The 227,419-nt window shown below is 60.8% G+C and carries 217 protein-coding genes and 1 riboswitch (1 of these 218 cut by a window edge); of the genes, 143 read left to right on the top strand and 74 right to left on the bottom strand.

Annotated elements, in window-relative coordinates:
- The 4 genes from G3O01_RS22415 to G3O01_RS22400 all read right to left on the bottom strand — a co-directional run.
- Nucleotides 1-436, bottom strand: partial view of a porin gene (locus tag G3O01_RS22415; RefSeq protein WP_205807519.1) — the 5' portion only. The gene continues 740 nt to the left of window position 1, outside the view; 436 of the gene's 1,176 nt are visible here — the first part of the coding sequence; the start codon lies at nt 434-436; the stop codon falls past the left edge of the window.
- 209 nt (nt 437-645) lie between these two features.
- On the bottom strand, nt 646-1,323 hold the full coding sequence (locus G3O01_RS22410) for a carbonic anhydrase (protein WP_205807517.1): 678 nt from the start codon (nt 1,321-1,323) through the stop codon (nt 646-648).
- 5 nt (nt 1,324-1,328) lie between these two features.
- Nucleotides 1,329-2,657 (bottom strand): DUF2254 domain-containing protein, encoded by a 1,329-nt coding sequence (locus tag G3O01_RS22405; protein WP_205807515.1) that lies wholly within the window; start codon nt 2,655-2,657, stop codon nt 1,329-1,331.
- A 294-nt stretch (nt 2,658-2,951) separates the two neighbouring features.
- Nucleotides 2,952-3,959, bottom strand: a complete 1,008-nt coding sequence (locus tag G3O01_RS22400; protein ID WP_205807514.1) for a transglutaminase family protein — start codon at nt 3,957-3,959, stop codon at nt 2,952-2,954.
- 416 nt (nt 3,960-4,375) lie between these two features.
- Between G3O01_RS22400 and G3O01_RS22395 the strand changes: the two genes are divergently transcribed.
- Both G3O01_RS22395 and G3O01_RS22390 read left to right on the top strand, forming a co-directional pair.
- Nucleotides 4,376-5,656: an MFS transporter gene (locus G3O01_RS22395; RefSeq protein ID WP_205807513.1), complete on the top strand. Its 1,281-nt coding sequence runs from the start codon at nt 4,376-4,378 to the stop codon at nt 5,654-5,656.
- 162 nt (nt 5,657-5,818) lie between these two features.
- The gene (locus G3O01_RS22390) at nt 5,819-6,748 is read left to right on the top strand and encodes a LysR family transcriptional regulator (protein ID WP_205807512.1); all 930 of its coding nucleotides are present in this window, start codon (nt 5,819-5,821) and stop codon (nt 6,746-6,748) included.
- A gap of 38 nt (nt 6,749-6,786) precedes the next feature.
- On the opposite strand, the gene G3O01_RS22385 is transcribed toward G3O01_RS22390, so the two are convergent.
- The 3 genes from G3O01_RS22385 to G3O01_RS22375 all read right to left on the bottom strand — a co-directional run bounded on the left by G3O01_RS22385 (nt 6,787) and on the right by G3O01_RS22375 (nt 9,197).
- Nucleotides 6,787-8,253 carry a YncE family protein gene (locus G3O01_RS22385; RefSeq protein WP_205807511.1) on the bottom strand — a complete coding sequence of 489 codons (1,467 nt, stop codon included), beginning with the start codon at nt 8,251-8,253 and terminating at the stop codon, nt 6,787-6,789.
- Entirely contained in the window at nt 8,250-8,684 is a 435-nt protein-coding gene (locus tag G3O01_RS22380) for a DUF305 domain-containing protein (protein ID WP_241024157.1), read from the bottom strand. Before G3O01_RS22380 ends, G3O01_RS22385 begins: the two co-directional genes overlap by 4 nt.
- 216 nt (nt 8,685-8,900) lie before the next feature.
- Nucleotides 8,901-9,197 (bottom strand): hypothetical protein, encoded by a 297-nt coding sequence (locus tag G3O01_RS22375; RefSeq protein ID WP_205807510.1) that lies wholly within the window; start codon nt 9,195-9,197, stop codon nt 8,901-8,903.
- 296 nt (nt 9,198-9,493) lie between these two features.
- Here G3O01_RS22375 and G3O01_RS22370 point away from each other — a divergent pair, with 296 nt between their 5' ends.
- Complete coding sequence (locus G3O01_RS22370; protein WP_205807509.1) at nt 9,494-11,539, top strand: FUSC family protein; 2,046 nt, start codon at nt 9,494-9,496, stop codon at nt 11,537-11,539.
- Nucleotides 11,540-11,597: 58 nt separating this feature from the next.
- On the opposite strand, the gene G3O01_RS22365 is transcribed toward G3O01_RS22370, so the two are convergent.
- Nucleotides 11,598-12,314 (bottom strand): transposase, encoded by a 717-nt coding sequence (locus G3O01_RS22365; protein ID WP_205807508.1) that lies wholly within the window; start codon nt 12,312-12,314, stop codon nt 11,598-11,600.
- Between the two features lie 302 nt (nt 12,315-12,616).
- Here G3O01_RS22365 and G3O01_RS22360 point away from each other — a divergent pair, with 302 nt between their 5' ends.
- The gene (locus G3O01_RS22360) at nt 12,617-12,799 is read left to right on the top strand and encodes a hypothetical protein (protein WP_205807500.1); all 183 of its coding nucleotides are present in this window, start codon (nt 12,617-12,619) and stop codon (nt 12,797-12,799) included.
- A gap of 160 nt (nt 12,800-12,959) precedes the next feature.
- Nucleotides 12,960-13,025, top strand: a riboswitch (Fluoride riboswitch).
- 215 nt (nt 13,026-13,240) lie between these two features.
- Nucleotides 13,241-13,594: a DUF190 domain-containing protein gene (locus G3O01_RS22355; protein WP_205807498.1), complete on the top strand. Its 354-nt coding sequence runs from the start codon at nt 13,241-13,243 to the stop codon at nt 13,592-13,594.
- Between the two features lie 70 nt (nt 13,595-13,664).
- On the opposite strand, the gene metE is transcribed toward G3O01_RS22355, so the two are convergent.
- Nucleotides 13,665-15,956, bottom strand: a complete 2,292-nt coding sequence (gene metE, locus G3O01_RS22350; RefSeq protein ID WP_205807496.1) for a 5-methyltetrahydropteroyltriglutamate--homocysteine S-methyltransferase — start codon at nt 15,954-15,956, stop codon at nt 13,665-13,667.
- 112 nt (nt 15,957-16,068) lie between these two features.
- On the opposite strand from metE, the gene G3O01_RS22345 reads away from it, so the two are divergent.
- The 13 genes from G3O01_RS22345 to G3O01_RS22285 all read left to right on the top strand — a co-directional run bounded on the left by G3O01_RS22345 (nt 16,069) and on the right by G3O01_RS22285 (nt 29,400).
- Nucleotides 16,069-16,977 (top strand): LysR family transcriptional regulator, encoded by a 909-nt coding sequence (locus tag G3O01_RS22345; protein WP_205807592.1) that lies wholly within the window; start codon nt 16,069-16,071, stop codon nt 16,975-16,977.
- A gap of 180 nt (nt 16,978-17,157) precedes the next feature.
- Nucleotides 17,158-18,177 (top strand): LacI family DNA-binding transcriptional regulator, encoded by a 1,020-nt coding sequence (locus G3O01_RS22340; protein WP_205807494.1) that lies wholly within the window; start codon nt 17,158-17,160, stop codon nt 18,175-18,177.
- A 113-nt stretch (nt 18,178-18,290) separates the two neighbouring features.
- Nucleotides 18,291-19,619, top strand: coding sequence for an extracellular solute-binding protein (locus G3O01_RS22335; RefSeq protein WP_205807493.1), 1,329 nt, complete (start codon nt 18,291-18,293; stop codon nt 19,617-19,619).
- A gap of 63 nt (nt 19,620-19,682) precedes the next feature.
- Nucleotides 19,683-20,639 carry a sugar ABC transporter permease gene (locus G3O01_RS22330; RefSeq protein ID WP_205807491.1) on the top strand — a complete coding sequence of 319 codons (957 nt, stop codon included), beginning with the start codon at nt 19,683-19,685 and terminating at the stop codon, nt 20,637-20,639.
- Nucleotides 20,636-21,589 carry a carbohydrate ABC transporter permease gene (locus tag G3O01_RS22325; protein ID WP_205807489.1) on the top strand — a complete coding sequence of 318 codons (954 nt, stop codon included), beginning with the start codon at nt 20,636-20,638 and terminating at the stop codon, nt 21,587-21,589. Before G3O01_RS22330 ends, G3O01_RS22325 begins: the two co-directional genes overlap by 4 nt.
- Nucleotides 21,586-21,780: a hypothetical protein gene (locus tag G3O01_RS22320; RefSeq protein ID WP_205807487.1), complete on the top strand. Its 195-nt coding sequence runs from the start codon at nt 21,586-21,588 to the stop codon at nt 21,778-21,780. Before G3O01_RS22325 ends, G3O01_RS22320 begins: the two co-directional genes overlap by 4 nt.
- A 3-nt stretch (nt 21,781-21,783) precedes the next feature.
- The gene (locus tag G3O01_RS22315) at nt 21,784-22,899 is read left to right on the top strand and encodes an ABC transporter ATP-binding protein (RefSeq protein WP_205807486.1); all 1,116 of its coding nucleotides are present in this window, start codon (nt 21,784-21,786) and stop codon (nt 22,897-22,899) included.
- Nucleotides 22,892-23,911, top strand: coding sequence for an ABC transporter ATP-binding protein (locus G3O01_RS22310; protein ID WP_205807480.1), 1,020 nt, complete (start codon nt 22,892-22,894; stop codon nt 23,909-23,911). Before G3O01_RS22315 ends, G3O01_RS22310 begins: the two co-directional genes overlap by 8 nt.
- Entirely contained in the window at nt 23,908-24,546 is a 639-nt protein-coding gene (gene dhaL, locus G3O01_RS22305; RefSeq protein WP_205807479.1) for a dihydroxyacetone kinase subunit DhaL, read from the top strand. The genes G3O01_RS22310 and dhaL overlap by 4 nt, the downstream gene beginning before the upstream one ends.
- A 14-nt stretch (nt 24,547-24,560) precedes the next feature.
- Nucleotides 24,561-25,550: a dihydroxyacetone kinase subunit DhaK gene (dhaK, locus tag G3O01_RS22300; RefSeq protein ID WP_205807478.1), complete on the top strand. Its 990-nt coding sequence runs from the start codon at nt 24,561-24,563 to the stop codon at nt 25,548-25,550.
- A 155-nt stretch (nt 25,551-25,705) separates the two neighbouring features.
- Nucleotides 25,706-26,347 (top strand): ArsR family transcriptional regulator, encoded by a 642-nt coding sequence (locus G3O01_RS22295; protein WP_205807477.1) that lies wholly within the window; start codon nt 25,706-25,708, stop codon nt 26,345-26,347.
- Between the two features lie 247 nt (nt 26,348-26,594).
- Nucleotides 26,595-27,890, top strand: a complete 1,296-nt coding sequence (locus G3O01_RS22290) for an acyl-CoA dehydrogenase family protein (protein ID WP_205807476.1) — start codon at nt 26,595-26,597, stop codon at nt 27,888-27,890.
- Between the two features lie 169 nt (nt 27,891-28,059).
- A complete protein-coding gene (locus tag G3O01_RS22285; RefSeq protein ID WP_205807475.1) occupies nt 28,060-29,400 on the top strand; it encodes an acyl-CoA dehydrogenase family protein in 1,341 nt (446 codons plus the stop codon).
- A gap of 2 nt (nt 29,401-29,402) precedes the next feature.
- Here G3O01_RS22285 and G3O01_RS22280 read toward each other — a convergent pair whose 3' ends face one another.
- Nucleotides 29,403-30,836, bottom strand: a complete 1,434-nt coding sequence (locus tag G3O01_RS22280) for a PLP-dependent aminotransferase family protein (protein ID WP_205807474.1) — start codon at nt 30,834-30,836, stop codon at nt 29,403-29,405.
- A gap of 169 nt (nt 30,837-31,005) precedes the next feature.
- Here G3O01_RS22280 and G3O01_RS22275 point away from each other — a divergent pair, with 169 nt between their 5' ends.
- From G3O01_RS22275 to G3O01_RS22260, 4 genes are all read left to right on the top strand, one after another.
- Entirely contained in the window at nt 31,006-32,196 is a 1,191-nt protein-coding gene (locus G3O01_RS22275; protein ID WP_241024155.1) for a pyridoxal phosphate-dependent aminotransferase, read from the top strand.
- A 39-nt stretch (nt 32,197-32,235) separates the two neighbouring features.
- Nucleotides 32,236-32,958: a transporter substrate-binding domain-containing protein gene (locus tag G3O01_RS22270; protein WP_205807472.1), complete on the top strand. Its 723-nt coding sequence runs from the start codon at nt 32,236-32,238 to the stop codon at nt 32,956-32,958.
- A gap of 42 nt (nt 32,959-33,000) precedes the next feature.
- Complete coding sequence (locus tag G3O01_RS22265; protein ID WP_205807471.1) at nt 33,001-33,876, top strand: PhzF family phenazine biosynthesis protein; 876 nt, start codon at nt 33,001-33,003, stop codon at nt 33,874-33,876.
- A gap of 260 nt (nt 33,877-34,136) precedes the next feature.
- Nucleotides 34,137-35,117 (top strand): helix-turn-helix domain-containing protein, encoded by a 981-nt coding sequence (locus G3O01_RS22260; protein ID WP_241024154.1) that lies wholly within the window; start codon nt 34,137-34,139, stop codon nt 35,115-35,117.
- Between the two features lie 31 nt (nt 35,118-35,148).
- On the opposite strand, the gene G3O01_RS22255 is transcribed toward G3O01_RS22260, so the two are convergent.
- From G3O01_RS22255 to G3O01_RS22215, 9 genes are all read right to left on the bottom strand, one after another.
- Complete coding sequence (locus G3O01_RS22255) at nt 35,149-35,946, bottom strand: SDR family oxidoreductase (protein WP_205807470.1); 798 nt, start codon at nt 35,944-35,946, stop codon at nt 35,149-35,151.
- 34 nt (nt 35,947-35,980) lie between these two features.
- Nucleotides 35,981-36,337, bottom strand: a complete 357-nt coding sequence (locus G3O01_RS22250; protein ID WP_205807469.1) for a nuclear transport factor 2 family protein — start codon at nt 36,335-36,337, stop codon at nt 35,981-35,983.
- A gap of 73 nt (nt 36,338-36,410) precedes the next feature.
- The gene (locus G3O01_RS22245; RefSeq protein WP_205807468.1) at nt 36,411-36,848 is read right to left on the bottom strand and encodes an acetylacetone-cleaving protein; all 438 of its coding nucleotides are present in this window, start codon (nt 36,846-36,848) and stop codon (nt 36,411-36,413) included.
- A 216-nt stretch (nt 36,849-37,064) separates the two neighbouring features.
- A complete protein-coding gene (locus tag G3O01_RS22240) occupies nt 37,065-37,814 on the bottom strand; it encodes a TetR/AcrR family transcriptional regulator (protein WP_241024153.1) in 750 nt (249 codons plus the stop codon).
- Nucleotides 37,815-37,917: 103 nt separating this feature from the next.
- Complete coding sequence (locus G3O01_RS22235) at nt 37,918-39,282, bottom strand: MFS transporter (RefSeq protein WP_205807466.1); 1,365 nt, start codon at nt 39,280-39,282, stop codon at nt 37,918-37,920.
- 55 nt (nt 39,283-39,337) lie between these two features.
- On the bottom strand, nt 39,338-40,645 hold the full coding sequence (gene fahA / locus G3O01_RS22230) for a fumarylacetoacetase (protein WP_205807465.1): 1,308 nt from the start codon (nt 40,643-40,645) through the stop codon (nt 39,338-39,340).
- Nucleotides 40,646-40,720: 75 nt separating this feature from the next.
- On the bottom strand, nt 40,721-41,986 hold the full coding sequence (locus G3O01_RS22225) for a CoA transferase (RefSeq protein WP_205807464.1): 1,266 nt from the start codon (nt 41,984-41,986) through the stop codon (nt 40,721-40,723).
- 1 nt (nt 41,987) lies between these two features.
- Nucleotides 41,988-42,764 carry an enoyl-CoA hydratase/isomerase family protein gene (locus G3O01_RS22220; RefSeq protein WP_205807463.1) on the bottom strand — a complete coding sequence of 259 codons (777 nt, stop codon included), beginning with the start codon at nt 42,762-42,764 and terminating at the stop codon, nt 41,988-41,990.
- A 163-nt stretch (nt 42,765-42,927) separates the two neighbouring features.
- Nucleotides 42,928-43,224 (bottom strand): DUF1330 domain-containing protein, encoded by a 297-nt coding sequence (locus G3O01_RS22215; protein ID WP_205807456.1) that lies wholly within the window; start codon nt 43,222-43,224, stop codon nt 42,928-42,930.
- Between the two features lie 162 nt (nt 43,225-43,386).
- On the opposite strand from G3O01_RS22215, the gene G3O01_RS22210 reads away from it, so the two are divergent.
- The 3 genes from G3O01_RS22210 to G3O01_RS22200 all read left to right on the top strand — a co-directional run bounded on the left by G3O01_RS22210 (nt 43,387) and on the right by G3O01_RS22200 (nt 46,293).
- Nucleotides 43,387-44,793, top strand: coding sequence for an NAD-dependent succinate-semialdehyde dehydrogenase (locus tag G3O01_RS22210; RefSeq protein WP_205807453.1), 1,407 nt, complete (start codon nt 43,387-43,389; stop codon nt 44,791-44,793).
- A 38-nt stretch (nt 44,794-44,831) separates the two neighbouring features.
- On the top strand, nt 44,832-45,746 hold the full coding sequence (locus G3O01_RS22205) for a 3-keto-5-aminohexanoate cleavage protein (RefSeq protein ID WP_205807451.1): 915 nt from the start codon (nt 44,832-44,834) through the stop codon (nt 45,744-45,746).
- Nucleotides 45,747-45,861: 115 nt separating this feature from the next.
- A complete protein-coding gene (locus G3O01_RS22200; protein WP_205807449.1) occupies nt 45,862-46,293 on the top strand; it encodes a tautomerase family protein in 432 nt (143 codons plus the stop codon).
- A 70-nt stretch (nt 46,294-46,363) separates the two neighbouring features.
- Here the strand turns inward: G3O01_RS22200 and G3O01_RS22195 are convergent, their stop codons facing one another.
- Together G3O01_RS22195 and G3O01_RS22190 are read right to left on the bottom strand one after the other, a co-directional pair.
- Nucleotides 46,364-47,716, bottom strand: a complete 1,353-nt coding sequence (locus G3O01_RS22195) for an epoxide hydrolase family protein (protein ID WP_205807447.1) — start codon at nt 47,714-47,716, stop codon at nt 46,364-46,366.
- A 443-nt stretch (nt 47,717-48,159) separates the two neighbouring features.
- Entirely contained in the window at nt 48,160-48,408 is a 249-nt protein-coding gene (locus tag G3O01_RS22190) for a hypothetical protein (RefSeq protein ID WP_241024152.1), read from the bottom strand.
- 219 nt (nt 48,409-48,627) lie between these two features.
- Between G3O01_RS22190 and G3O01_RS22185 the strand changes: the two genes are divergently transcribed.
- The 14 genes from G3O01_RS22185 (at nt 48,628) to G3O01_RS22120 (ending at nt 65,945) form a co-directional block, all read left to right on the top strand.
- On the top strand, nt 48,628-49,539 hold the full coding sequence (locus G3O01_RS22185) for a LysR family transcriptional regulator (protein ID WP_205807445.1): 912 nt from the start codon (nt 48,628-48,630) through the stop codon (nt 49,537-49,539).
- Nucleotides 49,540-49,676: 137 nt separating this feature from the next.
- Nucleotides 49,677-51,797 carry a 3-hydroxyacyl-CoA dehydrogenase NAD-binding domain-containing protein gene (locus tag G3O01_RS22180; protein WP_205807443.1) on the top strand — a complete coding sequence of 707 codons (2,121 nt, stop codon included), beginning with the start codon at nt 49,677-49,679 and terminating at the stop codon, nt 51,795-51,797.
- A gap of 38 nt (nt 51,798-51,835) precedes the next feature.
- The gene (locus G3O01_RS22175; RefSeq protein ID WP_205807441.1) at nt 51,836-53,017 is read left to right on the top strand and encodes an acetyl-CoA C-acyltransferase; all 1,182 of its coding nucleotides are present in this window, start codon (nt 51,836-51,838) and stop codon (nt 53,015-53,017) included.
- A 13-nt stretch (nt 53,018-53,030) separates the two neighbouring features.
- A complete protein-coding gene (locus G3O01_RS22170; protein ID WP_205807439.1) occupies nt 53,031-54,239 on the top strand; it encodes an acyl-CoA dehydrogenase family protein in 1,209 nt (402 codons plus the stop codon).
- Nucleotides 54,240-54,249: 10 nt separating this feature from the next.
- Nucleotides 54,250-55,389 carry an acyl-CoA dehydrogenase family protein gene (locus G3O01_RS22165; RefSeq protein ID WP_205807429.1) on the top strand — a complete coding sequence of 380 codons (1,140 nt, stop codon included), beginning with the start codon at nt 54,250-54,252 and terminating at the stop codon, nt 55,387-55,389.
- Nucleotides 55,386-56,198 carry an enoyl-CoA hydratase gene (locus tag G3O01_RS22160; RefSeq protein ID WP_205807419.1) on the top strand — a complete coding sequence of 271 codons (813 nt, stop codon included), beginning with the start codon at nt 55,386-55,388 and terminating at the stop codon, nt 56,196-56,198. The genes G3O01_RS22165 and G3O01_RS22160 overlap by 4 nt, the downstream gene beginning before the upstream one ends.
- 42 nt (nt 56,199-56,240) lie before the next feature.
- Nucleotides 56,241-57,449, top strand: coding sequence for a CaiB/BaiF CoA-transferase family protein (locus tag G3O01_RS22155; protein WP_205807417.1), 1,209 nt, complete (start codon nt 56,241-56,243; stop codon nt 57,447-57,449).
- A 36-nt stretch (nt 57,450-57,485) separates the two neighbouring features.
- The gene (locus tag G3O01_RS22150) at nt 57,486-58,472 is read left to right on the top strand and encodes a nitronate monooxygenase (RefSeq protein ID WP_205807415.1); all 987 of its coding nucleotides are present in this window, start codon (nt 57,486-57,488) and stop codon (nt 58,470-58,472) included.
- Nucleotides 58,473-58,595: 123 nt separating this feature from the next.
- A complete protein-coding gene (locus G3O01_RS22145) occupies nt 58,596-58,913 on the top strand; it encodes a DUF485 domain-containing protein (protein ID WP_205807413.1) in 318 nt (105 codons plus the stop codon).
- 3 nt (nt 58,914-58,916) lie between these two features.
- Nucleotides 58,917-60,602, top strand: a complete 1,686-nt coding sequence (locus tag G3O01_RS22140) for a cation acetate symporter (RefSeq protein ID WP_205807411.1) — start codon at nt 58,917-58,919, stop codon at nt 60,600-60,602.
- Between the two features lie 393 nt (nt 60,603-60,995).
- Nucleotides 60,996-61,295: a YtcA family lipoprotein gene (locus tag G3O01_RS22135; protein WP_241024151.1), complete on the top strand. Its 300-nt coding sequence runs from the start codon at nt 60,996-60,998 to the stop codon at nt 61,293-61,295.
- A 19-nt stretch (nt 61,296-61,314) separates the two neighbouring features.
- Nucleotides 61,315-62,367, top strand: coding sequence for a multidrug transporter subunit MdtN (mdtN, locus tag G3O01_RS22130; RefSeq protein ID WP_205807408.1), 1,053 nt, complete (start codon nt 61,315-61,317; stop codon nt 62,365-62,367).
- Between the two features lie 9 nt (nt 62,368-62,376).
- Nucleotides 62,377-64,458 (top strand): FUSC family protein, encoded by a 2,082-nt coding sequence (locus G3O01_RS22125; protein WP_205807398.1) that lies wholly within the window; start codon nt 62,377-62,379, stop codon nt 64,456-64,458.
- 50 nt (nt 64,459-64,508) lie between these two features.
- The gene (locus G3O01_RS22120) at nt 64,509-65,945 is read left to right on the top strand and encodes an MdtP family multidrug efflux transporter outer membrane subunit (protein WP_205807396.1); all 1,437 of its coding nucleotides are present in this window, start codon (nt 64,509-64,511) and stop codon (nt 65,943-65,945) included.
- A gap of 22 nt (nt 65,946-65,967) precedes the next feature.
- Here the strand turns inward: G3O01_RS22120 and G3O01_RS22115 are convergent, their stop codons facing one another.
- Complete coding sequence (locus tag G3O01_RS22115) at nt 65,968-66,351, bottom strand: tautomerase family protein (protein WP_205807394.1); 384 nt, start codon at nt 66,349-66,351, stop codon at nt 65,968-65,970.
- A gap of 179 nt (nt 66,352-66,530) precedes the next feature.
- On the opposite strand from G3O01_RS22115, the gene G3O01_RS22110 reads away from it, so the two are divergent.
- The 10 genes from G3O01_RS22110 (at nt 66,531) to G3O01_RS22065 (ending at nt 76,531) form a co-directional block, all read left to right on the top strand.
- Nucleotides 66,531-66,995: a MaoC family dehydratase gene (locus G3O01_RS22110; protein WP_205807392.1), complete on the top strand. Its 465-nt coding sequence runs from the start codon at nt 66,531-66,533 to the stop codon at nt 66,993-66,995.
- Between the two features lie 94 nt (nt 66,996-67,089).
- A complete protein-coding gene (locus G3O01_RS22105; protein WP_205807390.1) occupies nt 67,090-67,665 on the top strand; it encodes a TetR family transcriptional regulator in 576 nt (191 codons plus the stop codon).
- A 380-nt stretch (nt 67,666-68,045) separates the two neighbouring features.
- Nucleotides 68,046-68,993 carry a dihydrodipicolinate synthase family protein gene (locus G3O01_RS22100; protein ID WP_205807388.1) on the top strand — a complete coding sequence of 316 codons (948 nt, stop codon included), beginning with the start codon at nt 68,046-68,048 and terminating at the stop codon, nt 68,991-68,993.
- A 31-nt stretch (nt 68,994-69,024) separates the two neighbouring features.
- Nucleotides 69,025-69,822, top strand: a complete 798-nt coding sequence (locus G3O01_RS22095) for an enoyl-CoA hydratase-related protein (protein WP_205807387.1) — start codon at nt 69,025-69,027, stop codon at nt 69,820-69,822.
- Nucleotides 69,823-69,880: 58 nt separating this feature from the next.
- Nucleotides 69,881-71,062 (top strand): CaiB/BaiF CoA-transferase family protein, encoded by a 1,182-nt coding sequence (locus G3O01_RS22090; protein ID WP_205807385.1) that lies wholly within the window; start codon nt 69,881-69,883, stop codon nt 71,060-71,062.
- 43 nt (nt 71,063-71,105) lie between these two features.
- Nucleotides 71,106-72,071 carry a tripartite tricarboxylate transporter substrate binding protein gene (locus G3O01_RS22085; protein ID WP_205807588.1) on the top strand — a complete coding sequence of 322 codons (966 nt, stop codon included), beginning with the start codon at nt 71,106-71,108 and terminating at the stop codon, nt 72,069-72,071.
- Between the two features lie 43 nt (nt 72,072-72,114).
- Entirely contained in the window at nt 72,115-73,194 is a 1,080-nt protein-coding gene (locus G3O01_RS22080) for a Gfo/Idh/MocA family oxidoreductase (RefSeq protein WP_205807383.1), read from the top strand.
- 35 nt (nt 73,195-73,229) lie between these two features.
- Nucleotides 73,230-73,724, top strand: a complete 495-nt coding sequence (locus G3O01_RS22075; RefSeq protein ID WP_241024150.1) for a tripartite tricarboxylate transporter TctB family protein — start codon at nt 73,230-73,232, stop codon at nt 73,722-73,724.
- 3 nt (nt 73,725-73,727) lie between these two features.
- Nucleotides 73,728-75,320, top strand: a complete 1,593-nt coding sequence (locus G3O01_RS22070; RefSeq protein WP_205807381.1) for a tripartite tricarboxylate transporter permease — start codon at nt 73,728-73,730, stop codon at nt 75,318-75,320.
- Between the two features lie 128 nt (nt 75,321-75,448).
- On the top strand, nt 75,449-76,531 hold the full coding sequence (locus tag G3O01_RS22065) for a LacI family DNA-binding transcriptional regulator (protein ID WP_205807372.1): 1,083 nt from the start codon (nt 75,449-75,451) through the stop codon (nt 76,529-76,531).
- 36 nt (nt 76,532-76,567) lie between these two features.
- On the opposite strand, the gene G3O01_RS22060 is transcribed toward G3O01_RS22065, so the two are convergent.
- Nucleotides 76,568-77,467, bottom strand: coding sequence for a LysR substrate-binding domain-containing protein (locus tag G3O01_RS22060; protein ID WP_205807370.1), 900 nt, complete (start codon nt 77,465-77,467; stop codon nt 76,568-76,570).
- A gap of 201 nt (nt 77,468-77,668) precedes the next feature.
- Between G3O01_RS22060 and G3O01_RS22055 the strand changes: the two genes are divergently transcribed.
- From G3O01_RS22055 to G3O01_RS22025, 7 genes are all read left to right on the top strand, one after another.
- A complete protein-coding gene (locus tag G3O01_RS22055; RefSeq protein ID WP_205807368.1) occupies nt 77,669-78,793 on the top strand; it encodes a mandelate racemase/muconate lactonizing enzyme family protein in 1,125 nt (374 codons plus the stop codon).
- Between the two features lie 93 nt (nt 78,794-78,886).
- Nucleotides 78,887-79,690, top strand: a complete 804-nt coding sequence (locus tag G3O01_RS22050; protein ID WP_205807366.1) for an enoyl-CoA hydratase-related protein — start codon at nt 78,887-78,889, stop codon at nt 79,688-79,690.
- Nucleotides 79,632-80,819: a Gfo/Idh/MocA family oxidoreductase gene (locus tag G3O01_RS22045; RefSeq protein WP_205807364.1), complete on the top strand. Its 1,188-nt coding sequence runs from the start codon at nt 79,632-79,634 to the stop codon at nt 80,817-80,819. The genes G3O01_RS22050 and G3O01_RS22045 overlap by 59 nt, the downstream gene beginning before the upstream one ends.
- A gap of 59 nt (nt 80,820-80,878) precedes the next feature.
- On the top strand, nt 80,879-81,709 hold the full coding sequence (locus tag G3O01_RS22040; protein ID WP_205807362.1) for an ABC transporter permease: 831 nt from the start codon (nt 80,879-80,881) through the stop codon (nt 81,707-81,709).
- A 42-nt stretch (nt 81,710-81,751) separates the two neighbouring features.
- Nucleotides 81,752-82,555: an ABC transporter ATP-binding protein gene (locus G3O01_RS22035; protein ID WP_205807360.1), complete on the top strand. Its 804-nt coding sequence runs from the start codon at nt 81,752-81,754 to the stop codon at nt 82,553-82,555.
- A gap of 48 nt (nt 82,556-82,603) precedes the next feature.
- Nucleotides 82,604-83,593 carry an ABC transporter substrate-binding protein gene (locus G3O01_RS22030; RefSeq protein ID WP_205807358.1) on the top strand — a complete coding sequence of 330 codons (990 nt, stop codon included), beginning with the start codon at nt 82,604-82,606 and terminating at the stop codon, nt 83,591-83,593.
- Nucleotides 83,594-83,644: 51 nt separating this feature from the next.
- On the top strand, nt 83,645-84,643 hold the full coding sequence (locus G3O01_RS22025) for a 3-hydroxyacyl-CoA dehydrogenase NAD-binding domain-containing protein (RefSeq protein WP_205807347.1): 999 nt from the start codon (nt 83,645-83,647) through the stop codon (nt 84,641-84,643).
- 64 nt (nt 84,644-84,707) lie between these two features.
- On the opposite strand, the gene G3O01_RS22020 is transcribed toward G3O01_RS22025, so the two are convergent.
- Nucleotides 84,708-85,934, bottom strand: a complete 1,227-nt coding sequence (locus G3O01_RS22020) for a porin (protein ID WP_205807340.1) — start codon at nt 85,932-85,934, stop codon at nt 84,708-84,710.
- Between the two features lie 488 nt (nt 85,935-86,422).
- Here G3O01_RS22020 and G3O01_RS22015 point away from each other — a divergent pair, with 488 nt between their 5' ends.
- From G3O01_RS22015 to G3O01_RS21980, 8 genes are all read left to right on the top strand, one after another.
- A complete protein-coding gene (locus G3O01_RS22015) occupies nt 86,423-87,289 on the top strand; it encodes an ABC transporter permease (protein ID WP_205807338.1) in 867 nt (288 codons plus the stop codon).
- A gap of 71 nt (nt 87,290-87,360) precedes the next feature.
- A complete protein-coding gene (locus tag G3O01_RS22010; protein WP_205807335.1) occupies nt 87,361-88,368 on the top strand; it encodes an ABC transporter substrate-binding protein in 1,008 nt (335 codons plus the stop codon).
- 13 nt (nt 88,369-88,381) lie between these two features.
- Nucleotides 88,382-88,873: a MaoC/PaaZ C-terminal domain-containing protein gene (locus tag G3O01_RS22005; protein ID WP_241024149.1), complete on the top strand. Its 492-nt coding sequence runs from the start codon at nt 88,382-88,384 to the stop codon at nt 88,871-88,873.
- 29 nt (nt 88,874-88,902) lie between these two features.
- Nucleotides 88,903-89,754: an ABC transporter ATP-binding protein gene (locus G3O01_RS22000; protein ID WP_241024148.1), complete on the top strand. Its 852-nt coding sequence runs from the start codon at nt 88,903-88,905 to the stop codon at nt 89,752-89,754.
- Nucleotides 89,751-90,545: an enoyl-CoA hydratase-related protein gene (locus G3O01_RS21995; RefSeq protein ID WP_205807333.1), complete on the top strand. Its 795-nt coding sequence runs from the start codon at nt 89,751-89,753 to the stop codon at nt 90,543-90,545. The genes G3O01_RS22000 and G3O01_RS21995 overlap by 4 nt, the downstream gene beginning before the upstream one ends.
- A gap of 14 nt (nt 90,546-90,559) precedes the next feature.
- Complete coding sequence (locus tag G3O01_RS21990) at nt 90,560-91,294, top strand: hypothetical protein (RefSeq protein ID WP_205807331.1); 735 nt, start codon at nt 90,560-90,562, stop codon at nt 91,292-91,294.
- A gap of 36 nt (nt 91,295-91,330) precedes the next feature.
- Nucleotides 91,331-92,182 (top strand): fumarylacetoacetate hydrolase family protein, encoded by an 852-nt coding sequence (locus tag G3O01_RS21985; protein ID WP_205807329.1) that lies wholly within the window; start codon nt 91,331-91,333, stop codon nt 92,180-92,182.
- A gap of 163 nt (nt 92,183-92,345) precedes the next feature.
- Nucleotides 92,346-93,161, top strand: coding sequence for an IclR family transcriptional regulator (locus G3O01_RS21980; RefSeq protein ID WP_205807327.1), 816 nt, complete (start codon nt 92,346-92,348; stop codon nt 93,159-93,161).
- 16 nt (nt 93,162-93,177) lie between these two features.
- On the opposite strand, the gene G3O01_RS21975 is transcribed toward G3O01_RS21980, so the two are convergent.
- Both G3O01_RS21975 and G3O01_RS21970 read right to left on the bottom strand, forming a co-directional pair.
- Nucleotides 93,178-94,200, bottom strand: a complete 1,023-nt coding sequence (locus G3O01_RS21975) for a DMT family transporter (RefSeq protein WP_346779213.1) — start codon at nt 94,198-94,200, stop codon at nt 93,178-93,180.
- Nucleotides 94,201-94,241: 41 nt separating this feature from the next.
- Complete coding sequence (locus G3O01_RS21970; RefSeq protein ID WP_205807325.1) at nt 94,242-95,456, bottom strand: porin; 1,215 nt, start codon at nt 95,454-95,456, stop codon at nt 94,242-94,244.
- 219 nt (nt 95,457-95,675) lie between these two features.
- Between G3O01_RS21970 and G3O01_RS21965 the strand changes: the two genes are divergently transcribed.
- From G3O01_RS21965 to G3O01_RS21915, 11 genes are all read left to right on the top strand, one after another.
- Nucleotides 95,676-96,596 carry an aldo/keto reductase gene (locus G3O01_RS21965; RefSeq protein ID WP_205807323.1) on the top strand — a complete coding sequence of 307 codons (921 nt, stop codon included), beginning with the start codon at nt 95,676-95,678 and terminating at the stop codon, nt 96,594-96,596.
- Between the two features lie 266 nt (nt 96,597-96,862).
- A complete protein-coding gene (locus G3O01_RS21960) occupies nt 96,863-97,366 on the top strand; it encodes a MaoC family dehydratase (protein ID WP_109478857.1) in 504 nt (167 codons plus the stop codon).
- A 107-nt stretch (nt 97,367-97,473) separates the two neighbouring features.
- Entirely contained in the window at nt 97,474-98,865 is a 1,392-nt protein-coding gene (locus G3O01_RS21955) for an MFS transporter (RefSeq protein ID WP_205807321.1), read from the top strand.
- Nucleotides 98,862-100,268, top strand: coding sequence for an MmgE/PrpD family protein (locus G3O01_RS21950; RefSeq protein WP_205807319.1), 1,407 nt, complete (start codon nt 98,862-98,864; stop codon nt 100,266-100,268). The genes G3O01_RS21955 and G3O01_RS21950 overlap by 4 nt, the downstream gene beginning before the upstream one ends.
- Before the next feature lie 34 nt (nt 100,269-100,302).
- Nucleotides 100,303-101,487: an acyl-CoA dehydrogenase family protein gene (locus G3O01_RS21945; RefSeq protein WP_205807583.1), complete on the top strand. Its 1,185-nt coding sequence runs from the start codon at nt 100,303-100,305 to the stop codon at nt 101,485-101,487.
- Entirely contained in the window at nt 101,484-102,674 is a 1,191-nt protein-coding gene (locus G3O01_RS21940) for a CoA transferase (RefSeq protein WP_205807317.1), read from the top strand. The genes G3O01_RS21945 and G3O01_RS21940 overlap by 4 nt, the downstream gene beginning before the upstream one ends.
- A gap of 71 nt (nt 102,675-102,745) precedes the next feature.
- A complete protein-coding gene (locus tag G3O01_RS21935) occupies nt 102,746-103,495 on the top strand; it encodes a GntR family transcriptional regulator (RefSeq protein WP_241024172.1) in 750 nt (249 codons plus the stop codon).
- An 18-nt stretch (nt 103,496-103,513) separates the two neighbouring features.
- Nucleotides 103,514-104,323 (top strand): CoA ester lyase, encoded by an 810-nt coding sequence (locus G3O01_RS21930; RefSeq protein ID WP_205807313.1) that lies wholly within the window; start codon nt 103,514-103,516, stop codon nt 104,321-104,323.
- 24 nt (nt 104,324-104,347) lie between these two features.
- Complete coding sequence (locus G3O01_RS21925) at nt 104,348-105,097, top strand: electron transfer flavoprotein subunit beta/FixA family protein (protein WP_205807312.1); 750 nt, start codon at nt 104,348-104,350, stop codon at nt 105,095-105,097.
- Between the two features lie 14 nt (nt 105,098-105,111).
- Complete coding sequence (locus G3O01_RS21920) at nt 105,112-106,056, top strand: electron transfer flavoprotein subunit alpha/FixB family protein (protein ID WP_205807310.1); 945 nt, start codon at nt 105,112-105,114, stop codon at nt 106,054-106,056.
- Complete coding sequence (locus G3O01_RS21915; protein ID WP_205807308.1) at nt 106,053-106,616, top strand: DUF2889 domain-containing protein; 564 nt, start codon at nt 106,053-106,055, stop codon at nt 106,614-106,616. Before G3O01_RS21920 ends, G3O01_RS21915 begins: the two co-directional genes overlap by 4 nt.
- A 22-nt stretch (nt 106,617-106,638) precedes the next feature.
- On the opposite strand, the gene G3O01_RS21910 is transcribed toward G3O01_RS21915, so the two are convergent.
- Nucleotides 106,639-107,613 carry a helix-turn-helix domain-containing protein gene (locus G3O01_RS21910; RefSeq protein ID WP_205807306.1) on the bottom strand — a complete coding sequence of 325 codons (975 nt, stop codon included), beginning with the start codon at nt 107,611-107,613 and terminating at the stop codon, nt 106,639-106,641.
- Nucleotides 107,614-107,718: 105 nt separating this feature from the next.
- Between G3O01_RS21910 and G3O01_RS21905 the strand changes: the two genes are divergently transcribed.
- The 3 genes from G3O01_RS21905 to G3O01_RS21895 all read left to right on the top strand — a co-directional run bounded on the left by G3O01_RS21905 (nt 107,719) and on the right by G3O01_RS21895 (nt 111,362).
- Nucleotides 107,719-108,963 carry a DUF1479 domain-containing protein gene (locus G3O01_RS21905; protein WP_205807304.1) on the top strand — a complete coding sequence of 415 codons (1,245 nt, stop codon included), beginning with the start codon at nt 107,719-107,721 and terminating at the stop codon, nt 108,961-108,963.
- A gap of 78 nt (nt 108,964-109,041) precedes the next feature.
- A complete protein-coding gene (locus G3O01_RS21900) occupies nt 109,042-110,289 on the top strand; it encodes an ABC transporter substrate-binding protein (RefSeq protein ID WP_205807302.1) in 1,248 nt (415 codons plus the stop codon).
- Between the two features lie 56 nt (nt 110,290-110,345).
- On the top strand, nt 110,346-111,362 hold the full coding sequence (locus G3O01_RS21895; protein WP_205807300.1) for an aldo/keto reductase: 1,017 nt from the start codon (nt 110,346-110,348) through the stop codon (nt 111,360-111,362).
- Nucleotides 111,363-111,375: 13 nt separating this feature from the next.
- On the opposite strand, the gene G3O01_RS21890 is transcribed toward G3O01_RS21895, so the two are convergent.
- Entirely contained in the window at nt 111,376-112,209 is an 834-nt protein-coding gene (locus tag G3O01_RS21890) for a helix-turn-helix transcriptional regulator (RefSeq protein ID WP_205807282.1), read from the bottom strand.
- Between the two features lie 221 nt (nt 112,210-112,430).
- Here G3O01_RS21890 and G3O01_RS21885 point away from each other — a divergent pair, with 221 nt between their 5' ends.
- The 10 genes from G3O01_RS21885 (at nt 112,431) to G3O01_RS21840 (ending at nt 122,380) form a co-directional block, all read left to right on the top strand.
- On the top strand, nt 112,431-113,489 hold the full coding sequence (locus G3O01_RS21885) for an aromatic ring-hydroxylating dioxygenase subunit alpha (RefSeq protein WP_205807280.1): 1,059 nt from the start codon (nt 112,431-112,433) through the stop codon (nt 113,487-113,489).
- A complete protein-coding gene (locus tag G3O01_RS21880; RefSeq protein WP_205807278.1) occupies nt 113,476-114,435 on the top strand; it encodes a PDR/VanB family oxidoreductase in 960 nt (319 codons plus the stop codon). Before G3O01_RS21885 ends, G3O01_RS21880 begins: the two co-directional genes overlap by 14 nt.
- A gap of 55 nt (nt 114,436-114,490) precedes the next feature.
- Nucleotides 114,491-115,696: an FAD-dependent monooxygenase gene (locus G3O01_RS21875; RefSeq protein WP_205807276.1), complete on the top strand. Its 1,206-nt coding sequence runs from the start codon at nt 114,491-114,493 to the stop codon at nt 115,694-115,696.
- A 38-nt stretch (nt 115,697-115,734) separates the two neighbouring features.
- Nucleotides 115,735-116,487, top strand: coding sequence for an Asp/Glu racemase (locus G3O01_RS21870; protein WP_205807575.1), 753 nt, complete (start codon nt 115,735-115,737; stop codon nt 116,485-116,487).
- 15 nt (nt 116,488-116,502) lie between these two features.
- On the top strand, nt 116,503-117,366 hold the full coding sequence (locus tag G3O01_RS21865; protein WP_205807274.1) for an alpha/beta hydrolase: 864 nt from the start codon (nt 116,503-116,505) through the stop codon (nt 117,364-117,366).
- A complete protein-coding gene (locus G3O01_RS21860) occupies nt 117,356-118,390 on the top strand; it encodes a 2,5-dihydroxypyridine 5,6-dioxygenase (RefSeq protein ID WP_205807273.1) in 1,035 nt (344 codons plus the stop codon). Before G3O01_RS21865 ends, G3O01_RS21860 begins: the two co-directional genes overlap by 11 nt.
- Before the next feature lie 17 nt (nt 118,391-118,407).
- Entirely contained in the window at nt 118,408-119,043 is a 636-nt protein-coding gene (locus tag G3O01_RS21855) for an N-carbamoylsarcosine amidohydrolase (RefSeq protein ID WP_205807271.1), read from the top strand.
- 312 nt (nt 119,044-119,355) lie between these two features.
- The gene (locus tag G3O01_RS21850; protein WP_241024168.1) at nt 119,356-120,450 is read left to right on the top strand and encodes a branched-chain amino acid ABC transporter substrate-binding protein; all 1,095 of its coding nucleotides are present in this window, start codon (nt 119,356-119,358) and stop codon (nt 120,448-120,450) included.
- A gap of 105 nt (nt 120,451-120,555) precedes the next feature.
- On the top strand, nt 120,556-121,737 hold the full coding sequence (locus G3O01_RS21845) for a benzoate/H(+) symporter BenE family transporter (protein ID WP_205807267.1): 1,182 nt from the start codon (nt 120,556-120,558) through the stop codon (nt 121,735-121,737).
- A 349-nt stretch (nt 121,738-122,086) separates the two neighbouring features.
- Nucleotides 122,087-122,380, top strand: coding sequence for an antibiotic biosynthesis monooxygenase family protein (locus G3O01_RS21840; protein ID WP_205807265.1), 294 nt, complete (start codon nt 122,087-122,089; stop codon nt 122,378-122,380).
- 13 nt (nt 122,381-122,393) lie between these two features.
- Here G3O01_RS21840 and G3O01_RS21835 read toward each other — a convergent pair whose 3' ends face one another.
- The 7 genes from G3O01_RS21835 to glcD all read right to left on the bottom strand — a co-directional run bounded on the left by G3O01_RS21835 (nt 122,394) and on the right by glcD (nt 130,629).
- A complete protein-coding gene (locus tag G3O01_RS21835) occupies nt 122,394-124,124 on the bottom strand; it encodes a VWA domain-containing protein (protein WP_205807263.1) in 1,731 nt (576 codons plus the stop codon).
- A gap of 4 nt (nt 124,125-124,128) precedes the next feature.
- Nucleotides 124,129-125,334, bottom strand: a complete 1,206-nt coding sequence (locus G3O01_RS21830; protein ID WP_205807261.1) for an AAA family ATPase — start codon at nt 125,332-125,334, stop codon at nt 124,129-124,131.
- 191 nt (nt 125,335-125,525) lie between these two features.
- Nucleotides 125,526-125,864 (bottom strand): BON domain-containing protein, encoded by a 339-nt coding sequence (locus G3O01_RS21825; protein WP_205807251.1) that lies wholly within the window; start codon nt 125,862-125,864, stop codon nt 125,526-125,528.
- Nucleotides 125,865-126,130: 266 nt separating this feature from the next.
- Nucleotides 126,131-126,283, bottom strand: a complete 153-nt coding sequence (locus tag G3O01_RS21820) for a hypothetical protein (protein WP_205807249.1) — start codon at nt 126,281-126,283, stop codon at nt 126,131-126,133.
- Nucleotides 126,284-126,825: 542 nt separating this feature from the next.
- Nucleotides 126,826-128,049: a glycolate oxidase subunit GlcF gene (gene glcF / locus G3O01_RS21815; protein WP_205807246.1), complete on the bottom strand. Its 1,224-nt coding sequence runs from the start codon at nt 128,047-128,049 to the stop codon at nt 126,826-126,828.
- Between the two features lie 13 nt (nt 128,050-128,062).
- Nucleotides 128,063-129,130: a glycolate oxidase subunit GlcE gene (glcE, locus tag G3O01_RS21810; RefSeq protein ID WP_205807245.1), complete on the bottom strand. Its 1,068-nt coding sequence runs from the start codon at nt 129,128-129,130 to the stop codon at nt 128,063-128,065.
- The gene (gene glcD, locus G3O01_RS21805) at nt 129,130-130,629 is read right to left on the bottom strand and encodes a glycolate oxidase subunit GlcD (protein ID WP_205807242.1); all 1,500 of its coding nucleotides are present in this window, start codon (nt 130,627-130,629) and stop codon (nt 129,130-129,132) included. The genes glcE and glcD overlap by 1 nt, the downstream gene beginning before the upstream one ends.
- A gap of 224 nt (nt 130,630-130,853) precedes the next feature.
- On the opposite strand from glcD, the gene glcC reads away from it, so the two are divergent.
- On the top strand, nt 130,854-131,630 hold the full coding sequence (gene glcC / locus G3O01_RS21800; protein ID WP_346779215.1) for a transcriptional regulator GlcC: 777 nt from the start codon (nt 130,854-130,856) through the stop codon (nt 131,628-131,630).
- A gap of 973 nt (nt 131,631-132,603) precedes the next feature.
- On the opposite strand, the gene G3O01_RS21795 is transcribed toward glcC, so the two are convergent.
- Nucleotides 132,604-133,029 carry a hypothetical protein gene (locus G3O01_RS21795; protein ID WP_205807231.1) on the bottom strand — a complete coding sequence of 142 codons (426 nt, stop codon included), beginning with the start codon at nt 133,027-133,029 and terminating at the stop codon, nt 132,604-132,606.
- Nucleotides 133,030-133,211: 182 nt separating this feature from the next.
- Here G3O01_RS21795 and G3O01_RS21790 point away from each other — a divergent pair, with 182 nt between their 5' ends.
- Nucleotides 133,212-134,075, top strand: a complete 864-nt coding sequence (locus tag G3O01_RS21790) for a 3-hydroxybutyryl-CoA dehydrogenase (RefSeq protein WP_205807229.1) — start codon at nt 133,212-133,214, stop codon at nt 134,073-134,075.
- A 28-nt stretch (nt 134,076-134,103) separates the two neighbouring features.
- On the opposite strand, the gene G3O01_RS21785 is transcribed toward G3O01_RS21790, so the two are convergent.
- Complete coding sequence (locus G3O01_RS21785; RefSeq protein WP_205807227.1) at nt 134,104-134,976, bottom strand: GNAT family N-acetyltransferase; 873 nt, start codon at nt 134,974-134,976, stop codon at nt 134,104-134,106.
- 70 nt (nt 134,977-135,046) lie between these two features.
- On the opposite strand from G3O01_RS21785, the gene G3O01_RS21780 reads away from it, so the two are divergent.
- The 3 genes from G3O01_RS21780 (at nt 135,047) to G3O01_RS21770 (ending at nt 139,009) form a co-directional block, all read left to right on the top strand.
- Nucleotides 135,047-135,253, top strand: coding sequence for an AAA family ATPase (locus G3O01_RS21780; protein ID WP_205807217.1), 207 nt, complete (start codon nt 135,047-135,049; stop codon nt 135,251-135,253).
- Between the two features lie 244 nt (nt 135,254-135,497).
- The gene (locus G3O01_RS21775) at nt 135,498-138,683 is read left to right on the top strand and encodes an EAL domain-containing protein (RefSeq protein WP_205807215.1); all 3,186 of its coding nucleotides are present in this window, start codon (nt 135,498-135,500) and stop codon (nt 138,681-138,683) included.
- 146 nt (nt 138,684-138,829) lie between these two features.
- Complete coding sequence (locus G3O01_RS21770; RefSeq protein ID WP_205807206.1) at nt 138,830-139,009, top strand: CsbD family protein; 180 nt, start codon at nt 138,830-138,832, stop codon at nt 139,007-139,009.
- 36 nt (nt 139,010-139,045) lie between these two features.
- Here G3O01_RS21770 and G3O01_RS21765 read toward each other — a convergent pair whose 3' ends face one another.
- Together G3O01_RS21765 and G3O01_RS21760 are read right to left on the bottom strand one after the other, a co-directional pair.
- Nucleotides 139,046-140,353, bottom strand: a complete 1,308-nt coding sequence (locus G3O01_RS21765; RefSeq protein ID WP_205807204.1) for an MFS transporter — start codon at nt 140,351-140,353, stop codon at nt 139,046-139,048.
- A gap of 111 nt (nt 140,354-140,464) precedes the next feature.
- Nucleotides 140,465-141,547, bottom strand: a complete 1,083-nt coding sequence (locus tag G3O01_RS21760) for a tartrate dehydrogenase (RefSeq protein WP_205807203.1) — start codon at nt 141,545-141,547, stop codon at nt 140,465-140,467.
- A 108-nt stretch (nt 141,548-141,655) separates the two neighbouring features.
- Between G3O01_RS21760 and G3O01_RS21755 the strand changes: the two genes are divergently transcribed.
- The 8 genes from G3O01_RS21755 (at nt 141,656) to G3O01_RS21720 (ending at nt 153,741) form a co-directional block, all read left to right on the top strand.
- The gene (locus tag G3O01_RS21755; protein WP_205807202.1) at nt 141,656-142,576 is read left to right on the top strand and encodes a LysR substrate-binding domain-containing protein; all 921 of its coding nucleotides are present in this window, start codon (nt 141,656-141,658) and stop codon (nt 142,574-142,576) included.
- A gap of 340 nt (nt 142,577-142,916) precedes the next feature.
- Nucleotides 142,917-144,218 carry an MFS transporter gene (locus tag G3O01_RS21750; RefSeq protein WP_205807201.1) on the top strand — a complete coding sequence of 434 codons (1,302 nt, stop codon included), beginning with the start codon at nt 142,917-142,919 and terminating at the stop codon, nt 144,216-144,218.
- 34 nt (nt 144,219-144,252) lie between these two features.
- Nucleotides 144,253-146,814 (top strand): nitrite reductase large subunit NirB, encoded by a 2,562-nt coding sequence (nirB, locus tag G3O01_RS21745; RefSeq protein WP_205807200.1) that lies wholly within the window; start codon nt 144,253-144,255, stop codon nt 146,812-146,814.
- Between the two features lie 45 nt (nt 146,815-146,859).
- A complete protein-coding gene (nirD, locus tag G3O01_RS21740) occupies nt 146,860-147,207 on the top strand; it encodes a nitrite reductase small subunit NirD (RefSeq protein WP_205807199.1) in 348 nt (115 codons plus the stop codon).
- Between the two features lie 31 nt (nt 147,208-147,238).
- Nucleotides 147,239-151,399, top strand: a complete 4,161-nt coding sequence (locus G3O01_RS21735; RefSeq protein ID WP_205807198.1) for a sulfite reductase subunit alpha — start codon at nt 147,239-147,241, stop codon at nt 151,397-151,399.
- 117 nt (nt 151,400-151,516) lie between these two features.
- Nucleotides 151,517-151,978: a MarR family transcriptional regulator gene (locus tag G3O01_RS21730; RefSeq protein ID WP_205807197.1), complete on the top strand. Its 462-nt coding sequence runs from the start codon at nt 151,517-151,519 to the stop codon at nt 151,976-151,978.
- Between the two features lie 746 nt (nt 151,979-152,724).
- Entirely contained in the window at nt 152,725-153,300 is a 576-nt protein-coding gene (locus G3O01_RS45375) for a hypothetical protein (RefSeq protein WP_241024147.1), read from the top strand.
- Nucleotides 153,301-153,324: 24 nt separating this feature from the next.
- Nucleotides 153,325-153,741: an organic hydroperoxide resistance protein gene (locus tag G3O01_RS21720; RefSeq protein WP_205807196.1), complete on the top strand. Its 417-nt coding sequence runs from the start codon at nt 153,325-153,327 to the stop codon at nt 153,739-153,741.
- Between the two features lie 68 nt (nt 153,742-153,809).
- Here G3O01_RS21720 and G3O01_RS21715 read toward each other — a convergent pair whose 3' ends face one another.
- On the bottom strand, nt 153,810-154,241 hold the full coding sequence (locus G3O01_RS21715; RefSeq protein ID WP_205807195.1) for a hypothetical protein: 432 nt from the start codon (nt 154,239-154,241) through the stop codon (nt 153,810-153,812).
- 248 nt (nt 154,242-154,489) lie between these two features.
- Here G3O01_RS21715 and G3O01_RS21710 point away from each other — a divergent pair, with 248 nt between their 5' ends.
- The 3 genes from G3O01_RS21710 (at nt 154,490) to G3O01_RS21700 (ending at nt 159,238) form a co-directional block, all read left to right on the top strand.
- Complete coding sequence (locus G3O01_RS21710; RefSeq protein WP_205807194.1) at nt 154,490-155,854, top strand: 2-hydroxycarboxylate transporter family protein; 1,365 nt, start codon at nt 154,490-154,492, stop codon at nt 155,852-155,854.
- A gap of 149 nt (nt 155,855-156,003) precedes the next feature.
- On the top strand, nt 156,004-157,875 hold the full coding sequence (locus tag G3O01_RS21705; RefSeq protein WP_205807193.1) for an ATP-binding protein: 1,872 nt from the start codon (nt 156,004-156,006) through the stop codon (nt 157,873-157,875).
- Nucleotides 157,865-159,238, top strand: coding sequence for a sigma-54 dependent transcriptional regulator (locus tag G3O01_RS21700; protein WP_205807192.1), 1,374 nt, complete (start codon nt 157,865-157,867; stop codon nt 159,236-159,238). Before G3O01_RS21705 ends, G3O01_RS21700 begins: the two co-directional genes overlap by 11 nt.
- Nucleotides 159,239-159,254: 16 nt before the next feature.
- On the opposite strand, the gene cynR is transcribed toward G3O01_RS21700, so the two are convergent.
- Entirely contained in the window at nt 159,255-160,136 is an 882-nt protein-coding gene (cynR, locus tag G3O01_RS21695) for a transcriptional regulator CynR (RefSeq protein ID WP_205807191.1), read from the bottom strand.
- A gap of 123 nt (nt 160,137-160,259) precedes the next feature.
- Between cynR and G3O01_RS21690 the strand changes: the two genes are divergently transcribed.
- The 3 genes from G3O01_RS21690 (at nt 160,260) to G3O01_RS21680 (ending at nt 161,970) form a co-directional block, all read left to right on the top strand.
- Nucleotides 160,260-160,898 carry a carbonic anhydrase gene (locus G3O01_RS21690; RefSeq protein ID WP_205807190.1) on the top strand — a complete coding sequence of 213 codons (639 nt, stop codon included), beginning with the start codon at nt 160,260-160,262 and terminating at the stop codon, nt 160,896-160,898.
- 69 nt (nt 160,899-160,967) lie between these two features.
- On the top strand, nt 160,968-161,438 hold the full coding sequence (gene cynS, locus G3O01_RS21685) for a cyanase (protein WP_205807189.1): 471 nt from the start codon (nt 160,968-160,970) through the stop codon (nt 161,436-161,438).
- Between the two features lie 49 nt (nt 161,439-161,487).
- Nucleotides 161,488-161,970: a DUF1348 family protein gene (locus G3O01_RS21680; protein ID WP_205807188.1), complete on the top strand. Its 483-nt coding sequence runs from the start codon at nt 161,488-161,490 to the stop codon at nt 161,968-161,970.
- A 31-nt stretch (nt 161,971-162,001) separates the two neighbouring features.
- Here G3O01_RS21680 and G3O01_RS21675 read toward each other — a convergent pair whose 3' ends face one another.
- Nucleotides 162,002-163,540, bottom strand: a complete 1,539-nt coding sequence (locus G3O01_RS21675) for an EAL domain-containing protein (protein WP_205807187.1) — start codon at nt 163,538-163,540, stop codon at nt 162,002-162,004.
- Nucleotides 163,541-164,285: 745 nt separating this feature from the next.
- Here G3O01_RS21675 and G3O01_RS21670 point away from each other — a divergent pair.
- Complete coding sequence (locus G3O01_RS21670) at nt 164,286-166,460, top strand: M1 family metallopeptidase (protein ID WP_205807186.1); 2,175 nt, start codon at nt 164,286-164,288, stop codon at nt 166,458-166,460.
- Nucleotides 166,461-166,525: 65 nt separating this feature from the next.
- Here the strand turns inward: G3O01_RS21670 and G3O01_RS21665 are convergent, their stop codons facing one another.
- Nucleotides 166,526-167,452: a LysR family transcriptional regulator gene (locus tag G3O01_RS21665; protein ID WP_205807185.1), complete on the bottom strand. Its 927-nt coding sequence runs from the start codon at nt 167,450-167,452 to the stop codon at nt 166,526-166,528.
- 118 nt (nt 167,453-167,570) lie between these two features.
- On the opposite strand from G3O01_RS21665, the gene G3O01_RS21660 reads away from it, so the two are divergent.
- A complete protein-coding gene (locus G3O01_RS21660) occupies nt 167,571-168,428 on the top strand; it encodes an oxidoreductase (protein ID WP_205807184.1) in 858 nt (285 codons plus the stop codon).
- A 106-nt stretch (nt 168,429-168,534) separates the two neighbouring features.
- Here G3O01_RS21660 and G3O01_RS21655 read toward each other — a convergent pair whose 3' ends face one another.
- The 3 genes from G3O01_RS21655 to G3O01_RS21645 form a co-directional block, all read right to left on the bottom strand.
- Nucleotides 168,535-169,377 carry a hypothetical protein gene (locus G3O01_RS21655; protein WP_205807183.1) on the bottom strand — a complete coding sequence of 281 codons (843 nt, stop codon included), beginning with the start codon at nt 169,375-169,377 and terminating at the stop codon, nt 168,535-168,537.
- Between the two features lie 272 nt (nt 169,378-169,649).
- Nucleotides 169,650-169,955, bottom strand: a complete 306-nt coding sequence (locus G3O01_RS21650; protein WP_205807182.1) for a hypothetical protein — start codon at nt 169,953-169,955, stop codon at nt 169,650-169,652.
- A gap of 197 nt (nt 169,956-170,152) precedes the next feature.
- The gene (locus tag G3O01_RS21645; RefSeq protein WP_205807181.1) at nt 170,153-170,986 is read right to left on the bottom strand and encodes an NAD(P)-dependent oxidoreductase; all 834 of its coding nucleotides are present in this window, start codon (nt 170,984-170,986) and stop codon (nt 170,153-170,155) included.
- A 134-nt stretch (nt 170,987-171,120) separates the two neighbouring features.
- Here G3O01_RS21645 and G3O01_RS21640 point away from each other — a divergent pair, with 134 nt between their 5' ends.
- Nucleotides 171,121-172,146, top strand: coding sequence for a LacI family DNA-binding transcriptional regulator (locus G3O01_RS21640; RefSeq protein WP_241024164.1), 1,026 nt, complete (start codon nt 171,121-171,123; stop codon nt 172,144-172,146).
- A 61-nt stretch (nt 172,147-172,207) separates the two neighbouring features.
- On the opposite strand, the gene G3O01_RS21635 is transcribed toward G3O01_RS21640, so the two are convergent.
- Complete coding sequence (locus tag G3O01_RS21635) at nt 172,208-173,497, bottom strand: MFS transporter (protein WP_205807179.1); 1,290 nt, start codon at nt 173,495-173,497, stop codon at nt 172,208-172,210.
- 459 nt (nt 173,498-173,956) lie between these two features.
- Nucleotides 173,957-174,253, bottom strand: coding sequence for a hypothetical protein (locus G3O01_RS21630; protein WP_205807178.1), 297 nt, complete (start codon nt 174,251-174,253; stop codon nt 173,957-173,959).
- A 320-nt stretch (nt 174,254-174,573) separates the two neighbouring features.
- Here G3O01_RS21630 and G3O01_RS21625 point away from each other — a divergent pair, with 320 nt between their 5' ends.
- Nucleotides 174,574-174,900, top strand: coding sequence for a hypothetical protein (locus G3O01_RS21625; protein WP_205807177.1), 327 nt, complete (start codon nt 174,574-174,576; stop codon nt 174,898-174,900).
- A 95-nt stretch (nt 174,901-174,995) separates the two neighbouring features.
- On the opposite strand, the gene G3O01_RS21620 is transcribed toward G3O01_RS21625, so the two are convergent.
- Nucleotides 174,996-175,244: a hypothetical protein gene (locus G3O01_RS21620; RefSeq protein WP_205807176.1), complete on the bottom strand. Its 249-nt coding sequence runs from the start codon at nt 175,242-175,244 to the stop codon at nt 174,996-174,998.
- 87 nt (nt 175,245-175,331) lie between these two features.
- The gene (locus G3O01_RS21615; RefSeq protein WP_205807175.1) at nt 175,332-177,878 is read right to left on the bottom strand and encodes a PAS domain S-box protein; all 2,547 of its coding nucleotides are present in this window, start codon (nt 177,876-177,878) and stop codon (nt 175,332-175,334) included.
- Between the two features lie 942 nt (nt 177,879-178,820).
- Here G3O01_RS21615 and G3O01_RS21610 point away from each other — a divergent pair.
- The 9 genes from G3O01_RS21610 to G3O01_RS21570 all read left to right on the top strand — a co-directional run bounded on the left by G3O01_RS21610 (nt 178,821) and on the right by G3O01_RS21570 (nt 184,881).
- Entirely contained in the window at nt 178,821-179,882 is a 1,062-nt protein-coding gene (locus tag G3O01_RS21610) for a site-specific integrase (RefSeq protein WP_205807174.1), read from the top strand.
- A 605-nt stretch (nt 179,883-180,487) separates the two neighbouring features.
- Complete coding sequence (locus G3O01_RS21605; RefSeq protein ID WP_205807173.1) at nt 180,488-180,700, top strand: AlpA family phage regulatory protein; 213 nt, start codon at nt 180,488-180,490, stop codon at nt 180,698-180,700.
- Nucleotides 180,700-181,137 carry a hypothetical protein gene (locus tag G3O01_RS21600; RefSeq protein WP_205807172.1) on the top strand — a complete coding sequence of 146 codons (438 nt, stop codon included), beginning with the start codon at nt 180,700-180,702 and terminating at the stop codon, nt 181,135-181,137. The genes G3O01_RS21605 and G3O01_RS21600 overlap by 1 nt, the downstream gene beginning before the upstream one ends.
- Complete coding sequence (locus G3O01_RS45775) at nt 181,130-182,743, top strand: DUF3631 domain-containing protein (RefSeq protein ID WP_346779212.1); 1,614 nt, start codon at nt 181,130-181,132, stop codon at nt 182,741-182,743. Before G3O01_RS21600 ends, G3O01_RS45775 begins: the two co-directional genes overlap by 8 nt.
- On the top strand, nt 182,740-183,288 hold the full coding sequence (locus G3O01_RS21590; protein ID WP_205807171.1) for a hypothetical protein: 549 nt from the start codon (nt 182,740-182,742) through the stop codon (nt 183,286-183,288). The genes G3O01_RS45775 and G3O01_RS21590 overlap by 4 nt, the downstream gene beginning before the upstream one ends.
- 71 nt (nt 183,289-183,359) lie before the next feature.
- Nucleotides 183,360-183,542: a hypothetical protein gene (locus tag G3O01_RS21585; RefSeq protein ID WP_205807170.1), complete on the top strand. Its 183-nt coding sequence runs from the start codon at nt 183,360-183,362 to the stop codon at nt 183,540-183,542.
- 12 nt (nt 183,543-183,554) lie between these two features.
- Entirely contained in the window at nt 183,555-183,815 is a 261-nt protein-coding gene (locus G3O01_RS21580) for a hypothetical protein (protein ID WP_205807169.1), read from the top strand.
- Nucleotides 183,816-183,888: 73 nt separating this feature from the next.
- Nucleotides 183,889-184,554 carry a hypothetical protein gene (locus tag G3O01_RS21575; protein ID WP_205807168.1) on the top strand — a complete coding sequence of 222 codons (666 nt, stop codon included), beginning with the start codon at nt 183,889-183,891 and terminating at the stop codon, nt 184,552-184,554.
- 159 nt (nt 184,555-184,713) lie between these two features.
- A complete protein-coding gene (locus G3O01_RS21570) occupies nt 184,714-184,881 on the top strand; it encodes a hypothetical protein (RefSeq protein ID WP_205807167.1) in 168 nt (55 codons plus the stop codon).
- Nucleotides 184,882-184,974: 93 nt separating this feature from the next.
- Here the strand turns inward: G3O01_RS21570 and G3O01_RS21565 are convergent, their stop codons facing one another.
- From G3O01_RS21565 to G3O01_RS21550, 4 genes are all read right to left on the bottom strand, one after another.
- Nucleotides 184,975-185,841, bottom strand: coding sequence for a DUF4435 domain-containing protein (locus G3O01_RS21565; RefSeq protein WP_205807166.1), 867 nt, complete (start codon nt 185,839-185,841; stop codon nt 184,975-184,977).
- Nucleotides 185,819-187,309 (bottom strand): AAA family ATPase, encoded by a 1,491-nt coding sequence (locus G3O01_RS21560; protein ID WP_205807165.1) that lies wholly within the window; start codon nt 187,307-187,309, stop codon nt 185,819-185,821. The genes G3O01_RS21565 and G3O01_RS21560 overlap by 23 nt, the downstream gene beginning before the upstream one ends.
- Nucleotides 187,310-187,550: 241 nt before the next feature.
- Nucleotides 187,551-187,742, bottom strand: a complete 192-nt coding sequence (locus tag G3O01_RS21555; RefSeq protein ID WP_205807164.1) for a hypothetical protein — start codon at nt 187,740-187,742, stop codon at nt 187,551-187,553.
- Nucleotides 187,743-187,752: 10 nt separating this feature from the next.
- The gene (locus G3O01_RS21550) at nt 187,753-187,899 is read right to left on the bottom strand and encodes a hypothetical protein (protein WP_205807163.1); all 147 of its coding nucleotides are present in this window, start codon (nt 187,897-187,899) and stop codon (nt 187,753-187,755) included.
- Nucleotides 187,900-188,077: 178 nt separating this feature from the next.
- Here G3O01_RS21550 and G3O01_RS21545 point away from each other — a divergent pair, with 178 nt between their 5' ends.
- Nucleotides 188,078-188,470: an HNH endonuclease signature motif containing protein gene (locus tag G3O01_RS21545; protein WP_205807162.1), complete on the top strand. Its 393-nt coding sequence runs from the start codon at nt 188,078-188,080 to the stop codon at nt 188,468-188,470.
- 326 nt (nt 188,471-188,796) lie between these two features.
- Here G3O01_RS21545 and G3O01_RS21540 read toward each other — a convergent pair whose 3' ends face one another.
- A complete protein-coding gene (locus G3O01_RS21540) occupies nt 188,797-189,645 on the bottom strand; it encodes a hypothetical protein (protein WP_205807161.1) in 849 nt (282 codons plus the stop codon).
- Between the two features lie 22 nt (nt 189,646-189,667).
- On the opposite strand from G3O01_RS21540, the gene G3O01_RS21535 reads away from it, so the two are divergent.
- The 5 genes from G3O01_RS21535 (at nt 189,668) to G3O01_RS21515 (ending at nt 192,473) form a co-directional block, all read left to right on the top strand.
- Entirely contained in the window at nt 189,668-189,805 is a 138-nt protein-coding gene (locus tag G3O01_RS21535) for a hypothetical protein (protein WP_205807160.1), read from the top strand.
- A gap of 253 nt (nt 189,806-190,058) precedes the next feature.
- Nucleotides 190,059-191,018: a TonB family protein gene (locus G3O01_RS21530; RefSeq protein WP_205807159.1), complete on the top strand. Its 960-nt coding sequence runs from the start codon at nt 190,059-190,061 to the stop codon at nt 191,016-191,018.
- A gap of 425 nt (nt 191,019-191,443) precedes the next feature.
- Nucleotides 191,444-191,743 carry a hypothetical protein gene (locus G3O01_RS45365; RefSeq protein WP_241024145.1) on the top strand — a complete coding sequence of 100 codons (300 nt, stop codon included), beginning with the start codon at nt 191,444-191,446 and terminating at the stop codon, nt 191,741-191,743.
- A gap of 180 nt (nt 191,744-191,923) precedes the next feature.
- Nucleotides 191,924-192,220 (top strand): YrhB domain-containing protein, encoded by a 297-nt coding sequence (locus tag G3O01_RS21520; protein ID WP_205807158.1) that lies wholly within the window; start codon nt 191,924-191,926, stop codon nt 192,218-192,220.
- 109 nt (nt 192,221-192,329) lie between these two features.
- A complete protein-coding gene (locus G3O01_RS21515; RefSeq protein WP_205807157.1) occupies nt 192,330-192,473 on the top strand; it encodes a hypothetical protein in 144 nt (47 codons plus the stop codon).
- A 46-nt stretch (nt 192,474-192,519) separates the two neighbouring features.
- Here G3O01_RS21515 and G3O01_RS21510 read toward each other — a convergent pair whose 3' ends face one another.
- Nucleotides 192,520-193,377: an MBL fold metallo-hydrolase gene (locus G3O01_RS21510; protein ID WP_205807156.1), complete on the bottom strand. Its 858-nt coding sequence runs from the start codon at nt 193,375-193,377 to the stop codon at nt 192,520-192,522.
- Nucleotides 193,378-193,407: 30 nt separating this feature from the next.
- Nucleotides 193,408-193,908: a hypothetical protein gene (locus tag G3O01_RS21505; RefSeq protein ID WP_205807155.1), complete on the bottom strand. Its 501-nt coding sequence runs from the start codon at nt 193,906-193,908 to the stop codon at nt 193,408-193,410.
- Nucleotides 193,909-196,279: 2,371 nt separating this feature from the next.
- On the opposite strand from G3O01_RS21505, the gene G3O01_RS21500 reads away from it, so the two are divergent.
- Nucleotides 196,280-198,181, top strand: a complete 1,902-nt coding sequence (locus G3O01_RS21500) for a methyl-accepting chemotaxis protein (protein WP_205807154.1) — start codon at nt 196,280-196,282, stop codon at nt 198,179-198,181.
- 63 nt (nt 198,182-198,244) lie between these two features.
- On the opposite strand, the gene G3O01_RS21495 is transcribed toward G3O01_RS21500, so the two are convergent.
- Nucleotides 198,245-199,663 (bottom strand): MFS transporter, encoded by a 1,419-nt coding sequence (locus G3O01_RS21495; protein WP_205807153.1) that lies wholly within the window; start codon nt 199,661-199,663, stop codon nt 198,245-198,247.
- A gap of 230 nt (nt 199,664-199,893) precedes the next feature.
- On the bottom strand, nt 199,894-200,922 hold the full coding sequence (locus tag G3O01_RS21490; RefSeq protein WP_205807152.1) for a substrate-binding domain-containing protein: 1,029 nt from the start codon (nt 200,920-200,922) through the stop codon (nt 199,894-199,896).
- Nucleotides 200,923-201,179: 257 nt separating this feature from the next.
- On the opposite strand from G3O01_RS21490, the gene G3O01_RS21485 reads away from it, so the two are divergent.
- From G3O01_RS21485 to G3O01_RS21475, 3 genes are all read left to right on the top strand, one after another.
- Nucleotides 201,180-202,238 (top strand): fatty acid desaturase, encoded by a 1,059-nt coding sequence (locus tag G3O01_RS21485; RefSeq protein ID WP_205807151.1) that lies wholly within the window; start codon nt 201,180-201,182, stop codon nt 202,236-202,238.
- An 18-nt stretch (nt 202,239-202,256) separates the two neighbouring features.
- Nucleotides 202,257-202,580: a non-heme iron oxygenase ferredoxin subunit gene (locus G3O01_RS21480; protein ID WP_205807150.1), complete on the top strand. Its 324-nt coding sequence runs from the start codon at nt 202,257-202,259 to the stop codon at nt 202,578-202,580.
- Between the two features lie 65 nt (nt 202,581-202,645).
- Nucleotides 202,646-203,680: a sugar ABC transporter substrate-binding protein gene (locus tag G3O01_RS21475; protein WP_205807149.1), complete on the top strand. Its 1,035-nt coding sequence runs from the start codon at nt 202,646-202,648 to the stop codon at nt 203,678-203,680.
- A 99-nt stretch (nt 203,681-203,779) separates the two neighbouring features.
- Here the strand turns inward: G3O01_RS21475 and G3O01_RS21470 are convergent, their stop codons facing one another.
- Complete coding sequence (locus tag G3O01_RS21470) at nt 203,780-204,673, bottom strand: SDR family oxidoreductase (protein ID WP_205807148.1); 894 nt, start codon at nt 204,671-204,673, stop codon at nt 203,780-203,782.
- 99 nt (nt 204,674-204,772) lie between these two features.
- Between G3O01_RS21470 and G3O01_RS21465 the strand changes: the two genes are divergently transcribed.
- Complete coding sequence (locus G3O01_RS21465; protein ID WP_205807147.1) at nt 204,773-205,612, top strand: helix-turn-helix transcriptional regulator; 840 nt, start codon at nt 204,773-204,775, stop codon at nt 205,610-205,612.
- Nucleotides 205,613-205,625: 13 nt separating this feature from the next.
- Here G3O01_RS21465 and G3O01_RS21460 read toward each other — a convergent pair whose 3' ends face one another.
- Nucleotides 205,626-206,567: a LysR family transcriptional regulator gene (locus tag G3O01_RS21460; protein WP_205807146.1), complete on the bottom strand. Its 942-nt coding sequence runs from the start codon at nt 206,565-206,567 to the stop codon at nt 205,626-205,628.
- 110 nt (nt 206,568-206,677) lie between these two features.
- On the opposite strand from G3O01_RS21460, the gene G3O01_RS21455 reads away from it, so the two are divergent.
- Complete coding sequence (locus G3O01_RS21455) at nt 206,678-208,189, top strand: CoA-acylating methylmalonate-semialdehyde dehydrogenase (protein WP_205807145.1); 1,512 nt, start codon at nt 206,678-206,680, stop codon at nt 208,187-208,189.
- Nucleotides 208,190-208,459: 270 nt separating this feature from the next.
- Nucleotides 208,460-208,657, top strand: a complete 198-nt coding sequence (locus tag G3O01_RS21450; RefSeq protein ID WP_205807144.1) for a hypothetical protein — start codon at nt 208,460-208,462, stop codon at nt 208,655-208,657.
- A 102-nt stretch (nt 208,658-208,759) separates the two neighbouring features.
- Here G3O01_RS21450 and G3O01_RS21445 read toward each other — a convergent pair whose 3' ends face one another.
- From G3O01_RS21445 to G3O01_RS21410, 8 genes are all read right to left on the bottom strand, one after another.
- A complete protein-coding gene (locus G3O01_RS21445) occupies nt 208,760-209,185 on the bottom strand; it encodes an organic hydroperoxide resistance protein (protein ID WP_205807143.1) in 426 nt (141 codons plus the stop codon).
- Between the two features lie 47 nt (nt 209,186-209,232).
- Complete coding sequence (locus G3O01_RS21440) at nt 209,233-209,469, bottom strand: 4-oxalocrotonate tautomerase family protein (protein ID WP_205807142.1); 237 nt, start codon at nt 209,467-209,469, stop codon at nt 209,233-209,235.
- Nucleotides 209,470-209,591: 122 nt separating this feature from the next.
- Nucleotides 209,592-210,344 carry a DNA-binding domain-containing protein gene (locus G3O01_RS21435; RefSeq protein WP_205807141.1) on the bottom strand — a complete coding sequence of 251 codons (753 nt, stop codon included), beginning with the start codon at nt 210,342-210,344 and terminating at the stop codon, nt 209,592-209,594.
- Nucleotides 210,341-211,201: a DUF692 domain-containing protein gene (locus G3O01_RS21430; protein ID WP_205807140.1), complete on the bottom strand. Its 861-nt coding sequence runs from the start codon at nt 211,199-211,201 to the stop codon at nt 210,341-210,343. Before G3O01_RS21430 ends, G3O01_RS21435 begins: the two co-directional genes overlap by 4 nt.
- A 71-nt stretch (nt 211,202-211,272) precedes the next feature.
- Nucleotides 211,273-211,542 carry a hypothetical protein gene (locus G3O01_RS21425; protein ID WP_201649918.1) on the bottom strand — a complete coding sequence of 90 codons (270 nt, stop codon included), beginning with the start codon at nt 211,540-211,542 and terminating at the stop codon, nt 211,273-211,275.
- 74 nt (nt 211,543-211,616) lie between these two features.
- Nucleotides 211,617-212,387: an alpha/beta hydrolase gene (locus G3O01_RS21420; protein ID WP_205807139.1), complete on the bottom strand. Its 771-nt coding sequence runs from the start codon at nt 212,385-212,387 to the stop codon at nt 211,617-211,619.
- Nucleotides 212,388-212,459: 72 nt separating this feature from the next.
- Entirely contained in the window at nt 212,460-212,900 is a 441-nt protein-coding gene (locus G3O01_RS21415) for a DoxX family protein (protein ID WP_205807138.1), read from the bottom strand.
- Entirely contained in the window at nt 212,900-213,178 is a 279-nt protein-coding gene (locus G3O01_RS21410; protein ID WP_205807137.1) for a DUF2282 domain-containing protein, read from the bottom strand. Before G3O01_RS21410 ends, G3O01_RS21415 begins: the two co-directional genes overlap by 1 nt.
- A gap of 353 nt (nt 213,179-213,531) precedes the next feature.
- Between G3O01_RS21410 and G3O01_RS21405 the strand changes: the two genes are divergently transcribed.
- Nucleotides 213,532-214,548, top strand: coding sequence for a D-cysteine desulfhydrase family protein (locus tag G3O01_RS21405; protein ID WP_205807136.1), 1,017 nt, complete (start codon nt 213,532-213,534; stop codon nt 214,546-214,548).
- A gap of 32 nt (nt 214,549-214,580) precedes the next feature.
- On the opposite strand, the gene G3O01_RS21400 is transcribed toward G3O01_RS21405, so the two are convergent.
- The gene (locus G3O01_RS21400; protein ID WP_205807568.1) at nt 214,581-215,132 is read right to left on the bottom strand and encodes a thioredoxin family protein; all 552 of its coding nucleotides are present in this window, start codon (nt 215,130-215,132) and stop codon (nt 214,581-214,583) included.
- A gap of 180 nt (nt 215,133-215,312) precedes the next feature.
- Here G3O01_RS21400 and G3O01_RS21395 point away from each other — a divergent pair, with 180 nt between their 5' ends.
- A complete protein-coding gene (locus tag G3O01_RS21395) occupies nt 215,313-215,453 on the top strand; it encodes a hypothetical protein (protein ID WP_205807135.1) in 141 nt (46 codons plus the stop codon).
- Nucleotides 215,454-215,691: 238 nt separating this feature from the next.
- Here G3O01_RS21395 and G3O01_RS21390 read toward each other — a convergent pair whose 3' ends face one another.
- Nucleotides 215,692-216,690, bottom strand: a complete 999-nt coding sequence (locus tag G3O01_RS21390; protein ID WP_205807566.1) for an alpha/beta hydrolase — start codon at nt 216,688-216,690, stop codon at nt 215,692-215,694.
- A 263-nt stretch (nt 216,691-216,953) separates the two neighbouring features.
- On the opposite strand from G3O01_RS21390, the gene G3O01_RS21385 reads away from it, so the two are divergent.
- The 4 genes from G3O01_RS21385 to G3O01_RS21370 all read left to right on the top strand — a co-directional run bounded on the left by G3O01_RS21385 (nt 216,954) and on the right by G3O01_RS21370 (nt 219,879).
- Nucleotides 216,954-218,363, top strand: a complete 1,410-nt coding sequence (locus G3O01_RS21385; RefSeq protein WP_205807134.1) for an MmgE/PrpD family protein — start codon at nt 216,954-216,956, stop codon at nt 218,361-218,363.
- 26 nt (nt 218,364-218,389) lie between these two features.
- Nucleotides 218,390-218,620 carry a tautomerase family protein gene (locus G3O01_RS21380; RefSeq protein ID WP_007579042.1) on the top strand — a complete coding sequence of 77 codons (231 nt, stop codon included), beginning with the start codon at nt 218,390-218,392 and terminating at the stop codon, nt 218,618-218,620.
- 18 nt (nt 218,621-218,638) lie between these two features.
- Nucleotides 218,639-218,845, top strand: a complete 207-nt coding sequence (locus G3O01_RS21375) for a tautomerase family protein (RefSeq protein ID WP_205807133.1) — start codon at nt 218,639-218,641, stop codon at nt 218,843-218,845.
- A 146-nt stretch (nt 218,846-218,991) separates the two neighbouring features.
- Nucleotides 218,992-219,879, top strand: coding sequence for a LysR family transcriptional regulator (locus tag G3O01_RS21370; protein ID WP_205807132.1), 888 nt, complete (start codon nt 218,992-218,994; stop codon nt 219,877-219,879).
- A gap of 23 nt (nt 219,880-219,902) precedes the next feature.
- Here G3O01_RS21370 and G3O01_RS21365 read toward each other — a convergent pair whose 3' ends face one another.
- Both G3O01_RS21365 and G3O01_RS21360 read right to left on the bottom strand, forming a co-directional pair.
- A complete protein-coding gene (locus G3O01_RS21365; RefSeq protein WP_205807131.1) occupies nt 219,903-220,850 on the bottom strand; it encodes a LysR family transcriptional regulator in 948 nt (315 codons plus the stop codon).
- A gap of 169 nt (nt 220,851-221,019) precedes the next feature.
- Nucleotides 221,020-221,445 (bottom strand): VOC family protein, encoded by a 426-nt coding sequence (locus G3O01_RS21360; protein ID WP_205807130.1) that lies wholly within the window; start codon nt 221,443-221,445, stop codon nt 221,020-221,022.
- A 336-nt stretch (nt 221,446-221,781) separates the two neighbouring features.
- Here G3O01_RS21360 and G3O01_RS21355 point away from each other — a divergent pair, with 336 nt between their 5' ends.
- A complete protein-coding gene (locus G3O01_RS21355; protein ID WP_205807129.1) occupies nt 221,782-222,693 on the top strand; it encodes a PilZ domain-containing protein in 912 nt (303 codons plus the stop codon).
- A gap of 189 nt (nt 222,694-222,882) precedes the next feature.
- On the opposite strand, the gene G3O01_RS21350 is transcribed toward G3O01_RS21355, so the two are convergent.
- Nucleotides 222,883-223,137: an H-NS family nucleoid-associated regulatory protein gene (locus G3O01_RS21350; protein WP_205807128.1), complete on the bottom strand. Its 255-nt coding sequence runs from the start codon at nt 223,135-223,137 to the stop codon at nt 222,883-222,885.
- Between the two features lie 325 nt (nt 223,138-223,462).
- On the opposite strand from G3O01_RS21350, the gene G3O01_RS21345 reads away from it, so the two are divergent.
- From G3O01_RS21345 to G3O01_RS21335, 3 genes are all read left to right on the top strand, one after another.
- Nucleotides 223,463-223,846, top strand: a complete 384-nt coding sequence (locus G3O01_RS21345) for a response regulator (protein WP_205807127.1) — start codon at nt 223,463-223,465, stop codon at nt 223,844-223,846.
- A 236-nt stretch (nt 223,847-224,082) separates the two neighbouring features.
- Nucleotides 224,083-226,281 carry a PAS domain S-box protein gene (locus G3O01_RS21340; RefSeq protein ID WP_205807126.1) on the top strand — a complete coding sequence of 733 codons (2,199 nt, stop codon included), beginning with the start codon at nt 224,083-224,085 and terminating at the stop codon, nt 226,279-226,281.
- Nucleotides 226,271-226,957 carry a response regulator gene (locus G3O01_RS21335; RefSeq protein WP_205807125.1) on the top strand — a complete coding sequence of 229 codons (687 nt, stop codon included), beginning with the start codon at nt 226,271-226,273 and terminating at the stop codon, nt 226,955-226,957. The genes G3O01_RS21340 and G3O01_RS21335 overlap by 11 nt, the downstream gene beginning before the upstream one ends.
- Nucleotides 226,958-227,419: the final 462 nt, after the last annotated feature.

Here is a 227,419-nt window from a genome sequence, read left to right as displayed (position 1 = left end):
GGTGTGCGAAATGCGTGCCGCCGAATTCCGTGCCGGTCAACGAAAGCGGTGCGACAAAGTCAACCATGCTGTCGGTTTGACGACCCAGTGTGAGCGCGCCGTACTCGCGGCTCGACAAACCGATATACGCCTCGCGATTGAAAATTCGGTTGTTCGACGAGAACTGTCCATTGTTAAGATTGAAGCCGCTCTCCAGCGTAAAGACGGCCTTCAATCCTGCGCCGAGATCTTCAGCGCCGCGCAAACCCCAGCGGCTGTACTGAACCGAACCGCTCGTCATTTCCCAGTTGCTGTGTCCGCCGCCGGTTCCTGATATCTGGCTATTCGTGTAAGTCAGACCCGCATCGATCAGACCGTAGAGATTGACACTGCTTTGCGCATGCACCACGCCAGCCAGTGTGATCACCGTCGCACCGGTTATCAGCAACTTGTTCATTTGCCTGCTCCAGCCAAGACCGGGAGAAACGATTTTCCCGGAACGCTTTCTACACAGACTTCGATGTCTGCGGGCATGTAGCCGCGCGAATCATCGACAGGAAATGGCGTAATGTTCTATACACACTCTATGCGACGGCAATCGGAACTGCCAATCTGAAATACCCGGTTCGAATTGCGTCGTCAGGAGATCCCACGCTTCATGCGCAGTCACTGCACCCGCGCGGCAAGACGCCCAATGATCCGCTCAGCCATCGCGCGATCGATGACTTCGAATGAGCGGCTCGTGCGTTCATACGCATACATGTCGCCCGTCGCGATGTCGAACCACCAGCCGCTTAATACCAGTGCGCCTGCCATAACCTGCTGGCGGACGATCGGATAAGTCATCAGATGCTCCAGTTGCACGAGAACGTTGAGTTGCGACAGTTGATCGTGCGCGTTCAGTTTGTCATCGAGCGGACCTTCCTGTTCGAGGCGAAACGCTGCGTTGCTTGCGTGATATAGCCATCTGTCGAGGTTCGGCGCTTTCAGTCGGGCATTGCGTGTATATACGGCTTTCATCGCACCGCACTCGGAGTGCCCGCACACAACGATATTCGCGACCTTCAGAACAAGGACCGCGTATTCGATCGCACTCGCTTCGGAAAGGTCGCCCGTAGAGATGCCTTCCGCGGTCGCCGGTGGTATCAGGTTGCCCACATTGCGCATCGTAAAGAGGTCGCCAGGGTGGGTCGAGACAAGCAGGTCAGGCACGACCCGGCTGTCCGAGCATGTGACAAAGAGCGCATCGGGTTTCTGCGCGAGAGCGAGTTTGCTGAACCGCTCCGCGTATTGCGGCAGCATGTTCTCGCGGAATTCGACGATACCCATGACGAGTTTGCGCATGGCTTTTACTCCGTTGGGGCGGGTTGCCTGGTCGTCGATGCCGCGGAGCCTCCAAGCCCTTGCGAGTCCGGGATACGGGCCAACGCGAGGTCTTCAGGAAATGGATGCTTCGAGGCGATCGCGCGATCGAGCAGCGTCAACTCGACAAGCAATGCGTCGTGACGATGCGCCGGCAGGTTCTGGATCAGGTTCTCTATGGCGGCGCGCTGACGCCGCGCGATCTGAATGCTGCTCGCGCCGTACTGTCGGATTTCGCGGAAACTGATATGGACGAAATCTTCCCAATTAGGCGTTCGCAAGATCACGCGTACTTGCCCCGACTTGTCTGCTATTTCTTCGACGTGCAGAGACCGTTTGCCCACTACGCGCAATAGCCGGTGCAATTGATCGATCGCAAGCACGGCCGTGGTCGGATCATTGATCGCCGCCGACAGTGCTTTCAGTGCAATATCGGTAAGGATGCGAAACGCGAACATCGGGTCCTGCTCCATCGTGCGTTCGGTGCCAAAAGCGACAAGCGTGCGAAGAATTCTTTCATTGATGGCGCCAGCGTTCCCATACAAATAGAACAGAGGCTCGTCCATTGCGACGAAATCGCCTACCTGCGGCACGAATTCGATGACGACGCCGGCACGCCGCGCCTTGGCGACCAGCCTTTCCAGATTCACGGCCAGAACGATTCCGGACTTGCCGCGATGGTGAACAGTGCGATCAGGTACGCCTCGACTTCTGGCGCATTCCGGCGGAGTAACGACACCGGTACTCGGAGCGGGATAAACACTCTCGATGACGGCGATGCCTTGTTCTCCAACGCGAGCCACGAGGCTGACGGGACGCAGGAACTTCGCGGCGTAGTCGATGAGAAAAAGGAAAGCAACGACAGAAGCGAATCCGAATAGCCCTGCAATGAACACCTGAAGCTGATGGACCTCATTCTCACCCATCCACGCCAGCGTTCTATTGGCGAACAGCAGAGTGAAAACGAACAATCCCGAAGTACTGCGGATAGTGTTATCGCGCAGGAGCGTTGTCGCGATGATCCGCGGCGTGTACTGCCCGCCCGCAACCTGGATTGCGACGAGCAGTGAGCCGAATGTGAACACCAGAAACGCCAGGTCTGCGGAAACGATGTCGCCGACCAACGACCGCGCGCCAGTCATCGACAGACCAAGAAAGCCGGTCTTTGGATCGAGGATTCCCTGACTGATCATCCACCTTCCCAGCATTTCGGTCAGGGGCTTGACGACCGCATAGATCGCCACTGCGATGAGCGGCACCGTCCATAGCGAAGATCTCAGGTAACTCTTTAAGCTGTACCAGCGATTCCAGTCCATGTGCAATCTCCCTACGATTCATATGGCAGCGGAGATCAGGGGGTATGAAAGAAGCGTTCACGACCAGGCCGCCTTGGCGCCACGGTCGCTTGTTGCAGTGGTGGGAAGTGCCTGCTGGCGAAAATGGGGCTGCGGACGCGTGAGCGTTCCTTATACGATCAAATACCTGAACTTCAGGCCGGTCAATGAGACCTTGGTCCAACAGGGGAGGAGTGAGGGGAATCGACTGACGTGAACCAGCCTGGCGACCGGTCCACGCCGAGACGGTTGAGCCGAAGCGTGCCCGCTACGGGCTCAAGATGCAGCGGGCACTGCATCGGGCGCAGCATCTTCACCGATCACTTCCGGCTCGGTGGGCGGCTCGATGCGCCGCACGCTGACGCCGACATCCATACCGGCGAAATCCTGCGCCGCACCAAACCACGAACCCGACACGGGCGCGGCCTGCTCCGGTTTGCGCGTGAACGCGACCCGGATCAGATCCGTACCGCCGACGAGCGAGTTGGTCGGATCGTACGGCACCCAGCCGGCGCCCGGCAGGAAGACATGCAGCCATGCGTGGGTCGCGCCGGCGCCGACCACGAGCGGCTCGTCGCGGCTCTCGATCTGTTTCGCGCCCTGCTGCAGCCCCGTGTTGCGGACGACGGGCGGAGCCGGTGTGTCGAGCGCCTGGTCGTACAGATAGCCCGACACGAAGCGCGCGGCCAGTCCGAGTCCCCGAGCTATCTCGATCATCAGAAGCGCGAAATCGCGGCACGTGCCACTGCGCTGGTTCAACGTTTCGGAGGGCGGCTGCGTGCCCATCGCGTCGCGCGACTCGTACCGGAAGTCGCTGCGGATGGCCGCGTTGATGTTGGCGAGAATGTCGCGCGTGTGAATGGTGCCGCGCCGCGGAAGAAACTGCGCCACCCAGTCGCGCAGCAGCGGTTGATCCGCTGGATATTGCGGCGGCAGGAAGGGCGCGAGATCGAGCCGGTCGTCGTCGGTGTACTGGAACGGGTAGTTCTCGGCTTCGGGCGCGAGCGGTAACTCCAGGTTCTTCACGCCGAAATGCTCGATCACGAAGTGCGCGCGAAGCTCCAGCACGTCGGCCGGCACGCGTGGCTCGACGACCGCGACTGAATTGGAGAACACGTCCTGCATCCAGTACTGCGTGCTGTGCGGCGACACCTCCAGCGTGGCGGACAGCACGCGGATATCGTGTGCGGCGCGTGGCCGGAACATCACGCGGTGCGGGGAGAACTCCACCGGCTTGTTGTAGCGATAGGTGGTGACGTGCTCGACTTCGAGAAAGACGGACATGGGTGGCCTCCGGGCCAATGAGACAGCGGCGACGTCAAACGTGCCGGCTGACACGCCAATGATGCCACTGACAGCTTCACCCTGACACACATCGTCTGGCCTTCTGCGGACTGGCGGGCGTGGGCTTCCCCTTGGGCGAGGCAAGCCGCCGCCGGACCGCGTGCACGTCTACCCGGAGTAGCCCTGGGGTGGACGGGAAGCCGTACCCAACGGCTTTCGCCTTGGGCTCAAGGCGTTGTGCGGCGCGCCTCACGGGCACGGCGCGGCGATTATTTGCGTTTCGCGAATGACGTATTCGGCCGTTGTCGCATTCTTTCCGCGTTACACCTGGACCATTCTTCCGGCATCGGCGCTGCGATGCCATCGGCAGTTCACGCTGCACGCGGACGCCGTCGAATTTGCCATAGGAGACAAGGATGAAATCGAACCAGTGGGACGTGTCCTACGAATGGAAAGCCGTGACGTTGCTCGCCCTCGGATTCGGGCTGGTGGGCCTGGACCGCTGGCTGATCGCGCCGCTCTTTCCGTCCATCATGAAGGAGTTGCATCTGACCGCTCAGGACGTCGGGAACTGCATCGGCATCCTGGGGCTTTCCTGGGGCGTGTTCGCCGCGCTGATGGGCGGTATTTCCGACAGGTTTGGACGCCGCAAGGTGCTGATTCCCGCGATCATCGCGTTTTCGCTTTTGTCGGGGTTTTCGGGTGTCGCGGGCGGACTGACGAGTCTGCTCGCAGTGCGCGCCCTGATGGGCGTCGCGGAAGGGTCGTTCTGCCCGACGAGCTTCGCCGCGACGGCGGACGCCTCGCATCCGAAGCGCCGCGGCTTCAATCTCGGACTCCAGCAAAGCGGATTCGCACTGTTCGGGCTGGCGCTTTCGCCGATCATCGCCACGCAGTTGCTTAATGTCATGACCTGGCGCTGGGTGTTCGCGCTTGTCTCCATTCCTGGGCTGATCCTCGGTCTGCTGATGTTCCGAGTGATTCGTGAACCGAAGCCTACGGCAGTATCGGTGCCGTCCGGCCCGGCAGCACAGGCGGTCGCGCAACCGCAGCGCGGCAACTGGCGCGACGTGCTGAAGAGCGGTAATATCCGCGTCGCGATGGTGGCACTGTTCTGTGCAATGACGGGTGTGTTCGTGCTCGGCGCGATGCTGCCGCTCTATCTGACCGAGTATCTGGCGCTCGACACGCAGCGCATGGGCATCGTGGTGTCGGCGATCGGCTTTGGGGGATTTGTCGGCCAGTTTGGCTTGCCGGGGTTGTCCGATATCGTGGGACGGCGTTTTGCCAGTGTGGTTGGCTTCGCGGGTACGGCGGTGATGCTGTATGTGTTCCGCGGACTCGGCGCGCAGCCGCTTGCGTTGTTCGCCGTGCTGTTCGTGGCGGCGTTCTTCACGCTGGGCCTCGTATCGCTGCTCTCCGGACCGGTCGCGACTGAGGCCGCACCCGTGGGTATGGTGTCGACGGCCATCGGCATCGTGGTTGGTGCGGGCGAGATTTTTGGCGGCGGGGTGGCGCCTGCGATTGCCGGTTTCGTCGCGACCCGCTTCGGCATTCAGAACATATTGTGGCTGCCTATCTGCGCCGTGGTGCTCGGCATCGGCGTGAGCCTGCTGCTCAAGGAGACCGCACCCGCCGCACTGCGTCGCCGCAATCCGTCGGCGGTCGATTTCCCGGCAGCGGAGCAATTCGAATAACGCCGCCGATACCGCTCTCCACGCGCACGATGCGCTGCTTCGGGAAGAAGCGGCACGTCGTGCGCGCTGTCGTTTGTGGTCACGCATGCCGCTGTCATCGAAGCCAGGGAGCGCGTCAGCACGGTTAAACTGACGTGCTGTACACGATGACAAGGAAGCGGCATGGATCGTTTTCTGAGTATCGAGGCGTTCGTGCGGGTTGCGGAAACAAGCAGTTTTGCCGAGGCATCGCGGCAACTCGGCGTGACCAGTTCGGTCGTGACGAACCGCATCCAGCAACTGGAACGCTTCGTCAACGCGCCATTGTTTCACCGCAGCACGCGTCACGTGCGTCTGTCCGAAGTCGGCGAGGCGTTCTACCGTGAGTGCGCGGAGGTGGTGGGGCGCGTCAACGATCTGACCGACCAGATGCGCGAATTGCGGGCGACACCCACGGGACGCCTGCGTATCCAGATGCTGCCAGGGTTCGCGCTCGGTCACTTCGGCACGGTGCTGGGAGAATTCAACCGGCGCTATCCCGGCATCCAGCTCGACATCATCGTGAACGACCGTGTGGTCGATCCAATCGAAGAAGGGTTCGACGTCGCGCTTCAGATCTTTCCCGCCATCTCGGAGTCGTTGATCGAGCGGCGCCTCTTTACGGTAAGGCGGCTCTTCTGCGCGGCGCCGTCGTATATCGAAGCGCATGGCGTGCCGCAGCATCCGCGTGAATTGCTGCAGCACACGACGGCACTCTATTCCGGCTATCCGTCGCGCAATCACTGGACGATGACGCGCGGTGACGAAGTCTTCGAAATGGAACTGCCCGGCATGATCCGTTCGAACTCTGTGCATCTGCTGTGCGACTACGCGCTGTCGGGTGGCGGCGTCGTGTGCCTGCCCACGCTGGTGGCGAGTGCGCCGTTGCTCGATGGCTCGCTTGTGCCGATTCTGGTCGACTATGCGCTCTCGCCATTGAACTTCGCTGCCGTGTATCCGGCGACGCAACGCCAGGCGCTCAAGGTCAAGGCGCTGGTCGAGTTTCTGGCCGACTGGATAGGCCAGGAACCGGGCTGGGATGTACCGCTCATCGAGCGCGGCTGGGTACGTTAGGCGGTTGACGCGTCTGCCGCTCGCGTAAAAGCGGCCCGTCAAAGCGCCTGCAACTGGACCACAGCGCCAGGCTTGCCCGCCACCTGTGGCGCGATCATCAGATAACGGCGCCTGTCGCCCGCCATGCTCACGCCGGGCGCAACCACCTGGCGAATCTGGCCCAACGCATTGACGATTGCCGCCCCGGCTCCGTTCGTCATGAACTCCGCGAGCGGCTCGACGTTGCCGCTGCCATCCGGTTTGTCCGCGAGCGCCAGCACATAGCGTTGTCTGGGCTCGAGCCCGGTAACTGCGGCCTGCAGCACCTGAATCAAACCCTGGTCGAACAGCGTGACGGTGGTGGATACGCGGGCGGCGTCGGCAGCCTGGCCCGTTCCGACCGACTTCAGCGCGAGGTGCGTCGTTTGCCCGGCAAGGCCCAACGGCTGCGTGTTCTGCATGCCGTCGCCTTCAGGCACGGCATTCGGCACATAAGCGACCGCCTGCGGTGCCTGCCCGATGGGCACGTTGGCGATGACCTTGTTCGTGCGCGTATCGATGGCCGTCATCATGTCGGCGTTCTCGAGGCCGACATAGACGCGGCTGCCATCGCCCGATGGCCAGATACCGTGCGGCAGGTTGCCGACGGGAATCGTAGCGACCTGCGAGAAGTCGTCGGTCCGAAACACCTTGACCTGATTCAGACCGCCCACGGTCACATAAGCAAACGCGCCTTGAGCGGTTTGCACGATGTTCACATGGTTCGTGATCGGCCCCGTGTCGATCGTCCTGATCAACGCGAATGGCGGCCGTGCGTCGAAGATTTGCGTCTTGCCCACATCCTTCAGTGTGAACCAGACCTGCCTGCCGTCCGGCGTCGCTGCGAGGTCAGGGCAGAACGGGCTTTCCTGCGTGACCTTGCCCACTATCCTGTGGTCCGCCACCGAGATCACTTCCGTCTCGGGAGTGAACGACGAACACACGTAGCCATATTTGCCATCGGGAGAAAAGATCTGCATGCCGGGGCCCGCGGGCACGACAATGCGCGTCTTCTCCTCGAACGTCTTTGCATCGAGAACGTCGACATAGTTCTCGCCGCGCACAGTCACCCACACTTCGCTGCCGTCAGGGGTAAAGAACGCTTCGTGCGGCGAGCGTCCCACATACGTGACATGCCTGATTGCGTTCGTCTGTGTGTCGATGAACGTGACGGAGTTGGAGCCGATCGAAACCACCGCGAGCGTGCGGTGATCGGGCGAAAATCCCATGCCGTGCACCAGTACCTGCCCGTGGTATAGCGGGCTGAAGTTGCCAGGCGCCGGATCGCCGAGGCGAATCAGGCCAACCAGATGATTGTCGGCGGGATCGACCACGGAGACCGTATTGGAGAACTGCTCGGCTGCGTACACGCGATCATGGTGAGTGATTGGGATGTCCGGGGCAGACAAGGGACCGGGCGCCTGTCCGGCCCAAGCAGACTGCACGGCGGCGAGCACAACGGCCGCAGCGACGAGAACGGTTTTCATCGCGGTTCCTTTGGCATGGTCATGTGAGTTGTTCCCGGGGACATCGAATCCGCCGGTGCCGACGACGGCTGACCGAGTGCGAGCCGCATTGCGACGATTTCCTGCTGCTGTTCGATCACGATCTGCTGGGCGATGCGGCGCAACTGCTCGTTGTGTCCATAGCGCAGTTCGGCCTTCGCCATATCGATCGCGCCTTGATGATGCGGCGTCATCATCGCGACAAAATCGCGATCGACGTCGCCTGTCGGCTTGACGGACATGTCGTCCATCATTTTCGTCATCGCCTTGTCGTTTTCGGAGAGATAGGGCGTTTCGTCGGCACTCGCGCCGGCGACGTTCGCACCCAGGGAAGGCGCCCCTGCGATCACTATCGCTACGAGAACAGCAAGCCGGATCGACGGGCGCATGTGCAGCCGGAACAAGGAATGCATGGACGCTACTCCTCGATGCGATGTGCTAATTCGGTCTCGCAGTATGACGCTTCCGTTTGTGAGGTGCGCGCAAGGTCCTGCATCCATCGGTTCACTCACGCTTACGGACTTGTCATGAATGAAAGCTCACTGTCCGGCTATCGACATGTACATGCGGAACTCGCGGATTTCTTCACCTCTTCTCGCGGATGCCATCAACAACAAAAATGCAGGAAGTCATTCGTTTATCTGAAACCAAGGCTCTGTTCTTGGCATCGTTCGAGGTGGCGTATTGCAAGCCTCGTCGCGCAATCCACTGTAAAACTCCTGTAATTCGATCTGGATGCCTAATAATCGATTGTCGAATTGCAATATCGATAAAGGTGCAGAAATGAAAGTTCGTTTTTCTTCATTGCTGGCGGCCGTGGTGTTGTCGTCAGCTGCTGGCCTCGCGTATTCACAGACATCGCAGCAGCCTTCCGGGAATGCCGATCCGCAAACGGCGCCCGCCGCGACGATGTCACAACCGGCCATGACACAACCTGCCGATTCAACGAATCGCTACGAATATGATTCTGTTGGTCCTCAACCGGGCGGTTCGAGCGGCAGCGGACGAGGACGCAACGGAGCACCGTGCGTCGTCGGACTGTCCTGCGATATCTATCAGGGAAGTTGAGTTCGAGCAAAGTCGCGCTTGCGAGTGCCGGTGCACACCGCGCGTGTGACCGACCGTGCGGATTTCGGAGAAACAGGGGAGACTAACGGTCGTGTTACTGCGACCGCCGCCCATCCGGCGGATAAAAGACCGATCTCCCAAGCGATTCTTTCCGATGAATGTCCCATCGTTGCGCGACTGGATTTTTTCGCTAAAGACTTTTCTCGCGGGGATGCTCGCGCTTTATATCGCGTTCTATTTCGATCTCCCGCGGCCCTACTGGGCGCTTGCATCGGTCTATATCGTGTCGAACCCGTTTGTCGGCGCGACACGGTCGAAGGCGCTTTATCGCGTGCTCGGCACGATACTCGGCGCGGTTGCTTCCATCGTGCTCGTGCCACCGTTCGCGGAGACGCCTTATCTGTTGAGCGGCGTGATTGCGTTATGGACGGGTGTATTCGTGTACATCTCCATCTCGACTCGCGCCGCGCGCAATTACGTCTTCCTGCTCGCCAGTTATTCGCTGTCCGTCATTGCGCTACCGGCATTGTCGAATCCGTTGACCATCTTCGATGTAGCCGTGGCCCGAACCGAAGAAATCACGCTTGGCATTGTGTGCGCGAGCATCGTAGGCAGCGTATTTTTTCCGAACCGTCTTGCACCGACGCTGATCGAGCGAACCGACTCTTGGTTCCGCGATGCCGCTGTCTATGCGAAAGAGTCTCTGGCGGGCCGGATCGCGGGTCCGCTCGTTTCCGGCAGCCGGCAGAAGATGGCGTCGAGTGTGCGCGGCTTTGAATTCCTGCTGAGCCAACTGGCCTACGATCATGTCAGTCCGGCGATTCTCGCGCGCAGCGAGGAGATGCAGGCCCGTATGCAACTGATACTGCCCATCACGTCGGCACTTGCGGACATACTCGCGGCTGCGCAGAAATTGTCGCCCGGTATTCCGGCAGCCGTTGAAGAACTGCTGCGCGATGTGGGCCGCTGGATGGACGCGCCATTTTCCGACGACCCTGAACGCGAAGCGCCGCTATTGCGGATGCGCATTGCGCAACTCGATCCCGGCGGCGACGCGTTGACGACGTGGCACGCCGCGCTGATATCCGGCGCGCTTTCGCGTTTGCGGCAACTGATCGATCTGTGGGTCGATTGCCGGACTTTGCGCCATATCATCGTGCAGGATAAAGGGGATTGGCGTCCGCGGTTCCGTCACTGGCGGATCGGTACGCGGCACGCGTTTCTCGATCGTGGTCTTGCGCTGTTTTCCGCCGCTTCTGCGGCTCTCGTGATCTTCGTGTCGTCATGCATCTGGATCGCTTCGGGCTGGCAGGATGGAGCGGCGGCGGTGTCACTGGGTGCGATCGGTGTCTGCTTTTTTGCCGCGCTCGACGAACCCGTTCCCATGATGATCACTTTCCTGAAGTGCGCGACCATGGGTGTCGTGATTTCAGCGTTCTATCTGTTTGTCGTGTTACCGAGTGGCCAGGACTTCGGCATACTCGTTATCTTCTTCTCGTTTCTGTTTGTGCCGCTCGGTTTGTTGATGCCGCGTCCAAAATGGGCATTGATCTCGACGCTGGTTGCGTTGACGACCGCGACGTTTCTCGGGATCGACAGCGCCTATGACGCCAACATCCTGAACTTCCTGAATGCCAATCTCGCCGGGCTGGCCGGGGTGATGTTCGCGTCCGTGATGACGGGGATTATCCGCCCGTTCGGAACGGATGCCGCAACAGCAAGACTGACGCGATCGAGCTGGCGGGACGTCGTGCTGAGCGCGTCGACATTGTCGATTAGCCAGCAACGCGATCTGGGCGCACGTATGCTCGACCGGCTCGTACAGCTCATTCCGCGCGTGGCGCCGAGCGAAGACTACAAGCACCCGTCGACCGAAAGTCTGCGCGACATGCGCATTGCGCTCAACACGCTCGACCTGCGCAGGCTCTCGAACAAATTTTCGGGTGAGTTGCCGGTCGTGATGAATCGCGTGCTCGACGATGTCGGCTCGTACTATGAACGATGCCTCGACTCGGGCGATCGGCAAGACGTGCCGCCGACGCTCGCACTCGACGTCGATGCCGCGATTACGCGGATCATGGGAGGCTTTGCAGCCGATCCCGGCGCGCCGGGATACAAACTGCGCAAGAATGCGCTGCACGCGCTAGTCGGACTTCGACTTTCGCTGTTTTCAGGCGCGACACGCGAGGACGCGTCGTGACGGATGACGCGTGCCTCCCGAACAGGCAGAGACTTTCCTATACCTGTTTTTCTGTCGATCAGTCCACGCTGGCGAGCGCGCGAGTCGCGCGAACCTTGGGCGGCCGGTCGCGCAGCAGCAGCGGCATCAAACGCCGGTTGGCCGTCTGCGCTGCCCACTCGCAGTACGCGGCGCTGCCGAGCACCCAGCCCTGGAGCGTCGACTGCATCAGGTTGCTGACTTCGCATTCGTCAAGCGGCTGTGCGCCGAGATCGCGATACGCCTGATGCTGCTCGAGCGGCGTGCTGCCGAGCGCTCTGTAAAGTGGATGATCCTTGATGAAGCTGTCGACACGCAGACCGACATGATGCGTGTAGCTCGACCACGGGTAGTTTCGCGGCTCTGCCACGAGGCGGTTGCGCACCGGCGCCTGATCGATAACCTGGCTTGCAAGCAGGAAATACCGTTCGGGCTCGATCACGGTTGCCTTGTAGCCGCCACGCCACACTGTGCCGCGGCGGTTATGGCGGCGGTTGAAGGTCTCGACATAGCGACGGCAGACTGCCTGCATCGCCATGGCCACGCTCGACTCATATGAAGGCGTGACGAGGAACTGCACCGCATCAGGCATGAGTACCCACGCGTGCACTGACAGATCGGCGACGCGCGCTGCGTCTGCCAGGCAGGCGAGGAAGTACCGGTAGTCTCCTTCGTCGAGGAATGCGGGCCCCGTGAGCCCCTGCAAGATAACGTGCTGCGGTTGTTCTGGGACGTAGTGCCGTGCAAGCCGTGTCATGCTGAATTAACCGGAAATCCGATGTGAGAAAACGCTCCGACAGGTGTCGGATGCGTGACGCTGCGTAACGAAATTCTATCGATCGCGTGCGCGCTCTACAACGCGAAAAGGCCTTTTTTCTGGCCTCTTTTCGTCGATTTGCCGATTGTGAGCGGCGAATGCAACGGGCAAACTTCAGACAAATAGCGTGCGCGAAAAGTGGTGTCATATGAGTCATCATTGACCTCAAGTCGACGCCTGAATGTTTGCGACAATTGACCCCAATTGAATCCGGTCTTTATCTGTCGAACGCAGGAGAGAGAATGGGCAAACCTTCCAGAACAGCGTTATTTTCCGCAGCCCGCAATTGGGACTGGGCGAGCGTTGACTCATTATTGAATGCGGCACCGGAACTCATAGAAGCAAGCGAGCCGGGCGGACAAACGGCGCTGCCGACGCCGACGCAGATCCGTCGATTCCCGATTCGAAGGGTCGCGACAGCATAGCCATCGCGCGGGAGCGCAAACTGCCGAAGGAGATCATCGAGCAGATGGTTTCGCTACAGCAACGGAAATCGCGCAGTCGTCTCTGAAAGTAGGAGCGGGTTCGCTGCGCGCGTCCGTGCGACAAAACACGTGGTCATGCTCTCGACACTGCGTGCTACACTCGTTGAACGGAGATGGCATTCCTCCCGTAACCGCCGGCTTGCCGGCTAATGATGCCTACGGTTTCCTGGGTCAGGAAGTTGTAGGCACGTTCTCAGCGTCCTGCTACCCCGGATTTGAACAACGCGTTTCAGGTCTGGTGCCAACGTTTCCATTTCCCCGTTACTGACAGCTAGCGTTTCGCAGGCGATTGCCTGTTGGATACACGAGCGCCAGGTGCCCGTGGAGGAAACTCGCGTCTGCAACGATAGCGGCCGGACCTTGAACAGACAGGAGGTTCCTGTGACGAAGGGCAGTCAGCTCACACTCTATGCAGCCAATCAGAGCCATCGCAAACTGCACAAGACAGTGGTCGAATGGGTGCTCGACGAAATTTCGAAGGTCGGCATCCACGGCGCCACGGTGACGGAAGTCAGCGAAGGCGTCGATGCGCACGGGAAGTATCACGCGGCGCGCTTTTTCGAACTCGTCGATCAACCCGTGGCCGTCATGGTGGCGGGCGCCGATGACCAGATCGACGCGTTGCTCGCGAATCTGCGCGCGGGTGGTGTCCACCTGTTTTTCACGCGCAGCCGCGTTGAATTCGATGTACTCGGCGAGTCCATCGACGAACCTCAGGCGGAGGCCAAACCATAAGCGACGACGCATACAGCGCAGGAACGGGCCGCCCTGCAAGAGGGCAGCCCGCGCACTGCTAGTGGTTCGATCAGGCCGACTGGCGTAGCGTTCTGGCGGCCGCAACCATATTGGTCAGCGCGGGAATGACTTCTGTCCACGCGCGGGTCTTGAGGCCGCAGTCGGGGTTCACCCACAGCCTTTCTGCCGGAATGCGCTCCGCTGCCTTCTTCATCAGGTTCACGATGTGCTCCTGGCTCGGGATATTCGGCGAGTGTATGTCGTATACGCCCGGGCCGATCTCATTCGGGTACTTGAAGTTGTCGAACGCATCGAGCAGTTCCATGTCGGAGCGCGACGTCTCGATCGTGATCACGTCGGCGTCCATGTCGGCAATCGACGCGATGATGTCGTTGAACTCCGAATAGCACATGTGCGTGTGGATCTGCGTTTCATCCTTCACGCCATTCGCGGTGATGCGGAACGACTCTACTGCCCATTGCAGGTATTCGTTCCATTGCGCTCGGCGCAGCGGCAGCCCTTCGCGCAGCGCGGCTTCATCGATCTGGATTACGCGGACACCGGCTTGTTCGAGGTCCAGCACTTCTTCGCGGATCGCGAGCGCGAGCTGGTAGCACGACACCGAACGCGGCTGGTCATCGCGCACGAACGACCAGTTCAGGATCGTGACGGGACCCGTCAGCATGCCTTTCATCGGCTTGACCGTTTGCGATTGCGCGTACCGGGTCCACTCGACCGTGATCGCTTTCGGGCGGCTGATGTCGCCGAACAGAATGGGCGGCTTCACACAGCGCGAGCCGTACGACTGCACCCAGCCGAACTGGCTGAAGGCGTAGCCATCAAGCTGCTCGCCGAAGTATTCGACCATGTCGTTGCGTTCGGCTTCGCCGTGCACCAGCACGTCGAGTCCCAGTGCTTCCTGTTCTTTCACGGCGCGCGTGATCTCCTGCTCCATCGCAGCCTTGTAGCCGGCCTGATCGAGTTCACCCGCCTTGAACTGGCTGCGCGCGTGGCGGATTTCGCCCGTCTGCGGGAACGAGCCGATCGTAGTGGTCGGGAACGCCGGCAGGTTCAGAATCGTGGACTGCTTTTCTGCGCGCTGCGCGTAAGCACTTGCACGCTTGCCGAGTGAAGCATCGATGCGCGCGATGGCCGCCTTCACGGCTGGGTTGTGCACACGCGGCGAAGTACGGCGGCTTTCGATGGCCTTTGCGTTGGCAGCAAGCGCGTCGGCGACCGAGTCGCGGCCGTTATTCAGCGCACCGGCCAGCACGGTCAGTTCGTCGAGCTTTTGCAGCGCGAATGCTAGCCACGATTTGATGTCGGCGTCGAGTTTCTGTTCGCTGTTCAGATCGACGGGCGTGTGCAGCAGCGAGCACGACGGCGCGATCCACAAACGATCGCCAAGCGAACGATGCAGCGGCTCCAGCCACTCCAGTGCAGCCGTCAGATCCGTCTTCCAGATATTGCGGCCATTGATTGCACCGACCGACACCACCGAAGTAGCCGGCAAATGCGCAACAGCCTTCACGATTTCATCGCGCGCATTGATCGCGTCGAGATGCAGTCCGTCGACGGGCAGCTTGCACGCGAGTTCGAGGTTGTCCTGCAACTGGCCGAAGTAGGTGGCGAGCAGCAGCTTGACGCGGCGCTCCGACAACGATTCGTACGCGGTACGGAAAGCCTGACGCCACGTCGCGTCGAGTTCCGTGACGAGCACGGGCTCGTCGATCTGCACCCATTCGATTCCCTGCGCGGTGAAGTAATCCAGCAATGCCGCATACACGGGCAGCAGGCGCGGCAGCAGCGCGAGCTTGTCGGAGTCGTCCTTTGCCTTGCCGAGCCACAGATAGGTGACGGGACCGATGATCACGGGCTTGGCCTTCACGCCGAGCGCACGCGCTTGCGTCACCTGTTCGAGCAGACGCGACGGGTCGAGCGAGAAGTTCGTGTTCGCGTCGAACTCGGGGACGATGTAGTGATAGTTCGTATCGAACCACTTCGTCATCTCGCCCGCGGCGACACCGCCGCAGCATGCGCTGTGATCTTCTGCACCGTGTGCCGACCGGCCACGCGCCACGCGGAAATAATTGTCGAGCGCGTCGCCGTGAAAACCGCGCACGCGTTCCGGCAGATTGCCGAGCGTGACGCTCATGTCGAGCACCTGGTCGTAGAACGCGAAATCGCCGACGGGTACGAAGTCCAGGCCCGCCTGATCTTTCCAGTGACGCTCGCGAAGCTGTGCGCCGACGTGCTTCAGCTCGTCGCGCGACGACTCATTTTTCCAGTATTTCTCGAGTGCGAACTTCAGTTCGCGTTTCGCGCCGATGCGCGGAAAACCGAGGTTGTGCGTAGTGACCATGTTCTGTTTGCCGTCTGGAGGTAAGTAGCTGGGAGCGATGATAGAATTTTCGCTGCATGAATAAAAATGGATTTATTTCATGCAAACATTAATTCTGTTCATGGAGTGGGCAATGCTGGAACGCAGTCATCTGATGGTCGTGCGGGAGGTCGAGCGCCAGGGATCGCTTACGGCAGCCGCCGATACGCTCAATCTCACGCAGTCGGCGTTGAGCCATGCAGTGAAAAAGCTGGAGCAGCAACTCGGCACGCCGGTCTGGACGCGCGAAGGCCGGTCGATGCGGCTCACGCAGGCGGGTCAGTACCTGCTTGGTCTGGCGAACCGCATGCTGCCGCAGTTCGAACTGGCAGAAGAGCGCATGAAGCAGTACGCGCAAGGCGAGCGCGGCACGCTGCGCATCGGCATGGAATGTCATCCGTGCTACCAGTGGCTGCTCAAGGTGGTGTCGCCTTACCTCGCGAGTTGGCCGGATGTCGATGTCGACGTGAAGCAGCGTTTTCAGTTTGGCGGCATTGGTGCGCTCATCGGCTATGAGATCGATGTACTCGTAACGCCCGATCCGCTAAAGAAATCCGAATTGCACTTCCAGCCTGTGTTCGACTATGAGCAGGTACTGGTCGTTGCCGATGAACACACGCTGGCCAATGAACCGTACGTCACACCAGAACAGCTCGCGAAAGAAGTACTGATCACGTATCCCGTCGAAACCGACCGGCTCGATATCTACACGCAGTTCCTGACGCCGGCGAACGTCGTACCGCGTCGCCACAAGGTGATCGAAACGACCGACATCATGTTGCAGATGGTCGCGAGCGGTCGTGGTGTGGCTGCGTTACCGCGCTGGCTTGCGGAAGAGTACTCGGGCTGGATGCCGCTCACGCCGCTGCAACTTGGCAAGAAGGGCATTGCGAAGCAGATCTTTCTCGGCACGCGCAAGGCCGATCACGAGATCGAGTATCTGGCGGCATTCGTGAAGACAGCGCGTGAGTCGAAATGGACGCAGGCGAAGTTACGCCGATAGTTCTCGCACACTCCGTTTAACCCGCATGGTAAAAAACATTAAGTACCTACAGCAAAGTACTCAATAAGATGACGTCATCAAAAATGACGCATTTAACGCGCGAAAAAAGCTTGCATTCCGCCACCGGAAAACTATCTTGGGTTAACAAAATGTCTTTTGGCTCGGCACCGGAGGAGACCCATGCCGGCTACACGTATGATGATTGCGCGTCGCGCTGGCGTGAGCGTTGCCACGGTCGATCGTGTGCTGCGCGACGACCAGGGGGTTCGCCCTGAGACAGCGGAACGTGTTCATCTCGCGCTTGCGACGCTATGCGACGAGCGCGCCAGCCGCGGCCGGCCCGCAAAGACCACGTCGTTCCGGGTCGCTTTCGTACTGCCGCAAATCAACTCCCGCTTTCTCGATCAGGTCGAACGCGATATCGCGTTGTCGGCCAGTTTCTTTCGCGAGCACCGCATCGTTCCGTCGTTTTATCGTTGCGATCTCTCCAATCAGCGCGACGCCACATCGCTTGCCCAGCAACTGATCGACTACGACGCGCTTGTGCTCGTGCCGCTCGATTACCCCTGGGTCGATCGGATGATTCAGGACATGACGGATGCGAATGTGCCTGTGGTTACGGTGTTTTCTGATTTGCCATCGAGTGCTCGCGCCGCGTATGTCGGCGTCGACAATCGCATCGCGGGACGTACTGCCGGCCTGCTGATGGGGCGCTTCGTCGGCTCGCGCATTGGTACTGTCGCGGTGCTGTCGGCGTCGTCGCGGCTGCACGATCAGCTCGAGCGCCGCACCGGTTTCTCTCAGGTTCTCGAAGAAGATTTCCGCAACTTGCGTTGGGTCACCGAACCCGATTTCGCTGAAGACGACGATAGCGCCGGCCTCGCCGTGCAAGGTCTGATCGCCGGGCAGCGCGATCTGGTGGGCGTGTATGTGACGGGCGGCGGCGTGTCCGGCATTGCGTCCGCATTACAGGAGTCAGGCGACAAGGCGCGTGTGGTTCTGATCGGACATGAATGCACGACCGACACCCGCGTGCAGTTGTCCGAGCGCGCGATCGACGTGATTCTCGACCAGGACGTGCGCGGCATCGTCCATTGGTCGGGACTCGCCGCCGTCAATTTCCTGAACGATGTGCGTGGCGTGCCCGGTATCCCGACGCCCGAAACCCGAATTTATCTTCGTGAGAATGCGCATGCCTGACGCTCGCGACGCGCGGATTGCCGGTTGATCCGCCAGAGCCCAAATACAGCGTCCAGCGCATGGGCGCTGTCTGTCATCAGGTTGGAGACCCGAGAGAGACAAGGAGAAGACAAATGGTACGTCTTACGTCAGCAAGGGTAATTGCAGCGGTCCTGGCGTCGATGGGGCTGTGTTTCGGATCGGCGGCGCACGCACAAGGCAAGCAGTTGACGTTGTGCTGGGCCGCGTGGGATCCCGCCAATGCACTCGTCGAATTGTCCAAGGACTTCACCGCCAAGACGGGCATTGCGATGAAGTTCGAATTCGTGCCCTGGACCAGCTACGCGGACCGCTTTATCAATGAACTCAATTCGCACGGCAAGTTGTGCGATCTGATCATTGGCGATAGTCAGTGGATTGGTGGTGCGGCCGTCAATGGACACTACGTGAAGCTCAATGACTTCTTCGACAAGAACAAGATATCGATGAACGATTTCGTGCCCGCGACGGTGGTCGGCTACGCGGAATGGCCGAAGAATACGCCGAACTACTGGGCATTGCCGGCCATGGCGGATGCAGTGGGATGGACATACCGGAAAGACTGGTTTGCAAGGCCGGAACTGCGCGCCGAGTTCAAGCAGAAATACAAACGCGAACTCGAACCGCCGACCACGATGGATGAACTCAAGCAAACGGCCGAGTTCTTCCAGGGGAGAAAGATCGACGGAAAGACCGTGTATGGCGTGTATATCTTCACCGAACGCGGTTCCGAAGGCATTACGATGGGCGTGACCAACATGCTCTACAACTTCGGATTCGAATATCAGGACCCGAAGAAGCCTTATCACCTGGATGGCTTTGTGAATTCACCGGGTGCAATCAAGGGACTTGAGTTCTACAAGGCGCTCTACAAGTGCTGCACTGCACCGGGCATGACAAACGCGTACATGCAGGAAGGGCTCGACGCATTCAAGTCCGGTCAGGTTGCGATGCAGATGAACTGGTTCGCGTTCTTCCCTGGGTTGTACAAAGATCCGAATGTGGGTGGCGACAAGATCGGGTTCTTCGTCAATCCAAAGGAAACCAAGCAGTTCACGCAACTCGGCGGGCAGGGTATTTCAGTCGTCTCATACTCGGACCACAAGGCGGATGCACTCGAATATATCAAATGGTTTGCGCAGGCCGATGTGCAAAAGAAGTGGTGGCAACTCGGCGGCTATTCGGCGGCGAAGTCGGTGGTGGATGCGCCGGACTTTCCGAAGAGCGCACCGTTCGCGCCTGCTTTCCTGAAGTCGATGTCGATCGTCAAGGACTTCTGGGCGGAACCTGCCTATGCGGAACTGCTGCTCGACATGCAAAAGCGCGTGCATGACTATGTGGTCGCCGATAAAGGCACCGCGAAAGAAGCACTCGATCTGCTCGTCAAGGACTGGAACAAGGTCTTCAAGGCAGAAGGGAAGTGAACTGATACGCCAGAGGTTTCAACGCGCGGATTGGCTAAACCCGTTCGTGCAAAGGAGTCGGGCATGTTGGCAAACAAGCCTTTTCCTACGGAAGGGTTGCAGGCGAAAACGCAGGCGCGCGCGGCGGCGCGCCTGCGCGGCCTGTCTGACCGGACCATCGCGTGGCTGTTCATTCTTCCGACCATCGTCCTGCTGCTTGCGATCAACATCTTTCCGTTGATCTGGGCACTGCGATTGTCGTTTACGAACTTCAAGTCGAATATGCCGAGCGTGCCGGCGCGGTTTGTCGGCATCGACAATTACACGGACATCCTGACCGACGACGACATCTGGTACGCGATGCAGGTGACGGCGCGCTTCGTGTTCTGGTCGGTCGGACTCGAAGTGTTGCTCGGGTTTGGACTCGCGCTGCTGATCAACCGGCAGTTTCGCGGCCATAGTTTCTGGACGACGCTGATCCTGTTGCCGATGATGTTGTCGCCCGCCGTGGTCGGCAACTTCTGGACATTCATTTTGCAGCCTCAAACCGGCCTCTTCAACGATATCGTCAGCTTCTTCACAGGCATTCCGCCGAACTCGTTCCAGATGATCGGCGACGTGCCGCTCGCGCCGTGGACCATCGTCATGGTTGATACATGGATGTGGACGCCCTACGTGATGCTGATCTGCCTTGCGGGCTTGCGCTCCATTCCCGACTACATCTACGAAGCGGCCGAAGTGGACCGTGCATCGTCGTGGCGCCAGTTCTGGTCGATCACGCTGCCAATGACGCTGCCGTTCCTGATGCTCGCCATCCTGTTTCGCGGCATCGAGAACTTCAAGATGTTCGATATGGTGAATCTGCTGACGTCGGGCGGTCCAGGCTCCGTGACGGAAACCGTGTCGATCACGCTCAAACGCGCTGCGTTCGAGAAATGGCAAACGGGTTATTCGTCGGCGCTGGCGATCATTCTGTTTGTGGTCGTGTTCGGCGCGGCGAATATCTATGTGAAGGCACTCAACAGGGTGAAACAGCGATGACGGACCTTGCCCTTCAACAATCGGTCGTCGCCGCTTCGCCGCGCGGCAAGACGTTCGCCGCCGTGGTCGTGATTGCCTATGCGCTGGTCGCAACGCTGCCCATCGTATGGATCATCCTGACCAGCTTCAAGACTCAGGAGGACGCGATTGCGTATCCACCCGTCGTGGTGTTCCAGCCGTCGATGGAAGGCTACGTGAATCTCTTCACGATCCGTTCGCGGCAGACGTCTGAGTTCATCGCAAGCTTGCCGCCCGCGCAGACCTGGTACGACCGCGATGTGCGCAAGCGCAATATGGTGATCGCGGGGCCGTCGAAAGTCGTGCCGCGCTTCATCAATTCGCTTGTGATCGGTTTTGGGTCGACATTTCTGGCGGTATTTCTCGGCACGCTTGCGGCCTATGCGTTCTCGCGCTTCAAGGTTCCGCTCGCCGACGATCTGCTCTTCTTCATTCTGTCCACGCGGATGATGCCACCTATTGCCGTCGCCATTCCGATCTACCTGATGTACCGCGCGTTGGGTCTCGCCGACAGTTACCTCGGCATGATCGTGCTGTACACGGCAGTGAATGTATCGCTCGCCGTGTGGCTGCTGAAGGGCTTTATCGACGAGATTCCGCGCGAGTATGAAGAAGCCGCGCTGGTCGACGGGTACACGCGCATGCAGGCGTTCATCAAGGTGGTGTTGCCGCAGGCAATTACAGGCATCGCCGCCACCGCGATCTTCTGCCTGATCTTCGCGTGGAACGAGTACGCGTTCGCATCGTTGCTAACGAGCGGCGACGCGCAAACCATGCCGCCGTTCATACCGTTCATCATCGGCGAAGGCGGTCAGGACTGGCCTGCCGTCGCGGCCGCGACGACCCTGTTCGTGCTGCCGATTCTTATCTTTACCGTTGTGCTGCGCAAGCATCTGTTGCGCGGCATCACTTTCGGAGCGGTGCGCAAATGAAAGTGCAAACCACCTTGCCACGCCGGCGTATCTTTCGCCGCCGCTATTGTGAGGGCGCTTCGACGGTGCTGATCGGTCTCGGCATCGCGATGCTGGTTCAACCATTCACCGTCGATCTTTACACGTGGTCGTTCCCGGTGATCCTGGTCGGCGCACTGTCGTTCGTTGTGACGAGTCACTTTCCGGACTGAGCCATGTCGACGATCGTACTTTCGAACCTCCAAAAACGTTTCGGCGACTTTACGGCTGTGCGCAACACGAATCTGACCGTGCACGATGGCCGCTTCGTCGTGCTGCTCGGTCCGTCCGGCTGCGGCAAGACGACGACTTTGCGCATGATCGCCGGGCTGGAGCTGCCGACATCGGGGCAGATCCAGATCGACGGAGAAGATGTCACGGCGTTGCGCGCACGCCAGCGCGACATCGCGTTCGTGTTCCAGATGTTCGCGCTCTATCCACATATGAGCGTGCGCAATAACATCGCGTTTCCCCTGAAAAATGAGGGTCTTCCGCGCCGGGAGATTGCAACGCGCGTCGAATCTGCTGCGCGTGTGCTGCGCATCGAAAGCCTGCTCGATCGCAAAACGGGCGGGCTGTCCGGCGGCGATCGCCAGCGCGTCGCGTTGGGCCGCGCGATCGTCCGGCATCCAAAGGCGTTTCTGATGGACGAGCCGCTCGGCACGCTCGATGCCGACTTTCGTGAGTTGATGTGCCTCGAACTGCGCAAGCTGCATAACTCGCTCAACGCAACGACCGTCTACGTGACGCACGATCAAAGCGAAGCGATGGCGATGGCTGACGATATCGTCGTGATGAATCAGGGCGAAGTGCTGCAGGCGGCTTCGCCTCAGGAGATCTATCACTTTCCCGCGACTATTTTCGTGGGCAATTTCATCGGCAGTCCGCCAATGAACTTTCTGCCCGTCGATACCGGTGTGGAAGCGGGCGCCGAACAGGTGTCGCTCGGCGGCGCGTTCGTGCCGGTGCCGCGCACTGGCGCGTCCGCTGCGAAGCTCATGCTGGGCATCCGGCCCGAGCATGTGCGGATCGACGAGCACGGCGCGTTGCGCGGACGTGTGATCGCCGACGAGTATCTCGGCTCGCATCAGATTCTCGTCGTCGATACGTCGCTTGGCATCGTTCGCGTGAGGGTCGGCAAAGACGAAGGGCGGGCTGCCGGGGCGCAGGTGGGATTGTCGTTTCGCAAGGAACGCACGCTGCTGTACGACGCGGCCAGCGGCAAGATGCTTGCGGGCGCAGCGCCCCAGATGGCCGTCAACGGAAACGACAAAGGGGGCGCCTATGTCTGAAATCCGCTTGAATCAGGTGACGAAACGCTTTGGCGATATCGTCGCCGTCAATGAGGTATCGATCGACGTGAAGGAGGGCGAGTTCGTCGTGCTGCTCGGGCCGAGCGGCGCAGGCAAGACGACGACGCTGCGGCTGATCGCGGGGCTCGAGCGTCCCGACGAAGGCGAGATATTCATCGACGGCGAAGCGGCGACGGATTCGCATCCGGCGGATCGCGATGTCGCGTTCATTTTCCAGCAGTATTCGCTGTATCCGCATCTGACCGTATTCGGCAATCTCGCGTTTCCATTGCGCTCGCCGCGCCGGCGCATGAGCGAGGCGGACATCAAGGCGCGCGTGCGGGAAGTGGCGCAGTTGCTGCACATGGAATCCAAGCTCGACAACATGGCGACGCATCTGTCGGGCGGCGAAATGCAGCGTGTCGCGATTGGACGTGCGCTCGTGCGGCAGCCGAAAGTCTTTCTGATGGACGAGCCGTTGTCGTCGCTGGACGCGAAGCTGCGCGAAGAATTGCGGATCGAACTGAAGCGGCTGCATCGCACGATCGGCGCGACGATCGTCTATGTCACGCACGATCAGGTCGAAGCGACGACGCTCGCGGATCGCATCGGCATACTCGAACATGGCCGCATCGTGCAGATCGGCACGCCGCGCGAAGTGTATGGCAACCCGGCGTCGTTGAGCGCGGCGCAGCGTCTCGGCTCGCCGCCGATCAATCTGCTGCCGGCCGCGCTGTTCGACTCAGGCGCGATGCCGGCGGGTACGTCGACGGTTGCGATTCGTCCGGAAGACATCGTGTTGCACGCGCCGGATGCGCGCGACGTGCTCAACCTGCGCGTGCTGGAATATTCGCCGCTGCGCCATCTGCTGATTCTGGACCGCGAGGGCACGGCGATCGTCGCGACGACGATGACCGAGCGCAACTTCGCGCCGGGGCAAACGGTCGGCGTGTCGCTGCCGCCGCGCAGCCTTCTCTACTTCCGCTCTGACGGCAGGAGGATTCCGGCATGAACGGCAAAACGGTCATGGCGTGCATCGAGGCTGCGCACGCCGCGCTGAAGGAACACACCGACGAGATCGCGGCGCTCGATCAGCAGATCGGCGACGGCGATCATATCTTCAACCTGCTTCGCGGCGCCGATGCGCTGCTCGCGATGCGTGCCGATATCGAAGCCGCGGCGTTCGCGCCCGCATTGGACCTCGCGGCGTCGAAACTGCTGTCGACGGTGGGCGGCTCGTCGGGGCCGCTGTTCTATTCGTTGTTGCACGGCATGGCGAAAGCCTGCGGAGAAGGCGCGGATACGCCGGGCGTCGAGGATGCGGCACAGATGTTCGCAGCCGGCGTCGACGCCGTTGCGCAGCGCGGCAAGGCGGGGATCGGCAGCAAGACGATGATGGATGTGCTGATCCCCGTTGCGTCGCGCTTTCAGGAACTCGCCGACAGCAACGCCGCGCCCGAGGACGTGCTCGATGCGTTGCCGCAGGTCGCCGAAGCGAGCATGCTCGCCACGCGCGACATGCTTGCCACGAAGGGACGCGCGTCGTTTCTCGGCGAGCGCTCGCGCGGCCACATCGATCCGGGCGCGCGCTCGAGCCAGTTGATGATCGCCGCCGTCTGCGCGCGGCTGGCGCAAGACAGAGAATGAAAGGAGACCAGGCCATGAAAAAATTCATCAATCACGTCGACGACTTTCTGGCCGAAAGCCTCGCCGGTTTTGCTGCCGCGCATGGCGATCTCGTCGTGCTCAATCAGGAACCGGTATTCGTGCGGCGCAAGACATTGAAGCCGGGCAAGGTCGCGCTGGTGTCGGGCGGCGGTTCGGGACACGAGCCGTTGCATAGCGGCTTTGTCGGCTACGGCATGCTCGATGCAGCGTGCCCCGGCCAGGTGTTCACCTCGCCGACGCCCGATCAGATGATGGCCGCCGCGAACGCCGTCGATACGGGCGCGGGCACGCTGTTCATCGTGAAGAACTATTCGGGCGATCTGATGAACTTCGAAATGGCGTCGGAGATGTCGGAATTATCGAACGCGATGGTGCTGATCAACGACGACGTGGCCGTCGAAAACTCCAGCTACACGACGGGGCGGCGCGGCGTGGCGGGTGCGGTGATCGTCGAGAAACTGGTGGGCAGCCTGGCCGAAAGCGGAGCGAATCTCGAGCAATGCAAGGCGTTTGGCGACCGCGTCAACAAGAACACAGCAACGATGGGTGTGGCGTTTTCGAGTTGCACGGTGCCCGCAGCCGGCACGCTGACGTTCAAGATCGGCGACGATGAAATCGAAGTTGGCGTGGGCATTCATGGCGAACCGGGGCGGCGGCGCGCGCGCTTTGCAGCCGCCGACGTGATTGCGGCAGAACTGCTGACCGCGATCGTCGCCGATCTGAAGCCGCAAGCGGGCTCGGAACTGCTGGTTCTCGTCAACGGGCTAGGCGGCACGCCGCTGGGCGAGTTGTATCTGCTGTTTAATTCGACGCGTCTATGGCTGCAACAGCGCGACCTGAAGATCGCGCGCGTGCAGGTCGGGTCGCTGACGACCTCGCTGGAAATGGCGGGTGCGTCGATCACCCTGTGCGTGATGGACGACGACATGATGCGGCATTGGGATAGCCCCGTGCATACAGCGTCGCTGAGGTGGGGTGTGTAGCGGGCAATGATCCGCAGCAGACGTAAATACGGAGCGCGTGAGGCTGGGGACGATGCAAATAACCTTTTGACATGAATCGCGATTGGTACGGCGGGAATGAGGGGTGTATTCTTGTTTAAGGCTATACGCCGCCCTTCATTCGGAGCTTCATCGTTATGGCTACCGATCCGATTTCCGGCACCCGGCAAGGGATTCTGGACCAATTACTCGATCACAAGAACGGCATGACAGTCGATGAAATCATCGCGGCTGTCGGCATCAGCAGAACCGCCGTCAATCAGCATCTGATTGCGCTGGAACGCCGCAATTTCATTCAGAAAGGTTCACCGCGAAAGACCGGTGGAAGGCCGGTTCAGACCTACATCCTGACGCAGGAAGGGACGAATCAGTTTCCCAAGCAGTATTCATGGTTCTCGGCTTTGCTGGTGTCCACGCTTCGCGATGAACTCGGTCCGGAGCGGCTCGATCGCTATATGTTCGATCTCGGCATGAAGACTTCAGCCGCGCTGATTCCGCGCCTCGTGGGGAAAACACGCTCCGAGCGCATCACCGAAACCGTCGCGATCATGAACGAAGCCGGTTTTCGCGCGGCGGAAATCGATCCGCAGATGGGGTCGAAGCTGTCACGTGTCGAATGCACGAACTGTGTGTATCACGACCTGACGAAGGATTACCCTGAAGTGTGCCGATTCGATATCGGGTTCCTGTCAGGTTTGATGGGAACCGAGGTCGAGCACCAGACCTGCATGCAACGCGGTGGCGATACTTGCCGCTTTCGCTTCAAGCCGTTTGCCTAGCATCTGACGGTCATCGTATAGGCACCAGCCGCCACGTTGGTTCGTCATCACTTCACTGCCTGCATTCGCTTCAAAACACCCCTGAAAAGCCGCTTTTCGTGCCCCGAAATCAAAATTGTAACAGTCGGGGCTTTCGACACTTTTGACAATTGTTCGCGTCAAAAGGCTTGCCTATGCTGATCTCACCGACCCGCTCCGAGTCGCGCAACAAGCCTGTGTTGTCTGCGTTTGCTCAAGGAGGCTTCAGATGGCAATCGATTTCACGATGTCGGCCGCCCAGAAAGCGGTGCAGATGAAGGCGCGACTATTTTCCGAGTCTGTTCTGGCGTCATTGAGTTACGACACCGATCGGGAACCCGATCTGATCAGCGCATTTGTCAGGCGCAAGCCTGCATACATCGAAGCGTATCGCCAGGGTCTTGCCACGGCGATGCTGCCTTCGGCATACGGCGGCGCGGGTCTGTCCTGCCTCGATTTCACGATCGCCACCGAAGAGATCGCCGCGATCGATCCGGGATTCGCCTGCACCGTGCTGTGCAATGGCCTCGGATTGATGCCGATCATCTGGTATGGCGATGACGCGCAGAAGTGTCGATTCGTTGGCGCCGCGACTTCGGATCCGAACGAGCAGTATCTCGCCGCGTGGACGGCAGCCGAACCGCCCGCCGCGATGCGCGCTGCCGCGAGCTTCGATAACCCGCTGTCTGCGGCCGGCATTGGACTGACGGCGACACTTCACGGCGATCACTATCGGCTCAACGGCCGCAAGAAGTGGTCGTCGGCGGCGGGATGGGACGGTCTGGGGGCAGACTCGCAAATCGTCATCGCGCGCACGGGTGACGAGATCGGCTGGATGAGAGGGCTCTCGGCCATCGTCGTGGAGCGCGGCACGGCCGGGGTGAGTTGCGGCTTCCCGGCAGACCAGACCGACCGAACGTCGACGGACGCGCTCATTGAATTCGACAACGCCATCGTGCCTGCCGAAAACCTGCTTCGCGCTACGGAAAGCAGGGGCGATCTGGTCATCAACCGGAATTTCTCATGGTTCGGTCCCGTGGCGGCTATTGCTGCGGCGGGCGTCGCGCGCGCGGCGTATGAAGTTGCGCTGCGATTTTCCAGGCGCGATTCGGGCCTTTCGCTTCCGCTTATCAACCGCGTCGAGAACGTGGGTTACGTGCTCGGCGATGTCGCTGCGAAGATCGAGTCGGCCCGCTATTTCGCGTGGCGCGCTGCTGACTATCTGGACAAGCACGATCATCACGCGGAAATATTCGGTGCGATGTGCAAGATCAATGTTACGGAAACGATGTTCGACTGCGTGTTCAAATGCATGCAGATCGTCGGCATGCATGACGGCGATACGCTGCACAGCTTCAACAGGAATCTCCACGATGCTGCGTTGTTGCCGATCTTCGATGGCGGCAACATGGCCATGCAGCGGCGACGCGTGAAAGGCGTCCTCGCGGATGAAAGCTTCAATCCGCGCGGCGCGATGGACGACGAGTCACTGTATTTTTCGCGGCCCATGGAGGCTGCCGGCTAGGCCGCTCTTGCATGTGCTGTCGATGCGCACACAGGGGACATTCTGAGTCGCACAAAGGTTCGATGAAATGGACGGTGCGAAGGACGGGACGGTCGGATCGAAACGATCGTCAGCGGGGCAGTAACGTTCGACGCGCCGATTGGCAACCTGAAACTATCGAGTTCCTGCCATGCCGATCGATTTCACTTTGACTGCCGCGCAACAGAAGTTGCAGCGCAACGCACGCGAATTCTCGCTGGAGATTCTTCAGCCTGTCGTGAAGAAAGCGGATGAAGAGCGTGACACGCAAAAGGCCTTCGTATTGATGAAGGGCGCTTACCTCGAGTGCTACAAGCTCGGCTTTGCGACCGGTTTCCTGCCCCGCGAATATGGCGGCGGAGGCATCAGCAATATGGATCTGCAGATTGTCGCCGAGGAGATCACCGCCGTCGACCCCGGCTTCGCGACCGTGCTGCTCGTCAACGGACTGGCGCTCATGCCACTCGTCTGGTACGGCTCGGAGGCTCAAAAGAAAAAGTGGCTGGTGCAGGCCACGAGTGATCCGCGCGGGGAATACATCGCCGGATGGACCGTGAGCGAACCGGTCGACGACACGGGTGGGACGGCGAATTTCGATCATCCCGGGCCGCGCCCGGCAGGCATCGGACTGATCGCGACGCATGACAAAGGGCGTGGCGAATATGTACTGAACGGCCAGAAATACTGGCCATGCAATGCGGGCGGATGGGATCTGATGGGCGCGGACGTAAACGTGTGCATCGTTCGTACCGACCCTTCGAAGGGTGGGCGCGAAGGACTTAGCGCGATCGTCGTGCCGAGGGGAACGGCGGGTATCAGTTATGGCGAACCGATATCGAAGCTCGGACATCGCTTGTGCCAGAACAATACGATCACGTTCAAGGACTGCCGCGTTCCCGAAGAGAACCTCTTTGCCGTCGGCGATGGCGATCTCGTCATCGGCAAGGCGTTCACGTGGTCGGGGCCGGTTGCGGCGATCGCGGCGGTTGGCGTGGCGAGATCGGCTTATGAATTCGCGCTGCAATGGGCGAAGACGCGCCGCGCCGGTGGCGGCATGCCGATGATTCATCATCAGGCAGTCGGCTATATGCTCGCGGATATCGCAATGAAAATCGAAGCATGCCGCGCATTCTCATGGAAAGCCGCGCACTATCTGGATCTGTTCAATTCGGAAGGACACGCGGTCGGCGCGATGGCGAAAGTCTTTTGCGGAGAAACACTGTTTACGACGGTCTTCCGGGCCCTTCAGGTGATGGGCGTCAATGCGCTGGACAAGCAGCATCCGATGGAAAAATTCCTGCGCGAAGCGGCTGTCTTTCCCTTGTACGATGCGGGCAATATCGGCATGCAGATGCGCAAGATCTGGGGCGTCATGCTCGATGAGAACTTCGATCCGCGCGCGATTGCCGATTCGCGCCGGATGGATTTCGATAAATCGATGGAAAGCACGGGCGCGCTGATGCAACCGCAGCGCGACGCGAAGAGCCGATAGGATCAGCGCGCGAGCAATGCCCTCGCGAGCTTGCCCAGTCGACGTACGCCGTCTTCGACGCTTTCGTTCCACACGTGCCCGGCGCTCAGGCGCAGGCAGTTGCGAAAACGCCGGCTCGCGGAGAAGACGTCGCCGGGCGCAAAGCAGATGCCTTTTTCGAGTGCCTGGTCGAACAGTTCGCGCGAATCGAAGCGCCTCGGCAGTTCGAGCCACAGCACGAAGCCGCCTGCGGGGCGGCTTACTTTTGTCTCGGCCGGAAAGCCTGCCTCGATCGTGCGCGTCATCCGCGCAAGATTTTGCTGGAACATGCGGCGAAGCGTGCGCAGGTGTGCATCGTAGTTGCCGCTCGCGAGGAAGTCCGCGAGCGCGACCTGCGGCAAGGTCGGACTGCACAGGCTGAACGCGAGCTTGCGGTCCATCACACGTTGCGCATAGGCGCCCGCGACGATCCAGCCGACCCGGTATCCGGGCGCGAGGCTCTTCGAAAACGAACTGCAATAAATGGTATTGGCGCCGCCGTCGAGCGCGATGAAGGGCTTGGGCCGTTCCCGACCGAAGTAGATGTCGCCGTACACATCGTCTTCGATCAACGGTACTTCATGCTGCGCGAGCACCGCGAGAAGTGCGCGCTTGTCGGCTTCGGCCATCATCGAGCCGAGCGGATTGTTGAAGCTCGACGACAGCACGCATGCTGCCACGGATTCCGTATCGAGCAGATGCGCGAGCGCATCGACGTCGATGCCGCGAGTCGGATCGGTCGGTAGTTCGAAAGCCTTCAGGCCGAGCACTTCGAGCGTGTGCAGAAGCCCGACATACGTGGGCGATTCGATTGCGATCGTATCGCCGCGCGACGCGACCGAGGTGAGCGCGAGCGTGAGTGCTTCGGTGCAGCCGGCTGTGATGAGCACGTCGTCGGGGGACAGTGCGTGGCCGATGCGCATCGCCCGCTTCGCAATCTCGCGGCGCAGGCCCGGTTCGCCTTGTGCGGCGCTATAGGCGTTGTATCGCGCGCCATGCTGGCGGGCGGCGCGCGACAGCGCGAGGTCGAGCCGGTTCGACTGCAACAGTGCCGCTTCTGGCACGGCGCAACCGAGCGGCACGAGTGAGGTATTCGATGCATGCTCCAGCAGCGCTGCAACGGCGCCGCTGATCGACACGGTCGACGCCTTCGAACGCGCGCGCGAGGTCGACGGCAACCGGAGTGCGCCCCGATGCGGCGCCGACACATAAAAACCCGACTGCGGACGTGCAACGAGAATGCCGCGATCTTCCAGTAGCCTGTAAGCCTGCAATGCGGTGGAGATACTGATGCTGTGCTGCTCGCTGACAGCGCGCACGGATGGCAGACGTGTGCCGGGCGCGAGCGCGCCATTGTCGATCATGCCGGTGATGAGTTCGGCCAGTTGCTCGTAACGGAACGAAGTGTGCGTATCCATGAAATGCATCGTGACGGTGGATTTCCCGATTATCGATTCTCACCCGCACGTCGCCAAGCAAAATTGTGATGGTCCATTCAGTCGAAAATTGTGACTGTTATGGTTGGTATGTCGGCGCTACGATGCGGGTGTTTCAGATCAGTATTCACCATCGATGCAAGGCGAAAGCATGAATGCGTTTCAAACGGATGTCGCGGGCGGCGCAAATACGAAGGTGTGGCGCGGGCGCTTTCCGTACAACGAGATCATTTCGCTTCTGGACGTGAACAGGCCGTTCAATCTGGCGGAGAGCACGTCGCAAGACCTGACGGTCGGCGAGGTGCTGGATATGGCGGGTCTCGAATCTATTCGCGATCTGAAGCTGGGCTACGGTAAATCGGTGGGTGCCGAGGCGTTGCGCGAAGCCATAGCCGAAACCTGCGGTGTGTCCGCCGGGCAGATCGTCACGACTCAAGGCACCGCGCTCGGACTCTTTCTGCTTGCATTCGAACTTTGCCGGCCCGGCGATGAAGCTGTGCTCGTGACACCCTGTTTTCCGCCGAGTCGTGACTGTCTGGTCGGCGCGGGTGTCGCCGTACGCGAAGTCAGGTTGTCGTTTGAAGATGGGTATCGACTGGATCTGGATCGCATCGAGGCTGCGCTCTCTTCGACAACGAAGCTGGTAAGCCTTGCGTCGCCGCAGAATCCGAGCGGCGTGCGGACGTCGCGGAGCGAGATCGAAAAGCTGCTGGCGTTGCTCGCGAAACACTCGCCCCAGGCGATACTTTTCATCGACGAGACCTATCGAGAGGCAACCTACGGCGAAGCAGTCGCGACCGGGAGTTTTGCGGCGCTCGACCCGCGCATCGTTACGGGCGCGTCGGTATCGAAAGCACTCGGGGCGCCGGGCTTGCGCACGGGCTGGCTCACGGTGGCGGACGCGGATCTCCGGGCGCGCCTTACGGTCGCGAAGATGAACACCGTCATTTCCGGCTCGGTGCTCGACGAAGCGCTTGCTGCCGCGTTGCTGCGCAATCGGGAAGCCGTGCTTGCATCGCGGCGTCGTCTGCTCGACGGTGCCGTCAAGGAACTGGCGGCATGGTGCGAGCGCGAACGAACGCGCGTCGAGTGGGTGCGCCCGGATGCCGGTGCGTTGTGCTGCGTGCGCCTGCGTGATGACGCCTTCGATGCTTCGGCCGTATCACGCTTCTGGGATGCGCTGCCGCGGCACGACTTGCAACTCGCGTGCGGAACATGGTTTGGTGAGAGCGAGCGTGTGTTCCGGCTCGGGTTTGGTTATCTGCCGCCCGCGCGTCTTGGACAGGCGCTGGACGCGCTTTCAATTGCGCTCGACATCTCGACGGATGATTCGCGAGCGTGACTGTCGGTCATATTCCCTCTTCAACTATTGGAAAAAGTCATGAAAGTAAGGGTCGCCTATATCGAAGAGCCGCCGTTCTACTGGACGAACGCGGCCGGTGCCGTGACAGGCTCAGACATTGAACTCGCCGATGTGGTGCTCCGCGCGATCGGCGTGACATCGATCGAGTATCAACCTACGTCGTTCGAGGAATTACTCCCCGGTGTCCAGGAGAACCGTTGGGACATGAACGTGCCGATCTTCGTCACGTCTGGGCGGGCTGCACACGTTGCGTTCAGCGTCCCTGTCTGGGCGCTGGGCGACGGATTTGTCGTGCATGCCGGGAATCCGAAAGCGCTGACGGGTTACGCGGTGCTAGCACAGCACGGCGATGCACGGATTGGTCTGATCAACGGACAAGTGCAAATCGACTCCGCAAAATCGGCAGGCGTGCGCGATGAGCAGATCACGATGTTCAAGGATCAGCCGGAAGCGATCGCGGCATTGCTTGCGGGAAAGATCGATGCATTCGCGGGAACCGCAGTGGGGAACCGTGCCATTGCAGGTTCTAACAAGGAACTGGAAGCGGTTGCGCATGACATGAGCAAGGAGACAGCCGTACCCGTTGGCGCCTTCTCGTTCAACAAGAGCAATCATGCGCTGTTGCAGGCAGTGAATGAGCAACTGCGGCAATACCTTGGTTCGGCCGACCATCGCGCCCGCATGGCGAAGTTCGGTCTAACGGATGCGGAAATCGACAGCGTAGCGGCTGTAAAACGTTGACGCACCTACACTGACGTATTTATCCGCTTGCCAGAGGACAGAATGAATCGATCGTACAAGGTGGTAGATGTGTTCACGCGCCGGCCGCTTCTCGGCAATCCAGTCGCTGTCGTACTGGACGCGGAGGGTTTATCGACGGACGACATGCAGGCTATCGCGCGCTGGACGAATCTTTCCGAAACGACATTCGTGCTTCCGTCGACGAGTGTCGAGGCCGACTATGAGCTACGGATCTTCACGCCGGGCAGTGAGCTTCCCTTCGCCGGACATCCGACGCTTGGTAGTGCTCACGCGATCCTCGAGGCCGGTCGTGTGACGCCACGGGCAGGCGGGCGGTTGATTCAGAGCTGCGGTATCGGCCTCGTTGAGTTGTCGATCGAAGAACATGCGGGAGAACGTCATCTGGCTTTCGATCTTCCGAAGGCGAAGATCGAGACGCTGCACGAGAAGGACAGGGCAGAGCTCGCGGCCATTCTCGGCTGCGACGTCAGCGGCAAGACTGCACCGGCTGTCGTGAACGTCGGCCCAGTCTGGGTCATCGCGCAGTTCTCCGATGCGGCTTCCGTGCTTGAACTGCGGCCTGATCTTGGGAGACTGGCAGACTTCGAAAGCCGTCTCGGCGTCACAGGTGTGACCGTATTCGGTGCTCATCAACGTGGCGATGCGGCAATCGAGGTGCGCACGTTCGCGCCGTCGTGTGGCGTCAACGAAGATCCCGTTTGCGGAAGCGGCAATGGCAGCGTTGCTGCATTCCAATGGTCTCAGGGGCTGCTGCCCGCCGACGGTGGCCACTATGTCGCGACGCAGGGCCGCTGCGTCGGCCGGGATGGACGGATAGAGGTGAGCGTGGACAGGAGCGGCAAGGTGCGCGTCGGCGGCTCTTGCGTCACGTGCGTGGATGGCTCACTGATGTTCTGAATTCCGCGGCGGGCCGATGCATACCTCGGTCCAGATAGCCGATGCACTGCCAGTCAATTCGCGTTGCGCTCTGAAGCAAGGCATGCAGCATGCCTGAGGCCAGAATGGGGATATAAGCGCAGTTCCCACGTGTGCACCGCAGCAAACCCGCGCTGATGAAAAGAGGGCAGCCTGGCTCGCTCAGGCCGATGGGTGTAGCCTTAAAAAATAGCGCAACCGTCCACAAAAAGAGACGGCGCAACCGGAGACAGGAGACGGCCTTGCCAAATGCTTTCACCGACTGGTCGATCGACGAGGTGCCCACGAGCGATCGTACTGACGCCTGGCAGGATGTGCTGAGTCAAAGCTATCGCGAGTGGCAGGTGCCGAAGCGCTTGCCCGCGACGTTCTATGCGCGCGTGAAGCATCACGACTTCGCGGGTGCCGGGATCGTCGAAACGATTTGCGATCCGTGTAGCGGGCAACGCACGAGCGGTCTGGTACGGCGCGACGACGAACTGTATGTCGGCGTGCAGCTGACAACGGGCGGCCGCGAGCGGTTCAGGATCGGGGATTCCGGCGTCGAGGTAACCTCTGGGGATCTCGTCGTATGGACGACGGATCAGGTGGTGCAGTTCGAAGTGCTCGAGCGGCTGCACAAGGTCACGCTGATGATTCCATGGTCGCTGATGCGGGAGCGCTTGCCGGAGCGCAAGCATCCGCCGTCGGGCGGAAAGATAGAGAGCCGCACGGGTGTCGGTTCGCTGCTGGCGGTTCATCTGCTGGCGTTGTCCAACCAGATCGACAGCCTCGATCAGAGCGTTCAGGGGTCCGTAAGCCGGTCCACGCTGGAACTGCTCGGTATCGCGCTGTCCGGCCAGCAGCCGTCGTCGACCTTCGACGCGAGCGCAGCAACCTTTCGACGCGTGCAGGATTTCATCTTGCAGCATCTGCACGAGGAAGACCTGAATCCGACACGTATTGCGGCAGCCAGCAACATCTCGCTTCGCTACCTCCATATGCTGTTCCAGCGAAACGATCTGACCGTGTCAGGGTTCATCCTGAACAGCCGTTTGCACATGTGCAAGCAGGCCATCACCGATCCCGCCTTCCAGCGTCTGCAGATTTCCGAAATCGCGTTCCGTTGGGGTTTTAACTCGGTCAGCCATTTCTGCCGCACGTTCCGTGAACGCTACGGCGCCGCGCCAGGCGATGTGCGTCGCGCAGCGCTGCGCGGTCAAGCGGACGCCGACGCCGCCTGACGCTCGGCGACGGCGTGCCCTGCGTGTGCGCCTACACGGAGAAACGGCAGAGCGTTTCGCCACCGTCGATCCGGATCAGATCGCCGTGTATGTAGCTGGATTCGTCCGAGGCAAGAAACACCGCGAGGTTCGCGATGTCGTCGACTTCGCCCCATCGTTTGAGCGGGATCACGTCGGTGAATGCCTTGTCGAAATCCTTGTCGTCGAACAGTGCGCGTGTCAGTGACGTCTTCGCGTAGGTCGGGCATATGCCGTTGACGCGGATCTTGTCGCGGCCGTATTCGATCGCGAGGCAACGCGTCAGATTCGCTGCCGCGCCTTTCGAAATGTTGTACACGGACTGTTTCGGATGGCCCTGCAGACCCGCAGTCGAAACGATGTTGACGATATTGCCGCCCGTGCCCTGACTCAGAAACACCTTGATGGCCTCCTGACATCCGAACCACGTTCCGCGCACGTTGACATCGAAGCAGGCGTCGAGATCTTCGACGGCAAACTCATGCGCCAGCTTACCGGCCCGATAGATACCGGCGTTGTTCACCATCACATCGAGACGGCCGTACAGGCGAACTGCCTCGCGCACGAGATGCGCGACTTCGTCCTGCTTCGTGACGTTACAGGCTACATACTGTGCGTCGCCGCCTGCTTCCCGGATTGCCGCTGCCGTCGGCAGTTGCGGATTGTTCTCGAAGCCGCCCGCGTTTGGCGCTTCGTGTATATCGCTGACCACGACTTTTGCGCCCTCTGCTGCATACGAAAGGGCAATGCCGCGTCCGAAGCCCGAACTGGCGCCCGTGACGATCGCTACTTTTCCGTTCAGTCTGTTCATTGTGACCTCGTGTCGAGAGGTGGTGCAGGAACGTCTAGGCCGAGAAGGGTGTAAACGTCTGTACGATGATTTTTCCGTCCTTGATCACCAGCGTGTCCGTGGCGAGCGTGATCCAGGGTTTCGCTTCCCACACCAGATAGGCGACTTCGCCAGCCGTGCTTTTGCTGGTGATCCTGAAGGCCGGCCAGAAGCCGGGGGCTGCGTTGTCGAGAAAGCCCTTGAAAAAGGCGCGAATCTCCGCGCGGCCACGCCAGGTCTTCTCCGGCGTGATGATCGTCGAGGCGTCGTCGTAGTCTTTCAGTAGCTCGTCGAGGCCCTGCGCGAATGCGCCGAGATGGTGGTCGAACACCTGCTGCGTGATCGCGTCGACCTGTGCTGAAGCGGTAGTCATATGCAGTGTCTCCGAAAAGCGGCTGTCGAGCCCGCCGACCATGCAGTCGCGGGCTTCTGGCGTGGCGCTGAAATCAGCCCGCGTAGGCGCGCTGCGCTTCGTCCCATGTGACGACCACGATCGGCGTGCCGTCGGGCCTGATGAACGAAAGCGGGCCGAGGAACGTCATGTAGAACTCGCTATCGACGGGGAAGTACGTCTTGTCGTGTCGCGCGTTCGCGGATTCGTAGCCGTACGCGGGCGCGATCACCGTGTCGCCACCGTGCTCGGCACCGCCGCGCACATCCATGCGGCCTTTCGTCAGCAGGTATTCGCCCGGCCCGACGTGGAAATGAGCATTGAAGGAGGAGCCCGCCGGGCAGTCGAAAATGGCGGTCCAGGCGCCCATTTCGGGCGACGCGTGCAGCATCTTCCAGCGGATGCCGCCTTGCGATAGCGCATCGGGGAAGGCCTTCCACGGGATTTCGTCCAGCTGGACGGCTTCCTCAAGAACCTTTGGCTTGATTTCCATCGTCGTCTCCTGAATATTGCCGCTCTCGAATGGAGGGCAAGTTTTGCGGGGTGAGACAACGATAGCGCCGGTGTATCGGGATGCGCTTGCCCTGGAGCGCAGGGTGAATTGCCTGCGAGTGCAGGCGGGCAATGTGCGGGTGTGAGACTGGGAAGCTCGCGCAACGGAGCGACTCGCGGCGGTCGCTACGGAAAGCCGCGAGACCAGCGACGCAAACTACGCTTTGGCGCGCTTGCGAGCCGCGCGCGTCACCACTGGCTTTTCAAGCAGCCCGCATTGCTCGATCACATTCTGGAGATGATCCGGACCGGCCGTGATCGCGCTGAGCAAGGTCATCACGACGAAATCGGTCAGCCTGGGGATGGCCACTTTGGTGTCGGCACGCGGTGCGCGGTCGGACAGGATAAGCGTGGCGAGACCATGCTCCATGCTCCACGCGGCATGGGTCACGAGCTTGAGATCGGCGCGGTCCCAGCCGCTCTCGATAGCCAGCGCCTCGATCGTGTCGGAAAACAGACCGAACGACCTGTTACTTTCTTCGGCGAGTTCCGGATACGCGGCGTGCGCGACGATGCGAGGCCCGATCATCAGGCCGAACAGGCCCTTGTGGCGCTGCGCGAACTCGATGTACGCGCGCATCATCCGATACGCCTTGGCAAGCGGCGTATCCTCGCTGTCACGGATCGCGACGCGCAGCGCAGCAAGGTCGCGATATCCACTTGCCGCGATGGTGGCCAGCAGTTCGTCGATGCCCGAAAAATGCCGGGAGGGCGCGGCTTCCGATACGCCCACCATGCGCGCGAGATAGCGCAGGCTGAGGTCTTGTGCCGATACCTCCGTAAGCGCGCTGCGCCCCGCTTCGATAAGCGCATGACGCAGATTGCCATGATGGTAATCCGCACTCTTCGCTAAAGATGACTTCGGACTCACGTGACCTTCGTTCGAGGAGAAAATCAGGGAGACCATTATAAATTCCGCGCAGAGAGGCACGCAATATTGCGAATCACGCATGAAACACTCGCGGGCGCTTGCCACGAACGGTGGCCGCGCCCGCACCGCCATGGATCGATCACGTCGCGCTTTGAACCGGCATCTCGCCGACGCGCGTTCGCCTCCTGACAAGGCGCTGCACGCCGAACAGAAGCACAACGACGCCAAGTGCCTGGACGCAGGCGATCATGATGAACCCGCTCGCATAGGTTCCCGTTACGTCGCGAACATAGCCGATCAGAAATGGCGTAACGAAGCCCGCCACGTTGGCGACGGAACTGATCAACGGCACGCCGACTACGAGCGACTTGCCGCTGAGCAGGCCAACAGACATCTGCCAGAAGAGGGTGATACCGGCACCCGTTCCCGCAAAGCCGAGAACCAGCAGCAAGAATGTGGCCGTGGTACTGCTATGCCAGACGAAGACGAGCGCGGAGAGGCTTATCGCGGTGAACAACGACGCCAGCGCGCAGAAGAACCGGCGGCGATGCGGGGCGCCCCCGATGCTACAGATAAGTACGTTGCCCAATGCCCCGAGCACGCAGGCACCGGCGACTGCGCGCCCGATCTCTTTGTAGCCGCCGAATCCCGCCTCACGAAGTATCGTCGGAGAGAAGAAAAACAGTGCTGCGGTTGCGGCAAGCAGGCAAAAGTAGGCGGCGCTCAGGATCCACACAGCCGGGTTGAGTAACAGCGGACGTTCGTCTGCGTCGATGTCGTGCGTCGTTTCGGCATGCTTGCCGAGATCGTCGTCGATGAGCATGCGTTGTCGCGCCGAAAGCCACTTCGCGCTGCCGGGAAGATCCGGAAGTATGAGGAACGCGACGCACGCCAGTACAACAGTCGGGACGGCCTGAGTGAAGAACATCCATCGCCAGCCCTGAAAGCCCGCCAGTCCGTTCAGATGTTCGAGCGCGAATCCCCCCATCAAACCGATCGTGACCGTCGAGAAGAGCGAGCCCGAGTGAAAGATGCTGAAATTGCGGGTACGTCTGGTTCCCGGAAACCATGCATTGAAGTACAACACTACGCCTGGATAGAAGCCGGCTTCGAATACGCCGAGCAGAAACCTCAATGCGTAGAATGTCGGTGCGTTATCGACGAAGGTCATCGCAATACTCGTCAACCCCCATCCGCCGGCTATACCGGCAAGCACAGTGCGCGCGCCGAACTTCTTTTGCAGCATGGTCGTCGGGATGCCGAACAGCACATAGCCGACGAAGAAGAGCCCGGCGCCTAAGCCATAGACTGTTTCGCTGAATCGCAGGTCGACGACCATCTGCAACTTCGCGAACGCAACGTTCGAACGACCGACCCACGCCAGCATCCACAAGGCGAACAGTATCGGCAGTATTCGCCATTGCGCGGACGCGTAGGCTTTCCGCAGTAGCGTGTTGTCATCCGGCGATGCCCCGTCTGCATGGGCTTGCTTCATCAATTCCATTCGCTCCTCCGACGTGTTGTATTAATACGGGAAATACAAAGGCGGACCGCATCCATCAAAGGTTATCGGTCACTTCTGCGGCACACTCTCCGAATCCGATTGACCTGAAGCCCGCGCGATTGCATCGACCAGAGAAGGACACGATGTCTCCGTCTTCGAGGTACGTTCGCACTTCGCCCGTCGGCAGCGCGATCGTTTCCCGCGCATCGCGCGTTCGCTCGAGCAAACATCCGCTGTCACTGCGCTCGGGTCCCGATACGGTGCCGCTCGAAATCAGATCGCCGCTACGCAACGGACATCCGTTACTGGCGTGGTGAGTCAGCATCTGCGATACGGACCAGTACTGATCCTTGAAGTCGGAGTTGGCCACGTCGATTGCGGCAATGCCAGCCGCCTTCATTTGCCGGCTTTGCAGCGTGACGTACAGGGAGATATCGATCGCCGCCAAGGCTGCGTGAGATGCGGACGTGAGTTGTGCGGCGAGCGGCGGCGCGTCGTCGCCACGTATCGCTTCGGCAACCCTGAATGGCGCAATCGCCTCTGCTGTCACCACCCATGGCGACACACTGGTCATGAAGCTCTTCGCGAGAAAGGGACCCAGCGGTGCGCTTTCCCAGCGCTGGATGTCCCGCGCCGACCAGTCGTTGACGAGGCAAAGTCCGTACAGGTGATCTTCGGCTGAATCGACGGACAGGCGTTTCGTCGTGCCGGTGTTTTCGCCTACGTAAAAGCCGACTTCGAGTTCGAAATCGAGCTTTGTCGTCGGACGGTATCCACTCGTTGCGTCAGTCTGCCCGAATGGACGTCGACACGGCACACCGCTCACCATTACCGACGAAGACCGTCCGTGATAAGCGATCGGCATGCTTCTGAAGTTGGGGTGTATCGGCGAGTCCGGCCTTACGAGTTCACCGGCACGTCTCGCATGATGGATCGACGTATAGAAGTCGGTGAAATCTCCAATCTGCGACGGCAACAACATCGTGCATGCGTTCGCGGGCACGAGACAGTTCGACACCGTCTCACGCGCCGTGCCTTCCGTTGATGAATGCAACAGCGCAAACAGTTTGCGACGCAATGCCGTGGAAGACATCCGTCCCAGCGCCATCCACGCATTCAAAGTTGTCTGCCGCAGTGCGTCGTCTTCGGGAGCGTGCAGTTCGAGTGCATCTGTATCGAGCAATCGGTGCACATCGAGAACCGCATCACCGATACGCACGCCGATTCGCGGCGTAACGCGTGCCTCGGTACGAAACACGCCGAGCGGAAGGTTCTGCAACGGGAAATCTGTTTCCAGCGTATTGGCGCTTTGCACCCAACTGAACGCGGCGGCGTCGTGGGTCTCGTCTATCGTCACGATCATGTTCTACTCCTGCGCAATCGACCGCTCGCGAAGGTGGCGTCTTTGTGCAAGACGCCACCTGTTGCGAGCTTGCGTCTAGACAGTCGGTGCTTCCGCAAGATCAGCGGCGTCGATCTCCTTCGCAGAAGGTGGCGGTCCCCCAACCAGAATGCCGGCGTCGACGGCATCTCGGATGTCGGCATCCGCCAGACCTGCTTCGCGAAACACCTGCTCGTTGTGTTCGCCGCGAAACGCCGGCTCGCTGCGCATGCCGAGTTCGTCATCGGAGAAATGCCATGGATAACCATGGATCAGATACGAACCGCCACGGCGATCCGGTACCTCGTGAACCGCTCCCCACTGTTTCGCCCAATCGGTCTCTGCCAGTTCCTTTAGCGTACGGATCTGGCCGATGGCGATCTTGGCCTCGTCGAGTTGCGCGTCGAGCGTCTTGAGATCGCGGAACGAGCGGATCCACGTCTGGATCACGGCGTGCAGCGCATCGTAGTTCTGCAGGCGGCGCTCAGCGGTGCTGAAGCGCGGATCTTGCGCCAGATCCATGCGGCGCATCGCGCGCAGGTAATTCGGGAACGTATTGCTGCCGATAATGCTTTGCGCCGCCACGAACGCTTCACCACCGGGGCCGACGAAATGCGGACCATCAGAGGCACCGAGGATGCCCGGCTCGGCGCCCGTATCGACACCCGCGAGATCGAGGTGAGCGCGTTCGTTGATCGACAGCATCACGGCGGCCATTGCGACGTCGATGTACTGGCCGTGCCCCGTCATGTCGCGCTTGCGTACCGCCGCGAGCACGGCAATGGTCGCCTGCAGGCCGGCGTAGACATCCGCGTGCGACAGCGGGTCGGTCCACTTGCGAGCGTCGTCCATGCCGTCGAAATGACGCAGCGTGTTGTGCGTGAAGCCCGCTTCGGCTTGCACGGTCGGCGCGTAGGCCATGCGCGACGCCCATGGACCGCGCTGGCCGTAGCCCGTGATCGACACGTAGACCAGCTTTGGATTGCGCTTCGCGAGCGTGTCGTAGTCAAGTCCGAACCCTTTCAGCGTACCAGCGCGAAAATTTTCGACGACGATATCTGCCTCGTCACACAGGCGTAGCACGAGTTCGCGTGCCCGGGGCGCGTTCAGATCGATGCTGACGTTGCGCTTGCCGCTGTTCTGCTGCGCGTAGTAGCCCGACATGCCGTCGTGATTCGGGAAAGCTGCACGCGACACATCGGGCCGCGGCGGTTCGATCTTGATGACGTCGGCGCCGAGATCGGCCAGCGTCCGGGCGCACAGCGGGCCGGCCAGCACCCGCGAAAAATCGACGACCTTGAGTCCTTCGAGCGGTCCGGCCATATCATTTGCCCTCGAAAATGGCGGTGCCAGGACCGGCCGTATTGAACGCCTCCAGTCCGCGCCTGAGATCCTGCGACGCCCAGATCGGCTTTTGCAGTTCGAACATTGCTTCGTCGGCGGCGGCAATGCCTTCGTTGACGGCAACCCGCACGAGCTGTTTGGTCGCGGCATGCGCGACGGTCGGGCCAGCTGCCAGTTCCTGTGCAACCGACAGCGCGACTTCATCGAGTTTGTCGTCGGGCACGACGAGATTGATCAAGCCCCAGCGTTCGAGCGTCGCCGCGTCGTAACGGCGGCCGAGCATCGAGAGTTCTTTTGCACGTGCCGGGCCGGCCCGCATCACCTGACGCTGAATGCCGCCGAGCAGCGGATGCAGCCCGAGTGCGACCTCGACGGAGCCGATCTTCGCCGATTCCGCGACCACGCTGAAGTCGCAGGCCAGCGCCACTTCGAACCCGCCGCCGAGGCATGTGCCGTTCACGGCGACGACGATAGGGATCGGCAGTGTTTCGAAGCCGCGCAGCACATCGAGCGGATCCATCAGCGCCTTGCCTTGCTTCGCGATGCGATCCGGGAAAAGCGCCACTTCGGCGCCGGCCGAAAAGTGCCGCAGACCGCTGCGCAGCAGGATCGCGCGCGAGCCGCGTTTCACCGCCTTGTCGAATTCATCGAGTAGCGCGCGATACAGCGTCGGACCCATCAGGTTGTGCGGGCGACGGTTCATCGTCAGAACCGTTACGTGACCTTTGAGTTCGCTCAGAACAATTGCTTCGTCCATTCTTGCTCCATTGCTTCAGATCCGGATGTTGTCCGGTGTATATGTTAATGACATTAACATTAGGGTGAAATACGACTACCAGCGGCTTCCCTGGATGAAAAGAGTGACTGCTGGAAAGGGCTTGCTATTCGATCGTTACGACGCAGCTACGTATAGACATGCGTCAGTCGTCGAGACCCGCAACAACGCGCGCGTCTCGCTCGGCACCGTCGCCCAGTACGGCCAGTGCTTCCTGATACGGGGCACTCTGAAACGTGGCGAGCGCCTGTTCGAAACTCGGAAACTCGACCACCACCGTCCGTTCCTTGAGACCTTGCTGGAACGCAACGACCTCGCCGCCGCGCACCAGAAATTTTCCACCCGCCGCTTTCACGACCTCGGTCGCCAGCACGCCGTATGCCGCGAGCTTGCCTGCATCGTGAATCGACCGGTACGCGGCGACCCAATATCCCTTTGCCATTTCGCTTCCTTGGTTGAACAAGATGACTTCATGATAACGGCGTTAACATAAACATCAATGAGGGTATTTCCTGGCCAGAAAAGTGTAGTCAGGGAGTGTGATAACGGTGTTAACATAAATTCAGCGCAACGACTCGCCAGCCATTTTTTCGCGGAGAACTTCATGCCGTACACGACTATCAACCCTGCTACAGGCGAACTGCTCGCCACCTACGACGACATATCCGAGCCGTTGCTCGAAGCGAAGCTCGCTACCGCGCAGCGCGCTTTCGAAACCGACTGGCGCCGCCGGCCGGTCAGCGATCGGGCCCGCATTGTGTCGCGGGCTGCCGCACTATTGCGGGAAAAAGCCGACGAATACGCGGGCTATCTGACGCTGGAAATGGGCAAGCGCAGCGCGGAAGCGCGCAAGGAAGTGGAATCGGCGGCGAGCATTCTCGACTACTACGCAAAGCATGCGCACGCTTATCTGCAACCGCGTCCGCTGGCGGAAGCTCCCGGTGCTTCCGTGCACATCGAACCGGTTGGCGTGCTGTTCGCCATCGAGCCGTGGAATTTTCCGTACTACCAGATTGCGCGCGTCGCCGGGCCGCAGCTGATGGTGGGCAACGTGCTGCTGCTCAAGCATGCGGAAAGCGTGCCGCAATCGGCGTTGGCCTTCGCGCGCTTGTTCGAGGAAGCGGGCGCGCCTGAAGGCGTCTATACGAATCTGTTCATCTCGATCGATCAGGCCGGCCGGGTGATCGACGACCCGCGCGTCCAGGGCGTGACATTGACGGGCAGCGAGCGTGCGGGCGCTGCCGTTGCCGAGCGCGCTGGACGCAATCTGAAGAAAGTCGTGCTCGAGCTGGGCGGCAGCGATCCGTTCATCGTGCTCGAAGATGCGCCGCTCGACTGGGCGATCCAGAGCGCGGTCGTGGGCCGCATGCTCAATGCGGGTCAATGCTGCGTGGGTTCCAAACGCATCATCGTGGTTGGCAAGGCGCGCGGCGAGGCTTTCCTCGAAGGCTTCGCGAAGCGGATGGCAGCGCTCGAAACGGGCGATCCCGCCGATCCCGCAACGGCAGTCGCGCCGCTTTCTTCCGAACGCGCGTTGACGCTGCTACTCGAACAGATCGACCGCGCGGCATTGCACGGCGCGCGCATCGTGTGCGGCGGCAAGCGTGTCGAGCGCACGGGCTTTTATTTGCAACCGACCGTTCTGAGCGACATCACGCAGCAAAACCCGGTCTTTTCCGAAGAACTGTTCGGCCCGGTGGCCGCGTTCTACGTCGTCGACGACGAAGCCGCTGCCATTGCGCTCGCCAATGGCACGCCATACGGTCTCGGCGCATCGGTGTTCACGGCGGATACGGAACACGGCGAACGCGTTGCCGCGCAGATCGACAGCGGCATGGTGTTCATCAATCAACCGTTCGGGACATCGGCGGAATTGCCGTTTGGCGGCGTCAAGCGTTCGGGATTTGGACGAGAGCTTTCGCAATTGGGCTTCGACGAATTCGTCAACAAGAAGCTGATCAGAGTCGCTCCCGTTGGCGCTGCACCCTTCGGTCCTGCTCGCGCCGCTTGAGTGCGAAGGTTGATTACTGTTTCTTTTGAACGAACGCCATGACAAGCAAGACGATTATCAGTTGTGCCCTCACCGGAAGCGACGACACGCCGCGACTCAACCCAGCCGTGCCCGTGACGCCCGAACAGATCGCCAACGAAGCCATTGAGGCATGTGAAGCCGGCGCAAGCATTGCGCACATTCACGTACGAGACCCTAAAACAGGGGCTCCAGGCACGGATCTGTCGCTGTACAGAGAAGTCGTTTCGCGGATCCGCGATAGTGGATGCCCGATCCTGATCAATCTGACGACAGGCCCGGGCGCACGTTTCGTTCCCAGCGAAGAAGACCCGAACCGGGGCAGCGAACTCAGCACGATGATGACGCCCGAAGCGCGCGTGCAGCATGTGCTCGAGTTGCGTCCGGAAATCTGCACGCTGGATATCGCGACCATGAACTTCGGCAATCGCGCATTCGTGAACGTGCCCGATCATCTGATCAGGATGGCGACCTTGATAGAAGAAGCCGGCGTGAAGCCGGAGATCGAAGTATTCGATCTTGGGCATGTGCGCCTTGCGCGCCACCTGATCGAAACGCAGGGGATTCTGCAGGCGCCGCTGTTCCAGTTGTGTCTTGGCGTGCCGTGGGGCGCATCGGCGGACACCGAGAGCCTGCTGCAGATGAAACGCTATCTGCCTGAGAACGCGCGTTGGTCGGCGTTTGGCATTTCGCGCGCGCAGTTTCCGATCGTGGCGCAGAGTGTGATTCTTGGCGGTCACGTCCGCGTTGGCCTCGAAGACAACCTTTATCTCGCGAAGGGGGAACTGGCGCCGGGCAATGCCGCGCTGGTCAAGCGCGCGGTGACTATCATCAAAAGCATTGGCGCAGAGGTCGCAACACCCGATGACGCGCGCAGCATGCTCGGTCTTCCCCGTCGTCAACAGAAGGGGGAGAGCGTGGGTGTTAACCGGTAGCTGTCCGTTGGCTACTTATATCGCCGCCTTACCTGTGTCCCGTTCATGTTCTCTCGCATGAGGCATGGATGTCGGACATAAGAAGCGCGGCATCTATCGATGTGTGGAGACAAACATGCCCTTGTGGAATATCTATCATCCCGTTGGTGCTTACACGGCAGATGACAAGAAGGAGATGGCCAATCGAATCGCCGATATTTACATCATTCCCCGCTTCTACGTAGGCGTTCTGTTTCATGAACAGCCGAAAGATTCATTCTTTATGGGCGGAGTATCGCGAGACGATTTCGTCAGAATCAGACTCGACCAGTTCGCGAGACACATTTCCAGGGACGTCGAATGGACGGAGTCCTGGCTTCGCAAGGCGAACGCTGCGATTGCGCCATTTGTGCAGGAGCGCGGCTACCACTATGAGTTGCATGTCGGCGAGACGCCGCGAGAACTGTGGTTGATCGACGGCATTCGACCACCGAAGCCCGATACGACGGCCGAGAAGAAATGGAAGCTTGAAAATCAGGCGTCGGCTTACGAGCCTGGCGAAGGTTGAATGGAGCGGTTTTTGTGAGGCGCTCCGGCGCGTACACGTCGGAGCGCATTACGGCATTACGTATGACGGCTTATGCCCGCAATGATCTCAATCCCGTACGCACTTCATTCGCGAAGATCACCGGTTCTTCCCACGCCGCAAAATGCCCACCCGTTTCAGGCTTATTGAAGTAAATCAGATTGTGATAAGCCTTTTCGGTCCAGCTTTTCGGCGCCTGGTAGTTTTCACCCGGAAACGCGCTGACGGCGGCAGGCACGTTGACGTCGGCTGCGGGGAAGAAGCTCGCATGCGATTCCCAGTAGAAGCGTGACGCCGACACCCCCGTATTGGTCACCCAGTAAAGCGTGATGTCGTCGAGTATGTCGTCGCGCGTCAGCGCGCCCGCTGAATGACCATTGACGGGATGACCGAGCACGGCCGCGCTCAATGCGGCTGCGGGCTGGCCATATCCATCGCCATGATCGAGCAGCCAGGAAGCCAGCGCGACGGGCGAGTCGGCAAGGCCGTACAGCGTCTGCGGCCGTGTGCCCATTTCGAACGCGTAGCCGCGCTTCTTCTTGAAGTTGGCGCTCAACTGCTCATACGCGTGCTTCTCGTCGTCCGACAGGCCGGCAGGCGTCGGGTCGCCCGCCGCCAGCGACTTCAGAATCTCCGCCGGGACGGCTGCCGGGAAGTTCACATGAATGCCGATCAGTTCGGGCGGCGCCTGTTTGGCCATGATGTTCGTGACGATGCCGCCCAGGTCTCCGCCCTGCGAAGCAAAGCGCTCATAGCCGAGGCGTTTCATCAACGTGACCCACGCGCGCGCCGTGCGTTCCGGTCCCCAGCCCGTTGTCGTCGGTCGCGCCGAAAAGCCGTAGCCGGGCAACGACGGAATCACGAGGTGAAATGCATCCGAAGCGGAGGCGCCGTGCGCAGTCGGATTGACGAGCGGGTCGATGATCTTGAACTGTTCGATCACGGAGCCGGGCCAGCCGTGCGTCACGATCAACGGCATCGCGTTTTCATGCTTCGACCGCACATGGATGAAATGGATGTCGAGTCCGTCGATCTCCGTGATGAACTGAGGATACGAATTCAGCCGCGCTTCGCATTTGCGCCAGTCATAGCCGGTCGCCCAGTATTGCGCGAGCCCCTGAATCATCGCGAGCTGGATGCCCTGCGATTCGTCGGGCACCGTCTCGCGATCGGGCCAGCGCGTAGCCTTGATGCGCCGCCGCATGTCGACGAGTTGCGCTTCGGGGACGTGAACGCGGAATGGGCGGATCGCGGACTTGTCGCCGTTCGCGGGTTCGGTGATCTTGCCGACTGCCGGGATCGTGTCGGCGAAGGCGAGCCGGCTCAGCGAGCCTGCGGCGAGCGCGGCAGCGGCCATACCGACAAAGTTACGGCGCGAGGAGGAGTGGGGCGTGTCGTTTGACATGGAATCGGTCTCCGGTATTGCTCAGTGCGTTGCGTTGCGCGTGAGGTCTGCAACGTGCAGCTTCACTAAGTCGTGCATGCTCATCGGCTTGTGGCCGGTGAGTTCGAACAGGTCGTTGATCACCGTCTTCAAAACGTAGGTGAAGATTCTGTCCCGCTCAAGGCTGAGCGCGGGCAGATCGTGCGTGAGGAAGCGGTCGTTCCGCTGCTTCCCGGTTGGACGTATTAGAGCGTGCGCGTGTATCCCGGAGGTGTCGCGAATCCACGCGAATGTATAGGCATGTTTCGGCGCGAGGGCGCAGAAACATGGAGATACACAATGCAGACTGGAGGGGCGGCGATAGACAGAATGTCGGATATCGCCGGGCGGCGTCCCGGCGCAGACGCCGGAGACCGCTGAGGCAGAACGGATTTTATCGCGCGAAAGCGCAGGAACCGCGTAATTCAGGCAGGCCGCAATTGCCCGCTTGCACCGCCGCTTTTACGCTTTTTCGCCTCGGCTTTACGGCACATGTCGAGCAAAACCCAGCGCGCGACCGTCTCCGGGCGATCCATGCCGCATTGCGCGGACCGGATATCCGCGCCTGCATAGACAATGACCGTCCCTTCGATTACCCGATATGAACCCGTGTGCGTAATGCCCGCGAGCGTGACTGAAACAGGCCGTCTTTCTTCGTATTGAGCTGAAGCCACTTTTATTGATTTCTAATTTCAAAGTAAAAACTTAATCGTACGAATATCAATCGTCAACTAAATATACCATTTGATGCAAATGCCGATTGCAATAACAACAGGTAAATTGAACCATGATGCGATTTGCCGTCGTTACGCGGGCTTACACTGTCCGCCTATGCCGGAAATGAAAGAGCGATTGCAAAACCGGTCGCCAGGTAAACACACGCAAATCAAATCATGGACCTGAACCTGATTGGTCTTTTCGTCGAGATCGTCGACTCGCGCAGCCTCAGCGCCGCCGCGCGCAAGCTCGGCATGACGCGCGCCAACATCAGCCAGCGCCTCAAGCTGCTGGAACGCGAAACGGGCGCGCAATTGCTTCGCCGGTCCACGCGCAGCTTCGAACTGACGCAAGCGGGCCACACGCTATACGACTGCGGGCAACGCATGCTGGAAGACCTGAGCACGGCACGCGCTTCGATCGACAGCCTCGGACAGACCTTGAGCGGCCGCGTTCGCATCAGCGTGCCGACCGGTTTCGGGCGGATGTTTCTCGGTGCCAAGCTGCTGGAGTTTGCGCGCGCGCATCCGGGCATCACGTTGACGGTCACGTTCAATAACCGGATCGAAGACCTGATCGCGTCCGAAGTCGACGTCGCAATACGCATCACGGCGACGCCGCCGCTCGACTACGTGGCGCGCAATATCTGCTCGATCGACTGGAACCTGGTCGCGTCGGCGGAGTACATCGAGCAGCACGGTCCTATCGACTGCCCGGGCGACCTCGAAAAGCAGACGCTGGTCGCGTCGCCGTATCCCGGCCGTCGCGTCACGATGACGCTCACACACCGCGAGGACGAAACCGACGTCCACGTGATCACGATGCAGCCCGCGCTGCAGTCATCCGACTATCCGTTTCTGACGGAGGCCGTGTGTCAGGGCATGGGCATCGGACTGTTGCCCGCTTATGTACCGCACGCGCCGATGAGTTGCGAACTGCTGCGCGTCCTGCCGCAATTCCGCGTGGCGGGCCGGGAAAACACCTTGTATATCGTGACCTTGCCCAATCGCTATCCGTCGCCCGCGACGCAAGCGCTGATCGACTATCTGCGGGCGGAAATCCTGTCGCTCGCGCAAACCTGGAGCTAGGCCGGCCTTTGTTCTGCAGGATTTTCTCGCGTCCATTGTCAACTTTCAGTTAACGGTTCGTCAACTGGCAGTTGGATTGTCAAGGTGCGCTGTGCATTTGACAATCAACCCACACAAAATACATGGAGACGCGGGAGATGACTTCCGATTCGACGGCGCTCGCCGTCCGGCGCGAACTGCGCAACCGCATTCTTGTCGTCACTGTCGACAACCCACCCGTCAACGCGCTGGGCGTCGCCGTGCGATGCGCCCTGAACGATGCCATCGAAGCCGCCGAACAGGACGCCGCGGTCGATGCCGTCCTGCTGATTGGCGCGGGGCGCAACTTCATCGGTGGTGCGGATATCAGGGAGTTCGGCAAGCCGCCGTTGCCGCCGTCGCTACCCATTGTCTGCAACAGGATCGAAGCGTGCCGCAAGCCAGTCGTCGCGGCCATCCATGGCGCGGCGCTCGGCGGCGGTCTTGAGATCGCGCTCGCCGCACACTATCGGATTGCGCTTGCCAGCGCGAAGCTCGGCTTGCCCGAAGTGACACTCGGCCTGCTGCCGGGCGCAGGCGGCACGCAGCGCGCGCCGCGTCTCATCGGCGCGGAGCCCGCGCTGGATCTGATGTTGAGCGGCCGTCACGTCGGCGCACAGGAAGCGCTTGCGCTCGGTCTCGTCGATCGGATCGGCGAGTCGGATGACGCGCTGAAGGAAGGCATCCGGTATGTGCAGGCATTGCTCGATGCGAACGCTCCCGTGCGCCCGACACGCGACGCCAATGGACTCGCAGACCGCGCGGCCAGCCGGGCCGCCATCGAAGCCGCACGCGCTGAAACATCGAAGAAGTCTCGCGGGCTGTTTTCGCCGCTGAAGATCGTCGATGCCGTGCAAGCCGCGCTCGAACTGCCTTTCGACGACGGTCTGCGCCACGAGCGCCAGTTGTTCCTGCAATGTCTCGACAGCCCGCAGCGGGCCGGTCTGATCCACGCATTCTTCGCCGAACGCGAAGTGCTGAAAGCGCCCGAAACGCGTCACGCGAAAGCGCGTGCAATCGCAAGTGTCGGCGTGATCGGCGGCGGCACGATGGGCGCGGGCATCGCGGTCGCGCTGCTCGATGCGGGCCTGCCCGTGACGATGATCGAACGCGACGACGCGTCGCTCGCACGCGGCCTGGCGAACATCGAGAAGGTCTACGACGGCCTGATCGCGAAAGGCCGCATGACAGCCGCCTCGAAAGCAGCCGTGCTCGCGCGCTGGAGCGGCAGCACGTCGTACGACGCGCTCGCCACGGCCGATCTCGTGATCGAAGCCGTCTTCGAAGAGATGAGCATCAAGCAGGCCGTGTTCGCCGAACTCGATCGCGTCTGCAAGCCGGGCGCCGTACTCGCGACCAATACCTCGTATCTCGACATCGACGCGCTTGCAGCCAGCGTGTCGCGTCCCGGCGATGTCGTGGGCCTGCATTTCTTCTCGCCCGCGAACATCATGAAGCTGCTCGAAGTGGTGGTGCCCGCGCAGGTCAGCGCCGACGTCGTCGCCACCGCGTTTGAGCTGGCGAAGAAGCTGCGCAAGGTGCCGGTGCGAGCAGGCGTGTGCGACGGCTTCATCGGCAATCGCGTACTGGCGATCTACCGCGCGGCCGCGGATCACATGTTGGAAGACGGCGCATCGCCGTATCAGATCGACCGCGCGGTGCGCGAGTTCGGTTTTCCGATGGGACCGTTCCAGGTCGCCGACCTCGCGGGCGGCGACATTGGCTGGGCGACGCGCAAGCGCCGCGCGGCGACACGCGATCCGAAGCAGCGCTATGTGCAGATCGCCGATCGCATCTGCGAGCGCGGCTGGTTCGGCCAGAAGACCGGCCGCGGCTATTACCTGTATGCGGACGGCGCGCGCACCGGCACGCCCGATCCCGATATCGAAGCGATCATCGATGCCGAGCGCCAACGTGCAGGCATCACGCCACGCGCGTTCTCGGACGAGGAGATCATGCGGCGCTACATGGCGGCCATGATCAACGAAGGCGCGAACGTCGTGCATCAGCGCATCGCGCTGCGTCCGCTCGATGTGGACGTGACCTTCCTCTACGGCTATGGCTTTCCGCGTCATCGCGGCGGCCCGATGCAATACGCCGATACCGTTGGCCTCGCGAAGGTGCTCGCCGATATCCGCGAGTTCGCGCGGGAGGACCCCGTGTTCTGGCAGCCGTCGCCGCTGATCGTCGATCTCGTCGGGCGCGGCGCCACGCTGGCGAGCCTCAATCACGCCGCCTGATCCATTCAGTTTTTCATCTCTCTTTACAGGCTCAGACCATGCGAGAAGCCGTCATCGTCTCCACCGCGCGCACGCCGTTGACCAAGGCGCACCGTGGAGAATTCAACATCACCCCCGGTCCCACACTCGCGGCGGTCGCCGTGCGGGCAGCCGTCACGCGCTCGGGTATCGACCCCGAACTGATCGAGGACGCGATTCTCGGCTGCGGTTATCCGGAAGGCAACACGGGGCGCAACATCGCGCGCCAGACGGTGATCCGCGCGCGCTTGCCGCTGTCGATTGCCGGCACGACGGTGACCCGCTTCTGCGCGTCCGGCCTGCAGGCGATTGCGATGGCAGCAGGGCGCATCGTCGTCGACGGTGCGCCCGCGATGATCGCGGGCGGCGTCGAAAGCATCTCCAGCATCCGCACACGCGAAGACGGCGTGACCGCGCTCGACCCGTGGATCGTCGAACACAAGCCTTCGCTCTACATGACGATGATCGATACCGCCGACATCGTCGCGAAGCGCTACGGCATCAGCCGCGAAGCGCAGGATCGTTTCTCGGTGGAAAGCCAGCGTCGTACAGCGCAAGCGCAACTTGCCGGCCGCTATGCCTACGAGATCGTGCCTGTCACAACCACGATGGCCGTTACCGACAAAGAAACGGGCGCCGTCAGCCAGCGCGAGGTGACGGTTTCCGCCGATACCTGCAACCGCCCCGGCACCACGTATGAAGCGCTCGCGAAGCTCGCGCCGGTCAAAGGCCCGGACCGGTACGTCACGGCAGGCAACTCGTCGCAGTTCTCGGACGGTGCATCGGCCTGCGTGATGATGGAAGCGAAAGCCGCCGAGCGCGCGAATCTCACGCCGCTTGGCGCGTTTCGCGGACTTGCGGTCGCGGGCTGCGAACCGGACGAAATGGGCATCGGCCCCGTGCTCGCCGTGCCGAAACTGCTCGCCCGCCACGGGCTGACAGTCGGCGATATCGGCTTGTGGGAACTCAACGAAGCATTCGCCTCACAGGCGGTCTATTGCCAGCAGCGCCTGGGCATTCCCGCTGAGCACCTCAACGTGAACGGTGGCGCGATTTCCCTAGGTCATCCGTACGGGATGACGGGCGCGCGCCTCGCGGGACACGCACTCCTCGAAGGCCGTCGACGCGGCGTGAAATACGCGGTCGTGACGATGTGCATCGCGGGCGGCATGGGTGCCGCCGGCCTCTTCGAAATCTACTGAGAGACAAAGCATCATGGATCTGAATTTCACGCCTGAAGAGGAAGCCTTTCGCGAACGCGTCGTGCGCTTTCTCGACGAAAAGCTGCCCGCCAGGCTTTCGAGCAAGGTGCGCAACGGCCTGCATCTCACACGCGCCGACATGGCCGAATGGCACGCGATCCTGAACGAACAGGGCTGGCTCGCGAATCACTGGCCCGAGCAGTATGGCGGCCCCGGCTGGAGCGCCGTGCAGAAGTTCATCTTCGAGAACGAATGCGCGCTGGCAGGCGCGCCGCGCATCGTGCCGTTCGGCGTGAACATGCTGGGGCCGGTACTGATCAGGTACGGCAATGAAGCGCAAAAGGCCCACTGGCTGCCGCGCATTCTCGACGGCTCCGACTGGTGGTGCCAGGGCTATTCGGAGCCCGGCTCGGGTTCCGATCTCGCTTCCGTGAAGACGAGCGCAGTGCGTGGTATCGACGATGAAGGCGAGCACTACATCGTCAATGGCCAGAAGACGTGGACCACGCTTGGGCAGCACGCCAACATGATCTTCTGTCTCGTACGCACCGCAACCGATGTGTGCAAGCAGGAGGGCATCAGCTTCCTGCTGGTGGACATGAATTCGCCCGGCGTCGAAGTGCGGCCCATCATCACGCTCGAAGGCGAACACGAGATCAACGAAGTCTTCTTCACCGACGTGCGCGTGCCCGCTGCGAATCTGGTCGGCGAAGAGAACAAGGGCTGGACGGTCGCGAAGTATCTGCTGACCTACGAGCGCACCAATATCGCGGGCGTCGGTTTCTCGGTGGCGGCACTGGCGCGCTTGCGCCGTGCTGCGCAGAAGGTCACACGCAACGGCCGTCCGCTGGCCGACGATCCGCTCTTCGCGGCGCGCCTCGCCCGTGTCGAAATCGACCTCGAAAACATGAAGACGACCAACCTGCGCGTGATCGCTGCCGTCGCGGGCGGCGGCGTGCCGGGTGCGGAAAGCTCGATGCTCAAGATTCGCGGCACGGAGATCCGCCAGGAACTGTCGTCATTGATGCGGCGCGCGATGGGTCCGCATGCGCAGCCGTTTATCGAAGAAGCGCTGCACGAAGGTTACGACGACGCGCGCGTCGGTCCCGAAGAAGCCGCCAGCGCCGCCGCGCTCTACTTCAACAACCGCAAGCTGTCGATCTTTGGCGGCTCCAACGAAATCCAGAAAAACATCATCTCGAAGATGATCCTGGGCCTTTGAGAGGATCGCAATGAATTTCCAGCATACCGAAGACCGCCGCATGCTGGCGGACACGCTGAACCGTTTCGTGACGCAGCAGTACGACTTCGCGACGCGCGATGCGCTCGCGCGTAACGACTCGGGTTTCAGCCGTGAACTGTGGGTACGTTTTTCCGACCTCGGCGTGGTCGGCGCGCTCTTCAACGAGGCCGATGGCGGCCTGGGCGGTGAGGGTTTCGATATCGCCGTCGTATTCGAAAGCCTTGGGCGCGGGCTCGTGGTCGAGCCGTTTCTCGGCGCATTGGTCGTGGGGAGCGCACTTGCCCGCGCGGGCAATGGCGTGCAGCGGGCGCTGATTGCGAGTCTGATCGAAGGTCATGCAGTGGCCGCGCTCGCGCACGATGAACCCGGCTCGCACTACGAACTGAACAAGGTGACGACGCGCGCCGCACGCAGTTCGAACGGCTGGGTGCTGACGGGCGCGAAGGCGGTCGTGCAGCAGGGCGCCGAAGCGGACTTCTTTCTCGTATCGGCACGCACGAGCGGTGCGGCTGATGCGGAAGACGGCATTTCGCTCTTCGTCGTGCCGCGCGAGACGGTGGGCGTGGCGCTGCGCGGCTATCGGAAGATCGACGGCGGGCGAGCGGCTGAACTCTGCCTGAATGAAGTGTGCCTGCCCGACACCGCCTTGCTCGGCGAGCGGGACGCGGGCTTCGCAATACTCGAACACAGCATCGGCGCGGGCGTGCTCGCGTTGTGCGCGGAGGCGCTGGGCGCAATGGACGTCGCCAAGGCGCACACGCTCGAGTATCTGCGCACGCGCAAGCAGTTCGGCGTCGCGATTGGCAGCTTCCAGGCGTTGCAGCACCGGATGGCCGACATGTTGCTCGAAATCGAGCAGGCACGTTCCGCCGTGATCAACGCGGCCGCTGCGCTCGGCGCGGGTCGCGTCGAGCGGGAGCGGGCGTTGTCGGCGGCTAAGTACACGATTGGGCGCATCGGCGCGCTGGTTGCCGAAGAGTGCATCCAGATGCACGGCGGTATCGGCATGACGTGGGAATTGCCGCTTGCGCACTACGCAAAACGTCTCGTCATGATCGATCACCAGTTCGGTGACGAAGATCATCACCTCGAACGCTATATCACCCTCGGCCGGAGCCAAACACGATGAACGAACCTATCCTTGTGCGCCGCGAAGGTGCGGTGCAGGTGCTGTCTTTCAACAACCCGGCGGCGCGTAACGCGCTCACGGCGGAAGTGTACAAAGCGCTTCCCGCCGCGCTCGACGAGGCGCAGCGCGATCCTGAAACAGGCGCGATCGTGCTGACGGGCGTCGGCAGCGCGTTTTGCGCGGGCGGCGATCTGAACCGGCTCGGCCAACGCCGCGCGATGACAGCGCCCGAACGGCGCGCGGGTATCGAAAGCCTGCACGACATGATTCGCGCGATCCGCGATTGCGGAAAACCGGTGATTGCCGCGGTCGAAGGCGCCGCAGCGGGCGCGGGTCTTTCTATCGCGCTTGCGTGCGACCTGCTGGTGGCGGCGCGCAATGCATCGTTCTCGGTGGCGTACGTGAAGGTCGGTCTGTCACCCGATGGCGGTGCGACCGCGTTTTTGTCCGGCGTCGTGTCCCGGCAACTGATGACGGAGTTGTGCCTCACGGGCAGGCCCGTGACGGGCGAACGGATGCACGCGCTCGGCGTTGCCAATCGTCTGGCAGAGCCGGGCAGCGCACTCAGCGAGGCACTCGCGATGGCGCAGTTGCTTGCGGCGGGCCCCGAGCGCGCGATCGGCCGCATCAAGCGCCTGTGCCGCCAGGCAGGTGACAACTCGCTCGAAGCGCAACTGGATCTCGAAGCCGATTTCATGGCGGAGTCGCTCGGCGACGACGAATCCGCCGAAGGTATCGCCGCCTTCTTCGACAAGCGCGCCGCGGATTTCGCCGCATTGCGTCGCGCACCGGATGCGCAGACGCAATAAGCGCACGGTTCCTGTCATCACTCTAGTCATAGCGGAAATGCCATGTCGAACCTGAATTCTTCTTTGCCGCTTGCCGGCGTTCGCGTTCTCGATCTGTCGCGCGTGCTTGCCGGACCCTGGTGCGGGATGGTGCTCGGCGACCTCGGCGCGGAAATCATCAAGGTCGAGCACCCGAAGCGCGGCGACGATACGCGCGACTGGGGTCTGCGCGTCGGTGCGCGCGAAACGACCTATTTCAACAGCGTCAACCGGAACAAGCGCTCCGTCTGTCTCGACCTGCAAACGGAAGAAGGTCAGCGGATCGCGCGTGAACTGGCGCAGCAAAGCGATGTCGTGATCCAGAACTTCAAGTTCGGTGGCGCGGAAAAGCTCGGCCTCGGTTACGACCGGTTGAAGGAAGGCAACGAGCGGCTGATCTATTGCTCGATCTCCGGCTACGACCGCCGTGGGCCGGAAGCGTCGCGGCCGGGTTACGACATCGTCGTGCAGGGCGAGGCGGGATTGATGGCGCTCAACGGCGAAGCTGAACAACCGCCGCTGAAGTTCGGCATCGCCGCAGTCGATCTGTTCACGGGCATGTACTCCGCCCAGGCCATTCTCGCGGCGCTGTTCGAACGCCAGAAGACGGACAAGGGACGTCATATCGAAATGTCGCTGTTCGATTGCGGACTGATGATCACGTCGTATTGCGGGCTGGAATCGATGCTGATGGGCGACGATCCGCCGCGCTACGGCAACGCGCATCCGTCGATCGTGCCATACGGCGTATTCGATGCCGCCGACGGACCGCTCGTCATCGCGGTCGGCACCAACCGGCAGTACGAGCGCTTTTGCCGCGAAGTGATCGAACGCCCGGATCTCGTCGATGAAGAGCGGTTTCGCACGAACCTCGTGCGGGCCGCGAATCGCGAAGAACTCGTGCCGGAACTCAAGCGTGAGATCGGCCGGAGACGGCGCGAAGTGCTGCTCGCACGTCTGAGGGAGGCGGGGATTCCGTGCGGCGAAGTGCTCGGTCTGCACGAGGCGCTCACGTCGAAACGCGCGACGGAAGGCGGACTCGTGACGACGTACACGCATCCCGAGGCAGGCAGCACGCATGTGCTCGCGCCGCCGTATCGCTTCGACGGTGCGCGTCTGCCCGTGCGTAGCGGTCCGCCCAAACTCGGCGAAGGCACGAACGATGTGCTCCAGTCGCTGCTCGGAATGTCGGGCGAACAACTCTCACAACTGAAGGCGGAAGGCGTCGTCTGACGCTGCGTTACGCCTGATTGCATGGTGGACCGTTCAATGACTGAGATCGTTTATCGAAACGCCGTGAACGCGTTGTTCGGCACGCGGCTGCCCATCGTCGCGGGCGGCTTGATGTGGCTCGCCGATGCCGACTACGTCGCCGCTGCATCGCGCGCCGGCATCATCGGCTTTATCACGGCGGCGAGCTTTCCCGAGCCGCAAGCATTGCGCGCGGAGATCCGCCGATGCCGCGATCTGTGCGAAGGCGGTCCGTTCGGCGTCAACGTGTCGATGCTGCCGAAACTCGTGCCGGGCGAAAAGACCCGCGAAGTGTTCGAACTGATCGTCGATGAAGGCGTGAAGTTCGTCGAAACGTCCGGGCGCAGTCCGGAAGCATTCCTGCCGCTGCTGAAAGAAGCGGGTATCAAGGTGCTGCACAAGGTGCCGTCCGTGCGCTTTGCGGTGAAGGCGGCGTCGCTCGGCGTCGATGCTGTTGCGATTGTCGGCGCGGAATGCGGCGGACATCCGGGGCTCGATATGGTGGGCTCGTTCGTCAACGCCGCATGGGCCGAGAGCCAGCTGGACATTCCGTATCTGATCGGCGGCGGCATTGGCCGCGGCTCGCAACTCGCTGCGGCGCTCGCGATGGGCGCATCAGGTGTGGTCGTGGGCACGCGTTTCGCCGTCGCCGAGGAAATCTGGGCGCATGACGACTACAAGCGTCGTCTGGTGGAAGCAGGGCCGACCGATACGGACCTGTGCATGCAGTCCGTTCGCAACACCGTGCGTACGCTGCGCAACGACACGAGCGAGGCCGTGAAGGAATACGAGGCACAGAACCCGGAGGTGACGATTCAGGATCTGCTGCCGATGGTCTCGGGCAAGATCGGCCGCAACGCGTACGTGACGGGCGACTGGTCGAAGGGACTGCTCGCTGCGGGGCAGTCGCTCGCGTTCGTCGACCGGATCGAACCGCTCGCCGATATCGTGCGCCGTTTCGAAAGCGATATGCGGCAGGCGTTGGGGCGTCTGGCCATCAACTGAGCATCTAGCCATCTCGAACAACAAGAGCTGCCGCTAGCAGCCAGCAAACAAGCCGTATCGAGCCAACGAAGCTCGTTCCATTCGTCATCGAAGACAACAGCAGACAAAGGCAGGAGACAGCCCATGCAGCACGACTCTATCGATTCAATCAAGGCGAGCCCCGCGTACCGGCGCCTCATCGCGTCACGCCGCCGCGTCAGCTTCACGCTGACGGCGCTGATGATCTTCACTTACTACGGCTTCATTCTGTTCGTCGCGCTTGCGCCGCGTCTGCTCGCACATCCGCTTTATGCAGGCGCGACGACGACGGTCGGCATCGTGGTTGGCGTTGCCATCGTCCTGATCGCGGTGGGAATGACCGGCTGGTATGTGCTGCACGCGAACCGCACGCTCGATCCGTCGATGCGCGCATTGCTCGTCAACGTACGCAAAGGAGACTAAGCGATGAAACTCGTCCGTTTCCTTGCTTGTGTGGCTTTGACCACGATGGCTTCACTCGCGCGTGCGTCAGGCGTCGAAGGCGCTGTCCCGGATCATGTCGAACTGAACCCCGTTGCTATCGGCATGTTTCTGCTATTCGTGCTGGTCACGCTCGGCATCACGCGCTGGGCGTCGCGCAAGACGCGCACGACAAAAGACTTCTACAGCGCAGGCGGCGGCATCTCCGGATTCCAGAACGGGCTCGCGATTGCAGGCGACTACATGTCCGCTGCGTCGTTTCTGGGTCTTTCCGGCATGGTGTATCTGTTCGGCTTCGACGGACTGATCTATTCGATCGGCTTCCTGGTCGGCTGGCCGTTCGTGATGTTTCTGCTTGCCGAGCCGTTGCGCAATCTCGGCAAATTCACGTTCGTCGATGTGGTGGCCTACCGTTTCGAGCAGGCGCCCATTCGTTTGCTGACGGCGAGCACGTCGCTCGTCGTCGTGATTTTCTATCTGGTCGTGCAGATGGTCGGGGCGGGCAAACTGATCCAGTTGCTGTTCGGCTTGCAGTACTGGATGGCGGAAGTGATCGTCGGTGCGTTGATGGTGGTCTATGTGTTCTTTGGCGGCATGACGGCGACGACGTGGGTGCAGATCATCAAGGCGGTGTTGCTGCTGTGCGGCGCGACCTTCATGGCCGTTACCGCGCTGGCGCAATTCGGCTTCAGTCCCGAGGAAATGTTCCGGCGCGCGGTCGATGTGCATCCGGGCGCGCTCAGTATCATGGCGCCGGGCAAGCTGTTGAGAGATCCGCTCAATGCGCTGTCGCTCGGTATCGCGCTGATGTTCGGCACGGCAGGATTCCCGCATATCCTGATGCGATTCTTCACCGTGCCGAGCGCGCAGGAGGCACGCAAGTCGGTGTTCGTCGCGACGGGCTTTATCGGCTATTTTTATCTGCTGACCTTTGTCATCGGCTTCTCCGCAATTGCATTGCTCGCGCAGCATCCTGAGTTCTTCAAGCTATCGGCCGATGGGCATTTCAGTCTCACGCGAGACCTGCTGGGCGGCTCGAACATGGTCGCCGTGAAGCTCGCGCAGGCAGTGGGCGGCAACGTGTTCTACGGCTTCATCGCCGCCGTGACCTTTGCGACGATTCTTGCGGTCGTGGCAGGGCTTACGCTCTCCGGCGCGACCACGGTATCGCATGATCTTTACGCGTGCTGGCTCGCACGAGGCAAGGCGAATGAAGCGCACGAAATGCGCATCTCGCGCGTCGCGACACTGGCGTTGAGTGTCATCGCGATCGCGCTCGGCATTCTGTTCGAGCACGTCAACGTGGCCTTCCTCGTGGGGCTCGTTGCGGCTGTCGCGGCCAGCGCGAATTTCCCGGTGCTGGTGTCGTCGATCTTCTGGCGCGGCATGACCACGCGCGGTGCGGTGATGGGCGGCAGCCTCGGGCTGATTTCGTCGGTGCTGTTGACGCTGTTTTCGAAATCGATGTGGGTCGACGTGCTGCATCATGCACACGCGCCGGTGTTTCTCGACAATCCCGCGCTGGTGTCGGTGCCGCTCGCGTTTGCTGGCATCTGGTTCTTCTCGATGCTGGATCAGGGCGCCCGTGCGCGGCGCGAGCGGGAAGCATTCGCGCTGCAGGAGTTCTATGGTCAGACGGGGATACTGGCGGCAAAGGCAGTCGATCACTGATCGCCATCCTCAATGAACTGCGAACACGAAAGCATTATCAGCGGCTGGAATCCCGTGTAATGTAGTGCGCACGAACGAACGCACGGGAAACAGCGCGACGGAGCGCGCATTAAAGCCGCTGCTTTCGAATGACGATCCCGTCAGGCTGCGCGATGCACCTGATCGGTGATCGCTGCAAAGTCAGCTTTCACACATAACGCGTGAGGCACGGAAAAAGCGGTAGAAGCGTTTCAGACTCCTTTCATTGTCGATTGGCAGGCGAGCGACTGGAGGTGGCGTTTAACGAACGGAGCGATTGGAACGTTCCTTCGTGTCCATTGCTTCGAAAGTTGAGGCAGAATGCGTCGGCGAAAGCTGCAAAGCGTGACATCGATTCAAACGACACGGACGACTTTGAAGCGACATCTCATTCCATTCCTCACAGGCCAACGCCTGAAGTACGCCGCCCACATCGCGGCGATTGCGTCCGTTTGCCTCGCGGGCTGCTCGGGTTCGCCGTCCATCAGCGTGCTCGGCGCGTATTTCCCCGACTGGCTGTTCTGCATCGTCGCAGGCGTCGTGCTGACGGTGGTCCTCTATCTGATTCTCAAACGGTTGCAGGTCGATCATTGGCTGTGGCCTTCCGCCGTTGTGTTTCCAACGCTTGTCACGTTCCTGTCACTCGCGGTCTGGTTGATGCTGTTTCAACGCTGAATCTCCTTCAGGTGAGGCAATGGCGACAATTGCCAGCAAGTCGAAGAAGAGAGCATGGCCTGCCATCGTGCTGGTCGTCGTGACGCTGTTGCTGGTGCTGTTCGTGATTCGCCAGCTGGATCGCGCGCCACGCACCGACGACGCGTACGTCTACGCCGACACGATCGATGTCGTGCCCGAAGTCAACGGGCGCATCGTCGAGATGGCCGTGCGCGACAATCAGGCGGTAAAGCAGGGCGACCTGCTATTCCGCATCGATCCGCGTCCGTATGAGGATGCGTTGACGCGCGGCAAGGCGTCGCTCGTCGCGCTCGACCGGCAGATCGAACTGACGCAGCGCACCGTCAATGCGCAGCAGTACAACGCGCAATCGGTGCGCGCGGCTGTCGAGCGGGCGCGGGCCGCGGCGGGCCAGGCTTCCGATACGCTGAACCGGATGGAGCCGCTGCTGTCGCATGGCTATGTGTCGGCGGAGGATGTGGACCGTGCGCGCACCGCGCAACGCGCCACGCAAGCCGAACTCAGCGCCGCGCAACTGCAGGCGCAACAGGCGGCAGCGGCGGTGAGCGGCGTCGACGCGCTGGTGGCGCAACGCGCCGTCGTGACGGCGGAGATCGCGCTGGCCGAGTTGCACCTCGAGTACGCCACCGTGCGCGCGCCATTCGACGGCCGCGTCGTCGCGCTCAAGACCACGACGGGACAATATGCGTCGGCGCTCAAGCCGGTCTTCACGCTGATCGACACGCGCCACTGGTACGTGGTCGCGAACTTCCGCGAGACGGAACTCAAGGGCGTCAAGGCAGGCACACCCGCCATCGTCTACCTGCTGAGCGACACCGGCCAGCGCTTCAAGGGCGCCGTCGATTCGACCAGCTACGGCGTTGCACCCGACGAAGGCGGCCTTGCGCTGCCGGGCGGTTTGCCGCGCATCCAGCGCACGCTCAACTGGGTACATGTGTCGCAGCGCTTTCCCGTGAAGATTCGCGTCGACGATCCGAACCCGGATCTATTCCGCGTCGGCACGTCGGCGGTGGCTGTGCTGGAACCCGCGCGCGGCAACGACGGTCATTGAGGAGCGCCCATGGCCGCCGCCGATTATCTGCCCGATTTCCTACCCGATAGCCTGCGCGCAGCAGGCGCGTTTCTGAGCCGCGAGTTTGCGCCTTTTCCTGGCCGCGCGAATGTGATGTTGCGGTGCATGTTGACGAGCGCGATCGTGATCGTCGCATCGATGGCGCTCGAAGTGCCCGAGCTTCCGTTGTCGCTGCTGGTGGTGTTTTATGTCACGCAGTCGAATGTCGTGGTCACGCGGCTGGTCGGCGTGATGTTCATCGTCGGATCGACGCTCGCAATCGGCCTGTCGATCCTGCTCCTGAAGTTCACCTTCGACTATCCGTTGTTGCGCATCGTGATTGCGAGCCTGATGTTTTTCGGCAGCGTGTACCTGATTCGTGTTCTCAGGATCGGCGTGGTGTTCTTCATCGTCGCCATTGTGGTGATCTATGTGCAGAGCTTCGTCGATCGGACCGATCAGGCCGATCTGCTGATTCGCGCCGTGCTGTGGGTGTGGGTTGCCGTCAACTATCCGATTGCGCTGACGCTGCTGGTGAACACGCTGCTGCTGCCTGTCGAGCCGCAGTTGCAGTTGAAGGCGGAAATCCATCGGCAGCTTGGCGCGTTGGAGAGCCGCCTGGCGCATCTGACGGACGGCACGGTTAGCGATGCACCCGTGACGCTGACGGCCGTGCAGCAGGGCGCGCTCACGCTGCAAAAGCTGCTGCGCTTCACGACGATGCGCGATGCGAATTTTCGCGAGCACCAGGCGTTGCAACTTGCGTGCATCGCCACCGTGTCGCGACTCTATCGAGGCGCGAGTGTGTTGCCCGCGACGTGGCCGGGCCTATCTGCGGCGCAGCGTGCGATGCTGGACGAACTGCGCGCGAACGTACGCGCGCTGGACGCATCCGTGCAGTCGGACGAGCCTTATCGCTATGTGAGCACGGCGACGCCTGAAGAGCGCACGTCCGCCGATTCCATCCCCGCCGCTGCGGATATGCAGCGCGCGCTGCATGCGTATGCGGATCTCGTCGCAAGCGGCGCCGCGTCCGGCAAGCCGCCCGCAAGCGAGCCAATGGTCGCGCCTGACGCGTGGACCAACCCGGCGTACATGCGTTTTTCACTGAAGACGCTGCTGGCGGTGCTCGTCTGCTATGTGTTCTACAACACCGTCGACTGGCAAGGCATTCACACGATCATGCTGACCTGCGTGATCGTCGCGCTGCCGAGCCTAGGTGCATCGACGCAGCGCGCCGTGTTGCGCGTGGCCGGAGCGGCTGCCGGAAGTGCGCTTGCGTTATTCATGGTGGTGTTCGTCATTCCTCATCTCGACGATATCGTCGGGCTGCTGTTGATGACGCTGCCCGTGGTTGCGTTCGGTGCGTGGCTATCGGCGGGCTCGGAGCGGGTCTCGTATGCCGGCGTTCAGTTGATCTTCACGTTTTCGCTCGCGGTGCTCGGTCAGTTCGGACCGACGACGAACCTCACCGAAATCCGCGACCGCCTGGTGGGCATCATGCTGGGTGTCGGCGTGGCGACGTTCGTGCAGATGTCGTTCTGGCGGGAAGGCGAGGGCGACGTGCTGCGGCAGAAGCTGGCGACGATGCTGCGCGCCGTCGCCGCACAACTGCGCGCGCCACGGGCGGAGGACGCAGCGCGCGATGCATTGCCGTACGCGCAGCGCCAGTTGCAGGCGTGGGCCGTGCTCGCCGATTGCGAGGCTACGCTCGCGCGCGTCGCGCTCGAACCCGCGTGGCAGGAAGGCGAACAGGCGCAACTGACGCTGCGCGCGCAAACGGTTCTCGCGCAAGGGCGCGAGATCATGCTGGCGGGCGATGCGCTGCGCAATGCGCTGGCGGCGCGAGACGTCGACGCCATTCGACCGGTGCTGACGCAGGCGTACGACGAACTCAGTCTGTACGCGCAGTCACTTGCGGCGAATCCACCCGATGCACATGCGCCGCGCCGTATCGCTGTGCCAGCCCAATCGCTTGAAGCGTCGCTGATCGCCGCCGCGAACGAACTGTCGCGGCAAATCGCGGGTTTGCCGGACTGGCGAATTGAAGCAACCGTTGCGGCGCCTGCATCACAGGCGGCTCGAACATGAAAGCGCGAACCAGTTGGAGAGCGGCATCATGGCGTCGGCGCGGCTTGCGCATGGCATGGCTGGCATGCGCTGTTCTGCCGGGTTGCGCGCTGATCCATCACGACAACGCGCCCTATGCGCAGATTCCGCCAGAGCAGATCACGCTTGCGAACGACATCCATCTCGCGCGCGACGGCTGGCCCGCCGCGCGCTGGTGGACGCGGTACGGCGACGATCAGCTCAATGCGCTGATCGATCAGGCGCTCGCCAATGCGCCGACGATGGTGATCGCGCGCACGCGCGTCGCGCAGGCGAAGTCCGATGTCGAACTGGTCAGAACGGGATCGAGCCTTCAGGTCGTGGCACTGGCGCTGCTGGACCGCGAGCATGTGTCCGCGAACGGCTTTCTCGGCCCGTTCGCGTTGAACGAACCGGCGCTCGGACTGGCCGGGCCGTGGTACACCGAAGGTCTGGTCGGTCTTGGCGCGAGCCTGAACATCGATATTTGGGGCAAGCAGCGCGCGCAGATTGCTGCGTCGCTCGGTGTGAGCAATGCGCGGCTGGCCGAAACGTCGGCCGTCGAACTCGAAATCTCGACGGATGTCGCGCAGCTTTACTACGGCATTCAGACCACTTATCAGCTCATCGACCTGCTCAACGAATCTCACGAAATTGCTGTATTCGCGGTCGACGCGCACGAAGCGCGCGCCGCGCGCGGGCTTGAAGCGCGTACAACGTTTGAAGAAGCCCGCGCGCAGCAACTGGCGATAGAGCGGCAGATCGCGTCGTCGCAAGCGCAGATCACGCAGTTCCGCGAGTCGATGCGGGCGCTCGTCGGCGCTGGCGCGGACGGCTTGCCCGCGATCGAACCTGTTGCGTTGCCGCGCTCGCAGGCTGCGTTGCCTGCCGCGCTGTCATACGAGCTGCTGGCGCGCCGGCCCGATCTGCAGGCGTTGCGCTGGTACGTCGAGTCGTCGTTCGACCGGATCGACGCGGCGAAAGCGGCGTTTTATCCGAGCTTCGATATCAAGGCATTCTTCGGCTTCAACGCGTTGCATCTCGCCGACCTCTTCACGCACGCCAGCCAGCAGATCAACCTGATTCCGGGCCTGTATCTGCCCATCTTCGATGGCGGGCGCCTCAACGCGAACCTGAGCGGCGCGCGCGAGGGCAGCAACCTGCTGATCGAGCAATACAACGAGGCGGTGCTCAATGCCGTGCGGGACGTCGCGCAGACGGGCAGCCGCCTGCAGGCGCTCGACGCAGAGACGCAACTGCAGAAGCAGCGCATCGAATCGCTGACGTTCGCGCGGGACAGTGTCGAAGCGCATTATCAGCGCGGATTGACGAGCCGGCTTGCGGCGCTCGAAGCGCGTCAGCCGATCGTCGCCGAGCAGGTTGCGCTGCTGACGCTCAACGGGCAGATGCTCAGTCAGGAGATCGCGTTGACGAAGGCGCTCGGCGGTGGCTATCGTGCCGAGTCGCCTGTCGAACCGAGGCCACGCTGAGCCGCGTCCTTTACCTCTGCAATCACTGCGCGTATTGCGCCTCACCGTTGCCGAACGACCAGTTCTCTTTAGGCACTTCAACGAGACTGATGAAGAGATCTTCGCGCCGCAGACCGACGCGCGCGTGCAGGCCTTCGCTCAGCGCCTTGTAAAAGGCCTTTTTCAATGTGATATCGCGGCCCGCATTCAACGTGAGTTGCACGATGATGCACTGGGGCGAACGCTGGATGCCGAGATAGGTCGGATCGGCGATGAAGTCGCCGGGCTTGTGCCCGTTGATCACCATGAAGCGGTCGTCGACCGGCACGTTCATCGTGGTGGTCATTGCCTTGTAGACCTCGTCGGCGACGGCGCTGCGATATTCGGCGGACTGGCCTTCGGCGAGATCGATACGTACGAGTGGCATGAAAATTTCCTTGAATTGAAGTCGATGCTGATGCGCGACGCCGCGCGTAAAGCGGTTGCCTCGCCTCTTCGCGCTCGCCATCGCTTGTCAAAAATAAATGTTGAGCGTAATTTATTCTATGTGTGTCGCGGCGCGTTTGGCAAGCGTCGCAATGATCGGAGCATTGACAGGAGGGCAATATGAGCGAGAGCAGCCGCGCCAGCGCGGAAGTGGTCTATCTGGAAGATCTCACCGTCGGAGCGGTGTTCACGAGTTCGGAGCACAAGCTCGACGTCGAGCAGATACGCGAATTCGCGCAGCGTTTCGACCCGCAGCCTTTTCATCTTGACGATGAGGCCGCCAAAGATACGTTCTTCGCTGGACTGGCTGCGAGTGGCTGGCACACGGCTGCTATCACGATGAGGCTTCTCGTTGAGAGTCTGCCGTTTGCGGAAGGTGTGATCGGCGCGGGAGGCGAAATCACATGGCCGCGTCCAACGCGTCCGGACGACGTTCTGCACGTCGTGAGCACGGTCATGGAAATCGCACCATCGCGATCCAGGCCAGACCGTGGAATCGTCGTCGTGCAAAGCGACACATTGAACCAGCATGGCGAGCTATGCCAACGGCTGGTCGCCCGTCTCCTGGCATTCAGGCGTGCCTGATATCCTGGAGATAAAATAACGTTCAATCAACCTTTAATGTGGATCGGACGAAAGTCTTCTTCCCACCCTTGGCGTCGCAACAGGAGGTGTTTTCGTGGGACGTTCGAATCGCGAGCAAGCGGACACGAACCGGCAGAAGATCGTCGATCAGGCCGACGCGGCCGTGCGCGGCGGCGGCGTCGCGGCCGTGAGCATTTCCGACATCATGGCGCGCGCGGGCATGACGCAAGGCGGCTTCTACAATCATTTCGAATCGAAAGATGCGTTGATCGCGGAAGCGTGTTCGTCCGGATTTGCGCGCTCCGTGCTCAACTGGAAAACGAAGGCGCGGCCGAAGGGGCAGTCTGTTGTTGGCGCGTTGAAACGGCTTGTCGCGTACTACCTTGCCAAAAGGCCTGTCGAGCAGGGTTGCCTGGTGGTGGCGCTCGGGCAGGACGCGGCGCGGCATCATGCGAGTCCGGCGCTGCATGACGCGTATCGCGAGGGTGTCGATGAACTCTTCGCGACGTTCAAGGAGGTTGCGCGCGCCGATCCTTCGTCGACGCTCTCCGAGGATGAAATGACGGCCGCGTTTGCGGCAATTGTCGGAGCGAACATGCTTGCGCGCGCGACGGGTGACCGGCAATGGTCTGCGGGCGTCGAAGCGTTTTTTGCGGCGCGGTCGCGCTAGCTGACGGCACCGTCGGCGGGTGAACCGACGACGGTCATATCTCTCTCCCTCTTGCTGGTCGTTCGGTTCGCGATAACGGTCTGATCGACCTGACCCTCGCTTCTCCCGCAGAAACCCCGAAAATCGAACGCGCGTACTCCGCGTCGACCGATGTTTTAGTCATCATTCGCTCCACCCGCCGCCTCCGGCTTCCCAGATAAAGCGCTTCCCAATATTCACGTTAACCCTCTGCAAACAAGCCTTGACCTCAAAAGAAAGCGCTTTCATACTTGACTCCAATGCAGACAGGATTCTGTGCTGACACCCACTCGTGCCGGGATAGCTCGATGGTGAATCCCGCGCAACGGGCCGGACAACCGTTGAACAAGGAGTCGTCGATCATGAGTCAAAGCTTGGGACAAGGCGTCGTTGCTGCTCCCGTTCTCCCGTTTCATGAAAACGGAGACATCGACTGGAACACGCTCGATCGCTATATCGCGGAGGTGGGCGCGGCCCAGCCTCGCGCGGTCGCGATGAACATGGCGCTAAGCGAGGTGAGTTCACTCGAAGTCGACGAGCAGATCGAAGTCATTCGCCGCTGTCGCGCCGCGCTCGGCGGCTCGGTCACGTTTCTGTCGGGCATCAACGCGACCCATACGTCGGCCGCCGTCACGCTCGCGAAACGGTTCGAAGACCTGGGCGTGGACGGTCTCGTTCTCTTCCCGCCGATGCCCGCTTTCGTCGGCACGCCTTCGCTGGACATGGTGGTCGACTTTCACGCAGCGGTGGCCGATGCCGTGAAGCTGCCCATGCTGGCATTTCAGAACGTGTTCAGCAAATATCCGCCGGGCACGATCAAGTCGCTGTCGAAGATTCCGAATATCCAAGGCATCAAGGATGCGTCGTTCGATGTCGAGCAGACCAACGAGAACATCAAGGAAGCAGCCGAAGCCGAGCGGCGCATCGGCGTACTGACGGGCAGCGACACCTTTATCCTGGAAGCGATGTTGATGGGTTGCGACGGCGCGCTGATCGGCTTCGCCGCGACCGCGACAGCCGAGATCGTGAAGATGCAGAAATTCGCGGCCGAACGAAAGGTCGAGCAAGCCTATGAAATCTGGTTCCGGCTCGGACCGCTTGCGCGCGCCTGCTGGCGCACACCGTTGCGAGACTATCGCGTTCGCACGAAATACGCGCTGATGAAGCAGGGCGTGTTGCCCAATATGAAAGTGCGCGCGCCGCTGACCACGCTCACCGAATACGACCGCAAGAACATCGACGCGATCTTCGACCAGCACGACCTGTTCGATGCCCGATTCCGTCCGGGCGGCGCGAACTTCACGCGCTGAAACCATGACGAACCCTGAGCGAGGAGGCGTTGTGCACTACGGGGATCCAGAAGACGCACGGTTCATCGAACGCGAGCGGGTGGGGGACCACATACTCGTCGTTCGCATCAACCGGGTGGAAAAGCGCAACGCGCTCAGCAACCCGATGGTCGTCGAACTGGGACGTGTACTCGACGACGCGAAGCAGGACAAGCAGATCCGCTGCGTCGTGATAACGGGTGGCGATGCGGTGTTCTCGGCAGGCGCCGACATGAAGAACATGCTCCAGTACGGCGTAGTGGACGTCGTGTCCGATCCCCGCAGGATCGACGCATGGAACACGATCTCGACCTTCCCCAAGCCGCTCATCGCTGCGGTGAACGGTGTGGCTGTCGGAGCGGGTAACGAACTCGCGTTGTGCTGTGACTTTATCGTCGCCGGAGCGAATGCGAGCTTCGGTCAGCCCGAAGTGCGCAACGGCGGGCTGGCGGGAGACGGCGGCACGCAGCGCCTGCCGAGAAAGATCGGTACGCAGATGGCGGCCTACATGCTGTTGAGCGGCGAAATGATCGACGCGCAAACCGCGTTGCGAGCGGGCTACGTGCTCGAAGTGTGCGATCCCGCGGAGACCGTCGCGCGTGCCATCGCGATCGCGCAGACGATTGCCGAACGTTCGCCCGTGTCCGTTCAGCTGACCAAGGCATGCATGCAGGAGGCGGTCGGCGCGAGCGCGTCGAACGGACTCGCATTTGAACGCGTCGCGATGTTCCGCAACCATCGTTCACGCGACAGGCAGGAAGGACTCACCGCATTCAAGGAAAAGAGGCGTCCGATTTTCACCGGCGACTGACCTCTCACGCAATTCACATAGAGATCGATACGTCTCTTATCGGTTCCAGGAGGAAGTGGTGCTACTCAACTCAATGAAGGTAGTGAGCTTTTGTCATGTTCTGCAAGGTCCAGCGTGTACCCAGTATCTCGGCGACATGGGCGCGAACATCATCAAGATCGAACCGCTTGGTGGCGAGCGTTCGCGTCGGTGGGCGGGAGCGGACATGGGCGGGGCGAGCGGACTGTATCTGTCGGCGTTCCGCAATAAAAAGCTTTTCGCAGTCGATCTCAAATCGCCCGAAGGCCGCGAAGTCGTGCTTTCGCTGATCGAACAGGCCGACGTGGTGGTGGAAAATTTTCGCCATGGCGTGATGACGCGACTCGGTCTCTCATTCGAAGACATCAAGAAGCGCAAGCCCGACATCATCTACGCGAGCGGCACGGGTTGGGGCAATGCAGGACCGATGCTGGCCCGCGAATCGCAGGATCTGATCATTCAGGCGCGCACAGGGTTGATGAGCGCGACAGGGCACCGTCACGGCGAAGCGAAGGCAGTCGGTTCGGCTATCGTCGATCAGCATGCGGGCGCGCTGCTCGCGATGGGAATAGTCGCCGCGTACGTGAAGAAGCTGACGACAGGTGAAGGCGGTCGCGTAGAGAGTTCGCTTTTCACGGCGGGCCTCGATCTGCAGACCGAGCCGCTCACCGTCTATATGTCGGTCAGGCCGGGCGCGCAGACCATGAACCGCGATCCGCATCTCGCCACCTGGTATCACCACGCACCGTACGGTGTGTATCGGCTCAAGGACGGCGAGATGGCCGTCTCGACGAATCCTGTCGGCAAGCTCGCCGAGGCGCTCGACAGCCCGGAACTGCGCGAACTGCAGCAGCTCGACCCGTACAAGGATCGCGATCACATCGCCGCTACCTTCGCGCGCGTGATGGCGACCAGAACGTATCAGGAAGCTGCCACCGCGTTCGACAGGCTCGCGATCTGGTACGGACCCGTGCACGACTTCGACGACGTAGCGGACGACCCGCAGGCCGCTGCAATGGACGTGTTCCGCAAGGAGGATATCAACGGCCGCAATGTGACGCTCATCAACCATCCGATCCGCTACGACGGCCAGGTGCCGCCGCTCAGGATCAAAGGGCTGAGCGTGGGCGAACACACGCGGGAGATTCTCGCTGAACACGGCTACAGCCAGGAAGCAATCGACGACCTGATCGAAAGAAAGGTTGTCGGTTCTCCCAGCTGAACCCGTTCGACGAAAAATATAAAGGAGACACACCGTGAAGAGCATGCGGAGAGTTTGGCTTGGCGCATTAATGGCGTTGAGTGTCGTGTCGGGTACGGTCGCCGCACAGACGTACCCCGAGCGGCCGATACAGTTCATCATTCCGTATCCGCCCGGCGGCGCGTCCGATGTGATCGCGCGCATCCTCGGGCCGAAGATGTCGACCGCGCTGGGGCAGGCTGTGGTGATCCAGAACCGGCCCGGCGCGAATGGCAACATCGCGACAGACGACGTGGCGCGAGCGAAGCCCGACGGCTACACGATCCTGATGGGCAATGTCGGCCCTAATGCCATCAATCCCGCGATCTACAAGAACGTCAGGTTCGATCCGATCAAGAGCTTCGCGCCCGTCGTGCAGACGGGCAATGTACCGATGGTTGTCGTAGTCAACGCTGCATTGCCCGTCAAGAACATGCAGGAGTTCCTCGCCTATTTGCGCAACAGCAAGGAACCGCCCATCTTCGCGACAGGCGGCATCGGCGCCGCGACGCATCTGACGTCGGGACTGCTCGAGGTGATGGGCCACATCAAGCTCACACACGTTCAGTACTCGGGTGACGCGTTCACGCTCAACGACATGATCGGCGGACACGTGATGATGGGCATCGTCACGTTGCCGGCCTTGCTGCCGTTCATCAAGAACGACAAGCTGCGCATCCTCGCGGTGACCACTGCGAAGCGCACGCCGAAACTGCCCGACACACCGACGATCGCGGAATCCGGCATTCCAGGCTTCGATTCGGCATCGTGGGGCGGCGTGTTCGCACCGGCGGGAACGCCCGCACCCGTGATCGACAAACTCAACTCGACGCTCGTCACGATCCTGAAAGACCCCGAAGTGTCGGCGAAGCTCGGCCAGCTCGGCGTCGACATTGTCGCCAACACGCCGCAGCAGTTCGGCACGTATCTGCAGGGCGAAGTGCAGAAATGGGGCGGCGTGGTCAAGCAGACGGGCATCTCCGCAAACTGATGCGGCGTCTATTCGCTGACGCTCTCACGGACAACTCGAGAACATGAAACGTATTCAACTGGCGATCATCGGATGTGGCTGGGCGGGCGATATCCATGTCGAAGGTCTTCGTCCTCTCGCAGACCGCATCGTGGTGCGGGCATGTGTCGATCCCAACGCGGCACGCCGCGACGAATTCGCCCGACGTCATGGCATTCCCGTCCAGGCCGCTTCGCTCGCGGATGTGCTCGCGATGAAGGACATCGACGCCGTCGTGATCTGTACGCCGCCCGTGCTGCATCACCCGATGGCCGTCGAAGCGCTCGATGCACATAAGCACGTCATCTGCGAGAAGCCGTTGACCAGTTCAATGGCACTGGTGGATGACATGCGCGCGGCTGAAGCGCGTTCGAACGCGCGCCTGATGCCGATCTTCCAGTACCGCTTCGGCAATGGTGCGGAAAAGGTTCGACGCGCAATCGCATCGGGTGCGGCGGGGCGGCACTTCGTCACCACGGTGGAGATCGCGCGAACGCGCGGCGCCGACTACTACAGGGAAGCCTGGCGTGGAAAGTTCGCGACGGAGCTTGGCGGTATCTGGGTGACGCAGGCCATTCACATCCACGACCTCGTCTATTCGCTGCTCGGTCCCGCTGTCGCCGTCACGTCCTTCAGGGATACGCGTGTGAATCCCATCGAAGTGGAAGATTGCGGCGTTGCATGCCTGAAGCTGGCGGATGGATCGCTCGTTTCCGTCGGCGCGACGCTGGGGTCGGTGGGCCAGCAAACGCGTATCCGGATGTGCTTCGAAAACGTGACCTTCGAGCGACTGGCTAATCATGACCTCGAGCGCATTGCCGATGATCCGTGGATCGTGCTGCCAAGAAGCGAGCAGGCGAAACACGCACTCGACGCGGCCATGGCGCAAGAGCCGGATGGCTTCAGCTACTTCACGCGGCAATACGAACTCTTTTACGAGGCGATCACGTCGGGCACGCCTTTCCCGGTTTCGCTCGACGACGCGAGAGCATCGATCGAACTCGTGACGGCACTGTATCTGTCGGCGCAAAGCGGTGAGACGGTGAGTCTGCCCATCACGCGCGACCAGCACGGATATCACGGATGGACGACCGAAAGCGTCTGACGATGCTCTTGGCCTGTTCGACAGGAGACGGACTGATGAAGACCCTATTGAGGATGTCGCGTGACCAGCTAGGTGCGGCGTTGCTGATGGTGCTCGGCGCGGGCGTGACGGTCGGCGGCCTGTCGTTCCATATGGGAACGCTGACGGAGATGGGCTCGGGATTCATTCCCGTTGTGCTGGGTGTGCTGATGGTGTTTATCGGCATCGCCATTCTCGTGACGGAGAAGAGAGACGGGCACGAAGCAGCTCACGAAGAGGCGCACGAAAAAGTGCACGAAGCAGCGCATTCGTCAGCGCCCCAGTGGCGCGGCTGGTTCTGCATTCTCGCGAGCATCGCCATTTTCGTTGTGCTCGGAACGTATGGCGGCCTCATTCCCGCCACCTTCACGTCGGTGCTCGTCGCCGCATTGGGCGACAGGCAAAACACATTGCGCGATTGCATCCTGCTTGCGGTGGCTGTCACCGTGTTCGGCGTCGTCGTATTCGGATACGGACTCGGACTGCAGATGCCGCTTCTCGCCTGGGGTTGAACGATGGAACACAGTATCGTCGATTTGCTATACGGCTTCGGCATTGCGCTGCAGCCCGGTAACCTGATGTGGTCGTTCTTTGGCGTGCTGGTCGGCAACCTGATCGGTGTGCTGCCTGGCATGGGCGCATTGACGACCATTTCGATGCTCTTGCCGCTCACCTACGTGATCGCGCCCGTGCCGGCCATTCTGATGCTGGCGGGCATCTTCTACGGTTCGCAATATGGCGGCGCGATAGGGGTGATCCTGCTGAATCTGCCGAGCCATCCGCCGCATGCGGTGACCTGCCTCGACGGCTATCCGTTGACGCAGCGTGGAAAGGGCGGGTCGGCGCTGGGTATCACGATGATGTGCTCGTTCTTCGCGGCATCCGTCGGCATTCTCGTGATGATCTTTCTGTCGCCGTTGCTGGTGAGCGTAGCGTTCAAGTTCGGGCCGCCGGAACTGTTCGCGATCATGCTGATGGGGCTCGTCGCCGGCGCTACGATGTCGCGCGGCTCGCCATTGAAGGGCATAGCGATGACGCTGTTCGGGCTCGTGTGCGGCGTGGTAGGCACCGATCCGACGAGCGGCGCGATGCGCTACACGTTTGGATTGCCGGAACTGTCCGACGGCGTGGATCTGGGCGCGTTGTGCATGGGCCTCTTCGGTGTCGCCGACTTTCTGTCGAGTATCAACCGCACGCACATGCAGCCCACCACCGCACGGGTCCGGATGTCGGAAATGCGCCCGAGCTGGGCAGAGATCAAACAGTCGTTCAAGCCGATGCTGCGCGGGACGTTCATCGGCACGTTGTTCGGCGCCATGCCGGGCACGGGGCCGACGATCACCACCTTCATCGCGTACGCCTTCGAGCGCAAGGTGTCGAGAACGCCGGAGCGCTTCGGCAAGGGCGCAATAGAAGGCGTGGCGGCGCCCGAGGCTGCGTCGCATTCGAAGACCCAGGTCGACTTCATTCCGACGATGAGTCTCGGCATTCCCGGCGATGCGGTCATGGCGCTGCTGCTGGGTGCGCTGATCATCAAAGGCGTGCAGCCCGGCCCGCAACTCATTACCGAACATCCGGACATCTTCTGGGGGCTCATTGCGAGCTTCTGGATCGGTAACGTCCTGCTCGTGCTGCTCAACGTGCCGTTGATCGGCGTATGGGTGCGGCTGCTGCAGGTGCCGTATCGTTTCCTGTATCCCGCCGCCCTGTTCTTCATTGCTGTGGGTGTTTACAGCACGCACAACAGCTTGTTCGAAGTCGGCGAGGTGGCCGTGTTCGGTGTGATCGGCGCCGTCTTTCTGGCGCTGAAGTTCCCCGTGTCGCCCATTGTGCTCGGCTTCGTGCTCGGACCCATGCTCGAACAGAACTTCAGGCGTTCGATGCTGCTGGAACGCGGCGACCTCGGCGCGCTCGTGACAAGACCCATCTGCGCTACGTTTCTTTCGATCAGCGCATTGCTGATTCTTGTCCAGTTCGTGTCGTTCGTACGGGCGCGGATTCGTGCAGGTCAGGAGCGACGCAACGACGGAAAGAATTCGCGCGAAACGATCCGTCAGGATTCGTTGGCGGAAGTACGGGAGGCGGTGGCGCGACATCAAGGCCACTAAGCTGAAATGACGGCGGCGAGGCGTCTTGCACAGAGCGTTGAAACACGGAATACGGCGGATGGGGCGCGTTATAATTTGTGTTCATCCGCATTCGCGCGGAGCCTGTTAGATCATTGCCAGGGCGATCCATGAGGACGAAAGCCGCTGAAAAGCCGGTTGCCATCAAACGAATCCGAAAAGCAGGCGCGAATCCAGTGCGCCTGTCGGATGTTGCCCAGCTTGCGAAAGTGTCGCCGGCTTCCGTGTCGCGTGCCTTCAACGATCCTGAGCTGGTCTCCGAGGACGTCAGGCAGCGCGTGATGCGCGCGGCCCAGATGCTGAACTGGGTGCCGAATGGCGCCGCCAAGGCGCTGGCATCACTGCGTACGCGCACTATCGGGGTGCTGATCCCTACACTTAGCCATCAGAATTTCGCGGACCTGATAGAAAGCTTGCAGCGGCAGTTGGGCAAGGCGCAATACACGCTCATTCTCGGCTGCATCGAGCCGGATCCGGACATGCATCTGCAACAGGCGCGAAAGATGGTCGAGCGTGGCGTGGACTGGATGGTGCTGGTCGGCGAAGCGCAGCCGCCCGCGCTGATCGAATTGTTGAAGTCGCACAACGTGCCGTTCGTCGTGACCTATACGAACGGCCGTGATTCCGACAATGTCTGCATCGGCATCGACAACTACGCCGCGGCCGTCAAGCTGACCCAGCATCTTCTCGATCTCGGTCATACGCGGTTTGCAATGCTGGCTCACCAGTTCGATGTCAACGACCGGATTCAGCAGCGTATCGACGGTATTCGCGACACCCTCGCCAATGCGGGATTAGGCATCCGGCCTCAGCATGTGGTGCGGGTTGATCGCAAACACATTGCGAGTGCGCGTGAGGGCATGCGTGAAATCATGGCGGACGAACGCGGCCGGCCAACGGCTGTCGTCTGCACGAACGACTATATCGCCACGGGCGCGATTATCGAGGCCGGCGCGCTCGGTATCGTGGTTCCGCGCGATCTCAGCATTGTCGGTTTCGACGATATCGACACCTCCGCGCATCTGAGTCCGCCGCTCACCACTATTCACATTCCCGCCAAAGAGATGGGCGAGGCCGTCGCCCAGTACATTCTCGATTCGATTCGCGGCGTGAAGACGCTGAACATTCCCGTGCTCGCAGCCGATCTGATCGTGCGCGGCAGCACGGCGGCGCCGCCGGAATCATCGCGCTAGTGTCTTTTTGCGCGTGCGTGGAGCGGTCGACCCGCTTCACGCGGTTGCGTGCTCTCTCGCCCCGGTTCTGAACAGCGGCATCGCCGCCGCAAGGAACGCGTCGGCAAGCGGCGATTGAAGCGACGAGCGCTGCCACATGATCCCTACGGTACGCGACGGACACGGCTCGGGCAGGCTGTGGCGGGCGAGCCTGGTGTCCAGCGAGCGGGCGAACGTCCAGTCGGGCAGCACCGAGACACCCAGACCTTCCGCGACGAGCCGCGCAATCGGCTCGATGCCATCAAGTTCGAAACGCACCCGTGGCCGCACGTCGATACGACGCAAATAATCTTCCGCAAGCTTGCCGCCCACGACGTTGCGGTCGTAGCGGATATAAGGGCGCTCCCGGAGCACCTTGACCGGATCGGATACGGGCATGCTCGCCGAGGTCAGCAGGATAAGCGGCTCCGTTCTGAGGGTATGCCACTCCAGGGTTTTCGGAAGCTCGAATAGCGGGCGCACCATCAGCGCTGCATCGACATCGCCGTTTATCAGCCGCGAATAGAGTGCCGTTGACGGCGCCGGCTCGATAAACACCTCGATATGCGGATGGCGCTCGATCCACGACTTCAGGATCAGCGGGACCATTTCCAGTAACGCGGACGGTGTCGCACCGAGACGCAAGGGCCCGGCGGGAAGATCCGTTTCAGTCGCGGCCGATCTGAGTGCGCGCACGTCCCGCAGTACCGTGCGGGCGTGGTCGATGATTCTCTGGCCCGCTATCGTCGGTTTGACGGTTCTGCCTGCTCGCACGGTGAGCGGCGTTCCCAGAATGTCTTCGAGCGCCTTGAGCCGCTGGGCGATCGAAGCGGGCGCCAGATCGAGATGGCGCGCGGCTTCGGCAATCGAGCCCAGTTCCACCACACAGAGGAAGCTCTGAAGAAATCGGGAATCCATTCAGCTCACCGAAAGTGAGATATCGCTGGATCCATTGTAGTTGAGAAAGCGCTTTCTATGACATTTTCGATGCCGCGAAAACACGGAATTTGTGAGTTCTGAAGGCGGGTCGACGCGGTTGTTCGGGGTAGGGGTGACGACCACAATTCGTCTGCACACATCGCTCTCATCATCGCCGGATGAACGTCAGAGGAAGCCCAGATGCCCAAAATCTCAGCCATCGAAGTCTGTACCGCCTGCGTGCCACTGGATCGCGCCACGTCGTTTTCCAACCGGAGCGTCACAACGCGCCACTATGGATTGATCAAACTCCGTGCGGACAACGGCGCGGAAGGTATCGGCTTCTGCTATATCGGCAGTTCTGCGGGGCGCATCTTCAACGAGATCGTCGCCGCGATCCTCGCGCCGGTCGTGCTGGGCCGCGAGTCGAACGAGGTCGAGAGCATCTGGTCGTCGATGTACCAGGAGTCCCTGTTGCAAGGGCGCGCGGGCGTCGTCATGCGGGCCATCAGCGCCATCGACATCGCGATCTGGGATATGAACGCCAGAACGAGTGGCCTGCCGCTGCATCGCTATCTGGGGGCTGCGGCATCGAACTCCGTGCTCGCTTACGCGAGTGGTGGCTATTACCTCGATGGCAAGACCGACGGGCTGCTCGCGGACGAAATGGCGCGCTACGTCGAGCTCGGCTTCCGCGCGGTCAAGATGAAGACGGGGCGCTTTTCGCCGAAGGAAGAGGCGGCGCGCGTGCGTGCCGCGCGCGAGGCGATCGGGCCGGATGTCGAACTGATGCTGGACTGCAATAACGCATGGCTGGATCTGACGCAGGCACTGCAGTATGTGCGTCGCTTCGAAGAGTTCGAGCCGTACTTCATCGAAGAGCCGTTTTCTCCCGACGACATCGAAAACCACGCGCGGCTCGCGCAGCGCACGCAGGTTCCCATCGCCACCGCCGAGATCGCCTACGGCCGCTGGTATCACAAGGCGCTGCTGGATAGCGGCGGCGCGTCCATTCTGCAGACGGACGCAGCCGTGTGCGGCGGCATTACCGAATGGAAGCGGATTGCGGCCACGGCGTCGAGTTACGGCGTCGTGGTGTGTCCCCACTGGTTTCACGATCTGCACGCGCCGCTGGTCGCGGCGACGCCCAATGCGCGCTACGTGGAGCTCTTCCCGGACGACCAGGTGCTGAATTTCCGGCGCCTGCTGGATCGTCAGCTGGAATTCAGCGACGGGCAGGCGTTGCTGCATCAGGAAGCCGGGCTCGGCTTCGGTTTCGACGAGAAGCAGGTGCGCAAGTACGGCGTGTGGGAAACAGTCGATTGATACTGACGCGCGTTGTCGGGATGGTCCTGAGTTGACACGTAAAAGAAAGCGGTTTCATACTCGGGTAAAGCAGTTTCGATCAGGAGACAAACGATGAGCCTGGGCAGCCTTGCAGAGGGAGACAGCCAATTCATCCAGTCGGCGGAAGCGTCGAAGCATGTGCGGCTCGTCAGGATTGCGCGGCCCGAAAAGCGCAACGCGATGACCAATGGGATGGTGATCGAAATTGGACGGCTGCTGCGTCAGTTCAAGGATGATCTCGACGTTCGATGTGTCGTGATTACGGGTGACGAGACGGCTTTTTCCGCAGGGGCGGACTTGAAGAACATGCACAAGTTCGGCTCGGCGGCCGTCGTGAACGATCCGCGCCGTGCTGCCGCGTGGGAGGAGATCGAGCGGTTTCCTAAGCCACTCATTGCGGCCGCCAACGGCTACACCTATGGCGCCGGCAACGAACTTGCGATGTGCTGCGATTTCGTCGTTGCAGGCAGCAACGCGCTGTTCGGGCAACCCGAAGCGAAGACAGCGGGCATGGCGGGCGACGGCGGCACGCAGCGTCTGCCGCGCAAGGTCGGACCCGCCATGGCCGCCTACATGCTGATGACGGGCGAGCCGATTTCCGCGCAAACCGCGAAAGAACTCGGCTATGTGGTCGAAGTTTGCGAGCCGTCGCAGACGGTAAACCGGGCGCTGGCAATCGCCGAAATCGTTGCGATGCGCGGACCATTGGCGGTGCAGGCCATGAAGGCGTGTTTGCGCGTCGCGACGGGCGCAACGCATGAGAACGGCATTGCCTTCGAACGGATGATGGTGGTGCGAAACCAGTCCACGTCGGATCGTGCGGAAGGTCTGGCAGCGTTCTCCGAGAAACGCGCGCCGAAATTCACGGGCCTTTGATGATCGCCTTCTTGAGGACGAGCCGATGACCACCGCCATGCTCAACGTTGCCATTGTCGGTTGCGGATGGGTGGCCGACTGGCATGTCCGGGACGGCTTCGCGCATTTGCCGGACCGCTTTCGCGTGATCGCGTGCTGCGATAGCGATATGGAAAAGGCGGCAAGCTTCGCCGCCCGGTACGAGATTCCAAAAGTGTCGGGCAATTTCGACGACATCCTCTCGATGCCTGATGTCGATGTCGTGGTGATCTGCACGCCGCCGTCGCTGCATTACCGGATGATCATCAGTTGTTTGAGAAGCGGAAAGCACGTGGTGTGCGAAAAGCCCTTTGTCGCGTCGCTCGCCGAGGTCGATGCAGTGATCGCCGAAGAGGCGCGATCCACTGCGCGCGTGATGCCGGTTTTCCAGTACCGGTTCGGAAACGGTCTGGCCAGGGTGAGGCATGTGATTCGTTCAGGGCTTGCAGGCAGGCATTTTGTATCGAGCGTGGATACGGCAAAGCGTCGCGACGCCGACTATTATCAGGTCGCGTGGCGAGGGAAGTTCGCGACGGAGCTTGGCGGCGTGCTGCTCACGCAAGCCATTCACATTCACGATGTTCTTTTATGGCTTCTCGGTCCGGTAAAGGCAGCCACGTGTTTCAAGACGACGCGTGTAAACCCGATCGAAGTCGAAGACTGTGCAGTCGCCAGCCTTCAGATGCAGGACGGATCGCTTGCTTCGCTTTGCGCGACGCTCGGGTCGGCCCGGCAGGTGACGAGACTTCGATTGTGTTTCGAGAACGTGACTTTCGAGCGGGTTGGCTATGACGACGATTCGTCGCGTCCCGCCGAGGAACCGTGGACAGTGATTCCGCGCACGCCGGAGATGCAGCTGGCAATCGAAGAGAAGATGGCAGAACTGGCGCCAGCATCCAGCTGGTTTATTCGGCAATACGAGCTCTTTTATGAGGCGCTTGCGACAGGAACGCCATTCCCGGTCACGCTGTCCGACGCACGCGCATCCATTGAGCTTGTGACGGCATTCTTCGAATCGGCCGAGTCGCGCAGCGTCGTCGAATTTCCAATCGACGCGACACACCCAAAATATAACGGATGGTTCGAGAGGCAACGTGCCCCAGCAGCATGAGTGGGTCGTATAAAACGACTATCGGCGAATAGTCGATCTCTTATTGCGGAGACAGCATCGTGCATTCACACAGAAAGCTTTTGAAGCCGTCGTCATGGGCGACAGGCGGAGCCGCTGCAAGGAAGAAGTCCAGAGCGACGATTTCCGCGAGTCTTTATCCGATCGTTGCAATAGCCTGCTTCTTTGTGTTCTGGGAGGGCGCGGTTCGATTGCTGCATATTCCCTCGTATCTTCTGCCGATGCCATCGGAAATCTTCACGGAGATCTACGACAACGCCGGCGTGCTGGCGCGCAATGGACAGGCGACGCTCGTCGTCATTGTCACATCGTTCGTCGCGTCGGTGCTGGTGGGTGTGCCACTTGCGCTACTCATTTCGTTCTCGTCGTTTGCAAGGCGCGCAATTTATCCGCTAATCGTCTTTTCGCAGATGATCCCAAAGATCGCCATTGCGCCGCTATTCGTTATCTGGTTTGGATTTGGCTTTACGCCAAAGTTGTTGATCGCGGTACTGATTTCGTTCTTTGCCGTGGTCATACAGTCGATTGTCGGGTTCACCTCGTTGAGTCCGCAGCCCGTTCGCGTCGCCCGGTCGATGGGTGCCACGCCGCTCGATCTTTTCTTCAAGGTTCGGCTTCCGCATGCGCTGCCCAATATATTTGCCGGTCTGAAAATGGCGATGGCGTCGTCGGCGATTGGCGCCATTGTTGGCGAGTTCATCGCGTCGCAGCAGGGCCTGGGCTATCTCGTTCTCGTGGCCAATGGCCAGATGAACACGAAACTGGCTTTCGCCGGCATGCTGATTCTCAGTGTGATGGGCATCGTTCTCTACTTTCTTGTCGAAGTGGTCGAACGTCTCGCGACAGGCTGGCGCAGCGTGCAGCGCAACTGATCCCGCGAACACGAAGGACTGGAACCCAGACGGAGACATGACATGCAACAGGTGTTCGAGGCATCGAGGAAATCCGGAACTCAGGTATCGATCGACCGGCTGAAGAAAATCTACCCGACTCACGATGACGATCTTCTGGCGCTGAACGAGACATCGTTTTCGATCGCCAAAGGCGAGTTTGTCTCCGTGCTCGGTCCGAGCGGATGCGGAAAAAGCACGTTGCTGCTGATGGCGGCGGGGCTCGAGCGTGCGTCGTCGGGAACGGTCACGATCGGTGGGAAAGTGGTTGAGAAGCCTTATACGGATATCGGCATCGTGTTTCAGGAACACGCGTTGTACGAATGGCGCACGATACTCGATAACGTGATGTTGCAGGCGGAAATCCGCCGGTTGCCGAAAGACAAACTCGAACAACGCGCCTATGAGCTTCTCGAGCAAACCGGGCTAAAGGAATTCGCGCACAAATATCCAGCGGAACTGTCTGGCGGGATGCGCCAGCGTGCCGCGATTTGCCGGGCGCTCGTCCACGATCCTTCCGTTCTGTTTTTCGACGAGCCCTTCGGTGCGCTCGATGCATTGACGCGCGAGCAAATGCGGATCGATCTGGAGAAGATGTGGCTCGAACGACGTCCGACGGTGCTTTTCATTACTCACGGCATTGCCGAAGCGGTCGCGCTTTCGGATCGCATCATCGTCATGACGCCGCGGCCGGGTCAGGTCGATGAAGTTCTCGCCATTGATCTTCCACGGCCTCGCAACAAGGAAGTACTCAAGAGTCAGCGGTTCTCCGACTACTGCGACCGGATAACCGAGAGCTTCATGCGCCGCGGAATCATCAAATACTGAAGCGCGGTACCACCAAAGCGCCCACACAATGAGGCCGAGGAGACGATCATGATTTCACGGAGAGATTTTATTGCGGGTTGGGCGCTATCGGCGGCCGGGTTGCTCATTGGAGGACGGAGCGCGAGCGCCCAGCAGCTTGAAAAGGTGACGTTCCGTTTCAACTGGTCCTGGGTCGGAAATTACGCACCTGTCGTTCTTGGCCGCGAACGCGGTTACTTCAAGGAACTCGGTATCGATCTCGAGGTGGCGCAAGGCAAGGGTTCCGGTGCCACTGCGCGGCAAGTGGGTTCGAAAAACGATATGTTCGCGTGGGTCGATACGGGTGCAGTCATGGCCGCTCGCGCGCAAGGCATTCCCATCATCGAAGTCATGACGGTGGCAAGGAGCAATCTCGGTGTGCTCTGGATCTCGGGTCGCGGGCTCGAAGTTAAAAATGCGCGCGATCTGATCGGCAAGAAAGTATCGGCGACACCGGGTGACGGCAATAGCCAGATCTGGCCGGCCGTACTGGCAGCAAACAGGATGAAAGCGAGCGATGTCGAGATGGTGTACCTCGACGGCACGGCGAGTCTCGCAGCATTGCGAGAAGGACGTGTCGACGCTTCCTTCGGCGGTGTGTCGGATCAACCCGTCACGCTGCGCGCCAACGGCTTTAATGCAAAGTCTTTGACCTATGCGGAACTCGGCGCGCCCACGCTTGGCTCGGGCGTCATTACGCACATCGATACGCTGAAAGAGCGGCCCGAACTGGTACAGAAGGTCGTCAAGGGTGTGCAGCGTTCATGGGCTGCCGCGCTCAAGGAACCGGACGCAGCGGTGGACGCACTCATGAAAGTCAGCGAAACGCCGTTGAACGTGAAGGTGATTCGCGATGGTCTTCACGTCTTTCAGGGTTTGGCGACGAATACGACGCCGACGGGATATATGAATCCAGCCGATATGGAGAAGACACTCGATATCATGAAGACCTATGCCGGCGTGAAGACGGATTTGCCGGCAACCGCGTTCTATACGAACCAGTTCATCAAGTCATCCTGAGTCCGGCAGTGGGAAGGCGTGTCTGCCTGTCATTCAACCACGGAGCATTGCATGCACAGTACCCAAACGAGTCCGGTGAACCCGGTTGGAAAGTCGATCGCCGTTGTTGGCGGCGGCACGATGGGTGCCGATATCGCCGCGAGTTTCGTGGCTTGCGGCTGGCATGCTCATATCGTGAATCCGCGCGACGGCATGCTCGAATCGATGCCGCAGCGTCTGCAATCGGCGTTGGAAAAACTGGACAGGCCTTTCGAACCTGAACGCTTTATTCATCATGAAGTGTTGCAAACGGTTCCGTGGCAAGAAATCGATCTGGTGATCGAGGCGGCGCCCGAACAACTCGGCATCAAGCAGGAGATCTTCGCGGAACTCGAACGGCTGGCCAGGCCCGATACACCGCTGTGCAGCAATTCATCGGCGATACCGATCAGCAAGATTGGCGAAGGGTTGAGCACGCGAGCACGCATGCTGGGGACACATTACTTCATGCCTGCACACCTGGTTCCCGCCGTGGAGGTAGTCTGTTCGACTCACACGGATATCAGCGTGGCGGATCGCGTGGCTGACTTTCTCAAGAGCGTCGACAAGGTGCCGGTTCGCGTGAAACTCGATATCCCCGGTTTTCTTGCGAACCGGATTCAGCATGCGCTTTCCAGAGAAGCGATCAAGCTCGTCGAACGCGGCATCGCCACGCCGGAAGATGTCGACAATGCCGTCCGGTATGGCTTCGGCTTTCGCTATATCGCAGCGGGACCGCTGCTTCAGCGCGATCATGCGGGACTTGATATCCATTGCGCCGCGGGCGCGACGATCTATCCGGACCTTTGCAACGACGATGTGCCGAGCCGATACATGAGCGAACTCGTCGAAAATGGAAGCGTCGGCATGAAAGCGAAAGACGGCTTCTATCAATGGACGCCCGAACGCGTGCAAGCCGAGAAAGCGCGCTATGAAAAAGCGTTGCAGGGCGCGCGGGCAATCCTCGCGCAAGAGCAGGAACGCGATCCACTCGAAGTCAACGTGCCGCCGTCATTCCAGCGCAATCAGTAATGAAAGAGTGCGCCGGACAAAACGCGGCGGCGTGCAGCCGCCTGATCGCCCGGCGCATTCTGCTTTAGAAACGATGCACGATCCCAACACCCACGCCCACCATACTGCGCGATGAAGAAGGCGACGAATTGAATCCGTCGCCGATCGTTGCCGTCGCATTGATGATGTGCGTGCCGCCACCCGTCGCGTTCGGCGCCAGCGTCTGCCCATTGGCGCGCTGATACGCCTCCAGTGCATAGATGCCCGTGCGCTTGGACAGCGTGTAGTATTCGGACAGAACGGCCTGCTGATACTGTGCCGAACTCGCGATGCCATTGGCTTTGGACGCACGCGTATAGCTATAGCCTGTCGCGAAGTCCCATGCCGGAAGCGGCTTCCAGTGCAACACGATGCCGCCCGTATTCCAGACCGCTTCGTCATGGAAGGCGGAGCCGATACCCGGCGTGTACTGCACGTTCGAGTACGTCGCGGTGATATCGAACTGGCTGTTGAACGTGTAACCCGCGCCGACTGCGAAACGCTGCTGCGATTGCGCCGTCTGGTAGCCATTCGTTACCGCCGAGATGCCCGCCTGTGCCCCTGCGTTCGATGTCGTCGAATCGGTGCCGAATGCGCCGCCGTTGGCCGTCGAGTTGTTGATCTTCGAGAAGACCACGGCGACGCCGACGGGGCCTTGCGCGTACTGAACCCCCGCGCTCCACGTCGAGCCCTGATACACGCTGCCGGGCACGCCTGCAAACGAATACGAGCCGCTGAACTTGAAGCCGTACAGCGTAGGCGATGTGTACAGCAGGGTGTTGTTCGCGCGATAGATGGTGTCCATGCCATCCAGGTCGCCCGGATGCGCGCCAAAGAAACCGGTGAGCCATGTCGTCGGGCTGTACGCCGAGAGTAACTGGTAATACGACGCGTACTGCCGGCCCGCTGTGAGAGAGCCGTATGTGGTGTTCGCGATGCCGACGAATGCCTGGCGGCTGAACATCACGTTGCTCGTCGACATCGTGCCGTTGTTGGCGTTGTATCCCTCTTCGAGCGTGAAGATCGCTTTGGTGCCGCCGCCCAGGTCTTCGGAACCCCTCAGGCCGAAGCGGCTGCCCGCCCACACGCCCGTGATCATCTTGAAGGCCGAGTGGCCACCCGTGGTTGAGCCGAGCGTGGTCGAACTCGACTGATACCCGATCCCCGTATCGACGATCCCGTAGAGCGTCACGCTGCTTTGCGCGAACGCGGGAATCGTGATGAGGCCGGCGCCTGAAACGAGAAGCTGCCTGACGACTGGTTTGATCTTCATTGCGGCTGTGTCTCCTTGATTGGCACGCAGGACTTGAAGTCCATGGCTTGTGATGACCTGCGAAGTCTTCGCCTGACTCAGGTGGCGCTCTTTCTACGTGGTGACGCGCGCGACTTTCAGTTTGCATGTCCGCCCACGCCCGCGATTCGGCTTCGCTGGCGAAACAATACATGAAAGCGCTATCATGATTCAATAACGGACGTCAGAAGGTGATTTAATCCACGATTGACGACGTATTTTCCTTCTTTCGTCGACTTGCTTGCAGTTTGTAAAAGATAGCGATTTCATTCAGCCAAACACAACCGAATGCATCTTGTAAGGGCAATCCCCTGGATGCTTTCCGTTCAAGATGGAATAAAGTTCAATCTAAGAATGACGTAGCATCTTGGTGTGATGATAGGGAATGGAGACGCCATTTCGGGCGTCTCGCTGCTCCCGTCAGGGTGTCGGCAGGCCTGCATCGCACTACCCATATAAGAGGAGACGAGATGTCACTGAAGCTATCATCGCGGCAGGTGGATGAGCTGCGCGGCCCCGACCCCGGACAGCCCGCTTTGGCCGGGAAGCCCAGAACGAAGTCGTCTCCGGGCATGCGCAAGCTGAAGCGCGTTGGGTGGAATCTGCTGCCGCCGCTAACCTTTGTCGCCATCATCGCCATCTGGGCGGCGGTGGTGCGGTTTCTCGAGATTCCCGCCTATATCCTGCCCGGACCAGGCCTCGTGTTCTCCCGTCTGATCGAGGAGGCGCCGCAGCTTTGGCACAACTCGCTGGTCACCATCACTGAGATCTTGTGGGGCTTTGGCCTCACGATCCTGACTGCCATTCCCCTTGGACTGGTCATCGCGCTGTCTCCAATCGCGAAGCAGGTGGTGTATCCGCCGCTGATGTTCCTGCAACTCGTCCCGAAGATCGCCGTTGCACCGTTGTTCCTCGTGTGGCTCGGCTTCGGCATCGAATCGAAGATTCTGCTGACGGTATTGATGACGTTCTTCCCGTTGCTCCTTGCGAGCATCAGCGGGTTTCAGATTCTCGATAACCGCCTTCTGTACCTCACTAAATCGATGGGTGCCAGTTCCTGGCAAACCTTCCGTTATCTGCGCCTGCCTGCCGCATTGCCTGTGATCTTCTCGGGCATCAAGACATCGGCAACCATCGCGGCCACGGCTGCCATCGTTGCGGAGTTCGTTGGCGCCAACAAGGGGCTTGGTTACGTGTTGCTGCGTGGTACCAGCACGCTGGATATCGGCCTGACGTTTGCGGTCATTGCGGTGCTGACGGTGATTGGCATTGCGATCAATTACCTCGTCGAATTTGCGGAGTGGGTCATGACACCGTGGCAGCGCAGCAAGCAATAACGCAAGGAAAAGCACGACTACCAATAATCGGACGCGGTCCGAGCTCAATCAAAAACGCAGGAGACTAAAAGATGAACCGACTTTTCCGTATTCTTCTGGCGACAGGTGTCATGACGTCGACGCTTGCCCTTGGCATGAGTGGCAATGCCGCCGCGGCCACGCCTGTCACGTTTCAACTGAACTGGGTGGCGGGTGGATCGAACGCGGGATTCGCGGTCGCGCAGACGGAAGGGTATTACAAGGACGCCGGCCTGGATGTCACGCTGGTAGAGGGAAATGGATCGGCGACGACGGCCCAGCTTGTCGCCACCAATCGCGCTCAGATTGCCTATGCCGATGCCGTCGCGGTGAGCCAGCTCATCGCAAAAGGGGCGCCGATGAAGGTGGTCTCCACGATCTATCAGTCCAATCCGAATGAAGTTTCGGCACTGAAGAAGTCGGGCATCAAGTCCGTCAAGGAACTGGTCGGCAAAAAGGTCGGTGTGCCGTCAGGCTCTTCGCAAACGACGATGCTTCCGCTTTTCCTGAAAGCCAACGGACTCAGTGAATCCGATGTCAATCTGATCAACATGCCGATGACATCGATGGTGCCGACGCTGCTGCAAGGACAGGTCGACGCCATTCTTGGATCGATCGATTCTTATCAGATTCAACTCGAAGCACAGGGCGCGCAACTGAATAACTTCCGGTTCGCCGATTACGGTGTGCCGACGGTCAGCACGTCGATATTCGTCAATAACACGTATCTGAAAGACAACCCGGACGTCGTCAAGAAGTTCATCGCGGCGAGTCTGAAGGGCTGGAGTACCGCGCTCGATAACCCGGCGAAGGCGGTCCAGTCGCTGAAAAAGGTATTTCCCAATGTGAGCGAGAAAACGGCTGCGGCTGAAGTGGCTGCAATTACGCCGCTTTTCTGCAGTGGGGGTGCGAAATACGTAGGCAAGGCGGAAGACGCGCTGTGGACAAAGTCGCAGGATCTGTTGTCGCAAGTGGGTCTGTTGCCGGCGGGTCGCGATCCGAAGTCGTATTACACGAACGATTACCTGCCGCCGGATTCCGCTCTGCGTCCGTGCAAATAAACCAAGGAACATCATGACTGAACAACGAAACACTGGGCTGCGCTACACCGATCTCTATGTCGGGATGAAATTCCGCAGCCCTGGGCGAACGATCACGGACGCGGACCTGGTCGGATTCGCTGGCCTCACGGGGGACTTCTCCGAGCTTCACACCAGCGACGTGTACGCAAAGAACAGCCAGTTCGGCCGTCGCGTTGCGCACGGCATGCTGGGACTCGCGTATGCACACGGTCTGATGTGGGCGCGTACCGGCGAGTTGCGCGAAACGGCAATTGCATTTCTGGGAATCGGCGACTGGAAGTTCCTCAATCCGATTTTCGTGGGCGACACCATTTTCGTGAATTACGAAATCTGTGAACTCCGCGAGAGCAAATCGCGGCCGACGCAGGCGATTGCGACTTTCGATGTCTCGGTCGTCGATCAGGACGGCCGCGTCGTGCAACAGGGGAAAAAAGCACTGCTGGTGTCCAAGGTTCCCCTCACTGCCGTTGCCGCGAGCGCGTAATCCGCGACGGCCAATCAGGAGCATGAGCGATGAGCAGTCAAGGTGCAGAAGCGCAGACAGCTAATTCCCGGTCTGGCGTGCCTATCAGCATCCGGCATGTTGCCAAGATCTTTGGTGAAGACGGCGACAAGCCATTTCACGCGCTAAAGGAAGTCGACATCGAGGTAAACGCGGGTGAGTTCATTTCGATCGTCGGGCCTTCAGGGTGTGGAAAGAGTACGTTGATGCTGATGGTTGCGGGGCTGCTCAAGCGCAGCCAGGGCGAGATTCTGGTCGGTGGAAAGGCGGTGACCAAACCCATCACCGACGTCGGCATCGCATTCCAGGATCACCTGCTGCTCGATTTCCGGACGGCTCTCGAGAACGTGATGCTGCAGGCCGACATACGCGGGCTGCCGAAGAAAAAGATCGAGGCCCGCGCAAAGGAACTCTTCGAACAACTGCGTCTGACGCATGCGATGCAGAAGTACCCGCATCAGTTGTCGGGCGGGATGCGTCAGCGCGTCTCACTGGTCAGGACGCTGGTGCACGACCCTTCCGTGATCTTCATGGATGAGCCGTTCGGCGCGCTGGATGCACTGACGAGACTTCAGGTGCGGATGGATCTGGAGGCGTTGTGGCTGCGCCGCCGGCCCACGGTGCTCTTCATTACGCACAGCGTGGAAGAGGCAGTCGGATTGTCGGATCGGATCTTCGTGATGAGCCCCAGTCCGGGTGAAGTCGTAGATGAGATCGTGGTGGACCTGCCGCGTCCACGACCCATCGTACTTGGCGATGCGCCTGAATTCGCGGCCTACGTGGAGCGCATCTACGGGCATTTCGAGCGTATGGGGGTGCTGCACGGTATCGAGGTACCCACGGCCGGAACCAATGTCACATGAATACGGCAATGGACATTACGAGCCCATTGGTTGCGACCGAAGTGGACGGCGCGATCGCCGCCATCGGGCTGAACCATGGGCCACTCAACCTGGTGACCAATGCGCTGTTGCGTGCGTTGAACGAGGCGTTGTCGCAGGTTCTGGCTCACCGTGACATTCGCTGCCTCATCTTGCACGGCGGCGAAGCGCGTGCCTTCTGCGCAGGCAGCGACATAAAGGAGTTTGCGCATCTTCGCGAGAACGCCAGTGAAGGCAAGATCCTTTTCGAGGACATGGTACTGCGACGCCTGGCGCGCATGCCTATGCCCACTATTGCGGCGATCGATGGCCCAGCCCTTGGCGGTGGACTTGAACTGGCGCTGGCTTGTGATCTGCGCGTCGCGCGGCATGGCGTGGCATTGGGTCTGACGGAATCTCGCCTCGGTGGACTGGCCGGTAGCGGGTCGGTGAGACTGACTCGACTGATCGGACCGGCACGCGCAAAAGAGATGTTGTTCACTGGCGAAACCATCGACTGCGATCAGGCGCTCGCCTGGGGCGTCGTCAATCGCGTAGCCAGGGAAGGTTCTGCATTGGACGCCGCATACGAGATGGCGCGAACCATTGCCGTTCGCGGGCCGGTTTCCAATCGGCTCGCGAAAGAACTGGTCGATGCGGCGCACGATCTGCCGCTCGATGCGGGTCTTTCGATGTCGACGGTTTCGCAGCAGAAGATATTCGACAGCAACGATTTGCACGAGGGCGTCGCAGCGTTTTTCTCGAAACGCTCACCGTCCTTTAACGGACACTGAACCCGGTAGAAATCATGAGCGAGATCAAGCATGCAGTTTTGAATGCCGGGGATGCACAGGCGGCCAGCAGCGCACTGCTCGGTGATGGTGCGGTCATCGTGTGGAACGATATTGACGCCTCCGGACGCAATCAGTTCTATGAGTGGCACGACAAGGAACATATTCCCGAACGTCTCTCGATTCCCGGCTTCCGTCGTGGCCGGCGATATGTGCGGCCCGGCCATTCGCCCGAGTGGCTGACCGTGTATGAGGCGGCGGACCTCAATGTCGTGGTCTCGCCGGCCTATCTGGAGCGTCTTAATACGCCGACGCCAGCCACCGTCGATACATTGCGCTATTTCCGCAATACGTCGCGAGCAGTGTGCCAGATCGTGCATTCGGTTGGATCGAGCAGTGGCGGACATATCCTCGCGATGCGCGTGGATGTCTCTGCAGCACAAGCGAATGCGATGAAAGCGTACCTGTGTACCGATGTATTTCCGCGCGCGGTTGCACTCACTGGCGTGGTTGCCTGTCACCTGTATATGGCGGACCAGCCCGGCAGTCACCTGAATACCGCCGAATCCGATACGCGTGAATTCGATGTACCTGCATGGGTCGTGCTGGTCGAGGCGACCACACCGCAAGCAGCCGAACAGGCCCGCAAACTGGTCGACGAAAACAGGCTCGAAGATCTCGGCGCGACGGTGCGCGCCGATTGTGCAATCTATTCAATGGAGATCTGCCGACTCGCTTCATCGGCGGCATAACTCTGACGCATCGACACTACTCAAAAGGACTTCACAATGAAACTCGTCAGACATGGCCGGCCTGGACAGGAGCGCCCCGGACTCATCGATACGGAAGGGCAGATTCGCGACCTGGGCGACCATTGCAGGGATTTCGATCCCGCTTTCTTTGCGAGCAATGGACTGGAAGCGCTGAAATCCATTGATGTAAGAAGCCTTCCGGTCGTGGCGGCGGACACGCGCCTCGGCCCATGCGTCGCGCAACCGGGCAACTTTCTCGCGATTGGCCTGAACTACGTGCAGCATGCAATAGAAACAAATGCGCCTATTCCTACCGATCCGATCATCTTCAACAAGGCGCCGTCCTGCATATCGGGTCCGAATGATCCCGTGCTGCTTCCCATCAATTCCAGGAAGACCGATTGGGAAGTGGAACTCGCTTTTGTGATCGGCAAACCGGCTCATTACGTCAAGGAAGCGGAAGCGCTCGACTACGTGGCGGGCTATTTCATCTGCAACGATGTGTCCGAGCGTGAGTTTCAACTCGAGCGCAGCGGACAGTGGGTCAAGGGAAAGATGTTTCCGACATTCGGTCCGATCGGGCCCTGGCTTGTGACGTCCGACGAAATCCAGGACGTCCAGAATCTGCAACTCTGGCTGGAACTGAACGGCAAGCGCATTCAGGACTCGTCGACCAGCGACATGATCTTCACGATCGCCAGAATCATTGCTGACACGAGTCAGTATGTGCTGCTGCAACCGGGCGACATTATTACTACGGGCACGCCGCCTGGCGTTGGTTTGGGCATGAAGCCCGAGGTCTATCTGAAGCCTGGCGATGTCATGCGTCTGGGCGTGGAAGGCCTGGGTGTTCAGGAGCAACGTGTTGTGCGCTGGGGCGAACAGTAATGTGATGCGGTCATCCGGCGCGGGGCAATGTTAATATCAGCCGCTTTCGGCGACGAGATTGTCGACGTGGGCGGCTTCATCAACATCAGTCCGGGGCAGATTGACGCGATCATGAAGTGCCTTGTGCCACGCGTCCAGTTCATTTTCTTTTTCGGTAACTGATATGTCTCACATACCCGCAGAGCGCTGCCTCGACATCATTGAACTGCTGGCTGATGGTGCTGTTGCGATGCCGTTGGGCGAAATCGCGACGCGGCTGGAACTGGCGAAGAGTGGCGCACATCGATTACTCGCGACGCTGGTCGATCTCGGCTGGGCCGAACAGGATGCTGAAACCGGCTTCTACCGGCTCACGATGCGACTGGCGATACTAGGTCAACGGTACTTCGTGGCGACGGGTATCCCCGATATTTGCCAGCCGCTATTGGACAATCTTGCGCGCCAGTCGCGCGAGTTCGTGCGGCTGGCGGTTGTCGACGGCTCGTCGTTGACCTGGGTCGCGCATGCACAGGGCGCAACGAGCGGGCTGCTCTATCAGCCCACGCTCAGCAGCAACACGGTGCCGCTGCACGCGACAGCGACGGGCAAAGTCTGGCTCGCCACCCTGGCGACCGAGCAGGCGGCGGAAAACGTGCTCCGCGTCGGTTTCGGCGATGCCGATAAATATGGTCCCAACGTTATCCGTTCGCTGGACGCGTTGCTGCAGGAACTGGAAGCGACGAAGCGCCGTGGCTACGGTCTGGCGGTGAATGAAGGCGAACCCGGCGTCAGTGCGATTGCTGCGGCGATTCGTCCTGCGGGCGGCGGCGAGGCGCTTGGCGTTGTCAGCGTGGCGGGACCGAGCGCACGCATGACGGAGACTCGCGTCGATGAAATGGCGCCTCTGGTCATGCAGGCTGCTGCCGAGCTCGCGTCTTTCTGGCCGCTGCGCAAGCGTTCCGGGCAGACGGGTGCGACAAGCAGAATGATCGCTGCGTAAAGGGTCCTGCAGAGAGCTAACGGGTCGATGCGTGGGTACGAGGCGCGCGGTCCTTCGGCGCACGTCTGCCGTGCATGAGTACCGTGCCAATGCCGCCCGTCGCAATGATGCACATGCCGAGCGCTGTCCACGCGTCAGGCACCTGGCCAAATATGAGCCAGCTGAAAAGCGCCGCGAATGCCAGCTGCGCATAAGCAAATGGCGTGAGTAGCGATAGCGGCGCACGCTTGAGCGCCTGAAGCATCAGCAGATGACCCGCGGTCGCCATCGTCGCCATGAGGGCGACCAGCAGCCAGTTTCCTGGTTGCACGCGCGCCAGAGCGGGGAGCGTTTCCGTCTGGTCTATCCATAGAATCGCGCCTAGCACGATCGTCGCAAAGAGTGCCGTCAGAAAGTTTGTCGTGTTGACGTCATCGATGCGAGAAAGATGACTTGATACGACCTGATAACAGGCGAAACTCGTGGCCGCGCTGATCGGCAGCAGAACTGTCCATGTGAACTGGCCGCCTCCCGGCCGAACCACCAGCAACATGCCGGCAAAGCCGAGCACGACCATCGCCCATTTGCTGATCGGCACATCGTCTTTGAGTACGAGCGCTGCCAGCAGCGTGGAAATAAGCGGCGCAAGCATGGCCAGCGATGTCGAAACGGGAAGGGGCAAATACCGTAGACCCGCAAAGGTACAGGCGGTATTGCTGAGCAGTAGCAAAGACCGCACGATTTGCAGCGTGATGTTGCCGGTGCGAAAAAGCGCATAGACATCACGTCGCGCCTGCCAGACACCCATGACGATCATCTGGAACAGATAGCGCACGCAGAGCAGGGCGAGAAGAGGAACGGCTGGGCCGATGACTTTCACGGTCGTATCGCTGGCTGCGAATACCGCTGTCATCGCAATCGCGATGGCGATGCCGGTTGTGTTGTTGCCGGCACTGATCCGAACGCCTGCTTTGCGCTCTAACGTTGCCATTGAGTTTGCGGATCCATCGTTAGAAAAAATGCCCGGGCGGGCCCGGGCAGAAAGGTCGCGCTCTCGCACGCCACCTTGGAATGTGCTGCTACACCTTGCCTTGGAGACGTTTAGAAGCGGTGCACGATCCCCACGCCCACACCGACCATGCTGCGCGATGACGAAGGCGTCGAGTTGAATCCGTCGCCGAGCGTCGCGGTTGCATTGATGATGGACTTGCCGTTCGTACCCAGTGTCTGGCCGTTTGCACGCTGATACGCTTCGAGCGCATAGAGGCCCGTGCGCTTGGACAGCGAGTAATACTGCGAGAGATTGAACTGCTGATATTGCGCGCCACTCGTGATGCCATTCGCCTTCGAAGCACGCGTGTAGCTGTAGCCGGTCGCGAAGTCCCATGCGGCCAACGGCTTCCAGTGCAGCACGATGCCGCCCGTATTCCAGACCGCTTCATTGCGGAACGAGGAACTGATTCCCGGGATGTACTGCACGTTCGAGTAGGTTGCCGTGATGTCGAACTGACTGTTGAACGTATAGCCGAAGCCGACGGCGAAGCGCTGCTGCGCCTGCGCAGTCTGATAGCCGTTGGTGACGGCCGACACGGCTGCCTGCGCGCCCGCATTCGATGTGGTCGAATCGGTCCCGAATGCGCCGCCGCCCGCCGTCGAGTTGTTGATGCGCGAGAAGCCGACTGCCACGCCAATCGGGCCTTGCGAGTACTGCACCGCCGTGGTCCATGTGGAGCCCTGATTCACGCTGCCGGGAACGCCCGCAAACGAATAAGAGCCGCTGAACTTGAAGCCGTACAGCGAAGGCGACATATAGAGCAGCGTGTTATTCGCGCGATAGACCGTGTCGAGTCCGTCCAGATCGCCGGGATGGGCGCCATAGAAACCGGTCAGCCAGGTCGTTGGGCTATAGGGTGACAGCAACTGGTAGTACGACGCATACTGGCGGCCCGCCGTCAGCGAGCCATACGTGGCGTTGGTCACGCCGACGAACGCCTGGCGGCTGAACATCAGGTTGTTCGTGGCCATCGCGCCCGTTGCGCTATTGAAGCCTTCTTCGAGCGTGAAAATCGCTTTCGTGCCGCCGCCGAGATCTTCCGCGCCTCTCAGGCCGAAGCGGCTGCCCGCCCAGACGCCGTTGATCATCTTGTAAGCGGAGTGGCCGCCCGAGGTCGAACCGAGCGACGTCGAACTCGACTGATAGCCAAGACCGGTATCGATGATGCCGTAAAGCGTCACGCTGCTCTGAGCCGATGCCTGGCCGGCAATGAGTCCCGTCCCCGACACTACGAGCGCTGCTACGCGAAGTCGCGTCTTCATCAACTGTCTCCTCCGTTAAGTCAAGGAAGCGTTCAGGTTCCTTGCATGTGGTTAAAACCGTGTTCTTGAGGTGGCAATGTAACCGGTCTCATAAATGGCGGCAATGACGATGGGGAGTGTCCAGGGAATACACCTAAAACATTGAAGAAAAAGTGTTGTTAAGTAACAATTACTCCTGTTCGTGTCGTGCCTGACAAACCTTTGAGACCGTTTTCATATATGACCAAGTTCAATGAAGAAGCGTCACCACGTGCATCGGGCGATGCACTCGCGAAACTGGGCATGCCGCGCGTGATAGCCGGGATGTGGCGCGTTCGCGAATGGGGAATGTCCGCAAGCGAACTCGTCGACTTCATTCACGGCTGCATCGATCGCGGCGTGACGGCTTTCGACCATGCGGACATCTATGGAAGAGGGGCGGTCGAATCGCTCTTTGGAGAAGCGCTGGAACTGGACCCGTCACTGCGCGGGAAAATTCAGATCATCAGCAAGGCGGGCATCCGGTTTCCGTCTTCATCAACGGGCGGCGTGAAGTACTACGATTCCAGCTCCGGCTATTTGCGCGAAGCCTGCGAAGAATCGCTCAAGCGGTTGAAGACCGACCACCTGGATCTTTTCCTGATTCATCGACCCGATTCATTGTCGAGTACCGACGACATCGCGCGCGCGGCGCAGACGCTCATGGAGCAGGGCAAGATTCGCGCATTCGGCGTGTCCAATTTCTCGACGCGACACTTCGAATTGCTGCACGCAAAGACATCGCTCGCGACCAACCAGATCGAATTTTCTCCGTTCGAGCCTGGCGCATTGGATAGCGCGATGTTCGAGTCCCTTGCGCAAGCCAATGTATCGCCGATGATCTGGTCGCCGTTAGGTGGAGGCCGGCTGTTTTCGGAAACAGACGAAGTGGCCCGGCGCGTACGCGACGTCATGACGGAGCTTCAGCACAAGCACGGCGCCAGCAACTGGCTCGCGATTGCTTATGCGTGGATCTTCCGCTTGCCCTGCGTTCCCTACGTGATTTCCGGCTCGCGGCGCATCGAGTCGATACAGACGGCCCTCGACGGACTGAAGATCGATTTGTCCAGGCAGGACTGGTACGCGATACTTGAAGCCGCACGCGGCCAGCCCGTTCCATGATCGCGTTCGACGTCGCGCTGCAAAAAGAATGAGACAGGGGTGAGACAGACACGGCGCCGCATCCGGCGCCCGCCGCCTGACGTGTGTCCCTGAGTCCCGCAAGAATCATTCGCCATCTTCGCGATGCGCGAGCGCATCGTCCGCTGTACGCCAGCACCTTCACGACATCCCAGGGTTTACCGTAGACACGCCGCGCTTGACGCGTGTTCACCTGCGTCCGATACTTTGTCCGTACAAAGTGACATTTAGGACAGGAGCAGGCAAACATGCATTCGGACAGAGTGGGCAAGCAGCGCTATCGGGCGAGCTACGGGCGGTATCTCGAAGACTTCACGGTCGGCGACATCTATGAACACAGGCCGGGCCGCACGATCACCGACGCCGACAACATCCAGTTCTCACTGCTGACGATGAACTTTCATCCGATGCATTGCGACGCGCATCATGCGTCGAAGAGCGAATTCGGCAAGCTGCTGGTGAGCAGCGGGCTGACGGTGGCGATCGTGCTTGGCATGTCGGTCAACGACGTGAGCGGCAAGGCAATCGCGAACCTCGGCTGGAAGGAAATTCGCCTGACTGGCCCTGTATTTGCTGGCGATACGTTGTATGCGGAATCCGAAGTGCTCGAAGTGCGCGAATCGAAATCGCGTCCTACGCAGGGCATCGTCACCGTGCATACACGTGCATTCAATCAGGACGGCAAGCCCGTGCTCGACTACATCCGCTCGGCGCTGATCGCCAAACGCGGACACGGCACGGCTGAAGACTGAATACCCGATGGCCGGCAGCGCATGCCGGCCGCTCATACCGGATCCTCGACATAGCTGCCGCAGAGCGGCGTGAGGCGCGGTTCACCGTCACAGTACTGGAGACAACTGTGAGTCAATTCGTAAGCTCAGGCGCCCGGCTAGACCGTCTGCCGATGGCCCGCTTTCACTGGAAGATACTCGGGCTTATCAGCGCGGGCGCGTGCCTCGATGCGTTCGATATCTATCTTGCGGGCGGCGTGTCAGCGGCCATGCTCAAGGCAGGCTTTTCCACGCTGCAACTCAACGCGCTGTTCGTCTCGTCGGGCTTTCTCGGCATGGTGCTGGGTGCGGGCTTGTCCGGCTATCTCGGCGACCGCTTCGGCCGCCGCTCGTCGTATCAGTTCAACCTCGCGCTGTTCGGCGTGATGTCCTTCGTTGCCGCGTTTGCGCCGACTATCCAGTGGCTGATCGGTGCGCGCTTCATCATGGGCATCGGGCTGGGCGCCGAACTGGTCGTCGCGGCGGGCACGTTGTGCGAATTCATTCCGCCGGGCTACCGCGGCCGCTGGATTTCGCTGCTGGGCCTGATCGTCAATTCGGGGCTCGTCATTGCAACGAGTGTGGGTTATCTGGTGATTCCGCATCTCGGCTGGCGCTGGATGTTCGGCATCGCAGGCATTGGCGCGGTGATCGTGTGGGCGCTGCGTCACCGCATGCCGGAATCGCCGCGCTGGCTCGAATCGGTGGGCCGCACGCAGGAGGCGGAGCAGACCGTGAGCGCGATCGAAGCTGAAGTCGCACGCGAAAAAGGTCCGCTGTCCGAATGCGCCCGCACGCAAAACCTCGTTGTACCTCGCGTGCCGCTGTCGGCGCTGTTCCGGCGCGGCATGCTGGCCCGCACGTTGACGGCGGCATTGACGGCCATTGCGGTGAATGTATCCGTGTACGGTTTTGTCGCGTGGCTGCCGACGTTCTTCGTGCATGAAGGCCGTGACGTGGTGACGTCGCTTGGCTTCACGACCTTGATGTCGCTGGGTGCGCCGTTCGGTGCGGTGCTCGGCTATCTCACGGCCGACCGTCTGGGCCGCGCGAAAGGGCTGGTGATGTACTGCATCGTCACGATCGTGCTCGGCTTCATCTATCCGCAGATGACGGTGAATGCGGCCATCGCGATCGTCGGCTTTACGCTGGTGAGCTGCATCTTCGGCATCGTCACGCTGGGTCTGTTCGGTTATGTGCCTGAACTGTTCCCGACGGCGCTGCGTTTGCGCGGTACTGGCGTGGCGGGTGTGTGCGGACGGATTGCGTCGATGCTGACGTCCTATGCCGCCGTGATCCTGTTTGCGCAATGGGGTCTGTTTGGTGTGCTCGGGATGGTGGCGGGTGTTCTGCTGCTGCTCGTGATCGCTGTGATGAGCCTCGGTGTCGATGCCAACCAGTTCTCGCTGGAAGACGTGTCGCCCGATGAAGAAGCCGCCGATAACGAGTTGTCGCTCAATCACCAGGGAGCCGCGCGATGAACGCTCGCAACGAGATGCAGCAACAGGCTCAAACCATTTCACAACAACTCGCAGCGTTCACGACTCGTTTGCAACTGGAAGATGTCCCGCGCGACGTGCGCGAGCGCGCGAAGCATCTGATCCTCGACAGTATTGGGCTTTCATACGCGACGGTGGGACTGCCGTATGCAACGTCCACGCTCGCGGCGATGCAGGAACTCGGCGGCGGCGAGGCGACCGTGTTCGGTCATCGCGAACGGCTCGCACTGCGCGACGCGATGTTGCTCAACGGCCTCCTGATCCACAGCCTCGATTTCGACGACACGCATGCGCGCGGTGTGATTCATTCGACGGCGAGTGCGTTGCCTTGCGCATTCAATCTCGCTGAACGCGAGGACGCGAGCGGCGCCGATCTGCTGCTGGCCTATCTGTGCGCAATGGAAGTGTCGACGCGTGTTGGCGCAGCGGCGAAGAGCGGTTTCCATCACGCGGGTTTTCATCCGACCGGGCTTGCCGCTGCATTCGGCTGCGCGCTCGCGGCTGCGCGTCTGCTCAATCTGGACGAGGAGGCGGCTCGACATGCACAAGGTATCGCGCTTTCAATGGCATCGGGCAGCCTCGAATTCCTGCAGGACGGCGCGTGGACCAAGCGTCTCCATCCTGGCTGGGCAGCAGTCGCGGGGACCACGGCGGCGACGCTCGCGAAGCATGGCTACATCGGTCCGGGTGCGCCGTATGAAGGTCGCTTCGGTTTGTACGCGCTGTATCTGAAGGCATCGTCCGATGCGCCGGATCTCGCGCTCGCTACGCGTGGCCTGGGCGAAACGTGGGAGATCGACGGCGTTGCGCTCAAGCCGATTCCTGCATGCCATTTCACGCATGCATCGTCGGATGCGGCCATTGCGCTGTATCGCGAGCATGGCTTGCGTGCGGAAGAGATCGAGCGCGTTGTCGTGCGTGTGCCGGAGGCGACGATTCCCATCGTGTGCGAACCGGTTGCGAACAAGCAGAAGCCTTCGAATAGCTATGACGCGCAGTTCAGCATTCCGTACATCGTCGCGACAGGCTTGCTGCATGGCCGCTTCACGCTCGACGATCTCGACCCCGCTGCACTCGGCGACGAAGCCGTGCGTGCACTCGCGGCGCGCGTGACGCATGAGGCCGATCCCGACACGACGTTCCCGCTGCATTACACGGGCGAAGTGATCGTCCATACGCGCGACGGCCGGCGTCTCATGCATCGCGAGGCGATCAATCGCGGCTCGGCCGACCGGCCGCTCAGCAATGACGACATCGTCGCGAAGTTCTATGACAACGCGCAGCGCGGCGTATCGCGCGCCGAAGCCGAACGCATCTGCGAAGCCGTGCTGTCACTCGACCGGCAACCGGCACGCGCGCTCGCCAGTGTGTTGCGCGCATCGTAACGAGTCCAACGAACAGGCAATACCAGGAGAAATGATGGCCACGATCGACATCGACCCGCAACAGGAAGCAAGCGAGTACGCCGAGAACGAAACGCTGATTCTCGATATGCTCGACCGCTTCCTGAAAACGGAAGTCAAACCGTATGTGCACGAACTCGATGCAAAGGACGAATACCCGCACGAGATCGTCGAGAAGATGAAGGAGATGGGCCTGTTCGGCTGTCTGATCGCAACGGAGTACGGCGGGCTGGGTCTGTCGACGTCGACTTACGCGAAGATCGTCGATCGCATTTCCGCTGTGTGGATGTCGGTGAGCGGCATCATCAATTCGCATCTGATCATGGCGATGACGATCCAGCGCAACGGCACCGAAGCGCAGAAACGCGAGTTCCTGCCGCGCATGGCAACGGGCGAACTGCGCGGCGGCATCGGGTTGACGGAGCCGGATTGCGGTACGGACCTGCAGGCCATCCGCACCGTGGCGAAGCGCGATGGCGACGAGTACGTGGTGAACGGCAGCAAGACGTGGATTACCAACAGCAAGTACGGCAACATTCTCGCGCTGCTGGTGAAGACGGACCCTGAAGCGCAGCCGCGCCATAAAGGCATGAGCCTGCTGATCGTCGAGAAAGGCCCGGGTTATGAAGTGAGCCGGCAATTGCAGAAGCTCGGCTACAAGGGCATCGATACGTGCGAGCTGACCTTCACGGATTTCCGCGTCCCCGTATCGCGCGTGATTGGCGGCGAGGAAGGACTGGGTCTCAAGCAGATTCTGAGCGGGCTGGAACTGGGCCGCATCAACGTGGCGGCGCGCGGCGTCGGTGTCGCTCAGGCCGCGCTCGATGAAGCCGTCTCTTACTCACAGCAGCGCAAAACCTTCGGCAAGCCAATCTGCGAGCATCAGGCGATCGCGCTGAAGCTCGGTGAAATGGCGACACGCGTCGAAGCCGCGCGTCTCCTTACGGACTCGGCAGCGCGTGCCTACGACAAGGGCCTGCGCTGCGACATGGAAGCGGGCATGGCGAAGTACTTCGCGACGGAAGCCGCCGTCGAGAACAGCATGGAAGCGATGCGCATTCATGGCGCGTACGGTTATTCGAAGGAATACAACGTCGAGCGGCTGTATCGCGATGCGCCGCTGCTGACGATCGGCGAAGGCACCAACGAGATGCAGCGCCTCATCATTGCGAAGATGCTGATTGCGAGGAACCCTGCATGAGCCTGCCACTTTCCGGCGTGCGTATCGTCGCCGTCGAACAATACGGTGCGGGCCCGTTTGCCACGCAACACCTGGCCGACCTCGGCGCGGAAGTGATCAAGATCGAAAATTTCCGCGAAGGCGGCGACGTGGGCCGCAGTGTCGGACCGCATTTTTTCGGTGAAGGCGATAGTCACTTCTTCGAGGCGTTCAACCGCAACAAGTGCAGTCTGACGCTCGACCTGAAGAAGCCTGAAGGCCGTGAAGTCCTGCTCGATCTGGTCAAGACGGCCGACGCCGTGTTCAACAACCTGCGTGGCGATTTGCCCGTGAAGCTCGGCCTGACCTACGACCAGTTGAAAGCGGCCAACCCCGCGATCGTGTGCGCGCATCTGTCCGCGTATGGCCGCACGGGCAGCCGCGCGTCGTGGCCCGGTTACGACTACCTGATGCAGGCGGAAGCGGGCTATCTGTCGGTGACGGGCGAGCCCGATGCGCCGCCCGCGCGCTTCGGTCTGTCGATCATCGATCTGATGACCGGCACGACAGCCGCAATGGCTTTGCTAGCAGGTCTGGTGCAGGCGCGCGCGACGGGCATCGGACGCGATCTCGACACGAGTCTCTTCGATGTGGCGCTGCATAACCTCGCGTACGTGGCGACGTGGTATCTGAACGGCGATGTGGTGACGGGCCGCGACCGGCGTTCCGCGCATCCGTCGCTGACGCCGAGCCAGCTGTACAAGACGAAAGACGGCTGGATTTTCCTGATGTGCAACAAGGAAAAATTCTGGGGCGTGCTGGCGGAGATTCTCGACCGGCCGTCGTGGGTCAGCGACGAACGCTTCGCGAGTTTCAAGGCGCGGCTCGCCAATCGCGATCTGGTCGAGCGGGAACTGGATGCGGCGCTGTCGCGCGCCACCACGGCGGAGTGGCTCGAACGGCTGGGCGGCCGCGTGCCCGCCGCGCCCGTCTACGACATCCGTCAGGCGCTCGAGAATCCGTTCGTCGCCGAGCGCGAAAGCGTGGTCGATGCCGAGCATCCGCGCTTCGGGAAAATCCGCGGCGTGGCGGCGCCCGTGCGTGTCGACGAGCCGCTGCCGATGCGTGCCGCGCCCGAACTGGGGCAAGACAACGCAAGGCTTCTCGCCGAACTCGGTTACGATGCTGATCGGATCGCCGGGCTGCGCGAAGGCGGTGTCGTGCAATGACCATTCTGGCCACGCACGATGAGGCGCAGCAGGCGGATCCGTTCGTCAATCCTTCATCGTGCGTGCAAAAGATGGTTAACGTGCTCGGTCAGCAGCCTCGCTACATGCAACTGGCGCAGACGCTCATCAACGAAATTCAAAGCGGACGCTTTCCCGTCGGCTCGACCATTCCCACCGAATTCGAACTGTGCGAACAGTTCGGCGCGAGCCGCTCGACCGTGCGCGAAGCGGTCAAGCAACTCGTGCAGTTGGGCATGGTGGTCCGCCAGGCAGGCGTCGGAACGACGGTCAAGGCGGTCAGCGCCGAAGGCAGTTACCGGCAGGTGATGCAGGAGCTGAGCGATCTGCATCGCTACACGGCCGATACCGTGCTTCAGTTGCTGAAGAAAGAGACGGTGGAAGTCTCCGATGCATCGCTGTGCGCGATGCTGCAGGCAAAGCCCGGCGAAACGTGGCTGCGTCTGGAAGGGGTGCGGCGTTCTCCCGAGAGCGTCGATCCCATCTGTCACACGGAGGTGTATATCCAGCCGGCGTTCCGCTCGCTGACGGGCATCGAGGATCAGCCGCATACGCCCATCTTCACGATGATCGAGCGGCAGTTCGGCGAGCAGATCACGCAGGTTCAGCAGGAAATCAAGGCGGTCGCGCTGACCGCCGACATCGCGCGCATCGTCAATGCGAAGGCGCGTTCGCCGGCGCTCTGGCTGCTGCGCCGCTATATCAACCGGCGGGGCGAGGTGGTCGAGGCTTCGATCAGCATTCATCCCGCCGAGCGCTTCAGCTATTCCGAAACCTTCCAGCGCGGATGGACGGGGACCTGAAGCTTCACAGGACCTTGCATGATTGCACGCAGCTATCTGTTCGTTCCGGGCGACCGTCCGGAGCGCTTTTCCAAGGCCGTCGCCACGAGTGCGCATCAGGTTGTGATCGATCTGGAAGACGCCGTTTCAATCGATGCAAAAGCGAATGCGCGCGACCAGATCGCCACGTGGTTGCATTCGGGTCTGGCCGACGCTGATCGTGCGCGCATCGTCGTGCGGGTGAATGCGTTCGGCACGCCGTGGCACGAGGAAGACGTGGCGATGCTGCGTGCGGCAGGTTTGCTGCGCGTGATGGTGCCCAAAGCGGAAGAGGCCTTGCAACTTTCAGATATCGTCGCGCGCTGCGCGGACGGTGCTGAAGTGATTGCGCTGGTGGAAAGCGTGGCGGGTGTCGTGCGCTTGCGTGAGGTCGCGCAATGCAAGGGCGTCGCGCGGCTGGCGTTTGGATCGTTCGATTTCGGCGTCGACGCAGGTATCGACGGATGCGGGCGCGAACTCGATTACGTGCGTTCGCAGTTCGTGATCGAGTCGCGCTTCGCGGGACTGCAGGCGCCGATCGATGGCGTGACGCTCGCCACCGATGACGCGCCGTTGATCGCGGCCGATGTGCTCGACGCGCGGCGCTTCGGTTTCGGCGGCAAGCTTTGCATTCATCCCAAACAGGTCGATGCGGTGAACAACGGCTTCGCGCCGAGCGACGCCGAGCGCGCATGGGCGGCGCGCGTGCTGGCGGCGCTCGCGGAGAATCCGCGCGGCGCGATATCGGTGGATGGAAAACTGGTCGACAAGCCGATCGTCGACCGGGCGAAACGAATTCAGGCCGCGTGAGCGCGGATAACGGAGAAAGCAAGGATGAAGGTTCTGGTGCCAGTGAAACGGGTCGTCGATTACAACGTGAAGGTCCGCGTGAAGTCGGATGGCACGGGTGTCGATATCGCGAACGTGAAGATGTCGATGAATCCGTTCGACGAGATTGCTGTTGAAGAAGCCGTGCGCCTGAAGGAAGCGGGTGTGGCGAGCGAAGTCATCGCTGTGTCGTGCGGCGTTGCGCAATGTCAGGAGACCTTGCGTACGGCGCTGGCGATCGGTGCGGATCGTGCGGTGCTGGTCGAGTCGGCGGAAGATCTTCAGCCGCTGGCGGTTGCGAAACTCCTGAAGGCGCTGGTCGACAAGGAGCAACCTTCGCTCGTGATTCTGGGCAAGCAGGCGATCGACGACGATTCGAACCAGACTGGTCAGATGCTGGCCGCTCTGGCTGGGCTGCCGCAAGCGACGTTTGCATCGAAGGTCGTTGTCGCTGATGGCAAGGCCACTGTGTCGCGTGAAATCGACGGCGGCGCGGAGACGTTGTCACTGACGTTGCCCGCAGTCGTCACCACCGATCTGCGTTTGAACGAGCCGCGTTATGTGACGCTGCCGAACATCATGAAGGCGAAGAAGAAGCCGCTGGAGACCGTGAAGCCGGAGGACCTTGGCGTCGATATCACGCCGCGCCTGAAGACGCTGAAAGTCAGCGAGCCGCCGAAGCGCTCGGCTGGCGTGAAGGTGGCCGACGCGAAAACGCTGGTCGAGAAGCTCAAGACGGAAGCCAAGGTTCTGTAAAGGAGATTCAAGTTATGGCTATTCTGGTAGTTGCTGAACATGACAATGCGGCGCTCAAGGCAGCGACGCTGAATACGGTTGCTGCTGCGCACGCAGTTTGCACATTCGTCGGCGGCGATGTGCATGTGCTGGTTGCGGGACACAACGCGCAAGGCGCGGCGGATGCGGCGGCGAAAGTGGCAGGTGTGTCGAAGGTGCTGCTGGCTGATGCACCGCAACTCGCCGAAGGTCTCGCAGAAAACGTCGAAGCGACGGTGCTGAACATCGCGAAGGACTATTCGCACATCCTCGCGCCCGCAACGGCTTACGGCAAGAACATCGCGCCGCGTCTCGCTGCGAAACTCGACGTCGCGCAGATCAGCGAGATTACCGCTGTGGTCAGCGCCGACACGTTCGAACGGCCGATCTACGCGGGCAATGCAATCGCAACGGTTCAATCACAAGACGCAATCAAGGTCATCACGGTGCGCGCAACAGGCTTCGATGCCGTTGCGGCAGAGGGTGGCAATGCGGCGGTCGAAAAGATCGAAGCTGCAGCTGACGCGGGCATCTCACAGTTCGTGAGCCGCGAAGTGACGAAGCTGGATCGCCCGGAACTCACGAGCGCGAACATCATCGTGTCAGGCGGACGTGGTCTGGGCAGCGGCGAGAACTACACGAAGGTTCTCGAACCACTGGCCGACAAACTGCAAGCCGCTCTGGGCGCATCACGCGCAGCAGTGGATGCGGGCTACGTCCCGAACGATTACCAGGTTGGACAGACCGGCAAGATCGTCGCACCGCAGCTCTATATCGCGGTCGGCATTTCGGGCGCGATCCAGCATCTGGCCGGCATGAAAGACTCGAAGGTAATCGTCGCGATCAACAAGGACGAAGAAGCGCCGATCTTCAGCGTCGCGGATTATGGCCTCGTCGGCGATCTGTTCGCTGTCGTACCGGAAGTCGTGAGCGAACTGTGAGCGACGTCTCGCCTTCCGAGCAGCCGGATGTCCGTGGGCAAAGCCGCGTGCCGCTTCATACGCGGCATATCGCGCTGCAGGGCTACCGGCGTGCGGACGGCCTGTACGACGTCGAAGGGCATCTGCGCGATACCAAGTCTTATGATCGCGCGTCGCACGGCGTGTTCGTGAAGGCGGGACAACCGATTCACGAAATGCGCCTGTGTATCACCATCGGCGTCGACTTCGTCGTACGGGACGTGCAGGTCGAGTCGGCAACCGTGCCTTATGTCGGCTACTGCGACGCGATTGCCGTCAGCTACGGCAAGCTGAAGGGCATGAAGCTCGGCGCAGGCTTCATGCGCGAGGCGAGAAGCCTGTTCGGCGGCGTGAACGGTTGCACGCACATGACCGAACTGATTGGCGCGGTTGCGACGGCCGCGTTTCAGACGATGAGCGAAGAACTCAACGCGAGCGCTGTGGACCGCCCTTTTCAGCTCGACGGGTGCCACGCGCTCAGAACAGATGGCGCGATCGTCAAGGCTTTTCATCCGAAGTGGTACAACGCCGACGGCATCTGAACGGATTCACGCATACGCGTGACTATCTAGCGCTCGCTTCGCCGTTTTTCCCACCGGATGATTTGCGCTTTCTCTGTAATGAAGGAGACCGCTCGGTCAAGCGGGCCGTCGCATCCTGGCCGGAAGACCCAGCGGCCAGGAATTGCTGCCGGTATTCGGCCGGCGTCGCCTGCTTGGCCGCCTTGAACTGACGGTTGAAATTGGCGACGTTTGCAAACCCCGAGCGGGCAGCAATCACGGCCACAGGCAGCGAGGTATCGGCCAGCATCCGGCACGCATGCCCGATGCGAACGCGCGCAATATACTTCCCGACACTCTCGCCAATGTGCTGCACAAAATAACGCGTGAGCGTGCGCTCCGACAGGCTGGCGGCCGCGCAGAGTTCCGACAGCTTCAGCGGTTCGGCAAAGCGCGCATCGATGATCGACAGGACACGATTGATCCGTTCAGGCTCGTGGCCTGATGGGCCTGTGTTCGTCTGATTGAAGGCGCTCGGTGAGGCGAGCGGATGGCCGGGCGCGTCGGCGAGCGTGCAGAGAATGTCGAGCGCGGCGCTAAGGCGTTCGCGTGCCACATTCGATAGCAACTGTTCCAGACGTCCGCGCATCCATTCGCCGGCGGGCGGATCGAATGCCAGCCCGGACGCGGCTCTGCGCAACAGCTTGCGCAGCGGCTCGTATTCGCGGCAGCAATCCGCCATACGCCGCGCCCAGTCGCCGTCGAACCAGATAACGATGGCGACCTGCGGCGACGAAGGTTCGATCGATCGGTTCGACGCCCATGTATGCGGCAAATCGGGCGGAACGAGGACGAGATCTTCCGCCTCATAGTCGTTGACCGAGTCGCCGATGTAGCGCTTGCCGTGGCTGTTCATGGTCAGCGTCAGCTCGTATTCCGGGTGGTGATGCCACTCGAACGGAATACGCGGAAGCCGCCGATGGTAAACCCGGACCGAACAATCCTCGCCGAACTCGACATGCTCGTAGGCTGGTTTCATGACCGCTGCCTTGTCCGAAAACGCAAAGTAATTGCCTGAATAGTATCACTACGGCTTACCTGCGCGGCATATGCTACCGGACACGAAATGCAAACGGAGACGATCATGGCGCTGGTAATCAACGACTTGCCGGGTGCAATCCGGCAGGCAAAAAAAGAACTGCGCGCGGCATTGCCGAATTACCGGGAGGTGTTCGCTGAGGTCGAAGCGGCGATCAGCGAAGAGGCGAAGCGTATCGCGACGCAGCGTGAACGCGGGGAAAACGTGATTCCCGAGATTGCGTTTGCCGACATCGCCGAACAACGTGTGACGGCGGAACAGATTGCGCTCGTCAAGGCACGCGGCGCCTGTGTGATTCGCAATGTGTTCCCTCGTGCGCTCGTGCAAGGCTGGGACGACGATATCGCGCAGTATGTCGAGCGGAATCATCTCGACAAGCGCCTCGAAAACCGCGCCGAGGACAAATACTTCGGGCAGCTGGCATCGAGCAAACCGCAGATCTACGGCGTGTACTGGTCGAAGCCGCAAGTGCTGGCGCGTGAGTCGGAATCGCTCACGGCGGCGCGTGTCTTTCTCAACAAGCTATGGCGTAACGAAAGCGACGGACGCGTTCACTTCGATCCGGAGCATGTGCCTGTTTATGCCGACCGACTGCGTCGCCGGCCGCCGGGTTCGGCATCGCTTGGCTTGTCGGCGCATTGCGATGGCGGCTCGGTCGAGCGATGGATCGAAAGCAATTTTCGCAAGGTGTATCGCCATGTGTTTTCGGGTAACTGGCGCGATTACGATGCGTTCGACGCCGCTTTCCGCACCGACGTGGAAGAGATCGCGTCGCCCGCCGTCTGCTCGATGTTCCGCACCTTCCAGGGCTGGACCGCGCTGACGCCGCAAGGGCCGGGCGACGGCACGCTGCAACTCGTACCCATCGCTAATTCGATGGTGTACATCCTGTTGCGCGCGCTGCAGGACGATGTCGCGGATGACGACCTGTGCGGTGCGATGCCAGGGCGCGCGCTATCGATCAAGCCGGAGTTTCACGCGCCACTATTCGAAGCGTTGTCGTCGATTCCGAAAATGGAGGCAGGCGACACCGTGTTCTGGCACAGCGACGTTATCCATGCCGTCGAAGACGAGCATAAGGGCGCGGGTTACAGCAATGTGATGTACATCGCCTCGGTGCCCGGCTGCGCCAAGAACGATGCTTATCTGAAGCGCCAGTTGCCGAGCTTCCTGAAGGGCGAAAGTCCGCCGGACTTTCCGACTGATCACTTCGAAGTCGATTTCACCGGCCGCGCGACGGCCGACGACCTGACGCCGCTTGGCAAGGCACAACTCGGGTTCGATCTGTAGCTGAAAACAGGCACGCATGCGCGTTCGGCAGATCGCGACTGCGTCGCCTCATCCATAAAGAAAAATTCGGAGACTGCAATGAAACGATCACTGACATCGGTGGCGACGGCTGCCGCGCTGCTTCTCGCCGGTACGCATGCTGCACTTGCCGCCGAACAGCTTTCGGTATTGCACTGGTGGACCTCGGGCGGCGAATCGAAAGCGATCCGCGTGCTCAAGGACGACATGAGCAAACAGGGCTACGAGTGGAAAGACTTCGCTATCGCGGGCGGCGCGGGCGCGGCGGCCATGACGGCACTGAAGACGCAGGTGATCTCGGGCAATGCGCCATCGGCTGCGCAGATCAAGGGGCCGTTGATTCAGGACTGGGCGGAGCAGGGCACGCTGGTAACCATCGACAAGTCCGCGACCGACTGGAAAGCCCATATTCCCGCGCAAATCGACAATGCGATGAAGTCGGGCGGTCACTATGTGGCGGCGCCTTTTTCCGTGCATCGGATCAACTGGCTGTGGATCAACAAAGCGGATCTCGACAAGGTCGGCGGTACGCCGCCCACGACATGGCCGGAGTTCTTCGCGCTCGCCGACAAGTTTCGCGCGGCTGGCATCACGCCTGTCGCGCACGGCGGTCAACCCTGGCAGGACATGACGATCTGGGAGACAGTCGTCCTGTCGCAAGGCGCGGACTTTTATCGCAAGGCATTGATCGATCTCGACCAGAAGACGCTGACGTCGCCGCAGATGGTGCAGGTGTTCGAGACGGTGCAGAAAATCCGCTCGTATTTCGACAAGGGCTATCACGGCCGCGACTGGAATCTCGCGACTGCGATGGTGATTTCCGGCTCGGGCGGCATGCAGTTCATGGGCGACTGGGCCAAGGGTGAGTTCGCCAACGCGAACAAGAAGGCGGATCTCGACTATGTCTGCGCGGCCGCTCCTGGCACCGCGAATGCGTACACCTACACGGCTGATGCATTCGTGTTCTTCCAGCAGCACGGCCAGAAAGACGCAACGCCGGGACAGCTGGCGCTTGCCAAAACCATCATGTCGCCGGATTTCCAGGAGCAGTTCAGCCTCTACAAAGGTTCCATTCCTGTGAGGCTCGATGTGTCGATGGACAAGTTCGATAGCTGCGCCAAAAAGTCCCGCGCAGACGAGCAGGCAACGATCAAGACCAACGGGTTCCTGCCTTCGCTCGCGTTCGGCGAACTTCAATCGCCGCAAACAGCCGGGGCCATCACCGATGTCGTGACGAACTTCATGAACTCGACCGAGGATGCGAAAGAGGGCGTGCGCAAGCTTGCTGCCGCTGCGAAGGTCAAATGAGACTGCGTTTCAGGCGCCACGAAACGCGCAACGTTTACCGATGAAAGAGGGCGAAGATGGATCCCGTAGCAAAGCGTAAATGGCCCCGTTCAGGGCTCGAGACAACGGTAATGGGCTTCGGTGCCGCGCCGATCGGCAATATCTTCAGACCCATCAGTGAAGAGGATTCGGCTTCACTGATCAAGGCGGCGTGGGACGCGGGCGTTCGCTATTTCGACACGGCCCCGATGTACGGACATGGCTTGAGCGAGGCGCGCTGCGGGCACGCGTTGCGCTGGTATCCGCGTGACGAGTATGTGCTGTCCACGAAGGTCGGGCGGCTTCTGAAGCCGCGCCGGCGCGCGGAAATCAACTTCGAGCCGTGGGTCGACGGGTTGCCGTTCGAACTCGTATTCGACTACAGCTATGATGGCACGATGCGCTCGATCGAAGACAGTCTGCAGCGTCTGGCAATCGAGCATATCGATATCGCGTTGATTCACGATATCGATGTCTTCACTCACGGCGAGCGACAGGCCGAGATGTTCGAGGCTGCGATGGCGGGCGCGTCGAAAGCACTGCTGAAACTGCGCGATGAAGGCGTCGTGAAAGCGGTGGGGCTCGGTGTCAACGAATGGCAGGTCGCGCATGAAGCGATTCGCAGGCAGGACTTCGACTGTCTGTTGCTGGCGGGCCGCTACACGCTGCTCGAGCAGGACGCGCTGGACGGCTTCCTGCCGCTATGCGAAAAGCAGCAGGTATCGGTGATTCTGGGCGGCGGCTACAACAGCGGCATTCTCGCGACGGGCGCGGTGCCCGGCGCGAAATACAACTACGCGCCAGCGCCCGAAGCCATCATGGAACGCGTGCGCAAGATGGAGCAGGTATGTCGCGACTACTCGGTGCCGCTCAAAGCCGCGGCATTGCAATTCGTCCTCGGCCATCCTGCGATTCCCACCAACATTCCGGGCGTGCGCACGGTTGCCCAACTCGAAGACAACCTGCAAACCTTCCGGACTGAGATACCCGCAGAGTTCTGGGCGGAATTGAAGCGCCGCGAGCTGATCCGGGAGGATGCGCCGACGCCGGCATAGCCGTCGAATGCGTCTAGGCAGCGACGAGTGGCACCAGTAGAGGGCGGTTGTGCGCGCGACGGTTGACGATGTACTGGCCGGGCGGCACGCCAAACGCCTTTTTAAACATGATGATGAACGCCGTGGTCGACTCGTAGCCGAGTGTCAGGGCCACGCGCTGCACGCTGACGCCAGCAGACAGGTCGCGCAACGCGACGATGAGTTGCAACTGCTGGCGCCAGCGCCCAAAACTGAGTCCCGTTTCTTTCGTCACCAGCCGGTCGAACGTACGCTCGCTCATCGCGACTTCTTTTGCCCAGTCGGCGCGCGAGCGCCGATCGCCCGGATGATCGATCAGCGCATTGCAGACGGGCCGCAGCTTCGGGTGGATGGTCAACGGCAGCGACAGCTGTTCGATCGGCGAGCGCGATAACTGGTGGATCAGTACCGCGCAGAACTGCGCATAGGTCTGATCATCCGGAAAGTCGTCGCCGTGGTCGGCGAGATGCACGACCATTTCACGCACGAGCGGGCTGATCGAGAGAATGCACGAATGCGACGGGAGCGCGAGCGCCTGCGGGTCGACGAAAAGAAAAATGATCTGTGCGTCCGGACTGGCCTTGTTGCTGTGCGGCACGCTACCCGGAATCCAAACGCCCGACTCGGGCAACACCATCAATAACGCATCGGCGACGCAGCACGTGACGCTGCCGCGCAGCGAAATGACCAGCTGCGCCTTGCGGTGCTGGTGCACCGGCTGTTCGTCTTCCACCGCGGAAAGATCGACGCGCAGCGCGACGGCCGGCCGGGCCGTGACGTCGGGATCGAACTGCGAGTACGACCCGTGCAGCGTCTTCGTATAGGACATGGAGCCGGCCCGGTTGCGGAATCACGCCATGATTTACCCGTACAAAAGCGGCACTGTCAACACGGAAAAAAATTCCGCGCTGCGCAAATACGGAATGGCGAGATATGAAGATCGAATGACGGTCTATTAAAACGACAAGACAAAATTGTCCTTCGATACTTTCTCCAACCCCACGAACTGCGCGAAACACAGCGCAACCGCACCGGAACGAGAAGGACATCATGAACGCGCCTGGCGAGATGAAAGTCGTACCTATTACCGCACTCGATGGATGTCAGGACCCCGTCCTGCTCAATGACTGGCAAGTCGTCGGTTACGCCGACGACTTTCAGGCGGGAACGATCTATCCGACGCGTCTGCTCGAGCGCGATCTGATCGTGTGGCGCAGCGAATCCGGTCAGATTCATGTGTGGGAAGACCTGTGCATCCATCGCGGCGCGCGGCTGTCGAAGGGATGGATTTCGAACGATCACGTCGTATGCCCGTATCACGGCTGGGAATACGACTGCAGCGGCAAGTGCACGAGGATGCCCGCCGCGCCCGACGAGAAGCCGATGAAAAAGGCTGTGGCGTTTCCCTATCACGCCGAAGAGCGCTTCGGATTCGTGTGGGTGTGCCTCGGCGAACCGCATTCGGACATCCCCACGTTTCCCGATTGGGACGATACGGAATTCATGAAGGTTCACAGCGGACCTTACGTGTACAACGCGAACGGCTATCGCGCGATCGAGAACTTCATCGACGCGTCGCACTTTCCCTTCGTGCATGCCGGTCTGAATGGCGTGAAAGACAACGCTGACCGGCTCGATCCCTATACCGTCGAAGAAGTCGAAACGGGCCTGAAGTCTTCGGAAGTGCGCGTGTTTCAACCGGTTGGCGATGCGACGGGGCATCCGCTGATTGCCTTCTACACGTATCACGCATTGCGTCCGCTCGTTGCGTACTTCCGCAAACGCACGCAACGCTCGGATGCGAGCGGCCAGCCTATTACCGAGCATTCGGACCTGTTCGGCACCTTCTTTACCGTGCAGATGGTCGACGACAGGCACTGCATCGTGCGTGTCTGCGCGGCGCTGAACGTGCGTCCGTCGCCGGACCCGACGGCGGTGCGCGATCGGGCCGACGTCATTTTCAATCAGGACAAGGATATCGTCGAAACGCAGCGGCCAGAACGCATTCCGACCGAGTTGCGCTATGAGTTGCATCACCGCACGGACCTGATGGGTCAGCGCTATCGTATGTGGCTTCGGAACAAGGGAATCTCCTATGGCGTCATCTGACACGCGCGACGACGACCTCACACTGCGATTAAGCGATATCTCGTTCGGCGCGGACGGGATCAACCTGTACCGGTTCGCTTCTGTGGATGGCGAGGTGTTGCCTGACTTCGAACCGGGCGCGCATATCGACGTGCAGATCTGCGAAGCGCATCGTCGGCAGTATTCGTTGCTCTGGCCGCCCGTTGCACCTGGAAGTTATACCGTTGCCGTGCAGGTGTCGGAGCGCGGAAGAGGCGGATCGCGGGCACTTCATTACGACAGCGTGGTTGGGAAAACGTACCGGTTGTCCATGCCGCGCAATCACTTTCGACTCGAACATGGCGCGAAACGGTATGTGCTGTTTGCAGGCGGGATCGGCATTACGCCCATTGTGTCGATGTATCGAAGCCTCAAGCAAGCGGGCGCAGCGGTCGAGTTGTACTACTGGACTGCGAATCGCGGCAGGACGCTGTTTTTCGATGAACTGCGCGACGATGAATGCGTGCATTTGCTGCACGACTCAGCGCCTGGGCAACCATCGCTGCGTATCAGCGATGTCATCCGCGATCTGCCGATGGATACGCAACTGTATTGCTGCGGTCCCGAACCGATGCTGAACGAATTCGACGCGGTGTGCGCGAACCGGCCGGAACACGCGGTGCATCGCGAGCGGTTCAGCGCGCCGGAGAGTCTGCCCGCCGACGCGTTTCAGGTGCAGCTTGTGCGATCCAAACGGACGTTGATGGTGACGGCCGGAGAAACGCTGCTTCAGGCATGCATCGAAGCGGGTGTCGATGTGTCGTATTCGTGCGAAGAAGGCGTTTGCGGCGCGTGCGAAGTGAAAGTGCTGTCGGGTGAAGTCGAGCATCGCGATGCCATCTTGACGCCCGCACAGCGCAAGGCAAATAGCTGCATGATGATCTGTTGTTCGAGAGGCGTCGGAGCGTCGCTCGTGCTCGATCTGTAAAGACGGATAGATAGAAATCATCGCGTCGGTTTATGTCATCAAGAAAGGATTACTAATGAAGATTGCAATCATCGGCGGCGGAATAGGTGGTGTGACGCTCGCACTGGCGTTGCAGCAAAAGGGTATCGAAGCGCATGTGTTCGAACGCGCCCAGGCGTTCGGCGAAATCGGCGCTGGCGTGCAGATGACACCCAATGCCGTGAAAGTGCTGAAGGCGCTCGGTCTGGCGGATATCCTGGAAGCTGTCGGCTTTCTGCCGGAAGCGATGATGGGCCGCAACTGGGAAAGCGCGCGGCAACTCTTTCGCACGCCGCTGAAGGAGATTTGCCCGCGGCTGTTCGGCGCCGACTTTTATCACGTGCATCGTGCGGATCTCCACGCCATTCTGTCGCGCGATCTGAAGCCGGAGAACGTCACGTTCAACGCCCAGTGCGAGCGCATCACACAGAACAACGGCAAGGCGACCGCGCATTTCGCCGATGGCACGTCGTTCGAAGCCGATCTGATCGTCGGCGCGGACGGCATTCATTCCGTCGTGCGTGCTTCGCTATGGGGCGAAGCGCCCGCGAGTTTCACGGGGCATATGTGCTGGCGCGCGCTCGTTCCAGTGGACAAGCATCCGCTACCGTTCGTGAGTCCCGACGCGTCGTTCTGGATGGGTCCGAAGGCCCACGTCGTCACCTACTACGTGAAGGGCGGCGCGGCCGTCAATATTGTCGCGGTCAACGAAAGCGCGCAATGGGTCGCGGAATCGTGGACCGAACCGAGTTCACGCGAGGAACTGCTTGCGGCCTACGAAGGATGGCACCCCGATCTCGTCGAACTGTTCAAGCTCACGGACAGTTCGACCACCTTCAAATGGGGCTTGTTCGATCGTGATCCGATGCCGCAATGGTCGAAGGGCGCGGCTACGTTGCTCGGCGACGCCGCGCATCCGATGCTGCCGTTCCTGTCGCAAGGCGCGGCGATGGCGATCGAAGACGCTTACGTGCTCGCGCAAGCGCTGACGCATTTCGAACAGATCGACAACGCACTGTCCGCGTACGAAGCAGAGCGTCGGCCGCGCACCGCGCGCGTGCAGCTCGAAGCACGTGAGCGTGGGCGCACGTACCACCTCGCATCGCCGGAAGAGCAGGAAAAGCGCGACCGCGAAATGGAACTGCAGCAAAAGAACAATCCGAACGCCGTCGGCATCAAGGCCGAATGGGTGTACGAGTACGACGCGGTGCGCTGCGCCGAACGCTTTCATCAGACAGCGTGAGCGTGGACTTCAGCAACGTTCAGGAAACGGGACAGGCAATGACGAAGCAATACCGGATCGGCCAGATCGTGCCGAGTTCGAATACGACGATGGAGACGGAGATTCCCGCCATGCTGCTTGCCCGCCAGGCAATACGGCCCGAGCGCTTTACGTTCCATTCCAGCCGCATGCGCATGAAGCGCGTCGTCAAGGAAGAACTGGCGGCGATGGATGTCGAATCCGACCGATGCGCGACGGAGCTGAGCGACGCACGCGTCGACGTGCTCGGCTACGCATGTCTCGTCGCGATCATGGCGATGGGGCACGGCTACCACCGCGTATCGCAGGCGCGTTTGACGGAGCGCACCGCTGAGAACGATGGGCATGCGCCTGTGATTACGAGCGCGGGCGCGTTGATCGATGCACTGCGGGTGATAGGCGCGCGCAAGATTGTCGTGGTCGCACCGTATCTCAGGCCGCTGACCGAACTGGTAGTCGACTACATCCGCCATGAAGGCTATGAGGTGCTCGACTACTGCGCGCTGGAGATACCCGACAACCTCGATGTCGGGCGGCACGATCCGCAGCGTTTGCCGGAGATCGTCAAGACGCTGCGTTATGAAGACGCCGATGCGATCGTGCTTTCCGCGTGTGTGCAGATGCCGTCGTTGCCGGCCATTGCGAAAGTCGAAGCGATGACAGGCAAGCCCGTCATCACGGCCGCCGTCGCGACCACGTACGCAATGCTCAAGCAACTGGGACTCGAAGCGGTCGTGCCGGGTGCGGGCGCGCTGCTGTCGGGCGCGTACTGATACACGGAGAGAACGATGGACACTCCCGATACCTTCGTTTGCGGCGCAAATGTGCGTGCGAACGGCATCCGGCAACACTATCTGCGCTACGGCGGACAGCATGGCGCGCGCGCTGCGCGAGATTCCGTGGTCATCGTGCCGGGCATCACGAGTCCGGCGGCGACGTGGGCATTCGTCGGCGCGTGGTTCGGGCAGGCGTTCGATACCTATGTGCTGGATGTGCGCGGACGTGGTCTGTCGTCGGCGGGCGACGCGCTCGACTATGGACTCGACGCGCAGGCAGATGACCTGATCGCGTTCGCCGAAGCATTGGGTCTGACGCGCTATAGCGTGGTCGGCCACTCGATGGGCGCACGGATCGGCGTGCGTGCCGCGCACAAACAGCCAGCCGGCATGACACGCCTCGTGATGGTCGACCCGCCCGTATCGGGTCCGAACCGTCGCGCGTATCCAGCGAAGTTGCCGTGGTACATCGATTCGATGCGCCTCGCGCGGGAAGGCATGACCGCCGACGCGATGCGCGAATTCTGCCCGACGTGGACCCAGGCGCAACTGCAATGCCGCGCAGAGTGGCTGCATACCTGTGACGAACGCGCGGTGCTGGCGAGCTTCGATGGTTTCCATACCGACGACATTCATACCGACATGCCGCATGTGTCCATTCCCACGCTGCTGATTACCGCTGGACGCGGCGATGTCGTGCTGCCCGAAGACGTCGAAGAAATCCGCGCGCTGATGCCACAACTTCAGCACTGCCGCGTCGCCAACGCGGGCCACATGATTCCGTGGGACGACGAAGCAGGGTTCTACGATGCCTTCGGCGCATTTCTCGGCGCAGCGTTGCCATCGATGAAAAAGGGAGAATCGGATGCCAGTTAGCGACTATCAGCTGATCGAGTCGTGGAAGCAGGTGCTGAGCCTGTCGCGTGTCGAAGCGGGGCAGACCGTGACCATTCTCACGAGCGCGACGACGCATCCGCAGACGCTTTCTACAGCGTTGATCGCGGCGCAGTCGATGGGCGCGATCGTGAACCGTTTGGATCTGCCGCCCGTCAACGGCGAAAAGGCGCTCAGCCGCGACTCGCTTGCCTATCTCGGCACCACGCCGCTCACGGGCAATCGTGCCGCAATCGCCGCGTTGAAGGAAAGCGATCTGGTGCTCGATCTGATGACCTTGTTGTTTTCACCCGAGCAACTCGACATCCTCAAGACAGGGACGAAGATCCTGCTTGCTGTCGAGCCGCCGGAAGTGCTCGCGCGTCTCGTGCCGAGCGCGGCCGACCGCGAGCGCGTGCTGAATGCGAAGGCGCGTATTGCAGGGGCAAAGACGATGCACGTGAGTTCGCCGGAAGGAACCGACCTGCATTGTCCGCTCGGCGAGTTCGAAGCGATTGCCGAATACGGTTTCGTCGACGAGCCGGGCCGTTGGGACCACTGGCCAAGCGGATTCGTGCTGACGTTTCCCAACGAAGGCGGTGCGCACGGCCGCATCGTGATCGATCGCGGAGACATCCTGTTGCCGCAAAAGCGCTATGCGCAGGACGCGATCGAGTTGACCGTTGAAAACGGCTTCGCCACGCGTATCGAAGGCGGCGTCGACGCAGCGCTGTTGCGCGATTACATGGAGTCGTTCGACGACCCGGAAGCGTATGCGATCTCGCACATCGGCTGGGGTCTTCAGCCGCGCGCACGGTGGTCGACGCTCGGTCTCTACGACCGCGAGGCGACCATCGGCATGGACGCCCGTGCGTACGAGGGCAATTTCCTGTTCTCGCTTGGACCGAACAACGAAGCGGGCGGCGCGCGCACGACGGCGTGCCACATCGATATTCCGCTGCGTAATTGCACCGTTTCGCTCGACGGCGAAGCGGTCGTGCGCGACGGCAAGGTACTCGATCGCTAATCTCATGAGCCGACATCATGTCCGCAGAACTCGACACATACCGGCGCCAGGGCTTCGGCTCGACGCTCGAACCTTTGGCGCCCATCGCGCTGCTGATCATCGACTTCGTGAACGGCTTTGCCGATCCCGATGTATTCGGTGGCGGAAACATTCCTGCCGCCATCGAACGCACGGTGCCGTTGCTCGCGCACGCTCGGGAACAGCAATGGCCTGTCGCGCATTCACGCATCGTCTATGCGGATGACGATGCCGACCACAACGTTTTCTCGCTCAAGGTGCCCGGCATGCTGACGCTCAAGGAGCATGCGCACAACAGCGCGATCGTGCCCGAACTTGCGCCGCGCGATGGCGAACTGGTGGTTCGCAAATCGGTGCCGTCCGCGTTCTTCGGCACGTCGCTCGCGGCATGGCTTGCGCATCGCGGCGTTCGCACGCTCGTGGTCGCGGGAGCCGTTACGAGCGGTTGCGTGCGCGCCAGTGTCGTCGATGCGATGCAGTACGGGTTCCGTCCTTTTGTGCTCTCGGACTGCGTGGGCGATCGCGCGATCGGTCCGCATGAAGCGAATCTGTTCGACATGGCGCAGAAGTACGCAGCCGTGATGCCGCGTGACGAAGCGCTCGCGCTGTTCCGCCAAATGCCGGCAGAAACCTGAGCGCGCGTCGAAGACATCCACAACAAAAGACGAACAAGAGCAGAAGAGGGGACGTGCTGGTCGCCGGGTTCGACGGTTCGCCTGTCATATGTGTCGTCAGGACACAGGTGAGGCGATCTCGCGAACGGGCAGTGTCAAGGCGAGACCTGACGATGTCAAAGGGCGCTCGCCAGTAGGTGTCGGATCCTGCCACGCGGCGGATGGTCCGGATTTTTCGCTTCGTTCATTCATTCTTTCTGGTAAGGATTCGAGATGAGTTCCAGTGCGTTCAAGCTTCGTCCTTTTGCATGCTTAATCGGCGTGGCGCTGTCGATGCTCGCCGCCGGCGCGCAGGCGCAGGACACAGTAGTGAAGATCGGTGTGGTGGCGCCGATGTCGGGCGGCAATGCGGCTTATGGCAAAGACATCGAAGCGGGCGTGAAGATGGCCGTCGCGCAGGCTAACGCGAAGCACCCGATGATCGGCGGCGCGCCCGTGAGGTTCGAAGTGATTTCAGGCGACGATCAGGCCGACCCGCGCATTGGTGTGCAGGTCGCGCAGCAACTCGTCGACAGCGGCGCAACGTTCGTCGTCGGGCACTTCAATTCAGGCACGACATTGCCGGCGTCGCAAATCTACGCGAAGGCGGGCATTCCGATGCTCACGCCTTCGGCAACCAACCCGACTATTACGCAAGCGGGTCTGTCGACGGTCTATCGCGTCATCGCCAACGATGCGCAGAACGCAGGCGCCGCCGGAAACTACGCGATGCTCGTGACGAAGGCCAAACGCATTGCCGTGCTGGACGACCGCACGGCGTTCGGACAGGGCGAGACCGAAGAGTTCGAAAAGGCGGTCAAGGCGGCAGGTGGCACGATTGTCGACCGCCAGTTCACCAGCGACAAGGCCGTCGATTTCAGCGCGCAGCTCACGCATATCAAGAGCATGAATGTCGATCTGCTTTACTGCGGCGTGCTCGACGCGCAGGCGGCGATGATCGTCAAGCGCATGCGGCAGCTTGGCATGAAGACGCAGTTTGTGGGCGGCGGCGGGGTGGTGGATGCGGACTTCATCAAGCTTGCGGGTCCGGCTGCCGAAGGCGCCATGGCGTGGGAATACGGACATCCGCTCGAATCGACCTCGGCAGGCAAGCACTTCGCGAGCGAATTCAAGAAGACCTACGGCACCGACATGCTGGCCTACGCGCCGTTCGCGTACGACGCTGCCGGCCTCGCGATCAAGGCGATGTTGCAGACCAATTCAGTGAAGCCAGACGTGTTCAACGCGGCGATTAAGTCGAGCGACTATGACGGCTCGACGGGCAAGATCGTGTTCGAGGCGAACGGCGATCTGAAGAACGCCGCGTCGACGCTCTATCAGGTGAAGGACAACGCGTGGGCGCCCGTCGTCACGAAGGCGGGAAGCTGATGCGAATAGCGGACCGTCGCACGAAGGTCCGCTATTCCACGCTGAATTTTGTATTGATAGCATGCGCTGGGTTCATCAAATCTCCGCTTCATACGTAACGCATTAATGTCCTCAACTACCCTTGCGGCCGAAGAGCGCGAATGGCCGATCTATCTCGTGCTGGCATTCGTGAGCATGAGTTTCTCGGCGACGGGTCCCGTCGCGATCGTTATCGCCGCCGCTCGCCAGGGCGGTCTGACGCTTCAGCAGACATCGTCGTGGCTCTTTGCGGCGCTTGCGATCAATGGACTCGCAAGCGTCGTCATCAGCTGGAAGACGAAGCAGCCACTGCTGTTCCTGTGGACGATTCCAGGCGCGGTGCTCGTGGCGCCTGTCATTGCCCAGTATGGGTTCGCCACGGCCGTGGGGACCTATCTGGTCTGCGCGATCGCGCTTGTCGTACTCGGCATCACGAATGCGGTTGCGGTGCTCGACCGCTGGGTGCCGATGCCAGTCGTAATGGCGATGATCGCTGCGCTATTCCTGCGCTATGTGCTGGCGATCGTCGACGCTACGGCGAGCACGCCACTGGTGAGCGTGGCGATGCTTGGCGCGTTTTTCGTTCTGACATGGCGGGAGCGTCGCGGGAAGCGGGTGATTCCGCCGATCATCGGCGCGGTTGCTGCCGGTGCGCTGATGCTGCCCGTCAGTGGTTTCCATTGGCCACACGGCGGCGGTGCCGTGTGGATCGCTACGCCGATGCTGGTGAGCCCCGTATTCAATCTGCACGCTATTTCGCAGTTGCTGATTCCGCTGCTGGTCACGGTTCTGTTCGTGCAGAACGCACAGGGCATCGCCGTGATCCGTAACGCAGGATATGCAACCTCGTCGAAGCTCGTCACGCTGTGCAGCGGTGTGTTGACGGCGTTGACGGGCGTGTTCGGCGGATGCCCGTCGGTGCTGGCGGGTCCGTCCAACGCGATCCTCGTATCCGGCGGCAGGTACGGACGCCATTACATTGCCGCGCTGATCGCCGCTGCGATGTTTATCGTCATCGGCTGTTGCGCGACGGGTTATGTCTGGCTGTTGACGACGTTGCCGGCCGCATTCGTCGTGGTGCTCGCCGGGCTGGCGATGTTCGGCGTGCTGGAAAAAGCGTTCGCGTCCGCGTTTTCTTCGCCTTTTCCGATGAGTGCGCTAGTCGTCTTTGTCGTGACGAGCGCCAATTTCAGTTTGCTCGGCATTGGCGCGCCATTTTGGGGTGTGGTTGCCGGTTGCCTGGTTTGTCATGTTATCGAGCGTCCGTGAAGCCGCGACGCGTGCTGAATTTTTAACTACATCAAAGCGAGGCGGACGATGGTAGCGCCGGAGCGGGAAACCATTTTTTCAGCCCTCTATTTTGTGTCGTTTCTTGCCGCGGTCCTGATGTGCGCGCTGCACTTCGACACGGGCGAATCGATGCTGTTATGCGTGAGCGGCTTTGCGCTGATACTGCAGTCTGTATCACGGGATCGGGGGTAACAGGGGTTTCGGTTGCGCGTGCTTTCCTCTTTCCTTTGGCGACGAAACGAAAACCAGTGGTATTGTGCCGAATGCTGATCGTGGCGCCCGCGATCGTGATCGGATGATCCACCCATCAATCAACAAGGAGAGCACGATGGTTTTCGAATTGGCCCAGATAGAAATCTTGCCGGGCAAGGCCGCTGAGTTTGAAGCCGGTGTGACTGCGGCCGTGCCGCTATTCCTGCGGGCCAAAGGCTGTAGCGGTGTCAAACTGCATCGAACCATCGAGCATCCTGAGCGCTACGTGCTGCAGGTCGAATGGGAAACGGTTGACGATCATATGGTGCACTTCAGGGAGTCGGCGGATTTCCAGGAGTGGCGACGACTCGTCGGTCCGTTTTTCAAACAGCCGCCTGTCGTTTTCCATACGGAGACGGTTGTCGGCTAGTTCGGTAATCGGGCTATACGCCGGGACGCTCGAGCATCCATTCCCTGTGATTCAGTAGCGTACGGCTCAGCACATTGAACGCTGCGCCTGGCAGATCCTGCAATTGTTCCACCACGCTGCTGGTCGGATAGAACGCCTCGACCGCGTCATCGAGAATGCCGACTCCAATCAGTTCGACACCGCGCTCGCGTAGTGCGTCAACGCGAGCGCGCAGATCGGTACGAAGGATGGCCGGATTGCCATCGCCCGTAGCGGGATACCCATCGGACAGCACCATCAGGATATGTCGATGCGCGCGTTGTTCGAGCAACCGCGTAGCAGCCCACGACAGCGCCTCACCGTCGGGATTCTCGTGACCGCATTCGATACACGCGAGACCACAGAGGTTATCGGAGTCAAAGCGCTTGTAAACCTGTAGATCGAGCCGTTCGACGAAACGGTTGTAATGCTTAGGCGAGTTGCCCTCAGCCAGCCAGCGTTGATGGAATTCGCGCATGGCAGCATCCTCGATCGAACTGTAGCCCAGCACTTCCGACGCGAAACCCAATTGCGTCAATGCATCTGCAAGCGCGGCAGCGCACAGGCGCGCGAGTTCGATCTTGCGGCCCGACATCGAACCGCTTCTATCGATCAGCACGACAATGGCAGCATCGCGCCCCGGCCGGATGCGACGGGTCCGAAAAGGCGTACGGTAGCCGGGCGATGTCGCCAGCCTGACGAGAGAAGGGCGGTCCAGTTCACCACGCTCCTGTTCGCGCCGCCAGTGAGTCTGTTCATCCGCCTTGAGCGCGCGTTCGAGCCGTGCCTTGAGCGGCTCGGTCTGCGCTCGGGCAGCGCCTCTCAGCTTCCGCCAGCTGACAGGGTCGCCTTGGCCCGTCAGGTCCGTGACGACGTCGAATTGCGTCGTGACAGGCACGGAGAAGACCGGTCGATTTTGCGAGGACATGCGCGGCGCGCTGCCCGTGCCTTCGCCCGACGGGTCGGCCGTGGCGTCGGATTGTGTCTGCGCCAATGAACTGGCGCTGGATGTCGTGTCGGACGAAGAAGTATGAGTTGCGCTTCCGGATTCTTCAGATTCAAACTCATCGCTAACGGCCGTGGAATCGAGCATGCTGTTGGCGTTTGCCGTGAACATCATGTTGTTCACGTCGCCGGCGGCGAGCGCGCGAATTCGTTCGACGAGCAGGCGTGCCATGCGGACGCTGTCGTTTGACGATTCAACCGTGCGCGCCTGTTCCAGTACATCGCCGCAGGAGCTTAAGGCGGCGTTCAACGATGAATCCATTTCAACCGGAACGGGCGCCTCGTCCCATAACGTCCGTTCGACACGCCAGATCAGCTTGTCTTGCCAGTCGAGTTTCGACCATCGCGCCGACACGACGCGCTGCATCTCCACGCGCAAGGCAGAGAGAAACGATGCAGCGCCGGGATAGCGCGCAACCAGTTGCCTGCTTGCGCGCCGGTCGTCGATCGCCTGCGCGAGCCGTTGAGCGACCGGTGATGTCAGGCGTGCGATAACGTTGGTATCTGAGAAGCGTGCACGCGCGGCAAGGAGGTCGACATAGCCGGTCATCGACGCGGTAGACATATCGTGCGCAATGGGAAGCACGATCCTGTTGTCACGCAATGCGGGACCGTCGTCCGCGAACACGACTTCGACGCCCTGGTTGCCTGTCAAGGTGCGGGCAAGCCGGGATAGATGGGTCAGCATGACGTCGTCGGGTGCTGTCGAGTGCGCGGTCATTGGCTTACTCGTCCAGCGCAATGTGATGCTGAATGATGCTGCGGATCAAGGCCGCGTCTTCAGCACTGATTTTCGAGTAAATGGTTGGGCCGGCCGCTGCCTCCGGATCCTTGGTCCGGAGCATGAGTTCCGCCCAGTCGAGTAGTCGACGGGTTGAAAATGCGCTGGCCAGATCTTCGCGTGTGAAGGCTTCGCGGCACTCGGCCGCAATCGAAGCAAGCGTGTGCGCCATCGTCTCCGAGACGCGCGGCCCAAAGGTGCGCTGCAATACTTTCGCTTCGTCAGCCGGCGACAGATAGTCGAAGTGGTACACGCGCCAGCGGTCGAGGAACGCCTCGTTCATCAGATTGGCGCCTTGATAGAGGTGGCGATACTTCCCCATCGATCCAACCGCATTGGCCGTTGCAAAAAGTCTGAAAGCCGGATGCGGAGCGACGATCTCATTGCCCTTTTCCTTGAGCAGCAACTGGCCGGCTGGCTCCAGTACGGCTGTCAGGACCGCGAGGATGGCGGGTTCTGCGAAGTCGATTTCATCGACGATCAGCCACAGACCTTCGCGCATGGCCGTGGGCAGAACGCCATCGACCCAGATCGTCTCGCCGCCTTTGACCGTCCAGAAACCGACAAAATCGCCGACGGTTGTCTGTCCATTCATGTTCGAACGCAGCACACCCTGATTGCTATGCGCGGCAACCTGTTCGATCAGACTGGTCTTGCCCGTGCCTGTGTGGCCGATCAGCAGGATTCGACGGTTCTCGGTGATGTCCTGAAGTACATCTTTCGAGCGCGCCGAAAAGAGGTACGCGGAATTCTTCGGAGGCACGAGCGGACCGCCTGTGCCGAGCGGCATGTCGATGTGACCGACGCGCGTTACGTGGACAGGACGGGCCGTATTTTCAGCCTCATCCGATATCGTCGCACGCAGATCGCTCATGAAGGTCGAGCGATGCGCGGGCTCGGACCTGTGTGCGGCATCCGTCTGCTGGACAAAGCCTTCGCGGCGCCACTTGTGCAGTTTGGCCTCGAGGTTGTCGAGATCCACTACCGTGTCGATATGAGTTTCGCCATTCGCGCGACGCAGATGGATGCGATACATGTGAGGCCGGTCGGCGCGGCTCACGTTCCATTGTCCCGCCGAAGGGTCTGTCGGATGCAGGTAAAGGCCGAGCAGCGATTGGTCGTGAAAGGGGTTTTCAGTGGACAGGTTCATGATGCGTGACGAAGGGCGGGATGTCTGGCGTTGGGCACCAGATTACCAGTGCGCGCCGAAACAGGTGCGAAGCACCTCAATCGCTTCGTGTGGAAGCAGCGCTTCTGATCATTCGCCACACTTCGTGCGATACGTGCAGGTACGCGAGACTATCGACGCCAACGCGTACCGGACGCACGTGATTCTGCTGGTTAGCCGTTGCCGCCGTGGAAAAGGGTGAGCCTGTTGGTGACGGAGGTTACGCCCTGTACTGACTTGGCGATATCTGCGGCTTGCTGGATCTGTTCGCCGGTTTTTACGGATCCGCTTAGCGTCACTGCGCCGCCGCGTGCCTTGACGAACACACCGGAGACGTCGAAGCCCTGTGCTTTAGATAGGGCCTTGCGTACCGATTTGGCGAGGGCACGGTCTGCGGGGGTTGCTTTTCCGGAAGTGTGTGCAGGTTGGGTGTCGGATGCCTGCGCAAACGATGTGGCTGGAATAGCCAGAGACGCGGCCACGAGGAGGGTGCTCAACAGTTTGCGGGTCATGTTGTCTTCCTTGTGTGACGACGGGTTACCTTCGATAGAGCGACCTTTGGGGTTTCCGACTTGCGTCGGGGGCCAGGGGGCGCGACGCGCAAATACGACAACGCTGCGTCGTGTGCATGATGGCACGGGGTTGGGGTGGCGTCCACGCCGGGGTTTGGTTTTGGTTTGGTTTTGGTTTTGGTTTTGCTGTCGCTGTCGCTGTCGCTTTCGCTGGCATCCGCGATTTGATTTCGTGCTTCACGCGTCGCCCCTGTGCGGGGCGGCACCTACTTTTCTTTGCCGCGGCAAAGAAAAGTAGGCAAAAGAAAGCCGCTGAACACCGCCAGTTCTTGTAATTGCCCACGGGCCCCTAACAGCCCCGTCCTGTTCGCGACGTCTCTCTTCTGAATGCCCGCTGCCAACGCTTCGAATTGGCTCATCACCCGCTTCATGCTCCCGCGTCACTGCACGCGTTGCCGGATTGGACACGTTCTATAGCGGCAAACTCTGTGTAGGCTGTCGCGACGTATGCGCACCACTCCGCACTGAAAAGCGGCATCGGTGTCGTAAGAGCACTGAGGTGTGAGGCAACTACGACCTACACACAGTTTGCCACCTGGGCGGCCGCAACCATTCGCTGCCGCTGGCTGCGCCATGGGTGATTGAGGCGGGTGAGGCGCCCATTCAAGGCGTTGGCAACGGGCAGTGAATGGCAGAACGCCGTGTGAAGTGGGGGAACGGTTGAGGGCCCTCAGGCGGTGGTCAAGAACGGGCGGTGTTAGCCCGCTTTCTTTGCTTACTTTCTTTGCGGCGGCAAAGAAAGTAAGTGCCGCCCCGCACAGGGGCAACGCCTGCGCCGCGAAGGCGCCTCGCGGATGCCAGCAAAAACACAAGCAAACCAAACCAGCGCCGCAAGACAAACAACAGCAAGACCCGCCCCGCACAGCGGCAACACAAGAACAAAAAAGCAAAAACCAAACCACTAACCCACATCAATCAGCTCGATCCAATGCCTCACAGCCGTCCTCCCAGCCCCACCCAAATGCATCTGACACCCGATATTCGCAGTAGCAACCACATCAGGCCGCCCACTTTCAAGCGCATCCATACGGTTATCCCGCAACTTGCCTGCAATCTCAGGCTGCGTAATGGAATACGTCCCCGCCGACCCGCAACACAAATGCCCATCAGGCACGGCAGCAAGATCAAACCCAAGCCGCGTCAGCAGATTCTCTACGGCACCACCGAGCTTCTGCGCATGCTGCAACGTACAAGGACAATGAAACGCGACCCGCGGCGCAACAGCATCATCAGCGGGCAGCAAGGCATCGAGCGGCTCCGCCGACAGCACTTCAACGAGATCACGCGCCAGCGCACTCACCCGTGCTGCCTTCGCCGCATAGAGAGGATCGTTGCGCAGCAGATGCCCATACTCCTTCACGAACGCACCGCAGCCGCTCGCCGTCTGCACGATCGCTTCAGCGCCAGCCTGAACAGCGGGCCACCACGCATCGATATTGCGGCGCGCGCGATCGAGTCCCGCATCCTGCGCGTTCAGATGATAATCAGTCGCGCCGCAACAGCCCGCCTCGCTGACAGGCACCACGCTGATTCCAAGCCGATCGAGCACGCGTGAGGCCGCCGCATTCGTATTCGGTGACAAGGAAGGTTGCACGCAGCCTTCGAGCATCAGCACGCGACGTGCGTGACGCGGCGCTGGGCGCGGTTTCGCTGCCACGACGGCACGCGCGGGAATCTTGGCCTGCACGCTCGCGGGCAACAGAGGCCGCATCGCTCGCCCGGTCCTGAGCAACGCGTCGAATACGGCAGGGCGCGGAATCACGGCACGCAAGCCCTTACGCGTCAGTCGCTCGCGGGCTGGTCGTTCGACACGACGCTCCAACTCGGCGCGTCCGATATCGAGCAACCGGTGATACGTGACGCCCGACGGACAGGTCGTTTCGCAATTGCGGCAAGTGAGGCAGCGGTCCAGATGCAGTTGCGTTTTCTCGCTGACAGATTCGCCCTCGAGCAGTTGCTTGATCAGATAGATGCGTCCGCGCGGTCCGTCGAGTTCATTGCCGAGCAACTGATAAGTCGGACACGTCGCGTTGCAGAAGCCACAATGGACGCACGAGCGCAGGATGCTTTCCGCTTCCTCTGCATCGGGCAACGCTTTCGCGTGGGAGTCGAGATTCGTTTGCATGATCGCGCTCTCGTCAGAGACCAGCGTATAGCCGGCCGGGGTTCAGCACGCCATTCGGATCGAGGCGGCGTTTCAGTTGCTGCTGATAGCGCAGCAGCGGCGCCGCGAGCGGCTGGAAAGGCTCGCGCTCGTGCGATGGCGCAAAGCAGGTCGCGTGTCCGCCCGCCGCGTGAGCAAGCTGGCGAATCTCTGCCGCTGGCGCCTCGCTCTTGAGCCAGCGCTGCGCGCCCGCCCAATCGAGCAATGCATCGCCGGGCAACGGCATCAACGGCGTTGCGTTCGGCAGCGACAGACGCCACAACGGACGCGTGTCCGCGAAAAATGGCAGCCGATGATCGCGCAATGCATCCCAGAACGCACAGTCGATCTCTTCGCCGCCGATCCGGTCCACTGCCGACGTCACCGATCCCCTTCCGCCTTCGAGCCGCACATGCAGCTTGCCATCGACGTAACACGCGCCGCTCACGGGCAATGCGGCCTTGCGCCATGACGACAGCTCGCGCATCGCATCGTCGCTGCCGAGTTTGAGAGCGAAGCTGCGGCGTTCGCGCGGCTTCGGCAGCACTTTCAGCGACACTTCGGTCACCACGCCGAGCGTGCCGAAGCTGCCCGCAAGCAGTCGCGACATGTCGTAGCCTGCGACGTTCTTCATCACCTGGCCGCCAAAGCGCAGATGATCGCCATCGCCCGTAATCACGCGGCAGCCGAGCACGAAGTCGCGCATCGATCCTGCCCACGGACGGCGCGGGCCCGACAATCCGCTCGCGACGGCGCCGCCTAATGTGCCTTTTCCATCGAACAACGGCGGCTCGCATGGCAGCATCTGGCCGGCGTCGTCGAGCGCGGCGTTCAGTTCGGCGAGCGGCGTGCCGGCGCGCGCGGTAATCACCAGCTCGGTTGGGTCATACGTGACGATGCCGCGATGCGAGCGCGTGTCGAGTTCTTCGCCTGCCACGTCGCGTCCGAGAAAGCGCTTGCTGTCGCTGCCGCGAATGCGCAACGGAGTGTGCTGCGCAATCGCGCGCTGCACTTGCGCGACGAGACGCGCGCTGTCGTCCATCGAATCGAATTCGCGACGCATCAGAAGCGCTCCAGTTCAGGAAACGGCAGCTTGCCGTGATGAATGTGCATCGCGCCATGTTCTGCGCAGCGATGCAGCGTTGGAATGTTCTTGCCGGGATTGAGCAGGCCATCGGGATCGAACGCGGCCTTCAGCGAATGAAAGAGCGTGAGTTCTTCGCTGCTGAACTGCACGCACATCTGGTTGATCTTCTCGCGCCCGACACCGTGCTCGCCCGTGATGCTGCCGCCCACTTCGACGCACAATTCGAGGATCTTCGCGCCGAGCGTTTCGGCGCGCTCCATTTCGCCGGGTGCGTTGGCGTCGAACAGGATCAGCGGATGCATATTGCCGTCGCCCGCATGAAAGACGTTCGCCACGCGCAAGCCATATTCGTTCGACAGATCCGCGATGCCGCGCAGCACGCGCGCGAGTTCGCGGCGCGGAATCGTGCCGTCCATGCAGTAGTAATCGGGCGAGATGCGGCCGACGGCGGGAAACGCGTTCTTGCGGCCTGCCCAGAAGCGCTGGCGTTCGGCTTCGTCCTTCGCGATGCGGATATCGGTGGCGCCCGCTTCGCGCAGCAATGCACCGACGCGATCGCAGTCTTCCTGCACGTCCGATTCCGCGCCGTCGAGTTCGCACAGCAGGATTGCTTCGGCGTCGACGGGATAGCCTGCATGGATGAAATCTTCGGCGGCGCGGATCGCGAGGTTGTCCATCATTTCGAGCCCGCCGGGGATCACGCCCGCAGCGATGATTTGTGCAACGGCATTGCCCGCTTTCTCGATGTCGTCGAAGCTCGCGAGCAGCACTTTCGCGCTCTGCGGCTTCGTCAACAGCTTGACGGTGACTTCGGTGACGATGCCGAGCATGCCTTCGGAACCCGTCAGCAGCGCGAGCAGATCGAAGCCGGGCGAGTCGAGCGCTTCGGAGCCGATCGACAGCCGCTCGCCGTCGATGGTCAGCACTTCGAGCTTGAGGATGTTGTGGACGGTCAGGCCGTATTTCAGGCAATGCACGCCACCCGCGTTCTCCGCGACGTTGCCGCCGATCGAGCAGGCGATCTGCGACGATGGATCGGGTGCGTAATAGAGACCGTGAACGGCAGCCGCCTGCGAGATCGCGAGGTTGCGCACGCCGGGCTGCACGCGGGCAATCGATGCTTCCGGGTCGATGTGCAGGATGCGGTTAAAGCGCGCCATCACGAGCAGAATGCCCTGTTCGAGCGGCAGCGCGCCGCCCGACAGCCCGGTGCCCGCGCCGCGCGCGACGACCGGCACCTTGCGCGTGGCGGCGAATTTCAGCAGCGCCTGCACCTGTTCGATCGAATCGGGCAGCGCGACCATCATCGGCGTCGTGCGATACGCGGAGAGACCGTCGCATTCGAATGGGCGCAGATCTTCCTGGTCGTGCAGCAGTTGCATCGACGGCACGAGCCGCTGGAGTTCCGCGACCAGCGCGGCTTTGTCATGCGAGGGAAGAGGGCCGTCGATGCGTTCGTCGTAGGCGTAGCTCATGGGGTGTCTCCGTGGGCGCGCGTTGCAGGTTCAGGCGCCGCTTATCCGTGTTGCCGCCGATTGTTCCCGTTTCGGGTTTCGCTGTCGATGGATCGGGCAAGTGGTCGTACCAGTTTTTCGTTTGGTGTCGAGGGATACAAAACCCGCTGAATCCGGCACGGTAAAGGGATTGGCGCTATCATCGGGTTCGTCCAGAACTAGTTCGTCAAGTGGTCATACCAGTGATTTCCGACACCGAAAGCACCGCAAAAGAGCCCGACCGCAAGATTGCCGATGTGGTCGCGGAGCGCATTGAAAGGCTGATCGTCGACGGCGTGTTGAGGTCGGGACAGGCGTTGCCATCGGAGCGACGTTTGACGGACAAGCTGGGCGTGTCGAGAACGGCCTTGCGCGAAGGACTGAAGTTGTTGCGCGCGCGGGGCATCATCGAAACGGCGCATGGCAAGGGTTCGTTCGTGGCGAACCTGACGGCACAGCCACCGCAATCGCCCTTGATGCATCTGCTCGCGTCGCAGCCGCGCACGCTGTACGACCTGTTCGAAGTGCGCGGCATGCTCGAAGCGGAATCGGCTCGACTGGCTGCGTTGCGTGGCACGCCCGCCGATTACATGATGATTACGCGGCGCTATGAGGAAATGCTTGCGGCGCATGATGTGCAAACTGATCCTGCGACGCACGCGCGTCTCGATCATGCGTTTCATCTCGCGATTTGCGAGGCGTCGCATAACCCTGTGCTCGTGCATACGCTGCGCTCGCTGACTGAGTTGTTGCTGAGTTCAGTGTTTGCGTCGGTGAACAATCTTTATCACCGGCAGCCGCATCGCAAACGGATTGATCGGCAGCATGCGCGGTTGTATAACGCCGTTACCGGCAAGTTGCCTGAGCAGGCGTTTCGCGCTGCGGCGGATCATATCAATGGTGTGCGTGAGAGCTTGCAGGAGATCGAGCAGGAAGAGCAGAGGTTGGTGAGGGCTACGCTTAGGCTTGAAGGATGGAAGTGACTGTTTTTTTTGTCTTGCGACGCTTGGTTTGGTTTGCTTTTGTTGTCGCTGGCATCCGCGTTTTGTTTTGCCTGCTTCGAGCGTTGCCCCTGTGCGGGGCGGCACTTACTTTCTTTGCCGCCGCAAAGAAAGTAAGCAAAGAAAGCGGGCTAACACCGCCCGTTCTTGACCACCGCCTGAGGGCCCCCAACCGTTCCTCCACTTCACACGGCGTTCTGCCATTCACTGCCCGTTGCCAACGCCTTGAATGGGCGCCTCACCCGCCTCAATCACCCATGGCGCAGCCAGCGGCAGCGAATGGTTGCGGCCGCCCAGGTGGCAAACTGTGTGTAGGTCGTAGTGCTCCACACGTCAGCGCCCTTACGACACCGATCGTGCTTTCGAGCCGTGCCCGTGGTTTTCAGTCCGAAGTGATGTGCGTACGCCGCGAAAGCCGACACACAGTTTGCCGCTATAGAACGCGGGCAAATTGATCGCGCGTGGAGCGACGCGGGGGCATGAAGTGGGTGAGGCATCTATTCAGGGCGCTGGCAACGGGCAGTGAATGGCAGAACGCCGTGTGAAGCGGAGGAACTGTTGGGGGCCCTCAGGCGGAGACAAGAATTAGCGGTGTTCAGCGGCTTTCTTTTGCCTACTTTTCTTTGCCGCGGCAAAGAAAAGTAGGTGCCGCCCCGCACAGGGGCGACGCTTGAAGTGGTAAGTCATATCGCGGATGCCAGCGACAACACAAGCAAACCAACCCAGCGTCGCAAGACAAGCTAGAGCAAGTGCCGCCCACCCAAGGGCACGCTGGCAAACCAGAAACAAACCGCGGATGCCAGCAAAAACCTCGGCAAGTCGAACCCTGTCCACACACCAAAACGCAACTACCAGTCTGCCAGCAAAACCCCTCCCCACACGCCTCCGGCGATAAAAACCAGCTAACCACCACCAGGCCGAGCCTAAAACGAACAAACAAACAAACAAAAAACCGCTATTTCCTCTTCCGCGTCGAAGACGACTTCATATCAACCACATCAGGCGACCGCTTCCGCTTACCAGGCACCACCCCCATGCGGGGATCACGCCCGCGCGCCAGCGCAACCATCTCGCGAGCAACATCCTCAAACTCAGGATGCGTCTGCGACACATAAAGCCACTTCCCAAGTACAGGATGCGGCGCCAGCACAGGAAACTCCTCGAGCAGCCCAGCTTGCCGCTCATGCGACGTGCACACCACCAGCCCATTCCAGGGCTCGTCACCACTAGCGACAGCAAGATAAAGCAAACCATCCAGATAAGCCGCCTTGAAGTTGAAGAAGCGCTCAAGCGAATACTCAGGATCCCGCTCCAGCGGCTCAAAAATCCACACCAGCGGGTTTTCCCGTTTGCGTTTCGGGTTCAGATCGACCGGCTGCATGGCGATGCCTTAAGTGAAATTTTTCCGATGATATATCCGCCCGCCCGGCCATACCTCCTGACCTGCGACAGGCTGCCACCCGTTTTTCACACGTGAGCGCGCGAGAAACAGGTATCGTATCGTTTATGGTGCAGTGCAGCGCACCGATATAACCGAACACAAATCAGGAGAAAGGAGCAGCAATGGCAACGAAGATCGAAACAATCGGCATCGTCGGCGCGGGCACGATGGGCAATGGCATCGCGCAGGTATCGGCGGTGGCGGGGCTGAAGGTCGTGCTGATCGACGTGACCGACGCGGCGCTCGCAAAGGGCGTCGCGACGCTCACGTCGAGCCTCGCGAAACTCGTCGAAAAGGGCAAGATCGAAGCGGCGGTGCGCGATGCGGCACTCACGCGCATCGAAACCTCGACCGACTATCAACGTCTGGCAGGCGTCGACCTCGTCGTCGAAGCGGCGACGGAAAACACGGACCTGAAAATTCGCATCCTGCGGCAGATCGAATCGGCGGTGAGCGCGGAGACGATCATCGCGTCGAACACGTCGTCGATCTCGATTACGGCACTCGCCGCGACGATCGGCAAGCCGGAACGCTTCGTCGGCATGCACTTCTTCAATCCGGTGCCGCTGCTGCCGCTCGTCGAAGTGATTCGAGGCGTGCAGACCAGCGACGACACCGCGGGCGCCGTTCGCGAACTCACCGAGCGCCTCGGCAAGACGCCCGTCAGCGTCAAGAACGCGCCAGGCTTCGTGGTGAACCGCATTCTCGTGCCGATGATCAACGAGGCCTTCTTCGTGCTGGCGGACGGCATCGCGACCGCGGAAGAAATCGACGCGGGCATGCGTCTGGGCGCAAATCATCCGATCGGGCCGCTCGCGCTTGCGGACCTCATCGGTCTCGATGTGTGCCTGTCCGTGATGGACGTGTTCCTGAAAGATTTCGGCGACTCGAAATATCGCGCGTGTCCGCTTTTGCGTGAACTCGTGGCAGCGGGGCGTCTCGGCCGCAAGACGGGGCACGGTGTGTATCGTTACGATCCGAAGTGACCAATAGCGCGTCGCGTTTCATCAGGCTTCAACCAAGCTCGAAAGACGTGACGCCATACAGCCGCGCAAGCGGAATGTCCGGCGCGTGTTTCGTGTACATGCGCGCCGTTTCGAACACGCTCGCCATGCCGTGCCGTTCGGCGAGCGCAATCGCTGCCGTGTTGAGCTCGGGCACGTCGAGCGCGACGGTTTCGCCCGCGCAGCGCGCGGCGAGCGCAGTGAACAGCGCTTCAGCGGTTTGCGCATCGTCGGCAAACAGCGGGCCGATCTTGCGTCCTTCGCGGCATCGACGGAGCACCGCATAGCCGCGTATCTGTCCATCGACAACGTTTGCGAGTGCCACCGTTTCCGGTTGTTCGATCCATGCGCGTAAAAACGCTTCGCGAGGCGCGGGAAAGAATCGCCCGTCGTACAGCGCCAGTTTGTCGAAAGGCAACTGGCGTACATCCGTGAGTGCCGATGCGGTAACGCCGGCCTCAGCGATACCCTGAAAGCGTATGTTCCGGTGCGCAAGCTGAAAACCTGACTTCCTGTAGTTCGGCTGCTGCGCGACCACGCCGTCGAGTCCAATATTGCGCTTGCCGAGATACGCGATGCCGTGCCGCCAGATGCGCAATCCCAATCCCTTGCCGCGAAACTCCGGCCTCACGATATACAGTCCAATGAAGCCGAACTGCCCGCTGAATTGCCCGCCATACGCAATGGCGGAAATGCAGCCGACGGGCTCGCCGCGCAATTCGCCGATAAAGAACCCGTCGGGATCGGCCGAGCGAAAACAGTGCGCATCGTACAGGCCCGGATTCCAGCCTTCGCGCGCGGCCCATTCGATGGCGAGATTGACTTCATCGGCGTTCATCGTGCGTACGATGAAGTCGCGCGTCGTGTCTGTCGCTTCGTTCATCACGTCTCCTTTTCGCGGCCGGGTCATCCGAATACATATCATGCAGCCAAAATCACTTTGACGTCCGTGTATGAACGATCGCGTATTCATGACGCCGCCATGGCCGGAAATCTATGTGCAGGACGTAGAGCGTCGTCAAGACACCGACAGTGCAATCGTCCAATATGAACGGCTGATGCATATGTTTTCCACGCTCGGTTATGAGCTTCACGTATTGCCGAAAATTTCTGTTCACGAGCGCGCGGACCATGTTTTGCGTATGCTCGATCCGGTTTAGGCGCAGCGCGCAGTACATGGCATACGTTGGTGCGAATCGAATTAAAAGCCCTTGTTTAATGCACCTGCACGCAGCATGTGCGCACCGTCGCTGGGATTATTCAGCAAACGCTAAAGTCGCGAATCGACTGGCCGATATGCCGTAGTGGCGTGCAGCTTTATCGGGGCGTGCGCCTCTTTTCTGCAACCTCTGACCGGGAGTGCGGTGTGACTCGTTCGATGTCGTACGCGGCGGCGCGCCTGCCATGAAGCGCAATCTATTTTTCCGCCTGCTTGCGCGTCTGCGCGTGGGACGTAAGCTGCTGCTGATCTATCTGCTCGACCTCACGGCAGTGGTCTACATCAGCGGCATTCTGATCCACGAGAAGTACATTTCGATCGACTTCTCGAACAAGGAAATCGTTGGCAACGCATACATCGGCACGGTGAGCGATGCGCTGATCGACGTCGCGATGGCGGGCGCGGGACAGCGGCCGTCCGCAGCGCGCCTGAAAAGTGCGCAAGCGGATCTCGCCAGCACGGAGGCACGCTACGGCGCGCATCTGGAAAGCGCGGACCTGAACAGGCGCGTGCGCGCCGCGCTCGACGTGCTGGCTCGCGAGGCACAGCCCACCGCCGCGCAAATCAACGAAGCACTCGAAGCATGCCGCGAACTCGTGACGCGCGTAGGCAACCAGTCGAACCTGATTCTCGATCCCGACCTCGACAGCTACTACGCGATGTCGCTGTCGATCCTCCGTTATCCGGCACTGCTCGAATCCGTGAACCGGATTGGCCGGCAGTTGCACGACGGCGTGCATGCCGTGCACTCGCACGAAGAACTGCGCACGCGCTATCTCGTGCTGGAAGGGCAGCTTGATGCCGTGCTGCAAGGTCTGCGTTCCGACTTTTCGGAAGCGGGCGCGGCCAATCATGCGCTCGACTCGACGATCGGGCCTTCGATGTCGCGCATGCTCACGGCTGTCGAATCGTACCGGCACGCGGCGCGCATCATCGTCGACAGCAATGGTGAAGTCGATCCCGCGCTGCTATCGATCGTCGATGTACAGCAGCAGACGCTGGTGACCAGCGTGCGCGACACATGGCGCAGTACGTCGGATCAGCTCGATGGTCTGTTGCATGCGCGCGTGCGCGGTCTGTTCTCGCGTATGTGGCTGCATCTGGGTACGGCGCTCTTCCTGTTGTGCAGCATCCTCGGCATGGTCTATTTCGTCGCGCAGCAGATTTCGCGGCCGCTGCGCCAGCTTGCGCGCGTGATGGACACCGTGCGCAGAACGGGCGATCACGGCTTGCGCGCAAGCTGGCACAGCCAGGATGAAATCGGTCAGCTGGTGCGTGGTTTCAACGAAATGCTCGAGCAGCTCGATCGCGAACGCGACGTGCAAAAGGAACTCGCGGCGACGGCGCGCGCGTCGGCTGCGCAACATGCGCTCGTCGAATCGACGCCCGTACCGATGATGGTGACGGCTGTGCCCGGTCACGAAGTGCTGCACGCCAACCAGCCCGCGTTGTATTGGCTCAACGGTTGCACGACGGACCCGTGGGCGTATGGCCTCGATTCGTCTGTGCGCGCGCGTTTCTTCCAGCAGTTGTCCGATCGCGATGCCGTCGACGAATTCGAAGTGCGCTGGAAAGCCAGCACCGAACCGACATGGGCGATGCTGTCCGCGCGGCGTCTGAACTTCCAGGGCCGCGACGCCGTGCTGACCGCCTTTACGCCGATCAACCAGATCAAGCTGATGGAGCAGCGGCTCGAACTGTGGGCGAAGGTATTCGAAGCGTCTTCCGAGGCGATCCTGATTCTCGACCAGGATCGGCGTCTTTTGACGGCCAACGCGTCGTTCTATCGGGCGACCGGCTATCGCGCGGAAGATATCGCGGGCAAGCCGCCCGCGTTCATCGTCGCTGGCGGGAGCGGCGGCGCGGTGATTACGGCGCTCGCCACGCTGGTCGACCGTTCGAGTTCATGGAACGGCGAAGCGCAGATCAAACGGCGCCAGGGCGGCGACTATCCGGCGTGGCTGATGATCAGCGCGGTACGCGACAAACGCGGCAACGTTTCGCACTATATCTGCACGCTGATCGACATCACCGATCGCAAGAAGAGCGAGGCGCGCATCGAGTTTCTCGCCGAGCATGATGTGTTGACCGAATTGCCGAACCGCGCGCTGTTCACGAAACGGCTCGGCGTCGCGCTGGAAAATGCAAAGCATGCGCAGCAGCGCGTGGCCGTGCTCTTTATCGACCTCGACCGCTTCAAGGACATCAACGATTCGCTTGGCCACCATATCGGCGATGGCCTGCTGCGTTCGGTGTCGCGTCGGCTCGTGCAGGCCGTGCGCAGCGGCGACACCGTGAGCCGTCTGGGCGGCGACGAGTTCACGATGATTCTCGCCGACGTGGGCAGTGCAGCGGACGTCGCGCGCACCATCGACGAACGTCTGCTGCCGCTCGTGCGCCAGCCGCATGCAATGGGCGGCGTCACGCTGCAGGTCGCGTGCAGCGTAGGCGTGGCGTTGTATCCCGAAGACGGCACCGACATCGAAACGCTGATGCAGAACGCCGATGCCGCGATGTATCAGGCGAAAGCAGCGGGGCGCAATCTCGTGAAGTTCTTCTCGCCGGATATGGCCGAGCGCGCGCGTCAGCGGCTCGCGCTCGAAGCCTGCATGCGCACCGCGATCGAGCGGCACGAATTGCGGCTTGCGTATCAGCCCTGTCTCGATGCGCAAACGGGCGCGCTGGTCAGCGTCGAAGGATTGTTGCGCTGGACGCATCCGCAACTGGGCGCGGTGACGCCCGCGCAGTTCATTCCTATCGCCGAAGAAACGCGGCTGATCATTCCCATCGGCGCATGGGTGATCGATGAAGCGTGTAAGCAACTCGCGCGCTGGCGTGGCGACGAGCTTGGCGATCTGCGCATGTCGATCAATCTGTCGGCGATCCAGTTGCGTGACGCGGATCTCGTCGATACGTTGCGGCGCAGTCTCGCGACCCACGGCGTGGCGCCGCACAGGCTCGAACTCGAAATGACGGAAACCGTGTTGATGGACAGTGCGGAGAACTATCTCGAAGCGATTCGCGCGATTCGTGCGCTCGGCGTGAAGCTGTCACTCGATGATTTCGGCACGGGTTATTCGAGCCTCAGCTATCTGAACCGTTTCCCGCTCGACCGATTGAAGATCGACCGGGCGTTCGTGCGCGACATGCTCGATGCGCCCGCCGATCTCGCCGTCATCAAGGCGATCATCGAGTTGGGACACGAACTGGGATTGCGTGTCGTGGCGGAAGGTGTCGAAAGCGATGACGAGGCGAATACGCTGCGCAGCATCGGATGTGACGAACTGCAGGGCTTTCTGTACTCGCCGGCGATATCCGCTGAAGAACTGGAAGCGTGGGCGGCAGAGCGCGTCGAAGCGGATGTCGAATGACGGGTAGAAGTTACCAGCGCTTTGTCATGAAGACGTTCGATTCAGGGCTTCAGACAGGCTGACAAGCGTTGCGACAGGCACTGGCGCGTGAATTGCATGTTGCTCTCTCCGATGACGCCAGGCGTCAATCGACAGGGAGAAGCCACATGAACCGTGATCAGATCAAAGGCATGGCGCAGCAGGTGAAGGGGAAGGTCAACGAAGTGGTCGGGAAGGCGACGGGCAATCGCACGCAGCAGTTGAAGGGTGATTTGCAGCAGGCGGCCGGTACAGCGCGTAAAGCTTTCGGTGACGGCAAGCAGAAAATCAGAAAACTGGGCCGGTGACGTGGATCTGTCGTACCGGCCCGTTGGTGAATGTAATCAGTGATCGTGCCGCAAGGCTGTCGCGGGTTGCTGCGCGGCCTTGCGGCTCAACAGCAGCGTGACGGCGGCCGACACGGCCAGCGTCGCGCCGACTACATACAGCCCGGCGGCGTATCCGCCCGTCACGTTCTTGAGCCAGCCGATCGCGAACGGGCCCACGAAACCGCCCAGATTGCCGATCGAATTGATCATCGCAATGCCTGCTGCCGCGCCTGCGCCTGACAGGAACATGCTGGGCATCGCCCACAGCGGCGCTTTCGCGGCACTGATGCCGACATTCACGACCACCAGCGCCAGCACGATCAACAGGGCAGTGCCCGCCTGACCCGCGAAGATAAAGCCGACGCACGCCAGCGCACAAGGAATCACGACGTGCCACGTGCGCTCATCCGTGCGGTCGGAATGCCGAGCCCACCAGACCATCGCGATCACTGCCAGCACGCTCGGAATGCCCGTCAGCAGGCCCGTCTGCAACGCGGTGAAGCCGAACTGCTTGATGATCAGCGGTGCCCACAGGCCGAGCGTATACAAGCCCGCCGACGTGCCGAAGTAAATCAGCGCGAGTGCCAGCACACGCGGATCGCGCAGCGCGCTCAACGCGCCCGCCGTGTGTCCTGCGTGGCCCTTGCGCTCGTCTGCTTCCGTCTTCAGCTTGGCGATCAGCCATTCGCGCTCGTCGGTTTGCAGCCAGTTCGCCTTCGAAGGCGTATCCGTCAGGAACTTCAGCACGACAAAGCCGAGGATCACGGCAGGCACGGCCTCGATGATGTAGAGCAATTGCCAGTCGGCGAGACCGAACATCGGCGGCAACTGCATGATCGCGCCCGAGAGCGGCGAACCGATGGCCGTGGATATCGGCGCGGCCGCCATGAACCACGCGGCGGCTGCCGCGCGCTGCTTGCCCGGGAACCACAGGCTCAGATACAGGATGATGCCGGGGAAGAAACCCGCTTCCGCGACGCCCAGCACGAAGCGCAGCACGTAGAAGCTGGTCGGTCCCGTGACGAACGCCGAAGCCGCCGACACGATGCCCCACGTCACCATCACGCGCGCGATCCAGATTCTTGCGCCGACTTTATGCAGGATCAGATTGGACGGCACTTCGAACAGGAAGTAGCCGATAAAGAACAACCCGCCGCCGAGATCGAACGCCGTCGGCGAAAGGCCGATGGCCTTGTTCATCGTCATCGCCGCGAAGCCGACGTTGACGCGATCGAGAAAGCTGACGAAGTAGAGCAGCATCACGAACGGAATGATCCGCCACATGAGCTTGCGCGATACGCGCGCTTCGAGTTCCGCTTGCATTGTCTCCTCCTTGGAGGTTGAGCCGGGCTGTGCCGGACAACGGAGGCTTCGCGCGTCGTCTGCTATGTGCAGCGCGTTAGTTGTTGTGAGCGCGAAGCCTTGGGGCGCGTGTTATGCGGCCACGGCGACTTTCTCGACGAGTGCGCAGACAGCCGCCGTCACTTGCGCTGTCGTTGCCTTGCCGCCGAGATCGCCCGTGTGCAGCGATTCATCCGCGGTGACGGTTTCGATTGCGCTCATCACGCGCTTCGCAGCGTCGAATTCGCCGAGATGTTCGAGCAGCATCACGACCGACCAGAACGTGCCGATCGGATTCGCAAGGCCCTTGCCCATGATGTCGAAGGCCGAACCGTGGATCGGCTCGAACATCGACGGATAGCGGCGTTCCGGGTCGATGTTGCCCGTCGGCGCGATGCCGAGGCTGCCTGCGAGCGCAGCGGCGAGATCGCTGAGGATGTCCGCGTGGAGGTTGGTGGCGACGATGGTGTCGAGCGAAGCAGGGCGGTTGATCATGCGCGCCGTCGATGCATCGACGAGTTCCTTGTCCCATTTGACGTCCGGGAACTCCTTCGAAATCTGCAGCGCGACTTCGTCCCACATCACCATTGCGTGACGTTGCGCGTTGCTCTTCGTGATGACGGTCAGCAACTTGCGGGGACGTGACTGTGCGAGGCGGAACGCGAAGCGCATGATGCGCTCGACGCCGGCGCGCGTGAGGATGGAGACATCGGTGGCGGCTTCGATTGGATGCCCTTGATGCACGCGGCCGCCGACGCCGGAATATTCGCCCTCCGAGTTCTCGCGGACGATCACCCAGTTCAGGTCTTCGGGCGTGCAGCGCTTGAGCGGCGCGTCGATGCCGGGCAGGATGCGCGTCGGCCGCACGTTCGCGTACTGGTCGAAGCCCTGGCAGATCTTGAGGCGCAGGCCCCACAGCGTCACGTGATCGGGCACATCGGGGTCGCCTGCCGAACCGAACAGGATCGCGTCCTTGTTGCGGATCGCGTCGAGCCCGTTGGCGGGCATCATCACGCCGTGCTGGCGGTAGTAGTCGGCGCCCCAGTCGAAATTCTCGAACTCGAAACGGAAGCTGTTGCTGGTGCGCGCCAGCGCTTCGAGCACTTCCTTGCCTGCCGGTACGACTTCCTTGCCGATGCCGTCGCCGGGAATGGTGGCAATGCGATAGGTCTTCATGTCTCACTCCTTCAATTGATCTGGAATGGAGCCGACTTTACCTAACTGAGAACGCAGTAACCGGTGCTAGACTCAAAGCATCTTTAACTTGAATTCACAAATCGAACCGTGACCGACACCGTTCAACCGACCGATCTGAGCTTTTTCTCGACCTTGGCAGCGTCAGGCAGCCTGAGCGCGGCGGCGCGCGAACTGGGGCTGACGCCCGCCGCCGTGAGCAAGCGGCTGACGCAGATGGAGCAGCGCGCGGGCGTGCCGCTCGTCAACCGCACGACGCGCCGGATGATGCTGACGCCCGAAGGCGAGGTGTATCTGGAGCACGCGCGGCGCATTCTGGATGAAATCGATGCGCTGTCGGAGTTGCTGGGCAGCGCGAAGAAGAGTCCGAAGGGTTTGCTGCGTGTGAATGCGACGCTGGGTTTCGGGCGCAGTCATGTCGCGCCGGCCATTTCGCGTTTCGTGAATCGTTATCCGCAGGTGGCGGTGCAGTTGCAGTTGTCCGTCACGCCGCCCCCGCTCACCGACGATGCGTTCGATGTCTGTATCCGTTTTGGCGAGCCGCCCGATAGCCGGGTTGTTGCGCGCAGGCTGGCGCCGAATCGAAGGCTGCTGTGTGCGGCGCCGTCGTATATCGCCGAGTACGGGATGCCGCTCGCGCCGCATGAACTGGTGAGGCACAACTGTATCGGCATACGGCAAGGCGATGAAGCGTATGGCGTGTGGCGGCTCGCGACCGGCCGCGGTGCTGCGCGCAAGACGGAGGCGGTGCGCATCAACGGCAATCTGACGACTAACGATGGCGAGATCGCTGTCAAATGGGCGCTCGAGGGACACGGCATCCTGATGCGCGCGGAGTGGGATATCAATGAATATCTCGCCGATGGACGGCTCGTGCAGGTGTTGCCTGCGTATGAGACACCGGGCGCGGATATCTTCGCGGTGTATTCGCAACGGCATCAGATGTCGGCGCGGATCCGGACGTTTGTCGATTTCATTGCGGGGGAGTTGAGGGAGGCGCGGGAAGCATAGAGCCAGGCGAGACCCAAACATGTGCGTCACCAATCGACGCACCCTCAAGGCACGCCCACAGTGCTGCGCTGCACCAGCAGAGTGCCGTCAAGCCTCATCGTGAATCAGCATAAGATTCCAGCGACACCCACGCCAAACCCCCGCAAACCCAATCCCCACAAGGCCTGGCGCCATCGGTAACACACATGGCACACACCTTGCCTTAACACTCACGCAGCGCTCAACGACGAGCCGCAAAGCAGCATCCCCGAGTTACCGACGAATTTTGGACAACGGCGTCCCCTGAATCTGGTCTTGCACCCGATTCGCGGGACGCCGTAGTCGTTTACAGGCCCGGAACATGAGCGACAAAGCCACATCGATCGATCTGCTGAACTGGCGCACGCCCGCCATGCGTGCATTCCACTTCGCGTGGATGGCGTTCTTCGTCTGCTTCTTCGCGTGGTTTGCGTGCGCGCCGCTGATGCCGCTCATCAAGCAGGAGTTTCATCTCACGGCCGATCAGGTAGCGAACATCAACATCGCGGCCGTCGCGATCACGATTCTCGTGCGTCTGATTGTCGGTCCGATGTGCGACCGCTTCGGGCCGCGCAAGGTCTACGTCGCATTGATGACGCTCGGCGCAATTCCCGTGCTCGGCGCGGCGCTCGCGCACGACTACACCACGTTCCTGTTGTGCCGTCTCGGCATCGGCGCGGTCGGCGCGAGCTTCGTGATCACGCAATATCACACGTCGGTGATGTTCGCGGGCAACGTGGTCGGCACGGCCAATGCGACGAGCGCGGGCTGGGGCAACGCGGGCGCAGGCGCCGCGCAGATCTTCGTGCCGCTGATGCTTGCTGGCATCGTCGCGCTGGGTGCGAGCGATTCGGATGCATGGCGCGTCGCGCTGGTGCTGCCCGGTATCGCGATGCCTGTGATGGCCTCGCTCTACTGGCGTTACACGCAGGATTGCCCGCAAGGCAATTTCAGCGAACTGCGCGCACGCGGCATCGCTATCGATAGCGGCAAGAAGGGCGGCTGGGCGAGTCTGCTCGCGGCGTCGCGCAACTATCGCGTGTGGATGCTGTTCGTCACTTACGCCGCGTGCTTCGGCGTCGAGGTGTTCATTCACAACGTCGCAGCCATCTACTACGTCGATCACTTTCAACTGTCGCTGCGCGAAGCGGGTCTCGCGGCGGGCAGCTTCGGCTTGCTCGCGATCTTCGCGCGTCCGCTAGGTGGCCTGCTGTCCGACTGGGGCGCAAAGCAACGCGGGCTGTCGGCGCGTTCGCTGCTGCTGTTCGTGCTGATCGCCGGCGAAGGCGCGGGCCTGCTGCTGTTCTCGCAAGCGAGCCACGCGGGCCTCGCGGTGCTCGCGATGCTGGTGTTCGGTCTCTTCACGCATATGGCGTGCGGCGCGACGTACGCACTGGTGCCGTTCATCGATCGCAAGGCGCTCGGCGGCGTGGCAGGCATCGTCGGCGCGGGCGGCAATGTCGGCGCCGTCGCAGCGGGCTTTCTCGCGAAGGGCATGGGCGACCTGCATCAAACGCTGATGACGCTCGGCGGCCTCGTGCTGGCTTCCGCGATCTGCGCCATTGCTGTGCGCTTCTCCGCCGAACACAGCGCGCGCGAAGCCGCGTTCGGCGCAACGAATTAAATCAATGAATCCCCTCTCTGACAGGATCGGCGACATGAAAGTCATCGTTATCGGCCACGGCATGGTCGGCCACAAACTGCTCGAATGCCTCGCGGAACAGACCGCTGCGCGCCTCGACATCACCGTGCTGTGCGAGGAGCCGCGTCCTGCTTACGATCGCGTGCATCTGTCGGAGTTTTTCTCGGGTAAGTCCGCCGACGATCTCTCACTGGTTGAGCCCGGCTTCTTCGATCGCGACGACATGGTGCTGCGCCTGAACGCGAAAGCGGTATCGATCGATCGCGACGCGCACACGGTCACGACGTCGACGGGCGAAACGCTGTCGTACGACAAGCTCGTGATTGCCACCGGCTCGTACGCATTCGTGCCGCCTGTGCCCGGCAAGGAGCGCAAGGACTGTTTCGTGTATCGCACGATCGAAGATCTCGAAGCGATGCAGGAATGCGGCGCGCGCTCGAAGACGGGCGTCGTCGTCGGTGGCGGGCTGCTCGGTCTCGAATGCGCGAAAGCATTGCGCGATCTGGGCCTCGATACGCATGTGGTCGAATTCGCGCCGCGCCTGATGGCCGTGCAAGTCGACGACGGTGGCGGCAAGATGCTGCGCGGCAAGATCGAAGAACTCGGCGTGACGGTGCATACGCAGAAGAACACGCTGGAGATCGTCGATGGTGAAGAAGGCACGCATCGCATGCAGTTCGCCGATGGCAGCCATCTCGACACCGACATGATCGTGTTTTCCGCAGGCATCCGTCCGCGCGACGAGATTGCGCGTTCGAGCGGCCTGCAAGTCGGTCCGCGCGGCGGCATCGTGATCGACAATCAATGCCGCACGAGCGACGCCGACATCTACGCAATCGGCGAATGCGCGCTGTGGAATGGCCAGATTTTTGGTCTGGTCGCGCCGGGCTACGAAATGGCGCGTGTGACGGCCAAGCAGATTCTCGGCGAAGAAGAAGCCGCGTTTGCCGGTGCCGACATGAGCACGAAGCTCAAGCTGATGGGCGTCGATGTCGCGAGTCTCGGCGACGCGCATGGCGCGACGGCGGGCAGCCGCACGTATCAGTTCAGCGACGAACGCAAGCAGGTCTACAAGAAGCTCGTCGTGTCCGATTGCGGCAAGTTTCTGCTCGGCGGTGTGATGGTCGGCGATGCTAGCGAATACGGCACGCTGCTGCAAATGATGCTGAACCGCATCCAGTTGCCGGAATCCCCGGAATTCCTGATCCTGCCGCAAGCGGACGGCAACGCGAAGCCCGCGCTCGGCGTCGATGCATTGCCCGAGAGCGCGCAGATCTGCTCGTGCAACAACATCTCGAAGGGCGCGATCTGCGCGTCGGTGTGCGCGGGTGCGACGACCATCGGCGATGTGAAGAGCGCGACGAAAGCGGGCACGGCATGCGGCGGCTGCGTGCCGCTCGTCACGCAGGTGATGAAGGCCGAGATGAAAAAACAGGGTCTCGCGGTCAACAACCATCTGTGCGAGCACTTTCCGTTCTCGCGCCAGGAGCTGTATCACATCGTTCGAGTGGAACGTATCGAGACCTTCGGCGCGCTGCTCGAAAAACATGGCCACGGTCTGGGCTGCGATATCTGCAAGCCCGCAGTGGCAGGCATTCTCGCGTCGTGCTGGAACGAGTTCGTGCTGAAGAAAGAGCATGCGAGCCTTCAGGACACGAACGACTACTACCTCGCGAACATCCAGCGCGACGGCACGTATTCCGTCGTGCCGCGCATGCCGGGCGGTGAAGTGACGCCGGACGGTCTGATCGCCGTCGGCCAGGTTGCGAAGAAATACGGCCTCTATACGAAGGTGACGGGCGGTCAACGTGTCGATCTGTTCGGCGCGCGTGTCGATCAGTTGCCGTCGATCTGGGAAGAGCTGATCGCTGCCGGCTTCGAATCGGGCCATGCGTACGGCAAGTCGCTGCGCACGGTGAAGTCGTGTGTCGGTTCGACGTGGTGCCGTTATGGCGTCGACGATTCCGTCGGCCTCGCGATCGATATCGAGAACCGCTACAAGGGCCTGCGCTCGCCGCACAAGCTGAAGTTCGCCGTGTCGGGCTGCACGCGTGAGTGCGCGGAAGCACAAGGCAAGGACGTCGGCATCATCGCGACGGAGAAGGGCTGGAATCTCTACGTGTGCGGCAACGGCGGCATGAAGCCGCGTCATGCCGAACTGATCGCGTCGGACCTGGATCGCGAAACGCTGATCCGTTACATCGACCGCTTCCTGATGTTCTACGTGCGCACTGCCGACCGCCTGCAGCGCACCAGCGTGTGGCGCGAGAACCTCGAAGGCGGCCTCGAGTATCTGCGCGACGTGATCATCAACGACAAGCTCGGCATTGCCGCGGAACTCGAAGCGGAAATGCAGCATGTCGTCGACACGTACGAATGCGAATGGAAGAAGGCCGTCACGGACCCTGAAACGCGCAAGCGCTTTCGTCACTTCGTCAACAGCGACAGCGCCGACGACAACATCAACTTCGTCGCCACGCGTGGCCAGATTCGTCCTGCTACGCCCGAAGAACGGCAACGTCCCGTGCGCATTCCGGTTGTCGTCGAACAGACGCCGGAATCGGCTGAAACGGTTTGATGCAAGTCATCACGTCAATTACTCATCGATAGAACGGAGCACGACATGAACAACGACCGTCTGCCGACCAGCTGGACTTCCATCTGCGCGCTCGACGATATCGTGCCGAACACGGGCGTGTGCGCGCTCGTCAACGGCGAGCAGGTGGCGGTGTTTCGGATCGAAGGCGAACGCGGCGGCGTGTTTGCGATCGACAACTTCGATCCCAACTCGCAGGCGGCTGTGCTCTCGCGTGGATTGATCGGCAGCCTTGGCGAGCGCGTCGTCGTCGCGTCGCCGATCTACAAGCAGCATTTCGATCTGCGCACGGGCGAATGCCTCGAAGCGCCCGACAAGTCCGTCAGCGCGTTTGCGACGCGTGTCGAAGACGGGCACGTATGGGTATCGGCGTAACACGGATATGAGCGACTAACGGATCCCTGCAATGGCGTGCGAGAACATCAAGACGGTTTGTCCTTACTGCGGCGTGGGTTGCGGGATGGTGCTGCAGGTTGAGGACGGACAGGTCGTCAAGATTTCCGGCGACAAGGACCATCCGACCAATTACGGACGTCTCTGCACGAAAGGGCAATCGGCGCACGTCGCGCTGCGCAAGTCGGGCCGCCTTGAAAGCGCGTTCGAGCGGCGCACGCGCGACGCCGATCCGATTCCCGTTTCCGTCGATCTTGCGATTCCCGACACCGCACGCCGTCTGCGCGCGATTCTCGATGAGCATGGCCCCGATGCGCTGTCGTTTTACGTGTCGGGGCAGATGTCGATTGAAGCGCAGTATCTCGTCAACAAGCTCGCGAAAGGCTTCATCGGCACGAACAACATCGAGTCGAATTCGCGGCTGTGCATGGCGAGCGCAGGCAGTGGCTACAAGCTCTCGCTGGGTGCGGACGGCCCGCCTGGTTCGTATCAGGATTTCGACAAGGCCAATCTGTTCTTCGTGATCGGCGCGAATATGGCCGACTGTCATCCCATCCTGTTCCTGCGCATGATGGATCGCGTGAAAGCGGGCGCGAAGCTGATCGTTGTCGATCCACGCCGCAATACGACGGCGGACAAGGCGAATCTGTTCATGCAGATCAATCCGGGCACTGATCTCGCGCTGCTCAATGGCCTGCTGCATCTGCTGCACAAGAGCGGGCATACGGACCCGCAATTCATCGCGCAGTTCACGGAAGGCTGGGACGCGATGCCCGCCTTTCTCGACGACTACACGCCTGAGAAAGTGGCTGCGATCACCGGCATTCCCGAAGCCGACATTCGCAAGGCCGCGCAGTGGATCGGCGAAGCGCCCGAATGGATCAGCTGCTGGACGATGGGCCTGAACCAGAGCACGCACGGCACCTGGAACACGAATGCGATCTGCAACCTGCATCTGGCGACGGGCACGATCTGCCGTCCCGGCAGCGGCCCGTTTTCGCTGACGGGTCAGCCCAATGCGATGGGCGGGCGCGAGATGGGCTATATGGGTCCGGGTCTGCCGGGGCAGCGCTCGGTGCTGGTCGAAGAAGACCGTGCATTTATCGAAGACCTGTGGGAAGTGCCGCGCGGCACGCTCACGACGAAGCTTGGTACGGGCACCGTCGACATGTTCTCGCGCATGGCGGCGGGCGATATCAAGGCGTGCTGGATCATCTGCACGAACCCGGTGGCGAGCGTCGCGAACCGGCAGAACGTGATTGCCGGTTTGCAGGCTGCCGAACTCGTCATCACGCAGGACGCGTTCCTCGACACGGAGACCAATCGTTACGCGGATGTGTTGCTGCCCGGCGCGCTGTGGGCGGAAGCCGAAGGCGTGATGATCAACTCCGAGCGCAACATGACGCTGATGCAAAAGGCGATCGATCCGCCCGGCGCCGCGCTCGCCGACTGGCAGATCATCGCGCGCGTCGCGTGCGAGATGGGCTTCGCGGATGCGTTCACGTATGCATCGGCGGCTGAGGTGTTCGATGAAATCGCGCGCGTGTCGAATCCGAAAACGGGCTATGACCTGCGCGGCGCGAGTCACGCGCGGCTGCGCGATACGTCGTTGCAATGGCCGTGTGCGCCCGATGCCGCATCGGACCGAAATCCGCTGCGCTATATCAACGATGGCGTCAGCCAGACCCTGAAAGTGCTGCCCGACGGCACGCGCCCGGCGCTCGTGTTTCCGACCGCGAGCGGCAAGGCGATGTTCTTCGCGCGTCCGCATGTCGATCCCGCCGAAATGCCCGGCGCGGAATTCCCGATCGTGCTGAACACGGGCCGTTTGCAGCATCAATGGCACACGATGACCAAGACGGGCAAGGTGCCGATGCTCAACAAGCTGAACCCGTCGCCGTTCGTCGAATTGCATCCGGAAGACGCAGCATCGCTTGGCGTGCGTGACAAGGATCGGGTCGAGATTCGCTCGCGCCGTGGCCGCGCGGTGCTGCCTGCCGTCGTCACCGAGCGCGTGCGCCCCGGCAATGCCTTTGCGCCGATGCACTGGAACGACGTGTACGGCGACGATCTGTGCATCAACGCGGTGACAAGCGATGCAATCGACGCAATCTCGCAGCAGCCCGAGCTGAAATTCTGCGCAGTGGCGCTGACGCGCGTCGAAGCCGACGTGGTGGAAGCGCCGCCGCGCGAAACCGAAGCAGCACCCGAAGTCGCGGCCGATGCACCCGTCGCGATGGTTCGTCCGCAACAGGAACTGGATATGTCACGTATCGACGCTCTTGCCGCCATGCTCGGCCTTACCGACACACCCGCGCCGACGCTGGACGACGCAGCGCGGCTCTATATGGCGGGTTTTGTCAGCGGCTTGCGTTCGTCGCAGGGCGAGGCGCGCGGTGTGCCGACCTTGCCCGCGAATGCGCCGCTACCGGTGAATACGCGGCTTTGGTTCGATGGCGTGCTTGCGGGTATGTTCAGCCGCGCCGAGCCGGAGCCGGTGGCGGCTTTGATACCGGCAGCGGATAACGTGTCGGCCGTGCGCATCGCGCATCCGCGCCCCAAGGTTGCGCTGCTGTGGGCATCGCAGACAGGCAACATCGAATCGCTGAGCGAGCAATACGCGACGCAGCTGATGGAGTGCGGCTTCGAAATCCGCATGTCGTGCATGGCGGACTTTCCGATTGCCGCGCTGGCGCAGCATCGCTATGTGCTGCTGATGACGAGCACGTTCGGTGACGGCGATGCACCCGATAACGGCCAGAGCTTCTGGAACGCATTGCAGGCCGACAGCGCGCCGCGCCTCGCCGACCAGCAATACGCGGTGCTCGGGTTCGGCGATCCCAGCTACGACCAGTTCTGCGGCCACGGCCGCAAGCTCGATGCGCGCTTCTCGGAACTGGGCGCGAAGCGTTTGAATCCGCGTGTCGATTGCGACACGGATTTTCAGCCGGCCGCCGACAAGTGGCTCGAAGCTGTGATCGCGAAGATCAAGGCCGACGATGCATCGCTCCATGAAGTGCCCGCGCAAGGCGTGATTCCCGCTGTGCTGCCCGGCGCGACGCCGTCGAAGACGAGCCCTGCGCAATCGCGGCTCGTCGAGAATCTGCGCCTGAACCGCAATGGTTCGAAGGACACGCGCTACTTCTCGCTCGCGATCGGCGAATCGAACCTCGAATACGAAGCAGGCGATGCGCTCGGCGTGTGGCCGAAAAACTGCCCCGAACTGGTCGACGAACTGATCGATCTGTCGGGCGTGAAAGCGGATGCAGCGGTACACGTGGCGGGTGTCGGCGATATGCGGATCGCTGAAGCGCTCGCACGTCACTACGAAATCGCGCGGCCCAGCATGGAAGCGCTGCAACTGATCGCCTCGCGCAGCCGCAACGATGCGCTCGTGAAGCTGCTCTCGGATGAGCGCAAAGCCGATCTGAAGCAATGGCTGTGGGGCCAGCAACTCGCCGACGTGCTGCACGAGTTTCCCGCCGATCTTTCCGCAAGCGAATTGCTCGGCGTACTCAAGCGTTTGCAGCCGCGTCTCTATTCGATCGCGTCGAGCCCGAAGGCACACGAAGGCGAAGTGCACCTGACGGTTGCTGCCGTGCGTTACAACAACGGCAGGCGTAACCGTAAAGGCGTGTCGTCGACGTTCCTCGCGGACCGCGCGCGTGACGTCAGCGTGCCCGTCTTCGTGCAGAAGTCTGCGCATTTCCGCCCGCCGCGCAGCGGCGACACGCCGATGATCATGGTCGGTCCCGGCACGGGTGTCGCGCCGTTCCGCGGCTTCCTGCACGAGCGTGACGCGCGGGGCGCGAAGGGCCGCAACTGGCTCTTTTTCGGCGAACAGCACGCAGCGACGGACTTTTATTACCGCGAGGAACTGGAAGGCATGCAGCAAAGCGGGCTGCTGACGCGCCTCGATCTGGCGTTCTCGCGCGATCAGGCCGACAAGGTCTACGTGCAGGACCGGATGCGCGAGCAGGGCGCGCAACTGTGGTCGTGGCTCGACGAAGGCGCGCATTTTTACGTATGCGGCGACGCGAGCCGGATGGCGAAAGACGTCGATGCCGCGTTGAGGGATGTCGTTGCACAGCATGGCGGGATGAGCGCGGAGCGCGCCGAGGAGTATGTCGGCGCGATGGCGAAGAACCGGCGCTACGTGCGGGACGTGTACTGAAACGACGGAGCGTCCTGCCCGTAACCCGCCTGTAATGTCAAGCATTTCCGATTAAATCGCACACGATGTATAATGCGTCCTCATAGAGACATTTGTCTCGTGCTGACGAGGACGCAAATGAAGACCACCGCCAAGGCAGAAGACACGAACCCGAAGCTCGCCGACTTCCTGTGCTTTGCCGTTTATTCGGCGAATCTCGCGTTCGGCAAGGCTTACAAGCCGATTCTCGAGGAACTGGGGCTGACGTATACGCAATACATCACGGTGATTGCGCTGTGGGAAGAGGACAACCAGACGGTGAGCAGTCTGGGCGAAAAGCTGTTTCTCGAGTCGAACACGCTGACGCCGATTTTGAAGAAGCTCGAGGCGATGGGGTATCTGGAGCGCCAGCGCGATCCTGAGGACGAGCGGCAGGTGCGGGTCAGCCTGACCAAGGCTGGTCGCAAGCTGCGTGAAAAGGCCTTCGGCATGGATCTGGTCGAGGCATGCGGGCTTGGGGCTGATGAGTTTGCAAAGATGCAGAAGGGGATAGTTACGTTGCGGAATAATTTGATTAAGGCTGTTAGTGAGCAAGAGTAAGCGTGCCTGCGGCGCTGGGTTTGGTTTGCTTTTGTTGTTACTGGCATCCGTGTGATGTTTTCGTTGTACGTGCGCGTTGCTCTGGTTTGTCTTGCGACGCTGGTGTGGTTTGCTTGTGTTTGTCACTGGCATCCGCGATTTGTCTTGCCTGCTTCACGCGTTGCCCCTGTGCGGGGCGGCACCTACTTTTCTTTGCCGCGGCAAAGAAAAGTAGGCAAAAGAAAGCCGCTCACACCGCCAATTCTTGACCTTCGCCCACGGGCTCCCAACGGCCCCGTCCTGTTCGCGGCAACGTTCTTCTCCATGCACGCTGCCAACGCTCTTATTGAGCGCCTAACCTGCTTCACATTCCCGCGTCGCCACGCGCGCCATCAAATCGCCCACGTTCTATAGCGGCAAACTGTGTGTCGGAGTTCGCGGCGTACACGCATCACTCCGGACTGAAAACCACGAGCGGTGTCGTAAGAGCGCCGAGGCGTGAAGCACTACGACCTACACACAGTTTGCCACCTGGGCGGCTGTAACCATTCGCTGCCACTGGCTGCGCTATGGGTGCTTGAAGCGGGTGAGGCGCTTGTTCGAAGCGTTGGCAACAGGCATTTAACGGAGCGGTTGCCGTTTGAAGGATAAGAACCGTTGGGGGCCCTCAGGCAGTGGTGAAGAATTGGCGGTGTTAGCCCGCTTTCTTTGCTTACTTTCTTTGCGGCGGCAAAGAAAGTAAGTGCCGCCCCGCACAGGGGCAACGCTTGCGCCGCGAAGGCGCCAACGCGGATGCCATCAAAAACACGAGCAAACCAAACCAGCGTCGCAAGACAACCCAAAGTGCCGCCCCGCACAGGGGCCCCAAAAGCCCACCAACCCCAAACCCCATCAAAAAAACCAAACACACTGTTTCACAAAACAAATCGCACACGATCAAATCGCACTTGACACAAAAACCTAAAAACGTAGAATACGTCGTACGCGATGCAATCGCACAAGATCAAAACCAGGCGACACCCAAAACAGTTCGCTCGCGAAAAGATTTCACCCTTCACCTAACGGAGTTCACCATGCAAAAGTCCTTCAAAGCTGCAGTCCTGTTTGCCCTTACCATCGCCGCGTCGTCGACGGCCTTCGCAAGTGGCTACGGCCCCGCACCGCACTACAACCCGACGCAAGGCGCACCGGTATCACAACAAGGCCCGAGTGCCATCGTCGCTGAAGCAAGCCGCAACGCGGCCATCAATGACGACATGGGCGGCGTCGCCACCCAGACCGTCGAATCGGGGCATCGCACGATTTCGGGCGAGTTCAGCGTGTCCACCTTCAAACATCACTAAGCCGCGATCAGAGGAGAGCGCAAGATGGCAAAGATCGACAACGTCCTGTACACGGGCAAGACGCAAACCACAGGCGGCCGCGAAGGCGCGGCGCGTAGCTCCGACGGCCGTCTGGATATCCAGCTCTCGCCGCCGGGATCGAACGGCAAGGGCACGAACCCCGAGCAACTGTTCGCGGCAGGCTGGTCAGCGTGTTTTATCGGCGCAATGGGACTGGCCGCGCGCGAACTGAAAGTGGCGCTGCCCGTCGAGACGGCGGTGAATGCCGAAGTCGACCTTGGCACGGGTGAGGGCGGCTACTTCCTGCAGGCACGTCTGAACGTGAGCCTGCCGGGCGTGAGCGCCGACGTCGCACAGAAGATCGTCGATACGGCGCATCAAACGTGTCCGTATTCGAAAGCGACGCGCGGCAATATCGACGTTGAAATCGCGCTGGTTTGAGGTGCGCGCGGCGGTAGCCGGCTCGCCAGTGTCCTTCAGTTGAGGGCGCGGCGAGCCGGTTATCCTGTTCAGCCACCCGAACGAGGCGGCTGCGGGTTATTGGCGGGATTGGTGTCGTACTTGAACACGCGCTCGATGCCCGACGCGCTATCCAGCGCCAGCGATTCAAGCGCGGCCTCGAGCGAGTCTGCCGTCTCTTTCGCGTAAATCTGCTCGCCGTCCACGTAGACGGTGAATGAACGCAGATACTTCGCCTTCTTCTCGGGATTCTCGATGGTCTGCCGCGTCCACTCGTAAAGCGGATACGCCGCAATCCCGACTTCTTCCGCTTCCTTCACGTATCCGGCAAACGCATCGAACTGGCATGTCAGTGTCGCGCGATGCTGGCTCAGCACATCGTGCAGCGGCGCATAAGACTGCGCAGCGGGATCGGCGCGCAATGCGGCCGCCCGTTCGTCCGAAACGGTGATCCTGATCTGGAACTGCCATGTGTCCTGCATGGTTTTCCCCAATCGAGTCATCCAACGATTCTAGCGAATGGCTGAAATCTCAGCCTGGTCTCCGGGGTCGATTCTGAAGTCTCGGAACTGAATTTCCGTGTCCGGATAAAAGTCCATAAAAATCAACGTTTTAGATAATTCGTTGAAGGCCGAAAAATTGGCATGCCCCTTGCGCTATAGGCGTCCACTGGCCACCCGGCCAAAGACAAGCGATGCAGCCCCACGCATCCAATTCAAGGAGACATGCTTTGCAAACGACTTCGCACGCCCACGGCTCGTCGCAGCCGGTGCCCGCGCAGCAACCCGTCAGCAAAACGCGCTTCTGGCCAGAAGGCTGGTGGAAGCTGATGGAATACCGGATCGGCATCATCCCGCTGCCCGTCTACTTCATCCTGCTGGCGCTCATCACAGGCTTTGCCGTGACGGGCAAGGTGCCCGGCGAAATTTCGATGGCGATTGCCGTGCTCGCCTTCTTCGGCTTTACGTGCGCCGAACTCGGCAAGCGTCTGCCGATTCTGCGCAACATCGGCGCGGCGGCGATCTGCGCGACCTTCGTGCCGTCGGCGCTCACCTTCTATCACCTGCTGCCGAAGCCCATCCTCAATCTGACGACGGAATTCACCAAGCAGACGAACTTCCTGTACCTGTTCATCGCGTCGATCATCGTCGGCAGTATCTTGAGCATGGACCGGCGCGTGCTGATTCAGGGCTTCATCAAGATTTTCGTGCCGCTCGCGGTCGGCTCGATTGCGGCTGCCATCGTCGGCACGGCGGTCGGTGCGGCGTTCGGGCTCGGCGTGCGCCATACGCTGCTGTATATCGTGGTGCCCATCATGGCGGGCGGCGTTGGCGAGGGCGCGATTCCGCTGTCGATCGGTTACTCGGAAATCATGCATCTGCCGCAGGGCGAGCTGTTCGCCCAGGTGCTGCCGCCCGTGATGCTTGGCAGCCTCACGGCGATCGTGCTGTCCGGCGCGCTCGACATGCTCGGCAAGCGCCTCCCGCATCTGACGGGCAAAGGCCGTCTGCAGGTCGGCGAACAGGATGAGATGGACCCGGTGAAAGAAGAAATCACCGGCCATATCGACGTCACGCATATCGCCGCCGCCGGCATCACCGCGATCACGCTGTATCTGCTCGGCCTGATGTGCCGCAACCTGTTCGGTCTGCCCGCGCCGGTCGCGATGCTGTTTCTCGCGGTGCTGGTGAAGCTCGCGCGTGCCGTCTCGCCGCAGTTGCAGGAAGGCGCGTTCGTGGTCTACAAGTTCTTCTCGACGGCAGTCACGTATCCGCTGCTGTTCGCAATCGGCGTCGCGATGACGCCGTGGGACAAGCTGATGGCGGCGTTCACGTTCGCCAATATCGTGACCATCGTCGTGACGGTTGCGACGCTGATGGGTACGGGCTTTGTGGTTGCACGCTTCCTGAAGATGTACCCTATCGACACCGCGATCGTGAACGCCTGCCACAGCGGCCAGGGCGGTACGGGCGACGTCGCGATCCTGACGGCGGCGAACCGTATGACGCTGATGCCGTTCGCGCAGATTGCTACGCGTATCGGCGGTGCGATCGTGGTGACGCTGACGCTGATCCTGCTCGCGCATTTCGGCTGAGATTTCGGCCGAGATTTCAGCCAATGACGCGGCCGCGCCCGGCGCGGCGCGGTGACCGGGCGGTGCAACCAGTTTGCGCCGCCCGTTTTCGCTTGTGGCGCCGTGCCTGGTCCATGCAGCCGGGCGTCGGGCATCGATGAGGTTCAAACGTGCGCGTGAGAATAAGAGGCATACCGTTGTGGGCATGGGCCGCCGCCGGCGCGCTGTATCTCGGCGCGGCCTTCGCGGCCGTCGAGTTTGCATGGGACCGCGCCATCGATGCACTCGCGCAGGTCGGTGCGCATCGGCTGGACCTGTACGCCGCCAGTCTGAAAAGCGAGCTGGGCCGCTATGAAATGATGCCTGCCATCGTCGCGCGTCAGGACAGCGTGCGCGCGCTGCTGCGCGCGGGCCAGGGCGCGTCGCCGCAACTCCTGCATGAAGTCGATACCTATCTCGAAGCCGTCAACAACGACGCGGGCAGTCTCGCCGTCGACGTGATCGACCTGCAAGGCGAAGTGATCGCCGCGAGCAACTGGAACCAGTCGTTCAGCTTCGTCGGCACCAACGTTTCCTATCGGCCGTATTTCAAGGATGCGCTCGCGCATGGCACGGGCCGCTTTTTCGGCATCGGCACGAACACAGGCATGCCGGGGCTGTACTTTTCAAGCGCGGTGCGAGATGGCGACAAGCCAGTCGGCGCGGCGGCTGTGAAGCTGAGCGTCGATTCGCTGGAAGCGGCCTGGCGAACGCCCGGCGAAGCGGCTGTCGTGATCGACAGCAATGGGGTGATCGTCATCTCGACCGTACCGGCGTGGAAGTTCACCGCGTTCCGGCCGATCACCGCGCAACAGCAGCGCGACATTCAGGCTTCGCGGCAATATGCAGGACGCAATGTCGATGCGCTGCTGTACCGGCGCGTGGGCGACTGGAACGGCGTTGCGTGGCTCGGGCGCTTTCCCGACTGGCGCAAGCAAGGCCGCACCACGCAGTTTCTCGTGATGTCGCGACCCGCGCCGCAAGCGGGCGATTCGATCACGGTACTGCTCGACGTCGCAACTGCACGCCGTCAGCAGCAGGTTGCGCTCGCATTCGTGACGGCCGTGTTTCTGATCGCCGGGCTGTATGCGTTGTACGCGGTGCAGCGGCGGCGCGTGATCGCCGAAAAGCTCAAGGCGCAGGACGCGCTGCGTCTCGCGAACGATCGCCTCGAAATGACGGTCGCGCAGCGCACGGCCGCGCTGGTGGCGACCAATGAGCGAATGCAGCAGGAGATCGTCGAACGCAAACGGACGGAACAGCGTCTGCGCGACTCGCAGCAGGAAGTCGTGCACGCGGGCAAGCTCGCCGTGCTTGGCCAGATGGCGGCGGGCTTGACGCACGAACTGAATCAGCCGCTCGTCGCGATCCGCACGCTGTGCGACAACGCGCGCACGTTCTTCGAGCGCAATCAACCTGCGCAGGCTGTCGCGAATCTCGAGCGTGTGGCGAAGCTCGTCGACAGCATGGCTGTGCTCACGGGCGAGCTGAAGACGTTCGCACGCAAGCCCGATATCGAGCGCGTGGCGGTGTCGCTGACGGAAGCGGTCGCGCACGCGCGGCTCATCTACGAATCGCGGATTCGCGACGAAGGCGTGCAGCTCGACGTGAAGATTCCGGCGGGCACGACGGTATGGGCGGAATCGAGCCAGTTGCAGCAGGTGATCGTCAATCTGCTGGGCAATGCGCTCGACGCCGTGCATCACGAAGACAAACGCATCATCACGATTGCCGCCGCCGACCCGGACGCACGCGAGCGCGTGCTGTTCACGATCTCCGATAGCGGCCCGGGCATCGCACCCGAAGTGCTCGCGCATCTGTTCGAGCCGTTCGTGACGACGAAGCCGCGCGGACACGGCCTCGGTTTGGGACTGGCGATCACGTCGCGTATCGTCGAAGGTTTCGGTGCGAAGATTTCCGCCGCCAATCTGGCGGACGGCGGCGCACAATTCACTATCGAATTCGCGGCGGCGACGTCGCAGAGGGTGGTTCATGGGAGATGAAATCAGGGTTCTCGTCGTCGAGGATGACGAGAACGTGCGCTTCGGCGTGGAGCAGGCGGTAGCGCTGGCGGGCTTTCCTGTCAGCGCGTTTGCGTCGGCGGCACAGGCTCTGGCGGAAGTCGCGCCGGGCGCGCCGGTCGTGATCGTGTCCGATGTGCGGATGCCGGGCATCGACGGCTTGCAGCTCCTCGACAAGGTGATGGCGATCGATTCGCACATTCCCGTCGTGCTGATCAGCGGGCATGCCGACATCTCGACGGCGGTGGGCGCGATGCAGGTCGGCGCCTACGATTTCATCGAAAAGCCGTTTTCGTCCGACCATATCGCGGGACGCGTCGCCCGTGCGGTCGAGAAACGGCGGCTCACGCTGGAAGTGCAGGGCCTGCGCGCCGCGCTCGACAACTGGCAAGGGATTGAAGCGCTGGTACTCGGCAAATCGCCGGCAATGGCGGAAGTGCGCAAGAAGATTCTGCGGCTCGCGGATACATCGGTATCCGTGCTGATCACGGGCGAAACGGGCACAGGCAAAGAACTGATTGCGCGCAGCCTGCACGATTTCGGCGGACGGCGCGACAAGCATTTTGTCGCGCTCAATTGCGGCGGCCTGCCGGAACAGATTTTCGAAAGCGAGCTGTTCGGGCATGAAGCGGGCGCGTTTACCGGCGCGATCAAGAAGCGTGTCGGCAAGATCGAGTGGGCGAACGGCGGCACGCTCTTTCTCGACGAAATCGAAACCATGCCGATCGCGCTGCAGATCAAGATGCTGCGCGTGTTGCAGGAACGCACGCTGGAGCGGCTCGGCGCGAACGAGTCGATTCCCGTCGATTGCCGCGTCGTCGCGGCTTCCAAAGCCGATCTCGCCTCGCTGTCCAACGACGGCCGCTTTCGCGCGGACCTGCTGTACAGGTTGAACGTTGCGCAGATCGAATTGCCGCCGCTACGTGAACGCCGTGAAGACGTGCCGCTGCTGTTCGAGCACTTCGTGCTCGCGGCTGCGCGCCGCTTCGGCCAACCGGCGCCGGTCGTGTCCGCGTCGCAGTTGTCGGAACTGATGACGCACCAGTGGCCCGGCAACGTGCGCGAATTGCAGAACGTTGCGGACCGCTTCGTGCTAGGCCTGACGGGCGACAGCCTGCTGGTGGAAAGCAGCGGCACGGTGGCGCCGGCGGCAAAGGGCGGCACGCTCGCCGATCAGATGGCGTACTTCGAGCGCATGCTGATCGAAGACATGCTGCGGCGTCATCACGGCAATGTAGCCGACACGAGCGAGGCGCTCGGCATGCCGAAGAAGACGCTGTATCACAAGCTGCGTCAACTGAAGATCGCCGCGCGCGACGCGCAGAGCGAGGAGATCGACTCCTAGTTCGTTTAAAGCCTTCTCAGCGCCTGATGGTGTCGATCAATATCTGCACGAACGCCTTGCTCGCCGCCGTGCGATAGGCGTCCTTGCGCTGGAGCAGCGCGGCTGTTCGCGCGGGCAAAGGCGGATCGAGCGGAACGGGCCGCAGGTCCGCATGCTCGCGCGCGATGCCATCGGGCAGCACCGTTGCAAGCTGCCCGTGACGCACGATCTCGACGATCGCGCTGATCGAGTTCACCTCGATGGCAACGTGCGGCCGGACGCGATGCAGCGCGCAATACTCATCGATATACCTGCGCGTTGCGAACGCCTTGTTCAGCAACACCAGCGGTTCTTTCGCGAAATCCTGCGCGGAAAGCGGCTTGCGGCGCGACGCGCGCGCATGCCCGCTGCCGACCACCAGACTCAGCGTCTCCTGAAACAAGGGCTGGCTTTCGATTTCCGCCGTATGCGCGGGTTCGAATGCAATGCCGGCATCGAGCCGGTCGTCGGCGAGTTGCGCTTCGATCTGGTCCTGCGTGATTTCCTGCATATCGATGGCGATACCCGGATGCGCCGCATAGAAGTGGTCGATCACAGGTCCGACCAGATAGGCGGTGAAGGTCGGTGTGACGGCGAGGCGCAGATTGCCCCGGCTCAGTTCGCCGACATCGTGAATTGCCCGCACGCCCGCGTCGAGATCCTGTAGCGCGAGCTTTGCGTAGCGCATCCATGCCGCGCCTGCATCCGTGAGTTGCACCGTGCGGCCCGAGCGGTCGAGTAACTGCGTGCGCAACGTGTCTTCCAGTTGCCGGATCTGCTGCGACAGCGTGGGCTGCGACACGTGCAGCGCCTCGGCGGCGCGCGTGAAATTGCGGTGTTCCGCGACGGCCAGAAAGTAGCGGATATGACGTAGCAGCATGTCGGTTCCTGACTATTGGCATTGCCTATAGTGGCCATCATAAACGGGTCTTGGACACTATGGCTGATCGCGTCCATTCTTTGTTCAACGCAGCGCACACAGCGCGCCTGAATGGAGCAGATCATGCAAGACATCATCGACGGTTTTCTGAAGTTTCAGCGCGACGTTTTCCCCGCGCGCAAAGAGTTGTTCCGCAAGCTGGCGACAAGCCAGACGCCGCGCACGCTCTTCATCTCATGTTCGGACAGCCGGATGGTGCCCGAACTGGTCACGCAGCGCGAACCCGGCGATCTTTTCGTGATCCGCAATGCCGGCAATATCGTGCCTTCGTTCGGTCCGGAGCCGGGCGGCGTATCGGCGACGGTCGAATATGCGGTGGCCGCGCTAGGCGTGACGGATGTGGTGATCTGCGGCCATTCGGATTGCGGCGCGATGACGGCCGTTGCGACCTGCAAGTGCCTCGATCACATGCCTGCCGTCGCGAACTGGCTGCGTTACGCCGATTCGGCAAAACTCGTTAACGAATCGCGCGAACATGCGAGCGAGCGCGATCGTATCGACTCCATGGTGCGCGAGAACGTGATCGCGCAACTCAACAATCTCAGGACGCATCCTTCCGTTGCGCTGGCGCTTGCGCAAGGCCGCCTGAAGCTGCACGGCTGGGTGTATGACATCGAATCCGGTTCCATCGACGCACTCGACAGCACGACACGTCAGTTCGTTTCGCTTGCCGAGCATCCGGACGTTGCCGCGACAGCCTGAGCAGACACCGCAATACTTTGAATTTCGCCCCGTTGTTTCCCCCGTTTCACATTTTCCTGGAGCCACATCATGACGCAATCGCAAACCAGCCAGTACGCACGCGAAGCCCTGACCGAAACCATCATCGACGCAAAAACGCGCAAGAACCTGACCTTCGAAGCGATCAACGAAGGCACGGGCCTGAGCATCGCTTTCACGACGGCTGCGCTGCTCGGCCAGCATCCGCTACCCGAGAAAGCCGCAAAGCTGGTTGGCGAGCGCCTCGGTCTCGATGACGATGCCGTCCGTCTGCTGCAGACCATTCCCGTGCGTGGCAGCATCCCCGGAGGCGTGCCGACCGATCCGACCATCTACCGTTTCTACGAAATGGTGCAGGTGTATGGCTCGACGTTGAAGGCACTCGTTCACGAACAGTTCGGCGACGGCATCATCAGCGCGATCAACTTCAAGCTCGATATCAAGAAGGTGCCGGATCCGGAAGGCGGCGAGCGCGCGGTCATCACGCTCGACGGCAAGTATCTGCCGACCAAACCTTTCTGATTCACACGGCCGAACGCACAGCTACAGACCTCGTATAAGGAGAGTCGTCATGTCTTCGCAACAACAGGAAATTCGCCCGCCGCTTCCTCCGTTCACGCTGGAATCGGCGAAAGAGAAAGTGCGCCTCGCTGAAGACGGCTGGAATTCGCGCGATGCGGCGAAGGTCGCGCTAGCCTATTCGCTCGATACGAAATGGCGCAATCGCACGGAGTTCGCGAACAACCGTGCTGAGGCGCAAGGGTTTCTGGAGCGCAAGTGGCGCAAGGAACTCGACTATCGGCTGATCAAGGAGTTGTGGGCGTTCGGCGGCAATCGCATCGCGGTGCGCTATGCGTATGAATGGCGCGACGATGCGGGCAACTGGTTCCGTTCGTACGGCAACGAGAACTGGGAGTTCGGTGAAGATGGTCTGATGCAGCGGCGCTTTGCCTGTATCAACGACATGCCGATCAAGGAATCAGATCGCAAGTTCCATTGGCCGCTCGGCCGTCGTCCCGACGATCATCCTGGCTTGAGCGATCTGGGGCTGTGAGTGCGGCGTGCACGTGTTACGTCCGCGATGTTCAGGGCGTGACGCGTGTGCGAGTCACAACCTTGCTCACACTGTTATCGACGAACAGTTGCGAGACGGGTACGGGCCGCTGGTAGAAGTAGCCCTGGCCAAAAGGGATCCCGAGGCTGCGCAGCGCTTCATGCTGCGCTTCCGTTTCGACGCCTTCTGCAACCACTTCCATGCCGTAATGCTTCGATACGGCCGCGATTGCGCGAATCAGTTCGCTGCCGCCGCGGTCCACTTGCCGCACGAACTGGCCATCGATCTTCACGTAGTCGAACGGAAAGCGCCCGAGCAGATCGAGGTTGGCGTGCTGCGTGCCGAAATCGTCGATGGCGAACTGGACGCCTTGCGCTTTGAGCACATTGAAAATCGCTTCGATGCGCGGATGCTTGTCGAGCAGAAAGCGCTCGGTGACTTCGAGCACGAGGGTGATGTCGTCGGGAAGCGTGTCGTTGGCGGCCAGCACGTCCGCGACGAAGTCCTTGCGTTCCAGATCCATCGGCGCGACGTTGACAGCGACACGCAATGGGCGAATGTCCGTGCGCTGAACGATGTCGCTTGTCGCGCGTTGCAGCGCGAAGCGCGTGACGGCAGGCAGCAGATTACTGCTTTCCACTTCCGTCATGAACGCGGCAGGACTCACGTCGCCCCATTTCGGATGCGTCCAGCGTATCAGCGCTTCGACGCCTGCAATACGGCGTGTGGCGATTTCGACCACGGGTTGATATGCGATAAAAAGCTGTCCTTGTCTGAGCGCGCGGCGCACGGCGGAGAGCAGCAAGCGGCGCGGCGCAAAAACGATCAGATACGCAGCCGCGATCAGCAGATTCAGAAGGATGGCCGCGGTGCCCGCGAGCAGGCCGTATTTCCAGTGCGTTTGCGAAATGAAGCGGGGCGCGGCCGCCACGGCGATCGAGAAAGCCCAACGCGACGACGACGCGCGCGTGCCATTGAGCGCGGCGGCGCTGTCGGCGGAAATCACTTCGCCGCGGGCGTTCAATGCGCGTGCGTTCGACACGACGAGAACCACCTGACCCGCTTCGTAACGCACGCCGTGCGCGAGCGTGTCCGCCAGGTAGGTCGATTCGACGACGTAAAGCAGGCCGGTTTTCTGGTGCGTCGGCACGAATAAGGGCATGACAGGCGATTGTGGCTGCCAGGGCGTGCCCGTAATCAGATCGAATGTGATGCCGGAAGGTGCGATCGGCAGATACGACGAGAGCGGAAGATCGATGGAGCCCAACGCCGACGAACAATACACACGCTGATTCGCCACGAGATTGACGCTGCGCACATACAGAACGTAGGTCTCCAGTTCCGAGAGGCGGTGTTCGACGGCGGTGCAGTCTTGTCCCGGCAGGGTGGATAGCGCGTCGTGCTGGCTTGCCGTGACGTTGTCGAGAATGCGGTCGACTGACGCGACCATGTCTTTTGCGATCAGGCTTTCGCGTTCGCGAATGGTGGCCTGGTCTTCATGGCGCGCCCATAGCGCAGCGGTAACGAGCACACACACGCCGCAGATCACCGCGATGACGAGCGCGAGCATCGGGGTGACGCCACGACCCACGACAGCGGATGTACGAAAAGGTAGAAACTTGGTCACATCGCGGTCCGTTGGCAATGCCCGTCGCAGGAACGATGTTCTAATCGTCCGATAAATATAGCATGTGGCGCACTCGCGGGCGGCGTGCCTCGCGCGCGATCGCGCATTGCCTTCTTCGCATGGGATTCCTGATTAATTGGCTTATTCGGCATTCATTGAATGCGATGCGTTAATTGCTTTTTAACCGGATTGCTGCCATTCAGGACGATCTTTGAATTCGTTTATGTATGACGTAAAAACAGATGAATGGATTATGCAAAATAAATACGAATCTATCGGCAATATTCAGCAATGAATTATTCGTAAAGCATAGTATTAAAGCTCGAGAAATATTTTGTAATGGAAGTTGACATGCTGACGTTTGCCCAACTAATCTACCGCTCATCGTAAGCTGACGGTCATTCGAAACGGGCGCATGAAATTATTATCAGGCCTGTCGTCGGCATGCGACTCTGTATGCATGCGGTTTTACCGGATGCGCCGCTGTCACGTCGTAATTTTTTCTCTGACTCACGTTTTAATAATGTAAATATCGGCGATCTGGCCGAGGCCTTTTATCGCCTGTTTATTGCAAATCTTTCATTCGCCTTAATGCGCGTGAGGGAGACCTTTTGCGTCTTTTTTCTAATAAAAAGAGAAACATAAAACCACACATTTCCAGAGCCGCTTTATCCGATAAGGACGAATCATGCGAGCATGTTTTCGGTTAAAGACGCAGTGCCTGTTGCTGGCTGCGACGCTGGTGTTGAGTGCATGTGGTGGCGGAGACGATGGAGGTCTCACTTCGAGCAAATCGGCACAGGTGGGCGCGACCGCGCCTGCGTCGCAGCCGGCGCTTGCAGCGCCGGAGTCGCCGATCGTCGCCGACACATCGGTCAACAAGACGGTGCCGCCCGTCGAGTTGCCCGATACCGTGAAGCCGATCAACTACAAACTGTGGTTCAGGCCTAACCCCGATCTGAACGCGTTCGATGGCCGCGCAGATGTCGAAATCCAGGTCACGAAGAACATCAACCAGATCGTGATCGCCGGGCATCGCATCAAGTTCGTGAACGGCAAGACGACGCTGCAGCCGGGCAATATCCAGCTGATCGCGACGCCGCAGGACGACGGCGACTTCTATCAGCTGCGGCCCGTCAGCGGCCAGATTCATCCGGGCAACTACTCGCTGCATATGGAGTGGTCGGGCATCATCAACTTCAAGACTTATGACGATCCCGCCACGAAAACGGGCGGCAGTTGCGGCGACGATCCGTATCCCGGCTGCTCGGCGGCGGAAGGCATTTTCCGCGTCGACCTGAAAGCGACCGACGGCACCACGAGCGGCGCGATCCTCACGCAGGGCGAAACCAATCTTGCGCGCCAATGGTTCCCCGGCTGGGACGAGCCGGCGTTCCGCATGACGTACGAAGTGTCGGCGGAAGTGCCGCAGAGCTGGCGCGTCGTGTCGAACGCGGCCGAGTTACCGTCCGTCAACGTGGATAGCGGCTACAAGCGCGTCACGTTCGACAGGACACCGCCGATGCCGCAATACCTGCTGTTCTTCGGCGGCGGCATGTTCGATACGCTCGAAGATGACTTCAAGAGTCCGCTGAAGGACGGGAAGAATCTGCACTTGCGGATCTTCACGCCGCCCGGCATGCGCGACTGGGCCGTGCCCGCGATGCAGCAGACCAAGCAGGCGCTCGATTACTACTATCGCTATACGGGCATCCCGCTGCCGTTGACGAAGTTCGACACGATCGCCGCGAACGATGCGTTCAAGGAGCAGAAGGATCTGAACTTCGGCGGGATGGAGAACTGGGGCGCCATTCTCGAATTCGCCGACGACATTCTTCCGCCGCCCGGCACGACGATGTCCGACTATGGCGTGACAGTGCTCACGCACGAAGCCGCGCATCAGTGGTTCGGCGATCTCGTTACGCTCGACTGGTGGGACGACGTATGGATGAACGAATCGTTCGCGACATACTTCGAGAACCGCACGAAGATCCTGTTCTTCCCCGATCGCTTCAGCTGGGTCGACGAGGTGAAGACCAAGTACGCGGTGATGTCGCGTGATCTGCGCAACACATCGTTCCCGGTGCAACCGAACTTCAACGACTGGGCATCGAACGATTTCGTGTTGAGCGCGAGCCCGTTCACGTACGACAAGGGCGGCATCGTGCTGAAGATGATCGAGAACTATCTCGGCGATGGCGTGATGCGCAGAGGCCTGCAGTCGTATCTGGCCGACTACGCGCTCGGCAACTCGACGCCGAAGCGTCTGTGGGACGAACTGGCGAAGGTCAGCGGCGAGCCGATGGTGGCGATCGGCGACAGCTTCGTGCGGCAAACGGGCGTGCCGCTGGTGTCGCTCGATACGCAATGCGATCTGACCAGCAACGAAACGGTGGTCACGCTGAAGCAGTCGCCGTATCCGAACCAGAACCTGTATCCGGGCATTCAATGGACGGTGCCGTTGACGCTCGCTTATGGCGAAGGTCTTGCGCGTCGCAAGACGGTCGCGCTGAAGGATACGCAGATGCAGGTGCGCGTGAATGGATGCACGGCAGTCGTCGCGGATCCGAGCGGGCTCGACTACTACGTGACGAACTACGGCGACAACGCGTGGAGCCAGTTGCTCGCGCAGAGCAGCGCGTTGAGCGATCCGGTGCTGCTGACCAATCTGCAGATGGAAGCAAAGATGCTTGTGAATTCGGGTCTCGCCATTCCTTCGCGCGCCACGACGATTGGCTCGATCACGCCGCCGGTCACGGCGATGGCACGCCGTCAGTTGATGGTGACGCCGCAGCAGGTACAGCCGGAGCGTCCGGTACTGCGTTATCAAGGCAAGCTGAAGTCGCGTAGCAAGACCGAGTAAGCGCCACGTGTCTTGAAGGATCGCGCGCCCGTTCGCATCATGTGGACGGGCGCGTTTTTTTGCCTTCAGCGCAGTTCTGCGGGCTCCAGATAGAACGCCGTGTTATCCGCGAGCCGCGCGATCATGAAATCGATAAACGTCCGCACGCGCAGCGGCTGCTCAGTGCGGGAACGGTAGTAGACGTAAATGGACTCGCGCTGCGTCATGTGTTTCGTGAGCAGCGGCACGAGCCGTCCACTGCGAATGTGCGAGACGGCCGAGAAACTGCCGAGCTGTCCAATCGCGAGACCCGCCAGAACCGCTTCCGTTTCCGCATCGATGTCGTTCGCGCATAGTGTCGCGGGGACTTCGCGATAGACGATTTCCTTGCCGATCAGAAATTCCCACGGCGCCAGCTTGCCCGTGTTCGCGCGCCGGTATCCCGTGCAGCGATGCCCGGCGAGATCGTCGACTGTGGCCGGCTTGCCGTGCCGTGCGAGATACGCCGGCGACGCACACACGATCAACTGGATAGGCAGGAGCCGCCGCGCGATCGTGCCGCCCGCTGGTGGCGAACCGCCGCGAAAACCGACGTCGGCGCGATCGCTGACGAGATCGGTGAAATGGTCGTCGAAGCGTACGTCGAGTTGCACGTCGGGGTAGAGCGCGGCGAATTCGAGAACCGACTGCCATAGCACCGCGCGACCGAGCGCCATCGGCGCGCTCACGCGCAGCGGACCGGCGACTTCATCTTTGGCGCGGCGCGCGTCGTCGATGGCCGTGGAGAGCGTGGCAAGCGCCGGTTCGACGCTCTGCAGCAGCCGCTCGCCTTCTTCCGTCAGGCTCAGCTTGCGCGTGGTCCGATGAAAGAGCCGCACGCCCAGCGACTTTTCCAGCTGCATCACAGCGTGGCTGGCCGCTTGCGGCGAGATGCCCTGATCGACGGCCGCCTTGCGCAGATTGCCAAGCGTGGCGGCGCGGACAAAGATCGAAATGGCGCGGACCTCGTTCATCGCGGCTCTCCGATTAGCAAATAAAAGTTGATTATCAGTCTAGCAATCGACGGCTAGTTTATGCGAATCGGACGTCCTATTCTTCGTTTCACTTTCACCACGAACGTAGGAGCAGGAAATGAGCAACGCCACGCAACAACAGTTCAAGCGCGTCTGGTTCATCACGGGCGCTTCGCGCGGTCTGGGCGCGCTGATCGCCGAAGCAGCACTCGCCGATGGCAACGCAGTCGTCGCCGCGGGTCGAAACGTTGCTGCCATCGTCGAACGGCTTGGCGAGTCGCCCGCCTTGCTGCCCGTCGCGCTCGACGTGACGAGCGAAGCGCAGGCGAAAGCCGCCGTCGAAGCCGCTGTCGCGAAGTTCGGCCGCATCGACGTGCTGATCAACAACGCGGGTTTCGGCCTGCTGGCCGCTGTCGAAGAATCGAGCGATGCCGACGTGCGCCGCATGTACGACACCAACGTGTTCGGTCTGCTGAACGTGACGCGCGCCGTGCTGCCCGTGATGCGCAAGCAGCGCTCGGGGCATGTGATCAACATGTCGTCGGTTGGCGGGTATCGCTCGGGGCCGGGATTTGGCGTGTACTGCTCGACCAAGTTTGCCGTCGAAGGCATCACGGAAGCATTGCATGGCGAACTGGCGCCGCTCGGCATCCACGCAACCGTTGTCGAGCCGGGTTATTTCCGCACGGACTTTCTGGATGCGTCGTCGCTCGTGGTCGGCAAGGAGATCATCGACGACTACGACGATACGTCGGGTAACGTGCGCCGCTTCGCTGTCGGCATGAACCACAACCAGCCGGGCGATCCGGACAAACTGGCGACAGCGATGGTCACACTCGTCGATGCGCAGACGCCGCCGCTGCGCCTGCCGCTCGGCACCGACACGCTCAAGGCGATCGCCGACAAGAACGCATATGTGACGACGGAAACGGAAACATGGAAGGCGCTGTCGGCATCGACTGATTTTGCTGTCTGAACAGTCGTCACCCGAAGTGAGCGCGTGAAATAAAACAGCGCCGTTGTGTGAGCAACGGCGCTGTTGTGCTTTGGTTGCAGCGTGCTGATGCACGCAAGCGAAAGCGTTATTTCGGCGGCGGCAGCGATGGATCGAGCTTGGATGAATCGTGGACCAGTTGGTCCGTCATCGCGGCTGCAACAGCGTTCGAACCGGCGCCGGGCTTCGACGCGCGTTGCTGCTGCTCCGGCGTTGCGCGAACTGCAGACATATCCGGCGGCGGCAGCGAAGGATCGAGCTTGGCGGAATCGCGCACCAACTGGTCGGTGTGCGCGGCGCCCGATTGATACGAACCACCAGAGGTGCTGCGCTGATCCGCGCTTGCTTGCGCGGTTGCAGGCGTGTTGACGCTCGCGGACGGCGACGACATCGGCGGCGGCAACGCAGGATCGAGCTTCGCCGATTCCCTGACCAGTTCGTTCGTTTCGGCCGTCGGGCCCTGATTGGCCTGCGTGCGACGATCCAGATTATCGCGTCCGCGCTGCGGGCGTTGAGCCGGCACGACCTTCGGTGTGCCCGAGTCCTGCACGTTCACCGATGCGACCGCCGTCGACGGTGCCGGTTGCGCTTGCGGTTTGACGGGCGCAGGTGCAGCCGTCACAGGTGCCGGTGCGGGAGCGACGGGCACGGCAGGCGCAGCGGGTGCTGGCACTGGCGCAATCGGCTGCTGCGCAACCGCAGCGCTCTTCGTGATGGCGTCCGACGGTGCCGACTGACCGATGCTGCCTGCCGTCATATGGTTTTCGCTGACGCGCGGATCGATGGGGGAGGGGCGCGCAGATTCATCCATACCAGCCGTGGCTTCAGCTGTTGCGCGGCGGTCGGCCTGCAACACCATCAGATAGGTGGTCAGCGCGGCGCCGAGCACGAGGCCGGCGAGAATCATCAGGATTTTTCGGGTGGTCATCATACTTACTGACGCTCGTTCAAACGACGCGAGCCAGCCATGCTGCAAGATGGCTCGCGGCTTTAATCAGACAATAGCCAGCAATTGGCAGGCCTGATAAGTGGAAACAGGCGAGCGACAAGCAGAGAAATCCCCGAAAACAAAAAGGGACGAAGACCGCCATGCGTGTGGAACGCGGCGAGTCGAAGCTTCTCCGATTATCGAACGCTTCGGTTTAGTTTGCGTGTCGAGAACGCGCGCACTGACGGCGCGTTGATTGCACAACTAACGTCTGATCATTCCCAGGGGTTCTGTGCGAACACGCCCTGTTGCCGACGCATGCCGTGACGCAGGAACCAGTGCCGGACAGCACTGAGCTTGCGCGGCAGACCCGGCATCAGATTGCCTTCGATGCGGGCTTTTGCGCACGACGTCGCGTACTCGATCGCCTCTTCCTCGGAAGAAAAGTAGCCGAGGATGCCAAAGGCTTTACGCCGTCCGCTCGGGCCGGTGACGAACACGCTGGCCGCGTATCCGCGAGCGCCGACGGACGCAAGTGGGATGATGACGTGGCGCCGGTAGTGCACTGCTTGCCTGTCCATGATCATCCTCCGGGGTTTGCCCTGGTGACATGGTACACGTTGCGAAAGCGTGCCGGCAATGCATTGCGGCTGCGAAAAAAAATTCGCCGGCGCTTGCGCCGGCGTTCGCGCGCGATGCAGAAAAATGTCTGCATCGCGTGCAATGTCTTGCTGCTTTTGTCGCGTGATGCGGCATGAAACGCACTGATGCGTGCGCTTTAAGCGTTGCGTTCCATCGGCTCACCGAGCACGAATGCGCCGCCCTGGTAGCGTTGCGCGGGGTCGTCGTATTCGGCCGTCGGCGCGCTGACCGGGAAGCGGTCGGCGAATTGCGTGGAGCTATCGCGCGGACGGAAGCCGAGGAAATTGGCCTTCGTGTTGTCCCACCACTTGATCGGATTGTCCGACGCGCCATACACGACCGCATGGCCGACGCGGTTCGTGAACAGCGAGCAGCGCACGAGTTCGATGAAGTCGCGATAGCTCAGGTACGTGACGAGCATGCGCGGGTTCTTCGGCTCTTCGAAAGAAGAGCCGATACGCAGGCACACGGTTTCGATACCGAAGCGGTCGAAGTAATAGCGCGACAGCGACTCGCCGAAACATTTTGTTACGCCATAGAGGCTATCCGGGCGTTGCCCCGAATCGGCATCCAGTACTTCGGTGACGGGATGAAAACCGATCGCGTGATTCGAACTCGCGAACACCACGCGCTTCACGCCATGCTTGCGCGCGGCTTCGTACAGGTTGTACGTGCCGCGAATATTCGATTCGATCAGATCGTCGAACGGCGCGTCGATGGAGATACCGCCCAGGTGCACGATCGCATCGACGCCTTCAACCATATGCATCACCGCTTCGCGGTCCGCCAGATCGACGACGCTCGCTTCCTCGTGTGCAGCGGCTGCGCTCACCGGAACGATGTCGCTCACGCGCACGATGTCGGCCCAGCCGGCCAGCGCATCGCGCAGCTGGCGGCCCAGATTGCCGCCCGCGCCCGTCAGCAGCAGGCGACGGAAGGGCTTGCGCGACGCAGAAGAGGTTTCGTTCATTGCTAATCCTTCGAAGAATTCAGGAAAACGTTTTCCAACTATAAAGGCGATGCCGAGGCCACGTCAATTGCGAGTTTCGGCAAGGCGGTCATAGCAGATATGGGGATTTCGGGTGCAGCGTTTTCTGCGACAATCTGCTTACAGCACAAGAAAACGTTACCCTTCGTATGAAAAAAGTTTCCCCGACAATTCGCGACGTGGCTGTCGAGGCGGGTGTATCGGTTGCGACCGTGTCCAAGTACATGAACGGCGCGCAGCGTTTTTCTCCTGCCGTCGAAGCGCGGCTCAAGGAAGCGATCGAACGGCTCGGCTATCGCTCGAACCCGCTCGCGCGCTCGATGATCACGGGCCGCACGCGCACCATCGGACTCGCGATTCTCGACATCAGCAACCCGCACTTCACGAACGTCGTGAAGGGCGCGAACCGCGTTGCGCTTCAGCACGACTACACGTTGCTGCTGGTCGATACCGAAGAGAACCAGGCGCGCGAGCGCTCGCTGATCGAAGCGCTGGCGCAGCGAGTGGACGGCTTGATCATCAGTTCGCGGATGCCCGACGAAGAATCGCAATGGATGCTCGAACTCCACAAGCCGGTCGTGCTGCTGCGCCACAGTCCGGGTCTGCCGATTCCGAGCGTCGGTATCGACAACCGGCTTGCGATCTACATGCTCACGCGTCATCTGTTGAATCTCGGACATCGACAGATTGCGTATCTCGGCTTTGGCCAGGCGCGTATCAACGACGAGCGGATTCGCGGCGCGCGCGAGTGTCTCGACGAAGCCGGCCTCACGCTCGCCGTGCACGATGCGCACGAGCCCACCGCGAAAGCGGGCGAGCAGGCCTGCTCGCGCGTGATGCTCGGACCGCAGCGGCCGCAGGCGGTGATCTGCTACAACGACCTGATCGCGCTTGGCTTCATGAAAGAGGCCGCGTCGCTCGGTTTCAAACTGCCGCGCGACGTGTCCGTGACGGGCGTCGACAACGTGCCTTACGGCGAATACGCGTCGCCGGCACTGACCACCGTCGATATTCAAAGCGAGAAGATGGGCGAACTGGCGATGCAGAAGCTGATCGACGCGCTCGCCGGAAACACGCAAGCCGGTCATTCGATGTTCGAGCCGCGCCTGATCGTGCGTGAATCGACGGCCGCTAACAGCTGACCATCGGTTCGCGCATCGGGCTGCGGCCCGTGCGCCGCGCAACGTGGCGCGGCTTGCGGAATTACGCATCGAGCTTGGCGGGCGTCATGCGCGGCGTCAGCAGATGCATGACGACGAGCGCGACCAGATAGGCGAGTGCGCCGATCGCGAACAGCACCCAGTAGTGACCCGTGCGTTGCAGCACCTGGCCGATCACTTCCGAGAACAACACGCCGCCGACCGAACCCGCCATCCCGCCGATACCGACCACAGCGCCAAGCGCGCGGCGCGGGAAGAGGTCGGATGCCGTCGTGAACAGATTCGCCGACCAGCCCTGGTGCGCAGCCGCCGCGAGGCCGACGATACCGACCGCGACCCACAGATTGTCCACTTGCGAAACGAACGCAATGGGGAGCACGCAGCACGCGCAGATCAGCATCGCCGTCTTGCGGGCGGCATTCACGCTCCAGCCCTTGCGCAGCAGCGTCGACGAAATCCAGCCGCCGCCGATACTGCCCACCGTCGTGATCGCGTAGATGACGACGAGCGGCAAGCCGATGTGCTGCATGTCCATACCGCGCGATTCGTTGAGCCACTTCGGCAGCCAGAACAGGTAGAACCACCAGACCGGATCGGTCAGGAACTTGCCGATCAGGAAGGCCCACGTCTCGCGCTTTTTGATCAGCACGCCCCAGCCGGGCGCGGGTGCGTTGGCGTTGCGGGCGTCGAGCGAGTCGGCGTCGTCACGGGTGTCGTCGAGTGCTTCGTCTTGCGTGCTGCCGTCGTTCGAACGGTAGACGACGAGCCACACGGCCAGCCAGACGATGCCGATCGCGCCGATGATCACGAACGCCGCGCGCCAGCCGTACATCACGGCGAGCGGCGGGATGATCGCGGGCGCGAACACGGCGCCGATATTCGCGCCCGAGTTGAAGATGCCCGTGGCGAGCGCGCGCTCACGGCGCGGGAACCACTCGGCCGTGGTCTTGATCGCCGATGGGAAGTTGCCGCCTTCGCCAATGCCGAGCAGCGCGCGCACCATTGCGAAGCCCGTCACCGAGCCGACGGCGGCATGCAGCATCGCGGCGATGCTCCACACCAGCATCGCGGCCGCGTAGGAAATCCGTGTGCCGAGCCAGTCGACGACGCGCCCGAAGCCCAGCAGACCGATCGCATAGAACGCGGAAAAGGCGATCACGATGCGGCCGTACTGCACCTGCGTCCAGCCGATTTCATGCTGAAGCAGCGGGGCGAGCAGACCGAGAATCTGCCGGTCCATGTAGTTGATGACGGTCGCGAAGAAAAGTAGCGCACAGACGGTCCAGCGGAAGCGGCTGGCGACGCGTACGGCGCCGACGACGGCAGATTGCATGTATGTCTCCGTTCGCGGCATCGCTCGTCGCGCCGCGGTCTTTTTTCATGGCCGGCGACGAGCGCCGGGGCGGATTGCGTCGCGCGATGGGGCGATCTGCGCGGGCATGTTCCGTGACATTGGGAAAACGTTTTTCTAAGGATAGGCGGTTTGGCGTCGCTTGGCTAGTACGTGTTTTCCGCGATATGAGGCGGGATGGCCTTCCTATGGGAGGAGTGACAAGCTTTGAATAAGTTAATCGTTTTCTTCGATCTGTGTGGAGAGCGTTCCGGGCGTGGGCGGACACGCAAGCAAGGTCTGACCGACGTGCCTCAGCGGACGTGATCCAGGCGCCCAAGGGCGGATGCCCGTGAGCGCCGGTGTTTTTGTTGCGTGCGGGCATGCCCGGATATGGCGCCTCTCGTCGCCATCGGGCGGAACGGGGCCGCGAATGTTGCGGGCACGTTCTCTCTATGAAGACTAGGGTACCTGGCGGCTGGCTTGGGGCGTCATGGCGCTGCTGTCGTCGGGTGTCATGCCGGGCATGTTCGTGTCGCTCCCGGTCGTCATGCGCGATGTATCGCCAGGAATCCGGTTCCATGGGCTGGAAACGGGTTCGCTGTGATATGTCATGCCAGCTGTCGCCGCGCCATGAGAGCCGCCGCTGCCATTTGCGCCATTGCCGTTTCCGCCAGCGTACGCAAACGCGGCTGCGCACCCGCACAGCGCGGCGACGACGGCACGCACCAGATGGACCTTCGGTGTTTCGCGAATCATTGCACTCTCCTGAATGTGCCAGCGCGCATGTCGATGGCGCTGGATTCAACGTGCCGCCAGAAATCAGCCCTCGCACCGCGGCAAAGTGCAAGCGCGCTCTTCTTGTCGTGTTTTTGGCGCTCGACGTGTCCGGGTCGCCTGCAAGCAGGACGACTGCGTTACCCGAGTGCCTGATCTGATATACGGCGTGTGCCGGGCGATGGATGCAAGACGTCCGCCCGGCTATCAGATGGCGGGTCTATCGAAGGTGGGTTGTGCTGGAGAGAATGCGGGCTGTATGCTGTAAAAGCGCAACCACGCTAAATGCACTGGGGCAAAAAATGACCACGAATTCCGCCAGACTCCCACCAGACGTGGAAGCACTCTCGACGCTGTCCGAATACCTCGAGCGCGCGCTCGACAAGGCGCTCAGCCTCATCATGCTGCGCACGGGCGCCGACGACGTCAGGCTGTATATCGGTGACGTGAGCGCGCCCAGAGACGAGTGGGCGAACTGCGGGACCATTCAGCGTGAACTGTCCGACACGATACTGGAGGCGACGCAGTCAGGCCTCAATCGCCTCATCATCGATGGGCAGGCGTATCGCTTCACGCGAGTGTTCGCCCAGGCGGAAAACCTGGGCGCAATCGTCTTCACGCCTGCCTGAACTGGCTTCCTTCGGCCGCGGTGCTGGCTGGATGGAACGGGCGGTGACGATAAGCCGTCGCGCGTCCCGAGACGCGACGGATAGCGACGTGCCGCTCAGTTCGGCAGCAACACAGGCAATTGCGACACGCGTCCTGTCTGCACGTCGAGCCACATCTGCTGGCCGCTTGCCGAATGGCTATAGACGAGCGCGCGCATGTCGCGATACATGCCGAGAAATCCCATCAGCGCGCGCACGTTGCGCTTGCCGTGATAGCGCAGCGAGCGCGACGTCTCGCCATTGACGATGACGACGGGATTGATCCGCACGAGCCGCGCAATGAGTTCAGGGTTGACTGTGTTCACGTTCGTTCCTCTATTGAAGGCAGTGTCTTCGCTAACGTCCCTCGCGGATGGCTTCTTGAGTGTTCGGAAGGATCGGTAAGCCTGCGGCTAGTCGCGCACATGCTTGACGGCGATCTGTAGCACGCTTTCCAGTTCGGGCAGATCGACGGGTTTGGTCAGGTGCAGATCAAAACCTGCCGCCTCCGTTTTCGCGCGGTCTTCGCTGGTGCCGAGTCCCGTCATCGCGGCGATCACGGCACCCGACGGCGCGAGCGCCTTGCGGATATGCGGCAGCGCCTCGAAACCCGTCATCTTCGGCATCGACAGATCGAGCAGCACGAGATGCGGCTGCAATGCATGCGCCATTTCGATGGCGGCGGCGCCGTCGTACACGGCGCGCGCGTCGTGACCGAGTACCTGCACGAGCGTCGCCATGCTGTCGGCGGAATCGACGTTGTCGTCGACCACCATCACTTTCAGATCGACCGGTTGCGCCGGCGCGGGGTCTTCTTCGCGCGCGCCTTCGTCGGCGATCGCGTGGCTGCATTCGGGCAGCCACACCGTGAACACACTGCCTTTGCCGCGGCCCTCGCTATGCGCTTCGATATGCCCGCCGTGCAGGTCGACGATCGCGCGCGCCAGCGTCAGCCCGATGCCGAGACCGCTTTTGTCGGCCTGTTCTTCCGTCGGCGTTTCCTGCACGAACAGGTTGAAGACGGCGTCGATGGCATCGCGGTCGATGCCGCGCCCGGTATCGTGAATACGGATTGCGAGCAGCCGCCCCGAGCGGAATATCTGCATGCCGATCGACGCCCCCGTCGGGCTGAACTTCGACGCGTTATTCAGCAGGTTCTGCACGACCTGCACCATGCGCGTGAGATCGCCTTCGATATACATCGGCGTATCGGGCATCACGACATCGAGCTTCTGCTCGCGCGCGGCCAGCAGCGGCGCGCTGCCTTCGATGCTCAACTGCGCGATGGCCTGCATCGACACCGGCTTTGGTTCGATCTGCACGCGTCCCAGCGTGACGCGCCCGGCGTCGAGCAGATCGTCGACGAGCCGGGTGAGGTGCGACAACTGCCGGTCGATCAGTTCATGCTCGGGCACGAACGCGTGATCGTCGGCTGTCTTCAGTTGCAGCATGCTGACGGCATTGCGCAACGGCGCGAGCGGATTGCGCAATTCGTGGCCGAGCAGCGCGAGGAACTGGCTCATCCGTTGGCTCGACGCTTCGAGTTCCTCCAGACGCCGCCGCCGTGACATGTCGCGAGTGATCTTTGCGAAGCCTTGCAGCGCGCCATTCGGATCGCGCAACGCTGTGGTGATGATGTTCGCCCAGAAAATCGTGCCGTTCTTGCGCACACGCCATTCTTCGGTTTCGACGCGGCCTTCGCGCGCGGCGAGTTCGAGGTCGCGTTTGGGCCGGCCGACTGCGACATCTTCCGGCGTATAGAAGAGGGCAGACGACTGGCCGATCACCTCGTGCGGCGCATAGCCCATCACCTGCGTCGCGCCGGCGCTCCAAGTTGTGATGTGGCCGTGTGGATCGAGCATCGTGATCGCATAGTCCTTGATCGCATCGACCAGCACGCGAAAGCGCTTGTCGAGTTCGCGCGCGTTGAAGCGTTCGGTGACGTCGCGGATGAAATACGCGAGCTCCGTGTGTCCGTCGTATTGCACGGGACACGCAGACAGTTCGGCGGGAAACTCGTTGCCGTCGATACGCCGCGCGATCAGTTCCGTGCGGCTGCGGTGCAAGGGCTTTTCGTCGCCTGTTTCCGGCGCGATTCTGAACACGTCCAGTTCGGCGTAACGCGCCTTGCAACGCGCGGGAAACAGCACGTCAAGCATCGGTTGTCCCATGACGGCATCGCGCGCGTAGCCGAACGTGCGCGTCGCTGCATTGTTCCATTCGATGATGATGCCGTTGGCATCGGTGCAGACGAACGCGTCGTGCGTGGTGTCGAGCACGAGACGGCGGCGCCGCAGCGACGCTTCGAGCTTGCTGTCGGCGGCTTCGCGCAGGCTGATTTCGGTGCGCAACCGTGCAATGGTGATCGTGTTCTGTTCGATCAGCGCGCGGTTTTCCGCGAACACGCGTTGATGGGCCATGCCCGAGGCGACGAGCGACGTGATCCGTTCGAGCGTTTCGATGTCATCGGCGGAAAATGCGTCGGTGCGATTTGCCATCAGCTTGACGACGCCGGCCACTTCGGCCTGATAGAGGAGCGGCGCGACGACCATCGACGTGGCCCCGACGCGTTTGCACGCAGCCGCATCCACGCGTGGATCGCTTGACGTATCGCTGCTGTAGAGGAGGTGTTTTTCCAGCGAGCACAGCCCTGACAGACTGCCGTCGCGTTTCAGACGCAGGCCCACGTGATGCGCGATGGTGCCGCTGCACGCGCGATACACCATTTCGTCGCCGTCGACCCATTCGACCACCGATGCATGCGCAGCGGGCACGAGTTCGAGCAGCGAGTCGGTGACGAGCGACAGAAAGCGGTCGAGGTCCAGTTTCGCGGCGGCGATTCTGGAGTGGGCGTCGATCAGTTTTCTCAAACGCGCGTTTGCTATGCGTTCGTGGGTGAGTTGCGGGGTGGTGTCGGTGGTGTTGGTGGTGTCGATCTGTCTGTCGCGGCTGGCGTTCATCGTGAGCGGCTCCATTTACTGGCGCGATTCGCTTTGCGCATGGGCATTTGGTGTTCTATGCCGGGCGCATGAGGGCGTTTAAGCGCTGTTTAACGGTTATACACGTTTGTGTTGGGTTTGATTTTTGTTTTGGGTTTTTGCTTTTGGTTTTTGCTTTAGCTTTCGCTGGCATCCGCGATTTGTCTTGCCTGCTTCACACGTCGCCCCTGTGCGGGGCGGCACCTACTTTTCTTTGCCGCGGCAAAGAAAAGTAGGCAAAAGAAAGCCGCTGAACACCGCCAGTTCTTGTTCCTGCCTGAGGGACCCCAACGGGTCCTCTCCTTCACACGGCAACCTCTCAGTCACCGCCCGTTGCCAACGCTTCGAATTGGCTCATCACCCGCTTCATGCTCCCGCGTCACTGCAAGTGTTGTCGAATTGCGTGCGTTCTATAGCGGCAAACTGTGTGTAGGCTTTCGCGCCATACACTCACCACTCCGGACTGAAAAGCACGATCGGTGTCGTAAGCGCGCCGACGCCTGCGGCACTACGACCTACACACAGTTTGCCACCTGGGCGGCATAAACCATTCGCTGCCGCTGACTGTGCTACGGGTGTTTGAAGTGGGTGAGGCGCAGGTTCGGAGCGTTGGCAACGGGCGGGGACTGAGAAGTTGCCGTGTGAAGGAGAGGACCCGTTGGGGGCCCTCAGGCGGAGGTCAAGAACGGGCGGTGTTAGCCCGCTTTCTTTGCTTACTTTCTTTGCGGCGGCAAAGAAAGTAAGTGCCGCCCCGCACAAGCAACACACCTGCCCGTGTACGAATCGATTTTTCACGTGAAATCAATGCGTTATGGTTATATAGCATGAGTTAGCGTGCACCACGAGGAATAGAGCGCGCGCCCGTTTTTCTGTATTTTGGCTCGTGCAGTACGCGGCAAGCCAACTCACACAGGGGAGCGGAAAATGGCAACGATTCAGACACGCACGAACGGCGACGGCTCGACAGTTTATCGCGCACTCATCCGCCGCAAGGGCCACTATGCAAGCGGGACATTCGACACACGCGAGCAGGCCGACAATTGGGCCGACGCGATGGAGCAACGCATCGCCGAATCGCTTTCAATCGCGCCCGGCCAGATCACGCTCGCCTCGACTGTCGCGCAGATGTTGATGAAGTACGTCAAGGAAGTCACGCCGACGAAGTGCGGCGAAAAGACGGAACGTTATGCGCTGAATATGTACATCGAACGCTTTCGCGCGCTCGACAAAACGCTCGCCAATTTCGGCACGCGCGATCTCGAAGCGATCATGCACGCGCGCCTGAAGGGCAATGCTGATTACCCGCCCGTCAACCCCGCGACCGTGCGCCGTGAGTTCGGCATGCTCTCGGGCGCGTTTACACACGCGATGAAAAAGTGGCATCTTCCGCTGTCGGTCAATCCGTGCTCGCGCATCGACCGTCCACGCGCTAACCCGCATCGCACGCGCCGCGTGCCCGACAGGGAGCGCGACGCCGTATGTCAGTCGCTCGGGTGGGACCAGCGCACGAAGCCGACGACGCGCCCGCAGCGCGTCGCGTGGGCGTTCTGCTTCGCGCTCGAAACGGCCATGCGCCGCGGCGAAATCCTGCGTGCCGACTGGTCGCAATACGACGAGCGCGCCCGTCGTCTGCACGTGCCGTTTTCGAAGAACGGCGACGCGCGCAACGTGCCGATTTCCGCACGCGCCCGCGCGCTGCTCGATCTGATGGGCGTGCGCCAGTCGGGCTCAATCGTGAATGTGATCGAAACGACGTTCGCGAACGCATGGAACGCAGCGAAAAAGGGCAAAGCGTGGGAAGACCTGCATTTCCACGACGCCCGTCACGAAGCCACGACGCGCTTCGCGAAGCTCGTGCCGACCGTGCTGCACTTGCAGAAAATCACCGGGCACCGCGATCTGAAATCGCTGCTGATCTACTTCAACCCGGAAGCCGACGAACTGGCCGGGCTGCTCGACGGGCCAGCGCTCAAGCTGGCTGCATAGTGGAAAATCTGCCGCCAACAAAAAGCCTCGCAATTTCGAGGCATTTTCGTGCTGGCGCTGTTCAGGACGCGTCAAGTGCGTCCCGCCCGTCGTTGCTGCTGAATCTGTGTGCGTGACGACGCGCGGGGCTCGTGCAACCTTCTGACGCTCGCTGCCGCGCAGTCCACGCGGCTTACACGTGCTCGCTTACGACGCTTCTTCGACTTGAACGAAGGACGGCCAGCTCACGATGATCGGGTTGACTATTGACCGTGCGAGACCGACACACGACCGCATTACGTAAAAAGCAATGAAATTCTTTTCGGCGCGATGCGGCGTCATGAATTAGCGTGTATTCGGCATTCTGTAGAATTCGGCATGATTCGTTACGCATATATGCGAAACGATCGAATAGAATATTATTCGAATTAAGTTAACGATAGTGAAATATTAATCCACCGCTTGCTGGGACAAGAGCCATAATAACCGCGTACAGTACCACTTAAGATTGCTTCAGATCTCGGCAGAAGTTGAGATTTGCCATCTTGTGTTGGGGCATTCCGGACGTGCGATCGAGTTGCTTTCTATGCCATGTAATCAGCTCTACTTATGATTATGGAGGAGGCATGCAAGTTGATATTGATGCGCGGCTTTCGTTGCTACGGCGTGAGCATGTTGTAGCCGCAACTGGGTTGCCGCTGTCGACTATCTACGGACGAATCAAAGCGGGGACCTTCCCAGCACCGGTCAAGATCGGCGTGCGATCGGTCGGCTGGCGGCGCTGCGATATCAATGCCTGGCTGGCCGACCCTGCCGGTTACACGACGGAGGACGCTTGATGAACAGCGGTGTTTCACCTGCACAGTTGGTACTCGATCATTTGCATGGAGCGCGGGCGGTTGGGCATGGCCGCTGGACCGCGTGCTGTCCCGCCCATAACGATCGTCGTCCTTCGCTCGCGATCACCGAAAAGTCTGACGGCGCCCTGCTTCTCCATTGTTTCTCGGGATGCGCTGTAGGTGACATTGTCGCTGCGATCGGCCTCGATCTGTCCGACCTGTTCCCATCAGGAAAAGCTGGTGTTCAAAGCAGCAAACCGGCAATACGCCGCTTTTCCGCAGAGCAGGTACTGCGCACGGCGACGCTCGAACTGATCGAGGTTGCGCTGATCGTCGGTGCAATCGACCGGCGCGGTTCTGTCACGGCAACCGAACGTGATCGTCTGCGGTTGTCCGTTTCGCGTTTAATGGCTGCGGAGGGCTGGACCCGTGAATAATGCAAGCGACAAGGTGGATCTCGCCCTGCTGGATCAACTGCACGTTGAGCAGAACCACAGAAACGAGGCTGGAACGAGCGCACATGACGGCGATCGCGAACCGAACCCCGCCATAGAGTTGACTGTTGAAGTCGTTCCCGGCGATGGAGGCGGCGTCACGATCGCAAGCGATCAGGCTGAGACGGATGATCAGGCGTTGCTGCGGCTTGCTGCGCTTACGCCAGTCGAATACGACCGAGTGCGGAAGGATGAAGCCAGGCAGTTGGGCGTGAAACTTTCTACGCTGGATGATCTTGTAACCAAAGCACGGGCTGACGAGTTCGCGGACGCTGGGAGCGATCCATTTCCGAAGGTCACACCGTGGGCGGCACCTGTCGACGGCGACGTGCTGCTCGATGACATTACTCGTACGGTTCGGCGGTTCGTCGTGTGCGACAGCGAGGTTGCACAATCCGCCGCGCTATGGATCATGGCCGCATGGTTTGTCGATCAGATAAGCGCATGTCCCATCGCATTGATCAATGCTCCTGAGAAGGCGTGTGGCAAGACCCAGCTGCTTACGATTATCGGGCGGCTCGTACCGCGTCCTGCTCAGTTGAGCAACATCTCATCATCCGTACTGTTTCGGATGATCGAGAAGTATCAGCCGACACTGCTCGTCGATGAAATCGAAACCGTTTTGACCCAGGAGGCAGTGGATCTGCGCGGTCTGTTCAATGCCGGTCATACCCGCGATTCCGCGTATGTCTGGCGCAGCGTGCCAGTCGGCGATGACTTTGAGCCGAAACGGTTCGCGGTATTCGGTATGAAGGCCATCGCTGGAATCAACGCTGACCGCTTGGCGGAGACTGTGACAAGCCGGTCAATCGTGATGCCGCTGCGCCGCAAATTGCCGCACGAAAAAGTGGAGCGCCTTCGTTATGCCGAGCACGGTTTGTTTAATGAGCTATGCGCAAAAGCCGCTCGATGGGCCGAGGACAATGCCGAGGCTGTGCGATGTGCGCGCCCAACCCTTCCCGACGCATTAAGCGACCGCGCGCAGGACAATTGGGAACCATTGTTCAGCATTGCTGAAGTTGCGAAAGGTGAATGGCCCGTTCTCGCGCGAGCGGCCGCGCTCAAGCTGTCGGGGAACCCGGAGCTGTCACAGAGCGCGGGGGCCGAACTGCTGGCCGACATTAAGGCGATCTTCGATGCCAAATGTGTGCGACGCCTGTCAATCACCGACCTGCTGCGTGCGCTGCTGTCCGACGAGGAAAAACCGTGGGCGACGTGGAACCACGGGAAACCCTTGTCGCCGCGTCAGCTCGGCAAGAAACTTTCGGAGTACGGCGTGCGCAGCAAGGCGATTCGGATCGGCTATGAAGTGCAAAAGGGTTATGAACGAGACCAGTTTGCCGACGCCTTTTCTCGTTACCTCTCCGATGCGCCCTCTGCTGCAGTTACCGGGTTACAAACCGCTGCGGACGCGGATCTCGGCGTAACCCAAGGGGATTGCGTAACTGTTACTCAGAAGGAGCCGGTTACGCAGGAAGCCAATGCCGACGCGGGCTGTAACCGTGTAACCGGCCAGGCCGGGGAAGGCCGCCAGGAGAAAGATCTATGAGTAATGAGACGAGTAACGACGTGCGGATGCTGATCGCGGCAGCACGCGCCGCCGGTCTTGTCTTAACGCCGAATGGGGACAAGCTGAAGGTGCGGGGCGACGGTGCAGTAATCGATCAGTGGACCGCAGAACTGGTTGCGCATAAAGCCGAAATTCTCGCCTGTCTGACGCAGGAAGGCGCCAGCGTCGGCTTTCCCTTCGATGAGGAGAGCGCCGCACCGTTCTGCCCCTGGGGGCCTTACGTGACACACGAGATGTTGAACGAGTGGCAGCACGAACTGCGGCGTCTGCTTGCCGAGCTCGCCACGGTCGAGGTGTGGACTGACGAACGCCGTGTGGCGTTTGCAGACTACGTCGAACGTCAGCCTGCGCTCGCGACATTGCGCGATGACATCGCGTATTTTAAGGAACGGCTGAACGATGCGCAGCGCGGTGTGAACCCTCCAGAGGCAAGGCCCTACGTCTGGCTGTCTGAGCGGGGTTACTGCCTGGGCTGCAATGGCGAATGCATCGGCACCTCAAAGCCCTGCACGTGGCGTAGGTAAGCAGCGCGCTGTATAGGCCGCTTGCCGAGGTTCGCATTGCCATCCTTGTTTGATAAATTAAGGATATCGAAATGCATAATGAATCTGTGCCGAAACAGTTATTGGAAAAATTCGGCTATGACGAGCGAAAGCGCGAGCACTTCGCCTTGCTTTGGCTTGCCAGCCCGGGCACCACGCGAGAGGCTCTAGTCCGCTTTCGCGTCGAATTTCGGCTCGGCTATGCAGTGCTTACCCCCAGCCGGGATTCTGAGTGAAGGAGAAAGCCGATGAAAACCGCTTCACCGATTAGCTGGAACGCGCCTGATACGGCGAACGAATTGCTATCGCCGCGATTCAATTCGCATGGATGCGTCGATTTTGTTCTCGTCGAGCTTGACTTGAACGATCCTCAATCCGGGGGTGTGCTCGGCGTCAAATTCGCACAAGCGCGCTATACGGTCGATTCGCAGGGCAACGATGTGTGGCTTACAGCCGAACCTTCACCGCGCCGCCTTTACGGTGTCGTCGGCTGGGCGCTGGCGCAATGACCATTACCAGCAGTAGCAACGTATCGGGAAGCTCATTAAACGAGCCGCCGATACCAACCTTAAGGGAGGCAGCATGAACCGTTACAAACAAAATGCACAACTAATTGACCTCATCGAGCGCGCCGGCATGCGTCAAGAACTTGAGGATCGGGTCGAAGCTCAGAAGCTGGAAAAACGAAAGGAACTGGTTACAGAGCGCGGGCGTCTACTTAGGGAATGTGAAGAGGTCATGCCGCAACTGGACGCGGCGGCTGTCGAAGCGCGTGAAACGGTGGCCTTGCTTGAGCAGAAGCTTTTTGCTGCGCATCAGGCGATGCACTCCACGCTGCAGCGCGCGTACGGCACGCGCTGCAGCTATGGGACAGGCGTGGTCGACGCGGAAATCGAGCGGAATGCGCCGCAGTTCATGCAGGATGCATTTGACGCGTTGCAGGAGGCCATCGATTTCCTTCGCGGCACGGTGTGCTTCTGGCAACAGCCGCAGCGGGTCGGCTGGGGATTTCAGACGATCGACGTGAGCAACTGCGAACAAGTCGGCACACTGCGGCGCAAATGCCAGGACGGCCAAGACGAGATTCGCGCAATGATGTTCGACGTCGGCACGCCCACCGATGCCCAGCGCGCTCGTTGTGCAGCGATCTTGGAGCAATGCGTCGCGTTGACGCATCCTCAGCTTAAGGATGACCGGCACTGGCTGATGCATCAAGAGCGCAAGGCACGCGCGACCAAATCGGCCTGAAGGCGATTCGACGACTCGTGCGCAGGTGGCTGTGCCGCCTGCGCGCTTTCGATTTCGGCGGTTTGAAGCCGCTGTGATTCGCCCGCGCTATGGCTACCCAACGTCACGCTCTGCGGGCTCGATGTGGTCATCGCGCGATACCTTGCCGACCGTCGCTGCGTGACCATTACGCTGAGCGGCATCGCCGAGACGTTCGGGCGCAATCACACGTACTACCGGCGCATAGCGAACCGGCTCGAAGAGCAGTTAGTCGCTATCGAAACCCGCGCAATAGATGACCTCACACCGCTCTTCAGGCGTGAATACAATGGACACTCACTCGCATAAAAGCGTGTGGGTGCGCCGACCGGCTGCGGTTGATGCTGCCGGCCGCATTGACTGACAAGCGCGGCAATCTCCCTCCGAATGTGCCGCGCTGCTTCAGCCCAACCTAGTAAAGGCGAGGACGACCGGGTCTTCGCGAACATTATCCCATTCTAGGCTTGCCATAAGGGTTCTTGCCATATCGAAGCTATCTTTCAGACATCCGTGGTCGAAGCGCATGTTTTGCAAAATCTTCCTGACTGTGCCCATAAGATCATGGCCGTGCATTCGGCGAGTCGCGGGCAGGCTCGCGGGCTGGCTTGCCTTTAAGCTCTCGATCTCATCATTCAATGAGGCCAGCGATTTCATGCCGGAGTTCTTGTTGGCCACACGCCTGCAGTACTCATCGAAAGAAAGAGCTTTCTTGCGCTCAAAGGCATTTTCCGCGTCTATTAGCTCCCAGTTCAGGGATAACTTCGCGATGGCGACACGCAAAAAGAACATCTCGCAAACAAGCGGTTCCGTTTCCTCTAACAAAGTGGCGGCGGCGCTCTTTGGATCCTCGCAGCCGAGCACTATTCGGCAAAACCGTTCAAGGACTTCGTGCTTCCAGACAAGCATTTCGGAACAGGTACCGTCTGTCCTGACTAATAATGGGCAGTCGTCAACCTGCTCTAAGAAATAATCTAGATCGCTATCGACAACGCATGCGATCGTATCCGGATCCACTCCACGGTCGACAGCTTCGTGAGCGAAAGCTATTACGCGTTGCCGCGCGCCGGAGGTTAGTCCACGCTTTGTTAGCGTTTCATCATCTACCTGTACCGTTGATATAGGATAGATTTTGACGTTATGTAGTTTCAATCGATCAAGCATCCATCCATAGATATCCCTGTCGAAGGGACCTTCAACGAATACCTCACGTATTGTTGGCTCAAGCCGATAACGTACAACAATTTCTTCAATCGTTCGTCTCGGAATCATCGTGTACGTATGCTTTATTCGAGTTATATTGGGGAGCTAATACCGCGACCTTGTCTGAATGCTGAGTCAGGAGCTCGATTGAATGCGTCGCTATCAGCAGTTGTGCATCAGCGCCTGCGATAATCTTTCGCAGAGCGTCAATGAGATTCCGCTGCCATTTGACGTTAAGCGAAATCTCCGGCTCGTCCACGATGAACAGACTTGGTCCTGAGCGTGATGCCAAGACGTTACAGAAAATCAACAATAGTTGCTGTTCTCCCGACGACAATTGCTCTGGTGCTAAGGGTTCATCTTTGAATCCAAGGATGCGGAAACCGATACCCGTTCGAAACGTAATCGTCTTGTTCGAAAAGAATTCGTTGAGGCTGCGCAGGAACGTTCGAATCATGCGATGCACGGGTTCTAGTGCATCAAGTCGTTTGTTGACGCTGTCAATGTACGGCTTTATGACGAGTTGGATGATCTCTTGGTTCGGCGTCTCCGCGTTCCTCAAGATAGGGAAAATGCCCTGCATATCGAAGTTAGGCATCAGGCCTAACATCGCGAAACTGCGGTTTCTTACCCGAAGTGCGCGCAGTTGCTGCAGGACGGCAGGTAGGTCGGGCTGCTTTCCATTCGAACCCAGGTTTGTACTCGCGAGCATAGAAACAAGGCGTTTATACACCTCGTTTGAATCCGCGCCCCCGACGTTGGCTGCTTTGAAGACCTCGTTATGTATGGCCCTTGAGCCAGCGGCTAATGCCTGCTTAAGGTAAGTGCTGCGGGTCGACGCAATGAGTTCGCCCCGTGTTTCCGTCCGTTGACGATAAACCTGCTCGTCTGTGACTTCTAGATGGTCGCTAAGTATCTGTCGCTCGGTCGAAATGTAATATGAGTGCGGCGCGACTTGGGCTAGCGCGGACAGGTATTCGTGATGGGCTGCTTCGTCGGAATCTCTAAAGAGTCGTTTGTATTCAGCTTCGAATTCCTCCTTTACCGTGCGCCTCCACTGGATTTTCCCTTCCGCTACATGGCGCTCATGATTGAAGACGGTTTCCCGAAGGCGCTCCCTGATCTCGTCCGGTATATGTCGGTAGGTGACGGAGGTCCCACCCGCCCTTCGTACTCTGTACCGAATGGGCGAGTGAATGACCTCCCCCTCGCGAATGGCCGAGACCGTAGAGCCGTCTGAGAACCAGATCCCGATTCGCTCAAAGGGAATCTTTCGCAGTTCGGTCAGATGGCCCCGCTTCGGCGCTGCGGAGAGCAGGTGAAAAATTATCCGCAGCAGCGTTGTTTTCCCCGACCCGTTTTCGCCGTAAAGAATAACGGTATCGTCAAATTTGCGACCCTCTTGGGGCAGACGATACGAAAAGACGCCGTGGAGCCCCTTTATTTCAAATTTTGTTAAGGTTTTCATATTTGAGTTAATTTTGCCGCTCAGCGGTTCCCCAGCCAGAGCACTGGAGAGCCCGAGCTTGCAACGCACGCTTCCGCAGCGTGAAGTATGCCACGGCTACGCGCAACGGTATGGTAAGCCTTGCCGTGTCGGCACTTTCGCACTCCGCTTGCAATTTTTTTCCGCTCCCCCTAACATCCGGGCATCGTGCGCAAATTGCCGTTAGCGAACGCAAACCATAAAAATGCCCGCATCAGCGGGCTTTGTCGTTTTGGTCGCTGACTCGTCAGCGTTCGTCAAGCTGGAATGTCTCGGTCGGCACGCCGTTTTCTTAATCGCATGAGTCGGCGTAAATCTCGACGCGCGGCCCGGGCGCTTCGAAGTAATCGACCACAATGCAGCCGTTCGCGAGCGTGTAGACATCGAAGCAACCCATCGGAATGTCCTCGGTGCTGTGATGCAGCCCGATCACACGATGACCCTTGAGAACGGCTGCGAGTGTGTGAGCAGTGATCTTTTCCATGTCGCTCCCATTACTTCGCTGCCGACGCTCCATGCGTGAGCGTCGTATTGATCGACTGCACTGCATCGATGCCCGACTTAGCGAGCGGCACGACGATGAAAGCGACGACACAGACGACAGTCGCGCCGATGATAACCCATGAGAATTTGCTATCCATTTTGTTACCCCATTGTGTGAGTTGGACTCTGACTGCTTCGTTAGCAGTTCGTCAGCACTGCTAACGACCAGTCTAGGACGGGCTGATACGGAAAATCCGGGTAAACCCGGCTATTTCCGTCCGGTTATGAGCGTCCCTCCACGGATAGCGCCAACTCATCAGCAGAGCGAACGAATAGATGCCAGCCCGTCCATATCGCCCCTGTGTGCATCCCGGCTGCGCTGCGCTTGTGCAGGGCAAAGAGCCGTACTGCCCTGAGCACCTGAAAGCACGACGACGCAGAGAGAACGAGGCCAGGCCGACGACAGCCCAGCGCGGCTACTCGTCACGCTGGCGCAAGGCACGCGAAACGTTCCTGCGCTCGCATCCGTTGTGCATGTGTGATGAGTGCGCGGCGCTCGGTCGTGTGCTGCCTGCGACCGTCGTCGATCACGTCGTGCCGCATCGCGGCGATCAGCGCCTGTTCTGGGATCAGTCGAATTGGCAGGCGATGAGCAAGCCGTGCCACGACCGCAAGACAGCGACGCACGACGGCGGGTTCGGCAACTCGCGCAGCGCATCGAGCGCATGAGCCAGCACCTCGCGGCTGTGTGCGGCTCGCGTCAGGACGCGTCAGGTCGGGCCCGCTGCGCGCAGCACGTGCGAACGCTCACAGCGCGTCGTGCGGCAGCTGCCTGCGTGTGCCTCGCGCGTCGAGCGTGCGGGCATTCGTCTGATTAGCGTTTCCACTGATCGGTCTGACGATTGGCATGGGGGTTTCTACTGATATATCAGACGATTGTAATGTTCAGACGTATGGGGGGCCGATCTCCAGCGGACGGGGCCCCGTGATCGTGCGCTTGCTCCGATTTTTTCCGACGCAAAATTATGACGGGGGGAGTTCGACGGCTGCCTACGTTACTTGGTCGCCGTCCCGGCAACTTGCCTCTCGGCTGCTTCCAGAAATTCCTGCGTCGCTGCCGTAACCTGCTCTTTCATCATGTTGCTGCGTTTCCTGATCTGATATTCGATGTCGTGGACGTCGCCGTCCAACTCAAGTTCTCTACGAACGGCGATAAGCGCGGGCGCGGTTTCGTCGATCACCGGCATCATTTCGGATACGATGAACTGCAGGTAGTTGGTCAAAAGATGGTTGCGCTTGTTGTGTAACTCTGCGCGTTTATCGGCGTGCAACTTCGCTAGCTGAGTTTGGCCTTCAAGGGATCTGCCCAAGGTCGCCAAGGTCGGTGAGTCAGCGCGCCCTTCCTCGAAGAGGGCGACCATCGACGACCGGATACGCCTGATCTCTGCTTGCGCGTCTTTGTATGCCTCGTCGGCTATTTCGATTTCCGCGATCAGGGTTTGCGCAGGAAACGCCTGCACCATTGCGCGCATGAACAGCTTCATTTTTGCCGCTACCATCTTTGCGACGGCGTCACCGGTTTCCGCGCTGCAAATGAGTTGTACTTTCGCCGCCGCTTCGATAAACCCCTGTATGCCTTCTGAGGGGTTGACGGTTCTGATATCGCGCGTCGCCATCCCGCCGATGTAGCTCGCTGCCGCAGCTTGCTGTTCGGCAAATTCTAGGTACACGTCCTGCCTCATGTCCGCCTTACGCTGTGTCGCTTTTTGTTCGGCGTCGTGCAGCAATTGATTTTGTTGTCGCTTCGTGTTGTCACGATTAGAGAGCCACACGCCGGAAAACGTGATGAGGGAGGCAATTACGCCCGACCAGACGACATCAGGAACGCCAAAAAGTGAGGCCATAGTAAGCTTGCTTGGTGTTGTCGTGGATACGCTTGAGGCGGGGCGCCGCGATGCATCAGTTGCACAACTTGCTGGCAAACTCGCGGCAATCTTTGATTTTTCAGTTCAAGGCGACGATACGCGGATTCTCATTCCATTCTTTGCTGCTTACCATCGGTAGCGGCGAGTATTAATGCTACGGCTGTCTATCGGTGGCGACACCGATAAACTTAACCGTCTTCCAAGGTTTCCATCGTGCGTGCACCGCTAAACGGCCGCGACGTCATCGAGAATGCGGCGCTAATCGGCGCGGCGGCTGGGTTTGTGGAGACGATCATCGGCTAGCTGGACTCGAACGTACCGAATTGATTAGACTGCCGGGAGTCGGCCGCGACAAGCCGGTCGCCATACGCCCATATCGGCTTCTGCTAATCATGAAACGAACGATTTTTGCAGCCGGGCTGGCGCTTGCCGCAGTCTCGGCCCACGCTCAATCCGTCGTTATCCAGCACGGAAACCTTGTCTACCGGAACGCATCCGGAGCGACCGAAGTGCTAACGGAAACGGGTGCGGACGGGAGTCCCGTTATCTCCCCGGATGGCAGTCTCGTCGCCTTCACGCGCCTGCGGCCCGGGGAAAATACGAACTCGAATGATCCTAACAACGGCTCTCTGGGCGATGTATATGTGATTCGCATCTCAGATCACACACTCAGGAAGATCGTAACAGCGGCGCATTCGGCGCAACCGGAGAACGAGTTATCAGGTATCAACTCACTTAAATTTTCTCCGGATGGCTCGACGCTCTATTTCAGTACGGCAGCATGGGCAACGTCCGGGGCGATCCATGCCGTTCCCGTTCAAGGCGGTCGCGAGCGGTTTGTTACAAGCGGCGATGGTTTCGTGGTTGTCCCACGCGGTAAATACGCGGGCTATCTGGTGACGAGCCAGCATCGATACATGGAAGGCCATGGATCATGGAATCCATACGTCTTGGTGAGCCCAGAAGGCAAGGAAATCAAGGTGCTAGGGGAGTTCAGTGACGACGAAACGCACCCCGGGATGGCGGCGCTTCAGAGCGTGGAGGGAAATAGTGCTGCGCCTACTACAGCAGCAGCGGCCCAGTCTGCAACAGATCCCTACGTGGAAAAGGTGCAGCGCCGTGTGCGTCCGAACATCATCTGGTCGGGTGACACGGCGGGTCTCGAAACCGTCATCTCGGTGCGATGCTCGCCGACCGGCACACTGCTAAGCGCGACCATCACCCGCAGCAGCGGCAACCAGGCATGGGACGACGCCGCGTTACGAGCTGTTCAGCGATCGGATCCGATGCCGCAGGATATCAACGGCAAGACACCTGAAAGCTTCAAGATCCCTCTTCGCCCAGCAGGCTAGCCGTCGCGGAGATCCATTTTCCGCTCCGCCAGCATGTCGAACGCGCACAGCCTTGCAGGATGCTCGCGTACCGGTGCGCCATTTCTCTTTCGTTGCTCGGGTACACGCCCACTCGCACAAGTGGTCAAACGACGGCTTTCCGATCGCATCATCGAGGGCGATTTCGGCGGACCATATGAAGTCGCCGCGTGGCCGTCATATTTGAAATGCACCTTTTGCAGTGCTGCTTTTCACTGCAAACACACTGTGAGTCGCCGACAGTGAACTGCCGGAGTCGGCCAGAAGCTGTCAGTCGACATAGTCTCCTGGATCGCCGACAATTCGTTGAAAGCTACCTTTAGTCGCGAAGTCTGGAGAGGAAATGCAAGCAGTGGGCGGCGGGCTATCGCCAGAAAAATGGAAGAAGGTTCGAGCGGGGCAAAAGAATGATATTGATTGAAGATGGAAATCTGCCCCGTTCGTTGCGTGTAACCTTGTTCGCAGTTGGGCTGACAATCTTTGGATGTAGCTTAGCGATCGAGCTGTTACCTCGATGGGCAAGGATGGTCGGCTTCGTGTCGGGTTTCGGAATGATGGCTTTGGGCGGTATTTGTAGCCGTGCGCATATGTTGCATGTCAAGCCGTTCGACAACAGCTACGAGAAAGCGCGCAAGAGCTACGATACAGAGTCCAATGAGGAGCATATTCAAACGCCGACATCAAATAGCAGCCCGAGTAACGAGTAAGTGTCCGCTTTAGAGCGCGACGACTGTCCGTAAACGGTCGGGTGCTGAAGTTCGGGCGGCGGTCGCTGACGTTACGCGGCGCTCGAACGCGATCTTCGACAACCGGCCACTATCAGCCACTCGACTTCAGTATCTGAATTGGTGACAATCGGTTCGTACATAACACTACACCGACGTCTGATGGAACTAACAGCTGAGCAAGCAAAGGAAGTTGCCCAACTTGCCATCACCGAGGCAGGATGGGAGGGCAACGACGCGGTTGTTGTCGACGAATACATCCAAGAGTTCGATGTCGGCTGGGTCTTCTACTACCAGTCAGCTCGCTTTCTCGAAACGGGGGAATTTGGTTTTTCGCTGGTCGGAAACGCTCCCTTCTTTGTTAGTCGCGTGGGTGGGTATTCCGCCTTCATCAGCTATCTCAGACCCGTTGTCGAATCTATCGAAGCCTTCCGCACCTGCGGAAATGCAAACGCGTAGTCAACAATAACAAATACGGCACAAATTCTTGAGTGACCGCTTTGGCTGCGAGTGAAGGGCTGCTTCGGGTCGGTTTGGTGCGTTCGTCATCGGCACAGTCATAGGCGATGTGAGCGCGAACGCGCAGCAAGTCGTCGGCTTTTTCTTCGGCAGCAGCAACGGCAGCGAGCAGAAAGCCGACGCGATGGCAGCGGCCTTTACACAGACGTTCGGCGCGACGGCTGCAACGGCAGCGGCGACGCAGCAGCAATAAAAAAGCGCGCCGCACGAGGAGCAGCGCGCCATACACCACCAACGTGTCAGGTATGCAGCCCTTCCTCCTGTGTCATGTCGTAGTGCGTCTGAACGTCCATCTTTCGATCCTCAATGCCGAAGTCGAAACGGATTGTTCCGTCTTTCCGGGTCGTGAGCACCCAACGATCGGTGTCGCCAACATAAAATCCCTTCGTGTACTTCATGTAGTTGGCGACAGTTTCTTGGCTTTGGTACTGTTTCGCCTTGTCTGAAATGACGACTAGGTACGGATTGCAGTCGTACTCAGTGAACAGCGGTTCGTAAAACCCGTTTTCTCGCCCATGATGCGCGGCAAACAAGACGTGAACGTCCTTGACCGTCTCCTTGAATTTGTCGTTCGTCTCCAACATCTTTCTCCAGCCGGACTTTTCAAGATCACCGGTGAACATGAAGTTGATCCCGGCGATGCGCAGATTCAGAACCAGGCTCAGATTGTTTTCATCATCGAATGTCGGGTAGTCGTGGTAATACACCTGTTTTTCAACACGCGGAAACTGCGGAGCATCTGCGTCTTCAAGTGGCTGGTTATATTGTCGCGCCAAGTCCACAAGCTGGTCGATCCCAGGCCCCATTCCATCTTCCGACTTCAGCGCTTTCAGGTCGTCGGGCGCGACCGACTTGTTACGTAGGATCGAGACAATATGAACTTTGCTGATTAGGTTCGGCAGCCCTGAAACGTGGTCCTCGTCGTAGTTGGTCACGACGAGTTGTTCAAGACGCTTAATCTTCCGCTCTGCCAGATAGTTTCCAGGGCGCCAGTCGTCCTCACCGTTGTGTCCGCAATCAATCATGATGCGGTTGCCGTTATCGCATGTAAGCAGCGCGCAAGCGCCGTGCTGCACGTCAAAGACGGTCAGATGCATGTTTGTTGCCCTCGGAATGTGTGATTAGGGTTACTGCGCTGCTTTTTCTTGCTCGCTTTTTTCCTGTTCTTTGTTCTCTTCAACGTCCTTGCGCGAACGGGATTTATCAATGCCCCAGACCGCCTGCGCGACGTCCTCAATCTTTCCGACAAACTTGTCAACGTTGAGCCCGGCGACGAACGCGAGCGCATAAAAGCCGATTTCGCTCGCGTCGTTCTTCGTCCCCGATTCAAGCACCAGCAAACCCGCCTTGAGGAACAGGAAGCTCACGCCGCCACATACGATGCTGGTGATCGGTCGCAGGAAATACCAGCAGTGCCAGTCGCTGCTCCACGACTTGCGAACACAGCGGTTAACGTACACCGCGCGCAGACAATACAGGCAGCCGCCGACAGCGCCGACCGCGCCGCACATAAGTCCGACGCGAACATCGGTAAACGCCGGAGGGAGCATTCCGAGGGAGATATAGAGAACCGCCCCAGCCGCGCCAAGGAGGACGGCGATCAGGTAAACGCAAATCAGGAAGAGCATGGAATCCCCGGTAGGACTGACCGTTTTGGTGCGCCAGCGGTATTTCTGACTCGATTGTATTACGAAAACGGCCCTGTTTTTCGCAGGGAAAGGACTCCTATGCGGGATGCATATGTAGGGTTTTCAAGACGGGGCTTTCAGATTTACTGGCTGCATCTGCAGTGAGCACAACGCTGGATCGATGGCGGGTTACACGCATGCATTTCGCGTCCCGGGCGCGCTCGTGCGGGCAATGCCGCGAACGGCTGCCCGGCCTAGGCCCGCGCAATTTGCATCGATGACGACGCGTCCCGCTAATCCGTTTCACCGGACAGATCGCTAGGCCCTATATTCCGTGTCGGAAGTGCCGTTATCATGGTCGGCAAACAAAACGGACGGGGCCGCAATAATGATGAAGATGTGGTTGATTGGTGGCGCTCTGTTGACCGGGTCTATGTCGGGCATTGCCGCCGAGTGGTCTTCTCTCTATGTTGGGGAGGATACGACCATTGCCGTGGAAAAAAGCACACTCCGCAGGAATGGGCCAATTGTGCGTGGAACGGTCCACATAACGCTTACTCGCCCAAGCCCCGCCGCCAACGGCAAACTTTATGATGCGCTTGATGATCGGATGACCATTGACTGTGACCGCTGGCAGATGATGGTCACTTCCTCATTCTTGTGGTATCGGGGAGAGTATGTCGGTCACTGGTCCAGCACTGCATTCCAAGACATCATGCCTCCTGACTCGCCGACCGAGAAGGCGGCTCGCAGGCTATGCAGAACAGGCTAACGATGTCCGAAACACGCAACTAGCCGCGCGGCTTGTTCAACCCAAAACAACGGAGCAATGAATGCTTCGATATCTCATTGTTATCTGCACTCGGCGCGACATTCACGGTTCTATAGCCACAAATGCTATCTATCACACCGTGCGTGTCCTATCTTTAGACGCGGTGCATGCCTGAGAACACAACCTTTCCGACGAGCCGATTGCCGTCTGGGCAGTTGAACTGCTGGTTCATGTTGCCGGGTTCGCGCTTCGCGCGCCGTTGGTAGCCAGCCTTTCGGCGGCGTGGTGCTACGCACGAATGTCCGGCTTCATCGGACATCATGTGATGCAACGAGGATTAGCCCAGTGGCGCCCGATTTGTTCGTCTGGCCATGGACCGAACCTAATCCCAAGTTCGACTCGACTCAGGTCCTCTCGACATGTTGACGTGTAGGCGACATCCTCGGAGTCGACATACGTTGCGCCGAGACCCGTGGTGTTGACGTGATCCAACCATTCCAGTGCCATCTGGCCGTCTTTTCCCAGTGGAGGAATCCTGACCGGATTAAGCCATTCTCCAGTCTTTAATCGCTGCGCAACAATCACGTTCATTGCCGGGCCGTTACCAACGTTTCGGAGTATCCAACCTAAGCCCCCGTCGTACTCGAAAACCAGAACAGGTTTCCGCCCCAAAGTAGCGTTACGACTGTTGTTGCGATAGTTGAGCCAAAATGAGAACGCGGAAAAAGCAAGCGCTGCAATGGATAGAGTCAACGATGCGATGTCTTTGGCTTGGAACATAGCGGCCTCACAGTATTCGAGATTGCATGGCATTGCAGAAAACGGGAGGCGTTTCGCGCGTCCCCGGTGGCCTGCCGCAATACTACGATCACGTTGCGCAAGAATTATGTGTGACGTCGAACGGCTGACGATCAGTTTCGAATGCACCTGACCGGCGAGCGTGAGTAAGGCCAGTCACTGATCCTCGAACGGTATGACCGTTCCGCTCGTATTCTAGTCATCGGAACCGCGATGGCTCGACAGCAGCCACGTGTCGTCATGAGGGGCAACCCACGGTTTCAGAACCGTCCAAGCGGCACGCGCATGCTGCTCGCTGCGAATGGAAGGGGGCCACGAAAGCGATGGCACACGGTTGACGGCGCCCGAGCGCGAAGCGTGTTCGACGCTGTTCTGGCTGGACTGGAGTGCTGACCAGCGCCAGCGGGTTCAGAACTGTAATCGATACGAGTATCCCGTACGCGCGGGCCGCACGAGCGCGGTGTGTGATGTAGCGAACGTTCGAATGTGCGCTACATCACACAAAAATGTTGCTTTCCCGCACGGTTACGATCTTCCCCGCGGCGCTGTGCAGGACTGTACCAAACCCCATCGTAAGTAACTGATTTTCAATAAATGTTGTCACCCCGCACAGGGGCAACGCCTGAAGCAGGCAAAACATCAAGCGGATGCCAGCGAAAACCCAGGCAAACCAGACCAAACCCAAAACCAAACCCAAAACCAAACCAAACCATCAGGTCAATTATAAAAAATGCCCTCCATCAACCCCACGCGCCAGCGACCCGTAATACATCAATTCAAAAAAGACAGGACCCACCCGGCATGCGCATGCGCTCCATCGCTATAAAACTGAGCCTCATATCCGGCGCGGCGCTCGCGGCCACGATCCTGGCCATCACGCTCTACGCGACGCTCAACGTCCGCCGTCAGGCGGTAGACAACTTCAACGACGCCGGTCTCGGCCAGATCCGCCAGATCGACAGCAGTCTGCGCGAGACCTTCAAGCGCATTCACGACAACGTCGTATTCCTGTCGGATCTGCCGCTCGTGCAGTCGGCGGATACGTCGGTCACCAACTATCTGACCCACGGCGGACAGATGACGCCCGATACCAACGGCGGTGTCGAAACGGATATCTTCCATCTGCTGCAACGCTTCGGCGACAGTCATCCCGACCTGCGCTACGTCTACGTCGGCACGCAATGGGGCGGCTACGTGCAATGGCCGAAAGGCAAGTTCACAAGCGATCACTACGATCCGCGTGAGCGCCCGTGGTACACGCAGGGCATGCAGGCGGCAGGCGCGGTGCGGCGCACGGCCGCGTACGCGAACTCGGGTGGCGACAACAACGTGATCATCAGCTTCGTGCGCTCGGTCCAGAACGGGCAGGGCAAGCCGAACGGCGTGCTAGGCATGGATATCTCGCTGGATGGCTTCGCGAAGATGATCGGCCAGGTACGCTTCGGCGAAACAGGCTATCTGATGGTCGTCGAAGACAGCGGCACGGTGCTCGTCGATCCGCACGACGCCGCGCACAACTTCAAGGCGCTCAAGGACCTCGGCGATGGCTATCGCGATCTCGCGGCGTTGGACAACGGCACGCTGTCTATCGATATCGGCGGCGCGCGTTACGACACGGTCGTCTACACGTCACCGGAACTGGGCTGGAAATACATCGGCCTGATTCCGCACGCGGAGATGATGGCGTCGGCCAATCGGCTGTCCGTCATGCTGATCGCGGGCGGTCTGGTCGTGCTGCTCGTCGCGCTCGCGCTGACGACGGCGCTCGGCCGGCGACTGATGGCGCCGCTGCGCGCATTGTCGAACAGCATGCAGGACATCGCATCGGGCGACGGCGATCTCACGCGGCGCCTGCCTGTGGGCAGTAACGACGAAGTCGGCGTGCTGGCCGAGCAGTTCAATGCGTTCGTCGAAAAGCTGAACAGCGTGCTGCTCGAAATCCGCGACAGCAGCGCGCTGCTGCGCACGGCGACGGGCGAGATTTCGACGGGCAATGCCGATCTGTCGGCGCGCACAGAGCAGCAGGCCGCCGCGCTCGAAGAAACGGCCGCGAGCATGGAAGAGCTGACAGCCGCGGTCAAACAGAACGCCGAAAGCGCGCGCCAGGCGAGTTCGCTTGCGAGCGATGCCTCCGACGTCGCACGCCGCAGCCACGAGGCCGTCGAGCGCGTCGTATCGACGATGACCGATATCAGCGCGAGTTCGAACCGGATCGCCGATATCACGGGGATCATCGAAGGCATCGCGTTCCAGACGAATATTCTCGCGCTCAACGCCGCCGTCGAATCGGCGCGTGCCGGTGAGCACGGGCGCGGCTTCGCAGTCGTCGCGAGCGAGGTGCGCAGCCTCGCGCAGCGCTCGTCGAGTGCGGCGAAGGAGATCAAGGAACTGATCGGCGCATCCGTCGACCGGATCAGGGATGGCTCGTCGCTCGCGGGTGAGGCGGGCGAGACGATGACGGAAGTCACGCGTGCCGTCGGACAGGTCACCTCGATCATGAGCGAGATCGCGGCGGCGTCGGAAGAGCAGAGCCGCGGCATCGCGCAGGTCAATCTCGCGATCACGCAGATGGACGACGTCACGCAGCAGAATGCGGCACTGGTCGAAGAGGCGGCGGCAGCGTCGCGCTCGCTCGAAGATCAGGGGCGGCAGCTCGATGAGTCGGTGGCGGCGTTCCGGCTGAAGCCTGCCACCACGCATTGAAACCGGGCTTGAAACAGCGGGCAATCGTGTATCGATTGATTGCCCGCTGTGCAGTAGCCGCGATTAGCGCACGGATGCACCGAGGACGGGCGCTGCGCTATCTGATGGGATACGTGCGCTGTCGGCGCCACTCGTATGGCGCTCCAGCGCCACGCGCTCGAGACTCGCACGGAACTGCCTGCAGCCGATCCACAACAGCGCTGCAGCGAGCACAGATGCAACGAGATTGACGATTGCCATCGAATGACCGACTGCGAGCGGCGACGCGAACACCTTGTCGGTGATCAGCGCGACGATCGTCGTGCCTGCGCCGAGCCCGATCAGGTTCGAAACCAGCAAAAACACCGCTGAAATCTGCGCGCGCATCTGGTTGGGCGCGAGCGTCTGCAGCGCTGCCGCCGATGTCGGCATCGGGAACGATGCGAAGAACATCGCGAGCACGAGCAGCGCGAGCGATGCACCCAGACTGCCGACCTGCGTGCACGCCACCGACGGAATCAGCATGCACACCGCGCCGATAAAGCCTGCGCGCAATGGCGCGTCGGTACGGCCCTTGCGCAGCAGCCAGTCGTTGAGCCAGCCGCCGCAGAATACGCCCGTCGTATTGGCGATCAGCAGCACGGTGCCGAGCGTATAGCCTGCTTCCACAGGCGTGAGACCGAAGCGGCGCATATAGAACGCGGGCGTCCAGCTCATCAGGCAGTACAGCGTCATCGCATAGAACGAGAAGCCGATGTAGTGGCAAAAGAACGTCTTGCCGTGCGCGGCGATGAAGCGCAGCGCGTCCAGCATCGACACGCGTTTGACTGTGCCCGTGCTGTCCTGCGCAAGCCCTTTGCGTTGCGGATCGCGCACGGTCAACATGAAGATCAGCGCGACGAACAGCCCAGGCAAACCGACAATGAAGAACGTCAACTGCCACGCGTGCAGGTCGCCTAGCACGGGCAGCGTCAGCGTGGCCGTGTGCTTGAGCAGCGCGATCACATAGCCGCCGATCAGAAACGCGACACCTCCGCCGATAAACGATCCCAGCGAATAAACCGCGACCGCGCGACCGAGTTTATCTTTCGGGAAGTAATCGGCGAGCATCGAATAGGCGCCCGGCGAAAGTGCCGCTTCGCCGACGCCCACGCTCATGCGCGCAACGAACATGTGCACGAAGTGCTGGCTGAGCCCGCATGCGGCCGTTGCGACGCTCCATAGCGCGATGCCGATCGAGATGATGCGCGGACGCGCGAAGCGATCGGCGAGATACGCGAGCGGCATGCCCATCACTGCATAAAACAGCGAAAACGCGAAGCCGTGCAGCAGGCTGAACTGCGTATCGCTGAGGTGCAAGTCGCGTTTGATCGGCTCGATCATCAGCGCGAGCACCTGACGGTCGACGAATGAAAAGACGTAGGCCAGCATGCAGATCACGACGACGTACCACTCGTACGTGTAGCGTTTGCCAGCGTGCTTGTTTCGCGTTGAGGCAGTCATCCCGGTTCTCCAGTGTATCGGTGAGGAGCAGGCGTCTCTTCGCGACGGGACGCACTGATCGGGAAGCAGCGTACGTAAACAAATTTCAGCCACACAGGTGTAAATGACGCATCGATATGGTTGCGTTCACCCATGCGTCTAAAGGAATTACCAGGTCATGTGCGGTGAGCCCGTACGCGGCACGCATTCTGGCGCTGTAATTACAGATGGGGACGCGCACAGGCACGCACTCAGTACAGCGAATAGCGCGAGTATGTTTCGATCGGCAAGATAGCTTGCGAAGGCACGGTCGCGCCTTCGCGCGCGGCCTTCAGATGATCGACGGCAGTGCGCAGCATCAGACGTACGTCCTGCGTCAGCAGATAGTCGATTGCATCGGAGCGCAATAGCGGCTCCGTAATGCGGTTGACCTCGTGCGTGACGTAGAGCGTGCGGCCCGCAAGATCGTGCTCGCGCAGCGCCGCCGCGAGCCCTTCGTTGCCGCCCGCGACGTTGTAGATGCCATCGAGCTTGCCGTGTGTCTTCAGGAAGCGCGTCGTCGCTTCGTACGTCGCCGCGCCGGAGTCGGCGCCCTTGATCACTTCGACGAGATTCACATGCGGAAACCGTTGGCGTAGCAGCGAACGGAAACCGATCTCGCGATCTTCGTGACAGGTGTACGAAAACGTCGCGACGATCACGGCGACATCGGGCGACGGATGCGCCTGCAAGTGCCGTCCGATCAGAAAGGCCGCCGCTTGCCCAGCCGAGCGGTTGTTGACGCCGACATACGTGTGCCGCGCGTCGGCATCGACATCCGTAATGAGCGTGACGACGGATTTGCCCGCCGCCATGCACTCGCGCAACGCCGACGATGTGGTCGCGGTGTTCGTGCAGATGATGCCGATGCCATCCACTTCGTCCTTCGTCTGACGGATGCGGGCCGCGACTTCTTCGTCCGATGCGCCTACGCATCGGATCACTTCGAGACGCACGCCGTCCGCTTCGAACTCCGGTTCGAGAAGTGCCGCCGTTCGGGTCAGTTCGTCGGTGAATGCGTCGCCTGCCTGCGCTAGCACGCGGAATGAGCAGGCGGTCTTACGCGCGTGCGGAGATGACTTCATCGCCGTTGAACCCGAGGCCAACTGCTTCAACGCCGCATCGACTGCGCTGCGCGTGCGCGGATGCACACCGGGCCGGTCGTTGAGCGCGCGGTCGATCGTCGCGCGGCTGAGTTGCGTGATCTCCATGAGTTGCTTGAGCGTCGGCTTGCCTTTCATCTCTGTGTCCTTTCGCGGCAGATCGAGATATTGCTTAGCTTCGAGTTTGACTCATTTTGAGGCTTTTGTGTTGAGTGATACGACGCGCATGAAATGTACGTGGCGAATGGCTTATGGATTACCCTTGATAACTCAAAATGAGGCATTAATGGCTTTGACGTGTGCTCATTGCGAGTCTTAAATGCACTCAGGCAACGACCTATGCCTCAGACAAACGATCGCCAGATCAACCGCCAAGCCTGCACAGGGAGCCATGCATGTCTGCACAGCAAGACAACTCGAAGCCGATCACGATGGACGACTGGTACAAATGTCCGCTCGACCGCAAGGTGCTCAAGGAACTCACGCGGCGCAACGACCGCGACGCACTTGTCTATCTCGGTGTGTTTCTCGCGATGGTGCTGGGCAGCGGTGCACTTGCGTGGCTGTCGCTCGGCACGTGGTGGTGCGTGCCCGCGTTCCTGCTCTATGGAACGATTTACGCCTTCGCTGAAGCGATGGAACACGAACTGCGCCATCGCACGCCGTTTCGCAGTGAGTGGCTGAATGAATCGGTGCACTGGCTGATCTGCTTCATGACGTGGCGCGAGCAGATCTATAGCCGCTGGTCGCATGCGCAGCATCACACGTACACGCATTTGACGGCCACCATGCCCGCCGATGCGGAAATCGCCGTCAAGCGGCCGCCGAACTATCTGAAGTTCGCAACGGATTTTCTGCGCGTCTCGCATGGCATCCATCATCTCGGCAACATCGTGATGCACAGCCTGGGCATCGTGTCGCGCAGCGCAAAGGCGGTGGTGCCGGTCACTGAATATCGCGCGATGTGCCGTAATTCGCGGATCGTGCTCGCGCTGTATCTGGGCGTGGTTGTATGGGCGATTGCTGCGCACAACTGGTTGCCCGTCGTGTTTCTGCTTTTGCCGCGTGCGTATGGCGCGTGGCTGCACGAACTGCTGGCCATCACGCAACACACGGGGCTGCGCGAGAACGAACTCGACCACCGCTTCTCGACGCGCACGATCCGGCTCAATCCCGTGCTTCAGTTGCTCTACTGGAACATGAACTATCACGTCGAACATCACATGTTTCCGAATGTGCCTTTTCATGCGTTACCGAAATTGCGCAAGGCAATCGAAGCGGATCTGCCGCCCGCATACGACGGCCTGTTCAGTGCATGGAGCGAGATTCTTTATTTCCTGCGCATGCAGCGGTACGACTCGGATTACATGATCACGCCACGCGTGCCGGGCAAGACACCCGCATCGAACACGCAGCCATCCGGTGAGGAATCGCTCGCCGCCCAGCCACGCTGAACACGAACGGAGCATGCAATGAATATTCTGCAATGGCATCAGGTCTGCGCCACTGACGACATCGACGAAGAAGACGTGATGGAGTTCGAGCACGAAGGCAAGCTGTACGCCGTCTATCACACGGCAACCGGCTTCTATGCGACGGCGGGACTGTGCACGCATGAAACGGCGCGGCTCGCAGACGGATTCGTATTCGGCGAGGTGATCGAGTGCCCGATGCACATGGGGCGCTTCCATATCCCGACGGGCGCCGCGAAGGGCGCGCCCGTGTGCGTGAACCTGGTCACACATCCCGTGAAAACGGAAGACGGCAACGTGTTCATCGGCCTTGCCGCCGATTGACCGCGCAACGCAGGGCAGCAATCTGCCAGCGCGCAACGCCGGCAGCCACAAACATGGAGACAGCGATGAGATTACCCGTCACGAAGGCGATATGTGTCGCCGCAGCGGCATTGAGCCTGGGCCTGTGTATCGACGCAAGCGCCGAATCCGCCGCGCATTTCGACTTCATCACGCATGCGCCCGACTCGGATGCGTGGTGGAACACGGTGAAGAACGGCATCACGCAGGCTGATGAAGATTTCAACGTGCAGACCGACTATCGCAACCCGCCGAATGGCGATATCGCGGATATGGTTCAACTCGTCAATCAGGCCGCCGCGCGCAACTATGATGGCGTGGTGACGACCATCGCCGATTTCGATCTGCTCAAAGGTTCGATCTCGCGTCTGAAGGCGAAGAACATTCCGTTCGTTACGGCCAATACTGGCACTGAAAAGCAGAGTGCCGATCTTGGCGCGCTGCTGCATGTCGGACAGCCCGAATATCTGGCAGGCAAGGCAGCGGGCGAACGCGCGAAAGCCGATGGCATCAAGAGCTTTCTGTGCGTGAATCACTACGCGACCAATCCGCTTTCATTCGAGCGCTGTCGTGGTTTTGCCGAAGCCATCGGCGCGGATATGAAATCTTCAGTGCTGGACGCAGGCACGGACCCAACCGATATCGAATCGAAAGTCAGCGCCTATCTGCGCGCGCACCCGAATACGCAAGCCGTGCTGACGCTTGGGCCGACGTCGGCGGATCCGACCATACGCGCTGTCACGAAGATGGGACTGGCGGGCAAGATCTGGTTCGCCACCTTCGATATCGACTCCGATGTCGCGAAGGGCATCAAGAACGGCACGATCCGCTTCTGCACGGACCAGCAGCCTTATTTGCAGGGCTATATTCCCGTCGCGATGCTCGCGATCATGCACAGGAACCACAACTCGGACGTCGTGCAGGCGCGCAATGAACTGGAGAAGGATCCGAAGTTCATCAAGCGTCTGCAGGACTACGGGCTGAAGCCGGTCTACGAGGCGCGCAATATCAGTTCGGGTCCGGGGTTCATTACGCCGCAGAACATCGAGAAGGTTTCCGCGCTTGCAGGGCGGTATCGGTAAGCAGATGTCTTTTTGCAGGCGTCTCCACCGCCGGCATTTTTCCCCACTACGTTTGAGTGGGCGATATGGGCCAAATGGCCCATATCGGTTCTTTGCCTATCAGCCTTCGAAATAACGCGGCCCGTCGATATCGGCGAGCAGTGCGGGTTGCGTCGGCGACCAGTCCAGCAACGCGCGTGTTTTCGCACTCGACGCCGGCACACCCATGCCCGCAAAACCTGCGAACCAGCCGAAGTGCTTCGCAGCCTCATCGGGCGACACGGATACGACGGGCACGTTCAGCCGCCTGCCGATCACGGCAGCGATCTCCCTGAACGGCACGCCTTCGTCGTCGACGGCGTGATACCGGGCCGGCCCCGTGCCGCGTTCGAGCGCCAACCGATAGACGCGCGCCGCATCCAGCCGATGCACGGCGGGCCAGCGGTTCATGCCATCGCCGATATACGCGGACACGCCTTTCTCGCGCGCGAGCGCGATCAGCATCGGCACGAACGCATGGTCGCCGTCGCCATGCACCGACGGCGGCAGACGCACCACGGACACCCGGACGCCACGCGCCGCGAGCACCACCGCCGTCGCTTCCGACAGTCGCGGATAAGCCGCCGACGCAGGCACGGCATCGTCGTCCTCGGTAGCCAGCGGCCCCGAAGCGCGCAGCGCAAGCCCCGACGTTACGATCAACTGACGGTCCGATCCAACCAACACGGAGCCGAGCGCCTCGATCGCCTGCCGGTCGGTCTCGCAGTTGGCGGCGAATTTCGAAAAGTCGTGATTGAACGCCGTATGGACGACGGCGTCCGCCTCGGCCGCGCCGCGTTTCAGCCCGTCAAGATCTTCGAGTAAGCCCCGCTGAACCTCGGCGCCCGCTGCGGCGAGTGCCTGCGCGCCTTCATCGGTACGCGCGAGACCGAGCACCTGATGCCCCGCCTGCACAAGCTCGTTGACCACGGCCGAGCCAACAAACCCCGTTGCTCCCGTCACGAAGACACGCATGATGAAACCTCCCTGTATCGATGAGGGATTACTATCTACGTGTCGCTTATCAGGGTGAAGTAGTGACGTTTTACAGGTATACGGACTAACAGGATCAGCATGGACGCGAACGACAATCTGCTGGGTGCCTATCTGCGCGACCGCCGCACGAAGCTGGACCCCGCCGCGCTGGGCCTGCCCGCTGCGCGCCGGCGCACGCCCGGTCTGCGGCGCGAAGAGGTCGCGCAACGCGCCAACGTCAGCGCGACGTGGTACACGTGGCTGGAGCAGGGGCGCGGCGGCGCGCCGTCGGCGGGCGTGCTCGACCGCATTGCGCGGGCGTTGCTGCTGACGGACGTCGAGCGCGAGCATCTGTTCCTGCTTGGGCTGGGCCGGCCGCCAGAGGTCCGCTATCAGCCGCCCGGCAGCGTGTCGCCGCGCCTGCAGCGCGTGCTCGACGCGCTGGAATTCAGCTCCGCCGTGGTGAGGACGTCGACGTGGGATATCGTCGGCTGGAATCGCGCGGCGCAGGCGGTGCTGACCGATTACGCGGCGCTGCCGCCCAAAGAGCGCAACATCCTGCGCCTGATCTTTCTCGATCCGCATGTGCGCAACGCGCAGCCCAATTGGGAAAGTGTCGCGCGTTTCGTGGTGGCAGCGTTTCGCGCCGATGCCGCGCGCGGCGGCGCCGCGAAGAACATCCAGGCATTCGTCGATGAACTGGGCGAACTAAGCCCCGAATTCGACGCAATGTGGCGAGCCAACGACGTTCGCGCCAACGACGAAGGCACGAAGGAAATCCGCCATCCGGTTCTGGGGTTGATCGAGCTGGAGTATTCCGGGTTCGTCGTGCACGGAAGGCCCGATCTCAGTCTGGTGGTCTACACGCCCGCATCGGACGACGCGGAAGAGCGGGTGAGGAAGCTTATTTCCCAGTATTCGGGCGGCGTTGGGCTTTGACGTCGTGTGGCCATCAAACGGGGAATCCGTTCGCAAAGCGCTCGCGCAGATAACTGACGAACAACCCGACCGCGCGCGGCACATGCGACGCGTACGGCCGCACGATGTACAACTGCTCGGCGAATGCGCCCGTGACGCGCCATTCGGGCAGCACGACGACCAGCTTGCCCGCCTGAACGGCGGCCTGCGCGGTGAAATCCGGCACCAGCGCAATGCCGAGGCTTTCGAGCGCCGCGTCGCGCAGTGTCTCGCTGTTGTTGGCGGAGAACTGGCCGTTGATGGGCAGCGTGACCGGCTGCGTTGCATTCTTGCGCGCCGTTTTGCGTTCGAACGACCACATCGGCTCGCCCGTCGAGCGCGGATAGAACAGGCAATCGTGAGAGGCGAGATCTTCCGGCGACTGCGGCGTGCCGCGCTTGCGCAGATAGGCGCGCGTCGCGACGATCACGGAGTGCGTCTCGCAGAGTTTCCACGCGACGTGCGTATCGGGCGGCTCCGCGCTATGCCGGATCGCCAGATCGAAGCCTTCCGTGGCGAGCGACACGATCCGGTCCGACACCTCCAGCTGCACGCGGACCTCGGGGTTGGCCGTCAGAAACTCGGGCAGCTTCGGCACCAGTTGCTGCCGCGCGAGCGCAACAGGCGCCGTCACGCGCACCAGACCGCGCGGCACGCCCGACAGTTCACGCACCTGCGCGAAGCTCGCGGCAATCTGCGCGTACTGCGCGCGGGTGCTGTCGACGAGCTGCTGGCCCGCTTCCGTCAGCCGTACGCTGCGCGTGGTGCGCTGCACCAGCGAAATACCCGCGGCGCGCTCCAGTTCCGAAATGCGCTGGCTCATCGCCGCCTTGCTGACGCCTAGCCGCGAGGCGGCGGCCGTGTACGTGCCTTGCTCGGCGAGCATCGTCAGCCAGTGCAAATGCGTCCAGAGTTCCTCGATATTTTGCGTATCCATACACTGATTGTTCACAATGGCAAACATTGAGTTCAATGGTAGCCTCTTTCCAGCGCGTGCGCAGCTTTCTACACTTCTTTCAACGCCAATCACAAACGAAGGAGTGGGACATGCAAGCCTTTACCGACAGCGCAGACGTGGGACATTTCATCCACGGCGAACGCGTCAATGGCACGGGAACCCGTAGCCAGGCCGTCTTCAACCCCGCCACGGGCGCGCGAGCCCGCAAGCTGCTGCTGGGCGAGGCTGCCGATGTCGATGCGGCTGTTGCCAGCGCGAAGTCCGCCTTTCCGAAGTGGGCCGACACGCCGCCTATCAAGCGTGCGCGCGTCATGCTGCGTTTTCTCGAACTGATGAACCGTCATCGCGACGAACTCGCGGCGATCATCACGGCGGAGCACGGCAAGGTGTTTTCGGATGCGCAAGGTGAAGTGTCGCGCGGCATCGACGTCATCGAATTTTCTTGCGGCATTCCGCAATTGCTGAAAGGCGACTACACGGAACAGGTGTCGACGGGTATCGACAACTGGACGATGCGCCAGCCGCTCGGCGTCGTCACGGGCATCACGCCGTTCAACTTCCCCTGCATGGTGCCGTGCTGGATGTTCCCGGTCGCCATCGCAACGGGCAACACGTTCGTGCTGAAGCCGAGCGAGCGCGATCCGTCGGCCGCGCTGTTCATGGCGAAGCTGTTGAAAGAAGCGGGCCTGCCCGACGGCGTGTTCAACGTCGTGCAGGGCGACAAGGTGGTCGTGGATGCATTGCTCACGCACCCGGATGTCAAGGCCGTGAGCTTCGTCGGCTCGACGCCGATTGCGAACTACATCTACGAAACGGGCGCAAAGCATGGCAAGCGCGTGCAGGCACTTGGCGGCGCGAAGAACCATATGGTGGTGATGCCCGACGCGGATCTCGAGAAATCGGTCGATGCGCTGATCGGCGCCGCGTACGGTTCGGCAGGCGAGCGCTGCATGGCGATCTCGGTTGCGCTGCTGGTCGGCGATGTGGCCGACAAGATCATTCCGCAACTGGCGGAGCGCGCCCGTACGCTGATCGTGAAGAACGGCATGGAAGCCGATGCGGAAATGGGTCCGATCGTCACGCGTCAGGCGCTGGAGCGCATCGAAGGGTATATCGCCGAAGGCGTGAAGGAAGGCGCGACGCTCGTCGTCGATGGCCGCGGTCTGAAGGTGGCCGGTCATGAAGACGGCTTCTTCACGGGCGGCACGCTGTTTGACAACGTCACGCCGGACATGCGCATCTACAAGGAAGAGATTTTCGGGCCGGTGCTTGCCTGCGTGCGCGTGAAGGACTTCACGGAAGCCGTTGAACTCATCAACGCACACGAATTCGGTAACGGCGTCGCGTGCTTCACGAGCGATGGCAACGTTGCACGCGAATTCGGCCGCCGTATCGAAGTCGGCATGGTCGGCATCAATGTGCCGATTCCCGTGCCGATGGCATGGCACGGCTTCGGCGGCTGGAAGCGCAGCCTGTTCGGCGATACGCATGCCTACGGCGAAGAGGGCGTGCGCTTCTACACGAAGCAGAAGTCGATCATGCAGCGCTGGTCGGAAAGCATCGAGAAGGGCGCTGAGTTCGCGATGCCGACGGCGAAGTAATACGCTTTAAGCCCGCTTTAACCCGAAACAGGCAGCGCTTTAAAGAGCGCGGCCTGTTTGCGTTTTGCAGTTCTGGTCTGATGTTTGGAGACTGCCTTTATGTCGCTGAATTGATATTTCAAATCGCTCCGATAGCACGCATTATTCCCGATTTGAAAACTGTGAATTCTGCCCAGCCTGGTTTGTCGATCGCGCGAAGAAGTTTAACCTTCTGTTAAAGGCCGACGTTCGATATTCGACGTCGTCACAGGCTCTACAGAGGAACAGAACATGAAGCGCGAATCTTTGAACTTCCGCAATATCGATGACCATAGCGGCGCAGGCGTACGTGCGCGCGTTGAAGCGGTATCGAGCGAAAAGGCACAGGCGGCCGCCGTGCCGCGCAACTGGGCGTGGGCACACGTCAGCGACTCATACGACTGGATGGATGCGCATAGCCCGTCCGTGGTGACGGGGCTGGTTGACTGAATGCAATCTGGCGATTGCCATTCGAACCGGAAAGAGACTGTTGCTGGCCGCATTGTGAATGCTGCGTGAAAAACGCGGCCAGCAGGTCAACCGGTTGAAGAATTAAACGAGTGTGAGTTTCACATCGATGTTATTGCGCGTTGCATTCGAATACGGGCAAACGATGTGAGCCTTGTTGACGAGATCTTGCGCGGCACCTTTTTCCATACCCGGCAATGATATTTTCATCTCGACTTCGATGCCGAACCCATTCGGAATCGGCCCGATCCCGACGCTGCTGTCGATCGATGCATCGGCGGGCATCGCGATCTTATCTCGTGCGGCAACGAATTTCATCGCACCGATAAAGCATGCGCTGTAACCGGCGGCGAACAACTGTTCCGGGTTCGCGCCTTCCCCGCCTTGTCCGCCCAGTTCCTTGGGCGTCGTGAGCTTGAAGTCCAGATTTGCAGCGGGCACCGTTGCGCGGCCGTCGCGGCCACCCGTTGCGGTTGCGTGTGCTGTGTACAGCGCCTTTTCGAGCGACATGACAAACTCCTTCGTTGAAGTCCTGCGTGTTGGTGGAAGACTGCAGGTCAGGCTTGTTTCGATGCTTTGATCTTTCGATACTCGAGGGCAGGCAGACCGCCCCAGCCCCAGTTGTCCGTCGGCACTTCTTCGATCACGACGAACGTCGATTCCATAGGCTTGTTCAGTACGTCGAGCAACACCTGGCTCACGCCCTTGATGAGCTGCGCCTTTTCTTCGGCGGTCACGCTATCCGCGCCGGGCTTTGTTCCTTCACGCGTGACCTGAATCGTGACAATCGGCATCTTGCTCCCCTCGATCGTAGTTGAGGAATGGCGCGTGCGCCAGCGCACCCGCCGTGGTGGACGCACGCGCCCGCGCGGTTGACCGTCGCAACGCGCAGGAGACCTCGCGTCAACGCACGACGTCAGACACCTTCCACGCCCACGATGAGTTCGCTGCCCAGCCAGCCCGCAAGCAGCGCGCCCGCTTTCGCCACGCCGTGCTCGTCGCCCAGTCGTTCGACGAGCACGTCGCATAGTGTTGCAAAGCTTTCGTTTTCCTGCAGATGAAGGAGCGCGTCGTACTCGGCGGCATCGACGCGTTTGAGGCACGATACGAACTGGCGCCGCCACACGATCAGCCCGCCGGGCTCGTCGAGCATCTCGCTCTCGGGCGGCGCGGTGTCGCCGGACAATGCCGACCAGATGCTATCCGCATTGGTGGTGGCGGGGCGATGCCTGAGCGAGGGCGTCAGGCACAGGCGCGCCGCGTCCCAGTCGACGGATGCGAGCGCGTCGAGAGGGAGCGGCTGTGCGTCATGCGCAACGAAGGCTTCCGCCAGCGCATTTTCGATCCACGCGAGCTCGTGCACGTCGGGATTGTTCGGAAACAGCACACCCAGCGTATCGCCGAAACCGTACGCGTAGGCGTCGAGTGTCCATGCGTGCGGCGGATGGTGATTGATATGCGTCACGGCAGCGTGCAGAAAAGCATCGTCGCCAAGCAACGTCCGTACCTGTGGAAACGAATGTTCGAGACATTCGATCAGTTGCCCGCGATAGTTGTTCTGATAGACGGACAGGCGGCGCATCGCGTCGTGGCCGACGCGTCGCGCCGCTTCATCCGATGCATCCGTGAGCCACGAGCGGAAGTCCTGTTGCCACGCAGCGAGCGTCATGCGGCCTCCGCAATATGCGTGTCGCGCGCATTCTGCGCATTCGCACCGAGCTTGCGCGCGATCCACAATTCCTGCAGCAACTCATTCAACGGCGGCACATTGCCATCGCGTTCAATCATCGTCGCGACCGGACCCAGCCGCGCGATCGCGTTGGCATAAAGCGTCCAGACTTCGTCGCACACAGGGCTGTCATGCGTATCGATCAGCAGATCGCGTCCTTGCGAATGTCCCGCCAGATGGATCTGATGCACGCGATCGAGGGGCAAGCCGTCGAGATAGGCAAGCGCATCGAAACCATGATTGGTCGCGCTCACGAAGATATTGTTCACGTCGAGCAGCAGTCCACAGCCTGTGCGTTGCGACATTGCCGAGATGAATTCCCACTCGGTCATCGTCGCGCCGTCGAACGCGAGATAGCTGGACGGGTTTTCGAGCAGCATCTGGCGGCCGAGTGCGTTCTGTGCAACGTCGATATTCGCGCAGACGGTATCGAGCGCTTCGTCGGTATAGGGAACGGGCAGCAGGTCGTGCGAATTGAAGCGGCCAATGCGCGACCAGCTCAGATGATCGGATACGAACAGCGGATCGATATCGTCTACGAGCGACTTCAGGCGGCGCAGATAGTCACGATCGACGCCGTCCGCCGAGCCGATCGACATCGACACGCCATGCAGCACGACGGGATGCTTCTCGCGCACGCGGCGAAGAATATCGCGCGGCTGTCCGCCATCGACCATGAAGTTCTCGGAAATGACTTCGACGAAATCGACGGGAACGTCCGTTTCCAGGAAGTCGCGATAGTGTTCCTTGCGCAGGCCGAGACCATAGCCTGCAAAGCGGGGACTGGGAGTGAGCATGAGTCGAACGCGGCTGCGAAGTGTCGATAAAAGAACTGGCCCGGTTATGTGCAACCGGGCCAGCATGGAACTTACTTCGGTTCCGTCAGCGTGCCGCCAAGCGACAGGCATTCGCTCGGGGTCTTCACGACTACGCCCTTGCCCTTGCAGCTGTTGAGGCCCTTGCAGTCGTTGTGTGCGGTCGCGCAGAGCGCCTGGCCCTTGCATGCATTGACGCCGTAGCAGCGGCCGGGTTGCTCGCCCGTAGCGGCGCTCGCGGAGGTGGCGACGGTCGCCGATGCGAGGGCGAGGAGGGCTGCGGCTGCAGCGAAGCTGACGCGGGATTTGACGTTGCTGTTCATGGTTGCTCCATGGTGGGTTGAATGAAATGGGTTGCGTGTGTGTTGCACGTGTGTTGCGTGAAAGGGCGCGCTGCTTACTTCGCGTTCAGCGCCGCTTCTTCGATGACCTTCGCGACCGCTTCAGGCTGCGAAATTTCGATCGCATGGCTGGCCTTCACTTCCGTGACTTTCGACCCGGCGCGCTTGTACATCCAGCGTTGCAGGTCCGGGTTGATCACGCGGTCGTCGGTCGCGACGATGCCGTAGGTCGGCTTGTTGTGCCACGCAACCGTGAAGGGCGCAGATGCGAACGTCGCGACCGTGGCCGTCACTTGCGATACCGCCATGAAGTCGGTGCGGTTCGAGACGAGATCGCCGGCGTAATCCGTGCCGTATTTCGCGGGGTCGAAGTAGTAGTGGCCGTCGATCGTCTTCACGACGCCGTCCGTGAGTTTCGGCATCGAGCCTTCCAGTTGCGTCACGCTTTCGCCGACATCGGGCTGAAACGCAGCGACGTACACGAGCGCCTTCACCTTCGGGCGCGCACCCGCTTCCGTAATGACGGAGCCGCCATAGCCGTGGCCAACCAGCACGACGGGGCCTGTCTGTCCGATCACGGCGTTGCTGGTGGCGGCGACGTCTTCTGCGAGCGTCGTCATCGGCGGCTGGACGATGCGGACGTTGTAGCCCTTGTGGATCAGAATGTCGTGCACCGCGCGCCAGCCGGAGCCATCGGTGAACGCGCCGTGGACGATCACGATGTTCTTCACGCCGGGCGGCGTGGGTGCATCAGGTGCAGCGGCGAACGTTGCGCCTGAAACGGCGAGCGCGGCTGCGGCGAAGGTCAAAGTCGAAAGAATGCGCATAGTGTTTTTGAATGCAGGCCACGCGGGCCTCGAGGTTGAAATCGTGTAGCGGGTAACGCTGCTGAACGTGAATTAGTTCGCGTTGCGCGAGCGGCCCAGCAGATGATCGAGCGACCAGTCTCCTGCGCCATGAACAATGAGCGGAAGAAGCAGACCAGCCCAGCTCAGATGCGTCGGCCATGCGTCGGGATAGACGAAGATCTCGATCACGGCCGTCATGCCCAGCAATACGAATGCGGCCGGGCGTGTGACGAGACCCAGCACGAGCAGGATCGGGCACAGATGTTCCGCATACGTCGCGAGATGCGCGGCCAGCTCGGGGGGAATCAGCGGCAACGCATATTCCGAACGGAACAGCGCGTACGTCGATGGCTTGATCGTCAGCAGGCCTTGTACTTTCGTGCGTCCTGACAGAAAGAAGGTTGCCGCGATGCCGACGCGCGCCACGAGCAGCAACAGCGCGGGCGGCAGCACACGCGACAGGCGCGCTGCGTTGGCTTCGGAATTCAGCATCACGATTTCGCCTTCAGCGAGCCGAAGCCCTTCGGCGTCTTGATGTTCGTGCAGGTGCCCTTGTCGACCATGACGAATGCGTCGCCCTGATAGTCGACTTTCGATGTGCCGGCGCAGCTCGTGCCAGGACCGGCTGCGCAATCGTTCTTGCCGGCGAGCGACACACCAAAGCATTTCTCTTGCGGTTTGGCCTGCTCGGAACCGGCATGGGCGCTGGTTGCAAGGACCGTGAGTGACAGGGCGACGGTAGCGGCGAGTTTTGCGCGAGTGCTTTGCATATTCATCTCCTAAGAGTGGTGAAAGTTAATTAGATCGTGTGCGATGTAATCTGATGCGTGATGATACTGGGCTTGCGTAATTTGTCAATCGGTTGCGAGTAAATCGCGTGCGATATATATGTAAAAGGGGAATGGCATGGAATGCGATCATCTGGCCGGATTCGGCGAGCGAAAGCGGAAAGCCGGGCCATGAGTCCGCAAATACACGTGCAATAGAGCGTAGAGTTTTCATCGACTGTTTCCTGATGTTCAATCTTGTCTGGCATTGATTCCTGTGGCGCACGACATGCGGCACGCGCGGCGATGCGCTAACATCTGCGCCACGCAATACGCCGTTATATGGAGACATTTGCATGTCCAACGCACCTTCTCTCGATCTCACCGCATTTCCCCGTTACTCATTGATCGAAGGCCCTACGCCTGTCCAGTACCTCAGCCGCCTGAGCAAGCAGGTCGGTGACGTGGATATCTACGTCAAGCGTGACGACCTCATGGGTCTCGGCGGCGGCGGCAGCAAGCTGAGAAAGCTCGAATTTCTGCTGGGCGAGGCGCTCGCGCAAGGCGCGGACACGATCATCACGGTCGGCGCGCGTCAATCGAATCACGCGCGGCTTACGGCGGCGGCTGCGGCGCGCGCCGGGCTTCAGTGCGAGCTCGTGCTGACCCGCATGGTGCCGCGCGAAGACGACGATTACATCCACAACGGCAATGTGCTGCTCGATGCATTGCTTGGTGCGCGCGTTCACGATCTGCCGGGCAATGCCGACGCAATGGCATTCGCGCAAAATCGCACGGACGAATTGCGCAAGGCCGGGCGCAACGTGTATGTCGCGCCGATGGGCGGATCGTCGGCTGTCGGCAATCTCGGCTACGCGGCATGTGCGGCTGAAATTCTCGAACAGGCGCATACATTGGGCGTTTCCTTCGACCGCATTGCGATATCCAACGGGAGTGGCGGCACGCAGGCGGGCCTCGTCGCCGGTTTGCTGGCGATGGGCGAAAACCCTACGCGTGTCGTTTCGTACAACGTGCTGGCGACTCATGACAACACCCTGTCGAATACGCAGTTGAAAGCGAAAGAAACGTTCGCGCTGCTGCGGCCCGACGCGCCTTTTCCCATTGAGAGCGTGATCGTTGCGGACGGCCAACGCGGCGAGGGCTACGGCATTCCCACCGATGCAATGCGCGAAGCCGTGCGGCTTCTGGCAACCACAGAAGGCCTGCTGCTCGATCCCGTCTATAGCGGGAAGGCATTCGCAGGCCTGCTGCACGACATCAGAAACGGAACGATCGCGCGAGGCTCGAAGGTTCTGTTCCTGATGACGGGCGGTTTGCCGGGGCTGTACGCGTATCGCAGCGCGTTCGAATGAATCGCGCCGCGCCCTGATCTCCAAAGCGGCACTCAACCCGCGCGCGCCAGCTGCTCGCGGACAGCGGCTTCGATCTGGTCATAATCGCCTTCGCCATAGTGGCTATAGACGAGGTGCCCCTGCTTGTCGATCAGATAGACCGCCGGCCAGTACTGATTGCCGTAGGCATTCCACGTCGCGTACTGGTTATCTTGCGCGACGGGATAGTGCAACCCGTATTCGGCAATCGCTGCCTTGACCTTCTTCGTCTCGTGCTCGAATGCGTATTCGGGCGTGTGCACGCCGACCACGACCAGCCCCTGGTCCTTGTACTTCTGATAAAGCTTCTCGACATGCGGCAGTGTATGCACGCAGTTGATGCACGTGTATGTCCAGAAGTCGACCAGCACAACCTTTCCGCGCAATTGCTGCATTGTCAGCGGCGGTGAATTCAGCCATTGATCGATACCCGCGAATTCCGGCGCAGGGCGATTCTTTTCGATGGGAGCGGCAGGTGCAGCGCCGCTATTGGCGACGAGCGCGCCCAATCCGGCAACGGCAGCGATTGCAACGACGGCGGTCAGGGTTTTGATCCGGTTGAGCATGTCGGCGTCCTTTGGGTTGAAAGACATGACCGTATTGAACCGTTCGCGCGTATCTCGGCTGTGTCGCGATGTCGTGTGTTTGAATCGTCTTGTATCAGAAGAGCGACGAGATACATTGGGACACAATTGCACGCATGGCCTGCGCTATAACAAAGATGTGAATCAATGTTGGAGGCAATCATGAAACGGCTTTTGGCAATCTTCTTCTTTCTTGCAGGCGGTCTTGCGATCGAAGTCACGCATCCCGTTCAGTGCGATCTGGTGACGGCGATTGGCACGCAGCTGAAGCGTCGTAAAACAGCGGCGCGCGTGGCGCGGTGAAGAAATCGCGGGTTAGGTATCCGAATGTACCCGGTATGCAAAGCGATACCCAGGCGCGAGTCGATGCGCAGATGAGCATCGTGAATAGTTCTTATGGCGCTGCGGGCGAATCCGCTTCGGCTGCTGGAGCGTCCGCGAAAGCGCATGACGCGGTTGGTCTGGGACCGATTTACGCCCGTCCATAAGTCAGACCTTCTGAATACGCAAAGCGCGCGCTGCATGCGCGCGCTTTTGCATTTCAGGTTCTCCACTTTCCGTTGCGCGCAAGTTCTGCGCAAGCATCGGCGAATGCCTTTGGCGCTTCTTGCGGCAGATTGTGGCCCGCATCCGGAATCTGCCGGTGAACACGATAGCCAGTGAAATTCGCCGCGGATGCGCGGCCGTCAGTGGCGGGAATGACGCCATCGGCGAGACCGTCGAGTGTGATGGTCGGCACTGTAATGGGCGGAACCGAAGCGAGCTTCTTTTCGATCTCGTCGTATTGCGGATAACCGGGAGCGAGTCCCAGACGATGCCGATATGAATGGATCACGATATCCACGAAGTCGGGATTGTCGAATGCTGCAGCCGAACGCTCGAACATCGCCTCACTGAAATGCCACGTCGGCGAATTGTTCTTCCAAAGAATGTGGGCAAGTTCGCGGCGGCTGGCCTGCAGTCCCGCCCGTCCACGCTCGGTCTGAAAATAGTACTGGTACCAAAGCCCATGTTCGATAGCAGGCGGCAGCGGCGAGCCTGCCCTGGCGATGTCCTGGATCAGATAGCCGTTCGCGGACACAAGGCCGATACAACGCGAAGGCTTGATCGCAGCCACAACGCAGGCCGCGCGGCCACCCCAGTCATACCCGGCCAGTACGGCTTCGGGAATATCCAGCGCGTTCATCAACTCGATCACATCCTGTCCGACAGCAGCTTGCTGACCTGCGCGCGGTGTATCGGCTGAAAGGAGGCGCGTCGTTCCGAAGCCGCGCAGATACGGCACGATCACGCGAAAGCCTTGCTCGGCCAGCATCGGCGCGACGTCAACGTAGCTGTGAATGTCGTACGGAAAGCCGTGCAGCAGAATGATCGGGCGGCCTTCGGCGGGGCCGGCTTCGTGATAACCGATGTCGAGCAGATCCGTGCGTACCTGGCGCACGGGTAGCGTGGCTAGCGGTTTCGCGGGGACAGCGGCAAATGCCTGCGGAATGACTCCCGGCGCGGCCAACGCGGCGACGCTTGCTGCCGCTGCAAAGATGAAGCGGCGTCGATTGGACAATTCTTCCGACACGATAAAAGTTCTCTTCCGTGAATGGCGACAGAAGATTGAAGCGCGTGAATGTATCTGGTTTGTGTCTGCTGCAGGTCGCCTGTGTAGCGTTTTGTAGGGGAAAAGGGACGCCTGAAAATTAGTCGGGACTATCAGCGCAACAGATAGCGGTATCGAAACCCTTCGCTTGATGTCATCGATATTGGATGCGACATTGAGTCACCCGTTCTTCACGCGAGACCTTGATGCCCATGAGTACGCTTACGGCTGTTGAACGTATCGGCCGCTTCGCCGACGTTGCCCACTCCAGTGAGTTGACGCCGCAGACGCGGCACCTGCTCAAGCGAAATATCCTCGACAGCCTCGGGTGCGCGATTGCCGCATTGCCTGGCACGCCGTTTCAGGCGCTGCGAGAACAATTCGATGAATACCGCAGCGGCGGAACGTGTTCGCTGATCGGCGGCGGTTCGACCTCTCCCGATCAGGCCGCGTTGTACAACTCGGCGCTCGTGCGTTACGTGGATCTGCTCGACAGCTATATGTCGGCGGGCGGGCTCTGCCATCCGAGCGATAACTTTGGCGGCGTACTGGCTGCCGCCGAGCATGCATCGGCAGATGGCGAATCGTTCATGCTCGCACTGGCCGTGGCGTATGAAATTGGCTGTCGCATTACGGCGATCGTTCCGGTCATGGCGAAAGGCTTCAATCACGCGATCCAACTCGCGATGTCGTCGGCGGCTGCTTCGGGAAAGCTGCTGGGTCTCGACGCGGAGCAAATCGCGCACGCCATCGCCATTGCAACCGTCGACAATGTCTCCCTGTCCTGCGTGCATTCCGAACCTGTGTCGTACTGGAAGGGCTTTTCGCCGGGCATCACGTGCATGCGGGCCGTTTATTCGGCGTCACTGGCAAAGCGCGGCTTTACCGGGCCACTACGTCTTTTCGAAGGACCAAACGGTCTCGTGCGCATGTTCGACCAGCCGCTCGACGTGAACTGGGAAGATCCGCGCCTCGACGTGGTTCATCAAACCGTGATGAAGAAATACTGCTCGCTGATTCACGGCCAGCCTGTGCTCGAAGCGACGCTGGAATTGAAGCGCGCGCACGGCATCACGGGCGATGACATCGAAGACGTAACGTGCGACATCTTCCAGATGGGCTACGACATTGCGGGCGGTGGCGGTTTCGGTGCCAAAGACAATCCGCAAACGAAAGAGCAGGCGGACTACAACCTCAAGTACCTGATTGCGGCAGCGTTGCTCGACGATCAGGTCGGACCCGCGCAACTGGAACCGGCGCGCGTGCAGGCCGCCGATGCGCAAGCGTTACTGAAGAAAGTGACGGTACGTCCTGATGCCGCATTTTCCGCCCAGTATCCGCAGGCATTGAATACACGCATTACGATCCGCTGCCGCGACGGCCGCGTGGTGTCGAAGGAACACGTCGGCTTTGAAGGCGGTCTCGACAATCCGTTTACATGGGAGCGGACCGTCGAGAAATTCAACTGGCTAAGCGAGCCCTATGCAGATGAAACATTGCGCGGGCAGATCATCGATATGGTTGCGAAACTCGAAGAACACACCATTCCCGAGTTGATGCAATTACTCACGAAAGTGAGTCCACAAGCAAGGTATCCGGCACAACACCCGGGAATTCAATAACCAGTCGAGCCAAACAGGAGACACGAATGGCCCTGATTTCATGTGACATGCGGTACGGCAGAACCGACGAACAGAAGCGTCAGCTCGCAGCAGGGCTGCTGCGCGTGGTGAGCGAAGCGACAGGCGAAACGAAGAACGATATCTTCATCGTCTTTCGCGAAGGCCGGGGCATCAACTTCGTCGAACACGGCGAGCATCTTCCGGAATACGTGGAAGGCGCCGCGAACGACAAAGAACTGATCAGCCGACTCAAGTAACTACCGCAGGAGCTTTAGATGCCTTTTATCGAATGCCATATTGCTTCCGGACTCACGCCGGCACGCCGGGAACAGCTGATGCGCGACATTATTCAGGTCACGCACGACGCGATCGGTTCCGACCCGAAGATCATCAACGTGATCCTGCATGAACACCCGCGCGAGAACATCAGCGTGTCGAGCCGTATCAATGGCGAGGACTTCAACGCGAAAAAAGCGGTTTAATGCCGCGGCAGAAGCGCGAAGCGCGTTCACCGCGCCGGTACGCGATCAGGCTTTGGTGTACGATGACGAACGACTTGTGTGGCAATGCAGAGCGGGCCTGTGACGACTGTTATCAAGGCCTTGTCGATCTCATCGAGGTGTAAAGCATGGATGTCGCCGACCTCAAGGTATTCGAGGCAGTGGCCCGTCACGGCAGCATGAACCGGGCGGCTGTCGAACTTCATACCGTTCAGTCCAACGTGACAGCGCGAATCCGGTCTCTCGAAAGAGAAATCGGCGTCGCGCTATTTCAGCGTCATGTGCGCGGCGTGAGTCTCACGCCCGCCGGTCAACGCATGCTCCCGTACGCCGCGCGCATTGCCAAGCTGCTCTCGGATGCACGTGTGGCCGCACTTGACGACGGTCCGCCCGCCGGCGCTCTCGCGCTGGGCACGCTCGAAACGACTGCGGCGCTGCGTCTGTCGCCCATTTTGAGCAACTTCGCGCGACTCTATCCGCAAGTACGCCTCTCATTGACCACGGGCACGAGCTGCAGCCTCACGGAAGAGGTCGCCGCGTGCAAGCTCGACGGTGCCTTCGTAGCAGGGCCCGTTGAACATCCGGATCTCCACGCCGAGATGATCTACCAGGAAGAACTGGTACTGGTGACGCCGCGCAATGTGCGCTCGATGGATACGCTGTCCTCGGTGCCCGAACTCAAGACCATCGTGTTCAGACTGGGTTGTTCGTATCGGCAGCGGCTCGAAGCATTGCTGGCGGAAATGGGCATCGTGACGGCCACGCCGCTCGAATTCGGTTCGCTGGATGCAATCATTGCGTGCGTCGCGGCGGGCATCGGCGTCACACTGCTGCCGCGCGGCGTGGTCGCTGCGGCGGCCGAGCAGGACATCGTCGCGATCCATTCGTTGCCGCCGGAGAAAGCGCAGGTGCTCACGCTTTTTATCCGTCGCCACGACGCCTATGTATCGAGCGCAATGCAGGCCTTCGTCGAAGTAGCGCGTTCACGGCTTGGCCCCGTGATGGCGGCGGCTTGAAGGATTTGAGCAGCCTGAGTGAATCAGGCTGCCTGCTGCTGGGCTTCGAGTAATGGCGCGCGGCGCCGTGCACTGTTGAGCCGAAAAAACTCGGTGCAATAGTCGACAAATGTTCTGAAGCGCGCGGGCAAGAGTTCCCGGTGCGAATAGAACAGACAGATTTCGACATCACTGTCGAAGATCGAGCAGCCGGGCAACACGGGCACGAGCTTGCCCATCATCACATCTTCCCGCGCAATCGCTTCAGGCAACTCGGCAATGCCAGCACCCGCCAGTGCGGCTGCGCGCAGCAACACGTCGTTTCCGTCCATCGATGACATCGGGATCACCTGCACGGGTGCGCCGTTTTCGATGACCTGCACGTAGTTCGTATTCTTCTGCCGCGACTGTGACGGCAGCAGCAGAAAGTGCTCGGCCAGATCCGCAGCGCGATGCGGCGTGCCGCGCTGCGCAAGATAATCCGCCGATGCAACCAGCGAGCGCGGCGACTTGAACAGCGTCCGGCGGATCACCGCGGACTGCTCGACCTGATGCGGCGGCAGTATCGCCATGTCGAACTGGCCGTCGTACAGATTCACCGCACCCTCATGCACGGACACCACGAGGTTCACGTTCGGCGCGACCGCGCGATACGCGGCGAGGAACTGCGAAAAGGTCTCGCTGACCAGCATCGGATGAATCACGAGCCGCAGCTTGCCGCTGTCCACCTCGCGCTCGCGCATGATGCGGCGATTCGCTTCGTCGAGTTCTTCGAGTAGCCGGCAGCAGCTGAGATAGTACGATTGCGCCTCTTCCGTCAGCGTGACGGAGCGTGTCGTGCGATGAAGCACGCGCGTCTGGATCGACGCTTCCAGCTTGGCGATCGCCTTGGAAATCGAGCCGGTCGTCACGCCCAGCGAGGTCGCCGCCTTGCTGAAACTCTGATGCTGCGCCGCCGAAACGAACGCCCTCAACATGTAAAGCTGGTCCATGCTCAACCTCTGCTCTGTTGCTGCCTGACTGCACTGGCATCACTCTAGCAACAGATCGCGGGGAGAACGCGCGGTTTGTTTTGATAGGGGTATCACCCGCGGTGATAGCTAACCAGCGCGGGTTTTTCTGCGGGGAATGGGGCGGTGAACCGCTTGCAGGCCGTGGATGTCAGCCCGCCGCCTTCAGACGCGGATCGAAGTCGAACTCGAGCCGGATGCCGCCCGGTTCGTAGATCATCGTATGGCGCTTCGGGCCGGCACCGAGGTTCTCCGGTGCGAACTCGACCTTGACGCCGGGCCACTTCGACACGCGCGCGTGAATCTCGTTGAGCGCTTCGTCGCTGCCGACGCGCAGCGCCAGATGATGCAGGCCGACATTGGTCTTGCGATTGAATGCGACGAGGTTCGCCTGATCGGTGACTTGCCACAGCGTGAGCATCACGTGTCCATCCGATACGAACGCGGCCGGGTAGTCCGGCCGTTCGCCGACCTGCTTCCAGTGCAGACATTCGACGAAAAAGTCGCGCGTCGCCGTCAGGTCGCGCACGGCGAGGCCGACGTGATCGATGCCGGAGGTGAGTGCCTGGGTAGTCATGTCGAGCCTTCCTTTGCAGTTAGCGGACTGGTTGTCCCGTGATAGCACGCGCGACGCGTGAACGCAAAATCATTCGCCGGCAGCAGCGATGGCGGCCATTATAGGGACGCCGCGCCGCAAACATTCTTGAGCCGCGGGAAACCAACCTTTGCAGGCTCGCCATTGCGCGCGACGCGGTTTTGCTTTCGTCTGTGGAAACAATCGGACAAGACGAGAGCAAGTAAAACGTTTGCCTGGTTGGACCAGATGACGGTGTCGTGCATACTTGCTCCCTGCACGGATTGCGCGATGCCGCAATTGCGATGCGGTAAAAAATTCGAGAGGAGAGTACGAGTCATGCCGTTGGTGCCGCTGTCGCAACGGGAGGTCACGATCGGGGTTCCGCTGCCGTTTTCCGTCTACACGGCGGACGGCAGGCTGCTGATGGGCCGCGGGCACATCGTCCACAGCGCGGAGCAATGCGAGCGGCTCTTCGCGCAGGCGCCGTTCAGGCACACGTTCCCCGGCGAGCGCCGCGACGACGCAACACCCGAGGCAGAGGAGGCCGCGCCCGCGTCCGCCGGACGTGCGCGGCGCGGTCATGACGATCAGACGCTGGTCGGGCCATTTCCGGTGTCCGGCTGTATCCCCGAAGACTTTGTGATCTCGCTGGCGAGCGGCCCGGCCATTTCGTCGCGCACACGCTTCGTCGGCGCGCTCGACGATGTGAGCCTGCTGCTCGCGGGCGAAGGCGTCGATCCCGCGTTCGCGCCGGGCGAGGCGGTCGAAGGGCAGTTCATCGCCGGACGTTACCGGCATGCGTTCGAGTCGGAAGTCATCGGGCGGCATGCTTTGCCGTTCGACGTGCTGTATCTGCGCTATCCCAGAGAAGTCCGCTCGCGTGCGCTGCGCAGGCATGTGCGTGTCGGCATCGACGTGACGGCGCACCTGTCCCGCAACGACCTGCCAATGGCGGGCACGGAAGTCCGCGCTGTCGATCTGAGCGCGGCGGGCGTCGGCCTGCTGGTCAATGCAAATGCGAATTCCATCGCACCCGGCGAACACTTCAAGCTCTCGCTGCCGCTCACGCGCGCTGGCCGCGTGCGTACCGCGCCGCTGAACTGCATTGCGCGCAACCGCCGCACGAAAGACGGGGAAACCCTGGTGGGCGCCGAGTTCGGCAGCACATCGGGCGACGTGCGCGCGCTCGTCAAGGACTACGTGATGGACGTGCTCACAGGGGCCGTGCCGTCCGAACGCTACGCCTGAAGCCATGCGAAAAAAAGCCGACGTCTTCGCCGGCTGAATTGGCTCCCATGGCTACGAGGGGGATGCACGGGAACCGACGCCATCATACGGGCGGCAAGATGAAGCCAGGCTTAAGGACCATGCGCGAGCCGGCATTCGCATCGCATACATAGGCCTGGATTCGGCACGCGGCGTATGTCACACGCGTGGTCACTCGCACAGAAAGTGATCGACGCTCTGGCCCGCCGCGACCGCGCGGCACAGCCACTCCGGCAGCTCGCCTTCGCCCGTCCAGGTATTACCCCATGCATCGCGGTAGCGAATCCTTTTTACCGCTTCGATATCCTGCTGAAGCGCGTTCTGCAGCGCTTCGATCGTGATGTCGCATTCCTGCATGCGGCGTTTGAGCCACAGAATCAGGCGCTCGCGCGCTTCGCCTTCCAGATGTTCGATGACGGCGGACACGTTGTTTTTCCTTGTTGGCAAGAAGACGGTGAATCCCGTCGATAGTCTTTGATCGGGGCGTTGCCCGTGATTTCGCCAATGTAGAGAGGTGACGCGCGGGCAGGTTGCAACATGGCACGAGCGCGTTCCGAAACGCACGGCGGCACGGCCGGATTCGCCGTCAGGCAAGCCTGGCGGGCCTCTCAGGGCGGCCGATAGCACGCGAGGAGGGCAGAACTATACCTACATATGATTCTCGCGACGGGCCGATTCCCATAAGATGAACCCATCTTGAACGGCATTACGCAAACCGTGCCGTTGTCAACCAACGGCCGAGGAAAGTCGCTTGCACAACCATCCGATCGCTTCAGTCATCGACGACGACGAATCCGTCCGTACCGCGATGTCGAGCCTCGTTCGTTCACTGGATTGGGATGTCCAGCTGTACGCATCGGCCGAGGCGTTCCTCGCATCCGGTGTCGCGCCCGAAGTCGCGTGCATCATCTCCGATGTGCAGATGCCCGGCATGAGCGGTCTCGACATGTATCGTCATCTGCTCGACAAGGGCGTCACGCAGCCCATCATCTTCATCTCGGCTTTCGCTTCCGACGCGGTGCGCCGGCAGGCACTCGATCTCGGCGCGCTGTGCGTGCTGACCAAACCCGTGGACGGCGCCGAAGTGTCGCGTTGTCTCGCGCAGCTCGAACCCGCCGGCTCGCAGGGCGAATGAAGCGGGCGCGTTGCCGCGCCGCGGCCCTATGCCAGGGGTTTTCGGGCTATTCGGATAGAATCCAATCCGGACCCAATTGGGCCGGCATCCTGGATGTCCGACTGTCGAGCGACGTTCGCTGCGGCGCGAATCAGGGTTGCGCTGCCCGCTGACCAATGCTCGCGAGGAACGTCCATGCCGAAGATGTGCCGTACGCTTTACGGTTCAGCCAACCATCGCGCCCGCGGGGCGTCGTGATGTTCCGTCACGGCGCCGGCCTGACGCCGGCTCGCGACGCGCGCGTTCTCTTCACGCTGGCGGCGATCGTCGGCGTGATCGTATTCATCATCGATGCGCTGACGCCGCTCGACATCGCCATTGCGGTGCTCTACGTGGTGGTCGTGCTGCTGGTTGCGTCGACGGGCTCACGCCAGGCCGCGTTCGCGACCGCCTGCACCTGTGCTGCGCTGACGCTGATCGCATTTGCGATGTCGCACGACGACAACTATTCGGGCGGCTCGATTGCACGCTGCATCGTGAGCCTGCTGGCCATCGGCACGACGTCGTTTCTCGCGCTGCGCAACCAGGCGAACACCGCGCGCCTGCAGGAACAGATCCAGTTGCTGAACCTGACGCACGACGCCATCGTCGCGTACGACATGAGCGACCGCATCACGTTCTGGAATCAGGGCGCGGAAGAGCTATACGGCTGGCGCGCCGACCAGGCGATCGGCCAGCGCATTCACGAACTCACGCGAACCAGCTCATCCATTCCTGTCGACGAACTGCGCGACGAAGTGGTCAGCAAGGGCCGCTGGGAAGGCGAATTGCAGCGCGTGCGCAGCGACGGCAGCACGGTGATCGTGTCGAGCCGCTTTGCGCTGTGGCGCGACGACAAGGGCCGGCCGCGCGCCGTGCTTGCGACCAACAACGACATCACGATGCGCAAGAGCATGGAAGCGGAGTTGCTGCGGCAGCAGGAAGAACTGCGCGCGACCATCGACGCGATTCCGGGCATGGTATGGAGCTCCTCGCGCGACGGCGAACTCAGCTACATCAACCGGCGCTGGAACGAACTTGGCATCACGCTGGCGGGCAATAGCGGCGACGTGTGGACCTCGATCGTGCACCCCGACGACTGGCCGTCGATGCACGCCGCGTGGCGCGGCGCGATTGCAACGGGCAAGCCGTTCGAGAACGAGGCACGCATCCGGCACAGCAACGGCTCGTATCGGTGGATGCATATCGGCGCGGAGCCGTTGCGCGATCCGAACGGGCAGATTCTGCGCTGGTACGGCGTCAATACCGACATCGAAGAGCGCAAGCAGGCCGAGCAGGCGCTGGAACGCAGCGAGGCGTTTCTGTCCGACGCGCAGCGTCTGAGCCGCACGGGCAGTATCGCGACGCGCCTGCCGTCGGGCGAGATGTGGTGGTCCGACGAGGCGTACCGGATTTTCGAGTACGCGCCCGACTACATGCCCGGCATGGAACTGATCCTGGCGCGCACGCATCCCGACGATCTCTCGCTGGTGCGCGACGCGTACGAAGCGGGGCTGGCGGGCGCGCCGTACGTCGATGTCGAGCACCGGCTGCTGATGCCCGATGGACGCGTGAAGTATGTCCACTACGTCGCGCATCTGGCCGTGCCGCAGTCGGCCAACATCGAATACGTGGGCGCGCTGATGGACGTGACGGAGCGTCAGGTCGCGCAGGATGCGCTGGACCGCTCGACGGCGGAACTCGCGCACGTCACGCGCGTGACGATGCTCGGTGAAATGGCGGCGTCGATTGCGCACGAAGTCACGCAGCCGCTCGCGGCGATCGTGACGGCGGGCGATGCCGCGACACGCTGGCTGAACCGCGCGAAGCCCGATCTCGGCGAGGTCGGCCAGTCGATCAGCCAGATGGTGCGCGACGCGAAGCGTGCGAGCGACGTGATCCGCCAGATACGCTCGATGGCGCAGAAGCGCGACCCGAGCCAGGCGGTGCTCGATCTGAATGCTATCGTGAGAGAATCGATCGAGCTTGTGCGGCGCGAACTGGACGCCGCGCGTATCGAGCTCGAAGTCAGTTTTGCGGAGCCGCCGCCGCTGGTGTGCGGCGATCGCGTGCAGTTGCAGCAGGTGGTCATCAATCTCGTGATGAATGGCGTGCAGGCGATGGCGGGCATAACGGGGCGCGCACGGCGCATGCGCATCTCAACGAGCCTTGCGGATGGGCATTACGGGCAGGTCGCCGTCGAAGATTCCGGAACGGGCATCAGCGAGGAGAACGTAGGGCGGCTCTTCAACGCGTTCTTCACGACCAAGGCGGACGGGATGGGCATGGGCCTGTCGATCTGCCGGTCCATCGTCGAGGCGCACGGCGGGCGCATCTGGGCCGAGTCGCAGGAAGGACAGGGCGCGACGATGCAATTCGTTTTGCCGATCGATAAAGGAACGTGTGATGAGCAGTGATGAAATGAACGACCCGAATCAGTCGATCGTTTATGTCGTCGACGACGACGATTCGATGCGCGCGGCGGTGTCGATGCTGCTGCGCTCCGTGGGCTTACGGGTTGAGGCGTTTGCTTCTGCTCAGGAGTTTTTGTCGTTTGGCAAGCCGGATGTGCCGAGTTGCCTGATTCTGGATGTACGGCTGAAGGGGCAGAGCGGGCTTGCCGTGCAGGAGCAGATTGCGGCTGGCGATGTGCGGGTGCCGATCATCTTTATGACTGCGCATGGCGATATCGCGATGTCGGTGAAGGCCATGAAGGCCGGTGCGATGGATTTTCTGGCCAAGCCGTTTCGCGATCAGGACATGCTGGACGCAGTGGCTAACGCGCTCGCGCAGGATGAGGAACGTCGAAAGTCCGAACGTTCGGTTTCGGATTTGCGCCGGATGTATGAGTCGCTGACGCCGCGAGAGCGTGAAGTGATGGCGTTCGTTGCCAGCGGGCTGATGAACAAGCAGATCGCGGCTGAGATGAACCTCAGTGAGATTACCGTGAAGATTCATCGTGGGCAGGCGATGAAGAAAATGGAGTCGAGGTCGTTGGCGGATTTTGTTCTTAAGGCCGAGGCCCTTGGGGTGAAGTCTCTTGAGGGTGGGGGTGGGTCTGGGTCGTCGTCGCGGACTTCCCGCGGGGCTTGAGGTTTTTGTTTGTGTCTTGCGACGCTAGGTTGGTTTGCTTTTGTTGTTGCTGGCATCCGCGTGATGTTTTCGTGCTTCATGCGTTGCCCCTGTGCGGGGCGGCACCTACTTTTCTTTGCCGCGGCAAAGAAAAGTAGGCAAAAGAAAGCCGCTGAACACCGCTAATCCTTGACGTTTGCCCACGGGCTCCCAACGGCCCCGTCCTGTTCGCGGCATTGCTCTTCTCAACGCTCGCTGCCAATGCGTTGAATTGGCTCATCACCCGCTTCCCGCTCCCGCGTCGCCGCTAGCGCGATCAAACTGCCCACGTTCTATAGCGGCAAACTGTGTGTCGACTTTCGCGACGTATGCACTCCACTCCAGACTGAAAACCACGATCACGGCTCGGAAGCATGATCGGTGTCGTAAGAGCGCCGACGTGTGAAGCACTACGACCTACACACAGTTTGCCACCTGGGCGGC

Origin of the sequence: Burkholderia sp. Ac-20365, from assembly GCF_017104715.1 — a bacterium.
Taxonomy (GTDB): domain Bacteria; phylum Pseudomonadota; class Gammaproteobacteria; order Burkholderiales; family Burkholderiaceae; genus Paraburkholderia.
The sequence above is the reverse complement of the archived record's forward strand: the minus strand, read 5'-3'. Positions and strand labels throughout refer to the sequence as shown.

What these genes read in the sequence shown, in the direction of transcription:
- G3O01_RS22410 (WP_205807517.1), bottom strand. Translation starts at nt 1,323, where the DNA reads ATGCGCAAACTCGTCATGGGTATCGTCGAATTCCGCGAGAACATGCTG.
- G3O01_RS22405 (WP_205807515.1), bottom strand. Translation starts at nt 2,657, where the DNA reads ATGGACTGGAATCGCTGGTACAGCTTAAAGAGTTACCTGAGATCTTCG.
- G3O01_RS22400 (WP_205807514.1), bottom strand. Translation starts at nt 3,959, where the DNA reads ATGTCCGTCTTTCTCGAAGTCGAGCACGTCACCACCTATCGCTACAAC.
- G3O01_RS22395 (WP_205807513.1), top strand. Translation starts at nt 4,376, where the DNA reads ATGAAATCGAACCAGTGGGACGTGTCCTACGAATGGAAAGCCGTGACG.
- G3O01_RS22390 (WP_205807512.1), top strand. Translation starts at nt 5,819, where the DNA reads ATGGATCGTTTTCTGAGTATCGAGGCGTTCGTGCGGGTTGCGGAAACA.
- G3O01_RS22385 (WP_205807511.1), bottom strand. Translation starts at nt 8,253, where the DNA reads ATGAAAACCGTTCTCGTCGCTGCGGCCGTTGTGCTCGCCGCCGTGCAG.
- G3O01_RS22380 (WP_241024157.1), bottom strand. Translation starts at nt 8,684, where the DNA reads ATGCATTCCTTGTTCCGGCTGCACATGCGCCCGTCGATCCGGCTTGCT.
- G3O01_RS22375 (WP_205807510.1), bottom strand. Translation starts at nt 9,197, where the DNA reads ATGGCCGGTTGTGACATCGTCGCGGCGGGCGCCGTTTGCGGATCGGCA.
- G3O01_RS22370 (WP_205807509.1), top strand. Translation starts at nt 9,494, where the DNA reads ATGAATGTCCCATCGTTGCGCGACTGGATTTTTTCGCTAAAGACTTTT.
- G3O01_RS22365 (WP_205807508.1), bottom strand. Translation starts at nt 12,314, where the DNA reads ATGACACGGCTTGCACGGCACTACGTCCCAGAACAACCGCAGCACGTT.
- G3O01_RS22360 (WP_205807500.1), top strand. Translation starts at nt 12,617, where the DNA reads ATGGGCAAACCTTCCAGAACAGCGTTATTTTCCGCAGCCCGCAATTGG.
- metE (WP_205807496.1), bottom strand. Translation starts at nt 15,956, where the DNA reads ATGGTCACTACGCACAACCTCGGTTTTCCGCGCATCGGCGCGAAACGC.
- G3O01_RS22345 (WP_205807592.1), top strand. Translation starts at nt 16,069, where the DNA reads ATGCTGGAACGCAGTCATCTGATGGTCGTGCGGGAGGTCGAGCGCCAG.
- G3O01_RS22340 (WP_205807494.1), top strand. Translation starts at nt 17,158, where the DNA reads ATGCCGGCTACACGTATGATGATTGCGCGTCGCGCTGGCGTGAGCGTT.
- G3O01_RS22335 (WP_205807493.1), top strand. Translation starts at nt 18,291, where the DNA reads ATGGTACGTCTTACGTCAGCAAGGGTAATTGCAGCGGTCCTGGCGTCG.
- G3O01_RS22330 (WP_205807491.1), top strand. Translation starts at nt 19,683, where the DNA reads ATGTTGGCAAACAAGCCTTTTCCTACGGAAGGGTTGCAGGCGAAAACG.
- G3O01_RS22325 (WP_205807489.1), top strand. Translation starts at nt 20,636, where the DNA reads ATGACGGACCTTGCCCTTCAACAATCGGTCGTCGCCGCTTCGCCGCGC.
- G3O01_RS22320 (WP_205807487.1), top strand. Translation starts at nt 21,586, where the DNA reads ATGAAAGTGCAAACCACCTTGCCACGCCGGCGTATCTTTCGCCGCCGC.
- G3O01_RS22315 (WP_205807486.1), top strand. Translation starts at nt 21,784, where the DNA reads ATGTCGACGATCGTACTTTCGAACCTCCAAAAACGTTTCGGCGACTTT.
- G3O01_RS22310 (WP_205807480.1), top strand. Translation starts at nt 22,892, where the DNA reads ATGTCTGAAATCCGCTTGAATCAGGTGACGAAACGCTTTGGCGATATC.
- dhaL (WP_205807479.1), top strand. Translation starts at nt 23,908, where the DNA reads ATGAACGGCAAAACGGTCATGGCGTGCATCGAGGCTGCGCACGCCGCG.
- dhaK (WP_205807478.1), top strand. Translation starts at nt 24,561, where the DNA reads ATGAAAAAATTCATCAATCACGTCGACGACTTTCTGGCCGAAAGCCTC.
- G3O01_RS22295 (WP_205807477.1), top strand. Translation starts at nt 25,706, where the DNA reads ATGGCTACCGATCCGATTTCCGGCACCCGGCAAGGGATTCTGGACCAA.
- G3O01_RS22290 (WP_205807476.1), top strand. Translation starts at nt 26,595, where the DNA reads ATGGCAATCGATTTCACGATGTCGGCCGCCCAGAAAGCGGTGCAGATG.
- G3O01_RS22285 (WP_205807475.1), top strand. Translation starts at nt 28,060, where the DNA reads ATGCCGATCGATTTCACTTTGACTGCCGCGCAACAGAAGTTGCAGCGC.
- G3O01_RS22280 (WP_205807474.1), bottom strand. Translation starts at nt 30,836, where the DNA reads ATGGATACGCACACTTCGTTCCGTTACGAGCAACTGGCCGAACTCATC.
- G3O01_RS22275 (WP_241024155.1), top strand. Translation starts at nt 31,006, where the DNA reads ATGAATGCGTTTCAAACGGATGTCGCGGGCGGCGCAAATACGAAGGTG.
- G3O01_RS22270 (WP_205807472.1), top strand. Translation starts at nt 32,236, where the DNA reads ATGAAAGTAAGGGTCGCCTATATCGAAGAGCCGCCGTTCTACTGGACG.
- G3O01_RS22265 (WP_205807471.1), top strand. Translation starts at nt 33,001, where the DNA reads ATGAATCGATCGTACAAGGTGGTAGATGTGTTCACGCGCCGGCCGCTT.
- G3O01_RS22255 (WP_205807470.1), bottom strand. Translation starts at nt 35,946, where the DNA reads ATGAACAGACTGAACGGAAAAGTAGCGATCGTCACGGGCGCCAGTTCG.
- G3O01_RS22250 (WP_205807469.1), bottom strand. Translation starts at nt 36,337, where the DNA reads ATGACTACCGCTTCAGCACAGGTCGACGCGATCACGCAGCAGGTGTTC.
- G3O01_RS22245 (WP_205807468.1), bottom strand. Translation starts at nt 36,848, where the DNA reads ATGGAAATCAAGCCAAAGGTTCTTGAGGAAGCCGTCCAGCTGGACGAA.
- G3O01_RS22240 (WP_241024153.1), bottom strand. Translation starts at nt 37,814, where the DNA reads ATGGTCTCCCTGATTTTCTCCTCGAACGAAGGTCACGTGAGTCCGAAG.
- G3O01_RS22235 (WP_205807466.1), bottom strand. Translation starts at nt 39,282, where the DNA reads ATGGAATTGATGAAGCAAGCCCATGCAGACGGGGCATCGCCGGATGAC.
- fahA (WP_205807465.1), bottom strand. Translation starts at nt 40,645, where the DNA reads ATGATCGTGACGATAGACGAGACCCACGACGCCGCCGCGTTCAGTTGG.
- G3O01_RS22225 (WP_205807464.1), bottom strand. Translation starts at nt 41,986, where the DNA reads ATGGCCGGACCGCTCGAAGGACTCAAGGTCGTCGATTTTTCGCGGGTG.
- G3O01_RS22220 (WP_205807463.1), bottom strand. Translation starts at nt 42,764, where the DNA reads ATGGACGAAGCAATTGTTCTGAGCGAACTCAAAGGTCACGTAACGGTT.
- G3O01_RS22215 (WP_205807456.1), bottom strand. Translation starts at nt 43,224, where the DNA reads ATGGCAAAGGGATATTGGGTCGCCGCGTACCGGTCGATTCACGATGCA.
- G3O01_RS22210 (WP_205807453.1), top strand. Translation starts at nt 43,387, where the DNA reads ATGCCGTACACGACTATCAACCCTGCTACAGGCGAACTGCTCGCCACC.
- G3O01_RS22205 (WP_205807451.1), top strand. Translation starts at nt 44,832, where the DNA reads ATGACAAGCAAGACGATTATCAGTTGTGCCCTCACCGGAAGCGACGAC.
- G3O01_RS22200 (WP_205807449.1), top strand. Translation starts at nt 45,862, where the DNA reads ATGCCCTTGTGGAATATCTATCATCCCGTTGGTGCTTACACGGCAGAT.
- G3O01_RS22195 (WP_205807447.1), bottom strand. Translation starts at nt 47,716, where the DNA reads ATGTCAAACGACACGCCCCACTCCTCCTCGCGCCGTAACTTTGTCGGT.
- G3O01_RS22185 (WP_205807445.1), top strand. Translation starts at nt 48,628, where the DNA reads ATGGACCTGAACCTGATTGGTCTTTTCGTCGAGATCGTCGACTCGCGC.
- G3O01_RS22180 (WP_205807443.1), top strand. Translation starts at nt 49,677, where the DNA reads ATGACTTCCGATTCGACGGCGCTCGCCGTCCGGCGCGAACTGCGCAAC.
- G3O01_RS22175 (WP_205807441.1), top strand. Translation starts at nt 51,836, where the DNA reads ATGCGAGAAGCCGTCATCGTCTCCACCGCGCGCACGCCGTTGACCAAG.
- G3O01_RS22170 (WP_205807439.1), top strand. Translation starts at nt 53,031, where the DNA reads ATGGATCTGAATTTCACGCCTGAAGAGGAAGCCTTTCGCGAACGCGTC.
- G3O01_RS22165 (WP_205807429.1), top strand. Translation starts at nt 54,250, where the DNA reads ATGAATTTCCAGCATACCGAAGACCGCCGCATGCTGGCGGACACGCTG.
- G3O01_RS22160 (WP_205807419.1), top strand. Translation starts at nt 55,386, where the DNA reads ATGAACGAACCTATCCTTGTGCGCCGCGAAGGTGCGGTGCAGGTGCTG.
- G3O01_RS22155 (WP_205807417.1), top strand. Translation starts at nt 56,241, where the DNA reads ATGTCGAACCTGAATTCTTCTTTGCCGCTTGCCGGCGTTCGCGTTCTC.
- G3O01_RS22150 (WP_205807415.1), top strand. Translation starts at nt 57,486, where the DNA reads ATGACTGAGATCGTTTATCGAAACGCCGTGAACGCGTTGTTCGGCACG.
- G3O01_RS22145 (WP_205807413.1), top strand. Translation starts at nt 58,596, where the DNA reads ATGCAGCACGACTCTATCGATTCAATCAAGGCGAGCCCCGCGTACCGG.
- G3O01_RS22140 (WP_205807411.1), top strand. Translation starts at nt 58,917, where the DNA reads ATGAAACTCGTCCGTTTCCTTGCTTGTGTGGCTTTGACCACGATGGCT.
- mdtN (WP_205807408.1), top strand. Translation starts at nt 61,315, where the DNA reads ATGGCGACAATTGCCAGCAAGTCGAAGAAGAGAGCATGGCCTGCCATC.
- G3O01_RS22125 (WP_205807398.1), top strand. Translation starts at nt 62,377, where the DNA reads ATGGCCGCCGCCGATTATCTGCCCGATTTCCTACCCGATAGCCTGCGC.
- G3O01_RS22120 (WP_205807396.1), top strand. Translation starts at nt 64,509, where the DNA reads ATGGCATGGCTGGCATGCGCTGTTCTGCCGGGTTGCGCGCTGATCCAT.
- G3O01_RS22115 (WP_205807394.1), bottom strand. Translation starts at nt 66,351, where the DNA reads ATGCCACTCGTACGTATCGATCTCGCCGAAGGCCAGTCCGCCGAATAT.
- G3O01_RS22110 (WP_205807392.1), top strand. Translation starts at nt 66,531, where the DNA reads ATGAGCGAGAGCAGCCGCGCCAGCGCGGAAGTGGTCTATCTGGAAGAT.
- G3O01_RS22100 (WP_205807388.1), top strand. Translation starts at nt 68,046, where the DNA reads ATGAGTCAAAGCTTGGGACAAGGCGTCGTTGCTGCTCCCGTTCTCCCG.
- G3O01_RS22085 (WP_205807588.1), top strand. Translation starts at nt 71,106, where the DNA reads ATGCGGAGAGTTTGGCTTGGCGCATTAATGGCGTTGAGTGTCGTGTCG.
- G3O01_RS22080 (WP_205807383.1), top strand. Translation starts at nt 72,115, where the DNA reads ATGAAACGTATTCAACTGGCGATCATCGGATGTGGCTGGGCGGGCGAT.
- G3O01_RS22075 (WP_241024150.1), top strand. Translation starts at nt 73,230, where the DNA reads ATGAAGACCCTATTGAGGATGTCGCGTGACCAGCTAGGTGCGGCGTTG.
- G3O01_RS22070 (WP_205807381.1), top strand. Translation starts at nt 73,728, where the DNA reads ATGGAACACAGTATCGTCGATTTGCTATACGGCTTCGGCATTGCGCTG.
- G3O01_RS22065 (WP_205807372.1), top strand. Translation starts at nt 75,449, where the DNA reads ATGAGGACGAAAGCCGCTGAAAAGCCGGTTGCCATCAAACGAATCCGA.
- G3O01_RS22060 (WP_205807370.1), bottom strand. Translation starts at nt 77,467, where the DNA reads ATGGATTCCCGATTTCTTCAGAGCTTCCTCTGTGTGGTGGAACTGGGC.
- G3O01_RS22055 (WP_205807368.1), top strand. Translation starts at nt 77,669, where the DNA reads ATGCCCAAAATCTCAGCCATCGAAGTCTGTACCGCCTGCGTGCCACTG.
- G3O01_RS22050 (WP_205807366.1), top strand. Translation starts at nt 78,887, where the DNA reads ATGAGCCTGGGCAGCCTTGCAGAGGGAGACAGCCAATTCATCCAGTCG.
- G3O01_RS22035 (WP_205807360.1), top strand. Translation starts at nt 81,752, where the DNA reads ATGCAACAGGTGTTCGAGGCATCGAGGAAATCCGGAACTCAGGTATCG.
- G3O01_RS22030 (WP_205807358.1), top strand. Translation starts at nt 82,604, where the DNA reads ATGATTTCACGGAGAGATTTTATTGCGGGTTGGGCGCTATCGGCGGCC.
- G3O01_RS22025 (WP_205807347.1), top strand. Translation starts at nt 83,645, where the DNA reads ATGCACAGTACCCAAACGAGTCCGGTGAACCCGGTTGGAAAGTCGATC.
- G3O01_RS22020 (WP_205807340.1), bottom strand. Translation starts at nt 85,934, where the DNA reads ATGAAGATCAAACCAGTCGTCAGGCAGCTTCTCGTTTCAGGCGCCGGC.
- G3O01_RS22015 (WP_205807338.1), top strand. Translation starts at nt 86,423, where the DNA reads ATGTCACTGAAGCTATCATCGCGGCAGGTGGATGAGCTGCGCGGCCCC.
- G3O01_RS22010 (WP_205807335.1), top strand. Translation starts at nt 87,361, where the DNA reads ATGAACCGACTTTTCCGTATTCTTCTGGCGACAGGTGTCATGACGTCG.
- G3O01_RS22005 (WP_241024149.1), top strand. Translation starts at nt 88,382, where the DNA reads ATGACTGAACAACGAAACACTGGGCTGCGCTACACCGATCTCTATGTC.
- G3O01_RS22000 (WP_241024148.1), top strand. Translation starts at nt 88,903, where the DNA reads ATGAGCAGTCAAGGTGCAGAAGCGCAGACAGCTAATTCCCGGTCTGGC.
- G3O01_RS21995 (WP_205807333.1), top strand. Translation starts at nt 89,751, where the DNA reads ATGAATACGGCAATGGACATTACGAGCCCATTGGTTGCGACCGAAGTG.
- G3O01_RS21990 (WP_205807331.1), top strand. Translation starts at nt 90,560, where the DNA reads ATGAGCGAGATCAAGCATGCAGTTTTGAATGCCGGGGATGCACAGGCG.
- G3O01_RS21985 (WP_205807329.1), top strand. Translation starts at nt 91,331, where the DNA reads ATGAAACTCGTCAGACATGGCCGGCCTGGACAGGAGCGCCCCGGACTC.
- G3O01_RS21980 (WP_205807327.1), top strand. Translation starts at nt 92,346, where the DNA reads ATGTCTCACATACCCGCAGAGCGCTGCCTCGACATCATTGAACTGCTG.
- G3O01_RS21970 (WP_205807325.1), bottom strand. Translation starts at nt 95,456, where the DNA reads ATGAAGACGCGACTTCGCGTAGCAGCGCTCGTAGTGTCGGGGACGGGA.
- G3O01_RS21965 (WP_205807323.1), top strand. Translation starts at nt 95,676, where the DNA reads ATGACCAAGTTCAATGAAGAAGCGTCACCACGTGCATCGGGCGATGCA.
- G3O01_RS21960 (WP_109478857.1), top strand. Translation starts at nt 96,863, where the DNA reads ATGCATTCGGACAGAGTGGGCAAGCAGCGCTATCGGGCGAGCTACGGG.
- G3O01_RS21950 (WP_205807319.1), top strand. Translation starts at nt 98,862, where the DNA reads ATGAACGCTCGCAACGAGATGCAGCAACAGGCTCAAACCATTTCACAA.
- G3O01_RS21945 (WP_205807583.1), top strand. Translation starts at nt 100,303, where the DNA reads ATGGCCACGATCGACATCGACCCGCAACAGGAAGCAAGCGAGTACGCC.
- G3O01_RS21940 (WP_205807317.1), top strand. Translation starts at nt 101,484, where the DNA reads ATGAGCCTGCCACTTTCCGGCGTGCGTATCGTCGCCGTCGAACAATAC.
- G3O01_RS21935 (WP_241024172.1), top strand. Translation starts at nt 102,746, where the DNA reads ATGGTTAACGTGCTCGGTCAGCAGCCTCGCTACATGCAACTGGCGCAG.
- G3O01_RS21930 (WP_205807313.1), top strand. Translation starts at nt 103,514, where the DNA reads ATGATTGCACGCAGCTATCTGTTCGTTCCGGGCGACCGTCCGGAGCGC.
- G3O01_RS21925 (WP_205807312.1), top strand. Translation starts at nt 104,348, where the DNA reads ATGAAGGTTCTGGTGCCAGTGAAACGGGTCGTCGATTACAACGTGAAG.
- G3O01_RS21920 (WP_205807310.1), top strand. Translation starts at nt 105,112, where the DNA reads ATGGCTATTCTGGTAGTTGCTGAACATGACAATGCGGCGCTCAAGGCA.
- G3O01_RS21910 (WP_205807306.1), bottom strand. Translation starts at nt 107,613, where the DNA reads ATGAAACCAGCCTACGAGCATGTCGAGTTCGGCGAGGATTGTTCGGTC.
- G3O01_RS21905 (WP_205807304.1), top strand. Translation starts at nt 107,719, where the DNA reads ATGGCGCTGGTAATCAACGACTTGCCGGGTGCAATCCGGCAGGCAAAA.
- G3O01_RS21900 (WP_205807302.1), top strand. Translation starts at nt 109,042, where the DNA reads ATGAAACGATCACTGACATCGGTGGCGACGGCTGCCGCGCTGCTTCTC.
- G3O01_RS21895 (WP_205807300.1), top strand. Translation starts at nt 110,346, where the DNA reads ATGGATCCCGTAGCAAAGCGTAAATGGCCCCGTTCAGGGCTCGAGACA.
- G3O01_RS21890 (WP_205807282.1), bottom strand. Translation starts at nt 112,209, where the DNA reads ATGTCCTATACGAAGACGCTGCACGGGTCGTACTCGCAGTTCGATCCC.
- G3O01_RS21885 (WP_205807280.1), top strand. Translation starts at nt 112,431, where the DNA reads ATGAACGCGCCTGGCGAGATGAAAGTCGTACCTATTACCGCACTCGAT.
- G3O01_RS21880 (WP_205807278.1), top strand. Translation starts at nt 113,476, where the DNA reads ATGGCGTCATCTGACACGCGCGACGACGACCTCACACTGCGATTAAGC.
- G3O01_RS21875 (WP_205807276.1), top strand. Translation starts at nt 114,491, where the DNA reads ATGAAGATTGCAATCATCGGCGGCGGAATAGGTGGTGTGACGCTCGCA.
- G3O01_RS21870 (WP_205807575.1), top strand. Translation starts at nt 115,735, where the DNA reads ATGACGAAGCAATACCGGATCGGCCAGATCGTGCCGAGTTCGAATACG.
- G3O01_RS21865 (WP_205807274.1), top strand. Translation starts at nt 116,503, where the DNA reads ATGGACACTCCCGATACCTTCGTTTGCGGCGCAAATGTGCGTGCGAAC.
- G3O01_RS21860 (WP_205807273.1), top strand. Translation starts at nt 117,356, where the DNA reads ATGCCAGTTAGCGACTATCAGCTGATCGAGTCGTGGAAGCAGGTGCTG.
- G3O01_RS21855 (WP_205807271.1), top strand. Translation starts at nt 118,408, where the DNA reads ATGTCCGCAGAACTCGACACATACCGGCGCCAGGGCTTCGGCTCGACG.
- G3O01_RS21850 (WP_241024168.1), top strand. Translation starts at nt 119,356, where the DNA reads ATGCTCGCCGCCGGCGCGCAGGCGCAGGACACAGTAGTGAAGATCGGT.
- G3O01_RS21845 (WP_205807267.1), top strand. Translation starts at nt 120,556, where the DNA reads ATGTCCTCAACTACCCTTGCGGCCGAAGAGCGCGAATGGCCGATCTAT.
- G3O01_RS21840 (WP_205807265.1), top strand. Translation starts at nt 122,087, where the DNA reads ATGGTTTTCGAATTGGCCCAGATAGAAATCTTGCCGGGCAAGGCCGCT.
- G3O01_RS21835 (WP_205807263.1), bottom strand. Translation starts at nt 124,124, where the DNA reads ATGACCGCGCACTCGACAGCACCCGACGACGTCATGCTGACCCATCTA.
- G3O01_RS21830 (WP_205807261.1), bottom strand. Translation starts at nt 125,334, where the DNA reads ATGAACCTGTCCACTGAAAACCCCTTTCACGACCAATCGCTGCTCGGC.
- G3O01_RS21825 (WP_205807251.1), bottom strand. Translation starts at nt 125,864, where the DNA reads ATGACCCGCAAACTGTTGAGCACCCTCCTCGTGGCCGCGTCTCTGGCT.
- G3O01_RS21820 (WP_205807249.1), bottom strand. Translation starts at nt 126,283, where the DNA reads ATGAGCCAATTCGAAGCGTTGGCAGCGGGCATTCAGAAGAGAGACGTC.
- glcF (WP_205807246.1), bottom strand. Translation starts at nt 128,049, where the DNA reads ATGCAAACGAATCTCGACTCCCACGCGAAAGCGTTGCCCGATGCAGAG.
- glcE (WP_205807245.1), bottom strand. Translation starts at nt 129,130, where the DNA reads ATGCGTCGCGAATTCGATTCGATGGACGACAGCGCGCGTCTCGTCGCG.
- glcD (WP_205807242.1), bottom strand. Translation starts at nt 130,629, where the DNA reads ATGAGCTACGCCTACGACGAACGCATCGACGGCCCTCTTCCCTCGCAT.
- G3O01_RS21795 (WP_205807231.1), bottom strand. Translation starts at nt 133,029, where the DNA reads ATGCAGCCGGTCGATCTGAACCCGAAACGCAAACGGGAAAACCCGCTG.
- G3O01_RS21790 (WP_205807229.1), top strand. Translation starts at nt 133,212, where the DNA reads ATGGCAACGAAGATCGAAACAATCGGCATCGTCGGCGCGGGCACGATG.
- G3O01_RS21785 (WP_205807227.1), bottom strand. Translation starts at nt 134,976, where the DNA reads ATGAACGAAGCGACAGACACGACGCGCGACTTCATCGTACGCACGATG.
- G3O01_RS21780 (WP_205807217.1), top strand. Translation starts at nt 135,047, where the DNA reads ATGAACGATCGCGTATTCATGACGCCGCCATGGCCGGAAATCTATGTG.
- G3O01_RS21775 (WP_205807215.1), top strand. Translation starts at nt 135,498, where the DNA reads ATGAAGCGCAATCTATTTTTCCGCCTGCTTGCGCGTCTGCGCGTGGGA.
- G3O01_RS21770 (WP_205807206.1), top strand. Translation starts at nt 138,830, where the DNA reads ATGAACCGTGATCAGATCAAAGGCATGGCGCAGCAGGTGAAGGGGAAG.
- G3O01_RS21765 (WP_205807204.1), bottom strand. Translation starts at nt 140,353, where the DNA reads ATGCAAGCGGAACTCGAAGCGCGCGTATCGCGCAAGCTCATGTGGCGG.
- G3O01_RS21760 (WP_205807203.1), bottom strand. Translation starts at nt 141,547, where the DNA reads ATGAAGACCTATCGCATTGCCACCATTCCCGGCGACGGCATCGGCAAG.
- G3O01_RS21750 (WP_205807201.1), top strand. Translation starts at nt 142,917, where the DNA reads ATGAGCGACAAAGCCACATCGATCGATCTGCTGAACTGGCGCACGCCC.
- nirB (WP_205807200.1), top strand. Translation starts at nt 144,253, where the DNA reads ATGAAAGTCATCGTTATCGGCCACGGCATGGTCGGCCACAAACTGCTC.
- nirD (WP_205807199.1), top strand. Translation starts at nt 146,860, where the DNA reads ATGAACAACGACCGTCTGCCGACCAGCTGGACTTCCATCTGCGCGCTC.
- G3O01_RS21735 (WP_205807198.1), top strand. Translation starts at nt 147,239, where the DNA reads ATGGCGTGCGAGAACATCAAGACGGTTTGTCCTTACTGCGGCGTGGGT.
- G3O01_RS21730 (WP_205807197.1), top strand. Translation starts at nt 151,517, where the DNA reads ATGAAGACCACCGCCAAGGCAGAAGACACGAACCCGAAGCTCGCCGAC.
- G3O01_RS21720 (WP_205807196.1), top strand. Translation starts at nt 153,325, where the DNA reads ATGGCAAAGATCGACAACGTCCTGTACACGGGCAAGACGCAAACCACA.
- G3O01_RS21715 (WP_205807195.1), bottom strand. Translation starts at nt 154,241, where the DNA reads ATGCAGGACACATGGCAGTTCCAGATCAGGATCACCGTTTCGGACGAA.
- G3O01_RS21700 (WP_205807192.1), top strand. Translation starts at nt 157,865, where the DNA reads ATGGGAGATGAAATCAGGGTTCTCGTCGTCGAGGATGACGAGAACGTG.
- cynR (WP_205807191.1), bottom strand. Translation starts at nt 160,136, where the DNA reads ATGCTGCTACGTCATATCCGCTACTTTCTGGCCGTCGCGGAACACCGC.
- G3O01_RS21690 (WP_205807190.1), top strand. Translation starts at nt 160,260, where the DNA reads ATGCAAGACATCATCGACGGTTTTCTGAAGTTTCAGCGCGACGTTTTC.
- cynS (WP_205807189.1), top strand. Translation starts at nt 160,968, where the DNA reads ATGACGCAATCGCAAACCAGCCAGTACGCACGCGAAGCCCTGACCGAA.
- G3O01_RS21680 (WP_205807188.1), top strand. Translation starts at nt 161,488, where the DNA reads ATGTCTTCGCAACAACAGGAAATTCGCCCGCCGCTTCCTCCGTTCACG.
- G3O01_RS21675 (WP_205807187.1), bottom strand. Translation starts at nt 163,540, where the DNA reads ATGCTCGCGCTCGTCATCGCGGTGATCTGCGGCGTGTGTGTGCTCGTT.
- G3O01_RS21670 (WP_205807186.1), top strand. Translation starts at nt 164,286, where the DNA reads ATGCGAGCATGTTTTCGGTTAAAGACGCAGTGCCTGTTGCTGGCTGCG.
- G3O01_RS21665 (WP_205807185.1), bottom strand. Translation starts at nt 167,452, where the DNA reads ATGAACGAGGTCCGCGCCATTTCGATCTTTGTCCGCGCCGCCACGCTT.
- G3O01_RS21660 (WP_205807184.1), top strand. Translation starts at nt 167,571, where the DNA reads ATGAGCAACGCCACGCAACAACAGTTCAAGCGCGTCTGGTTCATCACG.
- G3O01_RS21655 (WP_205807183.1), bottom strand. Translation starts at nt 169,377, where the DNA reads ATGATGACCACCCGAAAAATCCTGATGATTCTCGCCGGCCTCGTGCTC.
- G3O01_RS21650 (WP_205807182.1), bottom strand. Translation starts at nt 169,955, where the DNA reads ATGGACAGGCAAGCAGTGCACTACCGGCGCCACGTCATCATCCCACTT.
- G3O01_RS21645 (WP_205807181.1), bottom strand. Translation starts at nt 170,986, where the DNA reads ATGAACGAAACCTCTTCTGCGTCGCGCAAGCCCTTCCGTCGCCTGCTG.
- G3O01_RS21635 (WP_205807179.1), bottom strand. Translation starts at nt 173,497, where the DNA reads ATGCAATCTGCCGTCGTCGGCGCCGTACGCGTCGCCAGCCGCTTCCGC.
- G3O01_RS21630 (WP_205807178.1), bottom strand. Translation starts at nt 174,253, where the DNA reads ATGATTCGCGAAACACCGAAGGTCCATCTGGTGCGTGCCGTCGTCGCC.
- G3O01_RS21625 (WP_205807177.1), top strand. Translation starts at nt 174,574, where the DNA reads ATGACCACGAATTCCGCCAGACTCCCACCAGACGTGGAAGCACTCTCG.
- G3O01_RS21615 (WP_205807175.1), bottom strand. Translation starts at nt 177,878, where the DNA reads ATGAACGCCAGCCGCGACAGACAGATCGACACCACCAACACCACCGAC.
- G3O01_RS21610 (WP_205807174.1), top strand. Translation starts at nt 178,821, where the DNA reads ATGGCAACGATTCAGACACGCACGAACGGCGACGGCTCGACAGTTTAT.
- G3O01_RS21605 (WP_205807173.1), top strand. Translation starts at nt 180,488, where the DNA reads ATGCAAGTTGATATTGATGCGCGGCTTTCGTTGCTACGGCGTGAGCAT.
- G3O01_RS21600 (WP_205807172.1), top strand. Translation starts at nt 180,700, where the DNA reads ATGAACAGCGGTGTTTCACCTGCACAGTTGGTACTCGATCATTTGCAT.
- G3O01_RS21590 (WP_205807171.1), top strand. Translation starts at nt 182,740, where the DNA reads ATGAGTAATGAGACGAGTAACGACGTGCGGATGCTGATCGCGGCAGCA.
- G3O01_RS21585 (WP_205807170.1), top strand. Translation starts at nt 183,360, where the DNA reads ATGCATAATGAATCTGTGCCGAAACAGTTATTGGAAAAATTCGGCTAT.
- G3O01_RS21580 (WP_205807169.1), top strand. Translation starts at nt 183,555, where the DNA reads ATGAAAACCGCTTCACCGATTAGCTGGAACGCGCCTGATACGGCGAAC.
- G3O01_RS21575 (WP_205807168.1), top strand. Translation starts at nt 183,889, where the DNA reads ATGAACCGTTACAAACAAAATGCACAACTAATTGACCTCATCGAGCGC.
- G3O01_RS21565 (WP_205807166.1), bottom strand. Translation starts at nt 185,841, where the DNA reads ATGATTCCGAGACGAACGATTGAAGAAATTGTTGTACGTTATCGGCTT.
- G3O01_RS21555 (WP_205807164.1), bottom strand. Translation starts at nt 187,742, where the DNA reads ATGGAAAAGATCACTGCTCACACACTCGCAGCCGTTCTCAAGGGTCAT.
- G3O01_RS21550 (WP_205807163.1), bottom strand. Translation starts at nt 187,899, where the DNA reads ATGGATAGCAAATTCTCATGGGTTATCATCGGCGCGACTGTCGTCTGT.
- G3O01_RS21545 (WP_205807162.1), top strand. Translation starts at nt 188,078, where the DNA reads ATGCCAGCCCGTCCATATCGCCCCTGTGTGCATCCCGGCTGCGCTGCG.
- G3O01_RS21540 (WP_205807161.1), bottom strand. Translation starts at nt 189,645, where the DNA reads ATGGCCTCACTTTTTGGCGTTCCTGATGTCGTCTGGTCGGGCGTAATT.
- G3O01_RS21530 (WP_205807159.1), top strand. Translation starts at nt 190,059, where the DNA reads ATGAAACGAACGATTTTTGCAGCCGGGCTGGCGCTTGCCGCAGTCTCG.
- G3O01_RS45365 (WP_241024145.1), top strand. Translation starts at nt 191,444, where the DNA reads ATGATATTGATTGAAGATGGAAATCTGCCCCGTTCGTTGCGTGTAACC.
- G3O01_RS21520 (WP_205807158.1), top strand. Translation starts at nt 191,924, where the DNA reads ATGGAACTAACAGCTGAGCAAGCAAAGGAAGTTGCCCAACTTGCCATC.
- G3O01_RS21510 (WP_205807156.1), bottom strand. Translation starts at nt 193,377, where the DNA reads ATGCATCTGACCGTCTTTGACGTGCAGCACGGCGCTTGCGCGCTGCTT.
- G3O01_RS21505 (WP_205807155.1), bottom strand. Translation starts at nt 193,908, where the DNA reads ATGCTCTTCCTGATTTGCGTTTACCTGATCGCCGTCCTCCTTGGCGCG.
- G3O01_RS21500 (WP_205807154.1), top strand. Translation starts at nt 196,280, where the DNA reads ATGCGCATGCGCTCCATCGCTATAAAACTGAGCCTCATATCCGGCGCG.
- G3O01_RS21495 (WP_205807153.1), bottom strand. Translation starts at nt 199,663, where the DNA reads ATGACTGCCTCAACGCGAAACAAGCACGCTGGCAAACGCTACACGTAC.
- G3O01_RS21490 (WP_205807152.1), bottom strand. Translation starts at nt 200,922, where the DNA reads ATGAAAGGCAAGCCGACGCTCAAGCAACTCATGGAGATCACGCAACTC.
- G3O01_RS21485 (WP_205807151.1), top strand. Translation starts at nt 201,180, where the DNA reads ATGTCTGCACAGCAAGACAACTCGAAGCCGATCACGATGGACGACTGG.
- G3O01_RS21480 (WP_205807150.1), top strand. Translation starts at nt 202,257, where the DNA reads ATGAATATTCTGCAATGGCATCAGGTCTGCGCCACTGACGACATCGAC.
- G3O01_RS21475 (WP_205807149.1), top strand. Translation starts at nt 202,646, where the DNA reads ATGAGATTACCCGTCACGAAGGCGATATGTGTCGCCGCAGCGGCATTG.
- G3O01_RS21470 (WP_205807148.1), bottom strand. Translation starts at nt 204,673, where the DNA reads ATGCGTGTCTTCGTGACGGGAGCAACGGGGTTTGTTGGCTCGGCCGTG.
- G3O01_RS21465 (WP_205807147.1), top strand. Translation starts at nt 204,773, where the DNA reads ATGGACGCGAACGACAATCTGCTGGGTGCCTATCTGCGCGACCGCCGC.
- G3O01_RS21460 (WP_205807146.1), bottom strand. Translation starts at nt 206,567, where the DNA reads ATGGATACGCAAAATATCGAGGAACTCTGGACGCATTTGCACTGGCTG.
- G3O01_RS21455 (WP_205807145.1), top strand. Translation starts at nt 206,678, where the DNA reads ATGCAAGCCTTTACCGACAGCGCAGACGTGGGACATTTCATCCACGGC.
- G3O01_RS21450 (WP_205807144.1), top strand. Translation starts at nt 208,460, where the DNA reads ATGAAGCGCGAATCTTTGAACTTCCGCAATATCGATGACCATAGCGGC.
- G3O01_RS21445 (WP_205807143.1), bottom strand. Translation starts at nt 209,185, where the DNA reads ATGTCGCTCGAAAAGGCGCTGTACACAGCACACGCAACCGCAACGGGT.
- G3O01_RS21440 (WP_205807142.1), bottom strand. Translation starts at nt 209,469, where the DNA reads ATGCCGATTGTCACGATTCAGGTCACGCGTGAAGGAACAAAGCCCGGC.
- G3O01_RS21435 (WP_205807141.1), bottom strand. Translation starts at nt 210,344, where the DNA reads ATGACGCTCGCTGCGTGGCAACAGGACTTCCGCTCGTGGCTCACGGAT.
- G3O01_RS21430 (WP_205807140.1), bottom strand. Translation starts at nt 211,201, where the DNA reads ATGCTCACTCCCAGTCCCCGCTTTGCAGGCTATGGTCTCGGCCTGCGC.
- G3O01_RS21425 (WP_201649918.1), bottom strand. Translation starts at nt 211,542, where the DNA reads ATGAACAGCAACGTCAAATCCCGCGTCAGCTTCGCTGCAGCCGCAGCC.
- G3O01_RS21420 (WP_205807139.1), bottom strand. Translation starts at nt 212,387, where the DNA reads ATGCGCATTCTTTCGACTTTGACCTTCGCCGCAGCCGCGCTCGCCGTT.
- G3O01_RS21415 (WP_205807138.1), bottom strand. Translation starts at nt 212,900, where the DNA reads ATGCTGAATTCCGAAGCCAACGCAGCGCGCCTGTCGCGTGTGCTGCCG.
- G3O01_RS21410 (WP_205807137.1), bottom strand. Translation starts at nt 213,178, where the DNA reads ATGCAAAGCACTCGCGCAAAACTCGCCGCTACCGTCGCCCTGTCACTC.
- G3O01_RS21405 (WP_205807136.1), top strand. Translation starts at nt 213,532, where the DNA reads ATGTCCAACGCACCTTCTCTCGATCTCACCGCATTTCCCCGTTACTCA.
- G3O01_RS21400 (WP_205807568.1), bottom strand. Translation starts at nt 215,132, where the DNA reads ATGCTCAACCGGATCAAAACCCTGACCGCCGTCGTTGCAATCGCTGCC.
- G3O01_RS21395 (WP_205807135.1), top strand. Translation starts at nt 215,313, where the DNA reads ATGAAACGGCTTTTGGCAATCTTCTTCTTTCTTGCAGGCGGTCTTGCG.
- G3O01_RS21385 (WP_205807134.1), top strand. Translation starts at nt 216,954, where the DNA reads ATGAGTACGCTTACGGCTGTTGAACGTATCGGCCGCTTCGCCGACGTT.
- G3O01_RS21380 (WP_007579042.1), top strand. Translation starts at nt 218,390, where the DNA reads ATGGCCCTGATTTCATGTGACATGCGGTACGGCAGAACCGACGAACAG.
- G3O01_RS21375 (WP_205807133.1), top strand. Translation starts at nt 218,639, where the DNA reads ATGCCTTTTATCGAATGCCATATTGCTTCCGGACTCACGCCGGCACGC.
- G3O01_RS21370 (WP_205807132.1), top strand. Translation starts at nt 218,992, where the DNA reads ATGGATGTCGCCGACCTCAAGGTATTCGAGGCAGTGGCCCGTCACGGC.
- G3O01_RS21365 (WP_205807131.1), bottom strand. Translation starts at nt 220,850, where the DNA reads ATGGACCAGCTTTACATGTTGAGGGCGTTCGTTTCGGCGGCGCAGCAT.
- G3O01_RS21360 (WP_205807130.1), bottom strand. Translation starts at nt 221,445, where the DNA reads ATGACTACCCAGGCACTCACCTCCGGCATCGATCACGTCGGCCTCGCC.
- G3O01_RS21355 (WP_205807129.1), top strand. Translation starts at nt 221,782, where the DNA reads ATGCCGTTGGTGCCGCTGTCGCAACGGGAGGTCACGATCGGGGTTCCG.
- G3O01_RS21340 (WP_205807126.1), top strand. Translation starts at nt 224,083, where the DNA reads ATGTTCCGTCACGGCGCCGGCCTGACGCCGGCTCGCGACGCGCGCGTT.
- G3O01_RS21335 (WP_205807125.1), top strand. Translation starts at nt 226,271, where the DNA reads ATGAGCAGTGATGAAATGAACGACCCGAATCAGTCGATCGTTTATGTC.